The 230,686-nt window shown below is 34.4% G+C and carries 196 protein-coding genes, 19 tRNA genes, 6 rRNA genes, 2 pseudogenes and 4 riboswitches (1 of these 227 cut by a window edge); of the genes and pseudogenes, 174 read left to right on the top strand and 49 right to left on the bottom strand.

Features of this window, described 5'->3' with window-relative positions:
• Nucleotides 1-100: 100 nt before the first annotated feature.
• From dnaA to MN187_RS00080, 16 genes are all read left to right on the top strand, one after another.
• Nucleotides 101-1,444, top strand: coding sequence for a chromosomal replication initiator protein DnaA (dnaA, locus tag MN187_RS00005; RefSeq protein WP_117973744.1), 1,344 nt, complete (start codon nucleotides 101-103; stop codon nucleotides 1,442-1,444).
• Between the two features lie 154 nt (nucleotides 1,445-1,598).
• Nucleotides 1,599-2,729, top strand: a complete 1,131-nt coding sequence (dnaN, locus tag MN187_RS00010) for a DNA polymerase III subunit beta (protein WP_241699645.1) — start codon at nucleotides 1,599-1,601, stop codon at nucleotides 2,727-2,729.
• A 130-nt stretch (nucleotides 2,730-2,859) separates the two neighbouring features.
• Nucleotides 2,860-3,333, top strand: a complete 474-nt coding sequence (locus MN187_RS00015) for a glutathione peroxidase (protein ID WP_241699644.1) — start codon at nucleotides 2,860-2,862, stop codon at nucleotides 3,331-3,333.
• A 237-nt stretch (nucleotides 3,334-3,570) separates the two neighbouring features.
• On the top strand, nucleotides 3,571-3,804 hold the full coding sequence (gene yaaA, locus MN187_RS00020; RefSeq protein ID WP_117973751.1) for a S4 domain-containing protein YaaA: 234 nt from the start codon (nucleotides 3,571-3,573) through the stop codon (nucleotides 3,802-3,804).
• A gap of 2 nt (nucleotides 3,805-3,806) precedes the next feature.
• Nucleotides 3,807-4,940: a DNA replication/repair protein RecF gene (gene recF, locus MN187_RS00025; RefSeq protein WP_117973753.1), complete on the top strand. Its 1,134-nt coding sequence runs from the start codon at nucleotides 3,807-3,809 to the stop codon at nucleotides 4,938-4,940.
• On the top strand, nucleotides 4,930-6,876 hold the full coding sequence (gene gyrB, locus MN187_RS00030) for a DNA topoisomerase (ATP-hydrolyzing) subunit B (protein ID WP_242093933.1): 1,947 nt from the start codon (nucleotides 4,930-4,932) through the stop codon (nucleotides 6,874-6,876). The genes recF and gyrB overlap by 11 nt, the downstream gene beginning before the upstream one ends.
• Before the next feature lie 17 nt (nucleotides 6,877-6,893).
• Nucleotides 6,894-9,407 (top strand): DNA gyrase subunit A, encoded by a 2,514-nt coding sequence (gene gyrA / locus MN187_RS00035; RefSeq protein ID WP_242093935.1) that lies wholly within the window; start codon nucleotides 6,894-6,896, stop codon nucleotides 9,405-9,407.
• A 320-nt stretch (nucleotides 9,408-9,727) separates the two neighbouring features.
• Nucleotides 9,728-10,027: a 30S ribosomal protein S6 gene (gene rpsF / locus MN187_RS00040; RefSeq protein WP_117973759.1), complete on the top strand. Its 300-nt coding sequence runs from the start codon at nucleotides 9,728-9,730 to the stop codon at nucleotides 10,025-10,027.
• 43 nt (nucleotides 10,028-10,070) lie between these two features.
• Nucleotides 10,071-10,574, top strand: a complete 504-nt coding sequence (gene ssb, locus MN187_RS00045) for a single-stranded DNA-binding protein (RefSeq protein WP_117973761.1) — start codon at nucleotides 10,071-10,073, stop codon at nucleotides 10,572-10,574.
• A gap of 18 nt (nucleotides 10,575-10,592) precedes the next feature.
• Nucleotides 10,593-10,832 (top strand): 30S ribosomal protein S18, encoded by a 240-nt coding sequence (gene rpsR, locus MN187_RS00050; RefSeq protein WP_071455937.1) that lies wholly within the window; start codon nucleotides 10,593-10,595, stop codon nucleotides 10,830-10,832.
• A gap of 133 nt (nucleotides 10,833-10,965) precedes the next feature.
• On the top strand, nucleotides 10,966-11,418 hold the full coding sequence (gene rplI / locus MN187_RS00055; protein WP_242093937.1) for a 50S ribosomal protein L9: 453 nt from the start codon (nucleotides 10,966-10,968) through the stop codon (nucleotides 11,416-11,418).
• A gap of 23 nt (nucleotides 11,419-11,441) precedes the next feature.
• The gene (gene dnaB / locus MN187_RS00060; RefSeq protein WP_117973765.1) at nucleotides 11,442-12,809 is read left to right on the top strand and encodes a replicative DNA helicase; all 1,368 of its coding nucleotides are present in this window, start codon (nucleotides 11,442-11,444) and stop codon (nucleotides 12,807-12,809) included.
• Nucleotides 12,810-12,931: 122 nt separating this feature from the next.
• Nucleotides 12,932-14,224, top strand: coding sequence for an adenylosuccinate synthase (locus MN187_RS00065; RefSeq protein WP_117973767.1), 1,293 nt, complete (start codon nucleotides 12,932-12,934; stop codon nucleotides 14,222-14,224).
• A gap of 93 nt (nucleotides 14,225-14,317) precedes the next feature.
• A complete protein-coding gene (locus MN187_RS00070; protein ID WP_242093940.1) occupies nucleotides 14,318-15,190 on the top strand; it encodes a DegV family protein in 873 nt (290 codons plus the stop codon).
• 118 nt (nucleotides 15,191-15,308) lie between these two features.
• Nucleotides 15,309-15,758, top strand: a complete 450-nt coding sequence (locus tag MN187_RS00075) for a DUF3290 family protein (protein WP_117973771.1) — start codon at nucleotides 15,309-15,311, stop codon at nucleotides 15,756-15,758.
• A gap of 4 nt (nucleotides 15,759-15,762) precedes the next feature.
• The gene (locus tag MN187_RS00080; protein ID WP_117973773.1) at nucleotides 15,763-16,392 is read left to right on the top strand and encodes a DUF421 domain-containing protein; all 630 of its coding nucleotides are present in this window, start codon (nucleotides 15,763-15,765) and stop codon (nucleotides 16,390-16,392) included.
• Nucleotides 16,393-16,426: 34 nt separating this feature from the next.
• Here the strand turns inward: MN187_RS00080 and MN187_RS00085 are convergent, their stop codons facing one another.
• The 4 genes from MN187_RS00085 to MN187_RS00100 form a co-directional block, all read right to left on the bottom strand.
• The gene (locus MN187_RS00085) at nucleotides 16,427-18,049 is read right to left on the bottom strand and encodes an ABC-F family ATP-binding cassette domain-containing protein (protein ID WP_241699634.1); all 1,623 of its coding nucleotides are present in this window, start codon (nucleotides 18,047-18,049) and stop codon (nucleotides 16,427-16,429) included.
• A 130-nt stretch (nucleotides 18,050-18,179) separates the two neighbouring features.
• Nucleotides 18,180-19,166 (bottom strand): polyprenyl synthetase family protein, encoded by a 987-nt coding sequence (locus MN187_RS00090; protein ID WP_242093942.1) that lies wholly within the window; start codon nucleotides 19,164-19,166, stop codon nucleotides 18,180-18,182.
• Between the two features lie 11 nt (nucleotides 19,167-19,177).
• A complete protein-coding gene (locus MN187_RS00095) occupies nucleotides 19,178-19,717 on the bottom strand; it encodes a Gx transporter family protein (RefSeq protein WP_117973778.1) in 540 nt (179 codons plus the stop codon).
• Nucleotides 19,718-19,832: 115 nt separating this feature from the next.
• A complete protein-coding gene (locus MN187_RS00100) occupies nucleotides 19,833-21,746 on the bottom strand; it encodes an NAD(P)/FAD-dependent oxidoreductase (RefSeq protein WP_117973780.1) in 1,914 nt (637 codons plus the stop codon).
• 297 nt (nucleotides 21,747-22,043) lie between these two features.
• Between MN187_RS00100 and MN187_RS00105 the strand changes: the two are divergent.
• From MN187_RS00105 to deoD, 15 genes and pseudogenes are all read left to right on the top strand, one after another.
• Nucleotides 22,044-22,580: pseudogene (locus tag MN187_RS00105) on the top strand (FMN-binding protein); the annotation flags it as partial.
• Nucleotides 22,581-22,682: 102 nt separating this feature from the next.
• Nucleotides 22,683-23,777, top strand: a complete 1,095-nt coding sequence (locus MN187_RS00110; protein ID WP_117973784.1) for an FAD:protein FMN transferase — start codon at nucleotides 22,683-22,685, stop codon at nucleotides 23,775-23,777.
• Nucleotides 23,778-23,795: 18 nt separating this feature from the next.
• On the top strand, nucleotides 23,796-24,740 hold the full coding sequence (gene menA, locus MN187_RS00115) for a 1,4-dihydroxy-2-naphthoate polyprenyltransferase (protein ID WP_242093944.1): 945 nt from the start codon (nucleotides 23,796-23,798) through the stop codon (nucleotides 24,738-24,740).
• 419 nt (nucleotides 24,741-25,159) lie between these two features.
• Complete coding sequence (locus MN187_RS00120) at nucleotides 25,160-25,507, top strand: LPXTG cell wall anchor domain-containing protein (protein ID WP_242093946.1); 348 nt, start codon at nucleotides 25,160-25,162, stop codon at nucleotides 25,505-25,507.
• A gap of 21 nt (nucleotides 25,508-25,528) precedes the next feature.
• A complete protein-coding gene (locus tag MN187_RS00125; RefSeq protein ID WP_242093948.1) occupies nucleotides 25,529-25,903 on the top strand; it encodes a hypothetical protein in 375 nt (124 codons plus the stop codon).
• A 125-nt stretch (nucleotides 25,904-26,028) separates the two neighbouring features.
• Nucleotides 26,029-27,030 (top strand): LacI family DNA-binding transcriptional regulator, encoded by a 1,002-nt coding sequence (locus MN187_RS00130; protein ID WP_242093950.1) that lies wholly within the window; start codon nucleotides 26,029-26,031, stop codon nucleotides 27,028-27,030.
• 120 nt (nucleotides 27,031-27,150) lie between these two features.
• On the top strand, nucleotides 27,151-28,452 hold the full coding sequence (locus MN187_RS00135) for a pyrimidine-nucleoside phosphorylase (protein ID WP_242093952.1): 1,302 nt from the start codon (nucleotides 27,151-27,153) through the stop codon (nucleotides 28,450-28,452).
• A 350-nt stretch (nucleotides 28,453-28,802) separates the two neighbouring features.
• Complete coding sequence (locus MN187_RS00140) at nucleotides 28,803-29,201, top strand: cytidine deaminase (RefSeq protein WP_370448245.1); 399 nt, start codon at nucleotides 28,803-28,805, stop codon at nucleotides 29,199-29,201.
• A 37-nt stretch (nucleotides 29,202-29,238) separates the two neighbouring features.
• On the top strand, nucleotides 29,239-30,348 hold the full coding sequence (locus MN187_RS00145) for a BMP family lipoprotein (protein WP_117973800.1): 1,110 nt from the start codon (nucleotides 29,239-29,241) through the stop codon (nucleotides 30,346-30,348).
• A gap of 172 nt (nucleotides 30,349-30,520) precedes the next feature.
• Entirely contained in the window at nucleotides 30,521-32,086 is a 1,566-nt protein-coding gene (locus tag MN187_RS00150; RefSeq protein WP_117973801.1) for an ABC transporter ATP-binding protein, read from the top strand.
• A complete protein-coding gene (locus tag MN187_RS00155; RefSeq protein WP_117973803.1) occupies nucleotides 32,079-33,182 on the top strand; it encodes an ABC transporter permease in 1,104 nt (367 codons plus the stop codon). Before MN187_RS00150 ends, MN187_RS00155 begins: the two co-directional genes overlap by 8 nt.
• Complete coding sequence (locus MN187_RS00160) at nucleotides 33,182-34,144, top strand: ABC transporter permease (RefSeq protein ID WP_233541939.1); 963 nt, start codon at nucleotides 33,182-33,184, stop codon at nucleotides 34,142-34,144. Before MN187_RS00155 ends, MN187_RS00160 begins: the two co-directional genes overlap by 1 nt.
• Nucleotides 34,145-34,222: 78 nt before the next feature.
• Entirely contained in the window at nucleotides 34,223-35,392 is a 1,170-nt protein-coding gene (gene deoB / locus MN187_RS00165) for a phosphopentomutase (RefSeq protein ID WP_117973805.1), read from the top strand.
• A 13-nt stretch (nucleotides 35,393-35,405) separates the two neighbouring features.
• Nucleotides 35,406-36,221 carry a purine-nucleoside phosphorylase gene (locus tag MN187_RS00170; protein ID WP_079346545.1) on the top strand — a complete coding sequence of 272 codons (816 nt, stop codon included), beginning with the start codon at nucleotides 35,406-35,408 and terminating at the stop codon, nucleotides 36,219-36,221.
• Between the two features lie 18 nt (nucleotides 36,222-36,239).
• Nucleotides 36,240-36,950 (top strand): purine-nucleoside phosphorylase, encoded by a 711-nt coding sequence (gene deoD / locus MN187_RS00175; RefSeq protein ID WP_117973807.1) that lies wholly within the window; start codon nucleotides 36,240-36,242, stop codon nucleotides 36,948-36,950.
• Between the two features lie 38 nt (nucleotides 36,951-36,988).
• Here deoD and MN187_RS00180 read toward each other — a convergent pair whose 3' ends face one another.
• A complete protein-coding gene (locus tag MN187_RS00180; RefSeq protein ID WP_117973809.1) occupies nucleotides 36,989-37,750 on the bottom strand; it encodes a hypothetical protein in 762 nt (253 codons plus the stop codon).
• A gap of 112 nt (nucleotides 37,751-37,862) precedes the next feature.
• A riboswitch (SMK box riboswitch) is annotated at nucleotides 37,863-37,945 on the top strand.
• Here MN187_RS00180 and metK point away from each other — a divergent pair.
• A complete protein-coding gene (metK, locus tag MN187_RS00185; protein ID WP_117973811.1) occupies nucleotides 37,943-39,130 on the top strand; it encodes a methionine adenosyltransferase in 1,188 nt (395 codons plus the stop codon). It overlaps the preceding riboswitch by 3 nt.
• 68 nt (nucleotides 39,131-39,198) lie before the next feature.
• Nucleotides 39,199-40,686 carry an MDR family MFS transporter gene (locus tag MN187_RS00190; protein ID WP_242093954.1) on the top strand — a complete coding sequence of 496 codons (1,488 nt, stop codon included), beginning with the start codon at nucleotides 39,199-39,201 and terminating at the stop codon, nucleotides 40,684-40,686.
• 16 nt (nucleotides 40,687-40,702) lie between these two features.
• Here MN187_RS00190 and MN187_RS00195 read toward each other — a convergent pair whose 3' ends face one another.
• On the bottom strand, nucleotides 40,703-40,972 hold the full coding sequence (locus tag MN187_RS00195; RefSeq protein ID WP_241699664.1) for a hypothetical protein: 270 nt from the start codon (nucleotides 40,970-40,972) through the stop codon (nucleotides 40,703-40,705).
• Between the two features lie 375 nt (nucleotides 40,973-41,347).
• On the opposite strand from MN187_RS00195, the gene MN187_RS00200 reads away from it, so the two are divergent.
• The 3 genes from MN187_RS00200 (at nucleotide 41,348) to MN187_RS00210 (ending at nucleotide 43,888) form a co-directional block, all read left to right on the top strand.
• Nucleotides 41,348-41,611: a hypothetical protein gene (locus MN187_RS00200; protein WP_242093956.1), complete on the top strand. Its 264-nt coding sequence runs from the start codon at nucleotides 41,348-41,350 to the stop codon at nucleotides 41,609-41,611.
• 185 nt (nucleotides 41,612-41,796) lie between these two features.
• Nucleotides 41,797-42,852 carry an AEC family transporter gene (locus tag MN187_RS00205; protein WP_117973819.1) on the top strand — a complete coding sequence of 352 codons (1,056 nt, stop codon included), beginning with the start codon at nucleotides 41,797-41,799 and terminating at the stop codon, nucleotides 42,850-42,852.
• A 34-nt stretch (nucleotides 42,853-42,886) separates the two neighbouring features.
• Nucleotides 42,887-43,888 carry a 2-hydroxyacid dehydrogenase gene (locus tag MN187_RS00210; RefSeq protein ID WP_117973821.1) on the top strand — a complete coding sequence of 334 codons (1,002 nt, stop codon included), beginning with the start codon at nucleotides 42,887-42,889 and terminating at the stop codon, nucleotides 43,886-43,888.
• A 37-nt stretch (nucleotides 43,889-43,925) separates the two neighbouring features.
• Here the strand turns inward: MN187_RS00210 and MN187_RS00215 are convergent, their stop codons facing one another.
• From MN187_RS00215 to MN187_RS00245, 7 genes are all read right to left on the bottom strand, one after another.
• Nucleotides 43,926-44,612 (bottom strand): response regulator, encoded by a 687-nt coding sequence (locus MN187_RS00215; protein ID WP_117973823.1) that lies wholly within the window; start codon nucleotides 44,610-44,612, stop codon nucleotides 43,926-43,928.
• Nucleotides 44,613-44,622: 10 nt separating this feature from the next.
• Nucleotides 44,623-46,239 carry an ATP-binding protein gene (locus tag MN187_RS00220; RefSeq protein ID WP_158559460.1) on the bottom strand — a complete coding sequence of 539 codons (1,617 nt, stop codon included), beginning with the start codon at nucleotides 46,237-46,239 and terminating at the stop codon, nucleotides 44,623-44,625.
• 97 nt (nucleotides 46,240-46,336) lie between these two features.
• Complete coding sequence (gene mnmM / locus MN187_RS00225) at nucleotides 46,337-46,903, bottom strand: tRNA 5-(aminomethyl)-2-thiouridylate-methyltransferase MnmM (protein WP_117973827.1); 567 nt, start codon at nucleotides 46,901-46,903, stop codon at nucleotides 46,337-46,339.
• Nucleotides 46,896-47,864, bottom strand: coding sequence for a tRNA modification radical SAM protein MnmL/YtqA (gene mnmL, locus MN187_RS00230; RefSeq protein ID WP_117973829.1), 969 nt, complete (start codon nucleotides 47,862-47,864; stop codon nucleotides 46,896-46,898). Before mnmL ends, mnmM begins: the two co-directional genes overlap by 8 nt.
• Nucleotides 47,861-48,517, bottom strand: coding sequence for a phosphatase PAP2 family protein (locus tag MN187_RS00235; protein WP_117973831.1), 657 nt, complete (start codon nucleotides 48,515-48,517; stop codon nucleotides 47,861-47,863). The genes mnmL and MN187_RS00235 overlap by 4 nt, the downstream gene beginning before the upstream one ends.
• Before the next feature lie 69 nt (nucleotides 48,518-48,586).
• The gene (locus tag MN187_RS00240) at nucleotides 48,587-49,642 is read right to left on the bottom strand and encodes a DUF4097 family beta strand repeat-containing protein (RefSeq protein ID WP_158559461.1); all 1,056 of its coding nucleotides are present in this window, start codon (nucleotides 49,640-49,642) and stop codon (nucleotides 48,587-48,589) included.
• A complete protein-coding gene (locus MN187_RS00245) occupies nucleotides 49,639-50,265 on the bottom strand; it encodes a DUF1700 domain-containing protein (protein ID WP_117973835.1) in 627 nt (208 codons plus the stop codon). The genes MN187_RS00240 and MN187_RS00245 overlap by 4 nt, the downstream gene beginning before the upstream one ends.
• Before the next feature lie 320 nt (nucleotides 50,266-50,585).
• On the opposite strand from MN187_RS00245, the gene MN187_RS00250 reads away from it, so the two are divergent.
• The 5 genes from MN187_RS00250 (at nucleotide 50,586) to pepV (ending at nucleotide 60,093) form a co-directional block, all read left to right on the top strand.
• On the top strand, nucleotides 50,586-53,363 hold the full coding sequence (locus MN187_RS00250; RefSeq protein ID WP_242093958.1) for a LysM peptidoglycan-binding domain-containing protein: 2,778 nt from the start codon (nucleotides 50,586-50,588) through the stop codon (nucleotides 53,361-53,363).
• Nucleotides 53,364-53,666: 303 nt separating this feature from the next.
• Nucleotides 53,667-56,081, top strand: a complete 2,415-nt coding sequence (gene leuS, locus MN187_RS00255) for a leucine--tRNA ligase (protein ID WP_117973839.1) — start codon at nucleotides 53,667-53,669, stop codon at nucleotides 56,079-56,081.
• A 96-nt stretch (nucleotides 56,082-56,177) separates the two neighbouring features.
• The gene (locus tag MN187_RS00260; RefSeq protein WP_242093960.1) at nucleotides 56,178-57,824 is read left to right on the top strand and encodes a putative polysaccharide biosynthesis protein; all 1,647 of its coding nucleotides are present in this window, start codon (nucleotides 56,178-56,180) and stop codon (nucleotides 57,822-57,824) included.
• A gap of 52 nt (nucleotides 57,825-57,876) precedes the next feature.
• Nucleotides 57,877-58,599 (top strand): pseudouridine synthase, encoded by a 723-nt coding sequence (locus MN187_RS00265; RefSeq protein WP_117973842.1) that lies wholly within the window; start codon nucleotides 57,877-57,879, stop codon nucleotides 58,597-58,599.
• Between the two features lie 87 nt (nucleotides 58,600-58,686).
• Nucleotides 58,687-60,093, top strand: coding sequence for a dipeptidase PepV (pepV, locus tag MN187_RS00270; protein ID WP_242093963.1), 1,407 nt, complete (start codon nucleotides 58,687-58,689; stop codon nucleotides 60,091-60,093).
• Between the two features lie 304 nt (nucleotides 60,094-60,397).
• Here the strand turns inward: pepV and MN187_RS00275 are convergent, their stop codons facing one another.
• Together MN187_RS00275 and MN187_RS00280 are read right to left on the bottom strand one after the other, a co-directional pair.
• Complete coding sequence (locus tag MN187_RS00275) at nucleotides 60,398-62,737, bottom strand: ABC transporter ATP-binding protein/permease (RefSeq protein WP_242093965.1); 2,340 nt, start codon at nucleotides 62,735-62,737, stop codon at nucleotides 60,398-60,400.
• A 977-nt stretch (nucleotides 62,738-63,714) separates the two neighbouring features.
• Complete coding sequence (locus MN187_RS00280) at nucleotides 63,715-63,924, bottom strand: CsbD family protein (RefSeq protein WP_117973848.1); 210 nt, start codon at nucleotides 63,922-63,924, stop codon at nucleotides 63,715-63,717.
• An 834-nt stretch (nucleotides 63,925-64,758) separates the two neighbouring features.
• Between MN187_RS00280 and MN187_RS00285 the strand changes: the two genes are divergently transcribed.
• Nucleotides 64,759-65,145, top strand: coding sequence for an HsmA family protein (locus tag MN187_RS00285; protein WP_117973852.1), 387 nt, complete (start codon nucleotides 64,759-64,761; stop codon nucleotides 65,143-65,145).
• Between the two features lie 162 nt (nucleotides 65,146-65,307).
• Here MN187_RS00285 and MN187_RS00290 read toward each other — a convergent pair whose 3' ends face one another.
• Nucleotides 65,308-67,149: an LPXTG cell wall anchor domain-containing protein gene (locus MN187_RS00290; protein WP_242093967.1), complete on the bottom strand. Its 1,842-nt coding sequence runs from the start codon at nucleotides 67,147-67,149 to the stop codon at nucleotides 65,308-65,310.
• Between the two features lie 462 nt (nucleotides 67,150-67,611).
• Nucleotides 67,612-67,791 carry a hypothetical protein gene (locus tag MN187_RS00295; protein ID WP_117974145.1) on the bottom strand — a complete coding sequence of 60 codons (180 nt, stop codon included), beginning with the start codon at nucleotides 67,789-67,791 and terminating at the stop codon, nucleotides 67,612-67,614.
• A 158-nt stretch (nucleotides 67,792-67,949) separates the two neighbouring features.
• On the opposite strand from MN187_RS00295, the gene MN187_RS00300 reads away from it, so the two are divergent.
• Together MN187_RS00300 and MN187_RS00305 are read left to right on the top strand one after the other, a co-directional pair.
• Nucleotides 67,950-69,089 carry an ArgE/DapE family deacylase gene (locus MN187_RS00300; protein WP_242093970.1) on the top strand — a complete coding sequence of 380 codons (1,140 nt, stop codon included), beginning with the start codon at nucleotides 67,950-67,952 and terminating at the stop codon, nucleotides 69,087-69,089.
• Between the two features lie 69 nt (nucleotides 69,090-69,158).
• Nucleotides 69,159-69,344 (top strand): hypothetical protein, encoded by a 186-nt coding sequence (locus MN187_RS00305; protein ID WP_242093972.1) that lies wholly within the window; start codon nucleotides 69,159-69,161, stop codon nucleotides 69,342-69,344.
• 42 nt (nucleotides 69,345-69,386) lie between these two features.
• Here the strand turns inward: MN187_RS00305 and MN187_RS00310 are convergent, their stop codons facing one another.
• The gene (locus MN187_RS00310) at nucleotides 69,387-69,545 is read right to left on the bottom strand and encodes a hypothetical protein (RefSeq protein ID WP_158559474.1); all 159 of its coding nucleotides are present in this window, start codon (nucleotides 69,543-69,545) and stop codon (nucleotides 69,387-69,389) included.
• 61 nt (nucleotides 69,546-69,606) lie between these two features.
• A complete protein-coding gene (locus MN187_RS00315; RefSeq protein ID WP_242093974.1) occupies nucleotides 69,607-70,056 on the bottom strand; it encodes a linear amide C-N hydrolase in 450 nt (149 codons plus the stop codon).
• 382 nt (nucleotides 70,057-70,438) lie between these two features.
• Here MN187_RS00315 and MN187_RS00320 point away from each other — a divergent pair, with 382 nt between their 5' ends.
• A complete protein-coding gene (locus tag MN187_RS00320; protein WP_117974138.1) occupies nucleotides 70,439-70,810 on the top strand; it encodes a YxeA family protein in 372 nt (123 codons plus the stop codon).
• 38 nt (nucleotides 70,811-70,848) lie between these two features.
• On the opposite strand, the gene MN187_RS00325 is transcribed toward MN187_RS00320, so the two are convergent.
• Together MN187_RS00325 and MN187_RS00330 are read right to left on the bottom strand one after the other, a co-directional pair.
• Nucleotides 70,849-71,586 (bottom strand): amino acid ABC transporter ATP-binding protein, encoded by a 738-nt coding sequence (locus MN187_RS00325; protein WP_117974136.1) that lies wholly within the window; start codon nucleotides 71,584-71,586, stop codon nucleotides 70,849-70,851.
• Nucleotides 71,586-73,175 carry an ABC transporter permease subunit gene (locus MN187_RS00330; protein WP_117974134.1) on the bottom strand — a complete coding sequence of 530 codons (1,590 nt, stop codon included), beginning with the start codon at nucleotides 73,173-73,175 and terminating at the stop codon, nucleotides 71,586-71,588. Before MN187_RS00330 ends, MN187_RS00325 begins: the two co-directional genes overlap by 1 nt.
• A gap of 89 nt (nucleotides 73,176-73,264) precedes the next feature.
• A riboswitch (Lysine riboswitch) is annotated at nucleotides 73,265-73,439 on the bottom strand.
• Nucleotides 73,440-73,593: 154 nt separating this feature from the next.
• Between MN187_RS00330 and MN187_RS00335 the strand changes: the two genes are divergently transcribed.
• The 12 genes from MN187_RS00335 to MN187_RS00390 all read left to right on the top strand — a co-directional run bounded on the left by MN187_RS00335 (nucleotide 73,594) and on the right by MN187_RS00390 (nucleotide 83,025).
• A complete protein-coding gene (locus MN187_RS00335; RefSeq protein ID WP_117974132.1) occupies nucleotides 73,594-74,502 on the top strand; it encodes an EamA family transporter in 909 nt (302 codons plus the stop codon).
• 23 nt (nucleotides 74,503-74,525) lie between these two features.
• Nucleotides 74,526-75,221: an NAD-dependent protein deacylase gene (locus tag MN187_RS00340; RefSeq protein WP_371821050.1), complete on the top strand. Its 696-nt coding sequence runs from the start codon at nucleotides 74,526-74,528 to the stop codon at nucleotides 75,219-75,221.
• Nucleotides 75,222-75,251: 30 nt separating this feature from the next.
• Nucleotides 75,252-75,509, top strand: coding sequence for a chorismate mutase (locus MN187_RS00345; protein ID WP_241699682.1), 258 nt, complete (start codon nucleotides 75,252-75,254; stop codon nucleotides 75,507-75,509).
• Between the two features lie 142 nt (nucleotides 75,510-75,651).
• Entirely contained in the window at nucleotides 75,652-76,059 is a 408-nt protein-coding gene (locus MN187_RS00350; RefSeq protein WP_241699681.1) for a GNAT family N-acetyltransferase, read from the top strand.
• Between the two features lie 139 nt (nucleotides 76,060-76,198).
• Complete coding sequence (locus MN187_RS00355) at nucleotides 76,199-76,354, top strand: hypothetical protein (protein WP_158559473.1); 156 nt, start codon at nucleotides 76,199-76,201, stop codon at nucleotides 76,352-76,354.
• Nucleotides 76,355-76,608: 254 nt separating this feature from the next.
• Entirely contained in the window at nucleotides 76,609-77,700 is a 1,092-nt protein-coding gene (locus MN187_RS00360) for a serine hydrolase domain-containing protein (RefSeq protein WP_158559472.1), read from the top strand.
• Between the two features lie 150 nt (nucleotides 77,701-77,850).
• Nucleotides 77,851-78,021, top strand: a complete 171-nt coding sequence (locus MN187_RS00365) for a hypothetical protein (RefSeq protein WP_242093976.1) — start codon at nucleotides 77,851-77,853, stop codon at nucleotides 78,019-78,021.
• A gap of 67 nt (nucleotides 78,022-78,088) precedes the next feature.
• The gene (locus MN187_RS00370; protein ID WP_242093979.1) at nucleotides 78,089-78,436 is read left to right on the top strand and encodes a hypothetical protein; all 348 of its coding nucleotides are present in this window, start codon (nucleotides 78,089-78,091) and stop codon (nucleotides 78,434-78,436) included.
• 164 nt (nucleotides 78,437-78,600) lie between these two features.
• Nucleotides 78,601-79,959 (top strand): sugar porter family MFS transporter, encoded by a 1,359-nt coding sequence (locus MN187_RS00375; RefSeq protein WP_233519217.1) that lies wholly within the window; start codon nucleotides 78,601-78,603, stop codon nucleotides 79,957-79,959.
• Between the two features lie 80 nt (nucleotides 79,960-80,039).
• Nucleotides 80,040-81,065, top strand: a complete 1,026-nt coding sequence (gene iolG, locus MN187_RS00380) for an inositol 2-dehydrogenase (RefSeq protein WP_117974119.1) — start codon at nucleotides 80,040-80,042, stop codon at nucleotides 81,063-81,065.
• 30 nt (nucleotides 81,066-81,095) lie between these two features.
• On the top strand, nucleotides 81,096-81,980 hold the full coding sequence (gene iolE / locus MN187_RS00385; RefSeq protein ID WP_242093980.1) for a myo-inosose-2 dehydratase: 885 nt from the start codon (nucleotides 81,096-81,098) through the stop codon (nucleotides 81,978-81,980).
• A 31-nt stretch (nucleotides 81,981-82,011) separates the two neighbouring features.
• Nucleotides 82,012-83,025, top strand: coding sequence for a Gfo/Idh/MocA family protein (locus MN187_RS00390; RefSeq protein ID WP_117974115.1), 1,014 nt, complete (start codon nucleotides 82,012-82,014; stop codon nucleotides 83,023-83,025).
• Nucleotides 83,026-83,331: 306 nt separating this feature from the next.
• On the opposite strand, the gene MN187_RS00395 is transcribed toward MN187_RS00390, so the two are convergent.
• Entirely contained in the window at nucleotides 83,332-84,705 is a 1,374-nt protein-coding gene (locus tag MN187_RS00395; RefSeq protein ID WP_242093983.1) for a L,D-transpeptidase family protein, read from the bottom strand.
• 152 nt (nucleotides 84,706-84,857) lie between these two features.
• On the bottom strand, nucleotides 84,858-85,811 hold the full coding sequence (locus MN187_RS00400; protein ID WP_117974111.1) for an L-lactate dehydrogenase: 954 nt from the start codon (nucleotides 85,809-85,811) through the stop codon (nucleotides 84,858-84,860).
• Nucleotides 85,812-86,058: 247 nt separating this feature from the next.
• On the opposite strand from MN187_RS00400, the gene pth reads away from it, so the two are divergent.
• From pth to proS, 53 genes are all read left to right on the top strand, one after another.
• Complete coding sequence (gene pth / locus MN187_RS00405; protein WP_241699676.1) at nucleotides 86,059-86,628, top strand: aminoacyl-tRNA hydrolase; 570 nt, start codon at nucleotides 86,059-86,061, stop codon at nucleotides 86,626-86,628.
• A 40-nt stretch (nucleotides 86,629-86,668) separates the two neighbouring features.
• Nucleotides 86,669-90,202: a transcription-repair coupling factor gene (gene mfd, locus MN187_RS00410; RefSeq protein WP_491131744.1), complete on the top strand. Its 3,534-nt coding sequence runs from the start codon at nucleotides 86,669-86,671 to the stop codon at nucleotides 90,200-90,202.
• The gene (locus MN187_RS00415) at nucleotides 90,189-91,766 is read left to right on the top strand and encodes a putative polysaccharide biosynthesis protein (protein WP_158559470.1); all 1,578 of its coding nucleotides are present in this window, start codon (nucleotides 90,189-90,191) and stop codon (nucleotides 91,764-91,766) included. The genes mfd and MN187_RS00415 overlap by 14 nt, the downstream gene beginning before the upstream one ends.
• Before the next feature lie 19 nt (nucleotides 91,767-91,785).
• Nucleotides 91,786-92,046: an RNA-binding S4 domain-containing protein gene (locus MN187_RS00420; RefSeq protein WP_117974105.1), complete on the top strand. Its 261-nt coding sequence runs from the start codon at nucleotides 91,786-91,788 to the stop codon at nucleotides 92,044-92,046.
• A gap of 82 nt (nucleotides 92,047-92,128) precedes the next feature.
• The gene (locus tag MN187_RS00425) at nucleotides 92,129-92,512 is read left to right on the top strand and encodes an FtsB family cell division protein (RefSeq protein WP_241699675.1); all 384 of its coding nucleotides are present in this window, start codon (nucleotides 92,129-92,131) and stop codon (nucleotides 92,510-92,512) included.
• Between the two features lie 73 nt (nucleotides 92,513-92,585).
• A complete protein-coding gene (locus MN187_RS00430) occupies nucleotides 92,586-93,071 on the top strand; it encodes a S1 domain-containing RNA-binding protein (RefSeq protein ID WP_117974101.1) in 486 nt (161 codons plus the stop codon).
• Between the two features lie 64 nt (nucleotides 93,072-93,135).
• Nucleotides 93,136-94,530 (top strand): tRNA lysidine(34) synthetase TilS, encoded by a 1,395-nt coding sequence (gene tilS, locus MN187_RS00435; protein ID WP_241699674.1) that lies wholly within the window; start codon nucleotides 93,136-93,138, stop codon nucleotides 94,528-94,530.
• Nucleotides 94,531-94,548: 18 nt separating this feature from the next.
• Nucleotides 94,549-95,094, top strand: a complete 546-nt coding sequence (hpt, locus tag MN187_RS00440) for a hypoxanthine phosphoribosyltransferase (RefSeq protein ID WP_071456009.1) — start codon at nucleotides 94,549-94,551, stop codon at nucleotides 95,092-95,094.
• An 80-nt stretch (nucleotides 95,095-95,174) separates the two neighbouring features.
• On the top strand, nucleotides 95,175-97,274 hold the full coding sequence (ftsH, locus tag MN187_RS00445; RefSeq protein ID WP_242093985.1) for an ATP-dependent zinc metalloprotease FtsH: 2,100 nt from the start codon (nucleotides 95,175-95,177) through the stop codon (nucleotides 97,272-97,274).
• Between the two features lie 105 nt (nucleotides 97,275-97,379).
• Complete coding sequence (hslO, locus tag MN187_RS00450; RefSeq protein WP_084657138.1) at nucleotides 97,380-98,282, top strand: Hsp33 family molecular chaperone HslO; 903 nt, start codon at nucleotides 97,380-97,382, stop codon at nucleotides 98,280-98,282.
• 14 nt (nucleotides 98,283-98,296) lie between these two features.
• A complete protein-coding gene (dusB, locus tag MN187_RS00455; RefSeq protein WP_071456011.1) occupies nucleotides 98,297-99,286 on the top strand; it encodes a tRNA dihydrouridine synthase DusB in 990 nt (329 codons plus the stop codon).
• A 117-nt stretch (nucleotides 99,287-99,403) separates the two neighbouring features.
• Nucleotides 99,404-100,867 (top strand): lysine--tRNA ligase, encoded by a 1,464-nt coding sequence (gene lysS, locus MN187_RS00460; RefSeq protein ID WP_187363592.1) that lies wholly within the window; start codon nucleotides 99,404-99,406, stop codon nucleotides 100,865-100,867.
• A gap of 541 nt (nucleotides 100,868-101,408) precedes the next feature.
• A 16S ribosomal RNA gene (locus MN187_RS00465) occupies nucleotides 101,409-102,966 on the top strand.
• 225 nt (nucleotides 102,967-103,191) lie between these two features.
• A 23S ribosomal RNA gene (locus MN187_RS00470) occupies nucleotides 103,192-106,101 on the top strand.
• 79 nt (nucleotides 106,102-106,180) lie between these two features.
• Nucleotides 106,181-106,296, top strand: a 5S ribosomal RNA gene (gene rrf / locus MN187_RS00475).
• Between the two features lie 13 nt (nucleotides 106,297-106,309).
• Nucleotides 106,310-106,382: transfer RNA gene (locus MN187_RS00480), tRNA-Val, on the top strand.
• A gap of 9 nt (nucleotides 106,383-106,391) precedes the next feature.
• Nucleotides 106,392-106,464 (top strand) — tRNA-Lys (locus MN187_RS00485).
• 69 nt (nucleotides 106,465-106,533) lie between these two features.
• Nucleotides 106,534-106,606: transfer RNA gene (locus MN187_RS00490), tRNA-Thr, on the top strand.
• A 7-nt stretch (nucleotides 106,607-106,613) separates the two neighbouring features.
• Nucleotides 106,614-106,685: transfer RNA gene (locus MN187_RS00495), tRNA-Gly, on the top strand.
• Nucleotides 106,686-106,699: 14 nt separating this feature from the next.
• Nucleotides 106,700-106,785: transfer RNA gene (locus MN187_RS00500), tRNA-Leu, on the top strand.
• Between the two features lie 9 nt (nucleotides 106,786-106,794).
• A tRNA-Arg gene (locus MN187_RS00505) sits at nucleotides 106,795-106,868 on the top strand.
• A gap of 12 nt (nucleotides 106,869-106,880) precedes the next feature.
• A tRNA-Pro gene (locus MN187_RS00510) sits at nucleotides 106,881-106,954 on the top strand.
• 234 nt (nucleotides 106,955-107,188) lie between these two features.
• Nucleotides 107,189-108,746, top strand: a 16S ribosomal RNA gene (locus MN187_RS00515).
• A gap of 225 nt (nucleotides 108,747-108,971) precedes the next feature.
• Nucleotides 108,972-111,883: ribosomal RNA gene (locus MN187_RS00520) — 23S ribosomal RNA — on the top strand.
• 79 nt (nucleotides 111,884-111,962) lie between these two features.
• A 5S ribosomal RNA gene (gene rrf / locus MN187_RS00525) occupies nucleotides 111,963-112,078 on the top strand.
• Together the 16S, 23S and 5S rRNA genes with 18 tRNA genes alongside form the textbook arrangement of a ribosomal RNA operon.
• A gap of 11 nt (nucleotides 112,079-112,089) precedes the next feature.
• Nucleotides 112,090-112,163 (top strand) — tRNA-Asn (locus MN187_RS00530).
• Between the two features lie 24 nt (nucleotides 112,164-112,187).
• A tRNA-Ser gene (locus MN187_RS00535) sits at nucleotides 112,188-112,277 on the top strand.
• Nucleotides 112,278-112,301: 24 nt separating this feature from the next.
• Nucleotides 112,302-112,373 (top strand) — tRNA-Glu (locus MN187_RS00540).
• A gap of 25 nt (nucleotides 112,374-112,398) precedes the next feature.
• Nucleotides 112,399-112,471 (top strand) — tRNA-Asp (locus MN187_RS00545).
• Nucleotides 112,472-112,476: 5 nt separating this feature from the next.
• Nucleotides 112,477-112,549: transfer RNA gene (locus tag MN187_RS00550), tRNA-Phe, on the top strand.
• A 3-nt stretch (nucleotides 112,550-112,552) separates the two neighbouring features.
• A tRNA-Tyr gene (locus tag MN187_RS00555) sits at nucleotides 112,553-112,633 on the top strand.
• A 7-nt stretch (nucleotides 112,634-112,640) separates the two neighbouring features.
• A tRNA-Trp gene (locus MN187_RS00560) sits at nucleotides 112,641-112,711 on the top strand.
• A gap of 11 nt (nucleotides 112,712-112,722) precedes the next feature.
• Nucleotides 112,723-112,795: transfer RNA gene (locus MN187_RS00565), tRNA-His, on the top strand.
• A gap of 10 nt (nucleotides 112,796-112,805) precedes the next feature.
• A tRNA-Gln gene (locus MN187_RS00570) sits at nucleotides 112,806-112,877 on the top strand.
• 9 nt (nucleotides 112,878-112,886) lie between these two features.
• Nucleotides 112,887-112,957 (top strand) — tRNA-Cys (locus MN187_RS00575).
• 8 nt (nucleotides 112,958-112,965) lie between these two features.
• A tRNA-Leu gene (locus MN187_RS00580) sits at nucleotides 112,966-113,050 on the top strand.
• A gap of 149 nt (nucleotides 113,051-113,199) precedes the next feature.
• Nucleotides 113,200-113,664 carry a CtsR family transcriptional regulator gene (locus MN187_RS10565; protein ID WP_117973525.1) on the top strand — a complete coding sequence of 155 codons (465 nt, stop codon included), beginning with the start codon at nucleotides 113,200-113,202 and terminating at the stop codon, nucleotides 113,662-113,664.
• Nucleotides 113,665-113,675: 11 nt separating this feature from the next.
• Nucleotides 113,676-116,132 (top strand): ATP-dependent Clp protease ATP-binding subunit, encoded by a 2,457-nt coding sequence (locus MN187_RS00595; RefSeq protein WP_241699589.1) that lies wholly within the window; start codon nucleotides 113,676-113,678, stop codon nucleotides 116,130-116,132.
• Between the two features lie 113 nt (nucleotides 116,133-116,245).
• Nucleotides 116,246-117,166 (top strand): peptidase U32 family protein, encoded by a 921-nt coding sequence (locus MN187_RS00600; RefSeq protein WP_241699588.1) that lies wholly within the window; start codon nucleotides 116,246-116,248, stop codon nucleotides 117,164-117,166.
• Between the two features lie 12 nt (nucleotides 117,167-117,178).
• Entirely contained in the window at nucleotides 117,179-118,414 is a 1,236-nt protein-coding gene (locus tag MN187_RS00605) for a peptidase U32 family protein (protein ID WP_241699587.1), read from the top strand.
• 15 nt (nucleotides 118,415-118,429) lie between these two features.
• Nucleotides 118,430-119,773 (top strand): glutathione-disulfide reductase, encoded by a 1,344-nt coding sequence (gene gor / locus MN187_RS00610; RefSeq protein ID WP_241699586.1) that lies wholly within the window; start codon nucleotides 118,430-118,432, stop codon nucleotides 119,771-119,773.
• A gap of 123 nt (nucleotides 119,774-119,896) precedes the next feature.
• Nucleotides 119,897-121,303, top strand: coding sequence for a cytochrome ubiquinol oxidase subunit I (locus tag MN187_RS00615; protein WP_199500923.1), 1,407 nt, complete (start codon nucleotides 119,897-119,899; stop codon nucleotides 121,301-121,303).
• Nucleotides 121,304-122,308, top strand: coding sequence for a cytochrome d ubiquinol oxidase subunit II (gene cydB, locus MN187_RS00620; protein ID WP_199500922.1), 1,005 nt, complete (start codon nucleotides 121,304-121,306; stop codon nucleotides 122,306-122,308).
• A 16-nt stretch (nucleotides 122,309-122,324) separates the two neighbouring features.
• Nucleotides 122,325-124,055: a thiol reductant ABC exporter subunit CydD gene (cydD, locus tag MN187_RS00625; RefSeq protein WP_242093988.1), complete on the top strand. Its 1,731-nt coding sequence runs from the start codon at nucleotides 122,325-122,327 to the stop codon at nucleotides 124,053-124,055.
• A 2-nt stretch (nucleotides 124,056-124,057) separates the two neighbouring features.
• On the top strand, nucleotides 124,058-125,812 hold the full coding sequence (gene cydC / locus MN187_RS00630) for a thiol reductant ABC exporter subunit CydC (RefSeq protein WP_242093989.1): 1,755 nt from the start codon (nucleotides 124,058-124,060) through the stop codon (nucleotides 125,810-125,812).
• A gap of 188 nt (nucleotides 125,813-126,000) precedes the next feature.
• Nucleotides 126,001-128,130, top strand: a complete 2,130-nt coding sequence (locus MN187_RS00635; RefSeq protein ID WP_242093992.1) for a coiled-coil domain-containing protein — start codon at nucleotides 126,001-126,003, stop codon at nucleotides 128,128-128,130.
• Nucleotides 128,131-128,264: 134 nt separating this feature from the next.
• Complete coding sequence (locus tag MN187_RS00640) at nucleotides 128,265-129,416, top strand: cation:proton antiporter (RefSeq protein ID WP_117973517.1); 1,152 nt, start codon at nucleotides 128,265-128,267, stop codon at nucleotides 129,414-129,416.
• Nucleotides 129,417-129,540: 124 nt separating this feature from the next.
• Nucleotides 129,541-130,137 (top strand): nitroreductase family protein, encoded by a 597-nt coding sequence (locus MN187_RS00645; RefSeq protein WP_117973516.1) that lies wholly within the window; start codon nucleotides 129,541-129,543, stop codon nucleotides 130,135-130,137.
• A gap of 413 nt (nucleotides 130,138-130,550) precedes the next feature.
• Nucleotides 130,551-131,876: a CHAP domain-containing protein gene (locus MN187_RS00650; RefSeq protein ID WP_117973515.1), complete on the top strand. Its 1,326-nt coding sequence runs from the start codon at nucleotides 130,551-130,553 to the stop codon at nucleotides 131,874-131,876.
• 141 nt (nucleotides 131,877-132,017) lie between these two features.
• Nucleotides 132,018-132,302, top strand: a complete 285-nt coding sequence (locus tag MN187_RS00655; protein ID WP_242093994.1) for a hypothetical protein — start codon at nucleotides 132,018-132,020, stop codon at nucleotides 132,300-132,302.
• Nucleotides 132,303-132,364: 62 nt separating this feature from the next.
• Complete coding sequence (locus tag MN187_RS00660; RefSeq protein ID WP_117973513.1) at nucleotides 132,365-132,676, top strand: nucleotide pyrophosphohydrolase; 312 nt, start codon at nucleotides 132,365-132,367, stop codon at nucleotides 132,674-132,676.
• Between the two features lie 70 nt (nucleotides 132,677-132,746).
• A complete protein-coding gene (locus tag MN187_RS00665) occupies nucleotides 132,747-133,292 on the top strand; it encodes a hypothetical protein (protein WP_117973512.1) in 546 nt (181 codons plus the stop codon).
• Between the two features lie 727 nt (nucleotides 133,293-134,019).
• The gene (gene proS / locus MN187_RS00670) at nucleotides 134,020-135,465 is read left to right on the top strand and encodes a proline--tRNA ligase (RefSeq protein ID WP_117973511.1); all 1,446 of its coding nucleotides are present in this window, start codon (nucleotides 134,020-134,022) and stop codon (nucleotides 135,463-135,465) included.
• A gap of 40 nt (nucleotides 135,466-135,505) precedes the next feature.
• On the opposite strand, the gene MN187_RS00675 is transcribed toward proS, so the two are convergent.
• Together MN187_RS00675 and MN187_RS00680 are read right to left on the bottom strand one after the other, a co-directional pair.
• Nucleotides 135,506-136,069, bottom strand: a complete 564-nt coding sequence (locus MN187_RS00675) for a histidine phosphatase family protein (RefSeq protein ID WP_117973536.1) — start codon at nucleotides 136,067-136,069, stop codon at nucleotides 135,506-135,508.
• A 50-nt stretch (nucleotides 136,070-136,119) separates the two neighbouring features.
• Nucleotides 136,120-136,983: an RluA family pseudouridine synthase gene (locus MN187_RS00680; protein WP_117973510.1), complete on the bottom strand. Its 864-nt coding sequence runs from the start codon at nucleotides 136,981-136,983 to the stop codon at nucleotides 136,120-136,122.
• 169 nt (nucleotides 136,984-137,152) lie between these two features.
• On the opposite strand from MN187_RS00680, the gene MN187_RS00685 reads away from it, so the two are divergent.
• The 5 genes from MN187_RS00685 to MN187_RS00705 all read left to right on the top strand — a co-directional run bounded on the left by MN187_RS00685 (nucleotide 137,153) and on the right by MN187_RS00705 (nucleotide 144,746).
• Nucleotides 137,153-139,309 (top strand): PBP1A family penicillin-binding protein, encoded by a 2,157-nt coding sequence (locus MN187_RS00685; protein ID WP_117973509.1) that lies wholly within the window; start codon nucleotides 137,153-137,155, stop codon nucleotides 139,307-139,309.
• Nucleotides 139,310-139,378: 69 nt separating this feature from the next.
• On the top strand, nucleotides 139,379-139,726 hold the full coding sequence (locus tag MN187_RS00690; RefSeq protein ID WP_117973508.1) for a YlbF/YmcA family competence regulator: 348 nt from the start codon (nucleotides 139,379-139,381) through the stop codon (nucleotides 139,724-139,726).
• A 102-nt stretch (nucleotides 139,727-139,828) separates the two neighbouring features.
• Nucleotides 139,829-141,043, top strand: coding sequence for a metallophosphoesterase family protein (locus MN187_RS00695; protein WP_242093997.1), 1,215 nt, complete (start codon nucleotides 139,829-139,831; stop codon nucleotides 141,041-141,043).
• The gene (locus tag MN187_RS00700) at nucleotides 141,040-143,808 is read left to right on the top strand and encodes an AAA family ATPase (protein WP_242093999.1); all 2,769 of its coding nucleotides are present in this window, start codon (nucleotides 141,040-141,042) and stop codon (nucleotides 143,806-143,808) included. Before MN187_RS00695 ends, MN187_RS00700 begins: the two co-directional genes overlap by 4 nt.
• Entirely contained in the window at nucleotides 143,805-144,746 is a 942-nt protein-coding gene (locus MN187_RS00705) for a 3'-5' exoribonuclease YhaM family protein (RefSeq protein WP_242094001.1), read from the top strand. Before MN187_RS00700 ends, MN187_RS00705 begins: the two co-directional genes overlap by 4 nt.
• Nucleotides 144,747-144,795: 49 nt before the next feature.
• On the opposite strand, the gene MN187_RS00710 is transcribed toward MN187_RS00705, so the two are convergent.
• Entirely contained in the window at nucleotides 144,796-145,587 is a 792-nt protein-coding gene (locus MN187_RS00710; RefSeq protein WP_117973504.1) for a class A sortase, read from the bottom strand.
• Nucleotides 145,588-145,804: 217 nt separating this feature from the next.
• On the opposite strand from MN187_RS00710, the gene MN187_RS00715 reads away from it, so the two are divergent.
• The 5 genes from MN187_RS00715 to acpS all read left to right on the top strand — a co-directional run bounded on the left by MN187_RS00715 (nucleotide 145,805) and on the right by acpS (nucleotide 151,280).
• Nucleotides 145,805-146,569: a hypothetical protein gene (locus MN187_RS00715; protein WP_117973503.1), complete on the top strand. Its 765-nt coding sequence runs from the start codon at nucleotides 145,805-145,807 to the stop codon at nucleotides 146,567-146,569.
• Nucleotides 146,570-146,667: 98 nt separating this feature from the next.
• The gene (locus MN187_RS00720; RefSeq protein ID WP_241699576.1) at nucleotides 146,668-147,717 is read left to right on the top strand and encodes a D-alanine--D-alanine ligase; all 1,050 of its coding nucleotides are present in this window, start codon (nucleotides 146,668-146,670) and stop codon (nucleotides 147,715-147,717) included.
• Between the two features lie 51 nt (nucleotides 147,718-147,768).
• A complete protein-coding gene (locus MN187_RS00725) occupies nucleotides 147,769-149,142 on the top strand; it encodes a UDP-N-acetylmuramoyl-tripeptide--D-alanyl-D-alanine ligase (RefSeq protein ID WP_242094003.1) in 1,374 nt (457 codons plus the stop codon).
• 121 nt (nucleotides 149,143-149,263) lie between these two features.
• Nucleotides 149,264-150,811: a degradosome RNA helicase CshA gene (gene cshA / locus MN187_RS00730; RefSeq protein WP_117973500.1), complete on the top strand. Its 1,548-nt coding sequence runs from the start codon at nucleotides 149,264-149,266 to the stop codon at nucleotides 150,809-150,811.
• Nucleotides 150,812-150,929: 118 nt separating this feature from the next.
• Nucleotides 150,930-151,280: a holo-ACP synthase gene (gene acpS, locus MN187_RS00735; protein WP_117973499.1), complete on the top strand. Its 351-nt coding sequence runs from the start codon at nucleotides 150,930-150,932 to the stop codon at nucleotides 151,278-151,280.
• A gap of 29 nt (nucleotides 151,281-151,309) precedes the next feature.
• Here the strand turns inward: acpS and MN187_RS00740 are convergent, their stop codons facing one another.
• Entirely contained in the window at nucleotides 151,310-151,693 is a 384-nt protein-coding gene (locus MN187_RS00740; RefSeq protein WP_071456038.1) for a hypothetical protein, read from the bottom strand.
• A gap of 124 nt (nucleotides 151,694-151,817) precedes the next feature.
• Between MN187_RS00740 and MN187_RS00745 the strand changes: the two genes are divergently transcribed.
• The 14 genes from MN187_RS00745 to MN187_RS00810 all read left to right on the top strand — a co-directional run bounded on the left by MN187_RS00745 (nucleotide 151,818) and on the right by MN187_RS00810 (nucleotide 166,106).
• Complete coding sequence (locus MN187_RS00745; protein ID WP_242094005.1) at nucleotides 151,818-153,497, top strand: patatin-like phospholipase family protein; 1,680 nt, start codon at nucleotides 151,818-151,820, stop codon at nucleotides 153,495-153,497.
• On the top strand, nucleotides 153,494-153,712 hold the full coding sequence (locus MN187_RS00750) for a YdbC family protein (protein ID WP_071456040.1): 219 nt from the start codon (nucleotides 153,494-153,496) through the stop codon (nucleotides 153,710-153,712). Before MN187_RS00745 ends, MN187_RS00750 begins: the two co-directional genes overlap by 4 nt.
• A gap of 9 nt (nucleotides 153,713-153,721) precedes the next feature.
• Nucleotides 153,722-154,609, top strand: a complete 888-nt coding sequence (locus tag MN187_RS00755) for a YicC/YloC family endoribonuclease (RefSeq protein WP_242094007.1) — start codon at nucleotides 153,722-153,724, stop codon at nucleotides 154,607-154,609.
• 93 nt (nucleotides 154,610-154,702) lie between these two features.
• Entirely contained in the window at nucleotides 154,703-155,317 is a 615-nt protein-coding gene (gene gmk, locus MN187_RS00760) for a guanylate kinase (protein ID WP_117973496.1), read from the top strand.
• A 3-nt stretch (nucleotides 155,318-155,320) separates the two neighbouring features.
• A complete protein-coding gene (rpoZ, locus tag MN187_RS00765) occupies nucleotides 155,321-155,629 on the top strand; it encodes a DNA-directed RNA polymerase subunit omega (protein ID WP_071456043.1) in 309 nt (102 codons plus the stop codon).
• A gap of 72 nt (nucleotides 155,630-155,701) precedes the next feature.
• On the top strand, nucleotides 155,702-158,116 hold the full coding sequence (priA, locus tag MN187_RS00770) for a primosomal protein N' (RefSeq protein ID WP_241699573.1): 2,415 nt from the start codon (nucleotides 155,702-155,704) through the stop codon (nucleotides 158,114-158,116).
• A gap of 23 nt (nucleotides 158,117-158,139) precedes the next feature.
• A complete protein-coding gene (gene def / locus MN187_RS00775; RefSeq protein ID WP_117973494.1) occupies nucleotides 158,140-158,631 on the top strand; it encodes a peptide deformylase in 492 nt (163 codons plus the stop codon).
• Nucleotides 158,624-159,568: a methionyl-tRNA formyltransferase gene (gene fmt, locus MN187_RS00780; RefSeq protein WP_242094009.1), complete on the top strand. Its 945-nt coding sequence runs from the start codon at nucleotides 158,624-158,626 to the stop codon at nucleotides 159,566-159,568. The genes def and fmt overlap by 8 nt, the downstream gene beginning before the upstream one ends.
• The gene (rsmB, locus tag MN187_RS00785) at nucleotides 159,561-160,931 is read left to right on the top strand and encodes a 16S rRNA (cytosine(967)-C(5))-methyltransferase RsmB (RefSeq protein ID WP_242094011.1); all 1,371 of its coding nucleotides are present in this window, start codon (nucleotides 159,561-159,563) and stop codon (nucleotides 160,929-160,931) included. Before fmt ends, rsmB begins: the two co-directional genes overlap by 8 nt.
• 17 nt (nucleotides 160,932-160,948) lie before the next feature.
• A complete protein-coding gene (locus tag MN187_RS00790) occupies nucleotides 160,949-161,701 on the top strand; it encodes a Stp1/IreP family PP2C-type Ser/Thr phosphatase (RefSeq protein ID WP_117973492.1) in 753 nt (250 codons plus the stop codon).
• Nucleotides 161,698-163,557 (top strand): Stk1 family PASTA domain-containing Ser/Thr kinase, encoded by a 1,860-nt coding sequence (gene pknB, locus MN187_RS00795; protein ID WP_242094013.1) that lies wholly within the window; start codon nucleotides 161,698-161,700, stop codon nucleotides 163,555-163,557. The genes MN187_RS00790 and pknB overlap by 4 nt, the downstream gene beginning before the upstream one ends.
• Before the next feature lie 344 nt (nucleotides 163,558-163,901).
• Nucleotides 163,902-164,786, top strand: a complete 885-nt coding sequence (rsgA, locus tag MN187_RS00800; RefSeq protein WP_242094015.1) for a ribosome small subunit-dependent GTPase A — start codon at nucleotides 163,902-163,904, stop codon at nucleotides 164,784-164,786.
• A 16-nt stretch (nucleotides 164,787-164,802) separates the two neighbouring features.
• Nucleotides 164,803-165,456 carry a ribulose-phosphate 3-epimerase gene (gene rpe / locus MN187_RS00805; protein ID WP_242094017.1) on the top strand — a complete coding sequence of 218 codons (654 nt, stop codon included), beginning with the start codon at nucleotides 164,803-164,805 and terminating at the stop codon, nucleotides 165,454-165,456.
• The gene (locus MN187_RS00810; protein ID WP_117973489.1) at nucleotides 165,456-166,106 is read left to right on the top strand and encodes a thiamine diphosphokinase; all 651 of its coding nucleotides are present in this window, start codon (nucleotides 165,456-165,458) and stop codon (nucleotides 166,104-166,106) included. The genes rpe and MN187_RS00810 overlap by 1 nt, the downstream gene beginning before the upstream one ends.
• A gap of 44 nt (nucleotides 166,107-166,150) precedes the next feature.
• Here MN187_RS00810 and rpmB read toward each other — a convergent pair whose 3' ends face one another.
• Nucleotides 166,151-166,339 (bottom strand): 50S ribosomal protein L28, encoded by a 189-nt coding sequence (gene rpmB, locus MN187_RS00815; protein WP_071456053.1) that lies wholly within the window; start codon nucleotides 166,337-166,339, stop codon nucleotides 166,151-166,153.
• Between the two features lie 218 nt (nucleotides 166,340-166,557).
• Here rpmB and MN187_RS00820 point away from each other — a divergent pair, with 218 nt between their 5' ends.
• The 5 genes from MN187_RS00820 to acpP all read left to right on the top strand — a co-directional run bounded on the left by MN187_RS00820 (nucleotide 166,558) and on the right by acpP (nucleotide 172,095).
• Nucleotides 166,558-166,920 carry an Asp23/Gls24 family envelope stress response protein gene (locus tag MN187_RS00820; protein ID WP_071456054.1) on the top strand — a complete coding sequence of 121 codons (363 nt, stop codon included), beginning with the start codon at nucleotides 166,558-166,560 and terminating at the stop codon, nucleotides 166,918-166,920.
• An 84-nt stretch (nucleotides 166,921-167,004) separates the two neighbouring features.
• Complete coding sequence (locus MN187_RS00825) at nucleotides 167,005-168,642, top strand: DAK2 domain-containing protein (protein WP_242094582.1); 1,638 nt, start codon at nucleotides 167,005-167,007, stop codon at nucleotides 168,640-168,642.
• Between the two features lie 57 nt (nucleotides 168,643-168,699).
• Nucleotides 168,700-170,739 carry an ATP-dependent DNA helicase RecG gene (recG, locus tag MN187_RS00830; RefSeq protein WP_242094019.1) on the top strand — a complete coding sequence of 680 codons (2,040 nt, stop codon included), beginning with the start codon at nucleotides 168,700-168,702 and terminating at the stop codon, nucleotides 170,737-170,739.
• Nucleotides 170,740-170,784: 45 nt separating this feature from the next.
• A complete protein-coding gene (plsX, locus tag MN187_RS00835) occupies nucleotides 170,785-171,789 on the top strand; it encodes a phosphate acyltransferase PlsX (RefSeq protein WP_117973487.1) in 1,005 nt (334 codons plus the stop codon).
• Nucleotides 171,790-171,855: 66 nt separating this feature from the next.
• Complete coding sequence (gene acpP, locus MN187_RS00840; RefSeq protein WP_117973486.1) at nucleotides 171,856-172,095, top strand: acyl carrier protein; 240 nt, start codon at nucleotides 171,856-171,858, stop codon at nucleotides 172,093-172,095.
• A gap of 218 nt (nucleotides 172,096-172,313) precedes the next feature.
• Here the strand turns inward: acpP and MN187_RS00845 are convergent, their stop codons facing one another.
• Both MN187_RS00845 and MN187_RS00850 read right to left on the bottom strand, forming a co-directional pair.
• A complete protein-coding gene (locus tag MN187_RS00845; RefSeq protein ID WP_117973485.1) occupies nucleotides 172,314-172,577 on the bottom strand; it encodes a GIY-YIG nuclease family protein in 264 nt (87 codons plus the stop codon).
• Nucleotides 172,564-173,310, bottom strand: a complete 747-nt coding sequence (locus tag MN187_RS00850; protein ID WP_233519197.1) for a tRNA1(Val) (adenine(37)-N6)-methyltransferase — start codon at nucleotides 173,308-173,310, stop codon at nucleotides 172,564-172,566. The genes MN187_RS00845 and MN187_RS00850 overlap by 14 nt, the downstream gene beginning before the upstream one ends.
• A 128-nt stretch (nucleotides 173,311-173,438) precedes the next feature.
• On the opposite strand from MN187_RS00850, the gene MN187_RS00855 reads away from it, so the two are divergent.
• The 5 genes from MN187_RS00855 (at nucleotide 173,439) to MN187_RS00875 (ending at nucleotide 183,979) form a co-directional block, all read left to right on the top strand.
• Nucleotides 173,439-174,077 (top strand): lysophospholipid acyltransferase family protein, encoded by a 639-nt coding sequence (locus MN187_RS00855; RefSeq protein WP_242094022.1) that lies wholly within the window; start codon nucleotides 173,439-173,441, stop codon nucleotides 174,075-174,077.
• Nucleotides 174,078-174,676: 599 nt separating this feature from the next.
• Nucleotides 174,677-175,810: an exonuclease SbcCD subunit D gene (locus tag MN187_RS00860; RefSeq protein WP_117973482.1), complete on the top strand. Its 1,134-nt coding sequence runs from the start codon at nucleotides 174,677-174,679 to the stop codon at nucleotides 175,808-175,810.
• Nucleotides 175,811-175,820: 10 nt separating this feature from the next.
• The gene (locus MN187_RS00865; RefSeq protein ID WP_242094024.1) at nucleotides 175,821-178,952 is read left to right on the top strand and encodes an AAA family ATPase; all 3,132 of its coding nucleotides are present in this window, start codon (nucleotides 175,821-175,823) and stop codon (nucleotides 178,950-178,952) included.
• A gap of 11 nt (nucleotides 178,953-178,963) precedes the next feature.
• On the top strand, nucleotides 178,964-182,182 hold the full coding sequence (locus tag MN187_RS00870) for a DEAD/DEAH box helicase (protein ID WP_241699568.1): 3,219 nt from the start codon (nucleotides 178,964-178,966) through the stop codon (nucleotides 182,180-182,182).
• Between the two features lie 81 nt (nucleotides 182,183-182,263).
• Nucleotides 182,264-183,979 (top strand): ABC transporter ATP-binding protein, encoded by a 1,716-nt coding sequence (locus MN187_RS00875; RefSeq protein ID WP_242094025.1) that lies wholly within the window; start codon nucleotides 182,264-182,266, stop codon nucleotides 183,977-183,979.
• A gap of 206 nt (nucleotides 183,980-184,185) precedes the next feature.
• Here the strand turns inward: MN187_RS00875 and MN187_RS00880 are convergent, their stop codons facing one another.
• On the bottom strand, nucleotides 184,186-185,619 hold the full coding sequence (locus tag MN187_RS00880; RefSeq protein ID WP_117973478.1) for a catalase: 1,434 nt from the start codon (nucleotides 185,617-185,619) through the stop codon (nucleotides 184,186-184,188).
• 454 nt (nucleotides 185,620-186,073) lie between these two features.
• On the opposite strand from MN187_RS00880, the gene MN187_RS00885 reads away from it, so the two are divergent.
• Nucleotides 186,074-186,442 carry a transcriptional regulator, SarA/Rot family gene (locus MN187_RS00885; RefSeq protein ID WP_117973477.1) on the top strand — a complete coding sequence of 123 codons (369 nt, stop codon included), beginning with the start codon at nucleotides 186,074-186,076 and terminating at the stop codon, nucleotides 186,440-186,442.
• Nucleotides 186,443-186,547: 105 nt separating this feature from the next.
• Nucleotides 186,548-187,654 carry an NADH-dependent flavin oxidoreductase gene (locus MN187_RS00890; protein ID WP_242094583.1) on the top strand — a complete coding sequence of 369 codons (1,107 nt, stop codon included), beginning with the start codon at nucleotides 186,548-186,550 and terminating at the stop codon, nucleotides 187,652-187,654.
• Nucleotides 187,655-188,153: 499 nt separating this feature from the next.
• On the opposite strand, the gene MN187_RS00895 is transcribed toward MN187_RS00890, so the two are convergent.
• The 6 genes from MN187_RS00895 to MN187_RS10585 form a co-directional block, all read right to left on the bottom strand.
• A complete protein-coding gene (locus MN187_RS00895; RefSeq protein WP_158559457.1) occupies nucleotides 188,154-188,294 on the bottom strand; it encodes a hypothetical protein in 141 nt (46 codons plus the stop codon).
• 71 nt (nucleotides 188,295-188,365) lie between these two features.
• A riboswitch (M-box (ykoK) riboswitch) is annotated at nucleotides 188,366-188,530 on the bottom strand.
• 35 nt (nucleotides 188,531-188,565) lie between these two features.
• A complete protein-coding gene (locus tag MN187_RS00900) occupies nucleotides 188,566-189,312 on the bottom strand; it encodes a YibE/F family protein (RefSeq protein WP_158559456.1) in 747 nt (248 codons plus the stop codon).
• Nucleotides 189,302-190,405 (bottom strand): YibE/F family protein, encoded by a 1,104-nt coding sequence (locus MN187_RS00905; RefSeq protein ID WP_241699567.1) that lies wholly within the window; start codon nucleotides 190,403-190,405, stop codon nucleotides 189,302-189,304. The genes MN187_RS00900 and MN187_RS00905 overlap by 11 nt, the downstream gene beginning before the upstream one ends.
• A 309-nt stretch (nucleotides 190,406-190,714) precedes the next feature.
• Nucleotides 190,715-191,128 carry a helix-turn-helix domain-containing protein gene (locus tag MN187_RS00910; protein ID WP_241699566.1) on the bottom strand — a complete coding sequence of 138 codons (414 nt, stop codon included), beginning with the start codon at nucleotides 191,126-191,128 and terminating at the stop codon, nucleotides 190,715-190,717.
• Between the two features lie 16 nt (nucleotides 191,129-191,144).
• Nucleotides 191,145-191,306 carry a S26 family signal peptidase gene (locus MN187_RS10580; protein WP_371821051.1) on the bottom strand — a complete coding sequence of 54 codons (162 nt, stop codon included), beginning with the start codon at nucleotides 191,304-191,306 and terminating at the stop codon, nucleotides 191,145-191,147.
• A 44-nt stretch (nucleotides 191,307-191,350) separates the two neighbouring features.
• Nucleotides 191,351-191,446, bottom strand: coding sequence for a S26 family signal peptidase (locus MN187_RS10585; protein ID WP_371821052.1), 96 nt, complete (start codon nucleotides 191,444-191,446; stop codon nucleotides 191,351-191,353).
• A gap of 262 nt (nucleotides 191,447-191,708) precedes the next feature.
• On the opposite strand from MN187_RS10585, the gene MN187_RS00915 reads away from it, so the two are divergent.
• The 5 genes from MN187_RS00915 (at nucleotide 191,709) to thiT (ending at nucleotide 195,723) form a co-directional block, all read left to right on the top strand.
• Nucleotides 191,709-192,278 carry a hypothetical protein gene (locus MN187_RS00915; protein WP_241699565.1) on the top strand — a complete coding sequence of 190 codons (570 nt, stop codon included), beginning with the start codon at nucleotides 191,709-191,711 and terminating at the stop codon, nucleotides 192,276-192,278.
• A complete protein-coding gene (locus MN187_RS00920) occupies nucleotides 192,278-192,946 on the top strand; it encodes a class D sortase (RefSeq protein WP_242094028.1) in 669 nt (222 codons plus the stop codon). Before MN187_RS00915 ends, MN187_RS00920 begins: the two co-directional genes overlap by 1 nt.
• Before the next feature lie 15 nt (nucleotides 192,947-192,961).
• Nucleotides 192,962-193,843 carry a hypothetical protein gene (locus tag MN187_RS00925; protein ID WP_241699564.1) on the top strand — a complete coding sequence of 294 codons (882 nt, stop codon included), beginning with the start codon at nucleotides 192,962-192,964 and terminating at the stop codon, nucleotides 193,841-193,843.
• Nucleotides 193,844-193,943: 100 nt separating this feature from the next.
• Nucleotides 193,944-194,456 (top strand): DNA topology modulation protein, encoded by a 513-nt coding sequence (locus MN187_RS00930; RefSeq protein ID WP_117973470.1) that lies wholly within the window; start codon nucleotides 193,944-193,946, stop codon nucleotides 194,454-194,456.
• A 542-nt stretch (nucleotides 194,457-194,998) separates the two neighbouring features.
• Nucleotides 194,999-195,100, top strand: a riboswitch (TPP riboswitch).
• 62 nt (nucleotides 195,101-195,162) lie between these two features.
• Nucleotides 195,163-195,723 (top strand): energy-coupled thiamine transporter ThiT, encoded by a 561-nt coding sequence (thiT, locus tag MN187_RS00935; protein ID WP_117973469.1) that lies wholly within the window; start codon nucleotides 195,163-195,165, stop codon nucleotides 195,721-195,723.
• A gap of 559 nt (nucleotides 195,724-196,282) precedes the next feature.
• Here the strand turns inward: thiT and nrdF are convergent.
• The 4 genes from nrdF to nrdH are packed head-to-tail and all read right to left on the bottom strand — an operon-like array spanning nucleotide 196,283 to nucleotide 200,024.
• A complete protein-coding gene (nrdF, locus tag MN187_RS00940) occupies nucleotides 196,283-197,254 on the bottom strand; it encodes a class 1b ribonucleoside-diphosphate reductase subunit beta (RefSeq protein WP_117973467.1) in 972 nt (323 codons plus the stop codon).
• A gap of 13 nt (nucleotides 197,255-197,267) precedes the next feature.
• Entirely contained in the window at nucleotides 197,268-199,430 is a 2,163-nt protein-coding gene (gene nrdE / locus MN187_RS00945) for a class 1b ribonucleoside-diphosphate reductase subunit alpha (RefSeq protein ID WP_241699563.1), read from the bottom strand.
• On the bottom strand, nucleotides 199,408-199,788 hold the full coding sequence (gene nrdI, locus MN187_RS00950; RefSeq protein ID WP_117973466.1) for a class Ib ribonucleoside-diphosphate reductase assembly flavoprotein NrdI: 381 nt from the start codon (nucleotides 199,786-199,788) through the stop codon (nucleotides 199,408-199,410). The genes nrdE and nrdI overlap by 23 nt, the downstream gene beginning before the upstream one ends.
• A 2-nt stretch (nucleotides 199,789-199,790) precedes the next feature.
• Nucleotides 199,791-200,024 (bottom strand): glutaredoxin-like protein NrdH, encoded by a 234-nt coding sequence (nrdH, locus tag MN187_RS00955; protein WP_117973465.1) that lies wholly within the window; start codon nucleotides 200,022-200,024, stop codon nucleotides 199,791-199,793.
• Between the two features lie 415 nt (nucleotides 200,025-200,439).
• Between nrdH and MN187_RS00960 the strand changes: the two genes are divergently transcribed.
• From MN187_RS00960 to MN187_RS00995, 8 genes are all read left to right on the top strand, one after another.
• Nucleotides 200,440-201,006 carry a hypothetical protein gene (locus MN187_RS00960; RefSeq protein WP_117973464.1) on the top strand — a complete coding sequence of 189 codons (567 nt, stop codon included), beginning with the start codon at nucleotides 200,440-200,442 and terminating at the stop codon, nucleotides 201,004-201,006.
• A gap of 53 nt (nucleotides 201,007-201,059) precedes the next feature.
• A tRNA-Lys gene (locus tag MN187_RS00965) sits at nucleotides 201,060-201,132 on the top strand.
• 189 nt (nucleotides 201,133-201,321) lie between these two features.
• Nucleotides 201,322-201,627: a hypothetical protein gene (locus tag MN187_RS00970; RefSeq protein WP_117973463.1), complete on the top strand. Its 306-nt coding sequence runs from the start codon at nucleotides 201,322-201,324 to the stop codon at nucleotides 201,625-201,627.
• A gap of 433 nt (nucleotides 201,628-202,060) precedes the next feature.
• Nucleotides 202,061-202,765 carry a response regulator YycF gene (gene yycF / locus MN187_RS00975; protein ID WP_241699562.1) on the top strand — a complete coding sequence of 235 codons (705 nt, stop codon included), beginning with the start codon at nucleotides 202,061-202,063 and terminating at the stop codon, nucleotides 202,763-202,765.
• A 12-nt stretch (nucleotides 202,766-202,777) separates the two neighbouring features.
• The gene (walK, locus tag MN187_RS00980) at nucleotides 202,778-204,604 is read left to right on the top strand and encodes a cell wall metabolism sensor histidine kinase WalK (RefSeq protein ID WP_117973461.1); all 1,827 of its coding nucleotides are present in this window, start codon (nucleotides 202,778-202,780) and stop codon (nucleotides 204,602-204,604) included.
• Nucleotides 204,601-205,890: a YycH family regulatory protein gene (locus MN187_RS00985; RefSeq protein WP_242094030.1), complete on the top strand. Its 1,290-nt coding sequence runs from the start codon at nucleotides 204,601-204,603 to the stop codon at nucleotides 205,888-205,890. The genes walK and MN187_RS00985 overlap by 4 nt, the downstream gene beginning before the upstream one ends.
• Nucleotides 205,890-206,723 carry a two-component system regulatory protein YycI gene (locus MN187_RS00990; RefSeq protein ID WP_242094032.1) on the top strand — a complete coding sequence of 278 codons (834 nt, stop codon included), beginning with the start codon at nucleotides 205,890-205,892 and terminating at the stop codon, nucleotides 206,721-206,723. The genes MN187_RS00985 and MN187_RS00990 overlap by 1 nt, the downstream gene beginning before the upstream one ends.
• Before the next feature lie 12 nt (nucleotides 206,724-206,735).
• Nucleotides 206,736-207,551 carry an MBL fold metallo-hydrolase gene (locus tag MN187_RS00995; RefSeq protein WP_242094034.1) on the top strand — a complete coding sequence of 272 codons (816 nt, stop codon included), beginning with the start codon at nucleotides 206,736-206,738 and terminating at the stop codon, nucleotides 207,549-207,551.
• 61 nt (nucleotides 207,552-207,612) lie between these two features.
• Here the strand turns inward: MN187_RS00995 and MN187_RS01000 are convergent, their stop codons facing one another.
• Nucleotides 207,613-208,980: a S1C family serine protease gene (locus tag MN187_RS01000; RefSeq protein WP_117973457.1), complete on the bottom strand. Its 1,368-nt coding sequence runs from the start codon at nucleotides 208,978-208,980 to the stop codon at nucleotides 207,613-207,615.
• 299 nt (nucleotides 208,981-209,279) lie between these two features.
• Between MN187_RS01000 and rlmH the strand changes: the two genes are divergently transcribed.
• The 3 genes from rlmH (at nucleotide 209,280) to MN187_RS01015 (ending at nucleotide 210,803) form a co-directional block, all read left to right on the top strand.
• The gene (rlmH, locus tag MN187_RS01005) at nucleotides 209,280-209,759 is read left to right on the top strand and encodes a 23S rRNA (pseudouridine(1915)-N(3))-methyltransferase RlmH (protein ID WP_242094036.1); all 480 of its coding nucleotides are present in this window, start codon (nucleotides 209,280-209,282) and stop codon (nucleotides 209,757-209,759) included.
• 359 nt (nucleotides 209,760-210,118) lie between these two features.
• Entirely contained in the window at nucleotides 210,119-210,340 is a 222-nt protein-coding gene (locus MN187_RS01010) for a hypothetical protein (RefSeq protein WP_222317032.1), read from the top strand.
• A gap of 16 nt (nucleotides 210,341-210,356) precedes the next feature.
• Entirely contained in the window at nucleotides 210,357-210,803 is a 447-nt protein-coding gene (locus MN187_RS01015) for a JAB domain-containing protein (RefSeq protein ID WP_241699560.1), read from the top strand.
• Between the two features lie 282 nt (nucleotides 210,804-211,085).
• On the opposite strand, the gene MN187_RS01020 is transcribed toward MN187_RS01015, so the two are convergent.
• A complete protein-coding gene (locus MN187_RS01020; protein ID WP_001015311.1) occupies nucleotides 211,086-211,766 on the bottom strand; it encodes an IS6-like element IS1216 family transposase in 681 nt (226 codons plus the stop codon).
• Between the two features lie 283 nt (nucleotides 211,767-212,049).
• Between MN187_RS01020 and MN187_RS01025 the strand changes: the two genes are divergently transcribed.
• The 3 genes from MN187_RS01025 to lnu(B) all read left to right on the top strand — a co-directional run bounded on the left by MN187_RS01025 (nucleotide 212,050) and on the right by lnu(B) (nucleotide 215,412).
• On the top strand, nucleotides 212,050-212,628 hold the full coding sequence (locus MN187_RS01025) for a recombinase zinc beta ribbon domain-containing protein (RefSeq protein WP_088186203.1): 579 nt from the start codon (nucleotides 212,050-212,052) through the stop codon (nucleotides 212,626-212,628).
• A 442-nt stretch (nucleotides 212,629-213,070) separates the two neighbouring features.
• Nucleotides 213,071-214,555: an ABC-F type ribosomal protection protein Lsa(E) gene (gene lsa(E), locus MN187_RS01030; protein ID WP_002294513.1), complete on the top strand. Its 1,485-nt coding sequence runs from the start codon at nucleotides 213,071-213,073 to the stop codon at nucleotides 214,553-214,555.
• A gap of 53 nt (nucleotides 214,556-214,608) precedes the next feature.
• Nucleotides 214,609-215,412: a lincosamide nucleotidyltransferase Lnu(B) gene (gene lnu(B), locus MN187_RS01035; RefSeq protein WP_002294514.1), complete on the top strand. Its 804-nt coding sequence runs from the start codon at nucleotides 214,609-214,611 to the stop codon at nucleotides 215,410-215,412.
• 308 nt (nucleotides 215,413-215,720) lie between these two features.
• Here the strand turns inward: lnu(B) and MN187_RS01040 are convergent.
• Together MN187_RS01040 and MN187_RS01045 are read right to left on the bottom strand one after the other, a co-directional pair.
• A pseudogene (locus tag MN187_RS01040) lies at nucleotides 215,721-215,941 on the bottom strand (transposase); the annotation flags it as partial.
• A 61-nt stretch (nucleotides 215,942-216,002) separates the two neighbouring features.
• Nucleotides 216,003-216,683, bottom strand: coding sequence for an IS6-like element IS1216 family transposase (locus MN187_RS01045; protein ID WP_001015311.1), 681 nt, complete (start codon nucleotides 216,681-216,683; stop codon nucleotides 216,003-216,005).
• Between the two features lie 61 nt (nucleotides 216,684-216,744).
• Between MN187_RS01045 and MN187_RS01050 the strand changes: the two genes are divergently transcribed.
• From MN187_RS01050 to MN187_RS01070, 5 genes are all read left to right on the top strand, one after another.
• Nucleotides 216,745-217,047: a hypothetical protein gene (locus MN187_RS01050; protein WP_242094038.1), complete on the top strand. Its 303-nt coding sequence runs from the start codon at nucleotides 216,745-216,747 to the stop codon at nucleotides 217,045-217,047.
• A gap of 371 nt (nucleotides 217,048-217,418) precedes the next feature.
• Nucleotides 217,419-218,675, top strand: a complete 1,257-nt coding sequence (locus tag MN187_RS01055; protein WP_242094041.1) for a PASTA domain-containing protein — start codon at nucleotides 217,419-217,421, stop codon at nucleotides 218,673-218,675.
• 138 nt (nucleotides 218,676-218,813) lie between these two features.
• Nucleotides 218,814-220,922, top strand: coding sequence for a transglycosylase domain-containing protein (locus MN187_RS01060; RefSeq protein WP_158559452.1), 2,109 nt, complete (start codon nucleotides 218,814-218,816; stop codon nucleotides 220,920-220,922).
• A 264-nt stretch (nucleotides 220,923-221,186) separates the two neighbouring features.
• Complete coding sequence (gene add / locus MN187_RS01065; RefSeq protein WP_241699691.1) at nucleotides 221,187-222,188, top strand: adenosine deaminase; 1,002 nt, start codon at nucleotides 221,187-221,189, stop codon at nucleotides 222,186-222,188.
• 12 nt (nucleotides 222,189-222,200) lie between these two features.
• Complete coding sequence (locus MN187_RS01070; protein WP_242094043.1) at nucleotides 222,201-222,365, top strand: hypothetical protein; 165 nt, start codon at nucleotides 222,201-222,203, stop codon at nucleotides 222,363-222,365.
• Nucleotides 222,366-222,818: 453 nt separating this feature from the next.
• Here the strand turns inward: MN187_RS01070 and MN187_RS01075 are convergent, their stop codons facing one another.
• Both MN187_RS01075 and trpS read right to left on the bottom strand, forming a co-directional pair.
• The gene (locus MN187_RS01075; protein WP_117974232.1) at nucleotides 222,819-223,391 is read right to left on the bottom strand and encodes an ATP-dependent Clp protease proteolytic subunit; all 573 of its coding nucleotides are present in this window, start codon (nucleotides 223,389-223,391) and stop codon (nucleotides 222,819-222,821) included.
• Nucleotides 223,392-223,460: 69 nt separating this feature from the next.
• Complete coding sequence (gene trpS / locus MN187_RS01080) at nucleotides 223,461-224,480, bottom strand: tryptophan--tRNA ligase (protein ID WP_241699693.1); 1,020 nt, start codon at nucleotides 224,478-224,480, stop codon at nucleotides 223,461-223,463.
• A gap of 344 nt (nucleotides 224,481-224,824) precedes the next feature.
• Here trpS and spxA point away from each other — a divergent pair, with 344 nt between their 5' ends.
• From spxA to MN187_RS01095, 3 genes are all read left to right on the top strand, one after another.
• Entirely contained in the window at nucleotides 224,825-225,223 is a 399-nt protein-coding gene (spxA, locus tag MN187_RS01085) for a transcriptional regulator SpxA (protein WP_117974235.1), read from the top strand.
• Nucleotides 225,224-225,428: 205 nt separating this feature from the next.
• Nucleotides 225,429-226,118, top strand: coding sequence for an adaptor protein MecA (locus tag MN187_RS01090; RefSeq protein ID WP_117974237.1), 690 nt, complete (start codon nucleotides 225,429-225,431; stop codon nucleotides 226,116-226,118).
• A 57-nt stretch (nucleotides 226,119-226,175) separates the two neighbouring features.
• Entirely contained in the window at nucleotides 226,176-226,697 is a 522-nt protein-coding gene (locus MN187_RS01095) for a GtrA family protein (RefSeq protein WP_117974239.1), read from the top strand.
• 8 nt (nucleotides 226,698-226,705) lie between these two features.
• On the opposite strand, the gene epsC is transcribed toward MN187_RS01095, so the two are convergent.
• Nucleotides 226,706-227,452: a serine O-acetyltransferase EpsC gene (gene epsC, locus MN187_RS01100; RefSeq protein ID WP_233519220.1), complete on the bottom strand. Its 747-nt coding sequence runs from the start codon at nucleotides 227,450-227,452 to the stop codon at nucleotides 226,706-226,708.
• A gap of 8 nt (nucleotides 227,453-227,460) precedes the next feature.
• On the bottom strand, nucleotides 227,461-228,393 hold the full coding sequence (gene cysK, locus MN187_RS01105; protein ID WP_117974243.1) for a cysteine synthase A: 933 nt from the start codon (nucleotides 228,391-228,393) through the stop codon (nucleotides 227,461-227,463).
• A gap of 1,381 nt (nucleotides 228,394-229,774) precedes the next feature.
• Here cysK and MN187_RS01110 point away from each other — a divergent pair.
• Nucleotides 229,775-230,686 carry the 5' portion of a hypothetical protein gene (locus tag MN187_RS01110; protein ID WP_117974252.1) on the top strand. 3 nt of this gene lie beyond the right edge of the window, so only the first 912 of its 915 coding nucleotides appear in the window; the start codon lies at nucleotides 229,775-229,777; its stop codon lies off the right edge, out of view.

Raw genomic sequence — 230,686 nt, forward strand, 5'->3', positions numbered from 1 at the left:
TAAGAGATGAAAATAAAATATCCACAAGTAAAATATTCAGTGGAAAACTTGTTTTTAAAGTGATAGAATATAAAAGACTATATAAGTTAGGGGGGTAACTATGCCCGATTTTAATTTTATCTGGAAAGAACTTGTTGAAAACTATAGAAAAACACTAACTCCTCCAAGTTTTAGCGCTTGGATTGATCCTGCAAAACCAATAACTTTGCAAAATAATATATTAACAATTGAGCTACCATCAGATTTACACAAAAACTACTGGGAAAAAAACTTAGCTGCAAAAATTGTAGAAACAGGTTTCGAATTAACAGGTGAAGAAATTACGCCTATTTTTATTATTCAAGATGATGAACCACAAATAAATGAATCAAAAAAAGAAGCTCCAACTGAACTACCAAATATCGTAAAAAAAAATAGCAAGAAAGCTTTACTTAATTCAAAATACACATTTGATACATTTGTTATTGGTAAAGGTAATCAAATGGCTCATGCTGCGGCATTAGTGGTATCAGAAGATCCAGGGGCGACATATAATCCTTTATTTTTCTACGGTGGCGTTGGTCTAGGAAAAACACACTTGATGCATGCAATTGGACATCAAATGCTTTCAAATAATGTGGATGCTAAAATAAAATATGTCACAAGTGAATCCTTCGCAAATGACTACATTAATTCGATTAAAAATAATAAATCCGAAGATTTTAGACAAGAGTATCGAAACGTCGATTTATTATTAGTTGATGACATTCAATTTTTTGCTGACAAAGAGGGAACACAAGAAGAATTTTTCCATACATTCAATACTCTTTATAATGAAGGGCATCAAATTGTCTTAACCAGCGATCGATTACCAAATGAGATTCCGAAATTACAAGAACGACTTGTTTCAAGATTTGCTTGGGGATTATCAGTAGATATCACTCCTCCTGATTTAGAGACACGAATTGCCATATTACGAAAAAAAGCTGATGCTGAAGGTTTGGAAATTCCTGATGATACATTATCATATATTGCTGGACAAATTGAATCAAATATACGTGAACTTGAAGGTGCTCTTGTCCGCGTGCAAGCTTTTTCTACAATGAAAGGGCAAGATATTACAACTAGTTTAGCTGCCGATGCTTTAAAAAGTTTAAAACCAATTAAAGAAAAAAGTGAATTATCCATTTTAAACATTCAAGAAGAAGTTTGTAAATATTATCATTTGCAATTAAAAGATTTAAAGGGAAAAAAACGTGTCAAAACAATAGTTGTACCAAGACAAATAGCAATGTATCTCTCAAGAGAACTAACAGATAATTCCCTACCAAAAATTGGTGCAGAATTTGGTGGTAAAGACCACACCACTGTTATACATGCTCATGAAAAAATTCAACAATTAGTCGAAAAAGATGTTACCATACAAAAAGAAGTAAATGACATTAAACAAACATTACTTTCCTAATTGTGGAAAACAAAAAAAACAACCTCGAGTTTTCCACATGTTATTAACAAGAAAAAATCCTTATCAGTTATAGACAGAAAATACTTATACACAGAATCAACAGCACCTACTACTACTACTACTTTATATATATTAATTAAAAGGAGACTAACTAATGAAAATAACGTTAAATCGCGCAGCATTTTTAAATGAATTAACTACAGTTCAACGTGCTATTTCCGGTAAAACAACTATTCCTATATTGACAGGGGTAAAATTAAGTATCACAGATGTTGGCTTAACTCTTACAGGTAGTAACGCTGATATTTCTATTGAAACTTTTTTAAGTGTTGATAATGATAAAGCCAGTATGCTAATTGAATCCACTGGATCAATAGTTATTCAAGCACGTTTCTTTAATGAAATTATAAAAAAATTGCCTGAACAAACATTAACTTTAGAGTTAATTGAGAATAATCAAGTTATTATTACATCAGGAAAAGCTTTATTTAATGTTAATGGATTAAATGCTGATAGTTATCCTCAGTTACCAATTATTGAGGATCAAACCAACTTCAAATTACCTGCAAGGGTATTAAATAAATTAATCAGTGAAACTGTTTTTGCTGTATCATCACAAGAAAGTAGACCAATACTTACAGGGGTACATATGACTCTAAATGATAATAATTTATTAGCAGTTGCAACAGATAGTCATCGTTTAAGTCAACGTAAAATGGAACTAGACAATGTCAATCAAACTTTTGATGTCGTGATACCTGGAAAAAGCTTACAAGAATTATCACGTTCATTTAAAGATGAAGAAGAGCAAGTTGATATTTCTATTATGGAAAATCAAATTTTATTTAGAACAGAAACAATGAATTTTTACTCTAGGTTATTAGAAGGAAATTATCCTGATACTAATCGTTTAATCCCGACGAATTTTAATACTGAAATTAGTTTTAATGTCTCTAGTTTATTATCAGCGATTGATCGAGCGTCATTACTATCTCATGAGGGCCGTAATAATATTGTCAAGTTAGCAATTGATGCTGAACAAGTGATTATTTATGGAAATTCACCTGAAATTGGTAATGTAGAGGAAAAATTAACTTATATCGAAGTTACAGGTGATCCTATAACAATCTCTTTTAATCCTGACTATATGAAAGCATCATTAAAATCGTTTGGAGATATCGATGTGACAATTCGTTTTATTTCACCGATTCGTCCATTCACACTCCAACCTAAAGATGGTGATATTGAATTTATTCAACTAATAACACCAGTTAGAACCAATTAGGAGGTTTTTAGCACTCATTAAAAAGGTGAGTGCTTTTTTATTTTGTATTCATTATGGTGTGTCATTCCTGAAAAAAATTAGATAATGTAGTTTAATTAAGCTATTACTATACAACGGGGAGGAAAATAGCGTGACAATTTATGGTTACGAAGCGACGTTAGATAATGGAGAGTCTTACTTTTTGGAAAAATATAAAGGGAAAGTAATGATTATTGTCAATACTGCAACTAAATGCGGACTAGCACCACAATTTAAGGAATTGGAGACTATTTATCAAACCTATAAGGATAAAGGGTTAGTAATATTAGGATTTCCATCTAATCAGTTTCATCAGGAAGTAAAAACAAGTGAAGAAGCTAGCCAAGCATGTCGAATGACTTATGGAGTGACATTTCCTATGCATCAATTATCTAAGGTGAATGGTAAAGCTGCTAATCCTATTTTTAGCTATTTGATGAACGAAGCACCTGGAGTACTAGGTGACAAAATTAAATGGAATTTCACTAAATTCTTAATTAATCAAAAAGGGGAAGTCGTTAAACGATTTTCACCAACAGACAAACCTGAAAAAATGGTACCAGATATTGAAAAACTATTAAATTAATCATGAAAACAAAGGAAGGGTTGAGAAAAAATCAATCATTCCTTTTTAATTATTTACAAAAAAATTTAAATTATCTCTTATTTTACGTTCTAAGAGGTTTAGTATAAAAAATGAAAAAAGTATCGATTCATTATAATATTGCGTAAAAAACGATTTTAGCAAAGAAAATTTGTTTTTAAGACTTAAAAAGGGTATAATAATAGCAATGGTAAATTGAAACAGAGAAGGTGAAAATTTGTGAAAAAAACATTTATATTAAAAACAGAATATATGACTCTTGGTCAATTTTTAAAAGAAGTTGATGTTATTTCTAGCGGTGGAATGGCCAAATGGTATTTACAGGAACATGCTGTATTTGTTAATGGAGAACCTGAAAATCGTCGCGGTAGAAAATTATATAAAGACATGATGATTGAAATACCTGAGTTAGGTACTTTTTTTATGGAAACAAACGCATCGGATGCTAAATAATTATGCAACTTAATCAAATAGAATTAACGAATTATCGAAATTACAATCAACTTACTTTAAATTTTTCACCAAAATTGAATGTATTTGTTGGTGATAATGCCCAAGGAAAAACTAATTTATTAGAAAGTATTTATGTTTTATCGTTAACAAAAAGTCACCGAAGCAATCATGAAAAAGAATTAATTCAATGGAATCAAGAGTTTGCTAGAATTGAAGGTCAAATAAGTAAAAAGAATAGTGATATTGATTTAACAATGATTGTTTCTAATAAAGGGAAAAAAACAAAAGTAAATGGTTTAGAACAAATTAAATTAAGTCAATATATAGGTTATTTGAATGTTATTTTATTTGCTCCAGAAGATTTATCTTTAGTTAAAGGGTCACCACAACATCGTCGAAAATTTCTAGACATGGAAATTGGCCAAATCAACTCACACTATTTATATCACCTAAGCAATTATCAAACAGTGCTTAAACAGCGAAACCAATATTTAAAAAAAACAGCTTTTAATAAATCATATGATCCTCTTTATTTAGAAGTATTAAATGAGCAATTAGCACAAGAAGGAAGTTTTGTTCTCTTGTCACGTTTGTATTTTGTTAACTTACTTGAAAAATGGGCAAATAGTATTCATGATAACATTTCTTACGGAAAAGAAGAATTACGTATTTCCTATAAAACTTCCTTTCAATTAGGTTCAGAACAAACGCAAGAAGAGTTATATTATTTATTAATGAAAGAGTTTAAAAAACATGAGGAGAGAGATCTATCTCAATTTACAACAAGTGTAGGACCTCATAGAGATGATTTGGTTTTTATGGTAAATGGACAAAATGTTCAAACGTATGGCTCGCAAGGACAACAGAGAACAGCAGCTTTAAGCGTTAAATTAGCAGAAATTGAGCTAATTAATGAGGAGATTGGGGAATATCCTATTTTACTTCTTGATGATGTTCTTAGCGAACTGGATGACGAAAGACAAGTACAGTTAATGGAATTTATTGATAATAAACTTCAAACGTTTTTGACGACAACCAGTATCGTGCATTTAAATGATAAATTAAAAATAAATCCCGAAATATTTTATGTAACAAATGGAAAAGTAGAAAGGACGAGTGAAGACGTTGACGGATAAACAAATAAATGGAGGGCAAGCTTCATCATATGATGCCAGCCAAATTCAAGTATTAGAAGGGCTTGAGGCTGTTAGAAAACGACCTGGTATGTATATTGGGTCCACAGGACCACAAGGTTTACACCATTTAGTATGGGAAATTGTTGACAATTCAATTGATGAGGCGTTGGCTGGTTTTTGTACTGAGATTAACGTGACGATTGAAGAAGATAATAGTATCACAGTCAAAGATAATGGACGTGGTATTCCAGTAGGGATTCAAGAAAAAACGGGACGACCAGCTGTTGAAACCGTCTTTACAGTATTACACGCTGGAGGAAAATTTGGCGGAGGGGGTTATAAAGTCTCAGGTGGTTTACATGGTGTAGGTTCATCCGTTGTAAACGCGTTATCTGAATCACTTAATGTTAAGGTTCATGTTGATGGGAAAATTCATCATCAAGAATTTAAGCGTGGAAAAGTCATAGATGACTTAGAAGTAATTGGTGAAACAGACCATCGCGGAACAGTTGTTAACTTTAAACCAGATGCTGAAATTTTTAAAGAAACAACCGTTTTTGAATATGATAAATTAGCAACACGTATTCGTGAATTAGCTTTCTTAAATCGAGGATTACGTATTAGTATTACTGATAAACGTGTGAGTCCTGAAAAAGAAGAATCTTACCACTACGATGGTGGGATTAAGAGTTATGTTGAGTATTTAAATGCTGGGAAAACAGTTCTTTTTCCAGATCCAATTTATACAGAAGGTGAACAACAAGATATTAGTGTTGAAGTAGCAATCCAGTACACTGACGATTACCATACTAATTTGTTGAGTTTTGCTAATAACATCCATACCTATGAGGGGGGAACACATGAGTTTGGTTTTAGAACTGCTTTAACACGTGTGATTAATGATTATGCAAAACGTCAAAAATTATTAAAAGAAAATGACGAAAATTTAAGTGGGGATGATGTACGTGAAGGAATGACAGCTGTTATCTCTATCAAACATCCAGAACCACAATTTGAAGGACAAACAAAAACAAAATTAGGTAACTCTGAAGTAAGAACAGTTACAGATCGATTATTCTCAGAAGCTTTTAATAAATTTTTATTAGAAAACCCTGATGTAGCAAAACGTGTCGTTGAAAAAGGGATTTTAGCATCTAAAGCTCGTTTGGCAGCTAAAAGAGCACGTGAAGTAACACGACGTAAGGGAGCTCTTGAAATTAGTAGTTTACCTGGTAAGTTAGCAGATTGTTCAAGTCGTGATCCTGAGAAAAGTGAATTATATATTGTCGAAGGGGATTCTGCGGGAGGCTCAGCAAAAACTGGTCGTGACCGTAAGTATCAAGCCATTTTACCTATTCGTGGGAAAATCTTAAACGTCGAAAAAGCAAGCATGGAAAAAATATTAGCCAATGCAGAAATTCGTTCACTATTTACAGCAATGGGAACAGGGTTTGGTGGCGATTTTGATGTATCAAAAGCACGTTATCATAAATTAATTATCATGACCGATGCCGACGTTGATGGGGCACATATTAGAACTCTTTTATTAACGCTATTTTATCGTTATATGCGTCCAATTGTTGAAGCAGGGTATGTTTACATTGCTCAGCCGCCATTGTATGGGGTAAAACAAGGGAAAAAGATTACATATATTCAACCAGGAAAAGATGCTGATGAGAGGTTAGCACAAGCAGTTGCAGATTTGCCAGCGACACCAAAACCAAGTATTCAACGTTATAAAGGTTTAGGCGAGATGGATGATCATCAATTATGGGATACAACAATGGATCCAACAAAACGTACAATGTTACGTGTAACAGTTGAAGATGCTGCTAAAGCAGATGCAGTGTTTGATATGTTGATGGGAGATAGAGTAGAACCTCGTCGTGAATTTATTGAGGCCAATGCACATTATGTTAAGAATTTAGATATTTAAGTAAGGGAGAAACGTTCATGTCTGAAGAAATCAGAGAAAATATTCAAGATGTTAATTTGACACAAGAAATGGAAGAATCCTTTATTGATTATGCCATGAGTGTTATTGTGTCTCGTGCGTTACCAGACGTAAGAGATGGGCTAAAACCTGTTCATCGCCGTATTTTATATGGGATGAATGAAATGGGTGTGACACCTGATAAGGCACATAAAAAATCAGCACGTATCGTTGGGGATGTTATGGGTAAATACCATCCTCATGGTGATAGTGCGATTTATGAATCTATGGTGCGTATGGCTCAACCGTTTAGTTACCGTAACATGTTAGTTGATGGGCATGGTAACTTTGGTTCTGTCGATGGTGATGGAGCTGCCGCAATGCGTTATACGGAAGCTCGTATGAGTAAAATTGCGGTTGAAATGTTACGTGATATCAATAAAAATACCGTTAATTTCCAAAAGAATTATGATGAAACAGAAAGAGAGCCAGAAGTATTACCTGCACGATTTCCTAATCTTCTAGTTAACGGGACAACAGGGATTGCAGTAGGTATGGCAACGAATATACCACCACACAATTTGTCAGAAGTCATTGATGCGTTAAAACTATTGATGGAAAATAAAGATGTGACAACAAATGAATTGATGGAGGTACTACCTGGACCTGACTTTCCGACTGGTGGACTTGTCATGGGGAAAACGGGTATTCGTAAAGCTTATGAAACGGGTAAAGGATCAATTATTGTTCGTGCGAAAGTCGATATTGAAGAAAAATCAAATGGTCGTGAACGCATTATTGTCACTGAAATCCCATATATGGTGAATAAAGCAAAACTGGTTGAACGTATCGCTGAGTTGCACCGTGAAAAACGTATTGAGGGGATTACTGACTTAAGAGATGAATCCTCACGCGAAGGGATGCGTATTGTCATCGAGATTCGTCGTGATACAAGCGCATCAGTTGTGTTGAATAATTTATATAAATTAACGTCATTACAAACAAGTTTTGGCTTTAATATGCTAGCCATTGTTAAAGGTGTACCAAAAGTTTTAGGATTAAAACCAATTCTAGAATATTATCTAGAACATCAAGAAGAAGTCATTATTCGTCGTACAGAATTTGATAAACAAAAAGCAGAAGCACGTGCTCATATCTTAGAAGGGTTGAGAATTGCGTTAGATCATATTGATGAAATTATTAAAATTATCCGTGCATCTGATTCTGATGACGTGGCAAAAGCAACTTTGATGGAACAATTTGATCTATCCGATAGACAATCACAAGCAATTTTAGATATGCGTCTACGTCGTTTAACTGGTTTAGAACGTGAAAAAATCGAAGCGGAATACCAAGATTTATTAGTATTAATTGCTGATTTGAAAGACATATTAGCTAATCATCATAGAGTACTCAATATTATCTCTGAAGAACTGGATGAAGTTCAACGTAAATATGGGGACGAAAGACGGACCGAATTACTCGTTGGAGAAGTATTAAGTCTAGAAGATGAAGATTTAATTGAAGAAGAAGATGTGGTTATTACGTTAACTCATAATGGTTACATTAAACGATTACCAAGTACGGAGTTCCGTACCCAAAATCGTGGCGGACGTGGTGTTCAAGGAATGGGCGTTCATGATGATGACTTTGTTGAGAATTTATTATCTTGTTCAACACATGATACGTTATTATTCTTTACAGATACAGGTAAAGTATATCGTGCAAAAGGATATGAAATCCCTGAGTACGGTCGTACAGCTAAGGGGATTCCAGTCATCAATCTATTAGGTATTGATTCTTCAGAAAATATTGAAGCGATTATTAATGTGGAAGGAAAAGCTGATTCTAATCAGTATTTATTCTTTACAACGAAATTAGGAACAGTAAAACGTACGTCTGTTAAAGAATTTTCGAATATTCGCACCAATGGCTTAAAAGCTATTGGTTTAAAAGATGGTGATTCACTGATTAATGTAGCATTAACAGATGATGATGATACGATTATTATTGGGACAAATCTAGGGTATTCTGTAACCTTTAAAGCAGAAGCAGTGCGTTCAATGGGACGTAGTGCAGCAGGTGTTCGTGGTATTCGTTTAAGAGAAAATGATTATGTCATTGGCATGGATATTTTAAAACCAGACATGGAAGTATTAGTTATTACTGAAAATGGGTATGGTAAGAGAACACATGCTAAAGAATACCCAATTAAAGGGCGTGGTGGTAAAGGGATTAAAACCGTTAATATCACTGAAAAAAATGGTCATTTAGTTGGATTAACAACAGTTAGTGGTGAAGAAGACATCATGTTAGTAACGAACAAAGGTGTTATCATTCGCTTTGAATTGAATTCTGTTTCTCAGACAGGTCGTTCAACCCAAGGTGTCCGCTTAATTCGTTTAGAAGCAGATGCTTTGGTATCTACTATGGCAACTATTGATGTTGATGAAGATGAAATAGAAGATACTATTGTGTCAGAGGAAATCGATGTTAAAATAACAGCTGAAGAACAAGAAAAGAATTTTGAATAATAAAATGATAATTAACTCAAAGTAGGCAACTATTTTGAGTTATTGTTTTATAAAAAATTTAATTAAGGAGATATTCTAGATAACTATCTATTTACTAGGTTTAGTAACAAACAGTAAGGGAAATTTGTAGAAACTTTTGATATTAAATAATTTGAAGAAATATATCATTAGTAAATGGTCGATTAAAATAAAGGTATTATAAATTTATGTTGCAATACGATATAAAAAATAGTATAATTTATTACTGTGAGTAAATGAAAGTTTACTCTCCTTGTTCCTTATAATTAAGGAACCTTTAGTCCATAAGGAGGTGAAAATCAATGAGTCAGGTATCAAATTATGAAATCATGTATATAATTCGTCCTAACATTGATGAGGAAGCAAAAAATGCTCTAGTAAATCGTTTCGATTCAATCTTGAAAGATAACGGAGCAGAAGTTTTGGAATCTAAACAATGGGAAAAACGTCGTTTAGCTTACGAAATCCAAAATTTCCGTGAAGGAATCTACCATATCGTTAAAGTTTCTTCTACAGATGCTGCAGCAATCAATGAATTTGATCGTTTAGCAAAAATCAATGATGACATTTTACGTCACATGATTGTTAAAGAAGAAAAGTAATAATGTTTCACGTGAAACATTTATAACGAAAGGAGATTAACCAATGATTAACAATGTTGTATTGGTAGGTAGACTTACTCGAGACCCAGATTTGAGATATACGTCAAATGGTTCTGCCGTAGCGACTTTTAACTTAGCTGTTAATCGTAACTTTACAAATCAAAGTGGGGAACGAGAAGCAGACTTTATTAATTGTGTGATTTGGAGAAAACCAGCTGAAACCTTAGCAAATTATGCTAAAAAAGGAACTCTATTGGGAGTAGTTGGACGTATTCAAACTAGAAACTACGAGAATCAACAGGGACAAAGAGTGTATGTAACTGAAGTGGTTTGTGAGAACTTCCAATTATTAGAATCTAAGAATGCATCGAGTCAAAGACAACAGCAAACTAGCGGATTTAATAATTTTTCTCAAGATAACCAAAATACACAATCATCATTTGGCCAATCTTCAAGTAATGACATGCCGAACTTCGATCGTGATAATAGTAATCCTTTTGGAAACTCATCATCGATAGATATTTCGGATGACGATTTACCATTCTAATATAGAGGAGGGCATATAATGGCAGCTCAACAAAGAAGAGGCGGACGCCGTCGTCGTAAAGTATGTTACTTTACAGCTAACCATATTGATCATATCGATTACAAAGATGTTGAATTATTATCTCGTTTTGTTTCAGAACGCGGTAAAATTTTACCTCGTCGTGTAACAGGAACTTGTGCTAAACATCAACGTAAATTAACGATTGCAATTAAACGTGCAAGAATTATGGGATTATTACCATTCGTTAGTGAAGACTAATAAAATCCAGAGACATTCATTTGAATGTCTCTTTTTGTTTCACGTGAAACAATGAAGAATAGTTTAGAAATACTATAAATTATGTTAAAATAAAAAGAGTGTGTAACTAGAATCGTTAGGAGAGTGAATATAGATGAAAGTTATCTTTTTAGAAGATGTAAAAGGAAAAGGAAAAAAAGGTGAAGTGAAAGATGTTGCAGTAGGATATGCTCAAAACTTTTTAATTAAAAAAGGATTGGCTAAAGAAGCAACAGCTCAAAATTTAAGTGAACTTAAGGGAAAAGAAAAAGCCAAAGCTAAAGAAGATGCAGAAGTATTAGAAGAAGCTAAAAAATTAAAAGAAACATTTGAAACTGAAGGTTTTGAAGTTGTTATAAAATCAAAAGCAGGAGAAGATGGACGTTTATTTGGTTCAATTCCTTCTAAACAAATAGCAGATGGACTTCAAAAGCAACACCAAATAAAAGTAGATAAACGCAAAATTGAAATGGAACAACCAATTAAAGCATTAGGCTATACAACTGTTCCAGTTAAATTACATAAAGAAGTGGTAGCCAAACTACGTGTACATGTAGTGGTTGAGTAACCGGAAAATTGAGGATTTAATCTATGGAACTTATTCAACAAGATAGAGTGCCACCTCAAAGTATCGAGGCAGAACAAGCAGTTTTAGGTTCTGTCTTTTTAAATGCAGATGCTTTGATTGAGGCAATGGAATATATTGATTCGGCTGATTTTTATCGACGTTCACATCAGTTACTTTTCCAAACTATGTTAGATTTAAATAATCGTAATGAAGCAATTGATGTCATTACGATGAAAACAGAGTTGGAACAAAAGCAATTACTAGAAGATGTTGGTGGTATTAGTTACTTATCTGAGTTAACAACAAACGTTCCAACAGCAGCCAATGTGGGACACTATGCCAAAATTGTGGAACAAAAATCGTTGTTGCGTCGTTTGATACAAACGGCAACAGATATCGTAACAAAAGGCTTTGAACAAGATGAAGATGTTGAATTTATATTAGATGAAGCAGAACGTCAAATTTTAGAAGTCTCTGAAAAAAGAAATAGAAGTGGCTTTTTAGCGATTTCTGATGTGTTGAGTGATTCTATTGCTCAAATAGAACAATTATCACAACAAGGTGATGATATAACTGGATTGCCAACAGGATATCATGCTCTTGATAAAATGACAGCCGGTCTCCAGTCAGAAGAGCTCATCATATTAGCAGCACGTCCGGCTGTGGGGAAAACAGCCTTTGCTTTAAATATCGCACAAAACGTAGGAACAAAAACGGATGAATCAGTCGCTATTTTTAGTTTAGAAATGAGTGCAGAGTCATTAGTTAATCGTATGTTATGTTCAGAAGGCTCAATAGAAGCAAGTCATTTAAAAACAGGTCAGTTGACTGACGAAGAATGGAACAGTTTAATTGTCGCAATGGGAAGTTTATCAAGGGCTAATATTTTTATAGATGATACGCCTGGTATTAAAATATCTGAAATTCGGGCGAAATGTCGAAAATTAGCTCAAGAACAAGGTGATTTGGGCCTTATCTTAATTGATTATTTACAATTAATTGAAGGAACAGGACGAGAGAACAGACAACAAGAAGTATCGGAAATTTCACGTCAATTAAAGAAACTTGCTAAGGAATTGAAAGTGCCAGTTATTGCCTTATCACAGCTATCTCGTGGAGTGGAACAAAGGCAAGATAAAAGACCAGTATTAAGTGATATTCGTGAATCAGGTTCTATTGAGCAAGATGCAGATATTGTCGCCTTTTTATATCGTGATGATTATTATCAACGTGATAGTGAAGAAGATGATGATGAACCAGTACAAGAGTCTAATAATATTATTGAAGTTATTATAGAAAAAAATAGAAGTGGTGCAAGAGGAACGGTAGAATTGATGTTTATTAAAGAATATAATAAATTTACTTCTATTTCCCCAAGAGAAGAATTTTAATATTCGTAATTTTTGATAAAAATATGTTTTTTTTATTTTAATGTTCTGATTTAGTTGTGTTAGATTCTTTTTTTTGATAATATAGTTAGGTAATGAATAAAAGAGAAGAACGGAGTGTTCGTATGTCATCAGTTGTAGTAGTAGGAACTCAGTGGGGAGACGAAGGTAAAGGAAAAATCACTGATTTTTTAAGCGAAAATGCAGAAATTATTGCAAGATACCAGGGTGGAGATAATGCAGGCCACACTATTCAATTTGATGGAACAACCTATAAACTTCACTTAATTCCATCAGGTATTTTTTATCAAGATAAAATAAGCGTGATTGGAAATGGTGTAGTCGTTAATCCAAAATCATTAATTAAAGAATTAAACTATTTAAAAGAACATAATATTCCAACTACTAATTTAAGAATTTCAGATAGAGCACATGTTATTTTGCCTTATCATATTCTTTTAGATCAGTTACAAGAAGATGCTAAAGGTGATCAAAAAATCGGAACAACGATTAAAGGGATTGGACCTGCTTATATGGATAAAGCAGCTCGTGTGGGTATTAGAATAGCTGATTTATTAGATAAAGAGATTTTTGAAGAACGATTAAAAATAAATTTAGAAGAAAAAAATAAATTATTTACTAAAATTTATGAAGTAGACCCTATTTCATTTGAAGAAGTGTTTGAAGAATACTATGAGTATGGTCAATTAATTAAAGAATATGTAACTGATACATCAGTTATCTTAAATGAAGCCTTAGATAATGGAAAACATGTACTATTTGAAGGAGCTCAAGGTGTTATGTTGGATATTGATCAAGGTACTTATCCATTTGTTACCTCATCAAATCCATTAGCTGGAGGCGTGACAATTGGAACAGGTGTAGGACCTTCCAAAATTGATAAAGTGGTGGGTGTTTGTAAAGCTTATACCTCTCGTGTAGGTGATGGACCATTCCCAACTGAACTATTTGATGAAACAGGTCATCAAATTAGAGAAGTTGGTCGTGAATATGGTACAACAACTGGTCGACCAAGACGTGTTGGTTGGTTTGATAGTGTTGTGATGAGACACTCTAGACGTGTATCAGGTATCACTAACCTATCATTAAATTCAATCGATGTTTTAACAGGTTTACCTGTCATTAAAATTTGTGTGGCTTATGAGTTAGATGGAAAAGAAATCACTCATTACCCAGCAAGTTTGAAAGAATTATCGAGATGTAAACCAATTTATGAAGAATTACCAGGGTGGACGGAAGATATTACTGGTTGTAAAACATTAGAAGAATTACCAGAAAATGCTAGAAATTATGTTAAACGTGTTTCTGAGTTAGTAGATGTTAGAATTTCAACATTTTCTGTTGGTCCTGATAGAACACAAACAAATATTTTAGAAAATGTTTGGGAACAAATTTAAATACCCAATAAATATAAAAAAATAGAGAGTTATCGAACTCTCTATTTTTTTATTATATAATAAAGTTAAACCAATGATAGGGAGAAAATAAAAATGACTTATAAATTTGATTTGTTGGTAGATTCCTGTTGTGATTTGACACATGATGAATTAGAGGAACCAGGCATTAAAAAAATTAGTATGACGATTCAATTAGACAACAAAGAATATATTGATGACTTTCAGGAAACTTTTGATTACAATTGGTTTATGACAGAACTTAAAAATGGAGCAACACCTAGTACGTCACAAATTAATATTGGGAATTACTTAGATATTTTTAAAGATTATGTCGGCCAGAACCAACCCTTGTTATATGTTTGTTTTTCATCAGGTTTAAGTGGCTCATATAATAATGCGATGACAGCTTTATCTATGTTAGAAGAAGAGCATGGTAAACTACCGATTACGATTATTGATTCCTTAGCGGCATGTTTGGGAGAAGGACTACTTGTAAGGAATGTCTTAAATCTTAGGAGACAAGAAAAAACACTTGAAGATGTCGTATTATGGTTAAACGAAATGATACCAAGATTACATTCATGGGTTACAGTTGATGATTTAAAACATCTAGAGCGTGGAGGTAGGATATCCAAAACGTCTGCGATGATTGGTAGTATGATCAAAGTGAAACCAATTATCTGTATGAATGCTGAAGGAAAATTAATTAATACTGGAAAAGTACGCGGGCGTAAGCATTCACTAGAAAAAATAGCTGGATTAACCAAAGAAACCATTGAGCAAGAATCTGAACAAGATATTTTAATTGCTTATGCTGGAGATAAGGAATCTGGTGAAAAATTAAAAGCTATTTTACAAGATAAAGTATCGGTAAAAAGTATTTCTGTAAAACCGATGGGACCAACCATTGCTAGTCATACAGGATATGGAGCATTAGCAATTTTCTCATTCGGGATTATTAGATAAATAACAATAAAGATGTCTATTATTTTGAGTTTATAGATATCTTTATTGTTATTTTATTAGTCATTAATTATTAAAAAGGGTATAATTATATCATCATTAAAATTGGGAGTTGGGCTAAATGGAATTTTTTACCTATAATTATTTTGTTAATCAGTCTAGTAATAGCCATATTTATCAATATTTATTAGTTATATTAGTTTTATTGATAGTACTATTGCTTATTTTAAGACGGTCTAAAAATAAAAGTCGATTAAAATATCGTGATTTAATTATTTTATTGTCTTTATTACTAGTTTTTTTAATTGGAATACAAACAAATGATTATCAAAAGGGGAAAGCTGAAAAAGGGAACTATTCTCAAATGTTATTCTTTTTAGATGCTGTTAGTAAAAAGAAATTGGTTGATCCTGAGACAATTAGTGTTAATTATAAGTATTTAAAAGATGAAATGGTATTAAAAATCAATAATAAATATTATCAAGTGAATTTTAATGGTGATTTTACGACATTTAAGTTAGAAGATACAGTATTAGTAAATGATGAATCAATAAAAGTAACAGGGAAGTGATGACATGAAGGAATATTTGGATATAGGAATAAAACTAGCTATTGGAATTATTACGTTAATTTTTCAAATGAATTTATTAGGAAAAGCTAATTTAGCACCAACCTCTCCTCTTGATCAATTACAGAACTTTGTTTTAGGGGGTATTATAGGTGGGATGATCTATAATGCACAAATATCAATCTTACAATATTTTTTAGTGTTGGTGATGTGGACATTTTTGGTGACGTTATTTAAGTACCTTAAGGAAAATGTCGCTCTTGTGAAGAAAATGATAGATGGTTATCCTACAACATTAATTAAAAATGGTAAAGTATTAGTTGATGAGTGTACAAAACATGGCATTTCTGCTACAGATTTAATGTTTAAACTAAGAACCTCTAATGTTTATGAAACACGTTCGGTAAAACGTGCAATCCAAGAACAGAATGGTCAGCTGACTATTATTTTATATGGCGAAGAAAATGTTAAATACCCTATAATTACGAATGGATACATTAATCAGGAGGTATTAGAAATGATTGAACGAGATGAATCTTGGTTATTTAATGAATTAAATAAACAAGAAGCTGAAGTTCAAAATGTTTACTTAGGTGAATGGGTAAATGGTGAGTTAATCCTTAGTTTATATGATTAAAAAAATGAGTTATGCAAAAGCATAACTCATTTTTTTATTTGAATATCTTTTTTAATTGTTCTTTCACAGTAGGATTTTCTAAAAACTCATCATACGTGGTCTCAGCACGATCAATTACTCCTTGATCAGAAACAGCAATGATACGATTTGCAGTTGTTTGGATAAATTGATGGTCATGAGAAGCAAATAAAATGGACCCACTAAAGGAAATTAAGCCATCATTTAGTGCTGTGATTGATTCTAAGTCCAAATGATTTGTAGGATCATCTAACACTAGTACATTTGATTTAGAAAGCATTAATTTAGAAAGCATACAACGTACTTTTTCTCCCCCAGATAACACATTAACAGGTTTTAATACGTCTTCACCTGAGAAAAGCATACGTCCTAAGAAACTGCGTAAAAATGTATTATCATTTTCTTCTTTTGACGCATATTGGCGTAACCAATCAACGATAGTCATATCATTGTTGAATTCTTCTGTTGTATCCTTAGGCAGGTAAGCTTGAGATGTTGTGACACCCCAACGAACAGAACCAGTATCTGGCTCCATTTCCCCCATAATAATTTTGAAAAGAACAGTCGTTGCGATATCATCTTTTGCAATAAAGGCTACTTTATCATCTTTTCTTAATGTGAATGAGATATTGTCTAGAATTTTCTTCCCATCAATTGTTTTTGACACATTTTCAACTTGCAATAAGTCATTGCCAATTTCACGTTCTGGATTAAATCCTACAAATGGGTAACGACGTGATGATGGTTGGATATCATCTAGTTCAATTTTATCTAACATTTTTTTACGAGAGGTCGCTTGTTTAGATTTAGAGGCATTGGCACTAAATCTTGCGATAAAGGCTTGTAATTCTTTGACTTTTTCTTCTTTTTTCGCATTTTGGTCAGCTTGAAGTCTAGCAGCTAACTGACTAGACTCTAACCAGAAATCATAGTTCCCAACGTATAGCTTAATTTTTCCGAAATCTAAATCAGCCATATGTGTACATACTTTATTTAGAAAGTGGCGGTCATGGGAAACCGTAATAACAGTATTGTCAAAGTTGATTAAAAATTCTTCTAACCATGCGATAGACTCTCTGTCTAAACCGTTTGTCGGCTCGTCTAATAGTAAAACATCTGGTTGGCCAAATAAAGCTTGAGCAAGTAACACTTTCACTTTTTGTCCAGCTGTTAATTCTGACATTTTTAGATTATGTAAGTCTTCTGTAATATTTAATCCTTGGAGTAAGCTAGCAGCTTCAGGTTCAGCTTCCCAACCATTTAATTCCGCAAATTCCCCTTCAAGTTCAGCTGCTTTAATCCCATCTTCATCAGAAAAATCTTCTTTCATATAGATAGCATTTTTTTCTTGCATGACTTCATATAGACGTTTATGTCCCATAATAACAGTGTCTATAACCGTTTCATCTTCGTAGTCAAAATGATTTTGTTTAAGTGTTGCTAATCGTTCATCTGGTCCTAGTGCAACATAACCAGTTGATGGCTCAATTTCATTTGAAAGTATCTTTAAGAAAGTTGACTTTCCAGCACCGTTTGCACCAATTAATCCATAACAATTTCCTGGTGTGAATTTTATATTTACATCGTCGAATAGTTTTCTATCCGGGAATTGTAAACTTACATCTGAAACAGTAATCAAAATAAATCCCTCACTTTTTCGTTATTAGTGTTGTTGTAATGTCTATCGTATCTCCCCGATTATATCGGGTTTAAACACTTGGTGCAACCATATGAATAAAAAGAACCTTAATCTGTTGCTAGATTAAGGTTTAAAACGTTCGTTGTAAAATAGATTTCGTGATTTCGTAGATGGTTTCTTTGGTCTGTTGTTGATTATTTGGTAATGATTGGATAGTGGCTAGTGCTCTGTTAGTATAGTGAGAAGCTAAGTCATAGGCCTTCTCAACACCATGACATTCAATGACTAACTCATGGATCCGTTTTGCATCCTCTTGCGTCATGTTTTCTTTTTTACTTAATATTGGTTCAAAAAGAAGCGGGTGCTCAGCAATGCTACATATCAGAGGTAAGCTGTAAACACCTTGACGAACATCTTCTAAAACAGGCTTACCAAGTGTTTCTTCATTTTGTGAATAATCTAAAATATCATCCACAATTTGAAAGGCTAAACCAATGTCTTTACCAATTTCACGGCATTTATTTGACAGTTTTTTTCCACCACCGTTTTCATAACAACCGACAAAACAACTTAAGGCAAATAGTTCAGCTGTTTTACCTGTAATATTGGCCAAATAATCATCAATTGTGACATTCATATTATATCGTTCACTCATTTGTCCTAATTCACCAAGTAGTACTTTTTCCATACTAGTTGTATTGAGTTCAATACTTTTTAGAGAACTTTGATATTGAATTAATAATTTAAAACAAATAATAAAAAGGTAATCCCCAGAATAAACTGCAACATCCGTGCTAAAGGCTGAATTTATTGTTGCTGTGCCACGTCTTGTATCAGCTACGTCGACAATATCATCATGAATAAGAGTAGCCGTATGTAAGGTTTCTATTGCAGCAGATAGAGCGATGGTTTTCTTTTTATCTATTTTTGTACCAAATTCAGCAAATAATAGTAGATACGCAGGACGTAATAATTTACCGCCAGAATGAAAAATAGCTAATATAGCCTCTTCGACTTCTTTATTAGGTAGTGAGATAGAATCTGAAATGAGATTAAGTGTTTTTTGTAAATCTTTTTTTAAGGACGGATATGACGTCCACATAGCATGAGGTTCCATCAATAGTCTCCTTATTTTAGAGTGTGTTTATCATAAGCTAATTGAAATTCTTGAAGTGTTTTAACATGTAGCATTAAATAATTTGCAGCAATACCAATGGCAATTCCAGCTAAAATCCCAATCCATGACAGAATGGGGAGGTATAACATGACCGTCCATGATTTAGCAATCCAACTTGCCACAATTAATTGTCCTACATTATGTAAAAATCCACCACATGCACTAATCCCAATAGTGCTAATACGTTTTGGCCCTAGTTGTTTTAGGAAGATCATTCCAAAATAACTTAGAAAAGCACCGGCAGCACTATACATTAAAGTGGAAACTGTTCCTCCGAGTAGTGTGGTTAGAAATAGTCTTAAAACCACTAATGTGAAACTATCTTTCATAGGCATCGTAAAAATCGCAATGATGGTGATTAAATTAGCTAATCCTAATTTTGCTCCTGGAGCAAAGGCAAAAGGGAAGGGGATCATATTTTCAAGTAGTCCTATGATAACACCTTGAGCAACAAGTAACGCAATATAGATAATTTTTTTATTTTTGGACATGATTATTCTCCTATCATAGTGAGAATACTATCAATTTATTCATTGTGCAATACTTTGAATAAAAAGAAAGTTCTAGAAAATAATTTCTAGAACTTTCTTATGACGTATTTTAGGTTTATGATTTTTCTCCGTATCGAGATTTTACATCTCCATACCACCAATTACCTAATTTACGTTGGATCCATGGTATAACCCATTTGTCTAATCCAAAGGCACGTCCTGAACCATTCATTAAGGCGAATGCTACGAATAAGAACCAAATATTTACCCAGTAGAACATTCCTGATAAACAAAACATTATAACTAAAACAATAGTGGTTGCATTTGCTAACCAAGTAAATAATCCAACGATAATCGCAAGAGCTAGAGCCACTTCAAATAATGTCATAAATTTTTGCATAAATAAAGCAACTTCAGTATTTGGCATCATGAATTTCATAATAGAGCCAAACCAGTCAGGCATTGATTTAAAGACAAGCATTGGTTCTTCACCAAAGGCATAACTTAATCCAAACGTTGGATCAGCAGTAGCAGTAGTTGCAGCAGCATCAGCGGCTTGAGAAGCACCTGATGTTGCATCAGCCGGTTGTAACCATTCAAACGGAAACGCAACAGTGTTGGTGAACCATGAGCCATCACCAAACCACGTACTTGGTTGTAATACTTTACCATTACCAATGACTTTTTTCATGGCTTCAACTAACCAAACACATCCGTAGAATACGCGTAATGGAACAGACCATAACACATTACTATTACGTGACGTATGCCCTCTGAAAACATTTCGTTCATCTTTAATTCGGAAAAATTCATGCATAATATATTGGAACATATAATAGCCTGAGCGAATATCAAAGAAGTATCTTAAGTTAATAATATGTTTCATCAACATTGCAAAGAATCCACTTAAATGGAATTTATCAAAGACACATGCAACAGCATACTTAGAACCAATGGATACCATGAAGCCATCATATTTTCCTTTATAAGCTTGTTTTTCAGTGCCGTTGATAGTAGCTAAAATATTTTTTGCTGCACACAGACCTGTTTGTTCAGCAGCTTGAACGATTTGTGGTGTTGGACGGTTTTCTTTGTCAGATTCTTCAAAGTAAACTAAATCTCCAACCACATAAATTCCTTTATCTTCAAATCCTTTTGCTTGCATGTATTCGTTTGAAAGCAAACGATTAGCACGAGCAGCAGGCATATCAAATTTTTCAGCGTCACTGTTTGCCTTGACACCAGCAGTCCAAATTAATGTGTGTGTTGGAATTTTTTCACCAGATTTTAACACGATGTGATCGTGGTTTACTTCAACGATTGGCATATCTTTTAAGATGCTAACGCCTTTTTTTGTTAGATATTTTTCAGCTTTAGCCGCATCATTACGATCTAGCATGTTTAAAATCGTTGGTGCTGCTTCGACAACCATTAAGTTAATGTCTTCTGGTTTAATTTTGTTGTTTTTAGCTAATCTATCTTTCCAGTCGATTAATTCACCGACCATCTCGATACCGGTAAATCCAGAACCACAAACAACAAAATTCAACATGGCGTTACGTTTGGCTTCATCAGGTTCAACTGCCGCTAAAGCAACGGTACGCTCGATGTGTTCTCTGATTTTAATGGCATCATCCATTGACCATAATGTAAACCCGTGTTCTTTCACACCAGGTGTACCAAAGTCATTAGGTTCTCCCCCCATACCTAATACTAGGTAGTCAAAAGAATAAGAACCTTGTTGTGTTTTCACCACTTTTTTCTCTTTATCAATCGTTGTGACAGTATCTGTTACAATACTTACATTTTTACGTTTACAAAATAAGCGTTGTAGATCATATTGGATTGCTTCAGGTTCAACACGTCCTCCGGCAACCTCATGTAATTCTGTCATCATTGTTTGATAGGAATGACGATCAATCAATGTGATATGAGCATCTGGATTTTTTTTCAATTTTTTTGATAACATCTTTGTGGCAGCTATCCCAGAATAACCTGCTCCGACAACTACTATTTCAGTTTTTGTCATAAAATACTCTCCTTTATTTATGTAACATATTTTGTGAATTGTGTAGAACAATAGCAAATAATAATTACGTGAAAAACTTTACACAATTACTTACAATTATACAGTTTTTCAAAATAAAAGTCTAACAAATATTTGATTTTATTGAAAATAGAGGGAATTAAGAGTAAGATTAGAAAAATGTGAAAAATGTGAAAAAATGAATAAAGTTGTTAAATGGCATTGCTATTTAAGTCACTATGTTATAAAATAACAAGTGATTAGAAGTTCACAAAGAATATAAAAAGGCGGGTTATTCATATGAAAATTAAAAAATTAGTATCAGGTGTTACAATGTTAGCTTTAACAACAGTATTATTAGCAGCTTGTGGTGGGGATAAAAAAGATGATACAGCTGCTTCATCAAGTACAGAAGCATCAAGTTCAGTTGTAGCTAAAGATTCATCATCAACAGAAGAATCATCAATGACAATTGGTGAATTAAAAGATGGAGAATATAAATTAGAAGAAAAAAATTATAACAATGGTTACCGTGTTGTATTTACTATTGTGGTAAAAGATGGCAAAATTACTGAATCTAACTATGATAATGTAAATGAAGCAGGGAAATCAAAAGTTGACGATGCTGAATACAACAAAAAAATGGAAGAAGTGACAAAAACGTCACCAAAAAAATACATTCCTGAGTTAAACAAAGCATTATTAGAAAAACAAAACCCTTCAGATATTGATACAATTACTGGGGCAACTCACTCAACAGATAGTTTCAAAGAATATGCAAAACAGTTAATTGAAGCAGCTGAAAAAGGTGATACTAAAACAATTGAAATTGATAATCAAGTAGAAAAATAAGGTTGAGTTTTGTTAAAATAATGAGTGGCAAGCTATTAAGTTTGCCACTATTTTTATTTTTAATAAATTATGGTGAGGAAAATAGATATGAAAAGAAAATTAACTACGAGTATTTTATTCTTAGCATTGACCAGTCTCTTAGTGGCAGGTTGTTCAGATAAAAAAACAGAAAAAAGTACTGATACCAAACAAGAAAAACTCGTTAAAGAACCCTATTCTGAAAGACAATTTTTAATGGGAACTTATGTACAAGTAAAAATATATAACAAAGGTAAAGAAGATGTCTTAAAAAAAGCATTTGATCGCATTGGTGTATTAGATAGAGAAATTACGGTTAATGAAAAAGGATCAGAAGTGGATGACATCAATGAACAAGCTGGTATAAAACCAGTAAAGGTCAGCTCGGATGTGTATGAGTTGATTAAGTCAGCTTTAAATTATACAAAGGATTCTAATGGTGGGTTTGATTTAGCTATTGGGCCAATTACTCAACTTTGGCATATTGGATTTGATGATGCGAGAAAGCCAGAACAAAGTGAAATCAATCAAGAATTGAAAAAAGTTGATTATAAAAAGGTTATACTAAATGATAAAGAACAAACCGTTTATTTAGAAGAAAAAGGGATGAGCTTAGATTTAGGAGCCATTGCTAAAGGGTATATTACAGACGAAGTAGTCGATGTTTTAAAAGAAAATGGCGTGACAAGTGCTATTGTCGATTTAGGTGGCAATGTCTATGTGTTAGGTGATAACCCTAAAAGCGAATCTGGCAACTGGAAAGTCGGTATTCAAGATCCTAACGAAGCGAGAAATACCGTTGTCGGAACAGTTGAGGAAAAAAACAAATCACTTGTCACATCCGGAATTTATGAACGTTATTTAAAAGTTGGAGATGATGTATATCATCATTTGTTTAACTCAAAAACAGGTTATCCATTTGATAATGATATTGCAGGTGTGACGATTGTTTCAGATACTTCTATTGCAGGGGATGCTCTGTCAACAGCAGTTTTTTCTAAAGGTGTTAAAGAAGGAATGGACTATGTTGATAGTTTAGATGGAGTGGATGCCATCTTTATTACAAAAGAAGATGATATTTATATTAGCAAGGGATTACAAGGTAATTTCAAATTAAATGAAGACTCTCCTTATAAAGTAAAAGATATTAAAGAGTTGAAATAGATTTAAAAAAGGAGAGGATTGTTTATGTCAATATTTTTTGAATTGGTGGAAATTCGCACAAAATTAGCGAGTGTTTTTCCTTATTTTATTGGATTGCTATTTTCTTTATACTATTTTGGTCAAGTGAATTGGTTTAATATGTGTTTGTTTTTTATCGGAATGTTTGTATTTGATATGGCAACAACGGCCATCAATAATTTAATGGATTATTTAAAAGCAAAAGATGATAGCTATCAACAATCAACTAATATTATCGGAAAAGCTGGGTTGGGAGTGTCAAAAGTTCGAAATATGATTATTGCGATGATTACTTTCTCAAGTATTATTGGGTTGTGGCTTGTAGTTCGGACTAGTTTGTTACTATTGCCTATGGGTGGGCTATGTTTTTTGATTGGTATTTTTTACACCTTTGGACCAGTCCCGCTATCAAGAATGCCACTGGGAGAGCTATTTAGTGGTGTCACAATGGGATTTGGGATATTTTTTATCACATTGTATTTAAACATCTATGATACAGGATTTTTATCACTTAATTTTGCTAATGGTCAGTTCATGTTATCAGGCAATATTAAGGAGTTAATCGTCAGTGTATGGGCATCTATTCCTATGATGTTTACTATAGCTAATATTATGCTAGCCAATAATTTATGTGATTTAGATCAAGATATTTTAAATCATCGTTACACATTGCCCTTTTATATAGGTAGAAAACAAGGTGTGTATCTGTTTGATTTGTTGATGTATGGTTGCTATATTGTGATTATACTAGGTGTTTTAGTTGGAATTTACCACTGGAGTATGTTAGTTGTGTTATTAACCTTTCCTATAATTAAAAAGAATGTGTCATTATTCAACCAAAACCAAGAAAAGGCAACCACTTTTTCTGTGGCAATCAAGAATTTAGTATTGTTTAATGGATCGCAGATGATTGGTTTACTGCTGGGGTTATTATTAAGAAAATAGATTAAAAGCATTTTATAGTGGTTTTACATGGAAGTAAAGCGATTATAAAATGCTTTTTTAGTCTGTAGACTTAAAATAAGTCTGTTATAGAAAAAATATCAAGAAATTAGTTGATGATTTTATAATCTATCAGTAATTTCGAATAATATTAGATTACTTAATAATATTTAAACTTGGTGTTATTAATCATGAATCTGTTGCTCGTTTTTTATATCACTATAAAATAATAAAACAATAATATACAATAAATAAATATAGAGCATAAAAAAATATGTTTATTTAATAAGATTTCATTTTTTTATTTAAAAAAGATAAAAAATAACTATAAATAATACAAAATGTTGAACTTTAGTTATAAAGTGATATAATACTAGTGTATTATCATAATATATAAGAAAAAATTAGGATAGATTAATCACATGAAATCTGAAGCTGCAGGACAAGATGCATGGGAAGAAGCAACAAAACCATCAACACCAAGTGAAGATTGGAATACACCAACAGCAGAAGAAGGAAAAACTACAGAAGATGCACACAAAGATGCATGGGAAAATGAAGCTAATGATGCATTAAAAGACTCTTCTAAAAAAGATGACGGAGTAAAAGACTCTTCTAAAAAAGTGGCAACAAAAACAATAGAAAAAAATGAGGTGAAGAATAATGAAAAAACTTTACCACAAACAAATGAAAAAATGAATATGGGATTAGTGATTGGCGGAATTTCATCAGCTTTAGCATCAGCTTTCATGTTCTTTAGAAGAAAATAATTTAATAAGGTTGTTAATTGCATGGGGATGAGAAGAGAAAGACGGTTACAAGAAACTACTTCTAAAAAAAAGAAAATTATAAAAATTATTATTATTCTCTTATTCATAGTATTTAGTGTATTTTATGCTAAATCAAAGATAAGTAAAACTATAACAAAAGAACCGTCAACTTCATATAATGTTAATAGTTCTGACATTGTTGAAGGTAAAAAAGTCCGAGACGCAATGAGTGCAATGAGAGATTTATATGAAGAGGGGTCCCCAAAAAAGTTAAAAGATAATTTGGATATGGAAACCTTAAAAAAAGTAAAAAAAAGTGTCGATAAATTAGACAATGGCAAATTAAAAGATCAATTGATGAATCAATTGAACCAAATAAGGGAACAAATTAATTGATTGAATTTACTTTTAAAGGAATAGTATACTGACTATTCCTTTTTTTATATATTTTTATTATTTTCACTATTTATTTATGATTTACTTTGATATGATAAAAGTGTCGATAAATTGAGGTGAAATACATGAAAATAACCATTAAAGAAATTGCTGCTATCACTGGTGTTTCTACTACGACTGTTTCTCAAATATTAAATAACAAAGGACAGCGATTTAGTGAGGAAACGCGTCTAAGAGTTTTGAAAGCGGTTGATGAATACGATTACATACCGGATTATTTTGCTAAAAATATGGTTCATAGAGAATCGAAAACAGTTGGGATGATTGTTCCAGATGTGACAGATTTATTTTTCTCAAAGGTGATTGAAGGTGTTGAAGCATATTTTAATAAAAAAGATTATATGATTTTATTATGTAATTCAAGACATTCAGCAAGGAAAGAAAAAGATTATATAAAACAGTTACAAAATAGATCAGTTGCTGGTATCTTATTAGCAAGTCCAAATTCGTTAAAGTTAGAGAGTGATTTAAAAGGAAGTCCATATATTTTAATTGATAGGGGGCTTAATACGAGAACAGAGGGAAATCTGTTAGTAAAAGAATATAGTGGTGTTTATCAAGCTATTCAACATTTGATTGATAATGGACATAATAGAATTGGTATGTTGACAAATGAATCTGGTTATTATGAAATGACAGAGCGATTTGATGCGTATTATCAATGTCTAAAAGATAATAATATTGAATATAATCCTGACTTTATTGCAGACGGTCCTGTAACGATAGAGGGTGGATACTTTGCAGCTAAAGCATTACTTGAAAAACAATTTATCACGGCATTATGTTGCGGAAATGATCAAATGGCAGTGGGAGCTTACAGAGCAGCCTATGAATTAGGTATATCTATTCCAAAAGATTTATCGGTGGTAGGATTTGATGACTTAGAACTCTCAGCTTTTTTAAATCCACCATTAACGACAGTAAAACAACCGGCTTTTGATATTGGTTATACAGCCGCCCAATATTTATTGCAAGAAATTGAGCACCCTAATGAAAGTATTCCTAACAAAACGTTCGAAACCACGTTTATTGAACGAGGTAGCACAACATCTATTGACAAAACATGAAAACGTGTTAAAATTTAATTGTAAGCGCTATTAGTTTAATATTACAATGAGTAAACCGATTTACTCAAGTAAGTTAGTTATAGTAAATCGGTTTACTTAATGGGAATTGAGGAACACATAATGAGAATGGTAGATTTAATAAAGAAGAAACGAGACGGTTTAGCTTTATCAAAAGATGAGATTGAATTTATTATTAATACCTATACTACAGGTGATGTAACGGATTATCAAATGAGTGCTCTTTTAATGGCAATATATTTTAATGATATGACAGATGAGGAAATTACATGGATGACTACAGCAATGAGTCAGTCAGGAGATATGATTGATTTATCAGCAATTCATGGTATAAAAGTAGACAAACATTCAACTGGTGGAGTAGGAGACACAACAACATTAGTATTAGCTCCTTTGGTGGCATCGGTTGGAGCAAAAGTAGCTAAAATGAGTGGTCGAGGATTAGGTCACACAGGTGGTACAATTGATAAATTAGAAGCGATACCAGGATTTAAAGTTGAACTAGAAAATGATGAATTTATAAAATTTGTAAATGAAAGTAATGTAGCAGTCACTGGTCAATCAGGTGATTTAGCCCCAGCAGATAAAAAGATTTATGCATTACGAGATGTGACAGCAACGGTGGACTCTATTCCACTAATTGCTAGTTCTATCATGAGTAAAAAGATTGCTTCTGGAGCGGATGCAATCGTTTTAGATGTGACCACTGGTGATGGTGCATTCATGAAGAGTTTAGAAGATGCGGAAAGACTTGCCCATACAATGGTAAGAATTGGTCATTTAGCTAATCGACAAACAATGGCAATTATTTCTGATATGTCACAACCTTTGGGAAATGCGATTGGGAATGCTAATGAGATAAAAGAAGCAATTGATGCATTAAAAGGTGAGGGACCAGAAGATTTAATGGAAATGGTCTATACACTTGGAAGTCAAATGGTTGTTCTAGCAGAAAAAGCGTCTACTTTAGAAGAAGCACGACAATTATTAGAAAACAGCATAACAAGTGGCGCGGCTGCGGATAAATTTAAAGAAATGATCCGTAATCAAGGTGGAGATGATTCTGTTGTTGATTTTCCTGAAAAATTACCACGAGCAAACTATATTATAGAAGTTCCAGCTAAAAAAACGGGTGTTGTTTCTAAAATAGTTGCAGACAAAATTGGTGTTGCAGCGATGCTTTTAGGAGCCGGTAGAAGAACAAAAGAAGAAAGCATAGACTATGCAGTTGGGTTGATTTTAAATAGAAAAGTAGGCGAAACAGTTTTTGAAGGAGAATCTTTAGTAACTATTCAATCAAATCGAGAAAATGTAGAAGATGTCTTAAAAGTTATTTATGACAGTATTGAGATTGGAGAGGTAGGAGAAGAACCTATCTTAATTCATAAAATTATAACCGAATAATAAAAAATATTGATAAAAAAATGTTCATATTATTCTAATGAATATTGATAAATTCTCTTAAAAATAGTATCTTTAATTTTAGAAGTAATATAAATGATTAAAGTCTTTTTTACCTAATTTATTATAAAATAACAGTGATTTATAACTTTACTCGTCTATTAAGTAATGTTAACAAAGTAAGAGTTTTCAAATGAGAAGTCAGATTAAGTAATTAAATATAACAGAATTGGTATAGTTATGATAGGTTGGTAAAAGAGATGTTTCTTATCAAAAAGAGGGGGCGGGCGATATCAAAATAAGTTGATAAAGTCTTTGGGTTGATGTTCGTAGGTAATAAAGATAGGAGATATATTATGACAGTAAACAAAAATTGGATTGACCATGCAACACATGCGTATCATCAAGCATATGTTCCTTATTCTGAATTTCCTGTAGGCGCTGCTCTTGTGACTAAGTCAGGAAAAGTGTATGAAGGATGCAATATTGAAAATGCATCATTTGGGTTAACAAACTGTGCAGAAAGAACAGCCATTTTTAAAGCTATCTCAGAAGGTGAAAAAGAATTTGAGCATTTAGTGGTTATTGGTAATACGAAAGAACCAATTTCTCCTTGTGGGGCATGTAGACAAGTTTTAGTCGAATTTTGTAAGCCAGATATGCCAATTACATTATGTAATTTAAATGGTGATACAAAAGAAACAACAATGCAAGAGCTACTTCCTTATTCATTTGTCGAAGTAGAAAAATAACTATCAACTAAAAATTATAAGCGGAGGTTTTTCAAAAATGAAAAAATCAACAAAAATTGGTGCAGGACTATTAGTTATGGGATTAGCAGTGACGTTAACAGCTTGTGGGGGAAATAAAGCAGGTGGTAACGTTGGTGGAAAAACAACTTCAGGTGAAAAACCAGATCAAACAGTTCATACAGCAGCAATCGTGACTGACGTTGGTGGTGTGGATGATAAATCGTTTAACCAAGGTGCTTGGGAAGGTTTGAAAGAGTGGGGAGAAGCTAACAAACTTGAAAAAGGTGCTAATGGTTATGATTACTTCCAATCAACAGATGCCTCTCAATATACAACAAATATTGATCAAGCTGTCGCAAGTAAATTTGAAACTATTTTTGGGATTGGGTACTTATTAACAGATGCTATTTCAGCAGCAGCAGATCAAAATAAAGACACACAATTTGGTATCGTAGACTCAGTTATTGAGGGAAAAGATAATGTAGTATCTTTAACATTTAAGGATAATGAAGCAGCTTACTTGGCAGGGATTGCAGCAGCGTATTCTACTAAAACAGATAAAGTTGGATTTGTTGGAGGAGAAGAAGGGGCAGTTATTGACCGTTTTGAAGCAGGATTTGTTAAAGGTGTTGAAGATGGAGCAAAAGAATTAGATAAAAAAATTAAAGTAGACGTTCAATATGCAGCATCATTTGGTGACCCTGCTAAAGGTAAAGCTTTAGCTGCCAATATGTACCAAAACGGTGTGGATATTATTTACCATGCTTCAGGTGGTACTGGTGCAGGAGTCTTCCAAGAAGCTAAAGACTTAAATGAAAAACAATCAGCAGACAAACGTGTTTGGGTGATTGGTGTAGATAGAGATCAAGAAGAAGATGGTAACTACAAAGACAAAGATGGTAAAGAAGAAAACTTCACCTTAACATCAAGTATTAAAGGTGTGGGAACTGCTGTTAAAGACGTAACTGAAAAAGCTCAAAAAGGTGAATTCCCTGGTGGAGACGTATTAGTTTATGGTCTTAAAGAAGGCGGAGTTGATTTATCTAAAGGGCATTTAGATCAAAAAGCAATTGATGCAGTAGAAAAAGCTCGTAAAGAAGTTATTGATGGAAAAGTAGAAGTTCCAGAAAAACCAGCTAAAAAATAAAAATTGTTGAAAAGTTGTTGATAGAAAACTTTATGGGAAACGTTCAAAATAAACTGAATAACTTTTCCATAAAGTTTTTCTTTTAGGCTTTAAAGGAATGGGAAAAGTAAGTTTTCTCTTTCCTTCAAAGTCTAAACTTTGAAGTGTGATAATGATAAAGAGGTGTGAAGTCATGAATGAGGAAAACTATGTCATAGAAATGCGGAATATCACAAAACAATTTGGTGATTTCAAAGCAAATGACAACATCAATCTCCAAATTAGAAAAGGCGAAATTCATGCGTTATTGGGTGAAAATGGTGCAGGAAAATCAACCTTGATGAATGTATTATCAGGATTACTACAGCCGACTAGTGGACAAATCTATATGGATGGTCAACCAGTAACGATTGCTAATCCAACTGATGCCAAACGTTTAGGAATCGGGATGGTCCATCAGCATTTTATGTTGGTAGATGCTTTTACGGTAACTGAAAATATTATTTTAGGTGATGAACCAACAAAATCTGGTGTGCTGGATAAGAAAAAATCAGTGGAAGATTTAAAACGAATCTCAGAACAATACGGTATGGAAGTTAATCCAGATGCCTTAATCAGTGATATTTCAGTTGGAATGCAACAACGTGTTGAGATTTTAAAAACATTGTATCGTGGCGCGAATATTTTAATTTTTGATGAGCCGACAGCGGTATTAACACCTCAAGAAATTGATGAGTTGATTATGACCATGAAGGAATTAGTAAAAGAAGGTAAATCAATCATTATTATTACGCACAAGTTAGATGAAATTAAAAAAGTGGCGGATAGATGTACGGTAATTCGTCGTGGTAAGAGTATTGAAACAGTGAACGTAAAAGATGTTAGTTCACAACAATTAGCTGATTTAATGGTCGGTCGTTCGGTATCATTTAAGACAGAAAAAGAACCATCAAATCCTAAAGAAGTCATTTTATCGGTTAAAGATTTACATGTAAAAGATAATCGTGGACTTGAAGCAATTAAAGGATTAGATTTAGATGTTCGAGCTGGAGAAGTTGTTGGGATTGCTGGTATTGATGGGAATGGTCAAACAGAATTAATCCAAGCTATTACAGGTCTTAAGAAAATTGAATCTGGTAAAGTGATGTTACGTGATAAGGACATAACGAATTTAAAACCTCGTCAAATCACTGAATCAAGTGTAGGACATGTTCCTGAAGACAGACATAAATATGGTCTTGTTCTAGACATGACATTATCTGAAAATATTGCCTTACAAACTTATTATCACGAACCGTTTAGTAAGAATGGTGTACTGAATTATAACTACATGGATTCTTATGCGAGAAAATTAATCGAAGAGTATGATGTTCGTACAACAAGTGAACATGCACAAGCTAAGTCACTTTCAGGTGGTAATCAACAAAAAGCGATTATCGCTCGTGAAATGGATAGAGATCCTGAGTTACTAATTGTTTCTCAGCCAACTCGTGGGTTAGACGTTGGAGCGATTGAGTACATTCATAAACGTTTGATTAATCACCGTGATAAAGGCAATGCTGTTTTAGTAGTCAGTTTTGAATTAGAAGAAATATTAAATGTGTCGGACCGAATTGCTGTTATCCATGCAGGCCAAATCGTCGGGATTGTTGATCCAAAAGAAACAACAGAAAACGAGTTAGGATTATTAATGGCTGGATACACATTGGAAGAAGCACGACGAGAATTAGGGACAGAGGTAGGTGTAACTAATGAGTAATTTTAAATTTAGTAAGATGAATGGAATCTTGGTTCCTATTTTATCGGTTATTATGGGATTTGTATTAGGTGCTATTATTATGTTGCTATTTGGTTATAACCCAGTTCAAGGGTATCAAGCCATGTTGACAACAGCATTTCAATCACCAAAAAGTATTGGTGAAATTTTTGTAACAGCTGGGCCTTTAATTTTTACGGCTTTAGGATTTTCTGTGGCAAGTGCTGCTGGATTCTTTAATATCGGGCTTTCAGGTCAGGCGTTGGCTGGTTGGGTAGCAAGTATCTGGGTTGGACTTTCAATGGGAGACTCGCCAAGATTAATTGCCTTAACTGCAGCTATTTTAGCAGGGGTGATTGCTGGAGCTTTAACAGCGGCGATACCTGGTTTATTAAGAGCTTATTTTGGAACAAGTGAAGTCATTGTTACAATCATGATGAACTATATTTTACTTTATACAAGTACACATATCGTTAATAATGTTATTCCAGAGAAATTTATTTCAACTAAAGGAACTACTAAATTGATTGGGGAAAATGTGTCTCTTAGAACAGAGTTTTTAACCTCAATTAGTAATGGCTCTCGTTTGAATTTAGGTATTATCTTTGCTTTTATTTTCTTAATCTTGATTTGGTTTTTAATGAAGAAAACCACATTAGGTTATGAAATTACAGCTGTTGGTTTAAACCCATTTGCATCAGAATATGCAGGGATGAGTAGTAAACGTATTATTGTGTTATCAATGGTCATCTCAGGAGCATTAGCTGGTATGGGTGGCGTTGTGTATGGATTAGGAACATTTGGTAACTTCTTTGTTCAAGGTAACTCATTAAGTATTGGATTTGATGGTATGGCAGTCTCATTACTTGGTGGAGGATCATCCATCGGTATTTTACTATCCTCTTTATTGTTTAGTATCCTAAAATTAGGTGGACAAGGTATGCCAATATTGGCTGGTGTACCAACTGAATTGGTTGATGTTGTTATTGCTTCTATCATCTTCTTTGTTGGTATTAGCTACTTAATCAAATTGATTTTAACAAAACTTGAAACAAAAAAAGAACCAAAAGCTAGCAAAGTTGAAGGAGGTAAAGCGTGATGGCAGCAGATACTATGTCAACAGTTGCGTCTATTATTACGCAAACACTTGTTTATTCAACACCTCTTGTTTTTACAGCATTAGGCGGAACATTTTCAGAACGTGGAGGGATTGTTAACGTTGGGTTAGAAGGTATCATGGTGATGGGTGCATTCAGCTCAGTTGTGTTTAACATTACGTATGCCGGAGTTTTTGGCGTTTGGACACCATGGATTGCTTTATTAGTCGGTGGAATTGTCGGAATGATTTTCTCATTACTTCATGCTGTAGCAACAATTAACTTGCGTGCTGATCATATTATTAGTGGTACTGTTATCAACTTGATGGCACCAGCTTTAAGTATTTTCTTAGTTAAAGTGTTATATGGTAAAGGTCAAACAGACCAAGTGCCACAAACATTTGGTTATTGGGAAGTTCCTGGGTTAAGTAAGATTCCAGTGATTGGGCCATTATTATTTGAAAAAACATCAGCACCAGCCTTCTTAGCTATTTTAGTGTCAGTCCTTGCGTGGTTTGTCATTTATAAAACACGCTTTGGCTTGAGATTACGCTCAGTAGGTGAAAATCCTCAAGCAGCTGATACTTTAGGGATTAATGTTTATGGTATGAAATATTCAGGTGTATTAATTTCTGGCTTTTTAGGCGGTATTGGTGGAGCAGTATTTGCTCAAACCATTGCTGGACGTTTTGCTGTAACAACTATATCAGGTCAAGGTTTCATCTCAATGGCTGCGATGATCTTTGGTAAATGGAACCCACTTGGTGCAATGGGAGCAGCTCTATTCTTTGGATTTGCTCAAAACTTGAGTATTGTAGGAGACAGCATTCCACTTATTTCAAGTATTCCAAAAGTGTACCTACAAAGTGCTCCATACGCGTTAACGATTATTGTGTTAGTATTGTTCTTAGGTAAAGCACAAGGACCTAAAGCAGGCGGTAAAACATATATTAAATCTAAATAGTAATTAACTCCTTCCTCTAGTTCCTCTAAATAGAGGGAGGTTTTAAAATATAAAAATGACTTGGAAGAAGGAATGGTAATGTTTAAAAGAATTCATTTAGTAGTACTAGATTCTGTTGGAATTGGTGAAGCTCCTGACGCTGAAAAATTTGGCGATGTTGGAAGTCACACACTAGGTCATATAGCTGAGCATGGGTTACATGTTCCTAATATGGAAGAATTAGGTCTTGGAACAATTGAACCTTTAAAAGGTGTCAAAGCGATTGAAGATCATAAAGGCTATGCGACTAAACTAGAAGAAGTATCTGTTGGTAAAGACACAATGACTGGTCATTGGGAAATTGCTGGATTAAACATTCAAACACCTTTTAGAGTATTCCCTGAAGGTTTCCCTCAAGATTTATTAGACAAAATCACTGAATTTTCTGGTCGTGGCATTATTATGGGTGCTAATAAACCATATAGTGGCACACAAGTTATTGAAGATTTTGGTGAAGAACAAATGAAAACAGGGGACTTAATTATCTACACATCAGCTGACCCTGTGTTACAAATTGCTGCTCATGAAGATGTGATTCCATTAGAAGAATTATACAAAATTTGTGAGTACACTCGTGAAATCACGAAAGATGATCCTTACATGATTGGTCGTATTATCGCGAGACCTTACTTAGGTGAACCTGGTAACTTTAAACGTACAGCTAACCGTCATGACTATGCCCTTGATCCATTTGGTCGTACGGTTTTAAATGAATTAAAAGATGCTGGAAAAGATGTTATCGCAGTTGGTAAAATCAACGATATCTTTAACGGTCAAGGAATGACAGAAGCAATCCGTACGGCTTCAAATATGGATGGCGTGGATAAATTATTAGACGTAATGAAACAAGATTTTGAAGGAGTAAGTTTTACTAACTTGGTTGACTTTGATGCGTTATTTGGACACAGAAGAGATACACCAGGTTATGCTAAAGCATTAGAAGACTTTGATGCCCGTTTACCAGAGATTTATGCTAATATGCAAGAAGATGATTTATTATTAATTACAGCAGACCATGGAAATGATCCAACATTCCCAGGAACAGATCATACTCGCGAGTATGTACCATTACTTGCTTACAGCAAAAAAATGAAAGGTCATGGTCAATTGCCACAAGGATACTATGCAGATATCTCTGCGACAATTGCAGATAACTTTGATGTTAAACCAACTGAAAACGGAAAAAGCTTTTTAGAATTATTGAAATAAGGGAGACTATAACATGTCATTAAGCGAAAAATTAGCAGCAACATCACAATATATTAAAGAAAAAGGGGTAGGAGCCGTTGATTTTGGTCTTATCCTAGGATCAGGATTAGGAGAACTTGCTGACGAGATTACCGATCGCGTAGTTATTCCTTATGAAGACATTCCGCATTTTCCTGTATCAACAGTGGTAGGTCATGCAGGACAACTTGTTTACGGAACATTATCTGGTAAAAAAGTTCTAGCAATGCAAGGACGCTTCCATTATTATGAAGGTCATTCAATGCAGACTGTCACATTCCCAGTGAGAGTGATGAAAGCTTTAGGAGCAGATTCATTAATCGTAACAAATGCAGCTGGTGGCGTAAATACAAGTTTTTCACCGGGTGATTTGATGTTAATTACTGATCAAATTAACTTTACCGGTGACAATCCTTTAATGGGGTTAAACGAAGAAGATTTAGGTCCACGTTTCCCTGATATGTCAGAAGCTTATAACAAAGCATATGGTGAAGTAACGAAAAAAGTAGCACAAGAACTATCTATTCACTTACAAAAAGGTGTTTATATGGGATTCTCTGGTCCAACTTATGAAACACCAGCAGAAGTACGTATGGCACGTGTGATGGGTGCGGATGCTGTTGGTATGTCAACTGTCCCTGAAGTGATTGTAGCTAACCACATGTCAATGAAAGTATTAGGTATTACATGTGTGACAAATTTGGCTGCAGGTATGCAAGCTAACTTAAATCATGAAGAAGTAGTTGAAACAACAGAACGAGTGAAAGCTGATTTTAAAGAACTAGTGAAACGTACACTAGAAAAACTTTAATTTAAAGGAGACTGAAGAATGAGCGTACATATTGGAGCAAAACAGGGAGAAATTGCAGATAAAATATTACTTCCAGGAGATCCATTAAGAGCGAAATATATCGCCGAAACATTTTTAGAAGATCCTAAGTGTTACAATGAAGTTCGTGGGATGTTAGGATATACTGGAACGTATAAAGGCCATAAAGTATCCGTTCAAGGAACTGGTATGGGAATGCCTTCAGCAGCTATCTATGCGAATGAATTAATTCGCGAGTATGATGTGAAAAAATTATTGCGTGTAGGAACATGTGGTGCGATTCGTAACGATGTACATGTGAGAGATTTAGTGTTAGCTCAAGCGGCAGCAACCAATTCTGCGATTATTCGTAAAGATTTTCCTACTTTTGATTTCCCGCAAATTGCTGATTTTGATTTATTAACGACAGCGTATGATATTGCTAAAGAAAAAGGATTTAATATTCATGTTGGAAATGTATTATCAAATGATACGTTTTACTCAGATGATAATTCAGACGTCTTTAAATTAGGTGAATATGGTGTGTTAGGTGTTGAGATGGAAGCAGCAGTACTTTACTATTTAGCAGCTAAATACAACGTCCAAGCTCTTGCTTTGATGACAGTGAGTGATCACATGATTACTGGTGAAGAAACCACATCAGAAGAACGTCAAACGACATTTAATGACATGATGATTGTTGGTCTAGAAACATTAATTAAAGAAAATTAAATGAAAAAACGAGTAAGAGGTAGTGTCTTACTCGTTTTTTATTGGATATAGTAAATAATTAAACTAGCTAAAGCAAAAAGATTGAGGATAAACTCTTTCTTTTTAGCTTTTTTTGTTTTCATAAAAAGAAAGAATGAAATTATTGTGGCAACAATAAAAGATATTAATTTCCACGTATCAAGTTGTTGAGACATATAATGTTGCACTACTAAATAATAAGTTCCTATTAGAGACAGTAAACCAAGGAGAAGAAATATAGGCTGTCTTGATAGATATGAATACATTCCTTGAGTAAAAATCGTTAAAAATAACACAATAAAAAATGAAAAGACAAATGGTTTTATTAATTCAAAATCATAATCAAAAGGGTAGCTAATGGTCAGCAGTTGATTAAATACAATTCCTTTAAAGAAAGCATTGGTAAACGAATAAAAAAGTGAGTCAACATAGTAAAACTGTTTTGAAAAAATCATTATTTGAAAGAGTTCATAGGCTAATAAAATTATTCCAAATTGAATCGCTGTTTGTTGAATAATCAAGTAAATCAACACAGCACTGATGATAAGTTTTAATCCATAGATGGCAATAGGCATGGAACGTCCTTTTTTATAAGTATTTTTCCCAATGAGTTGAAAAAAATCACTCAGTAATAAATAAAGAATCATATAGTTTAAAATTAAGGCACCATGGCTACTATTTTTCAAAAATAAAATGCCAGGTATAAGGGAAATAGTTGTTTGTAAAATGGCAATAAGAAAGGTTAGTGGAATATTTTTCCACAAAGTAGGTTTTGGTTGCAAAATATATCTCCTTGTATGTTATTGATAATAACACTTTATGGCAATAATATAAAAAGGTCAAGATTATCGGTTAAATTATGTAGGTAAAAAGTGAAAAATCTGATATACTGACTTATGTTGCAAGATTCCCGATAGGATTTACATCTCGTGTAAAGATGCCTTGTAACCGACTATATTTAGGGGGAATGAATGATGAAAGAAAGAAAATTATTCACGTCAGAGTCTGTATCGGAAGGACATCCTGACAAAGTAGCAGACCAAATAAGTGATGCGATATTAGATGCGATACTAGAAAAGGACCCAATGGCTCGAGTAGCTTGCGAAACAAGTGTTACAACAGGATTGGTCTTAGTATTTGGAGAAATTACCACAAGTGCTTATGTTGATATTCAAAAAGTAGTGAGGGATACAATAAAAAGCATTGGGTATACACGTGCAAAATATGGTTTTGACGGAGATACATGTGCCGTCATGGTTGCCATTGATGAGCAATCACCAGATATTGCACAAGGAGTTGATGCGTCACTTGAAACACGTGAAACCTCAACTAGTGAAGAAGATTTAGGTGCCGGAGACCAAGGATTAATGTTTGGATTTGCTATTGATGAAACACCAGAATTAATGCCTTTACCAATTGCTCTAAGTCATAGAATCACACAAAAATTATCAGAATTAAGAAAAAATGATACACTATCTTATTTACGTCCAGATGCTAAATCTCAGGTGACGGTTGAATATGATGAAGAAGGCAATCCATTACGTGTTGATGCGATTGTTGTGAGTACACAACATGATGAAGACACAACATTGGAACAAATTCAAAAAGATGTTACCGAGTTAGTCATAAAAGAAGTGATTCCAAGTGAATTACTTGATGATAAAACAAAATACTATATTAATCCAACTGGTCGCTTTGTTATAGGTGGACCTCAGGGAGATTCTGGTTTAACAGGTCGAAAAATTATTGTTGATACCTATGGAGGATACGCTCGCCACGGTGGTGGAGCATTTTCTGGAAAAGATGCGACAAAAGTTGACCGTTCAGCAAGTTATGCTGCCAGATATATTGCAAAAAATATCGTCGCAGCAGGTTTAGCGACAAAATGTGAAGTTCAACTTGCTTATGCCATTGGGGTAGCTCAACCTGTTTCGATTTCGATTGAAACATTTGGAACAAGCGATTACAAAGAATCAGAACTGATTGCTGCTGTGAGATCCTTGTTTAATCTATCACCAACTGGTATTATAAACATGTTGGACTTAAGACGTCCCATCTACCAAAAAACAGCTGCATACGGTCATTTTGGACGTGATGATGAAGACTTTACCTGGGAAAAAACAGATAAAGTGGATGAATTAAAACAATTTTTAGCAAAATAAAAAATAACAATAATCCTTATTTGGCAAGTACTTTGGCTGATAAGGATTATTATTTTGAGGAGGAAACCATGCAACAAAAAAGAGAAACAAATGTTAAAATTATCACTGCTTGCGTATTTATCGCTACTTTTATGACAGCAGTGGAAGGGACCATTGTATCAACCGCTATGCCAACGATTGTTGGGTCATTAAAAGGCATTAGTATTATGAATTGGGTTTTTTCCATTTATCTATTAACCAATGCTATGATGACACCGATTTATGGTAAATTAGCAGATAAAATTGGGAGAAAACCGATTTATTTGATTGGAGTCTTTATTTTTATTATTGGTTCTGCTTTATCAGGAATGAGTCAAAATATGATGCAATTAATTATTTTTCGAGCGATTCAAGGAATTGGGGCAGGTTCTATTGTTCCAGTATCTTTAACCATTATTGCGGATATTTATCCAGTTGATAAACGAGCCGGTGTTTTAGGATTAAATAGTGCGGCTTGGGGGATAGCTAGTATTGTGGGGCCACTTGCGGGAGGATTTATAGTGGATGCTCTGAGTTGGCATTGGATTTTCTTAATCAATGTACCAATCGGTATTATGTTAATGATATTAGTATGGATTTACTTGATTGAAGAAAAACGCGAAGTTGAGAAAAGTCCAATTGACTACATGGGAAGTTTCTATATGATAACTATGTTACTGTCATTATTGTATGGTGTTCAAAAAATTAATGATGGCTTTAACTTAATTACCGTTATTGCTTTTGCAATTTTTATTCTCAGTTTAGTATTGTTTGTCAGAACAGAAAAAAAAGCACAAGATCCAGTTATTTCTCTTGACCTTTTCAAAAATCGCACCTTTGTGTTGGTTAATTTGATTGCGGCATTAATTAGTGGATTCTTAATGGGTGTTGAAGTGTACATTCCGATGTGGATGCAAGGAGTTGTTGGGAAATCTGCTGCACTAGGAGGAATTGTGTTAGCTCCTATGTCAGTTATCTGGATGTTCGGCTCATTTGCTGGGGGACGAGCGATGAAAAAATGGCATCATCGTTTAGCCATTGTCATTAGTATGTTGCCAATATTAATTAGTTCTGTTTTCTTAACATTAGTTGATAAAGGAACACCGTATGGACTCTTCTTGGTTTTCTCTGGAATTATGGGGATAGGATTTGGGATGACGATGACCTTATTAACTGTTTTAGCTCAAACCTCTGTTTCTAAGCAATTTACAGGTGTTGCCACATCATTTTTTACGTTATCTCGAACAATTGGACAAACCATTATGATTTCAATTTTTGGTTTAGCATTAAATAAGACGATGGATACACAGCTAGAAAGTAGTATGGTTCCAGGAGCAACAAAAGATATGATGAATGAGCTAATCAATCCACATACTGCATCAGGATTACCAACAGAGTTGATTGGTGGTTTACGTGATATTTTATATAATAGTATCCATACTGTTTTTTTTATTGGCTTACTTTTGGTGATTGCATCATATGTTTTAAATTATTTTCAAGAAAAAGAGTCAGTTAAAAATACCCACATCGTTAATTAAACGATGTGGGTATTTTTTACATTAATTCCACAGTTTCTAGAGCTTTTGTAACATTAAGATAGGCATCTTCGGTTAATTTTTTTCGCTTATCATAAGAAATATTGGTATTAATGTCATGTAAATGATGACCAATATTTACGATATTACGTTCAATCGTTTCAGCAAAGTTTAGTTCTTTACTAGAAAATTGTTCAGAATGTTTTTTGAAATCTTCTTTTAGCTGTTTGACTAAAGATTGGGCATCTTGGTAAATTCCAGCATACTGATCAGATTCTAGTGACTCCATAATGGTGTTATCTTTTTCAAGAATGACTAGTAAATCTTCTTTTAGTTTTTTAAATGGATAGTGATATCTTTAAATGTTTCGGCTTTTGATATGGTCATGTTAATCACTCCTATAATTTTTTTCAAAACGATTTGTTTATAGAATTCATTTTCGTAGTTAAATAAATTTTTTTTGTAAACAAAATACGAATAAATTCAAAATAATTAAAAAATAAATGGTTTTTTGTACACATAAACACCATTATTTTGTAATAAATTAAACACTAACTTGAGAAAAGTGGAAAATATATTCCGAGACATAATATTGGTGTAGCTTACTTAATTGAGCAATTAGATAATGATATAAAAAAATTTTTATAATTGAACCATTGATTGGTTGTATATCCCAAAAGATGTCAAAAAATTAAGTCATTTAAACAGAGCTACAGAAATTGGTGATGTAGTTGAAGCAAGAGATGGTCATACTTACTTATTAATTGAAGCTATTCATCGAGAAGATAGTGAGGAAGCCCAAGATGTGTTACTGTATATCATAATTATTGTTCATACAAAAGAACAAGTGAATGATTATACAGTTGAAATTATTGGAGACAATGACTCAACTTTTGATCGTTTAGTAGATGAGTGGAGAATAGTGTGAAATAAGCTATTTTAAGAACCTAACATATTTTATGTTAGGTTCTGTTTACTTACATAAGTTACAAAAGTATCATTAATTACAAATTGTTAACTTTTTCACAAATAGCCGTTAAGATATGTATGTAAAGCAAAGGAGCATGCAACCTTTTGTGATATAACACACAATGATTAATGGAGGATTTATATATGAATATAGGAGAAGTCATAAAAACTACCATGACTGATATGAATATTATCAGTGCGATAACATCAACAGTATTTATTATTTTATTAGGATTCTTTTGTCGCAAGAAAGGTATTTTCTCGTCAGAAGTAGGAAAAATTTTATCAAAAGTTGTTTTAAGTGTAGCTCTACCAGCCTTGGCATTTAACGCATTTATGCAAGATATTAAAAGTGAAACACTAAAACAAGGAATGAACGTGTTAATTTGGGGTATTGTCATTTATATTATTTTAATTTTCGTTTCTAAGCCATTATTTATGAAATATAAAGGCGACAAACAAGATACTCTACGCGTATTAACTATTTTTGGATCAACTACATTTTTTGGTACACCAATCGTTAGTGCTATTTACGGACCAATTGGTGTGATGTTTTCTTCAATCTTTAATATAGGTTACCGAATTTTCTTATACTCATATGGCTACATTAAAATGAGTGGATTAAAAATGGAGCTTAAAAATATAAAAACAATGTTTTTAAATCCAATTGTTATTGCAACGTTTGCTGGTTTATTCATTTGGATTTTCCAAGGATACTTACCACAAGTTAGTGTGACCAATGCAGAAGGTGTTGTGAATCAAGTGGCATTCTTACGTATTGATCAAACAGCAGTATGGTTATTTAAACCAATGACTTATTTAGCTGGATTAGCTTCACCACTTGCTTGGTTATCAATCGGGGCTACTTTAGGTGAAGTAAGCTTTAAAGATGCAGCTTCAGATAAAACATCTTGGTACTACAGTGCAATGAAGGTAATTGTTGTACCAGTTATAAACATTGTATTATTAGCGATTTTAACTATGACTCACATTTTACCAGTAAGTTACGAAGCATTAGCAACTATCGTCATCATGATGGCTGCACCAACAGCGACAGTAGCGGCTGCTTATGCGATTAGTTTTGATAAGAAACCACTTCTAGCTTCAAATGCTTCTCTTATTTCAACAGTATTAGCTGTTGTCATGACGCCAATATGGATTGTAGTGCTAGAAATGATTAGTAAAATGGGTATTTTTTAACATAAAACATGATTAAGAAAGAAGAGAGATAGAGATGACATTCAAAATAGCTTGTTACGGTGTACGACCAAATGAGGTAGCGTACTTTAATGATTTAAACAAATATAACTATGACTTAACATTGATTGAAGAATTATTAACACATGATAATATTGAAACAGCTTATAACCATGATGCAGTCTTATTACGAGGAAATTGTGTGGCTGATAGAGAAAACATTGAGAAAATGTCAGAACATGGTGTGAAATATGTCTTTACACGTACAGTTGGTTTTAATCATATTGACTTAGATGCAGCAAGAGATTATCACATGGAAGTGGCAAGAGTACCATCATACTCTCCTAATGCTATTGCTGAATTGTCATTGACTTTAGCTATGATGTTGTTAAGACATACTTCTTATATGACCATGAGAACAAGCCATAAAAACTTTATTGTTGATAATACCATGTTCAGTAAAGAAATTAGAAATTGTAAAGTGGGAATTATTGGGACTGGAAAAATTGGTTTGACAGAAGCGAAGTTATTTGCCGGATTAGGTGCGACAGTATTAGGATATGATATTTATGAAAATGATGCAGCAAAAGAGATTTTAACCTATACAGATTTAAACGATTTATTAGCACAATCTGATATTGTTAGCATTCATGTACCATATATTCCTGGTGAAAACGATCAAATGATTAATGCCGAATTTATTAGTAAAATGAAAAAAGGAGCTATCTTAATTAATACAGCTCGTGGAGAATTACAAGATAACCAAGCCATTTTAGAAGCGTTAAAGACAAATCATTTAGAAGGATTTGGAACAGATGTATTTGCTAATGAGAAAGATTTATTCTTTAAACAATTTGGTGAGGATCAACCTTTACCTGATCCAACAGTTGAAGAGTTAATTTCTCTCTACCCTAGAGTATTGGTTACTCCTCATGTAGGGTCAAATACAGATGAGGCTTTAACAAACATGATTGAAACAAGCTTTGAGAACTTCCATTCAGTATTAGAATCTGGAAAAACAGCTAATAGTGTTTTATAAAAAATACCCCCTCCAATAACGATTGGAGGGGGTTAACTTATGTTCTTTTATAACGTATAATGGGTCGCCCAACTTCTTGGTACACAATATCCTCTGTTAAGTAATTTGATTCAACTAAAAAGGTTAAATATTTTTTAGTCGAAATACGAGATATTCCAATTTTTTTTGCTAGTTCTTCAGTTGAAAAAGAAGTAGTTTCTTCATTGATTTTTTCTAATACTTTTTCCATTGTTAGTTTTGCTAGGCCTTTAGGTAAATCATTACTTAAAGAAAAATTAGCAGATGTGCTATTAGTCGAGTGCTCGTTGAATAGGACATCAATATTTTGTTGATTAGCGTATTTAAGTTGACTGAATAATTTTTTTTGGTTCATAACTTTTTGTATGGATGATAAAAAGCGTTCTGCGGTAAAAGGTTTGACTAAGTAGTCTATTACCCCAAGTGCTAGAGCTTGTTGAATGGTTTCAATATCATTGGCTGCGGTAATAAGAATGACTGGAACTTGATTATTTTCTTTGCGTAATTCAGCTAAAAATTCAATCCCTGTTTCATTGGGTAGGTAATTATCTAATAAAATAACCTCTACTCTTTTTTCTTGTAAGAGTTTCTTAGCATCTTGTGTTGTTCGATAATTCCCTACAATGTTTATAGTTGGGATAGTTTTTAAAAAGTCTTCATTTAATTTTGCTACCATTGGATCATCTTCAATAATTAGAACGTTCATGGGTTCCTCCTTATTCTATTAATGGTAATTCTATGTAGACCGTCGCACCAATATCATCATTATTAGTGATATCAATTAAACCACCATGTTCATTGACGATGCGATAAATGGCATGGAGACCATATCCTCTTCCTATCCCTTTAGTAGAGAATCCTTTTTGAAAGAGTTTTTCAACATCAGTATGTTGAATACCACAACCACTATCTATCACTTCAATAATTAGGATACTTCCTTCCATTTCATAGGTTATTAGGAGATTAACGTTTTTAATTATTTCTTCTTTAGTCGCATCAATGGCGTTATCCAATAAATTACCTAATATTTGAATAGTATGGTGTACAGTATCATCGATGGTTAAGTCAGGTAAAAAAGATGAAGGGTCTAATGTTAAATTAACGTTTTGTTCTTTTGCTTCATTGATTTTTCCAAGAATAAAACCAGCAATAGCAGGAGATTTAATGATATCAGTAACATGGCCAACTTCCTTTTGGTAGTCATGACTAATTTGTTGAATGTAATCTTGGACTAAATCATATTTTTTCTGTTCAATGAGTCCCATGATAACATGAGTCTTATTCATAAACTCGTGTGTTTGTGCTCTTAGAGCATCAATATATTGTTGGCTTCCACTTAGTGTGTGGATCAGTTGACTCATCTCTGATTGATCTCTAAAAGTGATTACTGATCCATTAAAAGTATCATGAACCATAATAGGCGAAATGGTTGCAATAAGAGTTGTGGTGTTTAGTAGTAATTCTTGATCAGTTTGTTTGTGTTGCAGAGTGAAGCATTCTTTAAAAAAGATAGTATATAATCGCGGATCAATCACCTCATTTTCAATCAGTCTAAATGATGGATCAATAGAAGTTAATAGATTAAAAGCAGCTTGGTTTATAAGAGTAATTTCTTGATCTTTATTAATGGCAATGATACCTTCATTGATTTCATCATTAATCCATTGTTTTTCTTGAACCAATTTAGAAATATCTTGTGGTTCTAATCCAAGCAGAATACGTTTTATGGCAGTACTACTGATGATAGCACCTATTATTCCGACAAATAACCCAATCAATAAAATAAGGGTTATTTTAGCTTGTAAGTTATTAATCTCACCTTGTAACGTATTAAGTGTAATCCCAGCACAGATAACACCTATAATGTGATTATTATCATCTTTAACTGGAACAAAAAAACGAATTCCATCTCCTAGTACTCCTTTTTTTTGAGAAAAATGAGATTCTCCGTTAAGTGTTTTTCTAGCATCATCCAAGTCAGAAAAGGGTTGTCCAATAACGTCAGGGTTTGGATGAGATAATCGAATGAGTTCTTTGTCTAATACAACAATAAAATCCATATTACTGATAGCCGCAACTTCTAATGAAAGAGTTTGGATGTCTTTGGATGTTTTATCTTGAATTAAAGCATCTTTTACTTGTTCATCTGTAGCAAATACCTTGGCAATGGTCGACATTTTATCCTTGGCATGTTTGTATTCATTTTTAACAACATAGTGTTCAATATATAAAGAAGACAGTACTAGCGAAATAAGTGTTGTTAGAAGTACGATAAATATAATAATGGCTCTTAATGAAAACCGACTCATAAATTGACTAATTTTTTGTTGCATGGTTATAGGATACTCCTTCATAAATCGTATTATTCATTATAACTTACAATAGACTGTTTGTGATGATATTCGTAAAAAAAAAAAAGAGCCTTAATTGTTAGGCTCTCTTTTTTTCGATACATAGTACAGAAGGGGGATTATTTTGTTGATTGATAAATTGATAGGTTAAAACAGAGTACATATCCTGTGGGAGTGTTTGAGCAAAGGTTAAAACGTCTGATTTTTCAGCCATTCCTTCTTCGTGACCAGAATAGAGGACAAGAATTAGTCGACCACCTTCTTCTAAAATTGATAGTAACTGATTAATCGCAGTTATTGTTGTATCACTGGTTGTTGTAATGTGTTTATCTCCACGAGGTAGGTAACCTAGGTTAAAGATAGCAGCTTTAATGTTAGTATTTTTTGGTAAGTGATTGACTGCATACTCGTGGCCATCTTTAATTAACGTTGTATTTTGAATAGATTGTGCTGTTATCTTTTTTTGAGTACTTTCTATTGCTTTGTCTTGAATATCAAAGGCATAAACATGTCCAGTATAGCCAACTAATTTGCTTAAAAATAGAGTATCATGTCCATTTCCCATTGTCGCATCAATTACTGTATCACCTAGGATAATACATTCAGTTAAAAGCTGGTGACTAAAATGAAGTGCTGTTTTAAGCATTTTTTTTTCCTCCATGTCTAACATTATAGATTCCTTGATAGGTTTGTCTTTTTTCCAATTCTTTATCAATCCCATTTAAGACTTCCCATTTTTTAAGACTCCACATTGGTCCAATAATCGCTTCTCTTGGAGCGTCTCCGGTTAAACGATGAATAATAATTTCAGGTGGGATGATTTCTAGTTGGTCACAGGTTAATGTGGTGTATTCTTCTTGTGTTAATAGTTTCAGGCGCCCTGAAAGATAATCTTTCTCCATCTTTGTATTTGACATCAAATGAAGAAGATGTAGCTTAATTCCTTGAATATCTGAATCTAAAACAGTTCGCTTGACGTTTTCCATCATCATGTCATATGTTTCACCTGGTAACCCATTGATTAGATGAGTGCAGACATTAATACCATGTTTACGAAGTTTTTCAACACCATCTAAGTAGGTTTTGTAATCATGTGCTCGGTTGATACATTGACTTGTTTCTTCAAAGGTTGTCTGTAAACCAAGTTCTACCCATAAATATAATCGTTTATTTAATTCGGCTAAATAGTCTACTACATCATCAGGTAAACAATCAGGACGAGTCCCAATAGATAAACCAACGACCCCATCTTCATTGATCACTTGTTCAAAGCGATGTTTTAAGATATCAAGAGAAGCATGAGTATTGGTAAAGTTTTGAAAATACACGATATATTGTGTAGTATTAGGCCATTTATGATGCATTTGGTCGACTTCTTTACGAAATTGTACAGGTAAAGGATCACTTGGTGCGATAATCATATCACCAGAACCTGATACACTACAAAAGGTACAGCCGCCTCGAGCGACTGTACCATCTCTGTTTGGGCAATCAAAGCCACCATCAATTGGAACTTTAAAGACTTTTTCATTAAATACTTCTCTAAGAGCAGTATTCCAAGTGTAATAACGTTTTGAGTCTCCTTTTTTATATGTAAACACGTTTATCGTTTCCCTTCAAATCGTTGGATAAAATCATATTTTTTAAAGTATGGGTAACTAAAGGTTAACCAACAGCCACCTAATAAGAATCCACCTAAAATATCAGTTGGGTAATGAACACCTAAGTAAACTCGACTTATTCCAATGAGTAAAATAACAACTCCTAGTGTCATTTGAATCAATAGCCTCATCGCTTTATTATTGATGTATTTATAGGCTAAAAAGATAAGTGTTCCGTAAAATAGCATGCTTCCCATAGCATGTCCACTTGGAAAACTGGAGTGCTTTGCAGCTACTAAATGCTCGACAGCTGGACGTGGGCGATTGAATAGATATTTTAAACTAATATTTCCAATACCTGAAATAAGAACAGTATTTACGGCTAACCAGTAACTAGCAATTTTATCTTTTACTTTAAAATATAAGATTGAAAAGCTAATAATAAATAACAAAGCAATCGTTACGGTGTTACCAAATTTGGTAAAATATTTAAAGACAATCGTTTTCTCAGGTGTAATGGAGCCGCGAATTAATTGTTGGACAGGGTGGTCAATCCCATATAAGACGGATTCATTTGATACGACAAAATAAGCAAGAACAGCAAAGAGTAGTAAGCAAATACTTGCCGCGTAGGACCAATATAATTTCGATGTTTTCATAAAATACCTCCTAAAATAAAAAACAGACTTTATTAATGAAATAACAAAGCCTGTTAATTATACCATGGTTTAGTCGTAACCATAATGTGTATCTTCACTATCTAGCTCATCTACGTCAATTTCTCCATTTTTAGTAGAGGCTTGAAGACTTATTTTTCCTTTATTTGTTTTATATTTTCTATCAGAAGATAAATTTTTATTAAAAATTGAAATATCTCCCAGAGTGGCTTCGAATTCTATCCGATTGTTTTGAATGGAAGATTTATCTGTTTCAATTTTAATATCTCCATTGCTAGAAGTGAGCGTTGTATCAAAATCAATGGCATTATCGTGAAATAGAATATCACCATGGTTTGTTGTGATGTTAGTTTTACCAGTTGTATGGTTGATTGATACATCACCATCTTTAGATGAGATGTCCATGTCTCCTTTTGTATTTCCTGTGAAGATATCCCCCATTTCAGTTGATAGTACCATATGTTTTGCCGTTGTATTAATCACGTTAATATCATATTGTTTAGATGTAGCTGTTAGTGTATCTAAGATTTTAGAGTCTTGGATTGTAAAATCAACGTCATTTTTTATTTGTGAGATGTCATTTGAGCGAATATTTTGTACAAAGATACTTCCATTTGAAATATCAAAATTTATTTTATCTACAGAGAGATCAGACATAGACACATTTATATTTTTTCCATTTATATTGATAGATTCATAATGTTGTGGAATTCGTAAGTAGACGGTATCATCTGTATAATTATTAAAATTAATAATTGAAAATGGATAACGTTTTTCACTACTTACTGTTGGATTATTAATGGTTAAAGCGGAGAGGTCTTTTTCTTCGGTAAACGTGCAATCAACTTGTTTTTTTTTGTCTAATTTAAAATCAACTCCTTGTTTATTCATGTAGATGTTATTATCATCTGATTTTGTGATAGTGACGAATGTAGGTGAGTTGAAATTAATATTTAGCGTTTTATTCTCCTTCGTTGGAATTTTTTTATTAATAGCATTCTGGTCGCGTTCGTTGATAAGTTGTCTTTGTGTAAAAGCTGTTCCTGCACCTCCTATGATAATAAAGAGGATGGCAATAATGATGGCGAAAAAAGTTCGCTTTTTCATGAGTATGTTCCTCCTTTTAAGATAGACCAACACCATTTATGGTAAATCAAGAATAGCTTAACAGCCCCTTTAGTAATTGGTTTCATAATAATAAAGCCTAGGAGTCCAATTCCAAATAAAATCAATGTAATGAAAAATTGGAGCCAAGCATAGGTAGTCACCGCAGTTCCTAATAAGAATAGACTAGCAAGAGGACTACCTATAAAACTAACAATTACAATCCATCCGCTGACTAACAATATAGTAATTAATAAGATAATCCAAAACATAAAAAATAAATTTAATATACCTAAACCAAGTAATTGAAAAAGGCGTGTAGCTTTAGAATCAGATTGGGTATATTGATTAGATGTGTGAAACGGATAAGGTATATCGTGTGTGATTTCGACCCAATCATCATTATAAGTTGGCTGATTATTAAAGGATAAACCTAACTCTTCTAGAACTGACTGAGCAATATGTTTTGGTGATGGAAGTATTTGTGTGATTTCATATTCGGATAACCCTTGAGCAGTTTTTGCATCAAATATGCGTTCATAAGTATTAATAATGGTTTGTTGTTCTTCTTTAGATAATTGATTTAAATAGAGCTTTAACTCTATAAAAAAATGCTCTTTATTCATACGTATCTCCTTCTTTAATTATAACTAAATTCAATATACCGTCAAACCCTATCTATAACAAGATGGAGAGATAAAAATCGGCCTAAAGTATGAGTGTCTGTTATAAGGCTTTATAAAAACACGCTAAGTTATATTAAAAATATTACGTTAAAAAAATTAGTGACTTTTCTTGCTAATAATTTTTTTTGATGATTTAATAGTAGTGATAGATAAATTGTATTAACAAATAATTAATACACGTTTAATGTGCTTTTCCTGTATAAAATAATAAATTAGTGTTTTTAGAACAATTAAATAAAAAATAGGAGAAAAAATCTAGAATGAAAAAAAATAAATTACTTGTAAACCAGCCAATGATTCGTCACGCATCGCTATTTGGAACAGTCTTGTTAACCTCTACAACCATTTTGCCAGGTATCACGGCTCTTGCTTCAGAAAATGTAAATCATGATACATCCACCACGCAAGATGAGTTGTCTAGTAAGAATGAACTAGATGAGGCATCGTCATGGACAGTATCATCTCTAAATGGAAACAATGAGTGGACAGAAAATGCCTCGCCACTTGATTTAACACTCACTTTAGAATCTCATCAGCCAGAACAACTGGACACTTTTGTTCAAGTGTCAGCTAATACTATTATAAATATGACGAATGCTGATGTAGCTATTAAAGATGAAACCGGAAGAATTATTGGTCATTATGAAGTAAATCATGATATGAATCAATTACATTTAATTTTTACAGAAAAACAGTTTACTAAGGCCATCATCTCTATCTCTGTAGATTTTAAAAAAGCTGATTTATCAGATCAGACAGTGGCCATGTCTATTGGGAAAAGCGTAATGACAAAGTCTATTAAAGTCATCGCTAATTCCAAAAAAGAGGAAGTACCAGTCGAAAGTGTGACTGATGTAAGTGATAATTTATCAGATAAATTGGAAGATAGCTCTTTAAGCAAAGACTCACAAAATCAGCTTGAGACTAATCAGTCAATTGAACATGCACAGGGTACTGATTCTGCTCAAACAGATTCGTCCGATACAAAAGAATCAACTCAAGTCATAAAAAAAGGCGAAGTAAAAGATGAAGCAAAAGATGAAGCAAAAGATGAAGCAAAAGATGAAGCAAAAGATGAAGCAAAAGATGAAGCAAAAGATGAAGCAAAAGATGAAGTAGAAGATGAAGCAAAAGATGAAGCAAAAGATGAAGCAAAAGATGAAGTAGAAGATGAAGCAAAAGATGAAGTAAAAGATGAAGTAAAAGATGAAGTAAAATACGAAGCAAAAGACGAGCCAAAAGAAGTAGTGAAAGCCGCAAACTTTGTTATGCCAACTCCAAAAGTGGCGACTTTAAGGGCAGCAACACCGCAAGCAGCCTTTATTGATAGTATCGCATCTCACGCTCAAAGCGTCGCAGCCGCAAACGATTTATATGCCTCTGTAATGATTGCTCAGGCTATTTTAGAAAGTGGTTATGGATCAAGTACACTATCATTGCCACCAAATCATAACTTATTTGGAATTAAAGGCACTTACAATGGTCAATCTGTTACAATGGCAACTCAAGAATTTTATGGTGGACAGTATGTCACTATTAATGATGCGTTTAGAAAATATCCCTCTTATCGCGAATCTCTAGAAGATAATGCAAGAGTATTAAAAACAACATCGTTCTCTCCAGGAGTATATTTTTACGCTGGAGCTTGGAAATCGAATACGCGTTCTTATGTAGATGCGACGAAATGGTTAACCGGTAAATATGCAACTGATCCTATGTATAATACTAAATTAAATAATTTAATTGTGACATATAATTTAACGCAGTATGATGACGCAAATTATAGTGGTCCTGTGACAACGCCAACTGTGACAGCACCTGGTTCTTCACCTGGAAATAATGGATCAGGTTCTTCAACGGGTAATTCAGGAACCTATACGGTCAAAAGTGGGGATACACTTTATAGAATCGCGTTAAATCATGGTATGACAGTTCAAGAGCTTAAAAGATTAAATGGGTTAACAAGTGATATGATTCGTGTTGGCCAACAATTGACAGTTAGTGGAAGTCAATCAAATACATCAAGTAATTCTAATAAACCAAGTACGGGTTCTAATAATCAATCTAAACCAAATACTTCTAATAGTGGTAGTAGTAATTCGTCATCTAAGTATACGGTTAAGAGCGGGGATACACTTTATAGAATCGCGCTAAATCATGGTATGACAGTTCAAGAGCTTAAAAGATTAAATGGGTTAACAAGTGATATGATTCATATTGGGCAACAATTGACAGTTAGTGGAAGTCAATCAAACATCTCAAATAGTTCCAATAAACCAAGTACGGGTTCTAATAACCAGTCTAAACCAAATACTTCTAACGGTGGTAGTGGCAATTCGTCATCTAAGTATACGGTTAAGAGTGGGGATACATTGTATGGTCTTGGATTAAAATATGGGCTAAGTGTACAAGAAATTAAATCACTAAATAATTTAACGAGTGATACAATTTATGTTGGTCAATCTTTAAAAATAACGAAACAGACTCAGACTGTGACGTCATCAAATTCGTCAACAAATACGACACAGCAATCTGTTACTCAAGCAACCCACACAGTTAAAAGTGGAGATACATTGTATGGGATTGGTTTGAGATACAATGTATCAATCAATGATATTAAAAAATGGAATAATTTGACGAGTGATTTAATCTACATTGGTCAAACTCTAAAAATTGGTCAAGGAACTAAAAAAAATGCATCAACATCTATAACAACATCAACAAATAATAATGTATCAAATTATCAAGTCAAAAGTGGCGACACACTTTACCGAATAGCTTTAAACAATAAAACAACTGTTCAAGCGTTGAAGCAGGCAAATAATTTAACGAGTGATTTCATTTATGTTGGTCAAGTTTTAACGTTACCAAGAATGACAAGTGTTGTAACATCAAAAAACATACGACATACTGTGATGCCAGGTGAATCACTATGGCTGTTATCACAAAAATATAATGTGAGCGTGTCTCAAATTAAAGATTGGAATAACTTATCAACGAACATTATTTACGCAAATCAAATCTTACGAGTAAGCTAGTTGTCAAAGTAACATTCATTTGATATGATTAACGTAATAATATAAAAACAAGTAGGTAAGAAGTAGTAAAATAGAAAGTTTTTAAGAGAGTATGTGGTTGGTGGAAACATGCAAATGGACTATTTGAACTTGTCTTAAGAAAGAGTTACTTGTCGGAAAATCTATTTTCGTTAACATGGATTAGAGGTGTTCTAGTATAGCTAGGCACAAATTTAGGTGGTACCACGTCAGTCAACGTCCTATAAAAACACGAGAGTGTTTTTATAGGACGTTTTTTTACATAAAATTTTAGGAGGAAAATTCATGGCATATAATCATCTACAAATCGAAGAGAAATGGCGTAACTATTGGAAAAAAAATCAGATATTTAAAACAGGTGAAGAAACAGATAAACCAAATTTTTATGCACTAGATATGTTTCCTTACCCTTCAGGACAGGGGTTACATGTAGGGCATCCAAAAGGGTATACCTCAACAGATGTATTATCTCGCATGAAACGAGCGCAAGGATTTAACGTGCTACATCCAATGGGGTGGGATGCGTTTGGGTTACCTGCTGAACAATATGCTTTGGACACAGGAAATGACCCAGCTGAATTTACTGAAAAAAATATTCAAACCTTTAAACGTCAATTTGATGCATTAGGCTTTAGTTTTGATTGGAATCGTGAAATTAATACCACAGACCCTTCATACTACAAATGGACGCAATGGATTTTTACTAAAATGTTTGAAAAAGGGCTAGCCTATGAAGCGGAAGTACCGGTTAACTGGTGTCCAGCTTTAGGAACCGTATTGGCTAATGAAGAAGTCATTGATGGAAAATCAGAGCGTGGCGATCATCCTGTATATCGTGTTCCAATGAAACAATGGATGTTACGTATTACGGCTTATGCGGATCGTTTAATTGATGATTTAGAGTTGATTGATTGGCCAGAGAGTATTAAAGAGATGCAACGTCATTGGATTGGTCGTTCTGAAGGAGCGAATGTTAATTTTGACATTAAAGGAACAGACAAACAATTCACAGTATTTACAACGCGTCCTGATACATTATTTGGTGCAACTTATGCTGTTATGGCACCTGAGCTTCCACTGGTTCAAGAAATTGTGACACCAGAACAAAAAGATGCAGTGGATGCTTATATCAAAGAAACTGAAAAGAAAACAGATTTAGATCGTACTGAGTTATCAAAAGAAAAAACAGGTGTCTTTACTGGGGCTTATGCAGTAAACCCAGTGAATGGTAAAGAAATCCCTATTTGGATTGCAGATTATGTGCTATCAACTTATGGAACAGGGGCGATCATGGCCGTTCCAGCTCATGACGAACGTGATTATGAATTTGCGAAAACATTTGATTTAGACATTGTTCCTGTTGTAGCTGGTGGAGATGTGTCAAGTGAAGCCTACACAGGAGATGGCGACCATATTAATTCAGACTTCTTAGATGGTATGAATAAAGAAGATGGTATTGAAACAATGATTAAGTGGTTGGAAAAAGAAGGCATCGGTGAACAAAAAACAAGTTATCGTTTGCGTGACTGGTTATTCTCTCGCCAACGTTATTGGGGTGAACCTATTCCAATTATTCATTGGGAAGATGGTACGATGACAGCTGTTCCTGAAGAGGAGTTGCCATTAGTATTGCCGAAATCAAATGATATTAAACCTAGTGGAACAGGTGAATCGCCATTAGCTAATATGACGGAGTGGATTAATGTTGTAGATGAAAAAACTGGCATGAAAGGTCGCCGTGAAACGAATACTATGCCACAATGGGCAGGTAGCTCATGGTACTACTTGCGTTTTATTGACCCACATAATGACGAACAACTAGCAGATCCAGAAAAACTAAAAGAATGGATGCCTGTTGACGTTTATTTAGGTGGAGCAGAACATGCAGTACTTCATTTACTATATGCTCGTTTCTGGCATAAATTCTTATATGATATTGGAGTAGTGGAAACAAAAGAACCATTCCAAACATTATATAATCAAGGCATGATTTTAGGTGAAAACAATGAAAAAATGTCGAAATCAAAAGGAAATGTGGTTAACCCTGATGATATCGTAGAGCAATATGGTGCAGATACCTTGCGTTTATACGAAATGTTTATGGGACCACTTGATGGCTCAATTGCATGGAGCGAAAAAGGGTTAGAAGGAAGCCGTAAATTCTTAGACCGTGTATGGCGTTTGTTTATCGACGAAAACTTTGTCTTACGCGATCGTATCACGAAACATAATGACGAAGCATTGACAAAAGTGTATCATCAAACAGTGAAAAAAGTGACAGAAGATTATACGAACCTACATTTTAATACAGCGATTTCTCAATTAATGACATTTGTAAATGAAGCTTATAAAGCAGAAGCACTACCTGTTGAGTATATGAATGGTTTCTTACAATTATTAGCGCCTGTTGCCCCATTCCTCTCAGAAGAATTATGGGAAAGAATGGGAAATGAAGGATCTATCAGTTATGTCGCTTGGCCAACTTATGATGAATCAGCCTTAGTTGAAGACACAATTGAAGTAATTTTCCAAGTGAATGGAAAAGTTCGTGGGAAAGAAGTAGTTGCTCGTGATCTATCCAAAGAGGAGTTAGAAACGATCGCTATGGAAAATAATGCGGTGAAAGGTCAACTTGATGGAAAAACGATTCGTAAAGTGATTGTTGTACCAAATAAATTAGTTAATATTGTGGCTAATTAAAGTTAAGAATACGTTTAAATCCATTAAAAGTGTTTGCATAAACGTACAATTGTCGATACAATTAGAGCAGTATAATGAAGAAAGTTGGTTAGAATCATGCCAAATCAAAACACTTCTTTTGAGGAGACCGAAAAAGAGTTGAATGCAAAGGAAAAAATGGTTCGTGGCTCTTTATGGATGACAATAGGAAATGTTTTTTCTAGATTACTAGGTGCAGCGTATGTCATCCCATGGTATGCATGGATGGGCACGGATGCTAATATAGCAAACGCCTTATTTAATAAAGGGTATAACATTTACGCCTTGTTTTTGATGATCGCAACAGCCGGTATTCCAGGTGCGATTGCAAAACAAATTTCACACTATAATTCGTTAAATGAGTATGGTATTAGCCGACGTTTATTTAGACGGACGATGGTAATAATGGGTGTGTTTGGCGTTGCCTGTTCGGGAGTTATGTATTTGTTTGCACCAATTTTGGCGGATGGAAACGCTGATTTAATTCCAGTGATGCGAGCTTTAAGTTCAGCTATCTTGATTTTTCCAATGATGAGTGTCATTCGTGGGTATTTTCAAGGGAATCAAAATATGATGCCTTCTGCGGTATCACAAATTATTGAACAGATTGCCCGAGTATTTTATATGCTTCTGATGACGTTTATTATTATGAAAGTGACGACAGGTGATTATGTTGATGCTGTTATCCAATCAACCTTTGCTGCGTTTATTGGAATGCTTGGTGCATTTGCTGCATTAATTTGGTTTTATAGTAAACAAAAATCACGTATGAATTACTTGGTTGACAATAGTAATAATGAGGTAGAAATATCTGAAAATCTTTTGATTAAAGAGATGATTAAACAAGCAATTCCGTTTATTATCGTGGGTTCTGCCATTACCTTGTTTAAGTTGGTTGACCAATACACATTTGAAAGAATGATGGCAAGTTTTACAAATTATTCACCGAAACAATTGCAAGCTTTGTTTAGTATTTTTAGTGCAAACCCTGATAAATTGGTTATGATTACGGTGTCTTTGGCTACAGGTATGGCTATGACAAGTTTGCCCCTTGTGACAGCAGCTTATACCAAAAATGAAAAAACTGAATTAGCTAAGTTAATTAGTGATAACATTCAGCTGCTACTTTTCATCATGGTACCAGCGACATTAGGAATGATTGTTTTAGCAAGACCAATGTACGCTTTATTTTATATACCAGAAACACTGGGCGTGAGTGTGCTGATTGAAGCTAGTTTAGTTGGTCTTGTAATGGGATACTTTATTCTGATTTCAACAACATTACAAGGATTGTATCAAAATCGAGAAGCTATCTTGTTATTAGGTATGGGACTAGTAATAAAATTAGTTCTACAATACCCAATGATTCGTATGTTTGAAACATATGGACCACTCATTGCGACAGCTATTGGTTTAGGTGTAGCTGCAATGTTTATGACGCGTTCGATTTACCGAATTACCAAGTTTGATTTATCAATTACAGCCAAAAGAATCTTACTAATCATGATCTTAGGTGCAATCATGTCATTTGTTACTTGGCTTGTCAGAAGTGGCCTATACACGATATTAAATCCTGATAGAAAATTTCAAGCCTTTATTATTATTATGATATGTGTGGTGTTTGGTATTATCAGTTATGGCTGGTTAGTACTACGCGTAAGATTAGCAGATCAATTACTTGGCCCCAAAGCACGAAAATATCGTCGGAAATTTAGAATAAAATAAACAGGAAGAACATCTATTTAGGTGTTCTTTCTTGCATTAGGAGAAGAAATAGATGCGTTTAGATAAGTTTTTAAGTCATACAGGATTTGGTAGTCGGAAAGAAGTAAAAGAGTTACTGAAGAAAAAGCGAGTGACGGTCAATCAAACGATGGTAAGAGATGCTAAATTTTCAGTTAATGAAAATGAGGATGAGGTCTGCGTCGATGGCCAACCCGTTTTATACGAAAAATATGTTTATTACATGTTGAATAAACCAAAAGGAGTTATTTCTGCGACAGAGGACGCATCCTCTCGAACAGTGATTGATTTAGTCAAAGTAGATGATTATAAAAAGGGATTATTTCCAGTGGGACGACTAGATAAAGATACAACGGGGCTGTTATTATTGACGAATGATGGGGCATTAGCACATGAATTATTGTCTCCTAAAAAGAAAGTGCCTAAATTGTATCAAGCATTAGTTCAAGGAAAAATGACAGATGAAGATATCGATGTTTTTTCTAAGGGAGTAATTCGATTAGATGGGGATGAGTGTTTGCCAGCTAAGTTAACCATTTTATCTGTTGATGAGAAAAAAGAACAAAGTATCATTCAATTAGAAATTATGGAAGGAAAATATCATCAAGTCAAACGTATGGTAGGTGCTGTTGGAAAAAAAGTAATAGAGCTTGAAAGGCTTGAAATGGCTAATCTGATATTAGATACAGAGTTACTTAGAGGAAAGTATCGTCCATTAACTGAAAATGAGCTGAAATTGTTAAAAAATAACGAATAAACTCGCTTAAATCCTAAATTATATTATCTAAAACATTAAAAAAATGATATGATAAAGTAAGATAAAATCAACAGGAGGTATTTTTGTATGACAATCGATTGGAGAAAAGAAGTCGAAGCTCGTCGCGAAGACTTAATGAAAGATTTATTTACGCTACTAAGTATTCCTAGTGTTAGAGAAGATGATTTAGCGACAGAAGATGCACCAGTTGGTCCTGGACCAAAAGCAGCGTTATTAAAATTTTTAGAATTAGGAGAACGTGATGGTTTCTTGACTAAAAATGTTGATAACATTGCAGGTCACATTGAATTTGGTGAAGGCGATGAAACATTAGGGGTATTTGGTCACGTTGATGTGGTACCAGTTGGACCAGGTTGGGATACAGATCCCTTTGAACCAGTAGAAAAAGATGGACGTATTTATGCGCGTGGTGCTAGTGATGATAAAGGGCCTACAATGGCTGCTTACTATGCCTTAAAAATTATCAAAGAGTTAGGATTACCAGTTTCCAAAAAAACACGTGTCATTATTGGAACAGATGAGGAAAGTGAATGGAAATGTATGGACCACTACTTAGAAGTGGAAGAGACACCAGATTTTGGTTTCTCACCAGATGCAGAATTTCCTATCATCAATGGTGAAAAAGGAAATACAACCATTTTAATTGAGTATCCTGGTAAAAATGAAGGGAACTTAACATTAGTTAAATTTGATTCAGGTATGCGTGATAACATGGTACCAGAAATAGCAACTGCTGTTGTTGAGATTTCAGGTGATATTAATGCATTTGAAAAAGAATTTGAAGAATATTTAACAACTGCACCTGTAACAGGTGATATTGAAGTGGTTGGTTCAACTGCAACATTGACTGTTCATGGTAAAGCAGCTCATGGAGCAATGCCAAGTAAAGGAATTAATGCCGGAACTTATTTAGCAAACTTCTTAAGCTTCTATGATTTTTCAGGTTCAGCAAAAGATTACCTAACAACGATTGCAGATTATGTCCATACTGATACTGAAGGTAAAAACTTTGGTGTGAATCATGTTGATGATGTTATGGGAGATTTAACAATGAATGCTGGTGTGTTCAAATTTGATTCTTCAAGAGATGACAACATAATCACATTGAACTTCCGTTATCCTAAAGGGTTAACTGAAGAGATGATTTTTGATCGCATTTCTGAAAAAACAGCCAATACATCAGCTAAAGTGATTCAAAAACCTGGTGGAAAAGGTCCTCACTATGTATCACCAGAAGATCCATTGGTGAAAACTTTATTAGATGTTTACGAAGACCATACTGCTCTTAAAGGTCATGAACAAGTTATCGGTGGTGGAACATTTGGTCGTTTATTAGAACGTGGCGTTGCTTATGGCGCCATGTTCCCAGATAGTATCGATACAATGCACCAAAAAAATGAATTTATTTCAGTTGATGATTTAATTAATGCAACAGTGATTTACGCTGATGCGATTTATCGTTTAATTAAATAATAAATAAAATCCCATCAGTTCATGATTGAACTGATGGGATTTTATTTTAATGAAAGAAGCATGTGCTTTTTTTTTTCGAGTTCAATAGATTTTGCTGTATAGTTTGTAAAATAAGAATCGGATCCAAGATTAATAGCCTTATTAATATCTGCCATACTATTTAGCGTCCAAAAGTTAGCTTGTTTATGTAGAATATCAAGAATATAGTAATAATTATTTTTTCTTTTTTATAAATAACTTTTTTAGAGAAACTATAACATAAAAAAGAGTCCCTTAATGAAAGGACTCTTTTAGTATTGATTCATTAATCAGCTCTTAAGGCAATAGCAGCATCTTTTTTCGCTGCGATTTTTGCTGGGATATGCCCACCAAGCATGGTTAAAATGGTTGAAATAATGATTAAAATCAACGCATGTTTTGGATTTAATTGTGCCACATTTTTTAAGTCAGTTAATTTATATAATAAATTATTGATAGGGAACGTAGAAGCATAAGCAATGAGAACACCTAGTGAACCAGAGGCGATACCTAAAATACAGGTTTCAGCATCAAATACACGCGTGATATCTTTTTTTCTAGCCCCTAAAGCCTTTAAGACACCAATTTCTTTTGTTCTCTCAAGAACAGATGTATAAGTGATGATACCAATCATAATCATACTAGTAACAAGGGAAATTCCCGCAAAGGCAATTAAAACGTAAGTGATCGCATCCATCAAACCACCAGTTAGTTGTGTCATAGTTCCAGCTAAATCAGTGTATAAAATCCGGTCTTCTTTATCTTTACCTTTATTGTATTTATCTAGATACGCTAAAATTTGTTCTTTGTCACTAAAGTTATTTGGATAAATTAAAATACTAGATGGAATATTAGTACCACCAAGATAAGCAAGTAGATTATCTTTAGCTTGAGCATCAAGAGATTCATTATTCATCACGTTTTTGTTACTATCTCGTTGTGCTTTGACAATGTCTGATTGCTCATTTTCATCTACAATTTTAGCTGTTAGTTCATTACTATAGGCAAATCCTGGTGAGAGTAAATTCATACTAGAGGAAGATTTAACACGTAAAATTCCGCTTACGTGAATAGTAGTGTTACTAGTATTGTCGTACATTTTTTGATAATCAGTATTTGGAATAAAATTACCAGTCGGAATTTTTTGATAATATGTATTGTTAGAAATTAATTTAAATTCTTTTCCAACAATGTCACCAAATGGGAGTGGTTCATTTTCTTTAACATTTAATCCAATATTTTTCAAAGCATTGATATTGGTTGCATTTTGTCTATCAACAATTAATACAATATCTGTTGCAGAGGTTGGATATTCTCCTGCAATAACATTATAATTTTCTTTTAAAAAGTCTTTAGAGTCATTGTTAAGTTTGGTTGGAAAAGATGAAATCCCTATACCTGTCATTGAGGACATAGCAGATTCCATAGAACCACCACTGTTTGGTGTGGTGTTAGAAAAGCTGATAGGTTTAATGTCTCCATTAACGTCACCTAAAATATTCATGGCAACGGTTCTAGAATAACCTATATTATTTGTTAGTGATGGATTAATCTTTTTAATATAATCAATATACTTTTGATCTATATGGTTAATATGTTGCGCTTTATCTTGTTCACTTTGTTTAGGAGTAATCTCTTTTTTATTAGAATAAGAGCCTTTATCACTACCTAAAGCATTTTTTTGATTGATAGTTTGATCGGTTGTAATTTGTGAAATGGTAATAGGAAATTTGGCCAGTGTTTCTGTTTGCGTTTTATCAATTTGCTTTTGAAATCCATTAGATAGGGACAAAACAATTCCAATACTAATGATTCCAATACTTGAAGCAAAAGCAGTTAGTAATGTTCTCCCCTTTTTTGTACGTAAGTTATTAAAGGATAATTTTAACGCAGTGAAAAAATTCATTTTAGTTCGTTTTAGTTTAAATTTAGTATCATATATTTCTTCAGTATAGGGATTTGAATCATTTTTTATTTTTCCATCAGAAAACTCGATAATACGATCAGCATAGTCATAAGCAAGTTCAGGATTATGTGTGACCATGATGACTAATTTTTCTTTAGAAAGTTCCTTGATAAGCTTCATGATTTGTAAACTAGTTTCTGTATCTAACGCTCCTGTTGGCTCATCACATAGTAAAATATCTGGATTGTTTGCAAGCGCTCGAGCAATCGCGACACGTTGCATTTGTCCACCTGATAATTGATTGGGTTTTTTATGCATATGACCAGAAAGCCCCACTCTTTCTAAGGCAGCTGTTGCATGTTTTCTTTTTTCTTCTTTTGATACACCACTAAGAGTCATCCCCAATTCGACATTTTCGATAATTCCTAAATGACTGATTAAATTATAGCTTTGGAAGACAAAGCCTATTGAATTATTTCGATAAGCATCCCAATCACTATCTTTAAAATCTTTTGTAGATTTCCCATCAATAATCATATCTCCAGAATTATAATTATCTAAACCACCAATAACATTAAGTAATGTTGTCTTACCAGAACCACTTGCTCCTAAGATAGCGACAAATTCTTGTCGTCTAAATGATACTGATACACCATCAAGGGCTTTAGTAGTTGTTCCACCTACATTATAGTATTTTTTTATATTTTTTAACTCAAGCATGTGGATCTCCTCTTTTCTTTCAACATGTTATTCACATTTTTTGTGGATAAGCGTGGACAACTTTTTAATAGACAGATTTATTATAGATATAGGTTGATAATATAGACTTTAATATTTAGATAAATTAAGCGAAAATAGTTGTTCGTGTGTAAAGATAATATAAGACCTGTGGATAAACCTGTGGATAATGTGTATAAGTTTATAAAATACTGAAAAAATAGTCTTTTTAATGTGAAAAACTTTTCTGTGGATAATTAAAACTATCCACAGTATGTTTTTTGTTCGCCAATGAAAATTACTTTACAGAAATAAATGAACTAATCAAAATTAATAAAATGAAATTGGACAAGCTTTAAAAGTAAAGTCATATTTAAAGGGTGTTATAGTAGACCAGCTATGGCCGGATCCCCCAAAAATAAACCCACAATCACATTCTTAGCGAGCTACCGCTTTTCCAATCTCTGGGATAGTAAATGTTTCTCACATCATTTTTTCTCCTTTTCGTTCTTAATATATAAAAGCAAATAGGTCTATTTTTATCTGATAAAACACACAGTGTATATAAAATGATGCTATTCAATGACTAATTAGTAGTTAAAAGGCAGTAACTATCCACCTATTAAAACGGATAGCTTTTTAAAAGCGCTAGAAGGACTCATTACTCGTATACTCTCTCGACCAAAAACTTCTATTTTCATATTTATATTTCAAATTTCTATGTTGCTTATGAATTAGCACAGTACTTAGACTTTATCGTCATTAGACATAAAGAAACTCCTTTTGATTCTTTTATAGCGGTCGGTAGCCACTATTTAGTATATCGAAAGGAGGTTTCTTTATGCTAAAGCTATTTCCTCCACGCGGAGTACGAGTGTTTTTTTGTTGAACACTACTTCTTGTTCAACTGACTGAAGTCACTAATAAAAAAGATGAATCTCGTTTATAAGATTCATCAATATATTATGTTATATATTTTTTTATTTTTTGTCTTCATGTTTTTTAAATTTATCTTTCACGTCATCAACAACTTCTTCTGTTTTTTCTTTAATTTCAGAGGATACTTCTTTTACTTTGCCTTCAGCTTGTTTTAAAAGACCTTTATTTTTTAACTTGTCATTATTTGTAATGTCACCTGTAGTTTCTTCAACTTTACCTACCGCTTTGTCAACTTTACCTGTATCAGTCATATTAAATTCCTCCTATTTCTATTGATGTATCTTAAGTATATATCAAAACACTTAAAAAATTCAAATGAAAGGCTTTCATTTGAATTTTTTATTATATTAAAAGATGTTAAAAAAAACAGATATTTCATAGTACGTGGCTGTCATAATTAAATAGTATTAAAAAAGAATTACTAAAATAGAGCTGTTGTTTATGATGAGGATTGGTTTTGTTAGCAGTACATGTATAGGGAAAAAGGTAGACGAATTTGTGGAAGAACAGTGTTAGTCAACAATAATAAAAATAATGATATGATAGTTGGTGTTGGTTTATCATATATAGAGACGACAGAAAACAATTTACGACTAATGGTAAAAAAGTATCCAGTGTTTTTGTTAGCCTTAATTGAAGAGATACTTAAAATGTATTTATTAATTGATAGATTGTCCTTGGTTATGGAAATCTTTTAAAGTCTATCAGGAGAAACTTTCTCTGAGAATCCAGAGACATTAAATTCTCTAAGATGAAAATACATTGACATTTTGGATTTATCAGTAAATCAAGAAAACAAACAAGTAGAATATCTGATGAATAGTTTCTAAAGTATCTCAAAATAGAAAAAATAAATAAAGAGAATGGAAACAGGAAACAGTATACAAAAAGTATTAAAAGCATATAAGGAAATATTAACGGATTACTATAAACAATTAGAGAAATCATTGAAATAAAAAGTTAAAATTAAATGTGAAAACCACCTAATTTTATATTTTTGTTTGACTAGTGACACTTTGTCACTTATCATAGTTTTATAATGACAAAGTGTCACCGGTCAAACAATTTACGAGAGGGGAAATATAATGAGTAAAGAGTTGATTTTAGCTAGTATAGCTATGATTATTGCTTTAATATCTTACAGTATAGGAGTATTTGGTGAAAGAAGAACTGGGACTATCCAATTAAAACATATTTTATTTTTTGTTGGAGGGCTTATATTTGACTCGACAGGAACAGCTTTGATGAATCAAATTGCTTCTGAAAATGCAGAATCAACTTTTGGTTTACACCAAATTACTGGTGGTGCGGCACTTGTTTTGATGGGCTTTCATTTAATTTGGGCAATTGCTGTGTATAAAAAAGGTTCTGAAAAAGCAAAGAAACAGTTTCATAAGTTTAGTTTAGGTGTTTGGAGTCTATGGGTTATCTCATTTATTTTAGGTATGTTTGTAGGTATGGGGATTATATAAATAAAAGTTATTAAAAAAGATTCTGACTCAAAAGTAATTTTTTAAATGAAAATGACTAAACAAACAAAAGAAGTAATCCCATGAAGTCAGTTTTTAATAAACTGACTTCATGGGATTGCTTTTTGGTAAGGTTTTTGGCTCAGCCTCTTTTAATGTATGTATCTATCTTACATTAATTGAACGACGTCTAATAATAATAGCAGACGAACCTAAAAGACCTAAGCCGATTAAAGATGTAGTCATTTTTGACGTTGTTTCACTCGTTTGTGGTAATTCAGAAGCTTTCGATAAAGTAGTCGTAGCTGTTGGAACCACAATTGTTTGGATTGCTTCAGAAATTATAGGTTTGTTGACAATAGATGATACCAATTCATTTTCTGGTGTGCTTGGTTTTACAATTAAATCAATACCAGGAGCAGTTGGGTCTTCCATTAGACCATTGTCAGGAGCCATCGGAGCATCTGGTTCAAAAACAAGCCCATTGTCAGGAGCCATTGGAGCATCTGGTTCAAAAACAAGCCCATTGTCAGGAGCCATTGGAGCATCTGGTTCAAAAACAAGCCCATTGTCAGGAGCCATTGGAGCATCTGGTTCAAATACTAGCCCATTGTCAGGAGCCATTGGAGCATCTGGTTCAAATACCAGACCATTGTCAGGAGCCATCGGAGCATCTGGTTCAAATACTAGCCCATTGTCAGGAGCCATTGGAGCCATTGGAGCATCTGGCTCAAATACTAGACCGTTGTCAGGAGCCATTGGAGCATCTGGCTCAAATACTAGCCCATTGTCAGGAGCCATTGGAGCATCTGGCTCAAATACTAGCCCATTGTCAGGAGCCATTGGAGCATCTGATTCAAACACTAGACCGTTGTCAGGAGCCATTGGAGCATCTGGCTCAAATACTAGCCCATTGTCAGGAGCCATTGGAGCATCTGGCTCAAATACTAGCCCATTGTCAGGAGCCATTGGAGCATCTGGTTCAAAAACAAGCCCATTGTCAGGAGCCATTGGAGCATCTGGCTCAAATACTAGACCATTATCAGGAGCCATCGGAGCATCTGGTTCAAATACTAGCCCATTGTCAGGAGCCATTGGAGCATCTGATTCAAATACTAGCCCATTGTCAGGAGCCATTGGAGCATCTGGCTCAAATACTAGCCCATTGTCAGGAGCCATTGGAGCATCTGGCTCAAATACTAGACCATTATCAGGAGCCATCGGAGCATCTGGTTCAAATACTAGCCCATTGTCAGGAGCCATTGGAGCATCTGGCTCAAATACTAGCCCATTGTCAGGAGCCATTGGAGCATCTGATTCAAACACTAGCCCGTTGTCAGGAGCCATTGGAGCATCTGGCTCAAATACTAGCCCATTGTCAGGAGCCATTGGAGCATCTGGCTCAAATACTAGCCCATTGTCAGGAGCCATTGGAGCATCTGGTTCAAAAACAAGCCCATTGTCAGGAGCCATTGGAGCATCTGGCTCAAATACTAGACCATTATCAGGAGCCATCGGAGCATCTGGTTCAAATACTAGCCCATTGTCAGGAGCCATTGGAGCATCTGATTCAAATACTAGCCCATTGTCAGGAGCCATTGGAGCATCTGGCTCAAATACTAGCCCATTGTCAGGAGCCATTGGAGCATCTGGTTCAAATACCAGACCATTGTCAGGAGCCATCGGAGCATCTGGTTCAAATACTAGCCCATTGTCAGGAGCCATTGGAGCATCTGGCTCAAATACTAGCCCATTGTCAGGAGCCATTGGAGCATCTGATTCAAACACTAGCCCGTTGTCAGGAGCCATCGGAGCATCTGATTCAAACACTAAAGAATTATCATAAGTTTCGTCGTTAGACACGTCTCCTCCATTAGTTTCTTCTGCACTAACAGTGGTTGTTAAACTAATCATACTAATGCTCAATGCACTTAATAAAGCGGTTTTTTTGAACGATTTTGCAGCTTTTTTTTGTTGCATCATTTTTTTGTAATCTTGTCTTTTCATTTACTATATCTCCCTCTTTTTTTTAAATAATAATACTACGTTCGGCAAACGTATGTTACAAAAAAAGTATAAGATAAAATAAGACATATTTCAACACTTTTTGTACTTAATTATTTAAAAATATTATATAAATATACACTTCATTGGATTTCATGTAATTTTCATAAAAATATATTCATGTAGGCAAAAAAATACCCATTAATAAATTAATGGGTATACTACGGGGTATAAGGTATTAAATGTTTAGAAGTATCCGCGATTGGTAAAATAAAGGTAAGTTCATAATGCGTTTCATTAATAAAAAAAGTCAACAGATAAATGAAAAAATGTAACATGCTTTGTGATCATCCTCTGTTGTGGGAAGAGAGAATGTGTTAAATAATTATTTAACTATCTATATCTTAATATCCAATCCTTAATTTAACCTTAAAAAAGTAAGATGAAAAACAGCTTATCATGATATTATTTTTTCTTTTTTTCTTCAATAACTTGAGTAGTGTTAGGTAAAATAATGTTAAATCCATCATGATCTAGTGAGTTAATTCTTTCTTTAATGAAATCTTTCTCTACGACAAATTCTTTTTCTAATGTGGTAGTGTCATTCAAAATAACTGGTTCAGCGGGCATCGATTTATTTGACATAAGTATCCCTCTTTTCTTTTTATTACGTCTATTATATCATTAAAACTAGATTAAATATATTTAGAGACATGTTGAGAAAAGGGATATGATTTAGCTAGATTAAATGAACGTGGTATGATAAAAATACAAATATATGAAAGAAAAAGGGGAGAACAATCATGCAAAAGAATCAAAAAATCGAGTGGTTACAAGACATTGTTAAGATGGAAACAATCAATGGTAACGAAAAAATTGTGGCAAAATATATTCAAAATAAATTAAAGCAAGTTAATATTTCAACTGAGTTGATTCAATATGCTGATAATCGTAGTAATTTAGTGGCAACGATTAAAAAAGGAAATAGTGATAAAGTTCTAGGATTAACTGGTCATATGGATGTCGTGGACCCTGGGGATACGAGTGATTGGAAGTATCCACCTTTTTCTGCAATTATAGAAGGTAATAAACTTTATGGTCGTGGTTCAACGGATATGAAAAGTGGTCTTATGGCAATGGTTATAGCAATGATTGAGCTTCAAGAAGAACAAAAAGAATTCAATGGAATGATTAAATTATTAGCAACCGTTGGAGAAGAAGTGGGCGAGTTAGGAGCTGAACAATTAACTAATCTAGGATATGTTGATGATTTGGATGGTTTGATTGTAGGTGAGCCAAGTAATTATAATCTAGTCTATACTCATATGGGTTCAATTAATTACACAGTGACATCAGAAGGCAAAGAAGCACACAGTTCTATGCCACAAGAAGGATATAACGCATTAAACCATTTGATTGATTTTTCGTACCACATCAATCAAAAAATGGATGAAATTTCAAGTAACTATGTAAATGAAGAATTAGGTTCAACGATTCATAATATTACGATTATGAATGGTGGGAAACAGGTCAATAGTATTCCAAATTTTGCATCACTGCAAGGAAATATACGTAGTATTCCAGAATTTTCTAACGATGATATTATTAAAGTATTACAAGATACTGTGGATGAACTAAATAAAAATCAACCATACAAGTTAAATCTCACTATTGATTACAATAAATTATCTGTTAAAGCAAACAAACAGTCTGAATTAATTGAGGTAATTCAACAACAATTTGATGAACCATTACCACTTATTGGGATTGGTGCGACGACTGATACGGCAGAATTTATTAAATCATCTAATTCATTTGATTTTGTTGTCTTTGGCCCTGGTGAATCAACATTACCACACCAAGTCAATGAGTATGTTGACATGGATAATTATTTAGATATGATTGATAAATACAAACAAATTATGTTAACTTATTTAAATTAAAAAGGCAGTTATTTATGCAAGATATTCAAGTCGTTATAGAAGATAGTAAGTTTGATATGAGAGCGTGTGGTGTTTCAACAGATTATCTTTGTCTTTAAGGTTTTTTCGACAGAGGAGATAAGTGATATAAAAGGTGATATCGAAGTTAGGTGGACACCTAAAGAAAGATTGAATGAATTAAAACCTAGCCCATTAAATGATATTATCCAACAACTGGTTACGACTATTAAGAATATGATTAATAAAGAAGATTAAAATAGCTACTCAAGTATTCATGAATACTTGAGTAGCTATTTTTTATTTGTGTTCACGGATTAAACGTTTTTCAGCTTTTTCTTCTTTTTTCTCCGTTACTTTTTCACGATTTTTATCGATATCAGCTTCGAAGATTTCTTTCGCTTTTTCTTGTTCAAATGAACGGCGATTTTGTTTGGCTCCATCTCGTTCTGTTCTCATGGGTTTACCTTCTTTCATCATGTTAAATTGATGGCATTTATTCAATGCTTATAAGGTAATCTTACACGTAGTTAAAGAAAAAATAATGAATTAACTGTGCTGTTTTCTTTATGTATGAAGCGAAAACAATATTATTATCTAAATGAATAGTATGATACGTGATGTCTGTCATGGAAGTATCTAATTCTTTCGCTGTGATAGCAAGTCCTTCACCTATTTGAGCATAGGCGATTTGTTTAGTGACATCATAACCAGACCAGTAGCGTGTATAATCTGTGATACTCATTTCAGCTTTTTTGTGTTCTAAACTTCGTGGCACAATGATCGGTCTAAAAATACTATACAGTCTATTGATTCCTTCATTTGTATCAAAATCATCTAACCTATTTTTTAGATAAAAACTTCTGATAAAGCGAGAAGGAGAAGTATAATCTTCAGGTAAACCAAATAATCCATAACCTGTATCATGTTCATTCATACCATCATATATGACCGTTGTATACTTTGTCATAGTGCCTAAGACTATTTAATTACTAAGCCAAAGAGAAACTTGGCTAGCTATATTGATGTTTTTTGGACCAGTTGTTAGTGTAATGTCTAAATCTAATCCAGGGTCTTCACCAAACATTGAAATATCTAAATCCATTGTGTGCCCGAAAAAATATCGCCATTTTTATCATTTAACGTGATATTTGTACACATTTTGAAAACTTCTATTTTATGATTAGGTATATATTAAAATTTTTATGGAAATAATACAAATAATAACTTTTTTTTAGTTGTTCATTCAAATAATAGTAATATTTTTTTGTCTTTAAACTTACGTTTTAGATAGATTAAAAAGTGTTTTTTTAGATTATATTGTTAATTAATTTGTTGCTAAGGTGAATAGTATGATAAAGGAAATTATTTTCGTTGTCATTTTAGTATTAATCGTGATTTCTGGCTACAAAGGGTATGAATATTACACAACGATTTATAAAGGTGATGTGGCGTATGCAAAAGTTCCAGATGGTGTTCCTACTGTGGAAGATACAGGTCAGGTTATATCAGGAAGTAAATCTTATAAATATGATTTTGATTTTGTAAAAAAAGATGGAACAATACAAAAAATGGATTATGAGTTGAGTGGCAATAATGTGTCACCATTACAACCTGGTTCATACGTAAAAGTATTTATTAGTCAAACAAGGGTAATTAGTGGACCAAATGATGTGTCAAAAAGTGATATTCCAAAGAATATATTAGAAAAACTAGATAAATAAAATAAGCTAGATTGAGTTGGCTCAAGCTAGCTTATTTTCTATCCTTCTAAAATACGTTGTAAAAATTCTTTTGTACGAGCTTGTTCTGGGTGTTGGAATATTTTTTCCGGAGCACCTTCTTCAGCTACAAATCCTTGGTCCATAAAAATGACTCGATCAGATACTTCTTCGGCAAAAGCCATCTCATGAGTTACAATAATCATGGTTAATCCAGTACCAGTTAACTCACGCATGATTTTTAATACTTCCCCGACCATTTCAGGGTCAAGAGCTGAAGTTGGTTCATCAAACAGCATGACTTTAGGATCCATTGAGATGGCACGAGCGATTGCGACACGTTGTTTTTGCCCACCAGATAATTGACTAGGTTTCGCATGGGCGAAGTCTTTCATCCCGACTTTATCTAAATTTTCAATCGCAATACGTTCTGCTTCTTCTCGTGAGCGTTTTAATACTTTTACTTGTCCAACGATGCAGTTATTTAAGACATCGTGATTTTCAAATAGATTGAACTGTTGAAATACCATTCCAACATGAGCACGGTATTTTGGTAGGTTATAACCAGGAGCAAGGATATTGTCACCTTTGAAAAGTAATTCCCCACCCGTTGGTTCTTCTAATAAATTAATGCAACGAAGTAAAGTTGATTTACCTGAACCAGATGGCCCGATAATCGTTACAACTTCCCCATCTTTTACAGATAGATTAATGTCTTTTAAGACTTCATGATTGCCGTATTGTTTTTGTAAGTGTTTGATTTCAATTAAGTCTGTCATTATTTGTCATCCTTTCTTTCTAAAATAGCTGTTTGCATTTGATTAGCATAAGGTGCGTATTCACCAGTACCATCCATACGTTTTTCAACAAATCGTAAAATACGCGTTACAGTAAAGGTCATAACAAAGTAAATCACACAAACAACAAAGAAGGTATCAAAGAATCTAAAGTTGCTTCCAGCGACTGTTTTTGCTTGGAAGAATAATTCGGTTACTGCAATGACGTTTAATACAGACGTATCTTTGATGTTGATGACAAATTCATTCCCCATAGCAGGTAGAATATTTCTAAATACTTGTGGAATCACGACGTTGACCATTGTTTGACCGTGTGTCATTCCAATAGCAGATGCTGCTTCAAATTGTCCTTTATCAACCGAGAAGATACCACCACGAACGATTTCTGTCATGTAAGCCCCAGTATTGATTGATACAATAAATAATGCTGCTGCAAGTGGATTCATATCAATTCCAAATGCTTGAGAAGATCCGTAGTAAATCACCATTGCTTGAACGATCATTGGTGTTCCTCTAAAAATTTCGATATAAATTGAAAATAGAGTGTTTAATAATTTAAATAAGACTTTGTTTACCATGTTTTTTGGCGTGGGAATGGTTCTAAACAATCCAATACCTAACCCAATGAATGTCCCAACAATTGTTCCGATAAGCGAGATTAAAAGTGTCACCCCAGCTCCTTTTAAGAACATTTGCCAGTTTTCTTTGACAATTTTGACAACCCAGTTTTCATTTGACTGTGAGTCGGGTTGTTCACTAATGGCAATATCCATAAAATTGTCTCGTTCTGTTTGAGTGATACCGGCTAAAATGTCATTAATTTTTGTAATATCTTGGCTACCTTTTTTTACACCGATAGAAACAGATGTATCATCGCGATTTGTTTTAAAGCCTTGGCCATCTTTGAAATCAATCATTTTAAAGTTTGGATTCACTTTTTGAGCTGTGATTCCCTCAGGTTTTTCTGAAACATACGCATCAATTTTTCCGGATTGGAGTGCCACACGCATAGCAGAAAAATCATCCATAGCAGTTTGTTTTGAGACACCTTCTATTTGATCAATCACAGAGTAATGAAATGTATTTAATTGAGCAGTGACTTTTGCTCCTTCAAAATCTTTTAGACTTTTTGCATTAGCATATTTTCCATCTTTCGCAACAACTAGGACGAGGTTTGAATGATAGTAGTCGTTAGTAAAATCAATGGTTTTTTTTCGTTCTTCAGTGGGAGACATTCCAGCAATAATAGCATCCACTTTTCCAGAAGTTAACGCAGGCGCTAATCCATCCCATGATGTTTTATAAATAACCAGTTCTTTTCCTAAACCTTCAGCGACGCGTTTGGCAATCATGACATCATAACCATTGGCATACTCGCTTCCGCCTTGAATTTTGACCGCTCCATCGGCATTATTTTGTTGTGTCCAGTTGAATGGGGGGTATCCAGCTTCCATTCCTACGACAAATTTATCCTCACTTGCTTCAACTTTTGGTGTTAGCATGATAAAACTAATAAATAGAAATAATAGTGCAATTAAGACATGATTGGTAGATCGATTGTTTGTTTGCATGATAATTCTCCTTTTGTTTTAGATAAATAAAAAAAAGCAACCTCGTAAATAGAGGTTGCTTTTGATGAAGTCAGATTAACAAAGTGTTATCCAATCATAGCGCATCTTAGTATTAACTAAGACAGTCCTATAGTTATTCACTATAGCCCCAACATGATAAGCGAGGAACTTTATCACATTTCGGCAATCTTCCCTGTGCATTAGTGTCAACGTATTCCTCTACTCGACTAATGTTATTGATAGATTGCAACCTCTAGATTTATATTATTCGGTTATTTTTTCTTAATATGTCTAACACTATATCATACCTTTTTCAAAATGTCATGACTTTTCACGAAAATTTTATTTGACCAAGTCACGTTAATTCGTTATTTTTAAACAAGTAAGTGTGAAAGTAAATATAAGGGAGACGAAAAGTATGTGGTTTATGTCAGCATTGGTGGCTGTCTTTTCATGGGGGACAGCTGATTTGTTTTATAAGTTAGGAAATAATGAAAAAGACAAGTATAGTGCACAAAAAACAGTGGTCATTGTGGGATTGGTGATGGGGCTTCATGCCTTTTTATACTATTATTTATATTTAGATGTGGGATTTGAATGGAAAAATATGTTGATTTATTTACCAGTATCGTCAATGTATATCTTATCAATGGCAATAGGGTATGTAGGACTTCGTTATATAGAGCTGAGTGTGTCTTCACCCATCAGTAACTCTTCAGGAGCGGTGTCAGCTTTATTAATGTTTCTGATACTAGGAGCGAAAATGGTGTGGATTCAATTTATTGCTGTGGCAGTTATTTCAGTCGCTATTTTTATGTTGTCGGTGTATGAAAAACAAGAAGCCGATTATGAATTAAAAATATCAGGGGATGTAGTTGATAAAAAATACCGAAAAAGTGCGTTGGCCATTATTTTTCCGATACTTTACTGTGTGATTGATGGACTAGGAACATTTTTAGATGGGTATTATTTGGATTATGCAGAGATTTTACCAGAAAACCAAGCAAATATGAGTTATGAGTTTACTTTTTTAATCGTCGGGTTACTAATGTGGGGTTATCTACGAGCGATTAAAGGAGAAAAAATGGATGTATTTCATGAAAAATATAAGGGGTTTGCGGCACTTTTTGAAACCTTGGGACAATTTTTCTATATTGGAGCAATCGCAAGCAATTCTATTGTCGTCGCACCGATGATTGCATCATATAGTATCGTATCAGTGTTATGGTCGCGAATTTTCTTAAAAGAGAAGTTAACAAAGAAACAATACGTTATGATTTTTGCGATTATCATTTCTGTAGTTATATTAGGCTTTTTTGACGAATAATGTCATAATAAAGCAAAGGAGTGATTGATGTGGAAGAACAAGCAATAGAGATATTAAAGCAGGCGGAAAATATCGTGTTTATGACAGGTGCCGGTGTCTCAACAGCATCGGGTATTCCTGATTATCGCTCTATGACAGGGGTATATCATGGAGTGGATAATCCAGAATATTTGCTGAGTCATACTTGTTTAAAACGCGAGCCTGACGTTTTTTATCAATTTGTCCAACAATTATACCATCCAGAAGCCAAACCGAATGTGATTCATGAAAAAATGGCAGAATTAAGCCAAATGAAACAAGTTGGGATTGTGACACAAAATATTGATGACTTACATATTAAAGCAGGAAGTCCAAATGTGGTGTCATTTCATGGAAGTTTGTATGATTGTTATTGTCAAACATGTGGTCAATCAGTTTCCGTTCCAGACTATATGAAGAGTATGTATCATCAAGAATGTGGTGGCATCATCCGTCCGAATGTGGTACTTTACGAAGAAGGCTTGTCTGAGTCTAATATAGAAATAGCTATTTCGTGGTTGTCTCAAGCAGAAGTGGTGTGTATTGTGGGTACAAGCTTTCAAGTATATCCTTTTAGCGGACTGATTAATTACCGTAAACCTGATAGTCAGGTGATTGTGGTAAACAAAGAACCCATTTCATTAATGATGCCTCATCTTTTAGTGCAACAAAAAGGTGAAGACTTTTTCTCTGATATATAATCTGACTCTTATACGAAATGAGGAGATAAGATGTTAAGTCAAGATAGACAACGAATTGATGAAATTGATGAACAAATCGTATCATTATTGGAAGAAAGATATGATTGTGTGTCGCACATCGCGAAGATAAAAAAAGACAATCATATTCCAGTTTTTGATACGACAAGAGAAGAAGCCGTATTAGAAAAAATTCGACAAATGGTATCAAATGAGGATTATGCTGATTCAATCGTCGAAACATTTAACCAAATCATGATGGTGTCAAAAGACTATCAAAAAAGTAAATAATAAAGGTAATCCTTCAGAAACGTTCTGGAGGATTTTTTTATAGGTATGATACAATGAACGAAACACCTGAAAGGGGATTTTACTATGAATAATCGGTTGAAGTTAGACTCTTAATGAAACAAATAAATTAGGAGGAAATATAATGATAGAGTATAGAAACGGAAGTAATATAAAACGTGAACAACTAGAATTGTTGTATGATAGTGTTGGATGGATAGCTTACACAAAAGATTTAAAAGGTTTAGAGCAAGCACTAATTAATTCGCTTTATGTGGTGAGTGCATGGCATGGAGAACAATTAGTTGGTTTAATCAGGGTCATTGGTGATGGTTACACGATTTTATATATACAAGATATTTTGATTCACCCAGATTATCAACGTCAAAAAATTGGGACAACACTAATGTCTGATGTATTAGCAACATATAAACATGTGCGCCAAAAAGTATTATTAACTGTAGATAAACCAGATGTTCGAGGGTTTTATGAGAGTTTTGGATTGGAATCGTGCGATAAAGGAAGCACAGTTGCTTTTTATAAAGAATATTAATTAAGTGATAAGTTAAAGAGAGGTGTATCTTTGACTTATTTTTTATGTTTAAAAATAATGATGAGTAATAAAGGTTAACTGAATCAATCTAAGCTCCATACTTTCTTGGAACTTAGCGTATGAGTCGTATATCAAATAAATGAACCAAGCAATGAATAATCGTGTGAAGACGTATGGTAAATATGTTTCATTTTTAATTCATTTCCATTTTTATTTATTAGACTATTTTAATATTGCGAATGATTATACTAAATTAAATAATCGTGGTATTATAAAAAATGAAGATTCTGTATAAATTTATCAATTGATGACGTGTTTTTTATTATAACATCTTGATTATACAGTATTGGTAGTTAAGTAAATAGGCTTTTTTAAACCAACGTAACGTTTATTATGATTCGTGTGGTTTTTTATTTATAATTAAAAACTATAAAATTGATAATAAATAATTTAATATAAAATAAATGGATTTAAGGTTAATTTAAGTATCACATTTTATACTATAAGTAAATTTAAGTAGTGTTCGTTCGATTAGGAGGTATGATTGTGATGAAAAAAACAGTTAAAATAACAAAAATCGTGTGGATAGGTATAACAACAGTCATGATTGTACTAGGATTGGGTTACTTTTTAAACAAAAATATGATTGATGATGAGGTTCTCGCAGCAGGAAATACTGATAGTGGTTCTTCTGATAAAACTATTGACGATTATTTTCCGAAAGAAAATTACAATGGGGTAGCTATCATGGTTGAGGGAGATAAGGTTACTTCAACAGCTGTATATGGCTATAGTGATTATGAAGCTAATAAGGTAAATAATTTGGATACTCTTTTTCCAGTTGCTTCTTTACAAAAAATGATGACGGCAACGTTGGTAGCAAAAGAAATTTCAAAAGGAAAATTAACCTATGAAACGCCTCTATCAGATTTTTATCCAGATATTAAGGGAAGTTCAGATATAACCATACGTGATTTGATTGATCAAACATCAGGTATCAAAATGGATGAAGTAGCACCAGACAAGGTATTAACAACACAAGAAGATCAAATTAATTATGTATTAGATACACTGGAAATTACTGGAGAAACAGGATTTAATTATACTAATGCTAATTATTCTTTATTAGCTGGTATTCTATCAACTGTCACAGGAGAAAGTTATGAAGAGTTATTCACGAAAGAAATCATCGAACCATTAAATTTATCTCATACATTTTTTTGGGATAATGTAGCTGAAGAGGATGTTGCAAAAGCTTATAATAGTTCATTATTGTATGGAGATTATACAGAGAGTGCTTCAGATTTTTCTCGTTCAAAAGCTTTATATTCTAGTTTGATTGGGGCTGGAAATGTCTTGATGTCTGCAAACGATTTAGTGACTTTTGTTCAGGCGTTGATCGATGGTACTTTAATAACAAAAGAAGACTTTTCTAATATGGTAAAATCGGATAATGATTATAGTGGAGCATTTTGGCAGACTGATGGATGTCTGCAAACGAACGGTAGTTTGGGAGATTATGAATCTTCAGTTTTTCTTGATAATGATGGTGAAAATATTATTATATTAATTAGTAATGGTCATGAACTAGATAGCTTATCAGATTTGGCATCAGATATTTATAAAAGTCATTTTGCTTAATTTACTGACAGAATCAAATGATTTTTTATCAAAAGAGCCTTTATAAAGGTTCTTTTTTATAAAGATATTAAATATTTAATTTTTTATAACTTGAAAAAAAATATGTAATTGTAAGACAATTATCTTATATATGTAAAAGATAGTGTTTTTATGAACAAAAGGTTATCTAGTTTTTTTGTAACAATGACTATTATTGATATTATTACAGCAGTTCCAGTATTAGGTGGTATGATTGATGTTTTTAAAGTATTAACGATATTATTGTTAAGTTTTTCTATTCATGTTTTAGAAAAACAGCCAAAAAAAGTGGAGCCATTTTAATGATTATCTCATGTGCTTTATCTTTAATAGGAGGATTAATAGTTCTTGGATCAGTAGGAAATCCATGATGATAAAAGGAGATAGTGCATATAAAACAGGAGCTGTATTGGGGTCGTTTATAGGGGGATCGATAGTAAGCTACATTTTTAGACTTCTAGCATGGATTTTAAAAATATTAGCTATCATATTCTCGTTTCAAGCTTCAAATCAATTAAAGGCAATTGAGTTACGAAAAAAGCAAAGTAAGCATAAAAAAAAGTCGAAAAAAAGAATAGATAATTTTAATCATATAAAAACTTGTGCTTTTTTTAACAATAAAAAACAAAAAACAACAAAGTTACTCATTTTAAAAAATAAAATGAGTAACTTTGTTGTTTTTTGTTTAGGTAATTATTTTAAAAACCCTTTAAAATAAAGATGATTTATGATTTTTATATTTTTTTATAAAATCACTTGTAAAAAAAGAGTAAGAGTTGTATAATTCGTGTGTAAGTTGTTATTGTGAATTTAGTAACATCTTATCTGTTGTTGGGTATGTTGGTGTTTAGTGATGAGTATAGAAGAAGGGAAGGTGTTTGTGTGACAAAAGTTAATAAAAAGATTATCACTATATCGTTAATTGTGACTATCGGGGGGTTGTTGTTTGGCTATAATACAGGTGTTGTAAATGGCGCGTTGAATTTTATCGGTAAAGATTTTATGTTAACCCCTATACAAAAAGGTTGGGTATCATCATCCTTAACATTATCTGCAGCATTTGGAGCAGTTTTTGGTGGGAAAATAAGTGATATGATTGGGCGAAAAAAGACATTGCGTATTATTGCTTGGATTTATCTGATTGGAGCAATAGGTTGTAGCGGATCTTTTAATTTTGCTTTTCTAGTCTCTTTTCGGTTCTTATTGGGACTTGCAGTAGGAGCATCATCAGCTGTTGTGCCATTATATTTAGGTGAAATTTCTTCGGCTGAGCATAGAGGGAAAATGGTTGGTTTAAATCAGGTAATGATTGTGGGTGGACAGTTCTTAGCCTTTTTATTAAATGCTATTTTAGGTAATATGTTTATTCAAAATAATCATATTTGGAAAGTGATGATGGGGTTAGCGGCTATACCAGCAATTATTATGTTAATTGGTATGACAAAAGTATTAGAGTCACCTAAGTGGTATGCTAGAAATGGTATGTTAGATCGTGCAATTCATATAATTAAAGAAATCTATCTAGATGATGACGAGATGGTTAAAAAAGAAATACAAGAGATACAAGAAATACCTGTTAAAGTAGTTAAAAATAAAAAAAATAAAGAAAAAATACCAACTTGGACGATAAAGATTCTTTTGTTAGGGTGTTTATTAGGTATAATACAACAATTTTCGGGAATTAATTCAGTTATGTATTATGGGTCTGAAATTTTAACAATGTATGGATTTGGTGCTAGTGCAGCATTGATATTCAATGTTTTAAATGGTGTTGTTTCAGTTATTGCATCAATCGTAGGAATGACAATTGTTGATAAAATGGGACGAAAAAAATTGGAAATTAGTGGATTGACCATTTGTGCAGTATCGTTAATTTCTGTAGGTGTTCTATCTAATTTGTTATCAGGAACACAAATAGCACCATATATTATTATGATCATTATTTTTATTTATATATTTGCTTTTCAAGGTGCTATTGGACCAGTTACTTGGATTTTAATCTCTGAAATATTTCCAGCTAAGTATAGAGGGACTTTTTCTGGAATTGCAGTGTTTGTTTTATGGATAGCTAATTTTCTCGTTGGGCTATTTTTCCCTGTTCTTGTCAATTCAGTAGGTATTAATGCTACATTTTATGGATTTGCTGGTTGTGCATTATTAGGGATTTTAGTGGTACATTTTAAAATACCAGAAACAAAGGGAAAAACGTTGGAAGAAATTGAAAGCCATTTCATTAAATAGTTCATTGTGAATATAAACACAATTTCTGTTGTTTTAAATAAAATAATGTTAGTTAAAAATATTGATGAAGGAGTATCTAAATGAAAAAATTAAATTGTGGTGTAGTAGGTGTTGGAAGGGTAGGCATGATGCATATTAAGAATCTTCTGAATATTCCAAGTATAAATATCTTAGGTGTATCTGATTTGTTTATTGAGAATGCTGAAGACGAATTGAATATGTTAGGTATTGAGCATTGTTACAAAGATTATCAAGAGTTATTATGTGATGAAGAATTAGAAGCGTTATTCATTTTCTCTTCGACAGACTCACATGAAAAAATAGCAATTGATGCAGCAAAAGCAAAAAAACATATTTTTTGCGAAAAACCTTTAAGTATGGATACAAATGAAGAATCAAGTTTAAAAGTATTACGTGCGGTGAAGGAAAATGATGTTAAAATGCAGATTGCGTTCAATCGACGAGTGGATCGTCAATTTAGAAAAATCTATCAAGATGTTAGAGATGGTAAAATAGGTGATCCTCAAATAATAAAAATTACTTCGAGAGATCCTGATTTATTACCACATGAGTTAATAAAACGTATTGGAGGATTGTTATTCGATTTTACCATGCATGATTTTGATATGGCTAGATATATGGCTGGAAGTAACATTAAAGAAGTTTATGCTAGAGGAAACACGCTTATTGATCCAACTTTAAAAGATATAAACGATATTGATACATTAGCAATAGTATTAGAATTTGAAAATGGTTCATTTGGCTTAATTGATAATAGCCGTCGTGCCGTATATGGTTATGACCAACGGGTAGAAGTATTTGGTTCTAAAGGAATGCTTAAAGCAGAAAATGTAAGCGATTCAACTGTTGAATTGTATGGAGAACAGTCGTTAGAGATGGAAAATCCATTACCAATCTTTATGGAACGTTATCATCAAGCATATGATACTGAGGTACGTTTATTTGTAGAAGCTATTTTAAATAATCAACCATTAGTCGCAACAGGTATGGATGTTATCATGGCGCAAAGAGCAGCTGTTGCAGCACAAGAATCTATTGCAACCGGCAAACCTGTGGTAGTAGATACAACTTATCCAAAAATTTAAAAAATTAATATATAAATGGAGGAAATACAAATGACAATTAAGTTAGGGATTGCACCAATCGCTTGGACAAATGATGATATGCCGGAATTAGGTAAGGAAAATACGTTTGAACAATGTATCAGTGAAATGGCATTAGCAGGGTACACAGGAACAGAAATTGGAAACAAATATCCGAAAAATCCAGAAGAATTAAAAAGTTACTTAGAACCACGTGGATTATCAGTAGCTAGTGCCTGGTTTAGTGCTTTTTTAACAACCAAACCATTTGAAGAAACAGAAGAGGCTTTTATGTTACATCGTGACTTTTTGCATGCAATGGGAGCAAAAGTCATCGTTGTGTCAGAACAAGGACATAGTGTACAAGGTCAAATGGAGACACCTGTTTTTGATAAAAAACCTGAATTTACAGAAGATGAATGGGAAAAATTAACAAGTGGGTTAGATAAATTAGGCGAGTTGGCAAATGAAAAAGACATGTCTATTGTTTACCACCACCATATGGGGACAGGTGTCCAAACAACTGATGAAATCAATCGTTTGATGGCTGAGACAGATCCTAAAAAAGTGTCACTATTATATGATACTGGTCACTTAGTTTTCTCAGGCGAAGATCCGATTGAAGTGTATCAAACACACAAAGACCGTATTAAACATATTCACTTTAAAGATATTCGTAAGGAAAAAATGGAAGAAGTTAAAACAAACTCATTTAGTTTCTTAAAAGGCGTTAAAGAAGGTGTGTTCACTGTTCCTGGAGATGGCATGATTGATTTTACACCAATTTGGCAAGAAATTGAAAAAGATGGTTATGAAGGATGGATTGTCGTAGAGGCAGAACAAGACCCATCAAAAGCTAATCCATTTATTTATGCAAAAGCTGCTCGTAATTATATTAATTTAATTACTGGTTTATAATGAAAATTTTTCTTAGAAGAAGGGTGAAAAAATGATAAATAAAGAATTAAGAATCGGTGTAATAGGTGTTGGAGCTATTGGAACAGAGCATATAAAAAGAATTAATCATAAAATAAAAGGTGCTAGAGTCGTTGGCATTTATGATATTTTAGAAGAAGAAAAAAAGCAATTAGCAGATGAAATGGGAATCATATTTTATGGTAGTGGGGAGGACTTAATTTCTTCAGATGACGTCGATGCCATATTGATTACTTCCATTGATGAAACACATGCAGATTATGTATTAAAAGCGTTAGCACAAGAAAAGTATGTATTCTGTGAAAAACCTTTAGCTATAGATAATCAATCATGCGCTAAAATTGTTGAAGCAGAAGTGAAATGCGGTCGACGCTTGGTACAAGTAGGTTTTATGAGACGCTATGATAAAGGTTATATGGAGTTAAAAAAATTAATTGAATCTAAATCATATGGGGAAGTATTAATGCTACATTGTGCGCATAGAAATCCAGAATCTGGCTTACACTACACAACGCCAATGTCTATTATCCAAACGGCAGTGCATGAAATTGATGTGCTACGTTGGTTATTACAAGACGACTATGTTTCAGTTGAAAGTATACTGCCTAAAAAACAAACTAAAATGACACATGACAATTTACATGATCCACAAATTTTAGTATTAGAGACAAAAAATGGTGTGGTGATCCAGTTAGAAATTTTCGTTAATTGTCAATTTGGTTATGATATTAAATGTGAAGTAGTATGTGAAAATGGAGAGTTAGGATTAGTGGATCCACACTATACTTATGTCAAACATAATTTTTCTAATCAGACACCAATATCGCCTGATTGGCAGACACGTTTTAAAGAAGCGTATGATACAGAGTTTCAATTATGGGTTAATGGCGTATTGAATAATAAATTGGAAGGACCATCTTCATGGGATGGGTATGTCGCTTCTATTATCACAACAGCAGGAACGGAATCAACAAATAAAGGTGAAAAAATAAATGTTATGCTTCAAGAAAAACCAAGTATTTATTAAAACACTTATAAATAAAGGAGGTGAGATTTTATAGTAAAGATATAACTCTATAGCATAGCACTAAACGACAAAATAGGGTTGTTATCTATGATGTATCGAAAAATATTATACCTACACAGAATAATATAGTTATAAAAATGGTAATATAGGCATTTTTATAGTAAAAAACAAACTGGCTATTAATAGTAGTATCTAGTTTGTTTTTTTATATGAAGGATGCTTAAAAAAGTAGATTAACATTGTTGATACTATAAAAATAAAAAACAAGATTAGAGCTTTATTCTAATCTTGTTTTTTATTTATTGTCTAAAAGATAACTACAGGAACACCAACATCAATCATATTAAATAATTTAGCACACACATCAGGGGGTGTGTTAATACAGCCATGTGATCCCACTGTCGTATATGATGTTCCTCCATAAGCATTGGCATTTTGCCACGGGGAATCATGAATTCCTACCCCCGTCCAATCGATTGGCATCCAATAATCAACAGGGCTTGCATAATCTTCACCGCGAAGAGTTTCATTTCGCTTTTTGTTCCAAACATAGAACACCCCGGAAGGAGTAGGTGTACTTGGTTTTCCAGAAATAATGTCTGTATCTAAAGCAACTTTTCCATCTTTGTAGTACCACATGTGTTGAGCTTGTAAGTCAACTTCTATATAAGTGTTTGATAGAAGAGCTGATTCGGGAGTAGCGCTTCCTTGATAAGCAGGAACACGATCTGTGAAACCTTTACCAGATAAAATTAGTTTTGTCAGTTGTTCTGTTTCACTATCTGTTGCAATTGTCCAACTATAAGACCCAGCAGGAACACTCACTTCTCCACGTTTTGTGCTATTAAATTTTGTTGGATTAGTACTAGTATTGTACTGTTGCCCAAGTTGAGTGACATATTCTTTTACTAAGTCTTGATTTAAAGTAACATCACCTTTATCGTTTGTTGTTAACCAACTAGCAATTGTCTCTTTAGGGATTGCCACTTTTTGCCCATTAATGAGGTACGTAGCATTGACCTCTGTTAACTTATTTATGTCCGCTAATTCTTTTTTTAATTGCGTATCTGTTGCCAAAACAGTTGGTTTTTGGACATAGGATTCTAAGTTTATAGACCCTTTGCCTTCTTTAACATGAGATTCAAATGCTGAAATAAATTTATTAACATCAATAGAATTTCCAGCTACTTCGTCTGTAATTTGAAATGAACCATCTTTCATTTCAATTTTTGCATTTTTTGTGGGTGTGCGCTCTTTATTAAAGTTCGTTAAGGCTGTTTTTAAAGCATTAGATTGTTTAGTTAGTTCGTCTTTGTTATAATCAGTCATCACAATGGGCACATTTTTAGGTTGATTGACGTAATTCATAAACCACAACCAAGGATTTTGTTTTGCAATAGTATCAGAGACAGTCTTATTAACATCAAAAGTGATTCCTAGTTGTTGTTTAGGAATGGCTTTCCAAGTTTTATCATTATCTAGTATAACGAATTCATTCTCATGAATATTGTCCTTAAGCTTTTTTTCTGCTTGTTTTCTAGATAATTGGCTGACATCTATTTGTCCAATCTTTGTATTGGGCAAAAATTTATTCTGATAAGTAATAGCAAAATACGAATAGATACTAACAATGACTAGTACCATAATTAAAGGCACTAATAACAACGACTTACGTTTCATGTGAAGCCCCTTCCTATGATAAAAATTGTAATATTATTGTAACATATTCTTTTCTAAAAACAATATAAGTGCTTTAAAAACACCTATATAATGAGAAAAGACTAGAATTTATCATTCTAGTCTTTTATTATTTTAATTAATAAGAACATGATTTATTCAAATGCTTCATCTAGTATTTCTTGTAGACGTTTTGCAGATAAGTCAAATTTTTCTTGTTCAGCATCTGTTAATGGAAGTTCGATAACATGGCTGATTCCTTGGCGATTTACCACAGCTGGAGCACCGATATAAATATCGTTTAATCCATATTGTCCATCTAAGTAAACAGATAAAGGTAATACGGCATTTTCATCATAAAGAATGGCTTTAGTAATACGAGCTAAAGCAACAGCAATTCCATAGAAAGTAGCCCCTTTCTTATCAATGATGGTATATGCTGCATCACGGACTTTAAAGAAAATGTTAACCAATTCTTCTTCATCAATTTCAGGATGATCTGAAACCCATTCGTAAATTTGCAATCCAGCAATATTAGCATGAGACCAAACTGGAAATTCTGTATCACCGTGTTCACCTAAAATATATCCATGGACATTTCTTGCATCAACGTCTACTAACTCAGCAATGGTTTGTCTAAAACGAGCAGAGTCAAGAGAAGTTCCGCTACCGATAACTTTGTGTTTTGGAAATCCAGAGAATTTCCATGTAGCATAAGTTAAAATATCAACAGGATTAGTTGCGATTAAGAAGATACCATTAAATCCTGAAGAAACGATATCATCAACAATGGATTTGAAAATTTTTAAATTTTTATTAACTAAATCTAGACGTGTTTCACCGGGTTTTTGTGCAGCACCTGCAGTAATCACCACTATGTCAGCATCTTTACAATCAGCGTAAGTTGCAGCATAGATTTTTTTAGGAGAAGTGAATGCTAGAGCGTGAGATAAATCAAGGGCATCCCCTTCTGCTTTGTTTACATCAATATCAATAATACCAATTTCTTGTGCGATGTTTTGTGTCACAAGGGAAAAAATATAACTTGAACCAACAGCCCCATTGCCGACAACGATAATTTTTTGATGATCAATACTTATGTGTTCCATTACAATCGCTCCCTTTTTTATTTACTCCATGTTAAATTATAACACTAAATTATGAAAAAACCTATGAAAAAGATCATTTAACAAATAATAGTCTATTAATCAAACGTTAATTAAAAGTCTTAATAGTTTCTTATTTATAGAATATAAAAAGGTATGGTATACTATTTTAGAGCCTTTTAGTTTAAATACAATGAAAAAACACGTGTCTTCTAACCCGTGTTTTTTGATGTTATAGGAGATATAGATTATGAAATTAATTGTTGGATTGGGAAATCCTGGAGCGAAGTATCGAACAACTCGACATAATATTGGATTTATTACATTAGATGAGATTGCCTATCAAGAAAATATTGAATTTAATAAATCTCAATTTGAAGCCGACACGGCAGAGTTTTTTGTAGATGGTGAAAAGGTGTTATTAGCAAAGCCTCAAACATTTATGAATGAATCAGGTCGTAGTGTAGGACCATTGATGACTTATTATAACATTTCACCCGAAAATGTTTTAGTCATTTATGATGATTTAGATTTACCTGTAGGAAAAGTAAGATTGCGTCAAAAAGGAAGTGCTGGTGGACATAATGGTATTAAAAGTTTAATTTCACATATTGGAACACCTGAGTTTAATCGTGTACGAATAGGGATTGATCGCCCAAATCGCGGAGAAGAAGTGATAGCTCATGTTTTAGGTAATTTTCCTAAAAACACACATGAAGACATGCTGTCAGCTGTAAAATTAGCGGCAGATGCGAGTTTGTATTGGGCACAAGGGCATTCATTTGTTGAGACTATGAATCAATACAATAGTAAGAAATAAAGGGGGTCAGATGATTAATATGTACCTCAATCAAAGTATGATGACTATAATAGAACAAGATGAACAAGTGAAAGAGTGGCTTGATAATAGTGAGACACAAAAATCACAATTGATTACAGGTTTAGCTGGTTCAGCTAAGAGCTTAGTGATGTCGACGTTGCTGAAAAAAAATAAAAAGATCATGATTGTGACCCCTAATTTATATTATGGGACTAAATTGATGGACGACTTGCAACACATTGTTGACGAGTCTTATTTGCATTTCTTCCCTGTTGATGAAGTGGCAGCAGTTGAAATGTCCTTTTCTTCTCCGGAAGCACTAGCTGAGAGGATTAATAGCATGGTGTTTTTAAATAGTGATGAGCCAGGGATTATCGTTACACCATTAGCTGGATTACGTCGTTTTTTACCAGCTCCTAATAATTGGAAAAATAGTGTGTTATCTGTTGAAGTAGGAGGTATAATCGATTTAACAACTTTACCCGAAACATTAGTCTCTCTAGGGTATGTTAGAGAACAAATGATAGGAAAACCAGGTGAATTTAGTATTAGAGGAAGTATCATTGATATTTATCCTTTAACTAGTGAATACCCTGTGCGTATCGATTTGTTTGATGATGAGATTGATTCGTTGCGTTTGTTTGATGTAGAAACCCAACGTTCGTTATCAGATGTAGAGAATATATTAATTCCACCAGCTATGGATCAAGTGGTAACAAAAGATGAATTAGCAAACGCGGCAAGTGTATTAGATGAGGCGTTAAGTAAAAAAATTGATGGCATAAAAGATATTGATAGAAAAAATCAGTTAACTGCTTATAAAAATTATACAGTGGGTGAGTGGGGCAGTGGCCATCCAACTGATGATATTAGTCAATATATTGATATGATTTATGAGGAAAAATATCATTTAAGTGATTATTTATCTCATGACGATTTGGTGGTATTTGATGATTATAGTCGCATGATTGATACGGAAAAAGAGATTTTACGAGAAGAAGCAGAATGGTTAACGATCAAGTTAGAAGATAATCCAGTGTTTGAAGACCGAACGCTTGGTGGTGATTTTAGACAGATTATGAAAAAAATGCCACAACATCGGACATTTTTCTCTCTGTTTCAAAAAGGGATGGGAAATTTGCGTTTTTCTTCCATTTATCCGTTTGAATACCGTGCGATGCAACAATTCTTTGGACAGTTGCCGCTCTTAAAGGCAGAGATGGATCGTTGGGCAAAACAAAAACAAACGGTCGTGGTACTAGTCGAAGATACCGAACGTAGTAAAACGGTAGAACGCTTGTTTATTGATGCGGATATTTCTGTTGTCGTCAATAACAAAAAAGAGTTGTTAAAAGGGCAAGCACAAATCCAGGTTGGCTTATTAGAATCAGGGTTTGAGTTGCCGCAAGATAATTTAATCGTGTTAGTAGAAAAAGAAATTCTACATACCAGAACGAAACGTCAAGCACGTAAACAAACCATTTCTAATGCGGAACGATTAAAGAGTTATAATGAATTAAGTCCTGGTGATTATGTGGTTCATGCTAATCACGGGATTGGTAAATACATTGGCATGGAGACATTACTAAGTGGTGGCACACACCAGGATTACATGACCATTTTGTATCAAAATAACGATAAATTGTTTATTCCAGTGACCCAGTTAGATTTAATTCAAAAATATGTGGCTTCTGAGTCTAGAACGCCACGTATTAATAAATTAGGTGGTAGTGAGTGGACAAAGACAAAGAAAAAAGTATCGGCAAAAGTTGAAGATATCGCGGATGATTTAATTCAATTATATGCAGCAAGAGAAGCTGAAGTAGGATATGCTTTTTCACCAGATGACAATTACCAGCATGAGTTTGACAATGCCTTCCCGTACGCAGAAACGGACGACCAATTGCGAAGTATCCAAGAAATTAAGAAAGACATGGAGAAAACACGACCAATGGACCGTTTGCTTGTAGGGGACGTGGGTTACGGGAAGACAGAAGTGGCTTTGCGTGCAGCGTTTAAAGCAGTTAGAGATGGCAAACAAGTCGCATTCTTAGTCCCAACGACTATCTTAGCTCAACAGCACTATGAAACGATGTTAGACCGATTTAAAAATTTTCCAGTAAGTATTGGGTTAATGAGTCGATTTAGAACGAAAAAACAACAAGAAGAAACGATTGATCAATTGAAAAAAGGTCAAATAGATATTATTGTTGGCACGCATCGAATTTTATCAAAAGACTTAGAGTTTATGGATTTAGGATTGCTTATCATTGATGAGGAACAACGTTTTGGCGTGAAACATAAAGAGCGACTAAAACAATTACGTGCACAAGTGGATGTATTGACACTGACAGCTACACCGATTCCAAGAACATTGCACATGTCCATGTTGGGGGTGCGAGATTTATCGGTTATTGAAACCCCGCCGGCTAATCGTTACCCAGTGCAAACATATGTGATGGAGAAAAATCCAGGGGCTATACGTGAGGCGTGTGAGCGAGAAATTGCGCGTGGTGGACAAGTGTTTTATCTATACAATCGTGTGGATACGATTGAGCAAAAAGTCGATGAATTAAAAATGCTATTACCTAACGCTCGTATTTCTTATGCACATGGTCAAATGACAGAAATTCAGTTAGAAAATGCGTTAATGGAATTTATTAATGGTGAATACGATATTTTAGTGACAACGACGATTATTGAAACAGGGGTTGATATTCCTAATGTAAATACGTTGTTTGTGGAAAACGCCGATCACATGGGATTATCTCAGCTTTATCAGTTAAGAGGTCGTGTTGGCCGAAGTAATCGCGTGGCGTATGCTTATTTTATGTATGAACCGCAAAAAGTCTTAAATGAAGTGAGCGAGAAACGACTTCAAGCGATTAAAGATTTTACGGAATTAGGTTCAGGATTTAAAATTGCCATGCGAGATTTGTCAATTCGTGGTGCTGGAAACCTGTTAGGTGCTCAGCAACATGGCTTTATTGACTCAGTCGGGTTTGATATGTACACTCATATGCTTAATGAAGCAGTTAATCGTAAGCGTGGTGTCGATAGTAAAGAGACGAAAACAGTAACTGAAATTGACTTGGGCATTGATGCGTATATTCCAAGTGATTATATAGAAGATGAGCGTCAAAAAATTGAAATGTATAAGCGAATTAGACAACTTGAAAATCAAGAGATGTATGATGAATTAGAAGCTGATCTATTAGATAGATTTGGTGAATACCCTGATGAAGTCGCAAATCTATTAACTGTTGGGTTGATAAAAATGAATGCTGATTTTGCCTTAATTGATAAAATTCAAAAGAAAAAGCAATCAATTTATGTTGAATTAAGCAAGGAAGGCACGTCTGCTTACACAATCGAGCAGTTATTTAAAGCTTTATCAAAAACAACTTTAAAAGCAGAAATCAGTACAGACGAGCATTTGGCTGTGACATTCAAACTAGGTAAAGACACAACCGTTGCAATATGGTTACATGAAGTGTCAACATTTATTGAAGCATTAAGGCAAGAGCGATATGCTAAAAAAGATGTACGGGATGATGCGAATGGAAAAAATTAAAGTAGAAAAAACTGTTTTAAAAGGAACGTTGATTTTAACGATTACGTCTTTTGTGGTAAAGATACTGAGTGCTGTGTATCGCGTGCCATTTCAAAATTTAGTGGGAGACGAAGGGTTTTATGTGTACCAACAAGTGTACCCTATCTATGGTATTGCGATGACATTGTCGTTATCTGGTATGCCTGTATTTTTATCAAAAATTTTAGCTAGTGAAGAGTCTTTGATTGAAAGAAAAAAAATTCTTACCCAATTTTTTTACTATGTTAGTTTCTTGTCTATCTATTTATTTTTAGGCTTATTTGTTGGGGCACCACTCATTGCCATGATGATGGGAGACAAAGAGCTCATACCACTTATTCGTGTTGTATCGTTGGTATTTTTACTGGTACCATTTTTATCTACTTTTAGAGGTTATTTTCAAGGAGAGGTGAATATGTTACCAACTGCAACCTCGCAGTTAGTGGAACAGGGAATTCGTGTGGGAATTATTTTACTTTCTGGTTGGTTGTTTTATACGCAAAGTTTAGATGTTTACCAAGTAGGAAGTATTGCCACATCAGGAGCGATTATGGGTGGAATATGTGCGATTGTGGTGTTAATATACTATGCAAGAAAGCAGCCGTTATCTTTTTATCCAATTCCCTCAAAGGAACAGCGTGATAATGGATTGCTAAGACGATTAATATTAGAAGGTGGAACGCTTTGCTTTTTTAGTGCTTACCTCGTAATTTTTCAATTGATTGATTCATTTACGATAAAAAAATATTTAGTTTTTTCAGGGATACCGGATCTATCAGCTAAAATAGCCAAGGGAGTCTTTGATAGAGGACAGCCATTGGTACAATTAGGATTGGTTGTGGCCATTGCAATGACTGCTACATTCATGCCGACGTTAACTCATTACTATAAAAGTAAAAAGAAATCAGATTATCAATCAATGGTGTTATCCTATTTAAAAGTGTCATTGAGTATTTCTGTGGCAGCAGGTATTGGATTGGCCATCATGATTCCATTTATCAATGTGACACTTTTTAGCAACAATGATGGCGCATCAACATTGTCGCTATTTGTACTATCTGTTAGTATTGCCTCAATGATTCAAACGTATCAAACAATTTATCAAAGTCAAAACCGAGTACATTATCAATTTGTCGCTGCAATATTTGGTGTGTTATTGAAGAGTATTTTGACACCATGTTTAACCTATTATTTTGGAACAATGGGGTCAAGCGTAAGTACGTTACTGGGGTTGTTAGGTTGTTTACTTGTTTTGCATCATTACCTGATCCGTAAGGGATTTGACGTAGCGGTTGGCAAACTTTTTTTAATAAAATTATTGATTAGTTTAGGGTTGATGGCTATTGGAGTCTATGGATTTAGAGTTATCTGTTTAGCTAACGGTTTACTCATAACTCATAGAGGAGTGACGTTTGCTTTAACACTAATAGGTGTCTTTATTGGAGTGACTATCTATCTAATAAGTATTGTGAAATTTAAATTATTTAGTTATGATGAATGGAACATGTTGCCATTTGGCCAAAAAATATATAAACATTTTTATTAATTGATTTAGGAGGACATTGATGAGATTAGATAAATTTTTAAAAATTTCAAGAATTATAAAACGTCGAACAATTGCAAAAGAAATAGCTGATAAAGGTCGGATTCAAGTGAATCACAAATTAGCTAAATCATCTACCCCTGTTAAAATAGGAGATGTGATTACAATCATGTTTGGTAATAAAACATTAGAAGTTAAAGTATTAGACTTAAAAGACACAACTAAAAAAGATGAAGCAAAAGATTTATACGAAATTATTAGCGAAATCAAAAATCAAAACTAAAATCAGCGATAAGTATTAGACATTAATGAGGCTAGTTGGTATAATGAACCCAAGTATAAACAGAAATGGAGTCTAATGTATCATGAGTGAGAAAAAAACGTTATTAGCCCTTGAGACAAGCGAAAAAAGACTTCCGTCACCAATGGCGAAAGCTCAACGTGAACAAAAGCAAATGATTTACAAACGACGACGCTTAACGGTTATGTTTGTGTTAGCCTTTGGTTTATTTACGTTCATGGGAATTAACTTATTTCGCAATGGACAACATCTGTTATCACTACAACAAAATCACACAGAGGTAAAAAAGGAATATGCAAAAGTAAAAACAGAAAAGAAGGATTTGGAAAACGAAGTAAAATTGTTAAAGGATCCCGAATATGTTGAGAAAGTTGCACGTGCCAAATATTTTTACTCTAAAGAAGGCGAACAAGTATATAGCATCCCAGGACTGAGTGGTGCAAATTAAAGCAGTGGCAATCGAGTATTAAGTTAATAAAAAAATAATATATAAAGAGGATTCAAGGAGGAAATATTTTTTTATGTCAATCGAAGTGGGGACAAAGTTATCTGGTAAAGTGTCAGGTATTACTAATTTTGGAGCGTTTGTAGATTTAGGTGATGGAAAAACAGGATTGGTACATATCAGTGAGGTATCTAATAGCTTTGTAAAAGATATCAACGATGTTTTAAAGATGAATGACGAAGTTGAAGTAAAAGTCATGAGTGTTGGAGATGACGGAAAAATTGGGTTATCAATCAAGCGTGCCAACGAAGAAGAACGCCCAGCACAGCGTGAGCGTAAAGAATACAAACGTTCATCAAATAATTACCAGTCTGATCGTAACAACCGAGGTGGAAATGACCGTGGTAGAAATAATCGTAAACCTGCAGCAGTAGCTACTCCACAAAAAGAAAGTTTTGATTCATTAATGACTAACTTCTTAAAAGATAGTGATGATAGATTAAGTACATTAAAACGCAGTACTGAAGGAAAACGTGGCGGACGTGGCGGACGTCGTAACTAAATAGATAGAAGGGTAAGAGAGTTCTCTTATCCTTTTTTTATATGGAAAAGTGGGAGGAAAGTTTGTGTACCAAGAATTTGAAAAGATTATTCAATCAGAGTACCAGTTGATGCCACAAACTCATATTGTGGTAGGAGTATCTGGAGGAGTTGACTCAATGGTGTTACTGCATTTGTTGTGTCAAATACCCAAAGATCAACGTCCAGTGATTTATGTTGCACATATTAACCACCAGTTAAGAGCTGAATCAGAAGTGGAACAATTATTTGTAGAAAGTTATGCCAAAAAATATCAAATACCCTGTTTTGTCGGTATATGGGACGAAGGAAAAACTGTTGATACAAATGTAGAGCAACAAGCAAGAACATTTCGCTATACTTTTTTTGATAAAGTGATGCAAGAAACAAATAGCACGTATTTATTAACGGCTCATCATAAAGATGATGCTGTCGAAACAATCTTGATGCGATGGATTCAAGGTAGTCAATTAAGAAAATTGGTTGGGATTGAAAAAAAACGCTCACTGGGAGTCAATCAGGTTATTCGCCCATTATTAAGTTTTTCTAAAAAAGAACTTTATGAATACGCTAAAGAAAAAAATATCCCGTATCATGAAGATAGTAGTAACCTTTCTGATAATTATTTCCGAAATCGTATTCGTCATCACATCCGTCCTATGCTGGAAATAGAAAATCCTAATTTTGGTAACGGAATATTGCGCTTATCTCAAGAAATTTCCAATCAAAGGCAAGTTATCGATGAATTACTGCAGCCTTTAATTGAATTACTTGTTTCTTATCAAAATAATACATGGCAATTAGATTATATTTCGTTAAAAAAACACAATTTAGCGATACAGTCTGAAGTAATTCGATATATATTAACAGATATTCAAGAAAAAACTAGCCTTGTTGTAGGATATGAGCATATGAATCAGTTACAAAAACTGATTAGTAATGATAAACCAAATCAACAGTTATTATTAGGAAATAATTGGATTGTTGAAAAAAATTATGACATACTCACTATCTATCAAAAGAAAAAGTCATTAAATGAATATACTGTATTTGATTTGGCAAAAAATCAGGGTGTATTTTTGTCTAATAATCAGTGGTTAGGATTTTTTGAATTGGGTAAAGAAGTTATTCCGAATGAATTGATTAACTGGCACTTAAAAGAGATGATTTACACACATGGGAAACATCATACGATTCGAGTCAGAAAACGTGAAGCTGGTGACAGATTCGTATATAATTATAAAGGTCAGACTAAGAAAGTATCACGATATTTTATTGATGAAAAAATACCAACTAAATTACGTGATTTAAGTTGGCTCGTTTTCGATGAAAAAGGGTATCTTCTATGGCTTTTACCATTTAGAGAATCTTATTTGAGTATTCATCATGAAACTGATAAAATACAGTATAAGCTCGTCTACTTATATCAAAGGGATGAGTAAGTTTGGAAGGAGAACCCAATGTTAGAAAAAGATATCGAAAAAACATTTTATTCAGAACAACAAATTCAAGAACGAGTTGCTGTTTTAGGTGAAGAGATTAGTCGTGAGTATCAGGATAAGTTTCCTTTAGTTGTGGGTATTTTAAAAGGAGCCGTTCCGTTTTTATCGGATTTAGTTCGTGCTATGCCAATTCACATGGAAATGGATTTTATGGATGTGTCAAGTTACGGTAATGCGACTGTCTCATCTGGTGAAGTTCGTATTTTGAAAGATTTAAGTACAGTAGTTGAAGGTCGTCATATTATCTTAGTAGAAGATATTATCGATAGTGGACGTACATTAAAATATCTTGTTGACTTATTGAAACACCGTAAAGCAGCTTCTGTTAAAATTGTGACGATGCTTGATAAACCAGAAGGTCGTGTTGTTGATATGGCAGCTGACTATGTTGGTTTTGAAGTGCCAAACGAATTTGTTGTAGGATATGGTTTAGATTATGCTGAAGATTATCGTAATCTTCCATATATCGGTGTATTGAAACCAGAAATATACGAAAATGCTTAATTTTTCGAACATTTAGTGTTACAATAATTTCTTAGTAATGATTACAAACTAAAAATTTAATATAGAGAAGGAGGACATGTATGAATAAAAAGAATTCAGGGATGCGCAACTCGCTTTATTATATTATTGTATTTTTATCAATGATTACAATAGTATACTTCTTCTTTGGACAAGGCGGCGACCAATCTCCAACTATAAATTATTCAACGTTCTATCAACAATTAAAAGATGATCAAATTAAAGACTTTACTGTTCAACCTGCTAATGGCGTTTACAAAATCACGGGTGAGTACCATGAAGATCAGAAAATTACTGATTCAGGTGGGTTACCAATATTTGGTAAAACAAAAGTAAAATCAAAACGATTTACAACATCTGTCTTACCTAATGATGCAACCATTGCTAATATTAGCGAAACAGCGAGTGAATCTGGTACCAAATTTGTTGTTAAAGAACAATCAAACAACAGTGTTTGGGTATCATTATTGTTTAGTTTCTTACCAGTTTTATTGATGGTATTCCTATTCTATATGATGATGGGACAAGGTGGACAAGGTGGTGGAAATGGCCGTGTCATGAACTTTGGGAAATCTAAAACAAAAGAAGCAGATAAAAAATCAATCAATGTTCGTTTTTCTGACGTAGCAGGAGCTGAAGAAGAAAAACAAGAATTAGTAGAAGTAGTTGAATTCTTGAAAGACCCACGTCGTTTCGTGGAACTTGGTGCTAGAATTCCTGCGGGTGTGTTACTTGAGGGACCTCCCGGAACAGGTAAAACATTATTAGCAAAAGCTGTTGCCGGAGAAGCTGGCGTACCATTCTTCTCTATTTCAGGTTCAGACTTTGTTGAGATGTTTGTCGGTGTTGGGGCAAGTCGTGTACGTGACTTGTTTGAAACAGCGAAAAAATCAGCTCCAGCGATTATCTTCATCGATGAAATTGATGCAGTTGGTCGTCAACGTGGTGCTGGTATGGGTGGGGGTCACGATGAACGTGAACAAACCCTTAACCAATTGCTTGTTGAAATGGATGGTTTCAATGGTAATGAAGGAGTTATCGTTATTGCTGCAACAAACCGTTCAGATGTGTTGGACCCTGCATTACTTCGTCCAGGACGTTTTGACAGACAAGTTCTTGTTGGAACACCTGATGTTAAAGGTCGTGAACAAATTTTGCGAGTTCATTCTCGTAACAAACCTTTAGCAAACGATGTTGATTTAAAAGTTGTCGCACAACAAACACCAGGATTTGCCGGTGCAGACTTAGAAAACGTATTAAACGAAGCTGCCCTTGTAGCGGCTCGACGTAATAAAAAGAAAATTGACGCATCAGATATTGATGAAGCACAAGATAGAGTCATTGCTGGTCCTGCTAAGAAAGACCGCATGATTAGTAAAAAAGAACGTTCAATGGTTGCTTACCATGAAGCAGGTCATACAATCTGTGGATTAGTGCTAAGCGATGCAAGAATTGTCCATAAAGTAACCATCGTTCCACGTGGACGTGCTGGCGGATACATGATTGCTTTACCAAAAGAAGATCGTTTCTTAATGACTCAAAACGAAATGTTCGAACAAATCGTTGGATTACTTGGTGGACGTGTGGCCGAAGAAATTATCTTTGGTGTGAAATCTACTGGGGCAAGTAATGACTTTGAACAAGCAACTAACTTAGCTCGTTCAATGGTAACTGAGTATGGTATGAGTGATTCATTAGGTCCTGTACAATATGAAGGAAACCATCAAGTCTTTGTTGGCCGTGATTATGGACAAACAAAAACTTATTCAGAACAAGTTGCGTTCCAAATCGATGAGGAAGTTCGTAATATCTTGAACCGTGCTCATCAAAAAGCGGTTGAAATTATTGAAGCACATCGTGATGAACACAAGTTAATCGCAGAGTCACTACTTAAATACGAAACACTTGATGCGAAACAAATTAAATCATTATTTGAAGACGGTAAAATGCCAAGTGATGATAAACCTGAAGAGTATCCAAGTGAAAAAGATGGTTCTTTTGAAGAAGTTAAAGAAGCGTTAGAGAAAAAAGACGCTGAAAAACAAAAAGCTGAATTTTCTGAAGAAAAAGAAGCAGAGCACAATTTAAAAGAGCGTGATGAAGAATTATCACAATCGATTAAAGAAGCTGAAGAAGCTGTGAAAGAAGATAAATCTGAGTAAAAATAGTTTTAAGATTGAAACAAATACGTTATGATAAGTGGGATATACGAAAGTATAGCCCACTTTTTAATTGGGAATAATAAAGAAAGAAAGTAGGCACGATAAATGAGTAAACAAACAACAGATTATTTAGTTAAAGCTTTATGTTTTAATGGAGAAATTCGTGCGATGGCAACACGCACAACAGAGTTAGTTGCTGAAGCACAACAACGTCATGATACATGGCGCACGTCAACAGCGGCACTAGGTCGTTCTTTAACAGGAGCCTTGATGTTAGGTTCAATGCATAAAGGTGACGAAAAATTAACTGTTCGTATTCAAGGGGATGGTCCAATCGGTGCTATCGTCATTGATGCTGATGCAAAAGGACATGTAAAGGGATACGTTAAAAACCCACAAGTTAATTTACCAGCAAATGCATTAGGAAAAATTGATGTGCGTGGTGGAGTGGGAACAAATGGATCTCTAAGTGTGGTAAAAGATTTAGGATTAAGAGAGCCGTTTACAGGACAAGTTCCATTAGTTTCAGGTGAACTAGCTGAAGACTTTACATATTATTTAGCAACATCAGAACAAGTTCCTTCAGCAGTCGGGTTAAGTGTATTAGTTGATAATGAAAATGATGACGTTGTGAAAGCGGCAGGTGGATTTATGATTCAAGTGATGCCGTTTGCTTCAGAGGAAACACTAGTTGAAATTGAAAAACGTTTAGCTGATATTCCACAAGTTTCTAATCTATTAGATCAAGGTGAAACACCAGAAGAAATTCTTTATCGTTTATTAGGGAAAGAAAATGTCGAAATTTTAGATACGATGCCCGTCGAATTTCAATGTGATTGCTCTAAAGAACGTTTTTCTTCAGCTTTAATTACCTTAGGAGTCGATGAATTAACCAATATGATAGAAGAAGACAATGGAGCAGAAGCTGTCTGTCATTTTTGTAATGAAAAATATCATTATACAGCAGAAGAGTTATCAGTATTAAGAGACGAGGCTATGCAGTCTTAAGAGGAGGAAACCCGATGTGGAAGATAGGAAACGTCGAGATTCCTAATCGAGTGGTTGTGGCACCGATGGCCGGAGTAAGTAACTCGGCTTTTCGTGTAACAGTCAAAGAGTTTGGTGCAGGGCTTGTCGTATGTGAGATGATTAGTGATAAAGGCATTCAACAGCGTAACAAAAAAACACTAGAAATGCTTTATATTGATGAGACAGAACATCCGCTTAGTCTACAAATATTTGGTGGCAATAAAGAAAACTTAGTCGAAGCAGCTAAATTTGTCGAAGAATACACGACCGCAGATATGATTGATATCAATATGGGATGTCCAGTAAATAAAGTCATCAAAGCTGAAGCAGGTGCTAGATGGTTACTTGATCCAAATAAAGTATATGAAATGGTAGAAGCTGTGGCGAGTGCTGTGAGTATTCCGGTGACAGTGAAACAACGTATTGGTTGGGATGAAGAACATGTGTATGCTGTTGAAAATGCATTAGCTGCTGAAAAAGCCGGTGCGAGTGCAGTGGCGATGCATGGTCGAACACGCGTGCAGATGTATGAAGGAAGAGCTAACTGGGATGTACTAAGGGAAGTTAAAAAGCATTTAACCATTCCATTTATGGGGAATGGTGATGTGAGAACCCCAGAAGATGCAAAACGCATGCTTGATTATGTTGGATGTGATGGCGTAATGATTGGGCGAGCTGCGTTAGGTAATCCATGGATGATTTATCGCACACAGCATTATCTAGAAACAGGTGAGTTGTTAGAAGAGCCACACCCAGCTGAAAAAATCGAGACAGCTAAACTTCATTTAGACCGTTTAATTCGTTTGAAAGGTGAAAAAATTGGCTGTTTAGAATTCCGTCAACATGCCGCGTATTATTTAAAAGGCGCCCCACGTGCAACCAAAACACGACTAGCCGTTAATAAAGCGACAACTCAAGAAGAAATGAATCAGATTTTGGATGAGTATGTATTAGTTGTAAAAGAAAAAGGATTAGTCGGATAAAAAAGGCAAATTAACTTGCCTTTTTTTTGCTATTTATGGCATTATAGGAGAGAGTAGAATGGCAAATAATGTATAGGAGGAAGTAACGTGTCAAAAGATAATCAAGAGCATCAAGAAATGAATGATCAACTCATCGTTAGACGAGAAAAAATGGCGGAGTTGCGTGACAAGGGATTAGACCCATTTGGAACACGTTTTGAGCGTACAACCAATGCAAAAGAATTGCATGAAAAATATGATGATAAAACTAAAGAAGAATTACAAGAGTTAAACCTAACAGCGACAATTGCTGGTCGTATCATGACAAAACGTGGTAAAGGTAAAGTAGGGTTTGCTCATTTACAGGATAGAGAAGGGCAAGTACAGATTTACGTTCGTAAAGATGCGATTGGTGAAGAAGCCTATGAACTATTTAAACAAGCTGACTTAGGTGATTTTGTTGGAGTAACTGGACAAGTGATGAAAACTGATATGGGTGAGATGACAATCAAGCCAACTGACTTTACATTCTTGACAAAAGCTCTTAGACCGTTACCGGATAAATATCACGGTTTAACAAACGTTGAGCAAAAATACCGTCAACGCTATTTAGATTTAATTAGTAATCGTGATAGCTTTGACAAATTTGTTAAACGTAGTGAAATTATCCGCGAAGTGCGTAATTACTTAAATGACCATGGTTATTTAGAAGTTGAAACACCAACCCTACATAATATGGCAGGTGGAGCAGCAGCAAGACCATTTATTACACATCATAACGCATTAGATATGGAATTATATTTACGCATCGCGCTTGAATTACATTTAAAACGATTAATCGTTGGTGGAATGGAAAAAGTATATGAAATTGGTCGTGTATTCCGTAATGAAGGGATTGATGCGACACACAATCCAGAATTTACTATGCTAGAAGTGTATACAGCTTATACTGATTATAAAGATATTATGGATTTAACAGAAGGTATCATTACAACAGTCGCTCAAAAAGTATTAGGGACATTACAAATCCAATACGGTGATGTTAATGTTAACTTAGAAGGACCATGGAAGAGAATTCATATGGTTGATGCGATTAAAGAAGTCACAGGTGTTGATTTCTGGAATGTAACATCAGACGAAGAAGCAAGAACAATCGCTAAAAAACATAATGTTACTATAGAAGAACATATGGATTATGGCCATGTGATTAATGAATTTTTTGAAGAGTTTGTTGAAGATACGTTGATTCAACCAACCTTTATCTATGGTCATCCGGTTTCAATTTCTCCACTTGCTAAGAAAAATCCAGAAGATGACCGATTTACAGATCGCTTTGAAGTATTTATCGTAGGAAAAGAATATGGAAATGCCTTTACCGAGTTAAATGATCCAATCGATCAAAGAGAACGATTTGAAGCGCAGATGAAAGAAAAAGATTTAGGAAATGATGAAGCTCATGGAATAGATGAAGATTTTATTGAAGCGCTAGAATATGGAATGCCTCCAACAGGTGGTTTGGGAATAGGGATCGACCGTCTGGTGATGCTATTAACTAACTCACAATCTATTAGAGATGTCTTATTATTCCCAACGATGAGATAAAAAAGTGAAGAATTTCTTCACTTTTTTATTTTATTTTAGTATATAAAATTATCGTTAAACGGTTAATGTTCGTTATAAAAAGAAATAAATAGTTATTAAAAATGATTTATCTAGAAAATTATTTTTTATAACGAATAAAAACGAATAAAAATCATATAATTTTAATTTAAAATTTGTGAATTTTTTTTTTAGAAAAAGGTTGACCTTTCTCTATAATCTTGTTATATTAATACATGTCCTTGAGACACAGCTTTTAAAAATCACAACTTTTAACATTTAGCTAATAGGATTTTTATTCTAGCGAACGAATTTTCAGAAAATTTAAAAAAATTCAAAAAAATGTTGACAAGTTATTATAAACTTGTTATGATATAAAAGTTGTTACGACAACAAAGTTTAGACCTTTGAAAACTGAACAAAGTAAGACGAACCAAATGTGTAGGGCGTTTCTACTATGTAGAAACAAACCATATTTAGTGAATACAATTCGCTAGCAAGTTTTAAAACAAATGAGCTAAACATCGCAAGATGTTATCAACTTTTTATTGAGAGTTTGATCCTGGCTCAGGACGAACGCTGGCGGCGTGCCTAATACATGCAAGTCGAACGCACTTCTTTTCACCGGAGCTTGCTCCACCGAAAAGAAGTGAGTGGCGGACGGGTGAGTAACACGTGGGCAACCTGCCCACCAGAGGGGGATAACACTTGGAAACAGGTGCTAATACCGCATAATTGCTTTTGCCGCATGGCGAAAGTATGAAAGACGCTTCGGTGTCACTGGTGGATGGGCCCGCGGTGCATTAGTTAGTTGGTGGGGTAACGGCCTACCAAGACCATGATGCATAGCCGACCTGAGAGGGTGATCGGCCACACTGGGACTGAGACACGGCCCAGACTCCTACGGGAGGCAGCAGTAGGGAATCTTCGGCAATGGACGAAAGTCTGACCGAGCAACGCCGCGTGAGTGAAGAAGGTTTTCGGATCGTAAAACTCTGTTGTTAGAGAAGAACAAGTGATAGAGTAACTGTTATCACCTTGACGGTATCTAACCAGAAAGCCACGGCTAACTACGTGCCAGCAGCCGCGGTAATACGTAGGTGGCAAGCGTTGTCCGGATTTATTGGGCGTAAAGCGAGCGCAGGCGGTCTTTTAAGTCTGATGTGAAAGCCCTCGGCTCAACCGAGGAAGGTCATTGGAAACTGGAGGACTTGAGTGCAGAAGAGGAGAGTGGAATTCCATGTGTAGCGGTGAAATGCGTAGATATATGGAGGAACACCAGTGGCGAAGGCGACTCTCTGGTCTGTAACTGACGCTGAGGCTCGAAAGCGTGGGGAGCAAACAGGATTAGATACCCTGGTAGTCCACGCCGTAAACGATGAGTGCTAAGTGTTGGAGGGTTTCCGCCCTTCAGTGCTGCAGTTAACGCATTAAGCACTCCGCCTGGGGAGTACGGCCGCAAGGCTGAAACTCAAAGGAATTGACGGGGGCCCGCACAAGCGGTGGAGCATGTGGTTTAATTCGAAGCAACGCGAAGAACCTTACCAGGTCTTGACATCCTTTGACCACTCTAGAGATAGAGCTTTCCCTTCGGGGACAAAGTGACAGGTGGTGCATGGTTGTCGTCAGCTCGTGTCGTGAGATGTTGGGTTAAGTCCCGCAACGAGCGCAACCCTTATTGTTAGTTGCCATCATTTAGTTGGGCACTCTAGCGAGACTGCCGGTGACAAACCGGAGGAAGGTGGGGATGACGTCAAATCATCATGCCCCTTATGACCTGGGCTACACACGTGCTACAATGGACAGTACAATGAGTTGCGAGACCGCGAGGTTTAGCTAATCTCTTAAAGCTGTTCTCAGTTCGGATTGTAGGCTGCAACTCGCCTACATGAAGCCGGAATCGCTAGTAATCGTGGATCAGCATGCCACGGTGAATACGTTCCCGGGCCTTGTACACACCGCCCGTCACACCACGAGAGTTTGTAACACCCAAAGTCGGTGAGGTAACCTTTTGGAGCCAGCCGCCTAAGGTGGGATAGATGATTGGGGTGAAGTCGTAACAAGGTAGCCGTATCGGAAGGTGCGGCTGGATCACCTCCTTTCTAAGGATAATTACGGAAAACACATTACGTTTTACTTTGTTCAGTTTTGAGAGGTCTACTCTCAAACAGATTGTTCATTGAAAACTGGATAGTTGAAGTTAGACATCAACATAAACCGAGAACACCGCGTTGAACAGTTTCTTTTAAAGAACTGTGAAATGTATTAACTATTATCTATCGCTAGTTAATAGTTAATGAAAAAAAGCTAACCGTAAGGTTAGAAAAGGTTAAGTGAATAAGGGCGCACGGTGGATGCCTTGGCACTAGAAGCCGATGAAGGACGGGACTAACACCGATATGCTTCGGGGAGCTGTAAGTAAGCTATGATCCGGAGATTTCCGAATGGGGGAACCCAGTATCTTTTATAGGATATTATCTAGTAGTGAATACATAGCTATTAGAAGGTAGACGCAGAGAACTGAAACATCTAAGTACCTGCAGGAAGAGAAAGAAAAATCGATTTCCTTAGTAGCGGCGAGCGAAACGGAAACAGCCCAAACCAATAAGCTTGCTTATTGGGGTTGTAGGACTCAATTGTGGTAGCTGTTGTGGATAGTCGAATCGATCTGGAAAGGTCAGCCGTAGCGGGTAAAAGCCCCGTAGATGAAATTGACAACACACCTATGAGTATCCTGAGTACGGCGGAACACGAGAAATTCCGTCGGAATCCGGGAGGACCATCTCCCAAGGCTAAATACTCTCTAGTGACCGATAGTGAACCAGTACCGTGAGGGAAAGGTGAAAAGCACCCCGGAAGGGGAGTGAAATAGAACCTGAAACCGTGTGCTTACAAGAAGTTAGAGCCCGTTAATGGGTGATAGCGTGCCTTTTGCAGAATGAACCGGCGAGTTACGATAGCATGCGAGGTTAAGCTGAAGAAGCGGAGCCGTAGCGAAAGCGAGTCTGAATAGGGCGAATGAGTATGTTGTCGTAGACCCGAAACCATGTGACCTACCCATGTCCAGGTTGAAGGTGTGGTAAAACGCACTGGAGGACCGAACCCACGTACGTTGAAAAGTGCGGGGATGAGGTGTGGGTAGCGGAGAAATTCCAAACGAACTTGGAGATAGCTGGTTCTCTCCGAAATAGCTTTAGGGCTAGCCTCGGATTTGAGAATGATGGAGGTAGAGCACTGTTTGGACTAGGGGCCCGTCTTGGGTTACCGAATTCAGATAAACTCCGAATGCCATTCATTTATATCCGGGAGTCAGACAGTGAGTGATAAGATCCATTGTCGAAAGGGAAACAGCCCAGACCACCAGCTAAGGTCCCAAAATACATGTTAAGTGGAAAAGGATGTGAGGGTGCACAAACAACTAGGATGTTGGCTCAGAAGCAGCCACCATTTAAAGAGTGCGTAATAGCTCACTAGTCGAGTGCCCTTGCGCCGAAAATGTACCGGGGCTAAACATGTTACCGAAGCTGTGGATAGAACCTTTGGTTCTATGGTAGGAGAGCGTTCTAAGGGCGTTGAAGCTGGATCGTAAGGACTGGTGGAGCGCTTAGAAGTGAGAATGCCGGTATGAGTAGCGAAAGACAGGTGAGAATCCTGTCCACCGAATGACTAAGGTTTCCTGGGGAAGGCTCGTCCTCCCAGGGTTAGTCGGGACCTAAGCTGAGGCCGATAGGCGTAAGCGATGGACAACAGGTTGAGATTCCTGTACTCGTTTGTTTTGTTTGAACAATGGAGGGACACAGGAGGCTATGAGATCGTGCGACTGGAAGTGCACGTTCAAGCAACAAGTTTTGATAAGAGTCAAATGCTTTTATCTTTAAGAACAAGTTGTGATGAGTAGGGAAATAGAGTACCGAAGTCTCAATGTCACACTGTCAAGAAAAGCTTCTAGTTAGAAACAAATGACCCGTACCGCAAACCGACACAGGTAGTCGAGGAGAGAATCCTAAGGTGAGAGAGAACTCTCGTTAAGGAACTCGGCAAAATGACCCCGTAACTTCGGGAGAAGGGGTGCTGAACGCAAGTTCAGCCGCAGTGAATAGGCCCAAGCGACTGTTTATCAAAAACACAGGTCTCTGCAAAATCGAAAGATGACGTATAGGGGCTGACGCCTGCCCGGTGCTGGAAGGTTAAGAGGATGGGTTAGCAATAGCGAAGCTCAAAATTGAAGCCCCAGTAAACGGCGGCCGTAACTATAACGGTCCTAAGGTAGCGAAATTCCTTGTCGGGTAAGTTCCGACCCGCACGAAAGGCGTAACGATTTGGGCACTGTCTCAACGAGAGACTCGGTGAAATTTTAGTACCTGTGAAGATGCAGGTTACCCGCGACAGGACGGAAAGACCCCATGGAGCTTTACTGTAGTTTGATATTGAATGTTTGTAACACATGTACAGGATAGGTAGGAGCCGTAGAAATCGGAACGCTAGTTTCGATGGAGGCGCTGGTGGGATACTACCCTTGTGTTATGACCATTCTAACCCGCACCACTTATCGTGGTGGGAGACAGTGTCAGATGGACAGTTTGACTGGGGCGGTCGCCTCCCAAAAGGTAACGGAGGCGCCCAAAGGTTCCCTCAGAATGGTTGGAAATCATTCGTAGAGTGCAAAGGCAGAAGGGAGCTTGACTGCGAGAGTTACAACTCGAGCAGGGACGAAAGTCGGGCTTAGTGATCCGGTGGTTCCGCATGGAAGGGCCATCGCTCAACGGATAAAAGCTACCCTGGGGATAACAGGCTTATCTCCCCCAAGAGTTCACATCGACGGGGAGGTTTGGCACCTCGATGTCGGCTCGTCGCATCCTGGGGCTGTAGTCGGTCCCAAGGGTTGGGCTGTTCGCCCATTAAAGCGGCACGCGAGCTGGGTTCAGAACGTCGTGAGACAGTTCGGTCCCTATCCGTCGCGGGCGTTGGAAATTTGAGAGGAGCTGTCCTTAGTACGAGAGGACCGGGATGGACATACCTCTGGTGTACCAGTTGTTCTGCCAAGGGCATTGCTGGGTAGCTATGTATGGACGGGATAAACGCTGAAAGCATCTAAGCGTGAAGCCCCCCTCAAGATGAGATTTCCCATTCCTTTAAGGAAGTAAGACCCCTGAAAGATGATCAGGTAGATAGGCTAGAAGTGGAAGTACAGTGATGTATGGAGCGGACTAGTACTAATCGGTCGAGGACTTAACCAAGATAACGGTGGACAATTATATTGATACTAACTTAACATCCAGTTTTGAGTGAATCATCACTCAATAAAAAGCATATAAGTGCGGTGACGATGGCAAGAAGGATACACCTGTAACCATGCCGAACACAGAAGTTAAGCTTCTTAGCGCCGAGGGTAGTGAAGGGTTTCCCTTTGTGAGAGTAGGACGTTGCCGTGCTTTTTGTATTGATGGAGGTTTAGCTCAGCTGGGAGAGCACCTGCCTTACAAGCAGGGGGTCAGCGGTTCGATCCCGTTAACCTCCATACATTTTTGACTCGTTAGCTCAGTTGGTAGAGCATCTGACTTTTAATCAGAGGGTCACTGGTTCGAGCCCAGTACGGGTCATTACTATATTAAGCCATAATACGAAAGTTAGTATTTTTTTGTTGTTTAAAATTCGTATTGATAGAACATGCCGGCTTAGCTCAGTTGGTAGAGCATCTGATTTGTAATCAGAGGGTCGAGGGTTCAAGTCCTTTAGCCGGCATCTATAAGCGGAAGTAGTTCAGTGGTAGAACATCACCTTGCCAAGGTGGGGGTCGCGGGTTCGAACCCCGTCTTCCGCTTTTCATAAGTTCTAGCCGGGGTGGCGGAACTGGCAGACGCACAGGACTTAAAATCCTGCGGTGAGTGATCACCGTACCGGTTCGATTCCGGTCCTCGGCATCATTAATAGCGCCCATAGCTCAACTGGATAGAGTGTCTGACTACGGATCAGAAGGTTAGGGGTTCGACTCCTCTTGGGCGCGTTTAATTTAATACGGGAAGTAGCTCAGCTTGGTAGAGCACTTGGTTTGGGACCAAGGGGTCGCAGGTTCGAATCCTGTCTTCCCGATTTTGAGATTTTTCTCAAAAAAAATTAAAAAAGTGTTGACAATAAGATGACAACTTGTTATGATATAAAAGTTGTTACGACAACAAAGTTTAGACCTTTGAAAACTGAACAAAGTAAGACGAACCAAATGTGTAGGGCGTTTCTACTATGTAGAAACAAACCATATTTAGTGAATACAATTCGCTAGCAAGTTTTAAAACAAATGAGCTAAACATCGCAAGATGTTATCAACTTTTTATTGAGAGTTTGATCCTGGCTCAGGACGAACGCTGGCGGCGTGCCTAATACATGCAAGTCGAACGCACTTCTTTTCACCGGAGCTTGCTCCACCGAAAAGAAGTGAGTGGCGGACGGGTGAGTAACACGTGGGCAACCTGCCCACCAGAGGGGGATAACACTTGGAAACAGGTGCTAATACCGCATAATTGCTTTTGCCGCATGGCGAAAGTATGAAAGACGCTTCGGTGTCACTGGTGGATGGGCCCGCGGTGCATTAGTTAGTTGGTGGGGTAACGGCCTACCAAGACCATGATGCATAGCCGACCTGAGAGGGTGATCGGCCACACTGGGACTGAGACACGGCCCAGACTCCTACGGGAGGCAGCAGTAGGGAATCTTCGGCAATGGACGAAAGTCTGACCGAGCAACGCCGCGTGAGTGAAGAAGGTTTTCGGATCGTAAAACTCTGTTGTTAGAGAAGAACAAGTGATAGAGTAACTGTTATCACCTTGACGGTATCTAACCAGAAAGCCACGGCTAACTACGTGCCAGCAGCCGCGGTAATACGTAGGTGGCAAGCGTTGTCCGGATTTATTGGGCGTAAAGCGAGCGCAGGCGGTCTTTTAAGTCTGATGTGAAAGCCCTCGGCTCAACCGAGGAAGGTCATTGGAAACTGGAGGACTTGAGTGCAGAAGAGGAGAGTGGAATTCCATGTGTAGCGGTGAAATGCGTAGATATATGGAGGAACACCAGTGGCGAAGGCGACTCTCTGGTCTGTAACTGACGCTGAGGCTCGAAAGCGTGGGGAGCAAACAGGATTAGATACCCTGGTAGTCCACGCCGTAAACGATGAGTGCTAAGTGTTGGAGGGTTTCCGCCCTTCAGTGCTGCAGTTAACGCATTAAGCACTCCGCCTGGGGAGTACGGCCGCAAGGCTGAAACTCAAAGGAATTGACGGGGGCCCGCACAAGCGGTGGAGCATGTGGTTTAATTCGAAGCAACGCGAAGAACCTTACCAGGTCTTGACATCCTTTGACCACTCTAGAGATAGAGCTTTCCCTTCGGGGACAAAGTGACAGGTGGTGCATGGTTGTCGTCAGCTCGTGTCGTGAGATGTTGGGTTAAGTCCCGCAACGAGCGCAACCCTTATTGTTAGTTGCCATCATTTAGTTGGGCACTCTAGCGAGACTGCCGGTGACAAACCGGAGGAAGGTGGGGATGACGTCAAATCATCATGCCCCTTATGACCTGGGCTACACACGTGCTACAATGGACAGTACAATGAGTTGCGAGACCGCGAGGTTTAGCTAATCTCTTAAAGCTGTTCTCAGTTCGGATTGTAGGCTGCAACTCGCCTACATGAAGCCGGAATCGCTAGTAATCGTGGATCAGCATGCCACGGTGAATACGTTCCCGGGCCTTGTACACACCGCCCGTCACACCACGAGAGTTTGTAACACCCAAAGTCGGTGAGGTAACCTTTTGGAGCCAGCCGCCTAAGGTGGGATAGATGATTGGGGTGAAGTCGTAACAAGGTAGCCGTATCGGAAGGTGCGGCTGGATCACCTCCTTTCTAAGGATAATTACGGAAAACACATTACGTTTTACTTTGTTCAGTTTTGAGAGGTCTACTCTCAAACAGATTGTTCATTGAAAACTGGATAGTTGAAGTTAGACATCAACATAAACCGAGAACACCGCGTTGAACAGTTTCTTTTAAAGAACTGTGAAATGTATTAACTATTATCTATCGCTAGTTAATAGTTAATGAAAAAAAGCTAACCGTAAGGTTAGAAAAGGTTAAGTGAATAAGGGCGCACGGTGGATGCCTTGGCACTAGAAGCCGATGAAGGACGGGACTAACACCGATATGCTTCGGGGAGCTGTAAGTAAGCTATGATCCGGAGATTTCCGAATGGGGGAACCCAGTATCTTTTATAGGATATTATCTAGTAGTGAATACATAGCTATTAGAAGGTAGACGCAGAGAACTGAAACATCTAAGTACCTGCAGGAAGAGAAAGAAAAATCGATTTCCTTAGTAGCGGCGAGCGAAACGGAAACAGCCCAAACCAATAAGCTTGCTTATTGGGGTTGTAGGACTCAATTGTGGTAGCTGTTGTGGATAGTCGAATCGATCTGGAAAGGTCAGCCGTAGCGGGTAAAAGCCCCGTAGATGAAATTGACAACACACCTATGAGTATCCTGAGTACGGCGGAACACGAGAAATTCCGTCGGAATCCGGGAGGACCATCTCCCAAGGCTAAATACTCTCTAGTGACCGATAGTGAACCAGTACCGTGAGGGAAAGGTGAAAAGCACCCCGGAAGGGGAGTGAAATAGAACCTGAAACCGTGTGCTTACAAGAAGTTAGAGCCCGTTAATGGGTGATAGCGTGCCTTTTGCAGAATGAACCGGCGAGTTACGATAGCATGCGAGGTTAAGCTGAAGAAGCGGAGCCGTAGCGAAAGCGAGTCTGAATAGGGCGAATGAGTATGTTGTCGTAGACCCGAAACCATGTGACCTACCCATGTCCAGGTTGAAGGTGTGGTAAAACGCACTGGAGGACCGAACCCACGTACGTTGAAAAGTGCGGGGATGAGGTGTGGGTAGCGGAGAAATTCCAAACGAACTTGGAGATAGCTGGTTCTCTCCGAAATAGCTTTAGGGCTAGCCTCGGATTTGAGAATGATGGAGGTAGAGCACTGTTTGGACTAGGGGCCCGTCTTGGGTTACCGAATTCAGATAAACTCCGAATGCCATTCATTTATATCCGGGAGTCAGACAGTGAGTGATAAGATCCATTGTCGAAAGGGAAACAGCCCAGACCACCAGCTAAGGTCCCAAAATACATGTTAAGTGGAAAAGGATGTGAGGGTGCACAAACAACTAGGATGTTGGCTCAGAAGCAGCCACCATTTAAAGAGTGCGTAATAGCTCACTAGTCGAGTGCCCTTGCGCCGAAAATGTACCGGGGCTAAACATGTTACCGAAGCTGTGGATAGAACCTTTGGTTCTATGGTAGGAGAGCGTTCTAAGGGCGTTGAAGCTGGATCGTAAGGACTGGTGGAGCGCTTAGAAGTGAGAATGCCGGTATGAGTAGCGAAAGACAGGTGAGAATCCTGTCCACCGAATGACTAAGGTTTCCTGGGGAAGGCTCGTCCTCCCAGGGTTAGTCGGGACCTAAGCTGAGGCCGATAGGCGTAAGCGATGGACAACAGGTTGAGATTCCTGTACTCGTTTGTTTTGTTTGAACAATGGAGGGACACAGGAGGCTATGAGATCGTGCGACTGGAAGTGCACGTTCAAGCAACAAGTTTTGATAAGAGTCAAATGCTTTTATCTTTAAGAACAAGTTGTGATGAGTAGGGAAATAGAGTACCGAAGTCTCAATGTCACACTGTCAAGAAAAGCTTCTAGTTAGAAACAAATGACCCGTACCGCAAACCGACACAGGTAGTCGAGGAGAGAATCCTAAGGTGAGCGAGAGAACTCTCGTTAAGGAACTCGGCAAAATGACCCCGTAACTTCGGGAGAAGGGGTGCTGAACGCAAGTTCAGCCGCAGTGAATAGGCCCAAGCGACTGTTTATCAAAAACACAGGTCTCTGCAAAATCGAAAGATGACGTATAGGGGCTGACGCCTGCCCGGTGCTGGAAGGTTAAGAGGATGGGTTAGCAATAGCGAAGCTCAAAATTGAAGCCCCAGTAAACGGCGGCCGTAACTATAACGGTCCTAAGGTAGCGAAATTCCTTGTCGGGTAAGTTCCGACCCGCACGAAAGGCGTAACGATTTGGGCACTGTCTCAACGAGAGACTCGGTGAAATTTTAGTACCTGTGAAGATGCAGGTTACCCGCGACAGGACGGAAAGACCCCATGGAGCTTTACTGTAGTTTGATATTGAATGTTTGTAACACATGTACAGGATAGGTAGGAGCCGTAGAAATCGGAACGCTAGTTTCGATGGAGGCGCTGGTGGGATACTACCCTTGTGTTATGACCATTCTAACCCGCACCACTTATCGTGGTGGGAGACAGTGTCAGATGGACAGTTTGACTGGGGCGGTCGCCTCCCAAAAGGTAACGGAGGCGCCCAAAGGTTCCCTCAGAATGGTTGGAAATCATTCGTAGAGTGCAAAGGCAGAAGGGAGCTTGACTGCGAGAGTTACAACTCGAGCAGGGACGAAAGTCGGGCTTAGTGATCCGGTGGTTCCGCATGGAAGGGCCATCGCTCAACGGATAAAAGCTACCCTGGGGATAACAGGCTTATCTCCCCCAAGAGTTCACATCGACGGGGAGGTTTGGCACCTCGATGTCGGCTCGTCGCATCCTGGGGCTGTAGTCGGTCCCAAGGGTTGGGCTGTTCGCCCATTAAAGCGGCACGCGAGCTGGGTTCAGAACGTCGTGAGACAGTTCGGTCCCTATCCGTCGCGGGCGTTGGAAATTTGAGAGGAGCTGTCCTTAGTACGAGAGGACCGGGATGGACATACCTCTGGTGTACCAGTTGTTCTGCCAAGGGCATTGCTGGGTAGCTATGTATGGACGGGATAAACGCTGAAAGCATCTAAGCGTGAAGCCCCCCTCAAGATGAGATTTCCCATTCCTTTAAGGAAGTAAGACCCCTGAAAGATGATCAGGTAGATAGGCTAGAAGTGGAAGTACAGTGATGTATGGAGCGGACTAGTACTAATCGGTCGAGGACTTAACCAAGATAGCGGTGGACCATTATATTGATACTAACTTAACATCCAGTTTTGAGTGAATCATCACTCAATAAAAAACATATAAGTGCGGTGACGATGGCAAGAAGGATACACCTGTAACCATGCCGAACACAGAAGTTAAGCTTCTTAGCGCCGAGGGTAGTGAAGGGTTTCCCTTTGTGAGAGTAGGACGTTGCCGTGCTTATATTATTATCCGGCATAGCTCAGTTGGTAGTAGCGCATGACTGTTAATCATGATGTCGTAGGTTCGAGTCCTACTGCCGGAGTTCTTTTAATTAAGGTAAAACTCAGGAGAGTTGTCCGAGTTGGCCGAAGGAGCATGATTGGAAATCATGTAGGCGGTAATAACTGTCTCAAGGGTTCGAATCCCTTACTCTCCGTATACTAAAAGAAATTATGATACTGGCCCGTTGGTCAAGCGGTTAAGACACCGCCCTTTCACGGCGGTAACACGGGTTCGATTCCCGTACGGGTCATAAAATATAATAGAAACCATAATTAGGTTCCGTGGTGTAGGGGTTAACATGCCTGCCTGTCACGCAGGAGATCGCGGGTTCGATTCCCGTCGGAACCGTTATTGGCGCAGTAGCTCAGTTGGTAGAGCAACGGATTGAAGCTCCGTGTGTCGGCAGTTCGATTCTGTCTTGCGCCATTTGGAGGGGTAGCGAAGTGGCTAAACGCGGCGGACTGTAAATCCGCTCCTTCGGGTTCGGCAGTTCGAATCTGCCCCCCTCCATATTTAAAGGGGTATAGTTTAGCGGTAGAACTACGGTCTCCAAAACCGTCAGCGTGGGTTCGATTCCTACTACCCCTGTTAATAATATGGCGACTGTGGCGAAGTGGTTAACGCACCGGATTGTGGCTCCGGCATTCGTGGGTTCGATTCCCATCAGTCGCCTTTTTATTATTGGGCTATAGCCAAGCGGTAAGGCAACGGACTTTGACTCCGTCATTCGTTGGTTCGAATCCAGCTAGCCCAGTTTTTTAAAGGCGGTATAGCCAAGTGGTAAGGCAGAGGTCTGCAAAACCTTTATCATCGGTTCAAATCCGGTTACCGCCTCTTGTTTTGCCGGCGTGGCGGAATTGGCAGACGCGCTGGACTCAAAATCCAGTGCCCATTGAGGGCGTGCCGGTTCGACCCCGGCCGCCGGTATAATTTAGTAAAAAGAGCTTTGAATGATTTCATTCAAAGCTCTTTTGGTATATACAAAGCTAATTAGTATAAATATCTAGATATATTATGTATAATAAAGGTCAATATAAGTCAATTGTTTTATGTTACGTTTGAAGGGTGAGATTTTTATGCAAAATAAAAATATGTCTGATATTATAGAAGATTATTTAAAAGAACTATTGAAGAATGAGGATATTATTGAAATAAAACGAGCTGAAATTGCTAATCAATTTAATTGTGTACCATCACAAATTAATTATGTTATTAACACAAGGTTTACTGTTCCAAAAGGTTATCGGGTAGAAAGTAAACGTGGTGGTGGTGGGTATATTCGTATTGTAAAAGTTAAATTGATAAAATATAAAACCAGAATATGTGAAGAAATTCCAGATATGATAAGTAATGGTTTGACAGACAGTGAAGCATTTGCTATTTTAAATGAACTGCAAGATAATAATCTAATAACTGTACGTGAAAAGTATTTACTTAATTCAGCGTTTAAATTAACTGGTATTAGTCGCTCGGAAGAAGAAAAATTATTGAGATCGAACATGATGATTGATGTATTAGAACGACTAACTTATGAAGAATAGGAGTGATAGGTATGGGTGAATTATTTACTAAAAGGGCTAATGAAGTTCTGAATCTTGCACAAGAAAGTGCTAAATATTTTAGACATGATGTAGTTGGAACAGAGGATTTGTTACTTGCTTTAGCGAAGGAACCAAGAGGTATTGGTGGAAAAGTAATGAGATATTTTGATATTGATGATACTTATCTGTTTGAGGAAGTTGAACAGATTGTTCAATATGGACGTTATAAATCTAAAGAAAACGAATTGCTTCCTTATTCTCCGCGAACTAAGGATGTGTTAGCTTTCGCAGGTGAAGAGGCTAAACGACTAGGGGCGCCAAGCATTGGAACAGAACACATTTTACTTGCTTTGGTTAGAGAAGATACATTATTATCTGCTAGAATTTTAAAAAATTTAGGAGTGGAACTTCCCAAGTTACGCAAAGATATAATGAGAAGAATTGGTATTACAGACAATAATAAAAATGGTAAAAATAGAAAAGCGATTAAGAATTCAGTTGGTGAAGGGACTCCTACACTAGATTCTTTGGCACGAGATTTGACACAGAGTGCTAGAGAAAAACGATTAGATCCTTTAGTTGGTCGCGAGATAGAAGTTGAACGATTGATACAAATTTTAAGTCGTCGAACTAAAAATAATCCGGTACTTGTTGGAGAACCTGGTGTTGGGAAAACAGCTATTGCTGAAGGTTTAGCGCAACGGATTATCGAATCTAATGTACCAAAAGATATGCAAAATAAACGTGTGATGATGCTTGATATGGGAGCAGTAGTTGCTGGGACTAAGTATCGTGGTGAATTTGAGGATCGCATGAAAAAATTGGTGGATGAAATTTACCATGATGGCGAAGTTATTTTGTTTATTGATGAATTACATACGTTGATTGGTGCTGGTGGTGCTGAAGGAGCGATTGATGCATCTAATATTTTAAAACCTGCATTAGCACGTGGAGAACTTCAAACAATAGGGGCAACAACATTAGATGAATATCAAAAATATATTGAAAAAGATTCTGCGTTAGAGCGCCGATTTGCTAAAATTATGGTTGATGAACCCACTGAAGAAGAAACCATTGATATTTTGACAGGGTTGAAATCTCAGTATGAAGAACATCATCAAGTAACCATAACTCAAGAGGCTGTTGAAGCAGCTGTAAAATTATCTATTCGTTACATTAATGATCGTCAGCTTCCTGATAAAGCTATTGATTTGATAGATGAGGCAGCTGCCAAAGTACGCTTGAACCAAACGGAAAAACCATCTCCAATAGTGAAACAACAACGGGTATTAGCTGATATCTATAAGGAAAAAGAAGAAGCGATTATCTCACAAAAATTTGCCGAAGTGGTTGAAATTCGAGAGATAGAAAAGAAAGCCTTAAAAAAATTAGCAAAATTAGTTGAAAAACAAGAAAAAGAATCAGCTGGTTATACACAAAAATTGACCGAAGAAGATATTGAATCTGTCATTTCTCAATGGACTGGTATTCCTTTAACACAGTTAGAGAAAAAAGAGAGTGAACGATTACTTGATTTAGAAAAGGTTATGCATGAACGTGTTATCGGCCAAGAAGAGGCTGTAGAATCTGTTTCACGTGCTATTCGACGTGCGAGAAGTGGGTTGAAGAGTCCAAATCGTCCAATTGGGTCATTTATGTTTTTAGGGCCAACAGGTGTTGGAAAAACAGAATTAGCTAAAACAATTGCTGAAGTGATGTTTGGTTCAGAAGATGCCTTGATTCGAGTGGATATGTCTGAATTTATGGAAAAACATAGTACAAGTCGTTTAGTCGGCTCCCCTCCAGGGTATGTTGGTTATGATGAAGGAGGACAATTGACTGAGCGAATCCGTCAAAAACCATATTCTGTTGTATTACTTGATGAGGTAGAAAAAGCCCATCCTGATGTGTTTAATGTGTTGTTGCAAGTACTAGATGATGGGCATTTAACTGATGCCAAAGGTCGTAAAGTAGATTTTAAAAATACAATTATTATCATGACATCAAATATCGGCGCTACTTCTTTACGAGATGAAAAGACTGTTGGATTTGGTGTAGCAGATGAAACCAAAGATTATAAAGCGATGAAATCTCGTATATTAGAAGAATTGAAAAAATCATTTAGACCGGAATTTTTAAATCGTGTAGATGAAGTGGTCGTATTCCACTCATTAAATAAACAACAATTACATGATATCGTGAAAATCATGTCTAAAGATGTTGTTGAGAGATTAAAAGAACAAGATATTACATTAAAATTAACTTCAGCAGCTATTGATGTTATCAGTAGTGAAGGGTTTGATCCGGAATACGGAGCTCGTCCAATTCGTCGTGCTTTGCAAAAAGAAGTCGAAGATAGACTAAGTGAATTACTCTTGTCAGGTGAACTTCAAACAGGAGATATAGTGACTCTTGGTGCATCAAAAGGGAAAATTAATACAAAAGTAAAAAAGGTAGAAAAAGTGTAACAAACAAGCGTTAGTTAGTTAAATAACTAGCGCTTTTACCTTGTGAAAGATTGCGGTTTATCTATGCAATATGTTAGGATAAAAAGTGTTTATAAAGGATAGGAGTGTCTAGAATGATAGAGATAAGTACGACAGTGGACTCATTAGAACAGGCACGTCAACTGGTCGAATTGGATATTGATGTAATTTGTTTTGGAGAAGAAGAATTTGGGTTACGTTTACCGCATTATTTCACAAGAGAAGAAATGACTGAATTGGTTCAATTAGCTCATAGCAAAGGAAAAAAAGCACGTGTAGCAGTAAGTGCCATTATGCATCCAGATAAAATGGAGCTTATTCCTGAATATTTGGTTTTTTTAGAATCAATTGGAGTAGATGATATTATTGTAGGCGATCCTGGTGTGATTTATGTCTTACAACGAGATGGATATAAACTACCTTATGTATATAATGCTGAAACAATGGTGACTAGTTCAAGGCAAGTAAACTTTTGGGCAAAACGTGGGGCAACTGGTGCAATTTTAGCTAGAGAAATTCCATTTGAGGAGTTGCAACAAATTGCCAAAGATACGCAAGTCTTTACTGAAGTTTTAGTGTATGGTGCGACGTGTATCCATCACTCAAAACGCCCATTGATTACAAATTATTTTAATTTTACGAAGCAACAAGACAATGTTTCTAAAGAAGATGGGTTGTTTATATCTGAACCTAAAGATGAAGAAACGCATTATTCTATTTTCGAGGATAAGCATGGGACACACATTTATGCCACAAATGATGTAGACTTAATGTTTGAATTAAAAGAATTATATGATGCTGGTTTAAGACATTGGAAATTAGATGGTATGTATACTCCTGGGGAAGATTTTGTGAGTATTGTTTCAAGTTTTATTACAGCTAAAAAAGCGTTGATTGGAGACACTTGGGCACAGGATTTGGCAAAATCGCTACAAAAAACGATTATGGAACATCATCCAAAAGGAAGAAGTTTGGATACTGGCTTTTATTATTTAGATCCTGAGGAAATAAAATAGGAGAGAATAAAGATGACAAATACATTGAAACGACCAGAAGTACTGGCTCCAGCTGGTACGCTTGAAAAATTGAAAATTGCGATACATTACGGGGCAGATGCTGTGTATATTGGTGGGAATGCTTACGGCCTAAGAAGTCGTGCTGGGAACTTTTCTTATGAAGAAATGGAAGAAGGTGTCGCGTTTGCCAAAGAACGAGGAGCAAAAGTTTATGTGGCAGCTAACATGGTGACGCATGAAGGAGATGCCAAAGGAGCTGGTGAGTTTTTTAGAAAATTGCGAGATATTGGCATTAGTGCGGTAATCATCTCTGACCCAGCATTAATTGAAGTATGCATTACCGAAGCACCTGGTTTACCGGTTCATTTGTCGACACAATCTTCTGCGACAAATTTTGAAACATTAGAGTTTTGGAAAAATGAAGGACTAGAACGAGTGGTGTTAGGTCGTGAGGTCTCAATGGACGAGGTAGCGAAAATTCGTGAGAATACGGATATTGAAATTGAAGCCTTTATTCATGGTGCGATGTGTATTTCCTATTCAGGTCGTTGTACCTTATCAAATCATATGAGTCACAGAGATGCTAACCGTGGTGGGTGTTCACAATCATGTCGTTGGAAATATGATTTGTTTGATATGCCATTTGGTGAAGAAAGACGTTCATTAACAGACACTGGTGAAGTGAGTGAGCCGTTTTCAATGAGTGCGGTGGACATGTCAATGATCGAACACATTCCTGATTTAGTAAAAAACGGTGTCGATAGTCTAAAAATTGAAGGACGCATGAAGTCGATTCATTATGTATCAACGGTATCTAATGTCTATAAAAAAGCAGTTGATAGCTACATGGCTGATCCGGAAAATTATGTGTGTAAACAAGAGTGGATTGATGAACTGTGGAAAGTGGCACAACGAGAATTAGCAACTGGTTTTTATTATCATATTCCAACAGATGAGGAACAATTATTTGGAAAACGTCGGAAAATCCCAGTGTATAAGTTCATTGGTGAAGTGTTAGAATATGATGACGAAACTAAAATTGCTACTATCCGACAACGAAATCATTTCAGAATCGAAGATCGTATTGAATTTTACGGACCTGGATTTACTCACTTTGAACAAGATATCAAAGAGATGTGGAATGAAGACGGTGAGTCAATTGAAAAAGCGCCAAACGCTATGATGATTGTCAAAATGCCAGTCGCACAACCAGTTAAACCTGGTGATATGATTCGTAAACAGAAGTAAGAAGGGAGAAAGTATATGAAAACATTTGATTATATAGTGATTGGTGGAGGTAGCGGTGGAATAGCTTCTGCTAATAGAGCTGGGATGCATGGGGCTAAAGTACTATTAATAGAAGGAAACGAGCTTGGTGGGACATGTGTCAATGTTGGATGTGTTCCTAAAAAAGTCATGTGGTCAGCATCTCAAATGAATGATATGCTGCATCATCAAGCCTATGAATATGGTTTTGATATAACAATTGACGGATTTGATATGGCACGTTTGGTAGAAAATCGCCAAACGTATATCAAACGATTAAATGGTTTGTATTTAAAAGGGCTAGAAAGTAATGGAGTGACTCATATTAAGGGTTACGCTAAATTTAAAGAAAAAAAGGTGGTCGAAGTAAATGGAGAAACATTTACTGCTCCTCATATTTTAATTGCGACAGGTGGGAAAATTGTTCGCCCGAATATTCCTGGAGCAGAATATGGTATTGATTCAAATGGATTTTTTGAATTAACAGAACTACCAAAACGAGTGGCAGTAGTTGGAGCTGGATATATCGCAGTGGAAATCGCTGGCGTATTACATGGCTTAGGTGCAACGACTCATTTGGCATTTAGACGTGACACATTTTTACGTGAATTCGATGACTTATTAATTCAAGGATTAACTGAAAGTTATGAGAAAAGTGGCATGAATTTACATGCAAATAGTGTACCAAAGAGTGTTGAAAAAACAGCTTCTGGTTATGTTTTGTCCTTTGAAAACGGAAAATCAATCGAGGTAGATGAAATTGTCTGGGCAATCGGTCGAGTACCAAATATGGATGGGTTAAACCTTGATGTGACAGATGTTGAATTAACGGATAAAGGTGCAATAAAGGTAGACCAGTATCAAAATACCACACAAGAAGGTATTTATGCTGTTGGAGATGTCATTGATAAAATTAATTTAACACCTGTAGCAATTGCAGCAGGACGAAGATTATCCGAACGCTTATTTAATAATCAAGATAATTTATATTTAGAGTATCATACCGTTCCAACAGTTGTATTTTCACATCCAGCGATTGGAACAGTTGGTTTAACAGAAAAAGAAGCTAGAGAACAATATGGTGAGGATGTTAAAATATATACGTCTAGATTTACACCAATGCAGTTTGCGATTACTGAAGTTCGCGAAAAATGTTGGATGAAACTTGTGTGTGTCGGAAAAGAAGAAAGAATTGTTGGATTACACGGTATTGGATTGGGTGTTGATGAGATGCTACAGGGATTTGCAGTTGCTGTAAGAATGGGTGCAACTAAAGCTGATTTTGATCAAACTGTTGCCATACATCCAACAGGAGCAGAAGAATTTGTCACAATGAGATAATGTGTGTAAAAAACGTTGTTTAAATTTATTATTACTTGATAACGAGTTGAAAAAGTTTTGAAACTACTTGACCTATCGGGTATAATGGGTTTGTTAAATAGATATATATAAGGAGGATTATTTATGGATATCGAATTTTTGGCACGATTCCAGTTTGGTATGACAACTGTCTTCCATTTCTTTTTCGTGCCAATGTCTATCGGGATGGCATTCGCTGTTGCGGTAATGGAGACAATGTATGTTGTTAAAAAAGAACAAATCTATAAAGATATGGCAAAATTTTGGGGAAATATTTTCTTAATAGGTTTTGCTGTAGGGGTTGTAACAGGGCTTATCCAAGAGTTTCAATTTGGAATGAACTGGTCTGAATACTCTCGTTTTATGGGGGATATTTTTGGAGCACCTTTAGCAGTTGAAGCATTACTTGCTTTCTTTATGGAATCAACGTTTATTGGACTATGGATGTTTGGTTGGGACAAATTCAATGAGAAACTGCACTTATTATTTATTTGGTTAGTATCAATCGGAACAGCTTTATCCGCGTTATGGATTCTTGCGGCAAACTCATTTATGCAAAATCCAGTGGCCTATTCAATTAATGAAGCAACAAATCGTGCAGAATTAACAAGTTTTGTTGGTTTACTAAAAAATCATCAATTATGGGTAGAATACCCTCACGTCTTATTTGGAGCGATTGTGACAGGTGGTTTTGTCATTGCTGGCTCATCAGCATGGAAAATGCTAAAAAATAAGGACATGGAATTCTTCAAAAAATCAATGAAAATCGGTTTAATTATTGGTTTGGTTGGTTCAATTTTAACCATTGTTGCTGGACACCAACAAATGATTGCTGTTGCAAATGATCAACCAATGAAATTTGCAGCAATGGAAGGTATCTATGAAGATACTTCTTCACCAGCTCCTTGGAACATTATTGCATCAATCGATACGAAAGATAAAGAAACAAAATGGGAAATTTCTGTTCCTTATTTATTAACTATTTTAGGTGGGGAAGATAAATATATTGGGATGGATCAAGCCAATAAAGAACTACATGATGAATATGATGCCAAATTTGGTTCAGAGATGGATTACTATTTACCAGTTAAGACTCTTTTCTGGGGATTCAGATTTATGGCTGGTTTTGGTTCTTTAATGGCATTGATGGCCATAGTGGGATTATATCTCCTTCGTAAAAATAAAATTCAAAGTTTGAAATGGATGCTATGGCTATTTGTAGCAGGTATTAGTTTCCCATTCATTTCTAATACATTTGGTTGGTTAGTGACTGAATTAGGACGTTCACCATGGACTGTTTATGGACTATTTACAATCGCAGATAGTGTGTCTCCTGGTGTATCAGCAACATCATTGTTAATTAGTAATATTGTTTACTTCTTATTATTCAGTGTATTAGGTTATGTGATGTTTATTTTCTGTAAACGTGCAGTGAAAAAAGGACCTTACTACGTTAATCCATCTGAAGCGAAAAAAGATGGTATTGACCCATTTGCAAAGGGGGTTCTGTAAATGAGTAATTTACAATTTTTATGGTTCATTTTAATCGGCGTTCTATTTTCAGGATTCTTTTTCTTAGAAGGATTCGACTTTGGTGTTGGAATGGCTACTAAGCTAGTTGCTCGTAACAAGCGTGAACGTGATCAAGTCATTGAAACAATTGGGCCCGTTTGGGAAAGTAATCTGGTTTGGTTAATTACTGCTGGAGGTGCAATGTTTGCTTCATTTCCAGAGTGGTATGCATCTTTATTTAGTGGGTTCTATTTAATTTTACTATTTATTTTAGTTGGTTTAATTATTCGTGGTGTATCTTTTAAATTTAGAAGTAGTTCTGAAAATGCAAAAGAGCGTAATACTTGGGAATGGGCATTATTTTTAGGTAGTGTGATTGTACCATTTCTATTTGGTATGATGTTTGTCGACTTAGTTATAGGTCTTCCACTAGATGCTACTAAAAATGTGATGAATGCCACCTTTACTGATTATATTAATTTATTTTCTATCGTAGGTGGTGTGGCCGTGACGTTAGTGAGCTTTTTACATGGCTTAAACTACTTACGTCTTAAAACAGAAGGAAATGTCCGTGAACGTTCATTGGCTATGGCAAAAAAATTATACCCAGTATTATTTGCTGGTTTAGTCGTTTTTGCGATCTTAGCTTATTTGAAAACAGATTTCTTTACTGAACGTTTTACATCTTCATTGGTCCTTTTAGTTTTAATTGTTGTTTTTGCCGCACTTTCTGCTTATGGCACTTATAAAGATAAAGAAGGATTATCATTTATTTCAACTGGATTAGTCTTCGTTGGGATTGTAGCATTCTTATTTAATGGATTATTCCCACGTGTTATGATTGCCAAAGACTCACAATTTAGTTTATTAATTGAAAATGCATCAAGTACACCGTATACATTGAAAGTAATGACAATTGTTACAGTTATCTTATTACCAATTGTGTTACTTTATGTGGCTTGGGCATATAAACAATTTACAAAACGTGTCAAAATTGATAGATAAAAGGAGTTGTACCTAATTGATTGATAAGAATTTATTTCGTATTGATAAAATTAGGTCAGTCTTAATTGGGCTTGTAGGATTAGGAATCCTACAAGCCTTATTAATTATCGGACAGGCTTATTTTTTATCAAAAGGGATTAGTGCGTTATGGAACGGAGAATCTGTCGCATCGCAAACGATGTCGCTTATTTGGTTTTTTTCTTGTTTTTTTGGTAGACAGTTAGTGTTGTATGTACGAGATAAATCTCTTGATAAGTATGCGTATCAAGAAGCAAGAAAAGTCCGACAACAATTGCTACAGAAAATATTTCGTTTAGGGCCTAACTTTGTTCAAAAAGAAGGAACTGGAAATATGGTCACGATGACGATTGAAGGCATTGACCAAGTGGAGAATTATATTACGTTAATTTTACCGAAATTAACGAATATGATGGTGATTCCTTGGCTTATTTTATTGTTTGTTTTCACGCAGGATATTCGTTCTGGTGTCATTTTATTACTTGTCTTTCCAATTATCATCTTATTTATGATTATTTTAGGATATGCGGCACGAGCAAAAGCAGATAGACAATATGAGGGATTTCAACTATTAAGCAACCATTTTTTGGACTCACTGCGAGGAATTGAAACACTCTATTTTTTAGGGCTTAGTAAAAAATATGAGAAAAAAGTATATGAAATAAGCGAAGATTATCGAAAAGCAACAATGAGTACGTTGAAAATAGCCATCTTATCAACCTTTGCGTTGGATTTCTTTACTACATTATCAGTTGCTATCGTCGCTGTATTTTTAGGTTTTAAGTTAATGAATGGTCAAATTGAGTTGTGGCCTGCTTTAACAACATTAGTATTAGCTCCAGATTTCTTTTTACCATTACGAGATTTTTCAAATGACTACCATGCGACATTAGATGGTGGAAATACATTAAAATCTATTTTTTCAATTTTAGATCAAAAAGAATTAGCAAATGATGAAACAATTGACTTAAAAGGTTCATGGAATGAATCAGATAAATTATCATTAAAAAATATGTCGTTAAAATATAATGAATCACAAGAAGGAACAACCTTGACGGATATTTCTTTTGACTGGCAAGGTAGTGGGAAAATTGGAATTGTTGGGTTATCAGGATCTGGTAAGTCAACGTTGATTAAGCTATTAGGCGGATTCTTAGAAGCAACAGAACCAAGTATTCATATTAATCAGTCTGCCATGACAAATCTACACAAAAAAGCATGGCAAGATCAATTGTTTTATATTCCGCAAGACCCTTATATATTCCATGGTTCATTAAAAGAAAATATTACATTTTATCGACCTGACGCTAGTTTTGAAGAATGTGCTGAAGCAGTGAAACAAGCGGGTCTAATTGATGTCATAGAAGAATTACCAGAAGGATGGGATACAGTGATTGGTGAAGGTGGTCACCTATTAAGTGGTGGGCAGTATCAACGTATTGCTGTTGCTAGAGCCTTATTAGATAAAGAACGAAATATTTTATTATTTGATGAACCTACCGCCCATTTGGATGTGGAAACAGAGTATGAACTAAAAGAAACGATATTGCCATTATTTGAAAATAAGTTAGTATTTTTTGCGACACATCGTCTACATTGGATGAGAGAGATGGACTATATTTTAGTAATGGAAGATGGAAAAATTGTTGAACAAGGAACATATCATGAACTGCGAGCTAAAAATGGTGCCTATCAATACTTTGTAGATCAATTGAAAGGAGGGTTATAGAAATGAAACAAAATTATCTATTATTAACTAAAAAAGATCAATGGGTTAGACCATTTTTTAAAAAGTATAAAAAATTATTAGCTTTAGTTTTGTTTCTTGGGTTTCTAACCTTTTTTTCAGCAGCAGCTTTGATGTTCACATCTGGCTACTTAATCAGTAAGTCCGCTGCAAAACCTGAAAATATTTTGTTAGTTTATGTTCCAATTGTGCTAACACGTGCATTTGGTATAGCAAGACCAACATTTCGATATGTTGAGCGTTTAGGGAGCCACAATTGGGTGTTAAAAATGACCTCTGATATACGTGTTCGTTTATATCGTTCTCTTGAAACTGAAGCGGCAAACACGAAAGAAAATTATCAGTCAGGAAGTTTATTGGGTATATTATCAGAGGATATTAATCATATTCAAAACCTCTATTTGAGAACGATTTTCCCAATTTGTACGTCGTATATTTTGTATCTTTTTATTATTATTGGACTAGGTTATTTCTCATTACCATTTGCTGGGTTAATGCTATTATTATTCGCGTTGATTTTAGTGGTATTACCACTAGCAGCAGTGTTGGTTAATAATGCTAGAGTATATCGTAAAAAAGCAAAGAAACATGATCTCTATAATGATTTAACGGACGCAGTATTAGGTGTTGCTGATTGGCAATATAGTGGACGATATGAAGAGTTTTTAACACGATATAATGAGGCAGAAGCTAACGTTAGAAAAGAGGATTACCAATTAAATCGTTACTCTCGTTTAGAAGGTATTATGAAGCAATTGATTTTTGGTATCATAGCTGTTGTTTTATTTATATGGGCTGGTAATTATTTTATTAGCCAAGGTAATCAAGCAGCCTTAAATTGGATAGCAGCCTTTGTTTTATCATTTTTCCCATTATTAGATGCTTTTGGGCCGGTGAGTGATTCGGTAAAAGAGTTGCCAATCTATGAAGATACTGTGCAACGTTTATCTAAGTTACCAAATCCTGAAAAGAAAGAAATGCATGAAGTAAAAGAAGAGATGACATTAACTAATACAACAATTGAATTAGAAGCTGTTAGCTTTAAATATCCTCAAGGTAAAAGAGCGTTATTATCCCATTTTAATCTGACTATACCAGAAGGACAAGTTGTGGCGTTACTTGGAAAAAGTGGAACAGGAAAAACAACGTTAACTCAGATTATTCGGGGTGATTTAGTACCAACTACTGGGAAAGTTTTAGTAGGTGGCATAGATATAAAAGAATTAGTAGGACAACAAGCAAACTATTTTGGCGTATTAAATCAACACCCTTACTTGTTTAACACAAGTTTGAAAAATAACGTGCGTCTAGGTAATTTGGATGCGACAGATGAGGAAGTATTAGAAGCGATTGAAGCAGCAGGGTTAAAACGCGTGGTTGAACGTCTTCCCCAAGGAATGGATACGTTAGTTGAAGAAGGTGGTAAAAGGTTTTCTGGTGGAGAACAGCAGCGTATTGCATTAGCAAGAATTTTATTACAAGATGTACCTATTGTTATTATTGATGAACCAACCATAGGATTAGACCCATTAACTGAAAAGCAGTTGTTAGAAACTGTCTTTGTAGCATTAAAGAATAAAACAGTTATTTGGATTACTCATCACTTAGTTGGCATCCATCACGCTGATAAAGTGGTCTTTATTGAAGATGGTAACATTGATATGTCAGGTAGCCCTAAGGAGTTATTAGAGACTAATAATCGATTTGAACAACTTTATCAAATGGACGTTTACGAGTAAAAAAGACACTCCTGACTAATGGGAGTGTCTTTTTTATTAAAAATTAAACAAAATATATATTTTTGATTGATTCAATATACTAAAACAACTTTACAATTACCAACAGAAAAGGTAGTATTAATACGAGTATCCAATTAATACTGATACACGTTAGTGAGTAAGATGAATAGTGGAGGGAGCATAGTATTATGCCGTTAGAGGAGTCTGTTATAGACGTTCAATTATATCAAGATGAAACGAAAAAACCAACTGAACGAAGTATTATCTTATTACCTGTTCAGAATATTACGACTAAGAAAAATCAATTATTATTAAAGTGGTCAAATCGTAAACAAAAATTATCACAATCAATTATTACAAAAGCAGTAACGTTATTTATGGCTGAGTGGGAAAAAATATTTTCATTATATCCTATTGACCGTGTGTTCTTAGACTATACTGCACATGAAAGAATAGAACTGTTAGTCACGTTTGATGCAAGTAGATTATATTCTAATACTCAAATTAGAAATATAAAAACGAACGCTCCAAGAATTTTCAAAGAGACGATGAGAGAAGCATATGATCAATTAGGAATTTTAGAACAACCATCCCAAATTAATGGTACTTTTACTAGTATGGACTATGATAATTACGATAACACTCAAGCAAGAGTACCTAGTATTAGTCAATCAACATCTACACCGAAAAATCATCATTCACAAGATTTTTTAGATGATGGATTATTAGAAAAGCAACAAAGAATTTATGAGTTAGAACAAAAAATTGCAGAAAATGCTCAAGTCATTAAATCATTTGAATTGGATTTAAAAACAGCACAACGTGAGTATGAATTAAAAATCAATCAAATGAGTCAAGAAAATGACAGCTTAAAACAAAAAGTAATCTCATATCAAGATAACGAGATTGATTACAGACAACAACTACAAATAAAGCAATCTGAAATATTAGATTTAAAAAATAACGTGAACGAGCTAAACTCATCACTTGAACAAGATGTAGAGTCTTGGAAGCAAAGATACCAACAAACTCAATATGAAAATGAAGAACTTCGCTTAGTTATTACTGAAAATCAACAATTTGAAGAACAAGTACAAGAATCATTACGAGAAGCGACTCTTAAACTTAAACAAAAGGAAGATGAATTAGCGAATCTTATACAAGAAAATAATCTAAGTCAAAAAGAATCGCAACTAAGAGAACAACAGCTACATTCAGAAAATGAACGTCTTCAAGATCAACAAGATAAACTAGATCGATTACTTGAAGAAAGACAAATGATTATTCAACAATTAACTGATGAGTTGACTCATAAAGAACAAGAAATGAAGAAACTAACGTTTGAACATCAACAAGCAGTGCAAGAATATCAACATCAGTTAGATCAAAAGGATAAAGAATTTGAAAATCTTAATTATTCTAAAAATGAAGAAATTAAGCGATTATCACAAAGATTAGAAAAACAACAAGAACTAGTTAATCAGTTAATGAGTTCACAAGAATTAACGCAAGCTAAATGGCAAGATAACTATACTCGTTTGGAGTCTAATTATCGAACGGCAGCTAGTCGAGTATTTGATTTAGAAAAAGAATTAGCTAAACTAAAACAATCAAATTATGCCAAATTGAATATGCAAAATTCTGATTTTTCTTCTATTTCGTTGGAAAATGAAACTGTTACACCAAGTATTGATCTTCCAAAGGCATCTGACGTTCCCGTATTTGACCCAGTAGATATGGTGACAGAAGAAAATAGTTCAGTTGAATCAAGTGACTTGGAAGCATCATCACAGATTGATTTGGACGATACTCTCAACCAGTCTTATCATTATACAGATGAAGAGGATAGTTATGATGAAGATGAGTATGACTATGAAGATGAGTATGACTATGAAGATGAGTATGACTATGAAGATGAGTATGACTATGAAGATGAGTATGACTATGAGTATGATGACGATATTTTAGGATATGATGATGAAACGATTATGGACGATGTTGATAGCATATTAAGTGATACTGAGGATGAAGAAGGCAAAGAAAAAGTTCGTAAAAAAGAATTTTTAGCATTTGAAAGTCAGCTTGATTTATTGTCTGAACGTTGGAAAAAACTTGACAAGCAAGACATTAAATTTAAAAAATGGGCTGAACCCAAAATGAAACAATTTGATCGCTTTTATAAAAAATTAGATGAAAATATTAAAGCCCCAAAATTGTTATCAAGAAAATATGTTATGACCGAAGAAGTTTGGGGAGAAATTCAAGCGTATGGACTAATCAGTCGTCATCTACAAACAATTTTAGATTATGAAGGTTAAGTATAAAAAGCCCCTTTTTTAAAAGGGACTTTTTTATAATATTGGGATTAAAAAATACGATAAATCTTTACAAGAGATGCAACAATTTGATAGATTTATTAGTGTAGGTATAAAAAAAGAGTAGGGGATGACGTATGGAATTATTGTTTACTATTGTTTTAATATTATTTTCAACTAAAGTTGCTGGGCATTTATCTGTTAGACTTGGTCAACCAGCAGTTTTGGGGAAACTACTGATTGGTATTTTAATTGGACCAGCAGTTTTAGGATTAGTACAAGACTCAGCTATTTTTCAAGAATTTTCAGAAATAGGGGTTTTATTGTTGATGTTTTTAGCTGGACTTGAAACAGATGCAGATCAGTTAAAAGAAAATTGGAAACCATCAGTTGCTGTGGCGGTATTAGGTATCATAGTACCATTTGCTAGTGCTTTTGCTATGGGAGAATTATTTGGGTTTTCTTTCAATGAAGGAATCTTTTTAGGCGTTCTTTTCTCTGCTACTAGTGTGAGCATTACCGTTCAAGTGTTAAAAGAAATGGGCATGATGCAAACAAGAGAAGCTACAACCATATTAGGTGCAGCCGTTGTGGATGACATTTTAGTTGTGACGTTGTTAGCGTTTGTGATGTCCTTTATGGGAGAAGATACATCTAGTTCTTCTGTTCCATTGTTACTATTCAAAAAAGTTCTATTCTTTGTTGTAGCATCTGTTGTAGGCGTTTATATTGTTCCTAAATTCCTAACATTATTTTCAAAGTTTAAAGTCACTGCTCCTGTAACAGCAGGTGCGTTAATTGTAGCATTTGGCTTTGCTTATTTTGGTGAAATGCTAGGTATGGCTGGGATTATTGGAACCTTTTTAGCAGGATTATTTATTTCTCAGACGTCTTTCCAACATGAAGTGGAAAAAACAGTTGATCCGATTGCGAATGCCTTATTTGTACCATTTTTCTATGTCAGTGTAGGTATAAGCATTTCGTTTGATGGGGTACTAAGTCAAATGGGATTCTTAGTTGCTTGTACAATCATAGCTATTTTATCTAAACTATTTGGTGGCTTCTTAGGAGCGAAGATGACAGGATTTGATAATCATGCATCGCTTGCTGTGGGTTCAGGTATGGTATCACGAGGTGAGGTAGCCCTGATTATTGGAACAACAGGATTAGCAACAGGCCTACTATCACAAGAATATTACACAACAGTTATTATTTCAGTGATATTAACAACGTTGATTGCTCCACCAATGTTAAAACATTACTTTATGAAACTATATCCAAAAAAATAATTTAATCAAACAGTCGAAATATTTCGGCTGTTTTTTCTTATATTAAGTAAGCATATAATTTTACTTACTTAATGTTAGCTGATATAGTATAAACATCAAATAAATAAAAAGGATTGATTAACACATGTCAAATTTTGTAGAACTATTAAAAAAACGTCGTTCAATATATAATCTTGGGAAAAATATCTCTCTATCTAATGATGAAATTGTAGAATTAGTAACAGAAGTTGTCAGAGAATCTCCTACTGCTTTTAATTCTCAAAGTCAACGTGTAGTATTTTTATTTGATGGTGCACATGAAAAATTATGGAGTATGACTGAAGAGTTATTAAAACCTTTAACACCACCAGAGGCATTTGAAAATACAAAAGAAAAATTAAAAGGATTTGCTAATGGAAAAGCAACCATTTTATTTTTTGAAGACACAGATATTGTGAAAGGATTACAAGAACAATTTGCGTTATATGCAGAAAACTTTCCTATTTGGTCGGAACAGGCAAGTGGTCTAACTCAATCCAATGTTTGGACAGCCCTTGCAGAAAAAAATATCGGGGCTAATTTACAACATTACAATCCAATTATTGATGAATCCGTATCAAATGAGTGGGGTATTCCACAGAATTGGAAATTACGTGGCCAATTAGTGATTGGATCCATTGAGTCTCCTGCTCTAGAAAAAGAATATATGGAAAATGTCGATCGTTTTAAACGTTTTAATTAATACTTGATGGATTCATAAAAAGTTCTTATTTGAATAGAAGAAATATCATATTTATTATCTACTCTATAAGCATACCAACAAAACAACCCTAACAAACTTTTTCATTTTATTTACTCCTCCAAAGTAAATAAAACAACTCCTTTAGTCACTAGTATAAACTAGTGACTTTTTTATGACGATTAAAGTGCTATTCAAATAACAAATACATTCTTTTTTTGATTAACAATACATTTCAATTAATCTGAAAATCGATTAAAAACAGAATAACGAAAGTAGAATGAAATGTTTTTGTAACATTTCCTTTATCTATTTGACATATCACTATGTTAAAATAACGGAGTCGTCAAGGAAAGAGAAATTAATAATTAAACACATTTTATATAAATTTAGACAAGTTATTCGGAGGAAGAAAATTGAAGAAGAATATTTTATCAACGATTATGGTATGTTCTATTGCATTAACAGCTGTAGCTAGTCCAAGTATTGCATTAGCAGATTCTGTGGATGTTCAAATTAAACAACAAGATGAAAAAATTAACGCTTTAAAAGGTCAACAAGAAAAAGCACAAGCTGAAATTAATGCTTTGGAATCAAAAGTAGCTTCTGTGAACGAAAAAGTTTCATCTTTAGAAGCTAAACAAGCTAAATTAAGCCAAGATACTGAAAAATTACAGAGTGAGATTGCAACATTAAAAGTTAGAATTGCAAAACGTGAAAAATCAATCCAAAAACAAGCACGTGATGCACAAACAAATGGACAAAGTACAAACTATGTGAATGCTGTTTTAGAAGCTGATTCATTATCAGATGCCATTAGTCGTGTTCATGCAATGAGTACCATTGTAAATGCAAACAACGATTTAGTAAAACAACAAAAAAGAGATCAACAATCAGTTGAAGAAAATATTCAAGAAAATGAAGCAAAAATAAGTGAAATGGCTTCAACACAAAAAGAATTACAAAGTCAAAAAGATTCATTAGCTTCACAACAAGCTGAATTAAATGTACTAAAAACAACTTTAGCAGCGGAACAAGCAACAGCTGAAGGCGATAAAGCTAAATTAAATAAACAAAAAGAAGAAGCAAAAGCTGCACAAATCAAAGTGTTAAAAGCGCAACAAGAAGCTTCTGAAAAACCTGTAGCTGTTAAAGCTGTTAAAGCAGAAAAAACAGTAGACGAGAAGAAAACTGAGACAACAACACAGAATAGTACATCATCGTCAAGTGAACAATCAAGTTCAACAGTACAAGAAAGTAAACCGGTAGAAAAACCAACTACTGAAACAACTACGTCATCAAGTGAAACAACTACATCATCAAATGAGACACCAAGTTCAACTCCTAGTGGAAATACAACTTCTAACGGTAGTGGAGTAGATCATTCAGGGTCAGGAAATATGTATGCTGTGGGGCAATGTACTTGGTACGTGAAAAGTGTTGCTCCGTGGGTAGGTACTTATTGGGGTAACGGTTGCCAATGGGGAGCTTCTGCTGCGGCAGATGGTTACACTGTTAATTCGACCCCAGCAGCAGGTGCGGTAGTAGTATTTGCAGCAGGTCAATCTGTTGGTGGACAATGGACAGCAGATGGTTCTTATGGACATGTTGCTTATGTTGATTCTTACAATGCTTCAAATAATACTATTACAATTTCGCAAGGTGGTACTGGATTTTCTTCACCAACTGGACCAAACAGCCAAACAATTAGTGCGTCAGGATATACTTATATTCATCGCTAAGATTAAATAATTTGAAACACACAACATATTATATGCTATATGTTGTGTGTTTTTTTATAAAAATATTTCTTAAATAAATCGACTTTTTATCATTTTTTAGTAGTATAGTATTGTATGATAGGAAAAAAAGGAGGAATTAGTATGATAAATGGTTTAGATACATTGTTTATCTCAAAAGAAAATTATGACTTGTTTTTAAAAACAGTGGAAGAAAAACTTAGTGATGAAAGTAAACTAGCGATTGTATTAGATGAATTAAAGGAAAAAATAGAAAATGGAATCAAAGATCTTGATATTAAAGAGAACGACAAATGGAATATATTGACAGTTGTGTTATCTAGTCAATATTTTTCTCCACAAAAAGTTTTTATATGTGATGTTCATTTAATTAAACAACCAGATGGACATATTAAAATTAAATATTAACGATAAAAATTCGAGTAGCCCCCTACCAATATGTGTAGGGTTTTTTGTTATAATAGAAATAAATGATAGAAAGTGTGATAAGGTTGACATCGATAGAGAGAATCAATGAATTTAGAAAAGCACGTGGGTGGAATCATGCAAGCAAGGAAAAGGATTTAGCTATTTCTATTTCTTTAGAAGCTAATGAGTTACTAGAATTATTTCAATGGTTAGATAATTCAGAAGCAGTGAAACAAACAGAGCGTCTCGAAGAAGAATTAGCAGACGTATTAATTTATTCTTATACTTTAGCAGATAAACTAGGGTTTAACATAGATGATATCATTGAGAAAAAACTGATAAAGAATGCTCAAAAATATCCTGTTAACAGATGATATAACAGTATGTCTTTTTTTGTGTTTAAGTTATAATATAAGAGTAAATAAAGGTATTGGAGGAGAAGAAATGTTTGAACAAAAAAAAGTATACAAAAGTTTGGAAAATAGGCAGTTTACTCCGCAAAGTTTACTAGCAGAATTATCAGATTTAAAACAGTTTGAATTTGAAAATATTTCTTATACAGGTATTAGTTTAAATATAGAAATGTTAATTACACAATATATACGTGATGATAAATTTCGATTAATTGAAGCTAAAGGAGGATTGGCTAAAAAAAGTTATGATATGTGGTATCATGATTTATCATTGGCTATAGAAATCTTTAATCATTTTGCTGAATATACAAAATTAAACTTTGATATTTATGTGAAAGAAGCACATAAATTTGAAAAGGAGACAGGTTTTTCTAATACCTCTAAAGAATATAAAGAATATTTTGAACAAGGAAATTCAATGTATTTTCACGACATGCTACACATCGTATTTGATTTATCTAGAAAAATTGATTTGAGTATCGAAGATTTTAAAGAAGCACTAATAGCTGATGGTGAAGATATCACTCAGTATAAGTTACCTAAAAAAAATGTATTTGAAGGTAAAGACACCATATAAACATAAAATTTATGAGTCGGTTTTTTCATTCAATAATCAAAAAAGGTTAATAGCAGTGCTTTGTAGGTAAGTTCGCGTGTCTTTTATTTTTATTTGCTATTAATTAAATGAAAAACTGTAAAAATTAAGGATTATCGTTTTATAGAGCAAGAGATTTATTCAAGATTACGACAAGGTATGTCTAAAAGTGATAGTATCTTTTTTCTTTCAATTAATTAACAAGCTAAAAAAGATTTTGATCAAAAAGTTAAACATTAACGGTCTGATTATCCATAAAGTACTGGAAAAAATCAGCCATGGGGAAAGGATCGTCATGGCATTGACTTAAAAATTATTCACTTTGTCATAGAATCTAAAATAGTTTGATTATTGATAATAAGTTATTAGAGAGTTACTCTAGTTTTGAAACTAATATTTATCCTTAGAAAGATCGTCCTTCTAAGGAATTTTTGTGATTGACAAAAATTATTGTAGATGCTAGATTTACGTTATACAGATATTGTCTTGGAATAGTAGAGGGTGAGTTTTATTTTAGAGAGGAGTCGGGTGGTGGAAAGACTCTATCAAGCCCCCTTGAACCTACCAAGAAGCATCGTTTAGTTAACGTTATCAACTAATGAAGTTGTAAAGTATGATTCTACTTTAAAGCAAGGTGGCACCGCCTATTTTGGTCCTTGCAAAGTAGAGTCTTTTTTTATACATAAAAATAGACAGGAGAAGAGATTAAATGGCTAAAAAACAAGGCTTTGTCAAACAAATTACAAGTAGAGAGGATGATTTTGCAAAATGGTATACAGATGTTTGCCTTAAGTCGGAACTGTGTGATTACTCTAGCGTAAAAGGATCAATGGTTATCCGACCAACAGGAACCGCAATTTGGGAAAAAATCCGTGATGTAGTGGATGCCAGGTTAAAGGAAACAGGGCATCAAAATGTGATGATGCCACTACTTGTCCCAGAACATTTATTATTAAAAGAAGCGGAGCATGTTGAGGGATTTGCTCCAGAAGTTGCTTGGGTAACAATGGGCGGTGAAACAAAGTTAAGTGAACGCTTAGCGATTCGTCCAACGTCAGAAGTGTTGTTTTGTGAGCATTTTAAAACAGTGATTCATTCTCATCGTGATTTACCAGTCTTGTATAATCAATGGGCGAATGTCATGCGTTGGGAAAAAAATACTCGCCCGTTTTTACGCACAACAGAATTTTTTTGGCAAGAGGGTCATACTTGTCATGTGAGTCATGAAGAAGCAGAGAAAGAAGCGTTAATGATTCTTGATATGTATGTGGATGTTTGTGAAAATATTCTAGCTATCCCCGTAGTAACAGGTGTTAAATCAGAAAGTGAAAAATTTGCTGGAGCAGAAAAAACCTATACAAATGAAACGTTGATGTATGATGGAAAAGCATTGCAAATTAATACCTCTCATCATTTAGGAGATCATTTTGGTAAAGCATTTGACATCACTTACACAGATAAGGAAGGAAAAGAGCAGTTTGTTTATACAACGTCATGGGGGCTAACAACACGTACTATTGGTGGAATGATTATGGTTCATAGTGACGATCGTGGGTTAGTTTTACCTCCAAGAATTGCTCCAATACAGGTTATCATCATCCCTATCGCCCAACATAAAGAAGGTGTCTTAGATAAAGCAGATGAATTAAAAGGTATGTTATCAGATGTGGCAACGATTAAAGTAGACGATAGCGACAAGCAACCTGGCTGGAAATTTAGTGAAGCTGAAATGAAAGGCTATCCTATTCGTATTGAAATGGGACCTAAAGATATTGAAAATAATCAAGTTATTGTCGTTCGACGAGATACCCTAGAAAAAATAACCGTACCGTTTGATGACACATTGCCAACCGTTATCTCTGAATTATTAGAAGCCATTCACCATGACATGTTAGCTAAAGCACGAAAACGTCAAGAAGAAAAAACGCGTATTGCCACAACAAAAGAAGAGTTTAATCGATTAATCGAAGAAGGCGGATTTGTATTAGCACCATGGTCAGGTGATGAAGCTGTGGAAGAGTTAATCAAAGAACAAACAGGTGCTACGTCTCGTTGCTGGAGTTTTGATCATCAACAAGATGATTTAACAGGATTGAAAGATTTATGGAACGGTAAGCCCGCTAAGTACATGATGCATTGGGCAAAAGCTTATTAATAATAACAAAAAGACAGTCACCTAAACAGGTGCTGTCTTTTTAAAATGTGTGGTTAATTGCTTCTATAAATTCAAATTTTCCGTTATCAAAGGCAAATTTTAAAATACAACAATTTGAAAACGAGATGGATGTTACTTTTTCGTACTCTAACCATGCTTGAATAAACAAATACATCGCACCACCATGGCTAACAGCCAACACAGTATCTTGAGGATCATTTGTCATAACATCTGTTAGAGTGTCTACCATTCGTTGTTGGACGTCTTTAGACGACTCGCCACCATAGGCTACAAATGAATCTCCAAACGAGGTGTCACCTTTTTTTCGTTTAGGGTTGAGTCGTTCACTTTCGCCTTCAAATAAACCAAAATTCCATTCTTTTATTCCTTTTAATCGTGTGTATTCAGTGTGTCCGGCGATGATTTCTAGCGTGTCGCATGCTCGTTCTTGAGTAGAAGAATAAAATGAATCGATGTTGATATTGTTGTCATCAAAATACTTTTTAGCGATAGTTGCCTGTCTAATCCCTTCATCGGTTAATGGTGAATCACAAGCTCCTTGCACCTTGCCAAGTTGGTTAAACAGTGTTTGACCGTGCCTCATTAAATAAAGTGTCTTTGCCAATTAACATCAGTCCTTTCTTTAATAGGTAATTAGTCAAATAAAAAAGGTGTCGCTTGTACGTTTATTTCTTCCTTAGTAAAAGGATGAATGAGATGGAGAGATTTAGCATGTAATTGAAGTCTCTTTGCATGCGACGTTGGATTGTATAGTGGGTCACCGATAATTGGATGATGAATACTTTCCAAATGAACACGTATTTGATGTGTGCGACCAGTATCTAATTGACATTCTATTCGCGTTTTGTTATTTAATCGCTCTACGACTGTTACATGTGTAGTGGCTTTATCTCCTTTTTTGGAATCAATGACTCGTTTCCTACGATCGTGGCGATGCCTTCCGATAGGTTGATTGATTGTAAAGTGTGTCTTTTTTATTAAACCACTTACCTCTGCTTCATAATACCTATTTATTTCTTTTTGTTCAAGTAATCTACCTAAAACTGGTAATATAACAGGATTTTTTGCAAATACAATCGCTCCACTGGTTTCCTTATCTAATCGATGGACAACATATGGGAGTTGATTTTTAGGCTTTAAGTAAGCAGTAAGGTCATTTAATAATGTATCGGTTTCTTTTGGTTGGTTTGGATGTGTTTTTTGTCCGTGAGGTTTATTCACAATAATTAGATGGTCATCTTCCCATAGCACATTAATAGCCTTGGCATTACCAGAAATAATATGAGGAATAGTGTAATCATCTTCTTCAAAGATTAAAGTAATCCTATCTCCAGGCTCGACAGTTTCGTGAAACATGACGGGAGCATTATTTTTTAACACATTTTTACGCGTTCTAAGGAAATGTCTTACTTTTCTAGGAATAAGCCACTCTGTTTCTAATAGTTCTCGAACAGTTGTTTGAGTTGTTGAGGGAGGTAGAACAATAGAAAATTGCATATATAGACTCCTTTTTCTAATTTAAAGGTTTTTTAAAAAATAACATGTAGTAATTTAATTTTTAAATGGTATATTAAAGTAACTTATGAAGATAAGTCTTTAGACGTATTAGTTATTTCTGATAATATGATACACTAAATTTATAAAATTTAATAGAAAGGACATTATCATGGAGTATATTAAGAAGTATTTTGAAGTGATAAAATCCTGGTTAATAAGGTTTGGTACGTGGCTGCAGCCTCATTGGCAAACGTTTCGTGTCCATCAAAAAAGAATATGGAAAAAATATCATATTAATAAAATTATTGTGTTAGTGACATTAACCGTTATTTTAGTCACAAGTCTTTATTTATTTTACCTAGCTAAAAGTATGAATGTGTCAGGATTAAAAGCTGGTTTGGAACAATCAACGACGATTTATGATAAAGATGGAGATGAGGCAGGTAAGCTTCGAAAAAATGGTGGAACATTTGTAACGCTAGATAATATTTCCCCTCATGTAGTAGACGCACTTATCTCAACAGAAGATCGTCGTTTTTATAAACATAAGGGATATGATGTAAAAGGGATTATGAGAGCGGCTGTTAGAAAAATTATCAGACGAAATAATAGTGGCGGTGGCGGTAGTACCATTACACAACAGCTAGCTAAAAATGCCTTTTTAGACCAACAGCAAAATTTTACTCGTAAAGCAAAAGAACTTTTTCTAGCAATCGAACTTGAAAAAGAGTACTCAAAAGATGAAATATTGGAAATGTACTTGAATAAATCTTACTTTGGTAGTGGGGTTTGGGGAATTCAAGACGCGTCAAAAAAATATTTTGGTAAAGATGCTAAAGATTTGACTGTTGATGAAGCAGCTGTATTAGTCGGCGCCTTGAAAGGTCCTAGTTTATATAACCCGATTGATCATATGGACTATGCTGTAAACAGACGTAATACAGTCTTATCTGTGATGGTGGATAACGGAAAATTAGATAAAGCAACCGCAGATAGGCTGATGAAAGAACCGATATATTTAACAGATACATATGTCCCGGATAAAGATACCTATAAATATCCTTATTATTTTGACGCGGTCATTTCTGAAGCGGTTGATAAAACGAAATTGACTGACGCTGACATTTCAAGTGGTGGTTACAAAATATACACAGCACTAGATCAAGTGTATCAACAGGGAATGGATCAAACCTTTGCTAATGATAGTTTATTTCCACCAGCAGCATCAGATGGTGAAATTGTAGAAGGGACATCTGTTGCGATTAATCCTAGTTCTGGTGGTGTGATGGGGATTGTCGGGGGACGTGGTGAGTATACTTATCGGGGCTGGAATCGTGCGACTAACTCTTATTTATCACCAGGATCAACAATGAAGCCTTTATCTGTTTATACATCGGCATTAGAAGCAGGGTATAAACCAGATGATATGTTAAAAGATGAAGAATTACCTTATTATGATGTACATAATTTTTCGCATACATATAGTGGTGAGACATCTATGACGAATGCCTTGATTCATAGTTTAAATGCTCCTGCTGTTTGGTTAATGCATGAAATTGGCATTGATAGAGGGTATAAAAAAGTGGAACAATTTGGTGTTAAACTAGATGAAAAAGATAAATATTACGGTTTAGCGTTAGGTGGACTAACCAAAGGAGCTAGACCAATTGATATGGCAAGTGCATACACCGTATTTGCTAATGAGGGAGTTAGAAACGAAACACATTTTATTACCAAGATTGAGGATTCACATGGTGTGATTATTTATGAAAATCAAAAGCCGAAATCTACACGCGTGACAACGCCTGAAGTAGCTGAAGAGATGACTAGCATGCTTCAAGGGGTTTATAGTACGGGAACAGGTGCTGCAGCTCAGCCGTATGGTTATCAAATAGCCGGTAAAACAGGAACGACTGAGAATATTAATGCAGATGGTATGTCGAAAGATCAATGGATGATTGGTTATACTCCTGACGTGGTAGTCGCAACATGGATTGGTTTTGATAAAAGTGGGCCGGATCATTATTTGCCAGGTAATGACAGTAGTTATATTTCTAATATTTTCAGAACAGAGATGCAAAGTATATTAGGAGCTTCTCCAAACACACCATTTCCAGTGAAAGATGTGACACAGTCAACGGATTATATCGATAATCAAGAAAATGATACAAGGACTGATGGTAAATTAGATGGAATTGGTGACAAACTAAACGATGTTGGTGGAAAAATTAAACAAGGTGCAGACACTGTAGGAGACGGCATCAAAAAAGGATTAGACAAAGTGGGTGAAGTTTGGCAAGGTATCTGGGGTAAGGTAACTCAATAAGATTAGGCTTTTTCTTTGAAACATGTTACAATATTAGGAGAATAAATTTCTATTTAAAGGAGCTTATATATGTCAAGTAATATTTATGATAGTGCTAACCAAATTGAACGTGAAATTCGCCAAATGGATGAATTTTTAGCATTGAGTGATGCTTTTGACGCAGTGAAAGAAAATGAAGAAGCTTTTGAATTATTCAAAGCTTTCCAAGAATTGCAAATGACATTACAACAAAAACAAATGCAAGGTGAAGAATTTTCGGATGAAGATGCTAAACAAGCACAAGAAATGGCTGAAAAAGTTCAAGGTGAAGCATTAATTCAAGATTTAATGCAAAAAGAACAAGCATTTAGCATGATTGTTAATGACTTAAACCGCATCATTATGCAACCAGTTCAAGATTTATATACGTTAGATTAATCGACACAATAATGGGTGGTTAAGCAAAGAGCTTAACCACCTATATTTTTTATAGAACTTATTCTGATTAATCATTATGAATAGCTAAAGGGAGTGTGACACATGAAATTTATTCATATGGCAGATTTGCATATCGATCAACCTTTTTCTGGTATTACAACAGAAGATGTAACATTTCAAAAAGAGATACAACAAATAAATTATAAAGTGTTTGAGACCATTATAGAAAATTGTATTAAGGAGTCAGTTGATTTCTTATTGATAGTTGGAGATACGTTCCATCAAGCAACATCGTCTATTTATACACAAAAATTTGTAATGGATCAATTTAGGCGTCTAGAAGAAGAACAAATCAAAGTAGTGATGTCTTTTGGAAATCATGATTATTATACGAAAAGTCGTTACTGGTTTGAATGGCCACAAAACGTCATATTATTTGATACTGAAGAAGTTACGACAAAGGTTCTACAAATGACAAATGGACAAAGTGTTTCTATTAGTGGTTTTTCTTATGAACATCAGTGGATTAAAGGCAATAAAGCGTTAGATTATCCAAGTAGAAGTATGGAAACAGATTATCACATTGGATTTTATCATGGTGAGATAGCACAAGAAGGAAAATATGCTCCGTTTCTTTTATCTGATTTAAAACCAACATATGATTATTGGGCATTAGGGCATATTCATAAGACAGAGGTGTTAACAGATAAACCACTAACTATTTATCCAGGAACTCCTCAAGGACATACTCGAAAAGAGAGACAGACTAAGGGAGTTGGTCTGGTTGAAGTCAATGGCTCTAGTGTATCGCAAAAATTTATCGATGTAAGTAAAGCAGCATGGGTGCAACAAGATATCTCATTAAAAGAAATAACACGATCAGATCAACTAACAAAAATTGAAAAAGAAATCATGGCAGCAAAATATACAAAAGAGGTAACCTTACTAGTAGTAAAATTGAGTCCATCTTCTGAAGAAGGACTAAGTGAGCTACTTTTAAATAAAGAAGAAATATTAGGTTATCTTCAACGTCAATTATTAAGAAAAACTTCTTATTATATTTGGTTAGTCGATATAATGATTGAGCCAATCGAGATAGATCAACTTATTATGGGATTTGATTCAAGTTTAGTCGATGATTTAGCACAACATTTCTTGAAGCGTAATGAATTTAATGATGTTGCGAAGGATATTGTGCAACAACCAGTAATTGGAACGAATATTGTATTTGATGAAGAAGATATGGAACGTATTGTAGAAGAAAGTAGCCAATTAGTGAAGGACAAAATGATTTTTAAAAATGGAGTAGGCCAATGAAAATAAGACGATTATACATTAATGGATTTGGAAAATTTAATAATCAAGTATTTAACTTAAAAGAAGATAATCAACTCATTTTTGGTGATAATGAATCAGGAAAATCCACATTATATCATTTTATACGGACTATTTTATTTGGTTTTCCTAAAAAACGTGATATGACACGTGATTTTACACCAGTAGCTGGAGCGACATATGGTGGGCATTTAATTATCGATCACCCAGTTCATGGTGAAATTTACGTTGAGCGATTTAAAGAAAAAAATAAAGGGCAGGCATATGTGCGTTTAGAAGATGGTCAAGTAGGAGACGAGAGACTTCTAACAACTATTTTATCACCTTTAACACGTGAAATTTTTGATGAGGTGTTTAGCTTTCAGCAAGAACAGTTGGTTGATTTAAATGATTTAAATGAAGTTAGATTGCAACGTTTACTGTTGACAGTTGGTTTAACAGGAAGTGAACGACTAACTGCCATATCAAATGATTTTCTAAAAGATAGACAACAAATATATAAACCTTCTGGACGAATTCCGTTATTAAATCAACAATTAAAAGAATTCAACCGTTTGGAACAGAGTATTCGTTTAGTTGAAGAACAAGAACAAACTTACCAAAATAAATGGGATCGACGAATAGAATTAGAAGAGTTGTTGGAAAAAGAACGTAAGGAGTTGGAAGATAGCTATTCTTTAGAAAAGACATTACTAGATCAGCAAAAATATTTTCCTCTATACACCGAATGGCAAACATTGAACAGGGAGACCGGTGGAAAGAAAGAAAAAGACGCTGCCCCACAAACAACCATTAAGAGTGTGTCAGACGCATTACAGGAATATCGTTTCTTAACAAAAAAAGAGACTGAACTATTAGAAAATCAAAGTGAAATCATTAAAGACATTACCCCAGCTGTTCAATTTTATCTTGAGAATCAAGAATTATTTGAACAATTATTAGATGATCAATTGAGTGTTCAATCAATCAGTGAGCGACAAGAGGTTATGCAACAGCAACTCGATGCCTATATATCAAATAAAAAAGAATTATATGAAAAATATCGTTTATCAGATGCATTACTTGATGTGGTAATTGAAGAACAGGAAGAAATATCATTAAAAGAATTGGCAGAAGTTGAGGAAGAATTATTACGGAAACAAGTGATATTATCCAATGAACAAAGCCGATTATCCATTCGTCAGCGAAAACTAGATCATGAATTATCTGAATCAGAAAATCAATTAGATACTTCATCTGCATCGATTAATGAGGAACATCTAGATAATAGCCCATTTCTTGATTCATTTACGATAAAAATGTTTTCAGGGCTCTCAATAGCGATTGCTATTATGATGCTACTACTGGCAATTGTGTTAGGTGTATCATGGCTATATGTGATTGTCGTTATTTTTGCGGGGTTAGGTATTTATGGTTTTATGAATACATCTAGGGTACCAAAGTCGTCATCTGTGACCCCAGAAGAAGCCAAAACATTATATAAACAACAATTAGGCGAGGCGGATCAACTAGCTGGCGAGTTATATGAATTGGAAAAAGAACTAGCTAATTTTGAAGAACAGGATGCGTTAGTAAAAAAACAAAAAGAACAATGGGCGACAGCATATGGCTTCTCTACAGATGAGACGGTTTCAATGTGGTTAACTACATTACCTGTTTTTAGTCAATTACGTGACATTCAAAAAAATGAACAAGAGATGCAACAACAGCTTGAAACGATTGATAAAGCAATTGATTCTTATAAACAATCACTTTCTTTTGCTAAAGAGTGGATTCCTTTAGAAGATAAAAATATTCGTGATGGCTTTAAAGAAGTCAAACAATTTGTTGAGGCACAAAAAGAAGCAATTAATCGTCTGGAAGGTAGTGAAACAAGCAATATTCAAAGTGAACTAGCCTCTATTCGACATCAAAAAGCGGCTAGTCAACAATTGGTTAATCAATTAATTGATCAACATGAGGCTACGCCAATTGATATAGCTAAAGAATGGTTAAATCATCAAGAACAGCTAAATCAAAATGCTAAACGTTTAAGCGAATTAGAACGTCAGTTAGAGCACGTGTTCGATTTATCTAAAGAATACAAATTACTTTCAATTAACCGCGAAGTAATGAAGGTAAAAGAAATTCAGGATGAACTGAAAGATAAACAACGAATGTATCAAACAGAATGGCAACAAATTGATTATGATATGAAGCAAATGGAAAAAAATGGCTCATTAGATGATTTGAGACAAGAAAGAGCCACTCAATTAGCAAAAATTGAAGAAATGACAGAGCAATGGTTAACGTTACGATTTTCTGAAGAGTTGATTCAACGGCTATTTCAATACTTATCAGATCAACAATTACCAACATTACTTGGTACAGTCACAGGTTATTTCAATCTATTAACTAATAAAAAATATCATAAGGTATTAATAGAAGATGGTAGATTATGGGTCGTTGATACCACGCAACAGTCTTGGACAATTGATCAACTATCTACTGGGACAAAAGATCAATTATATATGGCTTTTCGTCTAGCTTTTATTCATTTACATAGTGAGGATTACGGTTCACCAATTGTTATAGATGATGGCTGGCTCCATTTTGATGATTCGCGTAAGGCAACTTTGTTTAATTTATTAGATATGTTAGGAAAAGATAATCAAGTTATTTGTTTAACATCTGATAAAGCAATGAGAGAATATTTTAAAATGAAAGATCAATCTGTTTTGGTTATCGGAGAGGAAGAAACAGCATGAAAAAATTAAGGGAACTTTCTGTAGATGAAACATTTGAAGCATTTGTCTTATTAAAAACAGCGGATGTTCGAGTAGCGAGAAATGGAAAAAAATTCATTGCGTTTACATTCCAAGATAATTCAGGCACGATAGATGGTAAGTACTGGGGAGCATCAGAAGAAGATATTGAGCTATTTACAACTGGTAAAGTTGTGTTCTTAAATGGTAAACGTGAGCTGTATCAAAATATGCCTCAAATCAAAATTCTTCATATGCGTTTAGCTAAAAATGATGAACCGGTTGATCCGTCTTTATACATGGAAAAAGCACCTATTGATATTGATGAGATGAAACAGGAATTTAATGATTACTTACTAGATATTACTCAAGCAAAATGGCACCGTATTGTCCGTCATATTCTTAGTAAGTATCAAAAAGAATTTTTTGAATACCCAGCAGCAAAACGAAACCATCATGCGTTTGCAGGAGGGTTGGCTTTCCATACTTTAACCATGTTACGCTTAGCAAAATCTGTCTCACAAGAATACACAGAACTAAATCTGTCTTTGTTATATGCAGGTGTTATGTTGCATGACTTGGGGAAAGTACATGAACTATCAGGTCCTGTCGCAACAGAGTATACCTTAGCAGGAAATTTATTAGGACATATTGTGATGATTGATGAAGAAATAACAAAGGCTTGTATAGAATTAAATATTTCAGAACTAGATGAGGAAGTACTAGTTCTTAAGCATGTTGTATTAGCACACCATGGTTTGTTGGAATATGGATCACCTGTTAGGCCTAAAATTATGGAAGCAGAAATATTGCATCATTTAGATAATTTAGACGCATCAATGCAAATGATGTTAGGATCATTAAAACAAGTAAATCCTGGGGAGTATACAGAACGTATTTTTGGATTGGACAATCGAAATTTTTATTTACCAAATATTTAAAAAGCATTGAACATAAGAAACATTCTTGTGTTCAATGCTTTTTACTATATTAATAATAATTGTTTTGTGCTAATTCAAAAGCATCACGCATATCCTTTGGTGCTTTTTTTCCATTCACTTTTTTTACGAGTTCACCTTGTAAAATAAGACGGTGTTCACCAGATGTATCACAAGTGACTAAAGTAACCTGACGTTTTTCAGGAACATCTTCAATAACATCTACTCTTGTTGGTTCTACATATTCTTTCATGGTAACTTTATATTCATAGATATACTCTAAATCTGTGAGATAAATAGAAGATCCAAGTTCCACTCGGACTAAAGGAGCAAATAACAAAGTAGGATCATACATATAATGACTAGCTAAAGCATAGTTTCCAAACCCCATTTTCTGATCGGGTTTCATCGTTCCAGCTCCAACAGAAATAACGTAATTAGAAACCCCTTTTAGAATCGGTAAATTTAAATCCACACTGGGTATAGCAATACCACCCACAACATCTCCGACATCACGGCCACGTGATTTAGTGACAGTATTGAAATCTAGCGATTCTACTTGATCAAAATCAAAAGTTGCTTCTTTTTGTTCATTTTTAACAACATCATCTCGAGTTATTTTATTGACTTGATATTGTGCCGTATTTTCTTTTACAAGATAATTTTTAATCTGGTTATTAAAAATTAATGCAATCCCTACTAAAAAGAGAATAATCATGATTAGATTAAAAAAGAAATGTTTAAATCGTTGCCCAATCGATTTTTTTTTGGTTTGATGTTTTGTTGAACGTTTTTTTTGTGATGAATCATTTTTGTTAGAGATGATATTAGCCCCCTTTTTCATGTAATTCTATCAACTATCATACCATAATAATTTTAAAAATAAAGAAAGTAGGGTGATAAAACAACATTACGTTATTATGCCGTTTTTTTAAATATCTCACTAGATTTGTAATACAAACGTAATTAAACTGCTAGGGTTTATGTGTTCATTTTGTTAAGGAAAAATGGTATAGTTGTATTAATGGAAATTACTAGTAGAAGAAAGATAGGTGAAGGTGTTGCGACGAAATATATATGTTCATTTAGATGGTATTAGTAACTCGGTTTTAACAAAGGGACTTAGCCATCAAGACTTTGATCGTTATACTATTCATCGTCCCAAAAACTTACTATTGCTAGATGCTAGTGAGCTAGAGGGGGAGTATGAAGCGCATACTGGATTTAGGGTAATACGCGGCCAGGAAAATGTTGATCGATATTTAAGCAATTTAAATTATAATAAAAGGCGAGAAATTAAATGGTTAGATTTTGAAGAATATGATACATTAAAACGTTTGACAGCAAATGAAATTGCTGAAATATTGTATTTATCCCATATGAAGATGCAATTGCGTTCGCCTTTTTTTTATAAATTACAAAATAATTATGCTTTTTTTGAGACAGAACAAGAAGTGATGAAAGTATATTATCGAAATATAGACGAATTTTATCAGTCTTTATCTCAAAAAATTACTGATAAAGTTTTATACCAATTAAATGCTAATCGCTCTCTATTCTCAAAACGCTATACTAATATAACGCCTTTACCATACGATATAGTAAAAGAGTTAAAAAGTATTATGCAAGAAGGGACTGTATTTGAGTTTTCACAAGTTGGTCTAGATAATGGGGAGTATAAAATACCCGTACATGTTGTTGAAGATAATCTTAGAAAAATTGAGAGTAATCAATTATTTTTGGAAGAAAAAGTAGGTGTTTTAATCTATCAACATCAAAAGATGTCATGGTATTTTAAGACGGTAGATAACCCGATATTGTTTTAGTGCAGTGCTTCTTTTATTTATATAGATAAAAAATAAGGAATAGAATTTTGCTGAAAACTGGAGTATAATTAAGTCCTAGTAAATTTAGGAGGACAACCATGAAGATTTTTTTAGTATATGGTGGTAAAAGTGCTGAACATGATGTATCAATTCTATCGGCCTTTTCAATTTTACAAGCAATTTATTATAACTATTATTCAGTTCAATTAGTTTATATTACGAAAGATGGTAATTGGCTAAAGGGACCTGTGTATCATGAGGCACCTTTAAATAAAGAATCTCTACACTTAACGATTGCCAATGCTCAACCTATTTTACCAAGTGATTTAAAAGAAGGAAATGCGGTTATTTTTCCAGTATTACATGGTCCTAATGGAGAAGATGGTACGATTCAAGGATTATTTGAAGTATTAAATATGCCGTATGTTGGTGCGGGAGTTTTGGCTAGTGCATGTGCTATGGATAAAATCATTGGTAAACAGTTATTCCAGCAAGTCGGTATTCCTCAATTACCATATGTTGCAGTAACTAAAACGGGCTATAAAGATCACCAAGAAGACATTTTGTTAGAGTGTGAAGGTAGTTTGATTTACCCAATGTTTGTTAAACCAGCTAACATGGGTTCAAGTGTCGGTATTAATAAAGCTGAATCTCGTGAAGAATTAGTTCAGGCAATAGATGAGGCATTCCGTTTTGATCGACGTGTCATTGTGGAGCAAGGAATTGAAGCACGCGAATTAGAAGTTGCCGTATTGGGTAATGATGAAATCAGAACAACTTTAGCTGGAGAGATTGTTAAAGATGTGGCATTTTATACATACGAATCAAAATATTTGGACAATAAAGTGGAATTACAAATTCCAGCAGATATTTCAGCTGAATTACAAGAAACATTACAATATTATGCTAAAAAAGCGTACCAAACACTAGATGGTAGTGGATTGAGTCGCTGTGACTTCTTTTTAACAGCTAATAATGAGGTATTCCTAAATGAAGTGAATACGATGCCAGGTTTTACACCATTTAGTATGTATCCGTTACTATGGAAAAATATGGGATTAAATTATGGTGACTTGCTAGAAGAATTGATTCAATTAGCTAAACTACGTTTTGAAAAAAAACAACAAATTGAAGTTGAGCAGTTGTAGAGTTGGACGCTTGTTCAGCTTTTTTTGTTGATAAGAGAAAGAAGGAGAGCTATGAACTTATTAATTAAAGAGATTGTCGCGGCGGTAGAAGGCATCAATTATGCTCAACATTTAGATGACCAAACGATTTCCTCTGTTGAGTTTGATACACGAAAAGTGCGAGAAAATAGCTTGTTTGTTCCACTAAAAGGAGCAAGAGATGGTCATGATTTTATTCCGCAAGCCATTGATAACGGAGCTTCTTTAGTTTTATCAGAAAAAGATTTATCTGAAGATATTGCGTATATTAAAGTCGAAGATACATTAATTGCCTTACAAAAATTATCTCGTTTTTATTTAGAAAAAAGTGCACCTAAAGTAATAGGAATTACAGGGAGTAACGGGAAAACAACAACAAAAGATATGACGGCAGCTGTGTTATCACAAGCATTTAAAACATATAAAACACAAGGTAATTATAATAATCATATTGGCTTGCCTTACACGATTTTATCCATGCCAGAAGATACAGAGATGTTAGTTTTAGAGATGGGGATGGATCATAAAGGTGAAATTGAAGTCTTGTCAAATCTTGCGACACCAGATATTGCAGCCATCACATTGATTGGGGAATCTCATATCGAATACTTAGGATCACGAGCTGGCATTGCTGAAGCTAAAATGGAAATCACTTCAGGTCTTAAAAAAGAAGGCATTTTAATTATCCCAAATGATGAGCCATTGTTAAAACGATTGATAGTGGATATCTCACAAGAGGTTGAAAGTTTTGGGATAGATACGCAAGCAACTTTATCAGCTTCCATACTTTCAGAAACGAAAGTTGATACACAGTTTGAAACTAATCTATTTGAAGGTGAAGTATTTTCAATTCCGGTTTTGGGTGGCTATAATGTCAAAAATGCTTTGATTGCTTTATTGATTGGAAATCATTTTGGCATACCTGTTTCAAAAATGAAAAATGGGCTAGAAACATTTGATTTAACTAAAAATAGAACAGAATGGTTGAAAACAAATGACGGCATTGATATCTTAAGTGATGTATACAATGCCAATCCAACTGCAATGAAATTAGTGTTAGACACATTTTCTGCGTTAGAATTAGAAGGCAAGAAATATATTGTGTTAGGTGACATGCTAGAATTAGGGGAACTATCTAGCCAGATGCATGAAAGTATCTCCGAGCATATTTCACCAAATCATATTGATCAAGTTTATTTGTATGGCGAGCAAATGAACGCTCTTTATAATCTGTTAAATGATAGAATGCCAAAAGGTTCTCTTCATTTTTACCATAAAACAGAAAAAAAAGAATTAATGAAACATTTATCAAGTCAACTGCAATCAAAAGATACGGTTTTTCTGAAAGCAAGCAATGGAATGGGATTAAATGAAGTTGTTGATTTTTTATTAAAAAACCATGAATAGGCAAGGTTTTATTGTTAATTATTTAAGAATGTGATAGTATTATACGAATGCCTATTTTCATTTTTTTTCATTATATAAAAAGAAAAGCAGTCGATTTAGCAACAAACTAGGAGGATATCATTTGAAATTTAGTGAATTACAGTTAGAAAAAAGTTTATTACAAGCTATCGAAAATATTGGGTTTGAGGAAGCAACACCTGTACAGAGTGCGACAATACCATTAGCGTTAGAAGGAAGAGATGTTATTGGTCAAGCTCAAACTGGTACTGGTAAAACAGCCGCTTTTGGGTTACCAATGTTAAATAAAATTGACTCTAATAGACCTGAGTTACAAGCATTAGTTATTGCACCAACACGTGAATTAGCTATTCAAACACAAGAAGAATTATACCGTTTAGGTAAAGAAAAAAAAGTTAAAGTTCAATCAGTTTATGGTGGGGCAGATATTGGTCGACAAATTCGTGCGTTAAAAAACAAACCACATATTGTTGTGGGAACTCCTGGCCGTTTATTAGACCATATTAATCGTCGTACGTTGAAACTAGATACAGTGGAAACTCTTGTATTAGATGAAGCTGATGAAATGTTAAATATGGGATTCTTAGATGATATCGAAGCCATCATCTCAAAAGTTCCAGCAGAACGCCAAACATTATTATTCTCAGCAACAATGCCAGATTCAATCAAACGTATTGGGGTTAAATTCATGCAAGACCCTGAACATGTTCGTATCAAAGCAAAAGAAATGACAGCTAACCTAATTGATCAATATTACGTTCGTTGTAAAGAATTTGAGAAATTTGATATTATGACTCGTTTGTTTGATGTACAATCACCTGAGTTGACAATTGTTTTTGGCCGTACAAAACGTCGCGTCGATGAATTGGCTCGTGGACTTGAAATGCGTGGTTATAAAGCAGAAGGTATCCATGGAGACTTACCACAGCACAAACGTATGAGTATTTTAAAAGCCTTTAAAAATGGCGAATTAGATATCTTAGTTGCAACAGACGTCGCAGCTCGTGGATTAGATATTTCTGGTGTGAGTCATGTTTACAACTATGATATTCCACAAGATCCAGAAAGTTATGTTCACCGTATCGGTCGTACAGGTCGTGCTGGCAAAGAAGGTATGTCAGTAACCTTTGTTACACCTAATGAAATGGGTTATTTACATGTTATTGAAGACTTAACGAAAAAACGTATGACACCACTTCGTCCACCTTCTAAAAAAGAAGCAGTAGAAGGACAAATTGGTGCAGCGATTACTGAAATTAAAGATTTATTAGCAGCTAATGGCTTAGAAAAATATCAATTAGCAGCAAGTGATTTATTAGAAGACTACACAGCAGAAGATTTAGTGGCGTTGTTAATTAAACAAATTTCTAAAGATGATGCAGCTGAAGTCCCTGTAAAAATCACACCAGAACGCCCATTACCAAACCGTCGTGGTAATAATAAAAATAGTGGCCGTGGTAAAGGTGGTAACTATAACCGTCGTAATAACAACAAAGGTGGCGGCCGTGGTGGCAAGGAACAATATAACAAGAAAAAACGTTATAACAATTCTGATGCACCTAAAAAAAATAATAACAACAAATCAAACAACAAACCTTCGCAGAAAAAAGATGGTGGCCGTGGATTTGTTATTCGTAACAACGATAAATAATAGTTATACCAATCTAATAAGATTAGATTGGTATTTTTTATTTGTAATAAAATGATTCTATTCGCTTTTTTGTTTTAATGTCGTTATAATAACATTATCGTCAAAAGGGAGTGCTAATATGATTATGGGAATTGGTATAGATGCTGTAGAGCTATATCGCATAGAAGATATTATAAAGAATAATCCTAAATTTATTTCCCGTGTGCTAACGTCTCGTGAGTTGGAAATTTTTGAAACGTTAAAAATAAAGAGACAAACAGAATTTCTAGGGGGTCGTTTTGCGTGTAAAGAAGCTTTCTCAAAAGCGTATGGGACAGGAATTGGAAAAGTAGGATTTCAAGATATTGAGGTGTTATCAGAAGAAAGTGGTCGACCAATAGTGTATCAGTCTATATTTGAAGGGCAGGTTCATGTGTCCATTACTCATACAGACAAAGTAGCCTTCGCTCAGATTATTTTAGAAAAATAAAATAAACGAAACAATTGTTGTCGTTTCGCTTATTTACTAATTGATAAATTTTGAGAATGATTAGGGTGGATGATGGATATTTTCCTTATATAGTTAGCTGAAATCATACGGATTTCATTCGATTTTTGTAATTTAATGACTAAGGCATTGCGATTAATCGCATGTTGGTAAATTCTGCCAACGAGTGTTTCATAACTAGCTTGTGATGGCTCTTGATATTGAAGAACCACCAGACTCTTTTGAAGTATGGCTTTACTAATTTGTTGCTGGATAAGAGCTAAATGCTTTTCCTTTTCTGACTCATCATCTAAAAAAGAAGAAATAAATCTCTGTGATGAACGGGAGATAAAACGAGTAAACTTTTTGACATGATTTTCTTTATTAGGCTTTGTAGACGGTTGCTTTTTTATCATCAGTCATTCTCCTTTTAAGTCTTTCTTTCTCTTATTATACGGAGCAGAGATAGGTTAGTCAAACAAATAATAGTAGTGAAAACAGTGGGATATTTGTGAAAAAAAGTGAAAAGGTGGTGATATAATGTTAAAAGAGTGGCTTCCATCAGATTTATATAAATTAAGTCGTTATCAAACTAAAGAGTGGTTACCATTTCAAAATAGTCATAAAAAAGCATTAAAAGCACTTTATAAAAATAGTCTTTCATTGCGAGATGATTATCTAGTAGTTGGATGGTATAAAGGAAATCAATTATTGGCTGTATGTGATGGTGAAATTAAGGATAATGTTTTTTGTGTAACAAATATTGTAAGTACGTCCTATTTATTTGGATTTAGTGAATGTATGATGTTGCTTGATGAGATTGCCAAGAGTCGTCTTTTATCAGAAGTGTATTTACCTGATTTTTCGGATGTTTCATTGGTCAAAAATAAATTGTTAGATTTAGGTTTTGTTAGAAAAAATCATCCCAAACCAGGGTATTATTATCACGTAAACTATCATACTGGAATTGTTTTAGGTGGTGGTGGTGCTAGAGGATCTTATCAAATAGGTGCATGGCGCGCGTTAAAAGAGTTAGGTGTTACCTATAGTATGATAAGTGGAACATCAGTAGGTGCATTAAATGGAGCGTTTATGGTACAAGGTAATTTAAATGACGCTGAAGATATGTGGCGTGATATTGCGACGAATAAAATATTAAACTTATCGCTTAATGATAAAGAAAATAAAACAAGAGAAAACTTGATTCAAGGTGTCAAAAACCTTACTTTATCCGCACTAAAAGAAAACGGCACTGATAGCACACCTTTGTACCATATGATTGAAACGATGATTGATGAAGACCAAATGTTTGATCCAGATAAAAAACCAATTGATTTTTATTTTGTGATAACTCTTGCACCAAAAATGGAAGAGATAGTGAAGTCATTAAAAGATGTACCAAAGGATGAATTAAGTAAATGGCTATTAGCTACATCGTCATTTTACCCTGCGATGAGGGCATGTGAAATCAATGGACAGTATTATGTAGATGGTGGTTATCGTAATAATATACCTAAAGATATCTTGCTTAATCATGGAGCAAAAGAATTAATTGTAATCGATGTGAAAGGACCGGGTGTTATTAAACCTGTAAAAATCCCTCGTGATATTTGCGAGATTACGATTAGTAGTAAATGGGGATTAGGCACGGTATTATTGTTTGATAAAGAACGAGCTATTTGGAATATGCAACTAGGCTATTTGGATACAATGAGAACTTTCCACCGATATGAGGGAAATTGGTATGCTCTAGAACCAAATAATTATAAAAAAGAAGCGGTGAAATTAACTAAACATTTTTTAATGTACCTTAAATCACAAGAAGCCATTAAACAGTTAGGTAAGAAAGTAACTCCTCGATGGATGGTTCAACATCATGTTCAACCAGAATTATTTAGCATTTATTTGTTAGAAGAGACTGCCCGTATATTATCGGTAGATCCTTCAAGAGTATATACTATAGATGAATTATCAGATGAAATTGTCACAGTATTTAATGAGAAAAATGATGACGTCAACGATCAAATGCTTTTATCACTTAGTGAATGGTTAGCAGATTATGTGAAACAAACTGTCCCACTGTCTGAAAAAACTGTTTTGACATATAATTATCATTTGATTGAAACAAAAGTAGAAATAATTGGTAGGCTATTTGATATTAGTTGGAAACCAGTCTTACAAGCGTTATTTATTCATTTTTTAAAGGAGAGAAAAATATGAGTCAAGAATTTTCTTATGAAATTTTGGAAGAAATTGCCGTATTATCTGAAAATAATAAAGGATGGACAAAAGAATTAAATCTTATTAGCTGGAATAATCGACCAGCAAAATTTGATTTACGTGATTGGGCGCCCAATCATGAAAAAATGGGAAAAGGCATAACGTTAACTAACGAAGAGTTTGCTGTATTAAAAGAAACTCTAACTAACATGTAGGGGTAAAATATGAAGAGTATGACAGGCTATGGGCATGGAGAATGTCAAAGAGAAGATTATCAGATAGTGGTTGAGATAAAATCAGTCAACCACCGTTTTTTAGATACACAAGTTCGTTTACCAAGAGAGTACAATCATCTTGAAATGGAGATGAAAAAAGTACTAAAAAATAAATTATCTAGAGGAAGAGTAGAATGCTTCATCACTTTAACAAAAGAAAGCTCATCTTCTAAGGAGTTAATGATTAATTGGCCTGTATTAGATAGATTAGTTCAGGATTTAGGTGATGCTGAATTTCATCGTTATAAAAAGCAACCATTTTCTGCTGAGCGATTTTTAGAAGGAGGAATATTACATCCTGCATTAATTGAGGTAGTAGAAAAAAATGATGCGACAAGTGATATTGAAGTAGATTTATTGGCAGTATTTAAGCAAGCGTTAGAAGCACTAAATGGAAGTAGACAAACTGAAGGAGAGGGAATTCAATCCTTTTTTTATGAATATGTCAACTTAATTAACCAAGAGATATCAATGATATCAAAAAAAACAGAGACCATAAAACAAGAACATTACGATAAACTGAAACAAAAAATGACTAGTTTGATGGAAGATATTCCTATTGATGAGTCTAGGTTGTTAAGTGAAGTGGCTATTTTAATTGATAAGGGAGATATATCTGAAGAGTTGGATAGATTAAGTGTACATGTGAATGCCATGATGCAATTACTTAAAAAGAATGGTCCCGTTGGTAAAGAACTAGATTTTTTAATTCAAGAGATGAATCGAGAAGTCAATACAATTGGATCAAAGTCAACTAATTTAGATGTTAAATCTAGTGTGATTCAATTGAAAACGTTGATTGAACAAATTAGAGAACAAGTTCAAAATATTGAATAATTGATAAAAATTATCATAGACACTTGCAAAAATATTCTCTAGGGTGCATTATAGAAGGTAAACTAAGAAAATTGTAAGTGAGAGGACGACACGATGTCAGAACGAGGGTTACTAATTGTATTATCAGGTCCATCCGGTGTTGGAAAAGGGACAGTTAGAAAGGCGTTATTTGAAAAAGATGACAATCAATTTGAGTATTCTATTTCAATGACAACACGCCAAATGCGTCAAGGTGAAGTGGAAGGTGTAGATTATTTCTTTCGATCAAAAGAAGAATTTGAGCAATTAATATCTGAAGGAAAAATGTTAGAATATGCCGAGTATGTTGGTAATTATTATGGTACGCCATTAGATTATGTTAATCAGACATTAGATGAAGGCAAAGATGTCTTTTTAGAAATTGAAGTGCAAGGAGCCATGAAAGTCAAAGAAAAAATGCCAGATGGTGTCTTTATTTTTTTAACCCCTCCAGATTTTAGTGAATTAAAAGCACGAATCGTTAATCGTGGAACAGATGCGTTATCAGTGATAGAAAAGCGTATGTCGAAAGCAAAAGAAGAAATTGAAATGATGCGTCATTATGACTATGCTGTAGTCAACGATGAGGTTGAATTAGCAGTACAACGGATTAAAAAAATTATCGAAAGCGAACATTACCGTGTAGATCACGTGATTGATCGCTATGAAAATATGTTAAAGGAGTTATAAACTATGTTATATCCATCAATAGATTCATTATTAGAGCAAGTCGATTCAAAATATTCATTGGTTATTTTAGCAAGTAAGAGAGCTCATGAATTAGACGAAGGTGCGCAACCAATGATTGAACCAGATAAATTTGTCTCTGTCAAAAATGTCGGTCGTGCTCTTGAAGAAATCGCTGTAGGAGATGTGGTTATTGACCCAAATCCAGAGCTAAAAAGAGAATTACTTAGAAGACAAGAAGAAGAGAAAAAAGCATTAAAACGCCGTGAACATCAAGAACTTGAAGCACGTATCCAATTTGAGAAAAAAATGTAACATATAAAACCTAAGAGATAGACCTCTTGGGTTTTTTTATTCGAGTAGAATGCAAAAAAAGAAGGTGAAGAAATGCCCAAAATAGCACATGTGATAGTTGATGTTCCAACGATGCAAACAGATCAACCTTTTACTTATTTAATTCCAAATGATATGGAAGAAGCCATTGAAGTAGGTGTGAGAGTCGATGTGCCATTTGGTAATGGAAATCGTCGAATACAAGGTTTTGTTGTTGATATAGAAAGTGAAAAAGAGGTAGATAACTTAAAACCAATAAAAGCTGTTTTAGATTTACACCCTGTAGTGAATGATGAGTTGTTGCTCTTGGCTGAAGAAATGGCAAAGACGACTTTTTCATTTAAAATTACGTGTCTTCAAACGATGTTACCCAGTGTGATGCGTTCAACTTACAAAAAATGGTTAGTATCAGTGGGAGATATCCCGACTCATATTGAAGAAGAGGTGTTTTTAGGATTAGCAGAGCGTGATTGGGAAGAAATAAAGGATACCCCTTATTTGTCCGAGCTACATCGTTTGAGGCAAGAGGGAGCAGTTGATATTCGTTATGAAGTGACAACCAAAAATAAAGTTAAAACGATGAAAGTTGTGCAAGCAAACTTACCCAAAGAAACACTGCAAGACATTCAAACGCACATTAGGAAAAATGCTCATCAAAAACACAAATTATTAGATTTGTTTATTTCTGAACAAACCGGTGAATTCTCAGTAAAAGAATTAGTTGAGCATTATGACTTATCCAGACAAGTGATTAAAGAAGCAGTGGAATTAGGTTGGTTAGTACAAGATGAACGAGAAGTTTACCGAGATCCATATAAAAATCGGTTGTTTCAACAAGATGACGCATTGGTATTAAATAAAGAGCAACAAGTTGCTTTAGATGCTGTCAGCCAATCTGTTTCAGATCATCAAAATGATGTGTTCTTATTAGAAGGCATTACAGGTAGTGGAAAAACTGAAGTTTATTTACAGGCTATTTCCCATGTATTGGAAGAAGGAAAAACAGCTATTATGCTTGTTCCAGAAATCTCCCTAACTCCTCAAACCGTAACACGATTTAAACGACGCTTTGGAGATAAAGTCGCAGTGTTACATAGCGGCTTGTCTCAAGGTGAAAAATACGATGAGTGGCGAAAAATTGAGCGTAAAGAAGCACAAGTCGTCGTTGGGGCTAGGTCAGCTGTTTTTGCTCCACTAGAAAATATCGGGTTAATTATTATTGATGAGGAACATGAAACAAGTTATAAACAAGATGAATCACCGAGGTATCATGCTAGAAACTTAGCAATTTGGCGAGGAGAGTATCATCGCTGTCCAGTGTTACTTGGAAGTGCGACGCCATCTTTAGAATCACGAGCAAGGGCACAAAAAAATGTGTATCACTTGTTGCAGTTAACCAAACGAGCTTCGGATAATGCTATTTTACCAACTGTATCAGTGGTAGACATGCGACGTGAGTTGAAACAAGGTGTCACAGGTAGTTTTTCAACATCTTTATTAAATGAATTGACTGAGCGTCTAGAGAAAAAAGAGCAGTCGGTCTTGATGTTAAATCGTCGTGGGTATTCTTCCTTTATGATGTGTCGAGATTGTGGTTACGTGTTGCCTTGTCCAAACTGTGATATCTCATTAACGCTTCACATGGATACAAAATCAATGAAGTGTCATTATTGCGGCCATGAAGAAGGTATTCCACAATGTTGCCCAATTTGTGATAGTAAAAAAATTCGTTATTATGGAACAGGGACACAAAAAGTCGAAGAAGAATTGCAACAATTATTACCAGATGCTAGAATTTTGCGCATGGATGTTGATACAACACGTAAAAAAGGAAGTCACGAACGATTATTACAAAAATTCGAAGCCAAAGAAGCAGATATTTTACTTGGCACACAAATGATAGCAAAAGGGCTCGATTTTCCAAATGTGACATTAGTTGGTGTGTTAAACGCAGATACAGCATTAAATCTACCTGATTTTCGTTCAAGTGAGCGGACGTTTCAGTTATTAACACAAGTAAGTGGTCGTGCCGGACGTGGAGAAAAACTAGGTCAAGTGATTATTCAAACCTTTAACCCAGAACATTACGCGATTACTTTAGCAAAAAATCAGCATTACGAAGCATTTTATCAGCATGAGATGAATTTGCGAAGACAAGGGAAATACCCACCTTACTATTACACCGTACAACTTGTGGTGAGCCATGAAGAAGAGCTTCAAGCAGCAAAAAAAATGCACGAGATAGCAAATAAAATCAAACAAGCCTTAACCCCACAAGCCGTCATTTTAGGTCCAACACCAAAACCAATGGCAAGGATGAATCGTCGTTACTTTTATCAAACGGTGATAAAATATCGATTTGAAGAAAATTTAGGGCGAGTACTAGAAGAAATATTACAAGAGAGTCAAAAAGATATTAGAAGCGGCTTGCGCGTTAGTATCGATATGGAACCACAGCATTTTATTTAGTGCTTAAAATAAAGGAGTTTGACATGAGAGACATAATAAAATATCCTAACACTGTATTAACTACCCCGACAAAAAAAGTGACAGAAATTGATGATGAGTTGATAGATTTATTAGATGAAATGCATGCCATTATGCTTGAAAAGGATGGAATAGGACTTGCAGCTAACCAAGTTGGCGTGTCATCTCGAGTGGCTATTGTCCATATAGATGACGAATCAGGTATCTTTGAGATGATTAATCCAGAAATTATAAAAAAATCAGGAAAAACCATCGATGTCGAAGGGTGTTTAAGCTTTCCGGAAGTTTATGGAACAGTGGAGAGATTTGATGATATTACAGTGAGATTTGTTGACAGAGAAGGATATGAAGTTGAGGTTGAGGCCTCAGATTATTTATCGCGTGTGATGCAGCATGAGATAGAACATTTGGATGGTGGGCTATTTATTGATAAAATAATAAAAAGGCTATCACCAGATGAATTAATTGATTACATGGAGGAACATGGTTATGACTAAAATAGTATTTATGGGAACACCGGCGTTTTCAGTGCCAATTTTAGAAGGATTAGTGAGTGAAGGGTATGATGTGGTTGGCGTTGTAACTCAACCAGATAGACCAGTTGGAAGAAAACGTGTGTTAACTCCGCCTCCAGTAAAGCAAGCAGCTCTTGATTTAAAATTACCAGTATATCAACCAGAAAAAATCAGTCAATCAGCTGAATTAGAAGAGATTATCGCGCTTAATCCAGATTTAATCGTCACGGCAGCATTCGGTCAATTTTTACCTGAACGCTTGTTAAAGACTCCTAAATTTGGTGCGATTAATGTCCATGCATCATTATTACCAAAGTATCGTGGAGGAGCACCTGTTCACTATTCAATCATCAATGGTGACAAAGAAACGGGTGTCACAATTATGGAAATGATTAAAAAAATGGATGCAGGAGATATTTTAGCCCAAGAAGCCATTCCTATATTAGATACAGATGATGTTGGAAGTATGTTTGATAAATTAAGTCTTTTAGGCAAGGAATTGTTGTTAAAAACATTGCCAGATTTATTAGCTAACAAGATGACACCAACGCCACAAGATGAATCATTGGTCAGTTTTTCTCCAAATATTTCACGTGAAGAAGAAAGAATTGATTGGAATAAAACAGCCCAAGAAATCGACTGCCAAGTTAGAGGCATGCGCCCATGGCCAGTAGCTTACGCAATGTATCAAGATAAGAGATGGAAAATGTGGGATGTAACCCCATTGCCAGAAAAAACAACAGATAAATCGCCAGGGACAATTATTTTAAAAGATAAGCATTGTTTGCAAGTAGCATGTGGTAAGTCGAGTGTTTTACAATTAAATACTATCCAACCAGCAGGAAAAGGCCAATTAAGTGTGACAGATTTTCTAAATGGAATCGGAAAAACAGTGGAAGTAGGAGACGTTCTTGAGTAAACAAAAACAAGTACCAAAACACATTAAACATACAGCTCGTTATACAGCGTTAGATTTACTAACGAAAATTGCCAATAACCAAGCTTATTCAAATGTTTTAATCAATGAAGCAATCAAACGCCATCAGCTATCTGATAAAGATGCCCGTTTGATGACAGAAATTGTCTATGGCACAATCAGTCGTCAATTGACATTAGAGTATTATTTAGCTCCTTTTATTAAAAAAGCTAAAAAAGTCGATATGTGGGTAAAACAATTATTATACCTATCAATGTATCAAATGATTTATTTAGATAAAGTACCAGAATATAGCATTTTTAATGACGCTGTGACCATTGCTAAAGCAAAAGGAAATCCAGGCATTGGAAAATTTGTTAATGGTGTATTGCGTAACATTCAACGTCATGGAGTGCCTTCTTTAGATAAGATTAAAGATGAAGTAGAACGTTTATCCATTGAAATTAGTATGCCTTTATGGTTAACTAAACGTTTGATAGATGATATTGGATTTGAAGAGACAAAACAACTAGGAGAATCACTTTTGACACCAAGTCATGTGAGTGCACGAATAGATACACGAGTCATTGCAAGAGATGAAGCCATAAATGTGTTGTGTGAAGAAGGATTAGACGTAGAAGAAAGTCAGGTCTCACCTTATGGAGTCGTTGCTAAAAAAGGATTTTTAGCAAGTAGCTCATTGTTTAAAGAAGGAAAAATGACCATTCAAGATGAAAGTTCTATGTTAGTTGCACCAAGTATGCAAATCAATGCAAATGATACTGTGTTAGATGCCTGTGCAGCACCTGGTGGGAAGACGACACATATCGCGACTTTTTTAGAAGCGGATAAAGGCGGAAAAGTCATTTCATTAGACATTCATCAACACAAAATAAAATTGATCAAGTCAAATGCGGAAAGATTACATGTTGAAGATGTTGTTGAGGCGATATTACTAGATGCAAGAGAAGTGAAAAATAACTTTCCAGATGATTATTTTGACCGTGTCTTAATTGACGCACCGTGTTCTGGATTAGGATTATTACGTCGAAAACCAGACATTAAATACCATAAAACTCCCGAAGATTTTATGAATTTACAACGGATTCAATTGGAAATTTTAGAAAGTATTGTGCCAAAAGTAGCACAATGGGGTATAATTACATATAGCACATGTACATTGACTCATGAAGAAAATAAAGATGTGGTAGCGATATTTTTAAACAAACATCCTGAATTTGAGCTAATAGATGTTTTAGAAGCAGCGCATTTATCTAAGAGCTATCATGATAAACAGTTGCAGTTGTACCCACATCATTATCACACAGATGGATTTTTTATCAGTTGTTTTAGACGAAAAGCATAGATTAAGGGAGTGTAAGCATGCAAATTGAATTCCAAACGAGTGTAGGACGTAAAAGAAAAAATAATCAAGATACAGTTGGTGTTTATCAAAATAAAAAAGACATTACATTAGCGATTGTCGCAGATGGAATGGGAGGACACCAAGCTGGAGATACAGCAAGTTATCTTGCCGTTACTGGATTAGGCGAAGTTTGGGAAGAAACCATGTTAACTCAAAAAGACGAGGTATGTGAGTGGTTAGTTTCTCACATTCAAGAAGAAAATACACGAATTTTTGATAAAGGCAGTACCAATCCAGAGATGTTTGGGATGGGTACGACTATTGTATCAACTGTTATTTTAGAAAAAGAATTAATTTTAGCACATGTAGGTGATAGCCGAGCTTATATTGTGAGGAATCAGGAAATTAAACAATTGACTGAAGATCATTCGCTGGTTAATGAACTAATTAAAACGGGTGAAATATCTGTTGAAATGGCTCAAAATCATCCGAAAAAAAATATTTTAGTAAGATCAATTGGCGTACCAGGTGAAGTTGAAGTTGATATATCACTGATCAATTGTCAGGAAAAAGATATAATTTTATTATGTTCAGATGGGTTAACTAATATGTTATCTAATGAAGATATTAAAATGATTATGTCAAATGGCAAGTCACTGAATAGTCGGGTTAATGAGTTAATCGAACAAGCAAATGAAGCTGGCGGAACAGATAATATTACTGTGCTACTGATAGACTTTGATGATGAGTTACAGGAGGATACACCATGATAAATATAGGGACAAAAATAGGGGAACGCTATGAAATAATAGGGAATATTGGTAGTGGTGGAATGGCAAATGTTTATTTGGCACGTGACTTGATTTTAAATCGTGAAGTGGCAATTAAAGTATTACGTTTCGATTTTCAAGATGATCAAAATGCGATTCGACGGTTTCAACGTGAAGCTCTTGCCGCAACAGAAATGGTTCATCCTAATATTGTTAGTGTGTATGATGTAGGAGAAGAAAATGGCATGCAATATATTGTCATGGAATATGTTCGAGGAACTGACTTAAAACATTATATTCGCAATTATTCTCCTATCCCATTAGATACAGTCGTTTACATGATGGAACAGATTTTATCAGCAGTGTCTTTGGCACATGAACATGGTATTATTCATAGAGACTTAAAACCACAAAATGTTTTAGTTGATGAACAAGGAAATGTAAAGATTACAGATTTTGGGATTGCGATTGCTCTATCAGAAACATCATTGACTCAAACTAATACATTGCTCGGGTCAGTACATTACCTGTCACCAGAACAAGCAAGAGGTGGTATGTCAACAAGACAATCTGACATTTATGCATTAGGGATTATTTTATATGAGTTATTGACAGGAACTGTACCGTTTGAGGGGGAATCGGCTGTTTCAATAGCTTTGAAACATTTTCAAAAAGATGTTCCATCTGTTCGACAATATAACCCTAATATTCCACAGGCATTGGAAAATGTGGTGCTCCATGCTACAGCAAAAGAAATTTCAGATCGATATAAAACAGTAAATGACATGTATTCTGATTTAAGTACATCCTTAAGTCCAGAAAGAGCAAATGAACCAATCTATACACCAAGCTCTATGACAGATGAAACGATTATGTTAACACCTGTAAAAGAACCCGATCCAATCGTTTCAAAGATACCTTTGAAAGAATCTGAACTAGATTTATCTGAAGAAGAAAAACCAAAGAAAAAGTCTTCGTCTAAAAGAAATAAAGTTATTTTTAGTCTCCTTGCTATCTTGGTGGCAATTGGCGTGGGATTATTTGCATTAGGGACACGACAAGATGAGGTAGAAATCCCTGATGTCGAAAATATGTCACAGACAGAAGCTATCAATGCATTAGATGCAAAAAAAATAAAAGTTAATTCGAAAATAGAAGAAGTGTCAGATGATAAAATAGCAGAAGGTAATGTTGTTAAGACACAACCGCCAATTGGCACCCGAGTCAAAAAAAAATCTGAAGTAACTTTGTATGTAAGTAAAGGTAAGCAGACTGTTTCGATGATTGAAGTGGAAGGATTAGCTTCTAATAAGGCAAAAAAAGCCTTATTAGATTTAGGTTTTAAAGAAGACAATATACTTGAGAAAAACGAGTCATCGAATGAAGTGGAAAAAGATACTGTTATTTCTCAAAGTATTAAGCAAGGAACAGATATTGTTCCTGAGAACGAGACAATCACCTTAACAATTAGCAAAGGACCAGACAACTTTTCTTTAGCTTATTTAGCGGGTTATACTAGGGATCAAGTTCTTCGTTATATTGATAGCGAAGGATTAATCCTTCAAGGTGAATCGCAAGAATACAGTGCGACTGTTCCACAAGGTCAGGTTATTTATACATCTCCTGCTGGTGGAACACCTGTTAAAAAAGGTGATTATATTCAAGTTGTTTACTCAATGGGTCCAGAACCAGTTAAAACACAACCAAGTAGTTCAACGACGTCTTCAAGTGAAACCACTGAATCAAGTGAAACGACTCAGAGTTCAGAACCTGAAAACGAAGAAAATCATAATAATCACAATAAAGGTAGTAACACCAAACCTAGTCAAAGTGAGCCAAAAGATAAAAAAGATTAATGAAAAATACCCAAGAGTAAAAGGTCGTAACAACCTATCTCTTGGGTATTTTTTATTGATTAAACTAATTTTCTTCTGAGAATAAAAGTACCTACACTAGTAATAATGGTAGAAGCACCTAAAAGTATAAGTGATTGTGAATGGCTATCTGACGTTTTTAGTAAAGTTTTATTAGGATTTCTTGGCTTTTCTGAAGACGAATTTGATGTTGTGACGGCTTTTATATTTACTGTAATGTCAGTGGGGTTTTCTATTAAGTGTTATTATGCTATATTTTTTCTTAAATAAAAGTGAAATATGGTACAATAACCCTAGAATGATATGACTACTAAAGGAGGAAATAAATGCCTAAAGGACAGATATGTAAAGCATTAAGCGGGTTTTATTACATTGATTATAAAGGTAAACGTTATCAAACACGAGCACGAGGTAATTTTAGAAATCGAAATATTACACCACTTGTCGGAGATTGGGTAGAATTTGAGAGTACAAATGAAACAGACGGTTATATTTTAGATGTTTATGAGCGTAAAAATGATTTAGTTAGACCACCAGTCGCTAATATTGATCAGGGCGTTGTCGTATCAAGCTGTGTTGAACCTAATTTTTCAACGAATCTTTTAGATCGCTTTTTAGTTACTCTATCTGAAAAAGACATCGACCCGATTATTTATGTGACTAAAATGGATTTAGCCAATGAAGAAGAACGTAATCATATAGCAGTCATTCAAACAGAATATGAAAAAATAGGCTATCCTGTTTTATTAGCTGACAAAAACTCATTAGAGGATTTAACGCGTTTTTTCAAAGACAAACTAACTGTGTTTATGGGGCAATCAGGTGCAGGTAAGTCGACTTTATTAAATCAATTATCACCAGATTTATCATTAAAAGTAGGAGAGATTTCCGAAAGTTTGGGACGTGGTCGCCATACAACGAGACATGTTGAACTGATTGATTTATTTGGCGGATTAGTAGCAGATACTCCCGGTTTTAGTTCAATTGATTTCTTAGAAATGACACTGGATGAATTGCCGAAACGTTTTCCAGAATTTGTTGAAGCGTCAGTTTACTGTAAATTTAGAGAATGCAAACATCGTCATGAACCAAAATGTGAAGTGAAAAGAAGAGTTGAAATAGGTGAAATATTATCTAGTCGATATGATCACTATTTACAATTTTATGATGAGATTGATAACCGAAAACCAGTATATAAAAAAAATAAATAAAAGTGAGGAAAAAACTATGGTAAAGATAGCACCATCAATATTAAGTGCAGATTTTTCAAAATTGGGAGAAGATGTTAAACGCGTTGATAAAGCAGGAGCAGATTATATTCACATTGATGTCATGGATGGCCAGTTTGTTCCCAATATTACATTTGGTCCGGCACTTATTTCATCTATTAGACCAGTCACTGATTTAGTGTTTGACGTACATTTGATGATGGTTGAACCAGAGCGTTTTATTGAAGAGTTTGCTAAGGTAGGATCTGATATTATTACCGTACATGCTGAAAGTACGAAACATTTACACCGTGTCATTCAACAAATTAAAGCAAGTGGCGTAAAAGCAGGAGTTGTCATTAACCCAGGAACACCAGTTGAGATGATTAAGCCTGTTTTATCAATGGTTGATTTAGTCTTAGTAATGACAGTTAACCCAGGATTTGGTGGTCAAAAATTCATCTCAGAATGTTTAGATAAAGTAAGTGAACTAGCAGAGTTACGACAAGCTAAAGGATACACTTATGAAATTGAAGTTGACGGTGGCGTGGATGATAAGACTGCAAAAGAATGTGTTGAAGCAGGAGCAGATGTGTTAGTGGCCGGATCATATGTTTATAAATATGATGATGTCGCTGAGCCGATTAAAAAATTAAAAGAAGCAGGTAAGTAATGAAAAAGTCGGTTATTGTGTTGGCCGGTAGTGATAAATCATTATGGCCAAGCATGGATAGATTTGATGAAGCAAGTCATATTATTGGGGTTGATAGGGGAGCTTACGAAGGTGTTCGTCATGGGTTATCTGTTGATGTGGCGGTAGGTGATTTTGACTCACTAAGTTCTGAAGAACTGTCTTATGTTAAAGAACATGTAGAAAAAGTGACACAATACCCAGCTGAAAAAGATGAAACGGATACTGAAATTGGTATTTCTGTCGCTAGTGAACTATCAGAAGACGCTAAAATCATCCTAATAGGTGGTACTGGCGGGCGAATAGATCATTTTCTAGCTAATCTATGGTTGCCATTGCAAGATCGCTTTAAATCAGTCGCTACAAGGCTTGTGATAAAAGACAATCAAAATACGATTTCTTATTTTCTGCCAGGAGATTATACAATTGAAAAAGAGCCAGATAAAAAATATTTAGCATATGTTTGTTTAACACCTATGACACATTTATCGTTATATGATGCGAAGTATCGTTTAGATGATGTTGATGTGATGCAACCAACTTCCTATGCAAGTAATGAATTCATTGGTAAAACAACAAGATTTTCATTTTCAAGTGGCATGATGTGTGTCATTCAATCTAAAGACAAATAAAAAAAGCAGCCTCTAGTTAGGTTGCTTTTTTAATATCTATTTTATTAAACGCGTTCAACTTTACCAGATTTCAAAGCACGAGCAGAAACCCAAACTTTTTTTGGTTTACCGTCAACTAAAATACGAACTTTTTGAAGATTAGCTCCCCAAGTACGTTTAGATGCGTTCATTGCGTGAGAACGGTTGTTACCAGTTCTTGCTTTACGACCAGTTATATAACATTGTTTTGCCATGATATTCCCTCCTTTGCTTTGCTGGCATTTTTACGATTCTATTAATCATACTAAAACAATTTATCATAAAAAGAAACAAAAAGCAATAAAAAATATGATAAAGTTACAATAAAAGCGATGTTATAAGCGTTTAAAGATAATTATTCTTTAATAAAAATCGTGTTTATGATAAACTAAAGAATGATAATGGGTAATACTGACTTTGAGGAGGTAGTAAAATGGCTGTAAAAATTAAAACACAAGCTGGAACCATTGAAATTTCAAATGATGTTATAGCAACAGTTGTCGGTGGTGCTGCCACAGATATTTACGGGATTGTTGGTATGGCAAGCAAAAATCAAATTAAAGACAATTTAAATGATATTTTAGGTAAAGAAAACTATTCTCGTGGGGTAGTAGTACGCCAAGAAGAAAACGGTGTAGCAGTGGATGTGTACATCATGGTAAGTTACGGAACAAAAATTTCTGAAGTAAGTCGTAATGTGCAAGAAAAAGTCAAATACAATCTTGAAACAATGCTTGGCGTTGTTGCAAACTCAGTAAATGTTTTTATACAAGGCGTGCGTGTGCAACCTGAATAAAATCATGTGCTATTAAGTGTTAAACATACGAGGAGGAACATTTTAGTGGAACTAAAAGCAATCAACGGAGGGCAATTTCAAGCAATGGTACAAGTTGGAGCCAATAGACTGAACCAAAACGCCGAATTTGTCAATTCTTTAAATGTTTTCCCGGTACCAGATGGTGACACGGGAACAAATATGGATTTATCGATGACTAGTGGAGCAAAAGCTGTTAGAGAGGCAACAACGGAACATGCTGGAGAATTAGCTGCAATCTTATCTAAAGGCCTTTTAATGGGTGCACGTGGTAACTCTGGCGTTATCTTGTCACAATTATTCAGAGGATTCTCAAAAAAAATTGAAGATAAAGAAGAATTAAACGCACAAGACTTAGCAGATGCGTTTAAAAATGGTGTAGAAGTTGCGTATAAAGCAGTGATGAAACCTGTTGAAGGAACAATTTTAACTGTCTCTAGAGGTGCTGCGATTGCCGCTGAGAAAAAAGCAAAAGAGAGTGATGATGCATTAGAAGTCATGGAAGCTGCTCTAAAAGGTGCTAAAAAAGCGTTAGCTAAAACACCTGATATGTTGCCTGTCTTAAAAGAAGTTGGTGTTGTCGATAGTGGTGGACAAGGACTTGTTTTTATCTATGAAGGTTTCGTTGAGTCTTTATCTGGCAAAGTAGTTGAAAGTGAAATTTATCAACCATCACCAGCTCAAATGGAAGAGATGGTTAATGCTGAACATCATCGTAGTGTTCAAAGCCATATGTCAACTGAAGACATTAAATTTGGCTACTGTACAGAAATTATGGTAAAAATTGGTGAAGGACCAACAGTTGATAGTACGTTTGATTATGACACATTTAGAAATTACTTAAATGAAATTGGTGATTCATTATTAGTTGTAGCCGATGATGAAATCATCAAAGTTCATGTTCATACAGAGCAACCTGGTAAAGTCATGAATTATGGTCAAAAATTTGGTTCATTAATCAAAATTAAAGTAGATAACATGCGCTTGCAACACGAATCATTACTTGACACTCCAAGTGCACCAGTTGCAGAAGAACCAAAAGAAAAAGTACCTTATGGTATTATTTCAATTGCTGCTGGTAAAGGAGTTCAAGACTTGTTTAGTAGCATGGGTGTTAATCATGTGATTAGTGGTGGACAAACAATGAATCCAAGTACAGAAGATATTATGTTAGCAATCCAATCAGTGAACGCTGAAAACGTGATTATCTTACCTAATAATAAAAATATCTTCATGGCAGCTGATCAAGCAGCAGAAGTCAGTGATGTGCCAACGATCGTGATTCCATCGAAAACAATTTCTCAAGGAATGACGGCACTATTAGGATTTAATGATCAAGTATCACTTGAAGAAAACCAAAAAAACATGTTAGAAATGCTTGATGGTGTAACAAGCGGTCAAGTCACAACGGCTGTTCGTGACACAAGCATTGATGGCGTTGAAATTAAAACAGACGATAACTTGGGCATGGTTGAAGGAAAAATTGTGGTATCAACTCCAAGTCGTTTTGATGCATGTTTAGAAACATTAAAACAAATGATTGATGATGACACTGAAATTGTGACAATCTTAATTGGAGAAGATGGAACAAATGAAGAAGCATCATTATTAGAAGAAGCGTTGCTTGAAATGGATAGTGATTTAGAAGTTGAGATTCATCAAGGAGATCAACCAGTTTATCCATATTTATTTGCAGCTGAATAAGATAAAAAAGTCAAACATTGGTTTGACTTTTTTTACAGTTAAAAAGGAGGAGTCAAAGTGAAACAGTTAAGTGATAGTGTCGCGACACTTAGTGGTGTTGGCCCAAAGCGTGTGGAGACACTCAAAACATTACACATAGAAACGATTAATGATTTACTGACACATTATCCGTTTCGCTATGACGATATCCAAGAAAAAAAGTTAGAAGAAATTAGTGATCAAGAAAAAGTAGTCTTAAAAGGTATTGCCATTTCTGATGGGGTAGTCAATTACTATGGGCATAAAAAAAGCCGTTTAGTTTTTCGAATGATGGTGGAGCAAGCTGTTATAACTGTGACGTTTTTCAATCAACCCTTTTTAAAAAATAAAATTCGTTCGTCAGAAGAAATTGCCATTTTTGGTAAATGGGATGCAAAGAGAAAGTCGTTAACAGGTCTAAAAATAATGGCGACACAGCAGCAAGAAGAAGAGTTTACTCCCATTTATAGTGTGAATAAACATATCAAACAACAAACACTGGTTCAACTGATTAAACAGGGGTTTGAAGGGTACGGTGAGTTGGTTGAAGAAAACTTACCAGATTATTTATTGGACAAATATAAGCTGATGCCTAAACAACAAGCTGTTAGAGCGATGCATTTTCCAGAATCAATTGAAGAAAATCGTTTAGCCAAAAGGCGATTAACTTTTGAAGAATTTTTCTTATTCCAATTAAAGATGATTCAATTAAAGGAGGAAGAAACAGCCAAAGAACACGGCAATCCTATTTTATATGATGTGGATGAGTTGAAACAGTTTATTAAGACATTACCGTTTGAATTAACGAATGCTCAAAAACGAGTTGTCAACGAAATTTGTGCTGACATGAGAAGTCCTTATCATATGCATCGCTTACTGCAAGGAGATGTTGGTAGCGGGAAAACGATGGTGGCAGCGCTGGCTTTATTTGCAGCCCACACGGCATCCTATCAAGGAGCGTTGATGGTACCAACCGAAATTTTAGCAGAGCAACATATGGAAAGTCTAAGTGAATTGTTTGAAAATACGCCAGTTAGAGTATCATTATTAACAGGTTCGACAAAGACCAAAGCACGTCGACAAATATTAGCTGAACTAGCAGAAGGTGAAATTGATATTTTAGTTGGGACACATGCCTTAATCCAAGAAGAAGTTCAATTCAAAAATTTAGGTCTTGTCATCACAGATGAGCAACATCGTTTTGGTGTAAATCAGCGAAAAATATTACGAGAAAAAGGCAATCATCCAGATGTGTTGTTTATGACAGCGACACCAATACCTAGAACGTTGGCCATCACAGCTTATGGCGAAATGGATGTGTCGATTATTGATGAGTTACCAGCCGGACGAAAACCCATTGAAACACGTTGGGCCTTGCCGAAACAATTGGATAGTATTTTAGCAACTATGCGTGAGTTACTAAGACAAGGGCAACAAGCGTATGTGATTTGTCCGTTGATTGAAGAGTCAGAGATGCTAGATGTAAAAAATGCAACGGAAATTTACGAACACTTATCTACCTTTTTCTCTCCGACGTATCATGTTGATTTATTACATGGCAAGATGAAGGCTGATGAAAAAGACACCATCATGCAAAAGTTCAAAGACAATGACACACAAGTATTGGTTTCAACAACTGTTATTGAGGTTGGAGTAAATGTCCCAAATGCCACGATGATGGTTATTATTGATGCTGATCGTTTTGGTTTAGCCCAGCTTCATCAGTTACGTGGACGTGTTGGACGTGGGAAAAAAGCGTCTTATTGTGTGTTGATAGCTAATCCAAAGAGTGAGCAAGGTAAAGAGCGAATGAAAATCATGACTGAAACGACAGATGGTTTTGTATTGAGTCAAAAAGATTTGGAAATGCGAGGTCCTGGAGACTTTTTCGGCGCCAAACAATCTGGTTTGCCTGAATTTAAAGTGGGGGATATGGTAGCTGATTTTATTATGTTAGAAACAGCAAGAGAAGAAGCCATCAGTCTTTGGAAAACGCCTGATTGGGTACAGGATAAATCGTTTGTACCATTAGCTAAGAGTATCAAGAGCACAACATATCAATTAAATCATTTAGATTAACATGATATAATGAATGTAAATTGTAAAAAAGTGAGGAAATCAATCATGAAAATAGCGGTAGATGCTATGGGTGGAGACAACGCGCCAAAAGCAATTGTTGAAGGTGTGATGTTAGCCAAAAAAGATTTTCCAGATATTGAATTTTTATTATTTGGAAAAGAATCAGCCATTAAAGAATATGTGACAGACGATAAAAATATTACGATTATTCACACAGATGAAAAAATAGAAAGTGATGATGAGCCAGTTAGAGCGATTCGACGAAAAAAACAAGCATCAATGGTTTTAGCAGCTCAAGCTGTTAAAGAAAAACAAGCAGACGCGTTGTTTTCTGCAGGTAATACAGGTGCTCTTTTAGCAGCTGGGCTATTTATTGTGGGACGTATCAAACAAGTGGAGCGACCAGGCTTGATGACAACGATGCCAGTTTTTACAGGTGAAAAAGGGGCTGGATTTGATTTTATTGATATGGGAGCAAATGCTGATAATAAGCCAGAACATTTGTTAACGTATGGTATTTTAGCGTCTTATTATGCCAGTCAAGTTCGTGCCGTGAAAAATCCTCGTGTCGGTCTTTTAAACAATGGGACGGAAGATACTAAAGGAAGCGAGCTAACGAAAAAAGCATTTGAATTATTAAAAGAAGAACCAAGTTTAAATTTTGTCGGAAATGTTGAAGCAAGAGATTTATTTAATGGTGTCGCAGATGTGGTTGTGACAGATGGGTTTACTGGAAATGCCGTGTTAAAATCCATTGAAGGAACAGCTCAAGCTATTATGAGTAATTTAAAATCATCAATTTTAGATAGTGGATTAAAAGGCAAAATGGGCGCATTGCTATTAAAAGATAGCTTAAAAGAATTAAAACAAAAAATGGACTACTCAAATCATGGCGGAGCTGTCTTGTTTGGTGTCAAAGCACCTGTTGTTAAAACACATGGCTCAACAGGACCAGATGCGGTGAGACACACAATTAGACAAATCCATACGATGCTTGAAAAAGATGTAGTAAATAATTTAGTTGCTTATTTTGATGAGCATCAAGCATAGACAAAAAAAGCATTTACAAGTAAAATACTAAGTAGAGTGAGTGGCTTAATAAAAGGAGGAACTTACATGTCTAGAGATGACGTATTTGGTAAAATCCAAACAATTATCGTTGAGCACTTTGAAGTAGATGAAGATAAAGTGACTGAAACAACAAATATCAAAGAAGATTTAGATGCAGATTCAATTAGCATTATGGAATTTGTTTTAGAATTAGAAGATGTCTTTGATGCAGAAATTTCTGATGAAGATGCAGAAAAAATTGAAACAGTTGGCGCAGCAGTTGATTATATCGTTGCAAACCAATAATAAGTAGGGTATCACATAAAGTGGTACTCTTTTTTATTGCCATAAAATAAAAAACTACCAGTCATATGACTGGTAGAAAAAAGGAGTTGTTTTATTTACTTTGGGGGAGTAAATAAAGTAAAAAAATGTAGGGTTGTTTGTTACTACATAAAGAATAATAAATCTTAGCTATGAAATAAATATGAAGACATGTGTGCAATTATTTGAATAAAATTCGATTAATTATCGGCTAAATACGCTTCTTTTTTAAGACGTGTTAATTGTTTAAAGGCATATTCTTTTTTCATGGCTTCACTTTTTGTTTCAAATACTTCATGGTGAATCATTTTTGCCGGTCGTCTTTTTTTTAGTCTAGTATATTTTGACCCCTTACCAGAGTTATGCTCATCTAGTCGTCTTTCTAAGTTTGTGGTATAACCAGCATAAAAAGTATTGTCAGCACATAATAATACGTAAAAATAGTGATGTTTAGCTTGTGCCATGAAGCATCCCCTTAATCTCTGGTAAATACTCATTATCCTCACCATAAACATAAAGAGGGGGAAGAATTCTTAATCCATCTGTTTTCCCATCTTTAATTCCTTCAATAAGTAATGTATTGGCTTCTTTATTCGTTTTGGGGTAGACAAATTGGATTCGTTTTGGGGCAATACGATTTTTTTCCATACTATGTAAAATATCAATCAGTCGATCCGGTCTGTGTACCATCGCAATTTTCCCATTCATTTTTAATAGCTTAGAGGCTTGTTGAAACACATCATCAATTCCTAAATGAATTTCATGACGCGCAATGGCTAAATAAGGATTAGGATTTTTTTTACTATTGGGTGCTTCTTTAAAGTAAGGTGGGTTACACGTGATAAAATCTACTGAATCGGGTTTGATAAATTGCGCGATGTTTTTAATATCAGCATGAATCATGGTCATAGAGTCGTTAAACTGGTTTAATTCGATACTGCGTTTCGCCATATCATAGAGCTTTTCTTGTAGTTCAACGCCAGTAATCGTTGCGTGTGTTCTAGGGCGCATAAATAGGCCGATAGCACCATTTCCAGCGCAAAAGTCGACGATAGTCCCTCTTTTAGGAATCGAGGCAAAATAGGCCAATAAAACGGCATCTAAAGAAAATGAAAACACCTCTGAACTTTGAATGATTTGTATATTCTGGGACAACAGCTGATCGATGCGTTCCCCTGGAAAAAGTTTGGTAGTCAATAAAGTCACATCCTTTGATATCATTTGTATATTATATCAAAGATACCTCGAAATAGAATAAGAAAAACTTGCAAGTTTTGATAGAATTCGGCATACTAATAGGGAATTTAATGTAAAGGATGAAAAAAATGTATCGAGTACTTTTAGCGGTTGTTCGATTTTTAACGTTTGTTATTAATACTAACTCAAGATTTGTTGGTAAAGACAATCTACCAAAAGATAAAAATTATGTCCTAGTCAGCCCACATAGAACATGGTTTGAACCATTGTACTTTGCTATGGGAGCTTGGCCGAAAAAATTTGCTTTTATGGCAAAAAAAGAATTATTTAAAAATCCGATCTTATCTTATATCTTGAAAAAATGTCATGCTTTTCCTGTGGATCGTGATAATCCTGGCCCTAGTGTGATTAAAACACCAGTTAAAACATTGAAAAACACTGATTTAAGCGTCATGGTCTTTCCTAGTGGCAGTCGTTACTCTGAAGAACTAAAAGGTGGTGCGGCACTTATCGCAAAAATGGGGAAAGTTGATATTATTCCAGCTGTGTACCAAGGACCATTGACATTCGGTGGATTGTTTACAAAACGTCGTGTGACAGTTGCGTATGGAACGCCAATTGATATCTCAGATATTAAAAAAATGGACAAAGATGGCATTGCAGAAGTGGAAAGACGTATGCAAGAAGCATTTAATCAATTAGATTATCAAGTCAATCCAGATTTCGTTTATGTGCCACCAGTTAAAAAAGAAAAAATAGACTCTTAGAAATTATTCTAAGGGTTTTTATTTTTTATTGTTGACATGTAGTTAATACAACATCACGTTTGATGGGCATATTTAAATTTTAAATGAATAAAAATGAGAGGTCGTGTTCTTAACTAATAGGTTATTATTTGTAAGGTCATAGTAGTTTTGTTCAAAAATCTGTATATAAAGAAGTTAACAGAAATACTAAAATAAGACTAATATGATCGTAAAAAATAAAAAACTCTCACCATAAAATGATGAGAGAAGGAAGGAAAAAATAAAAAATTTATTTAGCTATTTATTTCTTTTTGGGGGAAAAGAAATAACGTGGATGGTAGGATTCGAACCTACACCTCAAAGGATAAAGAATGAACTGTCTGTTAAATCTCAATGAGTCAAAACACCTCGTTCACCCACAACATAATTAAGTTGTATCAATTAACTATAAACATAGTTTAGCGTGAACCCCTTAAATTTAGCTTAAAAAAGTCTATAGAATTTATGAAATGTGAGAAAAAGTTTTCGTAAAAAAAGTAAGTAGGTCAAGATAAGGAATCCATTAAACAATCTGATTAAAGTTTGTTATAATGGAGAGAAGACCTTTTTGGAGGAATACGATGAAATTTTTACAGACAGCTGATTGGCATATAGGACGTAAATTAAATGGATTCAGTCTACTAGAAGAACAACGAGATGCATTTGATAAAATGCTACAGGTTGCGACAGAACAAGATGTCGATGCAATTGTTGTCGCAGGAGATTTATACGATCGCTCGATGCCGTCTGTTGAGGCAGTTGAGTTGTTAAATACGATGATGATTGAGATGAATCTGGTGCATCAATTTCCTGTCTTAGCCATTTCAGGCAATCATGACAGTGCGACAAGATTATCAACAGGATCTCCTTGGCTGGAAAAAGAGCAATTCTATTTATACACACAGTTGGAACAATTTTTCTCTCCTGTTGTGGTAGGTGATACACAGTTCTTTTTACTGCCTTACATTGAGCCGGTTCATGCAAGATTGTATTTTAATGACGATACACTAGTGACTATTCCACTTGTTATGGAACGTCTTATGACAGAAGCAAAATCATTATTTCTACCAGATAAATACCATGTGTTAGTTAGCCACTTTTTTGTGACTGGCGCGTGTAAAAGTGAATCTGAGACACCGCTTGAAGTTGGAGGGCTTTCTAGTGTACCAGCTGATATGTTTGAGCTGTTTGACTATGTGGCATTAGGGCATTTGCATGATAAAAATGCATTAAGCAATCAAGCGTTGATTAAATACAGTGGGTCATTACTGAAATACTCATTATCTGAGAGAAATCAGGATAAAGGTGTCCGTGTAGTGACTCTAAAAGATGACGGCGTAGACAGTCAGTTTATTCCAATAGCCCCTTTACGAGATGTGGCCCTTTTACGTGGCGAATTTTCAGAATTAACAGATTATGAGTTCTATCAAGACGTAAATCGTGAAAATTATATTGCAGTTGAGTTAACTGATAAAACGAGTGTGCCAAATGCTTTATCAGAACTTAGACAAATTTATCCACGAATGATTAGTTTAGAACGTATCAGCGAACAAAAAGATATCACGGATGAGCGCTATGACGATATCGAGATAAAAAAAGTCTCCCCAAAAGAAGTCATTGCAAACTACTTTGAAGACGTGACCGATGAATCTCTAACCACAAAGCAACATGAATGGTTAGAAGAAGTATTGATTGATGTAGAGAAAGAAAAATAGGAGGGAAATCATGAAGCCTTTAACATTAACGTTAGAACATTTTGGACCATATGAAGATGAGACGATTGATTTTTCTTCTTTTTACGCACAATCATTGTTTTTAATTTCAGGTAAAACAGGTTCTGGGAAGACAACACTTTTTGATGCGATGAGTTATGCATTATACGGAAATACATCAGGTGACGCTCGTGAAGCAAAAGAAATGCGGTCAAATTTTTCGACGATTGATGATGTGACACGCGTAACATTTGTGTTTGAACATGACAAAAAAACGTATCATATCGTTCGTGAGCCGGAGCAATTACGTAGAAGGTTACGTGGTGAGGGAGAAAAATTAGAAAAAGCCAAATCAGTTTTGACGATTTTTGATGAAGATGGGAAAGAAGAAGCACAGTATACCAAACAAATGGATGTTAACATTCATATCCAAGAGTTATTACAACTTAGTGCAAAACAATTTTCGCAAATCGTGATGTTGCCACAAGGTGATTTTCAACGGTTTCTACAATCTGATAGTGACAATAAAGAAGCAGTTTTACGCCAGTTATTTGATACTTCTAAGTATCAAGAAATCGCTAGAAAGCTTAAAGATAAGAAAAAAGAACAATCTAACGAGTTAAAGAAAGAACAACAAAAATTACAAACGCTCTTTGAACAAGTCGAATGGGATGAAGAATTCCTAGAAACTGTGTCAGGTGATAGGACAATCGAAGAAAAATTAGCGTTATATGATAAACAAAAACAAAAAAAAGAGCAACACATTGCTGATTTAAATGATAATGTGACGTTAGTTAAGAAAGAACGGGATGACCAACTTGCTAGGTTAGAAGTAGCTCGAGCGTTAGAAAAATTATTTGTCGAAAAAGAAGAAACCGAAAAAATGCTAGAGAAACGATTGCTTGAAACAGAGAAAATCAATGACTTGAAACAACGTATGACACGTTTTTCTCAATTAGAACCATTAGAAAAAGTACTGATTGATATCAGCGCTTCTCAGATAAAGCTAGATGAACAAGAGCAACAACAAACGATAACCAAAACAGAACTCCACGAGGTAGAAAAACATTACTTGGAATTAGTTGATAAGAAAAGAGCACTAGATAATCAAGAAACAACGATAAAAGAGCTTGAAACTTATTTGGTGAAATTAGAAGAACGTCTGCCATTATTTGAAGAAGAAGCACAGTTAGTTAAAAAACTAGCAGAGTTAGTCATAGAAGAAGAAAAACAAGCAGTTGAATTAAAAAAGTTTGAAACACATGTTGAAAAAGCTAAGAAAAGCCAAGATGAGTTGCAACAAGCAGTGGATACTATTCCTTCTTTATACAAGGAACTGACTAACTTAAAAGAAAAACAAGTGAAAGAAACAGCATTATTAGACGATGTGACATCTTTTCAAACTTATCTTGGTGAAGAAGAGTCTTTAAAAAAAGAGTATGAAAAACATGAAGAGACAATGTCGTTACGACAAAAAGAATTAGAGGACTTAAAGCTTAAATTAGCAGAGAAAAAAGATTCGTGGGCACGAGGTCAAATTGCTAGATTGAGTTTAGATTTGATAAACGGTGAACCTTGTCCAGTTTGTGGCGCGATTGACCATCCAGAACCTGCTCATGTAACACAACTATCCAAAGAAGAGTTTGATGTCTTAGAACAGGAAATAGAAGGTCTCACAACAAAAGAAGAGCAGTTAGTTCAAGATATCAGTCATCTACAAGCACAAAAAGATGCGATACAAGATAAAGTAACTAGTTTAGTATCCAAACAAACCAGTTTATCAGAGAAAATATCAACTAATATGGCAGAGGTAGATAAGACACATTGGTTAGAAACAGTGACTAAACAAGTTAAAATAACCACTCAACAAGTGAGTGATTATACACAACAGCTAACAGAACTTGAAGTCAAACAAGAAGAGTTGGAACAAGCTAAGGCTGAGTTAGGTCAGCTTGATAAAAAACGAAGTGAAAGTCAGGTTACTATCCAGCAAATCAAAGAAGAAAAACGATTGTGTCAACATAGTAATGATGAGTTGAAAAAACGTATAGGAACAGATATCACTTCTTTTGAAGAAGCAAAAAAAGAACAGAAAACAATCAAGCAACAAATTGATACTTGGTATGAAGAAAGCAAACAATGTGACAAATCATTATCTGAGATGATGACTGATAAAACGAAATTACAAACAAGGCTAGAGGAATTAGAACATAATAAACAAGTCCTACAAAACGAATTAACCGAACTTGAAAAAAGTAAAACAGCCTTTTTATTTGATTATCAGTGGGATGAAGAGATGCTTCAAACTATCTTAGCCGATAAAGAAAATAAAGTCAGGTATGAAGAAACCATTGCTCAATTTGAAAAAGAAATTTACTCATTAAAAGAAACGTTATCGAGCTTGAAAGATAAAACGAAAGAAGCAGATAAACCAGATTTAACAAAATTAGAGAAACTATACCAAGTAGCAAACCAAAAGTATGAACAAGTGATAGATGATAAACGTCAACAAGAAATTAAATTGGAGAATAACAATAAAACAATTCAAACGATTCAGATATTGATGACAGATATCAAAGAAGATATGCGAGTATTGCATGAGCTGAGTGTGTTATCAGATGTGTTAAATGGAGATAGTGACCATAAATTAAGCATTGAGCGATATGTGTTGCAAAGCTATCTGCGTAAAATTTTGGCCGTTGCAAACCACACATTGAAAAAACTCACACGAGGTCGATATACCTTTGCATTAAGAGATGCTAAACAATCCTCGAAGAAAAAAACAGGTTTAGAAATTGATATTTTTGATGACAATGTGGGGCAACTAAGAGGAGTCAATACTCTGTCAGGTGGCGAGAGTTTTATTGCGTCTCTTACATTAGCATTGGCACTAGCTGAAGTGATTCAAAGTGAAGCAGGCGGTGTGAAAATTGATGCGATGTTTGTTGACGAAGGGTTTGGCTCGCTAGATGAGGAAGCACTTGAAACAGCGATTCGTGCGCTTGAAACAATGGGTGAGAGTAATCGATTGATTGGCATTATTTCTCATGTTAATGAATTAAAAGAAAGAATCCCACAACAATTAAAAATATCAGTGTCTAAAGACAATCGAAGTCATGCGACACCACAGCTAGAATTCACGTAAGGAGTGGTAAAATGAAGTGGTCCATACCGGAAAAAGTAATAGAAGAAGGACGAGAGTGTGCCAAAGAAGGCAGGGTTGTCTCTTGGTCTAAAAATCTAGAAAGACGTGTATGGTACGCTGAAGTCATCGGAAGTGACATGCTTTATGTTGAACTAGACGGAACAGCTAAAGAAGATGATGTATGCCAGTGTATGTATTGGGAACAACATGGTTATTGCAAGCACACAGTAGCAGTAGAACTTGCAATGCGTGAACAAGGGGTATCACGATTTATTCCTCGTACGGAATTAAAAGAAACAGATGCACCAAAAGTTATTTCTCCAGCTGTTGTTTTCACAAAAGGATTTGAACGACTGCAAGAAGCAGAACTTAGAAAACTGATTAGACAAACAGATGATTTGTTTTTAACATATGGAATAGACATTGTCCCAACGTCTGAGTATCATGATGAACAATCCGTTTTGGGACTCCATTTAAGAATCGGAAGACGAGATACACCAAATAAAACGTATGTTGTAAAAAATATGGATGAATTTTTAGAAGCATATAAACAAGATAGGGAAATTCGGATTAGCACGATTAATTGGAAAGTCGGAGCAACTGCATTTAATTCAGAAGATAATGCATTGATTCGTAGTATGTTGGCTATGAAAGAACAACAAACATTAGTCGTTAATAGTCGCTCACAAGCTAAATCTGTGATTGATAGACGCTATATGATATTAAGTAAGCAAGAAGCACGTGAGTTATTTGATCACTTTAAACATGACAAGTCATTTGTTATAAAAGGGTTTGATACTCAGATTAAACGTGCGGTGATTCATCAAGGGAAGATTCCGTTGACAGTAACTTTATCACCAGTGGGTTTAACGGATTACGAATTGACAATTATTGATCCGTTTATTGTGTTTTTAGAAGAATACCAATGGTTAGTTGGAACAGATGGCTTTTACGAATTAACAGAAGAGCAAGCATCTAGTTATCAAGTATTAACCCAAATGCTGAAACGACTTGATAAGCCAACAATTTACTATACCAAAGATCAGGTGAGTTCACTCTTTTCGTATGTTTTACCTCAACTAGCATTGTTGTGTGACTTTGAATTACCCGAATCATTAGATGATGAGGTATTACGATATCCATTAGATATTAAGTTGTACTTCCACAAAGAAGAGGCATCATTAGTAGTTCGTGTTGATTTTTGTTACGGGGATTATGTCTTTTCAAATGAATCGAAATATAGCACGTCCATCGGTGAAGAAGGTGTCGTGTTACGTGATAAAGTACAAGAGGAACGGCTACTGACACTATTACGTCATTATGGGTACGGAACTTATGCACAAAAATATAGCAAAACTTTTCCAAATGATTTGGAACGTTTTTACTTCTTCACAAGAGAAATTCCAACGTTTGAAACATATACGACTGTGCATCTTTCAGATGATATTAAAGCTTTGTATTTAACAGCAGATGAGCATCAACCAAAAGCTCGTATTATTGAAAATGGGTCATGGTTTGATATCCAATTTGATATTTCATCTGTTGATGAAACAGAAGTCAATGACGTATTAAGTAGTTTAATGAAAAATAAAGAGTATCATCAGCTACGCAATGGTCAGGTGTTGATGCTTGATGATGATGCATATAAAGAAACCAATCAAATGCTACGCTTGTTGCGTGAAGATATTCGTCTAGATGGTAATCGTTTAGAAGTCCCAACGTATCGTAGTTTAGTATTGAGTGAAGCTATGACACAGTTATCAGATGTTGAGACGAGTGATTATTTTGAAACGATGGTTGACGAGTTGACCCATCCTGAAAAGGTTGAAGTTTCTTTACCGAATAAATTAAATGCCACGTTACGTGACTATCAAATCACGGGATTTAAATGGTTTAAAACACTTAGTAAGTATCATTTTGGTGGCATATTAGCTGATGATATGGGGTTAGGTAAAACCATTCAGACTATTGCGTATTTACTGTCAGAAAAAGAAGATGGCGAGCTGACAAAACCAAGTGTCATCGTAGCTCCAGCTAGTTTGTTGTATAATTGGCAACTTGAGTTAGAAAAATTTGCACCAAGTTTAAAATCTAAGTTGATTATCGGTGGAAAAGAAGAGAGAAACGAACAAATTGCGTCACTTGATGATGTTGATGTGGCGATTATTTCTTATTCAACGTTACGTCAAGATAGTACAGAATTTAGAAAAATTGATTGTCACAGTGTGATTTTAGATGAAGCACAAATGGTGAAAAATTCGACAACAAAAACGTTCCAATCAATATCTGGATTAAAATCAGATCGCGTATTTGCTTTAAGTGGGACGCCAATTGAAAATAGATTAGAAGAATTATGGTCATTATTTAAATTATTGATGCCGGGATTTTTCCCACCAAAACGTCGGTTTAAGCAGCTTGAAACAACTGAAGTTGCCACAATGATTAAGCCTTTTGTATTACGTCGAGTGAAAAAAGAAGTCTTACAAGATTTACCAGATAAAGTGGAAACAGATCGATATTCTCAATTAACAGAGGAACAAAAAACCGTGTACGTGGCTTATTTAAAACAAATTCAAGAATCTATGTCACAGCTTAATGAAAAAGATTTCAACAAACAACGTATGTCAATTTTAGCTGGTATTACTCGGCTGCGTCAGATTTGTTGTCATCCAGGATTATTCATTGATGGTTACACAGGTGGTTCGGGAAAAATGGATCAAGCACTTGATTTGATTGAACAAGCCAAAAGTAATGGTCGACGCGTATTGTTATTTTCTCAATTTACTGGAATGCTAAGCATTTTAGAAGATGAGTTAGCAAAAAGAGACGTTGGCACGTTTTACTTGCGTGGCAGTACACCGGTGAAAGAGCGTCAAGAATTAGTGGAGCGATTTAATCGTGGCGAAAAAGATGTTTTCTTGATTTCACTTAAAGCTGGTGGAACAGGATTAAACCTTACAGGAGCAGATACGGTCATTTTATATGATTTATGGTGGAATCCAGCAGTTGAGGAACAAGCAACGGGTCGAGCTCATCGTATAGGTCAAACAAAAAAAGTAGAAGTATGGCGATTATTAGCTGAAGGCACCATTGAAGAACGAATGAATCAACTTCAATTAGAAAAGAAAGCCTTGTTCCAAAAAGTCCTTCATTCAGAAGATGCACCAGAATTGTCATCAATGACTATGGATGATATTAAACATATTTTAGCCATTGGTGATGAGGATTAACATGAAAGGCCACTCTTTCATGTTTTTCTTTTTGTATGTTATAGTTAGTTTATTTTACAGCATTTATTTAGGAGGAGTTAGATGGTAAAACGATTCTTTTCGTATTATCGACCGTATAAAGCATTATTCATTGTCGATTTTACAGGTGCAATTATCGCAGCATTACTTGAATTATCATTTCCGGTTATTGTTAATCAAGTGATTGATAAAATTATGCCGTTAAAAAATATTCGCTTGATTTTATTAGTCAGTGCGGCATTGTTTGGATTTTATGTCATCAATACCACATTACAGTATGTCGTGGTTTATTTTGGACATAAGTTAGGGGTTAATATCGAAACGGATATGCGTAATGAGTTATTTACGCACTTGCAAAAACAACCTTACGATTATTATGACAACCAAAAAACAGGAAAGTTGATGACACGTTTAACGAGTGATTTATTTGAAATTTCAGAACTGGCTCATCATGGACCAGAAGATGTGTTCATCACGATTATGACACTTGTAGGGGTATTTTTATTGATGTTTCAAATTCATCCTCAACTAGCTTTTGCGACAGCTGTGATGGTGCCTTTCATTACGATTGCATTAGTCTTTTTCAATAAAAAAATGACAAAAGTCAATACAACGATTTATGAAAATCTTGGTGAATTTAACGCAGGAATTGAAGCCAGTGTGAGTGGAATTCGTGTGACGCAAGCTTTTGCCAATGAAGAACATGAGGTCACTCGGTTTGCCGGACTAAATGAATTATATCGTCAATCAAAACTAGCTTTTTATAAAACGATGGCAGTGAGTTCATCATATAACTATTTGATGATTCGGTTGATTAATTTATTTGCTTTATTATTTGGGTCTTATTACACGATACGTGGGGACATAACCAATGGGAATTTCGTTGGGTTTATCTTGTTATCAAATGTGTTTGCTAGACCAATTGAGAAAATCAATATTATGATTGAGAGTTATCCAAAAGGGTTTGCCGGATTCAAGCGATTTGTTGAAGAGATTGACAAAGAGCCCTCTATCCAAGATAGTGACACGGCAGTTGACTTAAAACCAGTGACAGGAAACATTGAATACAGAGATGTTTCATTTAGCTACAGTGATGGCACGCAAGTATTTGATAACTTATCTTTAGATATAAAATCAGGGGAAACAGTGGCTTTTGTTGGGCCAAGTGGGGCAGGGAAAACAACCTTATGCCATTTATTACCACGCTTTTATGATATTGATAGTGGTGATATTTTGATTGATGGTCAAAACATTCAAGACGTTACATTAAAATCATTGCGTGAACAAATTGGATTAGTCCAACAAGATGTCTTTTTATTTCCAGGAACGATTAAGGAAAATATTTTATATGGAAGATTAGATGCAACAGAAGAAGATATGCTAGAGGCCGTGAAACTCGCTCATTTAGAACAAGTTATAGACGGCTTGCCTGATGGGTTAGACACAGTCATCGGCGAACGTGGTGTGAGATTATCAGGCGGACAGAAACAGCGTGTGGCGATTGCTCGTATGTTTTTAAAGAATCCACCAATTTTAATTTTAGATGAAGCCACATCAGCTCTTGATACAGAAACAGAACAAGTGATTCAAGAGTCACTAGGTTCACTGGCTAAAGGACGCACGACTCTGATCATCGCACACCGTTTAGCGACAATTAAGGATGCAACTCGCATTGTTGTCATTGATACAACAGGTATCGTTGAAAGTGGCACACATGAAGAGTTAATGCAAAAACAAGGAGCATATAAAAAATTATATGACGCACAATTTAGAAACTAATGAAAAGCCAAGAGTCATGTTACTCTTGGCTTTTTTATGTGCTTGGTTTATAGGATAAAATATACCTACTAATAAAAATGGTACCTAAAAAGGCTATAGCCGAATTACATCAAGCATTATACTAAAATTTATAATCTATTGTTTAGATTGGATACTTTATTATTTCCTTTTTTTAATACTTGGCACGTTTATAGTGAATGATTTAGTTATATGTTTAAGTTTAACTTTTTAGCTACACGTTCTCCGTAGTCTTTATCCACTTTGTAGAATTGCGCCACTTGACGTTTTTTGATTTCTTCATTTTCAACAAGTGATAGCGATGCAACGATGTTATCGGTTAAACGCTCTTTTTCTTCTTCAGAAAAAATATTGTATAAGATGCCAGGTTGAGTATAAAAATCATCATTATAACTATAATTACCTACTTCGCCTGTGACTTCGTAATTCGTAGATTTAGCTTGTTTATCTTCTATTGTTCTATCAAAGCTGTTTGGCTCATAATTTATGCTTCCGTTTACATTTTTATACGCCATAGCACCATCTTGTTGATGATTGTGAACGGTTGCTTTTGGCATGTTTATTGGAAGTTGAGCACTATTAGCACCAACACGGTATCTATGAGCATCTCCATATGCAAATAAACGACCTTGTAATAATTTGTCAGGTGATACATCAATACCAGGTACAGTGTTACCAGGAGAGAATGTGGCTTGTTCTACTTCAGAAAAGTAATTTTCCGGGTTACGATTTAATGTCATGACTCCAACTTCAACGAGAGGATAAGTTTTTTGCGATACAGTTTTTGTGACATCAAATAGAGTCTCTTTCATATTTAGTCCGTCTTCAAAAGGAATGATTTGAACATAGAGTGTCCAAGAAGGAAAGTCATCATGTTTGATAGCATTTGATAAATCTTCAATATGATAATCTGGATTTTCACCCGCTAATTTTGCAGCTAATGAAGAATCTAAGTTTTTGACACCTTGGTTTGTTCTAAAATGGTATTTAATAAAATATTTTTCACCTGTTTGATTTACCCAAGTATATGTATGACTGCCGTAACCATGCATATGACGAAACGTTGCAGGAATACCACGATCACTCATTAAAATAGTCACTTGGTGTAATGATTCTGGCGAAAGAGACCAAAAATCCCACATAGCAGTCGGGCTTTTTAGATGGGTTCTTGGATCACGTTTTTGTGTATGTATAAAATCTGGAAATTTTAGAGGATCACGGATAAAAAAGATTGGTGTATTATTTCCTACTAAATCATAATTTCCTTCTTCCGTATAAAATTTAATTGCAAAACCTCTAGGATCACGTAATGTATCAGCAGCACCTAATTCTCCAGCTACAGTTGATAATCTGATAAACATGTCTGTTTCTTTACCAACTTCTGATAAAAAATTTGCTTTTGTATAATGAGAAACATCATTTGTTACTTTAAAAATACCGTGAGCACCCGCTCCTTTTGCGTGGACAACACGTTCAGGAACACGTTCTCGGTTGAAATGTGCTAATTTTTCTAATAAATGAACATCTTGAATTAAGACAGGACCAAATTCCCCTGCAGTTAAGGAATTTTGATTATCTCCAACATGTGCCCCATGAGATGTAGTTAAATAATTTTCATTCATTTCAATGCCCCCCTTCTTATTTCTTAACGCTAATACTATGTACAAGTAAAAAGAATGTCAAAGATTCTAACTTACGATGATATAATTTGTTGTTCATAACCATTAGAAATAGGAAATAATGAAGTAATTAAATCATTATTGTTTTTATAGGTTGAGAAATAAAAAAACCTTGAATGGCTTAACCATTCAAGGAAGGAGTTGTTTTTATTTACTTTGGAGGAGTAAATAAAATGAAAAAGTTTGTTAGGGTTGTTTTGTTGGTACATTTATATAATATCTATAATTTGTGAATTTTTTGTTAATAAATAGTGTAATAATTATAAATAATTGTTAAAGTTACTATTATTACATTAGATAATAATAGGCTAATACATTAAAAATATTATTCATTTTATTAGTTAATTAAATGATGTATAGTGTAGATATGATACATAATACGGTGAGGAATGTGAGTATGGAAAATAAATTAATGGAGAGATGGTTAGATTATACCAATCAACATAATAAGCTAGAAAAAAAATTAGAAAATACACTAAAAAGAAAAGTGAATTTATCATTAAATGAATATTATGTTTTATATTATTTGGGAAAGACACCTAGCCACTGTATTAAATTGATTGATATAAGTAAATATTTTAATTTAAGTCAAAGTGCGATGTCTAGAATGATGGTTAGAATGGAAAGTGAAGATTATGGTATGATAGAAAGAACGACGTGTCTAGATGACAAACGTGGTATATATATCCATCTAACAAAAAAAGGAAAAAATATGTTGATTGAAGCTGAGAGATATATAGAAATTATCCTAAATGAACGTTTATGATTAAGTCATTATGCTTGCTCATAGACTTTTTTTATTATAACATACTATCCATAAAATGCGTGCGCATGCATTTATATAAAACTTTCATGAAAGGTGAGGATCATGTTGAAGAATTTTACTGATAGTGTAACATTTAAGCGAGGATTAACATTAAAAAATAGATTGTTTATGGCCCCGATGACAACTAAGATGTCTTTTTACGATGGTGTTATTACAACGGATGAAGCAAATTATTATGGGTTGCGCTCAGGTGGCGTGGGAGCAGTAATCACAGCTGCAGCTAATGTTCAAGAAGATGGTAAAGGATGGGAAGGCGAATTGGGAGTTTATGACGATAGACAGATTCCTGGTTTGAGTAAACTTGCAAGTAGTATTAAAAAAAATGGCACCAAGGCTATTCTACAAATTTTTCATGCTGGAAGAATGACTAATTCTCAGATTTTACGTGGTACTCAACCAATTTCAGCAAGCAGTATAGCTGCAGAAAGACCAGATGCGGAAATGCCACGTGAAATGACTGAAAGTGATATTTTACATTTAATCGATAGCTTCAAGCAAGCGACAATTCGTGCAATCAAGGCAGGATTTGATGGAGTTGAAATACATGGAGCAAATACTTATATTATTCAACAATTTTTCTCACCACATTCTAATCGACGAAAAGATGAATGGGGTGGCACATTAGAAAAAAGATACCATTTTATTGATACTATTGTTGATGAAATAATTGATACAGTTGATCAATCAGATGTAGAAAATTTTATTATTGGGTATCGATTCTCACCAGAGGAGTTTGAAAATCCTGGTATTAAATTTGAAGATACGTTGTTCTTAATCGATAAATTATCTAATAAAGGATTGGATTATCTTCATATTTCTTTAAATGATTATAATCGTAAATCTGTTTCTCCTTCTTATCAGGATAAATCGATGCTTGAATATGTTTATCAAAAAATAAATAATAGAGTCCCTTTAATTGGAATAGGTGATGTGAGAACTTTAAAAGATGTCCAAAATGTTCTAGAGAATGCTGATTTTGTAGCAGTTGGTCGTTCTATGATTATTGATCCTCATTGGGCACAAAAAATATTGGATAATAAAGAACCTCTGATTAGAACGTCTTTATCTATGTATGACAGAGAAGAATTGTTTATTCAAGATGGGTTGACTGAATTTCTTGAATTTATGATGCCTGAAAGATTAAAAGAATGATGAGATGACTCATCATTCTTTTTTTATAATAGGATTTAGTTATTTTTTGATAAAAAATAGACCTAACAGGATTTTGTGCTTTTTGTCGTACGTTTCACATTGGAGTGCCTTTTGTTTCTCCAATAAATCTTAAACACCTGTTAGGTCTTATTTTGTTAATAAGGAAGATTTCAAATTCCCACGCCTTTCTATCTTGTTTAAACTTCTAATTCACTTACATGTGTTTCTGTTTACATGTCAACCAGTTACAAATCTTTTAAATATTACCTTTCTCGTTTAAAGCTGATAAGATCTAAATATCTTGTTAACTAATTGTGGGAATTGTAGTTCCTTATATGCTTATAATAACCTGTCTCTAAAAAAAATGCAAACGATTACATTTAGGTGGTATATGTTTTTTCAGCTATCTTTTATACAAAGAAACAGAAAAACAAAAGCCGTTTTTAGCTTCTGTTTTTCTTTACAGGTATTTTGTTCGATAAATAATTGTTAGGAAGGCTTAGTTAAATTGACGACAACCAACTAGAGTGGGATGAGGGTCAAAATCGTCAGATAATATTGGTATATCTGTAACTATCTCTGTGGCATTGTGTCCCACAATATGAGCCACAACAATTGCAATGGCAAAAACTATCATCATAATCATCCACCTCCTAAAATTAAAAATAGCCCTAACTAAATAAAGAGGTTAGGACTTGAAAGAACGAACATATTTTAAGTAATATGTTGAGCTTTAGCACTATGCAACGTAAAGAAACATCTTAGCTATCTTATGAAAAGCCTTAACGACAATTCCTGTTCTACCCATTGGTGTCTCTCGACGTTTTTGGGCAATAGCCTGTGTTTGCATAGGAGCCTCACCTAACAAAATTCATTTATCGTATTTTATTTTAACGGAATATAAGGCATTGTCAATTTTTAACTTGTTTTATGAGTAAGAAAATCGTAATGGGAATCGTGATGGCAATACTAATCCCGCTAAAAATAATTGCAACCCATTCTGTGACAATTAATTTACTGTTTACCAGTTGTGTTAGACTATAATTCAAATCAAATACCCAAATTAATAATGCAAACTGACTACCTATAGCTGCGAAAATGAGGGTATTAATTGTTGGTCCTAAAACATCTTTACCTACTGTTAGACCAGAAGATTTCCATTCAGAAAGAGACAGGTCAGGAAGTTGTTCTTTAATTTCAATCATGGATGAGGTAATTGAAATAGCAATGTCGTTAATAGCACCAATGACAGTCATAAGAAGGACAGACACACTTAAATCAACAAAAGATATTCCAATATGTAACGAGTACATATCCATTTCCATTAATCCTTCAAGAGGGATTCCTTGAAGATGCAATAAGGAAGTGGTAAAAAATATCGGAAAAACCATGAGTAAAATAATGAATGTACTACTTAAAAAAGCTGACTTTGTTGAAGGGTTAAACCCATTAATATTAAATAGATTATTTGCACTGATTAAAATAGAGGTTATAACGGTTAATATAATTGGAGAAAAGCCTAAGTTAAACCCTAAAATCATGAAAAATAGCATTGCTAAATTAATCCCCAATGTGATTAATGTAAGTAATCCCCTTTTTTTTTGAAAAAACCAGAATAACAAGATAAGAACTAGAAGTAAGACTAAGTTAACACTCATGTTCATTCCTCCTTGTCAGAAAAATACTTGCAATGAAACTGGTAATGGGGATAGTTAAGATAATCCCAATGCTTCCAATTAATGCGCGAGTCACTTCGAGCGAGAGAGAAATAGGAAACGTATAATTAAAGGACATATCATTTCTTAAAAAAATAAGGATTAAAGGAATGGATCCACTTAAATAAGAAAAAAACATAATATTAATCATTGGACCAATGACATCAGATCCAACTTGTATCCCTGATTGATACAATGCTTGAGGGGTTAATTGCTTATGTCTTTGACCGATTTCATTCATGGCAGTACTGAGTGTAATGGAAATATCCATTGTTGCTCCCATCGTCCCAATTAATAAACTAGAGATGAAGAGAACATGTTGGGGCCTAGTAATCAATTCCATTTCTTCATAACGAAGTCCTTTATGTTTTAATAAAGTGATTACGCCTACTCCTACGATAAAAGTCACCAGTGTGCTACAAATTGTTGCTAAAATAGCAATCTTAGTTTTTTGATTCCAACCATTTGAAATAATTAAGGTACTAGACACAATGATAGGAAAAAATAGTAAGCAAAGCCACACAAGAGATTGACTAGAAATCTGTTCATAAATGATTAATAAGCAGTAAAAAAGACCAGTATTTATTATAAGTCCTAGTAGAGACGTAACCCCATTTTTTCTTCCTATAAGTATTAGTAAAAGAACAAAACAAAACATCATGATAGCCAAACCTGTATCTCGTTTAGTATCGAGAATGGTAGTTTGTGACATGTTACTATCCTTGATAGATAGAAATACTAACTCGCCTTTTTTATAATCTTGATCCTTAATTTTTGATTGACTAAAGGTATTTGAAAGAGTTAGTTTTTTTCCTTTATATTGAGAGGATAATACAATTAATTCTATCTTTTGAGTTGTTAGGACGTCTTTATTTTGATGTTCATCAATAGTGTCTTGTTTATTGCTTGTTTCAATTTTAGTAATTTTCCCTAAAGGATCATGGTATTGATTATATTGCAATGTTTGATAAATCCACCAAATATTTAAGGTTAAAAGGATGGCGGCAAAAAAGCCCCATAGATATTTTTGTAACAAAGTAAACCTCCTTATCAATCAAACTATCATAATTATAGACATATTATGATAGTTTTTCATTAGAAGATTAATGATATTTATTATTTATTAATTATTTAATCATTTTATAATAAAAAGTAATGAATATCATTTTTTAAAAATATTCTCGAAAGAGCTAAATTAAAAAGAATATAAGGTGTTACCATTGACAGGGAGAAATTAATATTAAGTAGATGAAAACGGAACTATTTGAATTTAGACTTAAGTAGCAAGATTTGATAGATTTACTTGAGTATATTAAAAAATCACAAAATATAGATTTGTGATTTTTTAATTAATGAATTTTTTTATATAATAAGTAAGTGCAAATAGATTCACTAATTCTCCTAACATAATCATTCCAGAAATAATCAGTTTAGAATTTTCTGTTAGCAATGATGCGAATAAAACAGCCAATAAAATAATTAAAGTCACTAGGCAAATAATGATGGAAAATTGAAAATAGTGTTTATTTGTTTGTTTCATGATAGGCTTTAAAGGTGTCTGATTGTCTGTTAGGAATAGGTCATCCAATGAAAAGCCTAATAGTTTTGCAAGTTTTACTAAATCATTTATATCTGGATAGAGAATATCATCTTCCCACTCTATAATCGTATCTTTTGTAACGTGTAATTTTTTCGCTAATTGATCCTGGGTTAGCTGTTTCTCAATTCGTTTACTTGTAATAATGGTTCCTAAGTTCATATTATCTCACACTCCTTTAATTTATTTTTCCAATAGAAGGAAGTGGAAAAAAAAGATAAATCATTTTTCCCACAATATTGCGTTTATTAATACAACCAAAATGTCTACTGTCGATAGAATTTCCTCCATTGTCATCTAAAACAAAAAATTCATGACGATTTAATTTATAAGAAAAAATCCAGTATGTACTCTGTTTTTTTAATCAAATGCTTCTCTTACTTGTTAATTATTGATAAAAAGTTGCTTCTTTTTATAGCAAACAGTTTCTCCAGGTAAACCAATAATACGCTCTACATATTGTTTTTCTTCGCTAGACACCTTAGTTGAGGAAACAATAAATAATTGTAGCAATAGAATAAAAAAATACTGAATAATAATAGTATATTATTTTTTAAAATTTTTTTCATGTTCGACCTCTTTTTATTTATTATAATGTAATATCAAAAAAGTAGTCATATAGCTATATAAAGGAATGAACAATAGATATGATTAGAAAAATATGAGAAAAAATAGATAAAAAGGTAGGTTGTATCATTAGGTTGTGATATAATATAACAGTATAAAAAGGAGGTTTTAATTAATGAAAAAATTAGTATCACTTATTTTTACTTTGTTAGTAGTCATGTTACCGATTACAGCGAATGCTGCTGGAGCCATCTCTACTGATGAACAACGTATATTAGATTCTTTGAATGCGGGGATTACGACTAAAGAAGGCCAGCGTTTTTTCTTTTCAGCAACTGATATTCAGCAAGCTGAAAATGATTTAAAAACCAATGATTATAGTGCTGAAACTGTTAATACTGTAGTTGGTCATATTGAAGCGGCTAAACAATTAGCTGTTGATAATTCAGCAGGTATTAAAGCAACAGGTTTGGAAGACTTTTTAAAACAGTTACCTAAACATATACAAAACCAAATTCAAAATCATATTTTAGAAGCAGCAAAAGCACTAGGCTTATCTGTGGATAGTAAAGGAAATGTTACAAATAATGCTGGACAAAAAGTATTTGTTGCGACAACAAGTAGTAATCCAGTTGTAAAAACAACCGGTATTTCACTAACTAGTGCCATCGTGACAATTGCTAGTTTAGTGGCATTAACAGTAGCGACAGGTTTCTTCTCAAAAAGAAGAGGAGCTAGTTGTTAATGAATAAAAGGGTACTGGCATATGTTTATATGCCAGTACTCTTTTTTATTTCTGCCTATGTCATTTTATTCTTGTTATTCTTGCCATTTAGAGAGACAGTTGACTTATTTGTCAGTGCTATTAGCATTACAGAAAAAGCAGAAAATACAAAAGTTAGTTCTATCTTTGATGAAGCGAAGCAAAAAAATATTACCTCTGTAAAAAATAAAATCCCTTCGAGTCAGATTGAATATCCTAGCCTAGGAGCGGAGTACGGGGTCGTTAATATAGATAAATATAATGTTCAAGCACGATTAATTTACGGTGATTCTCAGGAAGATTTGAGAGAAGGAGTAGGGCAATTTAATGGGAGTGTTTTTCCTGGTGAAGAAGGAACAACACTTATAGGTGGTCATAATACAGCAGATTTAGCAGCTCTAGATGGAGTTGAATCAGATGACACAATTACTATTAAAACAAGTTATGAAACGTATCAGTATAAAGTAACTCATAAAAAAGTTGCTCGATTTGATGATAAGTCTGCCATCGAAACTCTCTATAAAAAATCAGATAATAATCAATTAATTTTATACACGTGTTATCCGATAGATATGATTGGCTTAACTGATAATCGATTGTTTGTCTATGCTGAACGAATTTCTGGAAAAATGATTGATCAAAACCAATAGAGAAAGGATGTTTAGATGAATAAAAAGATAAAGCATGTCTATCAATTTTTGCTAACATTACTTTCTGTATTGTGTTTATTGATTGCTAGTGAGATATTGATTGCAAAACCGTTTTTGTTATCTTCAAATCATTGGATAAAGGTAGCTATGGAGAGTGATTACACTAAAAGTTTGACTGATTCAATTAATCAATCCATTCAAGATATCGGGATGGCTAGCGGTATAAAACAAGACGGATTAAATCAAATAATATCACAATCGGAAGTAACAAAAGATTTTGACCAATTTATAACTAAGGCGTTCAAAGGCGAATCTTATGAAATAAAACAAGATGTAGTTGAATCAAGGCTAAAGACTGCGGTAGAAGATTATGCTAAAAAAGAAAATAAACCTATTACAGCAGAAAATCAAGCGTCTGTCGACCAATTCATTACAAAAAGCATCGAGATTTATAATGGAAAAATTCATAATAAAATTATTTCAACAATTGGTTTACGGGTTAGTTTAATTAAACGATTAACTACGATTACTTTGATTGTGTCGCTTATCGTATTGTGTTTATTAATTTTATGTTTGTACTTTGCAAGCGGCCGATATAAGCATGTGTTTGTAAGAAATATTGCTTATGTGATAACGAGTACAGGTTTGTTACTTGTATCTTTTACCGTTATTCTATCAATGAAAAATCCACTGACTTATTTATCGATTATTGACGATCACATGAAAGTATGGATTATAGAAAGCCTTAAATTACCAATGCTAGTACAAGTTATAGTAAGTCTAGTATTTTTAATATTAGGTATTTTATTAAGTGTGTATTCTTATAAAGAATATAAACGTTTAGAGAAACGTGGGTTTAGACGAAAGCAACAAGTAATGGACGAAATAGAATATTAAATACTGAATCCAACCAGATTAACGGTTGGATTTTTTCAACATGTGTATAGGTAATCAGCTATGGAGCTAATTAATATAACGGCAAGGAGCGTAATGCTCGATGAAAAAAATGATAGTCATAGGTTCTCCTGGTACAGGAAAAAGTACCATAGCAAAACAATTAGCGGATAGTTTAGCAATAAACTTATATCATTTAGATAAATTGTTTTGGAAACCACACTGGAAGATGAGTACAAAAGCAGAGCAACGAGAGATATTATATGATATAGTTAAGCAAAATTTTTGGATTATTGATGGAAATTATAGTAGTACGTTAGATATTCGAATAAGAGAAGCAGATACCATCATTTATTTAAAACGTTCAAGACTGACTTGTTTGTATCATGTGTTCAAACGTTTTATTCGTTACCGAGGAAAAACGCGTCCTGATATGCAAGAAAATTGCCCAGAGAAATTAGATTGGGCGTTTATCAGATGGGTTTGGCAATTTCCAAAAAATCATGAGCCGTTGATAGAGGAGCATCTTAAGGATTTAACTAGTGAACAAACTTTAATCAAATTAATGAACCAAAAAGAAATAGATGATTTCTTAAATTCTTTAGAAAATATGTGAAATAGAAAAATGTATGTGGTGTGTTATGTAGAAGAAATTATGTTATCAAAAGTCGATTCTTTTCATATAACGATGATAAAAATTTGGTATTTATAAGAGAACTTGTTACGAGTTATTGAGTTTTTACGCTAAAATATAGAAGAAAAGTAATATAAAATATATGGGAAATTCAGACAAGGCATAGGAAAATCAAGACTGGAAAAGTTTAAAAAAGTATTGTGAAGCGTTTTTTGATGTCGCAAAAGATACGGGTAAGGGATTTCAACAACTATCTCCTTGTGTATTAACGTAATATTTGTACGATTGTGTGATGACTAAGGAGTAGAATTTTGTTAAAGAATGCAAAAAAGATAGAGGAAATATGCTACTTACTTGTTAATAACCATCATCGCTTAGCACAAGGGATGACTGATGTTATTCAAATTTGTAAAAATCTTGTATCTGAGTAATTAAATAACTAGATGATTAACAGAATCTGAGTGATTAATTTGACTCTTAAGCGGATACATGACATACTGTGTGTGAAATAAATTAAATACATAACCGTCACAAAGGGGAGCCTTCAAGCTGAGAATGAGTATAGACTCTAAACCCTCGAACCTGATATTGTTAATTCAATCGTAGGAATTGTGTGAAGTGGTAGCAAGTAAGCACTGCTCTTTTGTTGATTGGTCACGTATGAATCGATAATAGGAGGAGTTTTTTTATGTCGAAAAGGTCAAGAATTATTTTAGAGGGGACGATCGTTGCCGCATTATCAATGTCATTATCGTTTATCCCATTAAATATAGGAACAGGATTTTCCATTTCTTTAGGAATGATTCCCTTAACATTATACGCATTACGTCGTGGAACTATACCGGGAATATATGCTGGGTTAGTTTGGGGCTTACTACATTTTTTAATGGGACAAGTTTATTTTTTAACCGTCTCTCAAGTTATTGTTGAATACATTTTTGCTTTTGCAGCGGCTGGTTTTTCTGGTTTATTCAATAAAAAACTACAAATAACGCTGAAAACTAATCCATCAAATGCTTGGCGTTATGTCGTCTCAGGGACATTTGTCGGTGTGTTAGCACGTTACATTTTTCATTTTATTGCGGGGTTTATCTTTTGGGGTAAATATGCCATTTGGGGACTATCTCCAGTGACGTATTCATTAGTGGCAAATGGGATAAGTGGTTTACTGACTGGTGTTGTGACGATGGTTATTCTACTATTAATCTTGAATAAAAATAAAAGCCTATTTATGATGACAGATAATTAACCTGCTTGAAAAAACACTCTTTAATAAAGGGGTGTTTTATTTTTTAATTTAAAAGTGGTGGACTGAAACAAATCCATTGTAGTATCCTATGTGACAAAGTTAGACTATTTCGCTTAGTGTAAATACTTTAAACAGGTGATGAATTATTCACCTAAGTGAAAGTAGGAAAAATAATGAAAAATATTCCTCAAGTGACAGTCATACAACAAACAATACCCTCAGAAAAAATTGCATCAGTTTATTCAGCCAGTAGTGTATTATACTCCTTGATTTTTTCTTTAAGTTTAATCTTGTTAAGTATTGTATCAGATAAGCTGGGTTTTAATATGGTATTTATCATTTCTAGTCTCTGTTTATTAGCCATGACATCTATTACAAAAAGATATAATCGCTTTTTTAATTAATAATTGCTCTCCTTGATAATTAAGGAGGGCTTTTTTTATTTTACTTCTACTGGTGAGATATTCTTTTAACTATAAAAATACACCCGTTGAATTTATGTGAAATAAAACGGGTGTGTTTTTATAGTTTTGTAATAAATGGGTGAGTCTTTTTAATGTTACATACCAATTAGATAATCATCATTTTCCATGGCTTCTACTGTACCAAGTAAGTAACCATTTCCTACTTGAGAGAAAAAGTCATGGTTGCTTGTTCCAGTTGATAATCCATTCATAACGATAGGGTTGACGTCATTGGCTGTATCTGGGAATAAGGCATCCATCCCTAAGTTCATTAGGGCTTTATTTGCATTATAGCGTAAGAATGTTTTGACTTCTTCTGTCCAACCTAATTTATCATACAATAAATCGGTATAGACTTCTTCGTTTTCATAAAGAGTGAAGAGTAAGTCATACATCCATTCTTTCATTTCTTCTTGTTCTTTCGTGCTTAATTCATTGAAACCTAGTTGGAATTTATACCCAATATAAGTCCCATGAACGGACTCGTCACGGATAATTAATTTAATAATTTCGGCTACGTTTGCTAATTTATTGTTTCCTAAATAATACAAAGGTGCGTAGAAACCAGAGTAGAAAAGAAACGTTTCAGCATACACGTTCGCTACTTTTTTTTGTAATGGGGATCCATTTAAATAAATTTCATTAATAATCTCAGCTTTTTTTTGTAGTTGAGGATTGGTGTTTGTCCATTCAAAAATTTCTTCGATTTCAGCCTTAGTGTTTAGTGTACTAAAGATGGATGAGTAACTTTTGGCATGAACAGATTCCATAAATTGAATATTGTTTAACACAGCTTCTTCATGAGGTGTGCGGCTGTCTTTGCGTAAGGCTTCGATAGCACTTTCAGATTGAATCGTATCTAGTAGTGTTAAACCACCAAATACCAGGCCAATATTTTCTTTTTGATCGTCGTTAAAGTTACGCCAATCATCTAAATCGTTTGATAAAGGAATACGTGTATCCAACCAAAATTGTTCTGTCAATTTTTCCCAAGTGGACTTATCAATAATGTCTTCAACAGCATTCCAGTTAATTGCTTGGTAATAGCTATTGTCTAACGTTGTCATTTATTGTTCCTCCTTAAATAACACAGCTTTCACATTGGTTGCTACCAATTTCTTCATCGTCATCAGTATAAGTACGAACGTAGTAAATTGATTTAACGCCTTTATGGAATGCGTAGTGACGTAAGATATTTAAATCACGTGTTGTTTGTTTTGTTGTCTTTGTTTTCCATTCATACAAGCCTTCAGGTATATCTGAGCGCATAAATAGCGTTAAACTCATCCCTTGATCAATATGTTTTTGAGCTGTTGCATACACGTCAATGACTTTACGCATATCCATATCATAAGCGGACGTGTAATACGGCATGGTGTCATTTGATAAGAAAGGTGCTGGGTAATAGATTTTCCCAATTTTCTTTTCTTGACGTTCTTCAATCAAACGAGTGATTGGGTGGATGCTGGCACTTGTATCATTGATATAAGAAATTGAGCCATTAGGTGCTACAGCTAAACGGTTTTGATGGTATAAACCAAATTCTTTAATGGATTGTTTCAATTCTTCCCAGTCTTTTGCTGTTGGAATAAAAATACCATCGAATAATTCTTTGACTTTATCAGAAGAGGGTTTAATTTCTTCATTAATGTAGAGATCAAAGTATTCTCCAGTAGCATATTTTGATTTTTCAAAGTTATCAAATGATTCGTTGCGTTCTTTTGCAATATTGTTACTTTCAACTAAAGTCCAATAGTTTAATAACATGAAATACACATCTGTAAATTCTAATGACTCTTCTGAACCATACTCCATTTGATTTTTGGCAAAGTAAGTATGTAATCCCATAGCCCCTAAACCAATTGTATGATTTAGTCGGTTGCCGTTTTGGATTGATGGAACAACTTCGATATCAGAAGCGTCTGTGATATAAGTTAAAGCTCGTGTCATGGTTTTAACAGATTTTCCAAAGTCTGGACTATCCATTAGGTTGACAATATTTGTAGAGCCTAAGTTACAAGAAATATCTGTTCCAAGGACGTCATATTCTTGGCGATCGTTAATGACAGATGGTTTTTGGACTTGTAAGATTTCAGAACATAAGTTACTCATAATGATTTTACCATCAATAGGGTTTGTACGGTTGGCAGTGTCAATGTTGATGATATAAGGATAACCAGATTCTTGTTGTAATTTACTAATTTCATTTTCTAAGTAACGAGCGTCAATTTTTTGTTTTCTAATACGTGGGTTAGCAACTAAGTTGTCATATTCCTCTGTAATATCAATGTAAGAAAATGGTACGCCATATTCTTTTTCCACACTATATGGACTGAATAAGTACATGTCCTTATTGTTACGAGCCAATTCATAAAACTTATCTGGGACTAACAAACCAAGTGATAATGTTTTAACACGAATTTTTTCGTCAGCATTTTCTTTTTTTGTTGATAAGAACATTTCAATATCCGGATGGAAGACGTTTAAGTAAACCACACCAGCACCTTGACGTTGACCAAGTTGGTTACTATAACTAAAACTATCTTCAAATAATTTCATGACAGGAACGACACCACTTGCTGCTCCTTCAAATCCTTTGATTGGTGCTCCAGCTTCACGCAAGTTTGATAGTGTGATTCCAACACCACCACCAATACGTGATAATTGTAGTGCACTGTTAATTGAGCGACCAATGCTATTCATATCATCAGTTACTTGCACTAAGAAACAAGACACTAATTCACCACGACGTTTACGTCCAGCGTTTAAAAAGGATGGTGTTGCTGGTTGGTAGCGTTGATGAATCATTTCATCTGCTAAACTCATAGCCAGTTCTTCATTACCGTTAGCAAAGTACAAGGCGTTAAACGCTACACGGTCTTCATAGCGCTCTAAATATTGTGTGCCATCATTTGTTTTTAAGGCATATTGAGAGTAGAACTTGTAAGCTGCCATAAATGATTTAAAGGTAAATGATTGAGACGCTAGATACGCATATAGTGATTCAATAAACTCTAGTGAGTAAAGAGATAAAAATTCTTCTTCTACATACTCATTTTCAGTTAAGAATGTCAATTTTTCTTTTATAGAAGAAAATTGTTTCGTATTTGGCTCCACGTTTTCTTTAAAAAAGGCATCTAAAGCCTCTTTATCTTTATATAAGGGAATTTGATCATTTACGGGGCGGTTGATTTCGTTATTTAATTCGAAATAAGTTACGTCAGTCAGATCTTTTAGACTCAAATTCATTCACTACTTTCTTAAAATTTTTTACATCGTCATTTGTGCCACTAAATTCAAAAGAAAACACAAGAGGAATGCCATAATCTTTTGCAATGTCTTTTGCAGTAAAGACAAATAAGTCTCCAAAGTTAAGATTGCCACCACCAGCGACACCTAGTAAGTGCTCTTGGTTGGTTTTGTACTCAATAAAATCGTTCACTACTTCTGTGACTTCTTTGTCATAAGTAGGAACGATTAATAGATAGTCTTCATTGATTTCATGAAAAGGATTGGTTGTGTCAATTTCATGAAAAGGAAGGTCTAGTTTGTTAATAAAACGTCTTGTCTGTCCGGTTAAAGAAAAAAAGACTAGTTTCATGATTAAACCGCCAACGTTCTTAATTGATCAGGTCTAAAACCAACAATTGTCATATTTTCATCCATTGTTTTTAAAACAGGCACACTTTGGAAACCTTGTTCTTTTAATGAATCAATATATTGTGGTTCTTTATCTATGTTAATTTCATTAAATTCAACATTTTTTTGTGCTAAAAATTTCTTTGTCATTAAACATTGTGGACAATTGTTTTTTGTGTATAGTGTGATTGTATTCATGAGTTCTTCCTCCTAATTTGTTCTTCTTAATATAAATATAAGTATAGCTTGAAATAAAAAAAAGTCAATAATGAAACACTAGATATTGTGTTTGGATTATTGAAAGCTACTATCTATTGTGTTTTAGGTGAAAAAGAAAAAATTCTCATAAAATAAAAATGCTTAACCAATAGTTTCTAGTATAGACATACTAAGTATAAAAGTAAATAGAAAAAAAATTTGAAAAAAACCAAATTTGTCGTCTCATCAGACGAAACTATTCATAAACTTATATTAAATTATCTATATAATAATAAATAGTATAGATGACTTTTATAAAAGGTGGTTACCTTAAAATTTACATGATACGTTTAATGAATAAGGTATTAATCCCCTTTTTTGAAAAATAGATGATATCAGAAAAGATGGTGAGATAATGGCAAATGATTATTTAGAAAAAGCGAATCATTTATTTGAAGAAGCGATGAGTGATACCAAAGAAAAATTAAATGTATTTGAAAAAACATTTTATTATAGACAACTTAACTATTCTGAACGGAGAATGTCTCGAAGAGTTATTATGTCCTTTAGTGAATATATGTTTGATTATCACTTTCAGACATTAGATAATTGGAATGAGCAAGCGCTACAAGATGTCTTATTAGATATTTTTCCCCATGAAGTTATTGCAGGAAAGAAATGTTTTGAGAAAATTCTTCTCATTTTGGTAAAATTTTTTGAATTTCTATATTTTCACGAAAAATGTTCACAAGGGCTACAATTAGCCGAGACGACTAAAAATTTAAAAGAATTGGTTTTACTGGAAGTCGAGAATTTATTAATAGGAACTCCAGAAGCAGATTTATTAACATTAGGTGAAGAAATAGGCCTCGATATAGGCAACTTAGAAGACATTGATTGTTTATATCAATTAGCCGAATTAATACAGAATGAGGGAGAAAGGTCTAGAAATATCGTTCCAATGAAAGTACGTAAAATCTAGAAAATTTCTTGCGTGAAAAAATAACAAGTGATATAATAGACCCGTTAACTATTGGGCTGTTAGCTCAGTTGGTAGAGCAACGGACTCTTAATCCGTGGGTCAAGGGTTCAAGCCCCTTACAGCCCATAAAATAAGAAAAACATTGTGGAATGAGTGAGTATGAACTTATTTGTCAATGTTTTTTTATTTTTACGCCGTTAAACAGTCAATCTGTCGAGAGACGATAAGAGTGTTGTTATATAAAGAAGGGGTTTTAGTACAAGAAAAAATTCTTTGATGTTATAATAACTTGTAAAGAGATGGAGGATGATTAGTATGAAAAAATCAACAAAATGTGCCATTGTAGCAACAGGTGTCATAGGTCTAATCACTATCACTAAACTAACCAAAAGAGGGATTGAGAAAACTACAGAATCTGTAAATCGCCTAAAGTATAAATTGTTAGTAAAAGATAAATTACAAGACAATCAAAATTTATTAGATATTATCGATGAATTAGATGATGAAGAGTTAAAAACAATGGTTAGTGTCTTTGAACGACTAGAAGTTGAGCCAACGGAAAGCCATATTGATTCATTGAAGTCAAAATTAAATGCGATTAAAACACAGGTGAAAGCTTGATTTTTTAGCATAATAAAAGAGGATACAAAAAAAGTTGAGATCACATCTCAACTTTTTTTGCTTCTATAAGACTAGACTTTGTAAGGGAAGGGGAAACCTAGTCTTACTTCAATTATTAGCCGAATAAATTAAATGAATTAATTTATATATTAAGTTTAAGTTATATACAGGAAAGTCACAATGAAAAAAACAAGTTAATTAAATAACACAGATTAGAATGTTTATAAACATTGATATATCAACTAATATAAAATCGTCATTTTTTTCTTATGCATATGCAAAATACCGAAAAAAATAAGTGATATTTACTGAAAATTGTCAAAAAAGTTTGAAATGATTCTGAAAATCGGAAATGTTTTTTAAGTATTCAAAATGTTGTATAATAGTGGGGATGACTTTTATGATAATGAAGAATTGAGGATGGTGACCAATAGTGAAAAAAATACTAGTTGTAGATGATGAGAAGCCTATTTCAGATATAGTAAAATTTAATTTAACAAAAGAAGGATATGAAGTTTTTACCGCTTTTGATGGTGAAGAGGCAGTTGAAATGGTGGATGAAGTAAATCCGGATTTAATTATTTTGGACTTAATGTTACCCAAAAAAGATGGTTTGGAAGTGTGTCGTGATGTGCGTAAAAAGTATGATACACCGATTATTATGGTAACAGCCAAGGATTCCGAAATAGATAAAGTGTTAGGATTGGAACTTGGAGCAGATGATTATGTGACAAAACCATTCTCTAATCGTGAATTAGTGGCGCGTGTGAAAGCTAATTTACGTCGACATGGTAATACAACGTCTAAAACGGAAGAAGCACCAAGTAATGAATTAACAATTGGTGCGTTAACTATTCATCCAGATGCTTATGTGGTATCAAAACGAGGTGAAACCATTGAGTTAACGCATCGTGAATTTGAATTGCTCCATTATCTTGCAAAACATATTGGACAAGTTATGACACGTGAGCATTTACTTCAAACGGTTTGGGGGTATGATTATTTTGGTGATGTGCGTACAGTGGATGTGACGGTACGGCGTTTGAGAGAAAAAATAGAGGATAATGCTAGTCATCCTAATTGGTTAATTACACGACGTGGTGTTGGTTATTATCTTAGAAATCCAGAACAAGATTAGGTGAAGCATATAATGAAAAAAAATAGAACGCCCTTTTTTTCATCTGTTCACTTTAAAATTGCTTTGGTGTTTGTGCTATTATTGATGATTTCGATTGAGATTGTCGGAGCTATTTTTATCCGAGTGCTTGAAACATCAACCATTCAAACGTTTGAGGAAAATGTGACTAACCAAGTTGAAACACTCGCGACCAATTTAAGTTCTGAAATTAGCAAAAAAAATGATTCACAACAAGAATCTAATTTAAAGCGAATTTTAGATGAATTTTCTAAAAACGAAATTTTAGAAGTTCGTTTAGTAGATGATAAAGGGATTGTTATGGCAACAAGTGATCCAAATCTACAAGGAGATGTTGGAAAAAAAAATGATTATGAATTATTTAATTCATTTAATCAAAAAAAAGAAGAACGGACAGACCCAAAAACGGGGCAGAGGGTATTTATTAATATTGAACAAATATATTCTCCCACTGGTGATACGGTAATTGGTTCATTATATGTTAAAAGCAATATAGAAAGTAAGTATCAACAAGTTAGTGAGATTACGTTGATATTTTTCTATGCATCGATGATTGCACTTATCTTTACGTTAATCATAGCGCTGCTTGTATCTAGAACGATTACAAAGCCTATTGGCGAAATGAAACAACAAGCAGATAGAATTGCTAATGGTGATTATTCAGGACAAGTGGAAGTTTATGGGAAAGACGAATTAGGACAATTAGGGGAGACATTTAATGAACTGTCTTATCGTGTTAAAGAAACACAAGAAACCATGGATGCTGAAAGGCGTCGCTTAGATAGCGTTCTAACTCATATGTCTGATGGTGTTATCGGAACCGATCGTCGTGGAAACATCATTTTAATTAATGACACAGCGTTAAATTTACTGCGAATTGGTACTGAAGATGTCATCAATCAATCCATTTTAGAGTTATTAAAATTAGGAGATAAGTATAGCTTTAGGGACTTACTAGAAGTACAAGAAGATGTGTTACTTGATTTTAGTGAAGATTTTAGTGAAACAACTCTTATTCGTGCAGAGTTTTCAATGATTCGGCGAGAGTCTGGTTTTATCAGTGGATTAGTATGTGTGCTTCATGACGTGACCAAAAAAGAAAAAGACGAAGAAGAACGTCGCCAATTTGTTTCAAATGTATCTCATGAGTTAAGAACACCTCTAACAAGTATGAAAAGCTACATTGAAGCTTTACTTGATGGCGCATGGCAAGATTCAGAAGTTGCCCCACAATTTTTAAAAGTTACACAAGAAGAAACCAATCGCATGATTCGGATGATTAATGATTTACTTCAATTATCACGTATGGATGCCAATAAAATTGAGTTACAAAAAGAATTAGTCCATTTAAATGAATTGTTTAATTATGTGTTAGATCGTTTTGATATGGTGATTAAGGATAGTGATAGAAATTATGTGATTAAACGAGAATTTACTCAACGAGCGATTTGGGTCGATATTGATACTGATCGCATGATTCAAGTATTGGATAATATCTTAAATAATGCCATGAAATATTCGCCAGATGGTGGAACGATTACTTGTCGTTTACTTGAAACACACAAAAATGTCGTATTAAGTATTTCTGATGAAGGATTAGGTATTCCAAAACAAAATCTTGGCAGAGTGTTTGATCGTTTTTTCCGTGTTGATAAAGCACGCTCCCGTGCAATGGGCGGTTCTGGTTTAGGACTGGCTATATCAAAAGAATCAATACTAGCACATGGTGGAAATATTTGGGCAGAAAGCGAAGAGAATAAAGGTTCGACATTCTTTATTTCACTACCTTATGAACCCTACGAGGAGGATCTATGGGAATGAGTAAATTAGGAGAGAATCTGTTAAAGATTGGTGTCATTTTAATGGTGCTACTTAGTTTATTTTTATCTTGGAAAATTTGGACAAAACCTGCTAATCGCAGTTTTCAAGATAGAACAGCGAAGGTCAAAGCCGTTGTGCAGAAAAAAGATATGACGGAAGTATATATGCCAACCAAATTATTTTATCATCACGGGAATGGAGATCATTTTCTGTACTCTAATAAAGAATCTACCATGACAAGTTTGCATGAGAAAATTGTGTCACTTGAATTTGGGACTGCTCGGACTATGACAACAGGCCAAGTAGAAAGTCTAATTACGCAACGCGATTTATTTAATTTGGTTTATCCAAGTGCTATTCCAGCCTCTTTATTCATCAATATGAATAATTTATCTATCTCCTTGCCACGTGATAGTAAAAACTTAATGTTTAATTGGTTAATTATGTCACTAGATGATGGAAAAATTTACTTTGTGAATTACAAAAATAAATTAGGAGTAGAAGTTGAGGTTAAAGGAAATATTTCTAGTATTACTTCAATACTTGATGCTGAAAATAATAATTATGTAAACGCCCTATTATCTACAGATAATGTCGCAGGTATCTATTATTTAGCTGATAGTGCCAAGCTCAAAACTTATAGTTATATTATTGCCACACAGTCTTTTACGACGTTTTCACATGGCTTTTTCAATCAACCAAATGATTTGTTTTCAAATGAAGGTGAAAACTTAAGTTTGTCAAATAGTGAGGGAGAGTCATTAACTATTGATAGTCAAACAGGTGAAGTGAATTATTTTGGTAAGTTAAAACAGAGTCATGTTGGAAATGAAAATAGCTTATATTATGATACGTTTCAATATGTAGAAGACATGGGGACATCTTTAGGTAATCTACGATATTTTTCAGATACTAGTAATGAAGTGGTATATAGAAATTATGTAGAAGGATTCCCTGTATTTGGTGATAATATGAAAGGGTGTCTGGCAACGACTGTTCAAAATAAAAATGTGTTTATTAAAGCCAATCAAGATACCTTGCAAATTCCTCTACCTTCAGACGATTCTGTGACTCTTGTACCCACTCAAGAATTAGTTGATCATTTGAAAAATCAAGGTGCAGATATGTCTAAAATAATAGATATTCAGATAGGATACAAGTGGGAGCAAAATAAAGAAACGCAACAAGCCATTGATTTAGTCCCTTCTTGGTATATAAAATATGATGACAATTGGATGACTCAAGAAGAGTTAGAAAAAACACTGGCTAAAGGAGGCCAGATTTAATGGATTTTAGACGAGTTGAAGGCATCTTTTTTATCGTGTTTTTATTTTTGAACATGTTTTTATTCTATATCTATCAAGAAGGAAGAGAGCCTCAAGATTATATTTCAACAGGAAGTATTTCAGAAAATTTAGAAGAACGTTTAAAGGCTGAACATATTGAAGTCCCTAGCAATCTGTCAAAAGTGAAAAAAGAGGGATACTATCTCTCAGCAGAAGAAGATGACTTAGCAACTGATGCACGTGAAAAATTGACTGACCAATCATGGCAAGTGAACAATCATCAACTGACTAGTCAAATGATGATTCAATCTGATGTCGTCATAAAAAAAACAAATGCCATTGAGTCACTTGATAATTTTATTCGTAATTCATCCAATATATTATATGGAATAGATTATGTATTAAACGAAGAGGAAACCATTCCGTTAAAGAATTATATTTACAATCAAACATATGAAGGTATTCCATTTTATGATGAAACAGCCCAATTATCTGTGATTGTTTCTCAAGATAAATTTGAAAATAATCATATATCTAGCTATAAGCAAACACACATTAGTCGCATTGAGCCACTACGTGAAATACAAAGTGTCATTTCTGAGCGTGATGCGATTATTAGTTTATATACTAATAATCGCATTCAATCTGGCGATACAATTAAATGGATACACTTAGGTTATACGCGTATTTTTTCGGTTCGAGGAAAGGATGTCTATATTCCAGCGTGGTTTGTTTCAGTTGAAAGTAGTAAAAATGTGACACAAACAGAACGTGTGAACGCTTTTACTAATGCGGTCATTTCATCTTCTGTATCAGAGGTTATTAATAAGTAGCTAGTAGGAAGGATGCATTTAATAGTGTCAGAAACAAGTTTTAATATTAGTGTACTGGCTAGTGGAAGTACTGGTAATTCGTTATATATTGAAACAGATAAACGAAAAGTACTAGTTGATGCTGGTCTTAGTGGAAAAAAAATCACGAGTTTACTATCATCCATTGATCGCTCGCCAGAAGATTTAGATGCAATTTTGGTAACTCATGAACATCGTGATCATATTCATGGGGTAGGTGTTTTAGCAAGAAAATATCATTTAGATATTTATGCTAATGAATTAACTTGGCAAGCGATGGAAAAATCAATAGGAAATGTTCCTTTTGAACAACGAAATATATTTGATATGGGAAAAATTATGACTTTTGGTGATATGGATATTGAAAGTTTTGGCGTATCCCATGATGCAATAGCGCCACAATTTTATCGATTTTATAAGGATAATAAATCGTTTGTTGTTTTAACCGATACTGGATATTGCAGTGAACAAGTTAAAGGCATCATAAAAAATGCTGATGCTTACTTATTAGAAAGTAACCATGACCCTAATATGTTGCGGATGGGTCATTATCCATGGAACACTAAGCAACGGATATTAGGTGATAAAGGCCATTTATCAAATGAAGATGGTGCACTAGCTGCTACTGAATTTATTGGTGATCGAACCAAACACATTTATTTAGGGCATTTAAGTAAAGAGAATAATATGAAAGAGTTAGCTAATATGACAGTAACAGGTATTTTACAACAACATGGTATTGATGCAGGTGGTCAAGTTAACATTATGGACACTGACCCTGATAAAGCCTGTGATTTATTTGCAATTTAGTTAAAAAGCAACACCCCAATCAGTCGTAGTGCATGGTTGATTGGGGCGTTTTTAATTTATATTAGTTAAAAGGGTTAGTTGAGTTATTACGACTTTGTTCTGTTTGTTGTTCTTGAGCCTGTTTTTGTTGTTCTTCTAATTTACTGGAATCTTCAGTCAAGTTAACCGTTGTTTTTGCTTCTTTTCCATCGCGATAGTAAGTCAATTCTATTTTATCACCAATGTTTTTAGAATAAAGAATGGATTGTAGTTCAGTTGTGCTAGAAATGTCTTTCCCATCTATTTTAGTAATGACATCATATTGTTTCAAACCAGCAGCTGCAGCAGGTGTATCCTTCTCAACAGAGGCAACTACGACACCATTAGTAATTTTATCATCTAATTTTAGAACACTTTTCTTGTCTTCTGTTTTTAATACATTTAAATTAACCATTTTTATACCAAGCATAGGACGAGCGACAGATTTACCTTGTTCAAGTTGATTAATGATATTGACTACTTCATTACTTGGAATAGCAAATCCCATCCCTTCAGCACTCACACCAGAAGCTGCTTGAGCGATTTTACTTGAATTGATTCCAATAACTTGTCCAGCAGTATTGATCAAAGCACCACCAGAGTTACCTGGGTTAATTGCCGCATCTGTTTGAATAGCTTTACTATTAATAATCGCACCATCAGATGTTTGATTTGTAATCATACGATCTTTTGCTGAGATAATTCCTTGAGAAACAGAGTTTGCAAAAGTTGATCCAAGAGGAGAACCGATTGCTAGAACAGTTTCACCAACTTTTACGTTGTTTGAATTACCAAATTCAGCTATAGTGGTAACGTCTTTATCGGAAATTTCAAGAACAGCTAAGTCACTATAGGTATCTGTTCCTATGATTTTGGCATCAGCTTTTTTACCACTATGTAACATAATACTGACAGCACTAGCACCAGCAACAACATGATTATTAGTTACAATATAAGCCTTTCCATTATCTTTTCTGTAGATAACACCACTACCTTCACCAGCTTCTTGTAATTCATCTTTAGATGATTGTGAACCAGAAGCAGGACCAAATATTTTTTCTATATCGGATAATTCAGAATTACTTTTTTGGTAAGTTGTAACGGATACAACAGCATCTTCAACTTTTTCAACTGCCTTTGTTACTTCGGATTCAACATTGACATTCACATTGCTGACAGTTGTTTTTCCTTTTTCAACAGGTGCAGTTGTAGTTGACGCATTATTGGAGCTTGACGCATTATGGTCATTTATATAAGCAGAACCCCCTACTACGAGTAGCCCACCCAATGCACCAGCGGCTAATGAAATACCAAAACGCTTAAAAAGAGAGGGGTTTGATGGAGTAGGATTATTTTTTTTATGTATCGTTTCACGCTTTTGTTCTTCGTTTGGTGTGACGTCTTTTCTCATAGATGTCATCCTCCTTTAAATTTATGTTTAACCTATTATAAGATAAGAACGTGGTATTAGTCTAATATTAGTGGTTATATTGGAACAATACTTGAAAAACTTAAGATATTTTTTTAAAATATGAAGAAATAATGAATTTAAGAAAAAAATGTGAAGGCGAGAAATAAAAAAGTTATCAACATAACTTATCCACAATTTAGTGGGTAAGTAAAAAATCTTTATAATAGAAATTTTTTGATTGTGAGTAAAACTGTGGATAATTTTTTTAGTATAAAAATAAAGAGAACGGATGGATAAAAGTGAAAATAAAAATCATTACGGTAGGCAAATTAAAAGAGAAATATTTGAGACAGGGGATCGATGAGTATAGTAAACGCTTGAGTCGATATTGCAAATTAGAGATGATAGAGGTGTCTGATGAAAAAGCACCAGAAAGCCTAAGCCAGATAGAGATGAAACAAGTTAAGGACAAAGAAGGACAACGCATTTTAAGTAAGGTAAGTGACCAAGATTACGTCTTTGCTTTAGCTATTGAAGGCAAACAATTATCATCAGAAGAATTCGCTAGTGAACTAGACAAATTAACAACACGTGGGAAAAGTCAGTTTGTGTTTATTATAGGAGGATCACTTGGGTTATCCACAGATGTGTTAAAGAGAAGTGATGAAAAACTATCATTTGGTCGACTGACTTATCCACACCAATTAATGAAATTGGTTTTAACAGAACAAATTTATCGAACTTTCAGGATTAATAATGGAGAACCGTATCATAAATGATGCGGTTTTTTTGTTGGTTATCTATATATAGTGTTAAATGAGGTTGTTAAACCTTGAATAAATACTAATCTTTATATATGCAGAGATAGTTTACTATGTTCTGAATAGAAGCACAAAGTATTTTATTCATCTTCAAATAATATAAGAATACATAACTATGACCAGAAAGAGAAAAAGATAACAACATCAAAAAGTAAGCCAGCTAAATCTAAGGCTGCTAAGGTTTTAGTAGATCATAAAAATAAGAAACACTGATTTAGTGGTAAATATGAATATATATTATAACAATGAGTCCAATGACATGAAAGTCATTGGACTTTTTCTATGCCCCAAAAATGAATAATTAAGGAGGTTACGAAATGAAAGTTGAATCAGAAACAGTTAGGAATAAAGTTTTTATGAATGGTAAGAAAACACGTCGTTATTTATTGCAAGGAAGATTGAAGGAGATATTGAACCTACTTACTAAAACTAATAAAGAAAAAGTAGTGGCGATTGTTGATGAAAAAGATAGACCAATCCATCCTTTGGTACCAAGTATCAGAAATCAGCCATGGACGTTGGAGAAAATAAAAATATGAAGGGAGTAAAATAACGATGAAACCTAGGAAAAGAATTGATGTCGTGAGTTTAAAATTGGTTAAGGAGTCCAGCTTATTGTATGAGCCAAGACAATGTACTTCTGTGGCATCCGCTTACCAACTAGTGAGACCCTTTATTGAAGAAAAAGATAGAGAACATTTGGTTGTCGTGGGGCTCAATACAAAACATGAACCTTTAATTATTAACTTAGTTCATATAGGAACAGTTAATCAGAGTATCGCAGAACCTAGAGATATTTTTAAACCAGTTCTACTGTCTAACAGTACTAGATATATAGTTGCTCATAATCATCCTTCTGGAGATACGACACCTTCAACACAAGATAAGTTATTAACAAAAAAATTAAAAGCTGCGGGAGAGTTGTTAGGAATAGAATTACTGGATCATTTAATTATAGGAGGTAATTGTTATTATTCTTTTAAAGAAGAGGGACAACTATAAGGAGTTAGTTTGTAAGGTATTGATGATTCAGCTTTCATCTTGTTATGTGGGAGGCATGGAATGATTGATTTAAAGAGAGAGAAAGGTATTTGAAAAATATGATTGTGGAAATATTAGAGTTATTGGTAGATTGCTTATCAGAAATATTAGATACTATGGAAGAAATAGGAGGAAGCAAATGAATTGGTTTAAATTATTTATTAAGGTAACTACTACGATTGTTATAGAGGTTCTGTTGCAAAGTTTTAAATAAAGAATAAAATCCCTTACGGTATCTATGATTTAAGCTGGGATTCCCAATAATACCTTGATTTCAGTACAGACCGAAAACCCGAAGAGAGTGCCTTCTTTTCGGGTTTTCTTATATAATCCTCGAATGGCTTCCATGCCTTTAATCGTGGTAGAGGCAGTGCGTAAACTTCGATAGAATTTATTGCGTCTCTTTACTGGACGATGGTCTTGTTCAATCAAATTATTCAGGTATTTAATGGTACGATGTTCTGTCCCTTGATAAAAGCCGTATTCTTTTAGTTTCTTAAAGGCACTTGTAATAGAGGGGGCTTTATCTGTGACTACAACCTTCGGTTCATCAAACTGCTTCACTAACCGCTTAAGAAAAGCATAGGCTGCTTGTGTGTCCCGTTTTTTACGTAACCAAATATCCAAGGTTAAACCATCTGCATCGATGGCTCGATACAAATAATGCCATTTTCCTTTAATTTTGATGTACGTTTCATCCATTTTCCATGAATAAAAGGATTTTTTATTTTTCTTTTTCCAAATTTGATAGAGTAGTTTGCCATATTCTTGCACCCAACGATAAATCGTCGTATGAGAAACGTTAATGCCACGATCATATAAGATTTCTTGAACTTCACGATAGCTAAGGTTATAACGAAGATAGTAGCCCACGGCTACAATAATCACATCCTGCTGAAATTGCTTTCCTTTAAAATGATTCATCGTCATTCCTCCTGCTATCTTTTTCTATTATTCTACCTTATTTGATAGTAGATTTAAAACTTTGCAACAGAACCCATCGAAGCCTCTAGTGAGCAGCATCTGAACGACATTGATGAGTTCAATATCAACAGGAATGGTCTTATCGGCGCATTTACAACAAGGCTTCGACCAAATTTCACTGTATAGCTCTAAACATCGTGGACACATCGTCATCATACAATCACTTCCTTCACCAGTTTATAGAAAGTAGTTCTTTTAAGATTAAGTGCCTGCATAGTTGCAGTTGCAGTTTGCTCGCCAGTGCGGTGATATTTACCGCCGGGTACACTGGAATAACCGAGGTTACAAGTCTATTGTTTGGAGATGCGTCAGCCGTTTGGAGGAAAAAGGATCTGAATGTACTGCCCCTACCATAAACGAGGAAACATTGCAGACAGCAGTGGTTAAGGCTATTAACGAACTTTTGGCTAACAAAGAACCCTTCCTCCAGGCGTTGCAGAAAAACATAGCTACTATACTTAATGAAGAAAATGATAATGCCACCAATGATATTGATAGCAAATTGGAAGAATTACAACAACAGCTTCTTATCCAAGCAAAATCCAAGAATGACTATGAAGATGTGGCTGATGAAATCTACCACCTTCGAGAATTGAAGCAAAATGCACTTGTTGAAAATGCAGAGCGTGAAGGAAAAAGGCAACGAATCGCTGAAATGACTGATTTCTTTAATGAACAATCCTGTGAGTTAGAGGAATATGATGAGCAGTTAGTAAGGAGGCTTATAGAAAAAGTTACGGTATTTCATGATAAGTTCGCCGTTGAATTCAAATCAGGAGTCGAGATTGATGTAGAAGGGTAATCTTTAGAAAGAGAACAGAAGAATTATATTGGATTTTTAAAGATAATATGATATAATAAAACGACTTGGAGGTGGAAGAATGTATAACTTTTCTTGCTAATTATATGATGCATAATAAGATATTTAAAGAAACGGCTATAGAACCGTTTGTTTTGTTATGCAAATTGCAAGAAAGTTAAGTATTCTACACTCAATAATACATTACAGTAACCTTATGTTATGTATAACAAAAGGTAATAATAGTATTTGTTTTTGAGCCGTAAGAATTTACTTTCTTGCGGCTTTTAATATTTGTAAAAGAAAGGAAGATAAACGTGATAGACAATGATACTATGTCATTCATGACAAAATCCTTGCAGAGTTGGATAACATTATAGAGTAATTAATGCCGAAAACCGACTTTGCTTATAAAATTTTTATAATGTAAAGGAGGAAGAAATATATGTCCTTAATAAATGTTTCAAATCTAACTTTTTCATATGAAGGAAGTTATGACAATATTTTTGAAAATGTAAGTTTTCAGATAGATACAGATTGGAAACTCGGTTTTATTGGAAGAAACGGACGCGGTAAAACTACTTTCTTAAATTTACTGCTTGGCAAATATGCGTATTCCGGCAATATAAGTTCTACAGTTAAGTTTGAGTATTTTCCTTATGATGTGGAAGATAAGAGTCTATATACAATTGAAGTAATGAAGAGTATTTGTACGGAATGTATGGATTGGGAGATTTTTCGTGAAATATCATTGCTTGATGTTCAAGAAGATGCTTTATATCGTCCGTTTAATACATTGTCAAATGGTGAGCAAACAAAGGTCCTTCTTGCAGCTTTATTCCTTACAGCGAGTTGTTTCCTGCTTATTGATGAACCTACAAACCATCTTGACATCGATGCACGTAATGTAGTGCAAAACTATTTGAAACGCAAGAAGGGGTTTATTTTGGTATCTCATGATAGAAGCTTACTTGATCAATGTGTTGACCATATACTATCTATCAATAAAACGAATATCGAAATCCAAAAGGGAAATTTTACTTCTTGGTGGGAGAACAAAACGTTACAAGATAATTTTGAACTGGCAGAAAACAAGAAACTCCTTAAAGAAATAGGAAGGTTGTCTTATGCAGCAAAACGTAGTTCAAACTGGTCAAATAAAGTAGAAAAAAGTAAATATGGAACAACAAATTCTGGTTCAAAACTGGATAAGGGTTATGTTGGACATAAGGCTGCAAAAGCGATGAAACGTGCCAAAAATATTGAGTCAAGACATCAGGAAGCCGTTTTACAAAAATCAGAACTGCTCCACAACATTGAACAATATGATGACTTAAAAATTTCACCACTTGAATTTCACAAAGAGTGCTTAATAGAAGCGAATGATTTATCATTGTCTTATGGAGATAAAGAAGTATGCAGTAATCTTAATTTCAGAGTCAATATTGGTGATAGAGTTGCCATTATCGGAAAAAATGGGAGTGGTAAGTCTAGTATCCTAAAATTGATTAATGGAGATGATATTAAATTTACCGGAAATTTTATGCTAGCAAGTGGACTAAAAATTTCTTATATTTCGCAAGATACTTCATATTTAAAAGGTAATCTATCTGAATTTGCCTATAATAATAAGATCGATGAAACTCTATTTAAAACGATTCTTCGTAAACTGGATTTTAATAGAGAGCAGTTTGATAAGAACATGGTGGATTTTAGTGCTGGTCAGAAAAAGAAAGTACTAATTGCTAAAAGCCTTTGTGAAAGTGCACATTTGTATATATGGGATGAGCCATTGAACTATATTGATATTTTTTCACGTATCCAAATTGAAAAAATGATTTTGGAATATTGTCCTACACTATTGTTTGTGGAGCATGATGATGCTTTTTGCAATAACATTTGTACGAAAAATATTAATTTAGGTTTGTAGAGATTTTGAGTTGCCACAATAACTAAAAGATATTTACATGAAAGGGTGAAGAAATGTTAAAACAAAAAGAATTAATTGCAAACGTTAAGAATCTTACTGAGTCAGATGAACGAATTACAGCTTGTATGATGTATGGATCGTTTACCAAAGGAGAAGGTGACCAATACTCTGATATAGAGTTCTATATATTTTTGAAAGATAGTATAACCTCGAACTTTGATTCATCCAACTGGTTGTTTGACGTAGCTCCGTACTTGATGCTTTATAAAAATGAGTACGGAACAGAGGTAGTTATTTTTGATAATCTTATACGTGGGGAATTTCATTTCCTTTCTGAAAAAGATATGAACATAATCCCCTCGTTTAAAGATTCAGGTTATATTCCTGATACGAAGGCTATGCTTATTTACGATGAAACAGGGCAATTAGAAAATTATTTATCAGAGATAAGTGGTGCAAGACCAAATAGACTTACTGAAGAAAATGCTAATTTTTTGTTGTGTAATTTCTCTAATCTATGGTTGATGGGAATCAACGTTCTAAAAAGAGGAGAATATGCTCGTTCATTAGAACTCTTATCACAACTTCAAAAAAATACACTACAACTTATACGTATGGCAGAAAAAAATGCTGATAATTGGCTAAACATGAGTAAAAACCTTGAAAAAGAAATTAGCCTTGAAAATTATAAAAAATTTGCAAAGACCACTGCTCGATTAGATAAGGTAGAATTATTTGAAGCCTATAAAAATTCTTTGCTATTAGTTATGGATTTGCAAAGTCACCTTATTGAACAATACAACTTAAAAGTTACACATGACATTTTAGAAAGATTGTTGAATTACATTAGTGAATAGGAGAGTAACGTTATTCACAGTATTGGGTACTGAAAATTAACAGCATACCTCAGTTTTTCAAAAAACAGCGAAGCCTATGGATATGTTCCCGTCTACCGATAGTGCAAAAAGTGTCGTGGATATGTTTCCGAGAACGGACATACACAAATGACATTCATTCTGTCCTCTCAATCCATATTGAATGTGTGACTGTTTTAAGTAAGTAAGGAAAACATAAAAAAACGGGCTCTTTGTCAAATCGGACTGATGAGACAAATATTGAAGATGATGAATTTGAGAATTTTCTCAAATTCATCATCTTTTTTTAGTTATTCAATTGTGACAAGGTCGTTTATCATAAAAATTCTTATCTTCATATTACTAAAAGATTTGAAGCCATAAGATACTCTTTTTAATATCTTAATATGAGTATTTTTAGCTTCTATTTTTCCGTTAGAATACTTATACGTTAAGCATTACGAATCCCTTCTTCATAATTAATCAGATTTTCAATCTTCTGTTTAAATAGTGGATCTAAGGTAGTCGGTAAGTTCTTTGGTTCTGTTGCAAAGTTTTAAATAAAGAATAAAATCCCTTACGGTATCTATGATTTAAGCTGGGATTCCCAATAATACCTTGATTTCAGTACAGACCGAAAACCCGAAGAGAGTGCCTTCTTTTCGGGTTTTCTTATATAATCCTCGAATGGCTTCCATGCCTTTAATCGTGGTAGAGGCAGTGCGTAAACTTCGATAGAATTTATTGCGTCTCTTTACTGGACGATGGTCTTGTTCAATCAAATTATTCAGGTATTTAATGGTACGATGTTCTGTCCCTTGATAAAAGCCGTATTCTTTTAGTTTCTTAAAGGCACTTGTAATAGAGGGGGCTTTATCTGTGACTACAACCTTCGGTTCATCAAACTGCTTCACTAACCGCTTAAGAAAAGCATAGGCTGCTTGTGTGTCCCGTTTTTTACGTAACCAAATATCCAAGGTTAAACCATCTGCATCGATGGCTCGATACAAATAATGCCATTTTCCTTTAATTTTGATGTACGTTTCATCCATTTTCCATGAATAAAAGGATTTTTTATTTTTCTTTTTCCAAATTTGATAGAGTAGTTTGCCATATTCTTGCACCCAACGATAAATCGTCGTATGAGAAACGTTAATGCCACGATCATATAAGATTTCTTGAACTTCACGATAGCTAAGGTTATAACGAAGATAGTAGCCCACGGCTACAATAATCACATCCTGCTGAAATTGCTTTCCTTTAAAATGATTCATCGTCATTCCTCCTGCTATCTTTTTCTATTATTCTACCTTATTTGATAGTAGATTTAAAACTTTGCAACAGAACCCAGCGGGGGAAATAGTTAAATCACCAGCTAATAAAGGAAAAGAAAAGTTACAAGAGATGGTAGGTAAGTGGGGAGTTGTACCAGGAGATAGTTTCTTTACAATTGTTTCAGATAGTGAAGTGGAAATCTTCAGAGGACCAGGTGAACCAATTGAGAAAAAACAAGTGGAAGAGGTAACACTTGATGGCAATACGCTTACTATTGTTTTGGCGGATAAAACAATGACGTTAGAATTAATTGATGATCAAACGATTAAAATGGGAGAAACAACGTATAAGAAAATTGAGTAAGACCTGCTATATGAATTACTGTAAGAGTTTATTAAATCATTTATCTATCAATATTTATTGAGAAAACGACTCTGTATTAACCAGTCTGTAGGATATTTATTGACAGGAAGAATGTTCTTTAACACGCAAAAGACGATAGATGAAGAGTAATCATTATTCAAATGTAAATGGAATTAATTGATTGAATTAAGAGTTTTTGGGATGATGTCTATCTTAGTTTTTTATTAGTTATTATGAGGTAGCTATTAATCTATTTTTTTAAGTATAGGTATCTTGTCTTTTTTGTTCTATTTTAGTGTATAATTAATTACATATTTATCAAAAAAATATAGAATTATATTAATCATAAAAGATACATGAGGTTATCCGAAATGAAAAAGAAAAAACGTGTGAGGATATCTAAAATAAAGAATAAAAAATATAAGAAACTAAGTAAATCTTGGAAACGATTTATTATTTCATTTTTTCTAATAATTAGTTTAGTCAGTGCCTATTTATTTTTCAAAGCATATCATTATATTAATGATATACCTGAGGCACAAAATATCACTCAAGAAGAGATCTATCTTCTCACTAAGATTGAAGAGACAGATACCAGATTAATAAGAGCTTTAAAAAATAATGCATTTGAGTCGTGGTTATATGAAGCAAATGATGAAAAAGTTAAACAACTATCTAAAAATGAAGCATCACTATTAGAAGTAATGGAGGGAAAAACAGCTATTTCAGATATTGATGCTACTATGGTGAATCTAAAGAAACATATCGACATTATAGAAGATGAAGATATTGAAGAATTGTATATTATGTACTACAGAAGTGTCCTACCGAGACAATATAATAAATTAAGGGATATCTTTCAAGAAGCAACTGTTACAAATGCTGAAAAGATGAGTACAGATGGACAAGAATTACTAAATTTATTGAACAAAATATATAATCAAGAAGGGATGCTAACAGTCACAAATGAGCAAAGCTTTCAAAAATCTGTTAGTTTATTAGATGAAATAAATGACAATATAATTGAAGCAAATAACATTAAACATCAAGTTTATTCTTATCGTAATCTTTTAGAAGCTATACCCGCACCGAATACTAAATTTGGAATGGAACTAAGTGGATATGTTGATTTGGCAAATAATTATCTTCAGTCAAAAACTATGGAAGAGGAGTTTAAAAGAAAATATAGTGACCTTCAATCTAATTTAGAAACTAACGAGAAACTAATTAAAAAATCAGTCGACATGCCAGATTTAGTTGGGATGACTGTTAGAGAAGCTAAGCAAGAAATGAACCAATTAAACTTAAATTTAAGTATACAAGGTTATACTAACACGACGTATAAAAATGGTGAAACAGCCCCTGATGATATCCGTGATACGGAAAGTTGGGATAGGGATGAAAAAGATAAAATTTTAAAACAAGAACCTTCACCTCAAACCTATCAATTTATTGTTAAAGGATCTACCATCCAAGTAGTAGTGGAGAATCAACCTATTGTCAAAAAAGCATTTTCTTCAGAATCGAGTAGCTTGTCTACTTCGTCTTCTACCTCTACTTCTATCTCTTCGACAACTAGTGAAACTACCTCACCCAGTACAGAGGAGACAACAGAATCAAGTGATTAATCATGTTGTTATTTATAAACAGTATGGTTAATAAATAGGAAAAAGGAGGTCTACAATGTCTAAAAAAAAGTTTCTAAGAAACGTTCAACGTTTCTTAATCGTCGCCATTTAGCCGTAATCATTCTAGGGATGGTAGCCATGATGATGATATTATCTATGTCGATAGGAACTTATAGTATGAGCAAACGATATAGTCCTTATAGTTCTTTACTTGAAATTCAAAACATTGATGATAAGATTACACAATCTTTCATTATTTTAGATAAAAATGGTGAACCATTAGATAAAAATAATGTCGTCGTTAAATTTGATCCAGTTCAACACAATCCAACTTGGAATGTGAATCAATTATATTTAGATACACTACTAGCAGTAGAAGATGCTTCTTTTTATACTAGAAAAACAAATGGCTTTTCTATCAAAGACACAATGGGGGCAGTAGTTTCTCAAGTTAGAAAGAAATTAGGGAAAAAAGTTGTTTCTAGAGGTGCTTCAACCATTGAGCAACAATTGGTTAAAATCATGGTGTTTGGTTCAAACAATAAAAATTCATTGTCAGATAAGATTATTCAATTAATTGATGCTAGAAAATTATCATTAAAATATAATCGTGATGAGATTTTAAAAGCGTATTTAAATGAATTACGTTTAACACCTAATACTGTAGGAGTTAGAGCAGCATCAATTGAGCTATTTGGTAATGATATGTCTAATATAGATAAGAATGACCCAAAACAAGTCGCTCAAATGGCTTATATGGCTGGTTTAGGTCAATCTCCTTCAGTCTATGTTCAAGACTTTGAAAAAAGTGGAAAGGAGCGGACTCTTACTGTTCTATCTATTATGAAAGACAAAGAACTCATTAGTAAAAAAATATATGAGCAAACAGTAGACATGGTTAAAAGTGAAAATGAAGAGTTTACATTAAAAAGATACAAACAACAAAGCACACCCAAAGAATATCAATCTTACGTTTCAAAAGTTAAAGATGAACTAAGCAGATTAAATTTACCACAAAATACAACGATTACAGTCAAAACTTATGCAGATAGTCATCAATTAAAAGAATTGCACAATATAGTAGAGGGAACTTATCCTCAAGATGACCGATTACCTAATGGCTATATTGAGCATAAAGAAAGTTTGACTGCTCTTTCAGTAGTAGACACGAAAACAGGACACATCCTTGGTCTTGCAACTAATTCAGATAACCCACTCATTCCATATACTGCAACACGTTCATCAGGCTCTACGATTAAACCTTTACTAGATTATGCTCCAGCCGTTGAGTATGCTGGACTGACACCAAATACGAGGCAAAAGGGGAGTTCTTTCACAGTAGGCGACTGGAAAGTTAATAACTATGGCAATCAAAATTTTGGTCAGGTAAGTGCTTCTTTTGCTTTAGGCTTATCACTTAATACGGCTGCAGTAGAAGCATTTCAAATGACAAATGACCAACAAAAAAACAGCATGATGGAACCTTTGGGTTTGGCATCTTATAACCCAAAAGGCTCAACTTACACAGCAGAGCAAGCAATTAATTATCCAACGAATGTTTTAGCATTGTCATCTGCATTTAGCGTTTTTGGAAATGACGGCGTTCGAGTTGAGCCTACAACTATTGAAAGTATTGAAACGGACTCTGTCAAAATAAAACTTTCTGATGTTGAAAGCGAGCGAACGATGAGTTCAAGCACGACCAAAACTATAGTGAGTATGCTAAAAGAAGTGACTGGAGAGAATGGATCAGAGCCGTATGCTGGACCTAAATATACAGGTTTTAGTCAAGATACTTATGTGATGAAGTCAGGTTCAAGCAATTTTGAGAGTTCTGTACCAAACAGTCAAACTAAATCTCCAGATTCGCTTCTGGTGATGGCATCACCTGAGATTTCAATTGCTACGTGGCTAGGAAGTCCAACCTATGTTGATGCGACTTATGCACCAACGACTTATCCACATGAGACAGCAAATCAAGGAAGAGTATATTTAATGAATAGTGCTTTTAAAGTCATGATGAATGGTAGAGAAGCTAAATCATTTGAATTTGGAAATGAAGTTTTCAAAAGTAACCAACAATCTAATCCACTTATTCCTAAACTAGACACTTTATCTGATACTGATTTAGACAAATTAAAGATACAAAATAAGAAAATTGATGAAAAAGATATAGACAAATATCATTCCCTTGAAGAAGATTATTTAAAAACAAAAGAAATATTAGATCAAACGTATCAAGATTAGGGGAATATAAATTTTACATGATGATGATAAAAACTATCTCTGTTGATTTCTATTACATGAATTCAGCGGGGATATTTTTTATATTTATCTTATCTTTGATATACTGTTTTTATGAACTTTTTTTCTATCATCATGAAACTATCTATGTGATTAAGTACCTATATTTAAAATGATAATAATTTGCTTAAACCAACAGATTTTAGTATGATTCTATGAATAATTGCAAAAAATACAAGCATGGCTGAATAAGAAAGGGGAAATAGTTTGTTAACAAGAGAAAAAATCAAACAATTACCAAAAATAGAGTTACATTGTCATTTAGATGGTTCGATTTCAATGGAAACTTTAAAAAAACTAGCAATTAAAGAAAAAATTCCATTAAAGGAATTAGATAAGGTCGTAGCACCTAAAAAATGTCTAGATTTGAGAGAATACTTGGAGAGCTTTGATAGTGTGTTGGCATTACTTCAAAATGAAGAAAATCTAGAAATAGCGGCTTATGATTTAGTTAAACAAGTTGGAGAAGAAAATGTTCGTTACATAGAGATTCGGTTTGCTCCACTACTCCATCAGCGAAATAACTTAAGTGTTGAGCAGATTATTCAAGCTGTGATGAAAGGGATAGATAAGGCTCAGGAGGAAGTTGATGTACAAGTTAACTTGTTAGTATCTGCTATGAGGCACCATCAAACAACAAAGAATATGGAGCTTGTAGATAGTATTAATCAGTTAAAAGATAAACCAGTTGCTGGGTTTGATTTTGCTGGGGATGAGAAAGCTGTATCAAATAGACAAATCAAGGAGGTTGTTTCTATTGCGACACAATCAAAGTTGAATATAACTTTGCACTCGGGAGAATGTGGCTGTATTCAACATGTGATTGAAGCAATCGAGATGGGAGCAACGAGGATTGGTCATGGTGTGGTTATTAAAGATAGTGTCGAAGCAATGGAATATTGTGCTAATCAGCATGTCTTATTGGAATTATGTCCTACTAGTAATATTCAAACTAATGCTATAGAAACATGGGAAGAGTACCCTTTTAGGTTATTTTTAGATCATCATATTTTATGTTCTATAAATACGGATAATCGCACAGTCTCTAATACGAATTTGACTAATGAGTTTTTTTTATTAGCAACCTATTTTGATCTTACATTAGCTGAGATGAAACAATTGAATTTAAATGCTGTAGAAGCATCTTTTTCAAGTGCGGAAGTAAAAGAAAGGTTAAAAAATATGATACATAGAGAGTATATATATTAATGAGTTTATTTTATGTATTATCTACTGATGAATGGTTATAAATTGAAACCTGTCTACTTTTCTATGGAGGAAGTATTGGATAATTATGTAAACATAAAAGAAATTAATAAAGTAGAAGTTGAAAAAGATTTGATAAAACCGTATGTGTATCATTTTAATATGTATATCGATAAGTAATCGAAGTCTTATATCGTTGAAGCTACTTCTATACCTTATCAATCTGGGAAATTCTCCAATATGATAAGGATTTTAATGTTTTATTGAATATGAGCAACAATCAGCTGGTCAACCTAATTATGAGATTGATTTACATGATATAGACTATGCTAAAGTAGCTGAGGCGTGTGGTGGGGTAGAGTATACTGTCCGTACACCTGAAGAATTAGAAAAGTTACTTCCTAATCTAGTCAATGTTTATGTAGCAGATGATGCGCCATTACTAGGAAAAATTGTTTGGGATGAAGCAAAAGTATCTGGAAAATTTTCTGTTAAATCGATTGTTCAAGAGCATACAATGCTAATATTGCCGACATTAAAAGAGATTATACGTCAATTTTTTTAATAAATGGCAATAAAAAAACTACTCATTATGATAATGAGTAGTCAGCCTCTTTTATTTAGTTTAAATTGTTACTTTTCTAAATCACTAGCAGAAGAAATGATATTTGTCACAATACCATAATCTTTTGCTTCATCAACTGACATCCAAAAGTTTCGGTCAGTATCTTCTGCAACTTTTTCATATGTTTGTCCAGTTGCATCTGCAATTAAACGATTAATTCTTTCACGCATTTTGACAATTTCACGTGCTTCGATTTGAATTTCAGTACTTTGTCCTTGAACACCACCAGCTGGTTGATGAATCATAAAACGAGTATTTGGAAGAGAATAGCGATTTTCTTTTTTTGCTGCTAAGAAAATGGTAATTCCAGCACTAGCTACCCAACCAGTTCCTACCATTTTTACTTCCGGTTTAACAAATTTAATCATATCATGAATGGTATCACCAGCTTCAACGTGGCCACCTTGACTGTTGATATAAATCGTGATTGGTTCATCATTTAATGATGAAAGTAATAGTAATTGACTGCTAACTTCTTTTGCTAAATCTTGATCGATTCCTCCATAAATTAAAATAGTCCGTGTTTCAATCATTTTTTGAGTTAACATGGTATTTGTATCCATTTGTGTTTTATCTGACATAAAATAAAATCCCCTTTCAAGTCGTCATCTAGTAATAGTTTAGCATAAATACTTAAAATATACGCGTTATTAGTGTTTAGTTTTACGACCTAGACCAACTGCATTTTTCATTTTGCGTAATGTTTTATTAGCCACTTTTGATGCTTCAATTGCTCCATTATCTAAAATGGTTTGCAAGTCATCCGACTTTAATAACTCTCTATAACGAGCTTGAATAGGTTCTAGTGTTGAAACCACAACTTCCGCTAAGTCATTTTTAAATTCAGCATACCCAGTATCAGTATATTTTTTAACAAGTTCATCAATTGTAAAATCAGAAAAAGAAGAATAAATCACTAAAAGATTTGAAATACCAGGTTTATTTTCTACGTCGTATTCGATTTTTCCGCTCGAGTCAGTGACAGCTGAACGGATTTTTTTACGAATAATATTGGGCTCATCTAACATTGAGATAAATCCTTTACTATTACTATCTGATTTACTCATTTTTTTAGTAGGATCTTGCAAGCTCATGACACGTCCGCCAGCATTTTTGTCTGGAATTTTTACTTCAGGTAGAACAAGAAGTGGTTGATTTACATTTTCTGCGTACCGAGAATTAAAGCGTTCAACAAAATCTCTTGTTAATTCTAAATGTTGTTTTTGATCTTCTCCTACTGGTACTAAATCAGTATTATAAAGAATAATATCGGCAACCATTAGTGGTGGGTAAGTGAGTAAACCAGCACTAACGGAAGTTGCACCAACTTTTTGTGATTTATCCTTAAATTGTGTCATACGTTCCAATTCACCAAGAGATGTGTTACACTGTACAATCCATGCTGCTTCTGTATGTGCTGAAACCTCAGATTGGATAAAAACAGTTGCTTTTTCTGGGTCAATGCCCACAGCAAGATATAAAGAGGCTAGTTGTAAAATTTGTTTTCTTAGTTTTAAACGATCTTGTGGCACAGTAATCGCATGTTCATCTACGATACAAAAGAAACAATGGTAGTCGTTTTGTAGTTGGACGAATTGTTTCATCGCGCCAATATAGTTTCCAATGGTCGGAATGCCACTTGGTTGAATACCTGAAAAAATAGTTTTCATAAAATAATCATGCCTCCGTAAAATTTTTTAGTCATAAGTGTATTATACTAGAAATTAAGAATAAATAGGGAATAAAACGAAAGGAAATTTGATTTAAACGGCTGTCTTGTTATAAAACATATAAAAGTCGTTTTGAAACACACTAAAAGGATGAGATAAAGTGTTTTTTTATACGCTCGATATTCTAAAAAGGTATTTCGTTATTCTAAAAAAATATTAAGTTTAGTCATATAATGTAAAAAAAACCTAGTAATCATAGGTTTTTTATAGTACAATTTACACATACTAGATTTTAGTTAAATAAAATTTTTTCTACTTATTACTTGTGAAAGGAAGTGACAGATATGTTAAAATTATACACTTCACCCAGCTGTACATCTTGTCGAAAAGCGCGTGCTTGGCTACAAGAAAATCAAATAGAATTTGTTGAACGCAACATTTTTTCTGAGCCGTTGACACAAGATGAACTAAAGGAAATATTACGAATGACAGAAGATGGAACAGAAGAAATTATATCAACGCGTTCGAAAGTATTTCAAAAGTTAGATGTTGATTTAGACGAGTTATCACTTCCAGAGTTATTAGAATTAGTTCAACAAAATCCTGGATTATTACGTCGCCCAATTATGATTGATGAAAAACGACTTCAAGTAGGCTTTAATGAAGATGAGATTCGTCGTTTCTTACCAAGGGATGTTCGAGCAATTGAGTTAAAACAAGCACAATTGATGGCAGGTATTTAACAGATCATTTTGTATAATATAATTAAATAGCGAAACTGGTTATAAGAAGATGGATTTGACTTATGTTCAAATGTATCTTTTTTTTTCTTAAAAATTCTTAATTTTCGTAGGGAACATGGACGAAATAAAGGTGATTTTCTTTACTTTTTATTAATATACTATACAATGTAACTATATAAATAATTTTGAAAAGGGGTGTAGCCGTATGGAAATGGAACGAATTAATGAGAACACAATTCGAGTATCAATTGGAAATGATGATCTTGCAGAACGCGGAATTACTTTTTTAGATTTGTTAGGTAACCAAAAACAAATTGAGACTTTCTTCTATAGTATTTTAGAAGAGGTGGATGTGGATGAACAGTTCCAAGGGACCGACGCTGTAACGTTCCAAGTGCTACCCAATCATGATGGACTTGAATTGTTTATCAGTAAAAATGCGTCAATAGATGAAACGGCTGACTTTAGTGGACTAGATAATGGACAAGCAGATGGTTTTGTTGATTACCTCAAAAATCAAATGAATACTCCTGAAGCTAAAAGTTCTGTTGAAGAACCAACAGATAATGAAGAATTGAATTATTTAGAAGATAGCATGTTTGGTGCAACTTACGAAACAGTTTTTAAAGCAGCTGACTTTGAGGACATTGTGGAGCTAGCTAAAAATATTCAGTTATTAAATGTGTTATCATCGCTTTATTTTTATAATAACACTTATTATTTACAGTTAACTTTCTTGCTTGAAAATACTTCTAAGAATCAAGCCAAAAATGATGTCTCAAAAATATATGATTTTATGCAGTTAACTAACATTACAAAAGATGTACTGGATGAGTATGGGGAATTGGTTATTGATCGTAATGCATTAAGTATTTTAAAGCACTATTTTAAGTAAAGAATGTTTTCGGACATTCTTTTTTTATGAAATCAAGCCAAATTTGGAGGTGATAGAGTGATTAAACGACGCGAACTATTATGGTATAGTATCTTTGGAACGACTGCTACTTTTATCTATTTTTTTATTCGGTTTATGTCTAAAAATTGGACGGATAATGTGTTGATAACAGTTATGTTAGCCCAAAGTGTGGCAATCGTTTTTTCATTCTTCGCCAACAAGTTTTTTGTGTTTAAAAATACAGGATTAGGATTTGCCCGTTCGTTGAAGCAATTTATAGAATTTATTGCAGGTCGTTTTTTTGTGATTATGTTAGATTTAGGGATTGCCTACTTTTTTGTGGAAAAGTATAGTAGAGTAATGATTTCGGTACTTCATTTACAACGAATTAATTATCAACAATTATTATTCCGCCACCCATTAATTGGTCCGTATATGGGAAATGCTTATTTACTAAATGAATTTATTTTTACCGTCTTATCACAAGTTTTGGCTACAATCATCAACTATGTGGTTTCTAAACGAATTGTTTTTAACGCAAAAAAGAGCTATGAGGGAGAGTTGGTCTCTTCCTCATAGTTATTTTTTTAATAAGTTGAATTTTTATTTACAACCACAGTATTTTCAGGAACAGAACGTGTAATCCATGTTCCACTTCCAATGACTGTATTATCACCAATAAATGTGTCTCCTCCAAGAACAGTTGCTCCAGCATAAACAACCACACCATTGCCAATATTCGGGTGTCGTTTTCCATATTTTGCTAGAGACCCATCTTCCATTATGTTAAAGTTACGCACGCCTAAGGTGACATTTTGATAAATTCTGACATGCTCTCCTATCACAGTTGTTTCTCCAATGACGATGCCAGTTCCATGATCAATGAAAAAATACGCGCCAATTTGAGCTCCTGGATGAATATCTATCCCTGTTAAACTATGCATATTTTCAGATAACATGCGTGGCACAATCGGAACATCTAACAGATAGAGTTCATGAGCTAGTCGATGGATGCTAATAGCCTTAAACCCAGGATAAGTCAAAATGATTTCATCGGTGCTTTTTGCTGCAGGATCTCCTTGGTAGGCTGCTTGAATGTCTGTATCAATTAACTGTTTAATGTTTGAAAGACGTTGTGTTAATTTTGCTGCAATAACCTCACTTTGATTTTTTTGCTCAATAGTGAAAGATAATAACTGCTCAAGAGAATGATTAAAGGTCGATGTTGTCATCGTTTGGTCAGGTGAACCAAAAAATGCTGGAAATAGCAATGCGAAAAAGTCAGAAATAACCTGTTCGACGGCTTTATCCATCCCAATGTAATTCTTATTCATCATTTTTCCTATTCTGTAAACATAGGTGTAGATAAATAGCGTTCACCAGTATCCGGTAACAATACTACAATATGTTTAGTTTTATTTTCATCTCGTTTAGCTAGCTCCATTGCAGCACATACTACAGCCCCTGAAGAAATACCTGCAAGGACACCTTCTTGTTCTGCTAATAGTCGCCCAGTTGCAAAAGCATCTTCATTGGATACAGTGATAATTTCATCATAAACTGATGTATCTAAAATTGATGGAATAAAGCCTGCACCAATTCCTTGGATTTTATGGCTTCCAGCTACTCCAGTGGATAGGACAGCAGAGTCAGTTGGTTCAACAGCCACAATTTTGACGTTTGGATTTTTTTCTTTAAGGAATGTTCCAACTCCAGTAACAGTCCCACCAGTTCCGACTCCAGCAACAAAAATATCTACATTTCCTTCAGTGTCATTCCAAATTTCAGGTCCAGTTGTTTGGTAATGAATTTCAGGATTAGCGGGATTAGAAAATTGTGATGGAATAAAGCTATTTTTTATACTTTCAGCTAATTCTTCTGCTTTAGCAATAGCTCCTTTCATTCCTTTAGCTCCTTCAGTTAAAACCAATTCAGCTCCATAAGCTTTCATTAACTGACGGCGTTCAACAGACATTGTTTCTGGCATGACGATAATCAATTTATAACCACGAGCCGCTGACATCATAGCCAAGCCAATACCAGTATTTCCAGATGTTGGTTCGATGATGGTTGTTTCTTTTGTTAATTTACCTGCTTTTTCTGCTGCATCAAGCATAGCTTTGGCAATTCTATCTTTGACTGAACCACCAGGATTAAATGATTCGATTTTAGCTAGGATTGTTGCATCAAGCTTTTGGCTATCCTCCAAAGATGTTAATTCAAGTAAGGGAGTGTTTCCAATTAATTGATCAACTGATGTATAAATATTAGACATACAATTCTCTCCTTTTTATTAAAATATATTTAGCATAGTTTTTAGGTATATAAATTATAACGTGTTTAACTGACTATTCAAAATATAAAGTTCATATGAATGAAAAAACATTGAAGTAACAAAAAATGATTTTATTAATTTTGTAGATAAATTAATTAAAGAAATATAAGAGAAGCAACCATTAGATAGGAATAATCAAGAATTACAAAAGCCTCCATCTTATCAAACGTCTTAATAATTAAAAGAAAACATAGATATTTATAAAAAATGGTGAAGAATTAATTCAAGTGATTAATAAGAGATTCCGATGATTTTATTAGCAACGATTCGTGACCCACATGACCAAATAAAGAAATGTTAGGATTAAATATTAAGAAAAATTGATGATTCTAGTTATAGATAGTGATTATATCAATCGTTTAATATTATTATGTAAATATTTAGCAGTTTTACCTATAGGTATGTCGAATAGGTTGACATTCATAATATAAGCAAAGAAGATTATTTATATACATAGACTCTTTCTTATATCAGAAGTGAGTCTATTTTTATTTGTGTTTATAAATAATATTGTTACATTTGCTTAAGTTCATCTATTATCTTTTTCTTAAATGAAGTGGGGCTAATAATTTCAACTAGAAAACCTTGACTAAGAACCCAGAGAATCATTCCATTATTAAAAGCTCTGATTTCAAAGATTGTGTATTGATTTTTAACTATTTTTTTGATCACTGCTTGAGGAAAACAATCTAGAACTACTTCTTGGTATCCTTTGTAATGGAATGTAATAAGTTGAGTTATTTTCTTTACTGAAAACGAACGACTTGTTATAAGAATCTTTGCTATACCATGATGTTAAATAACGTTAATTAACTGGTTGTATTAAGCAATAGGTTATTACAATCATTTAACTCTAGATAAACTTCTAATCTCACGTTTTGATAGTCCAGTCCTTTAGTACCTCACGAATAATTTTAATATGTTCATTCTTTCAGTTATATTATATTTTTCGGTTAACTCATTAATTTGTCCTAATGCGATATGTTTATAAATTAAAAAGAATGAATTAAATAGTTATCATAATGTTTTATCTTTCTAGTGACATTATACGTTAGTACTAAGTAATGTTAATGATAAATAGTATAGTAATAATCTTATAGGAGATGGAAATGTCTACACTTTAAATATATAAATGTTATTATAAAAGTGTGTGTCTTTTTTTATTGGTATTAGAGTTTTTATTATTTATATTGGTTATATAGTTGAATTAAGTATCATTGATATTTTTTACAATAAATGATAGTAAGAATATCTTGTTGTAATTTGTAGGTTACTTAGGTGACTTGATTTAAAACAATTTAAGTATGGATGTATAGTTATTATGATGATAGGTGGCCTAGTTATTGTGCGTGATATTTTATTTTTAATGGGTAAATTTTTTTTGAGTCTACTTTTTGGGGCATTTCGTTTTAGTAGTAAAATGTTTAATATAATGATGGGTTTAACTGGCATACAAGCTGTGGAGGACACACATGTTAATAAGTATGGTGTTCAATTTTTGATGGTTGAACCTTATGAGTTAAAGCAAACATTTTTTTCTCGTAAAAAAGCAAAACACTTAGGGAAAGTTTATACTTCTAGGTTAAAAGAGGGAAGAGTTCAAGGAGCTTATGTTGTCATTAATCGTAGCATACTAATGGAAAGAAAAAATAAAGTCAATCGATCGATTTTTAGAAATGACGAAGATAGATATAATGCTTATGTACCAGGTTTTGATGAAGTTAGAAGTGAAAAAATAAAGTGTGATAAACGTATGCAAGCAATGTACCATCGAACACATCTTTTGCCTTTTCGATTTTGTTTAAGCGAGGGAGATGATATGACTAATTTATTATTCACAGGCACAGCTCATTTGAACAGTGGGAGTCGTCCACAGCTTCATTATTTTGTTCCAAATGATAATTTATTTAAAGATAGTTTTTATTATCGCCAACTATATTTGTCTGATTTATGTAAGACTAAAATAAGAAAAAAAAAGTTAATAAAAGAATCTAATATCACTATTCAACACATTTCTGCTCCCTCACCAGCACCAATTGGTAGTCATTATTCGTTGGATGACTTTGAAAGAGTTGCGACAAGTTATATATTAGATCATCCTAATAATAGTTTTAAATATGGTGTTTTTTGTCATTATAGTGATGACGGCGTTATTCCTAGCAGTGTTTCTGTGTATTTAATAAATAATACTTTAAATAAAATGATTTTTTCTGTTGAATTACCAAATGTCTTT

It is taken from the genome of Vagococcus sp. CY52-2, assembly GCF_022655055.1.
Classification (GTDB): Bacteria; Bacillota; Bacilli; order Lactobacillales; family Vagococcaceae; genus Vagococcus.

What these genes read in the sequence shown, in the direction of transcription:
- dnaA (WP_117973744.1), top strand. Translation starts at nt 101, where the DNA reads ATGCCCGATTTTAATTTTATCTGGAAAGAACTTGTTGAAAACTATAGA.
- dnaN (WP_241699645.1), top strand. Translation starts at nt 1,599, where the DNA reads ATGAAAATAACGTTAAATCGCGCAGCATTTTTAAATGAATTAACTACA.
- recF (WP_117973753.1), top strand. Translation starts at nt 3,807, where the DNA reads ATGCAACTTAATCAAATAGAATTAACGAATTATCGAAATTACAATCAA.
- gyrA (WP_242093935.1), top strand. Translation starts at nt 6,894, where the DNA reads ATGTCTGAAGAAATCAGAGAAAATATTCAAGATGTTAATTTGACACAA.
- rpsF (WP_117973759.1), top strand. Translation starts at nt 9,728, where the DNA reads ATGAGTCAGGTATCAAATTATGAAATCATGTATATAATTCGTCCTAAC.
- ssb (WP_117973761.1), top strand. Translation starts at nt 10,071, where the DNA reads ATGATTAACAATGTTGTATTGGTAGGTAGACTTACTCGAGACCCAGAT.
- rpsR (WP_071455937.1), top strand. Translation starts at nt 10,593, where the DNA reads ATGGCAGCTCAACAAAGAAGAGGCGGACGCCGTCGTCGTAAAGTATGT.
- rplI (WP_242093937.1), top strand. Translation starts at nt 10,966, where the DNA reads ATGAAAGTTATCTTTTTAGAAGATGTAAAAGGAAAAGGAAAAAAAGGT.
- dnaB (WP_117973765.1), top strand. Translation starts at nt 11,442, where the DNA reads ATGGAACTTATTCAACAAGATAGAGTGCCACCTCAAAGTATCGAGGCA.
- MN187_RS00065 (WP_117973767.1), top strand. Translation starts at nt 12,932, where the DNA reads ATGTCATCAGTTGTAGTAGTAGGAACTCAGTGGGGAGACGAAGGTAAA.
- MN187_RS00070 (WP_242093940.1), top strand. Translation starts at nt 14,318, where the DNA reads ATGACTTATAAATTTGATTTGTTGGTAGATTCCTGTTGTGATTTGACA.
- MN187_RS00075 (WP_117973771.1), top strand. Translation starts at nt 15,309, where the DNA reads ATGGAATTTTTTACCTATAATTATTTTGTTAATCAGTCTAGTAATAGC.
- MN187_RS00080 (WP_117973773.1), top strand. Translation starts at nt 15,763, where the DNA reads ATGAAGGAATATTTGGATATAGGAATAAAACTAGCTATTGGAATTATT.
- MN187_RS00090 (WP_242093942.1), bottom strand. Translation starts at nt 19,166, where the DNA reads ATGGAACCTCATGCTATGTGGACGTCATATCCGTCCTTAAAAAAAGAT.
- MN187_RS00095 (WP_117973778.1), bottom strand. Translation starts at nt 19,717, where the DNA reads ATGTCCAAAAATAAAAAAATTATCTATATTGCGTTACTTGTTGCTCAA.
- MN187_RS00100 (WP_117973780.1), bottom strand. Translation starts at nt 21,746, where the DNA reads ATGACAAAAACTGAAATAGTAGTTGTCGGAGCAGGTTATTCTGGGATA.
- MN187_RS00110 (WP_117973784.1), top strand. Translation starts at nt 22,683, where the DNA reads ATGAAAAGAAAATTAACTACGAGTATTTTATTCTTAGCATTGACCAGT.
- MN187_RS00120 (WP_242093946.1), top strand. Translation starts at nt 25,160, where the DNA reads ATGAAATCTGAAGCTGCAGGACAAGATGCATGGGAAGAAGCAACAAAA.
- MN187_RS00125 (WP_242093948.1), top strand. Translation starts at nt 25,529, where the DNA reads ATGGGGATGAGAAGAGAAAGACGGTTACAAGAAACTACTTCTAAAAAA.
- MN187_RS00130 (WP_242093950.1), top strand. Translation starts at nt 26,029, where the DNA reads ATGAAAATAACCATTAAAGAAATTGCTGCTATCACTGGTGTTTCTACT.
- MN187_RS00135 (WP_242093952.1), top strand. Translation starts at nt 27,151, where the DNA reads ATGAGAATGGTAGATTTAATAAAGAAGAAACGAGACGGTTTAGCTTTA.
- MN187_RS00145 (WP_117973800.1), top strand. Translation starts at nt 29,239, where the DNA reads ATGAAAAAATCAACAAAAATTGGTGCAGGACTATTAGTTATGGGATTA.
- MN187_RS00150 (WP_117973801.1), top strand. Translation starts at nt 30,521, where the DNA reads ATGAATGAGGAAAACTATGTCATAGAAATGCGGAATATCACAAAACAA.
- MN187_RS00155 (WP_117973803.1), top strand. Translation starts at nt 32,079, where the DNA reads ATGAGTAATTTTAAATTTAGTAAGATGAATGGAATCTTGGTTCCTATT.
- MN187_RS00160 (WP_233541939.1), top strand. Translation starts at nt 33,182, where the DNA reads ATGGCAGCAGATACTATGTCAACAGTTGCGTCTATTATTACGCAAACA.
- deoB (WP_117973805.1), top strand. Translation starts at nt 34,223, where the DNA reads ATGTTTAAAAGAATTCATTTAGTAGTACTAGATTCTGTTGGAATTGGT.
- MN187_RS00170 (WP_079346545.1), top strand. Translation starts at nt 35,406, where the DNA reads ATGTCATTAAGCGAAAAATTAGCAGCAACATCACAATATATTAAAGAA.
- deoD (WP_117973807.1), top strand. Translation starts at nt 36,240, where the DNA reads ATGAGCGTACATATTGGAGCAAAACAGGGAGAAATTGCAGATAAAATA.
- metK (WP_117973811.1), top strand. Translation starts at nt 37,943, where the DNA reads ATGAAAGAAAGAAAATTATTCACGTCAGAGTCTGTATCGGAAGGACAT.
- MN187_RS00190 (WP_242093954.1), top strand. Translation starts at nt 39,199, where the DNA reads ATGCAACAAAAAAGAGAAACAAATGTTAAAATTATCACTGCTTGCGTA.
- MN187_RS00195 (WP_241699664.1), bottom strand. Translation starts at nt 40,972, where the DNA reads ATGGAGTCACTAGAATCTGATCAGTATGCTGGAATTTACCAAGATGCC.
- MN187_RS00205 (WP_117973819.1), top strand. Translation starts at nt 41,797, where the DNA reads ATGAATATAGGAGAAGTCATAAAAACTACCATGACTGATATGAATATT.
- MN187_RS00210 (WP_117973821.1), top strand. Translation starts at nt 42,887, where the DNA reads ATGACATTCAAAATAGCTTGTTACGGTGTACGACCAAATGAGGTAGCG.
- MN187_RS00215 (WP_117973823.1), bottom strand. Translation starts at nt 44,612, where the DNA reads ATGAACGTTCTAATTATTGAAGATGATCCAATGGTAGCAAAATTAAAT.
- MN187_RS00220 (WP_158559460.1), bottom strand. Translation starts at nt 46,239, where the DNA reads ATGCAACAAAAAATTAGTCAATTTATGAGTCGGTTTTCATTAAGAGCC.
- mnmM (WP_117973827.1), bottom strand. Translation starts at nt 46,903, where the DNA reads ATGCTTAAAACAGCACTTCATTTTAGTCACCAGCTTTTAACTGAATGT.
- MN187_RS00235 (WP_117973831.1), bottom strand. Translation starts at nt 48,517, where the DNA reads ATGAAAACATCGAAATTATATTGGTCCTACGCGGCAAGTATTTGCTTA.
- MN187_RS00240 (WP_158559461.1), bottom strand. Translation starts at nt 49,642, where the DNA reads ATGAAAAAGCGAACTTTTTTCGCCATCATTATTGCCATCCTCTTTATT.
- MN187_RS00245 (WP_117973835.1), bottom strand. Translation starts at nt 50,265, where the DNA reads ATGAATAAAGAGCATTTTTTTATAGAGTTAAAGCTCTATTTAAATCAA.
- MN187_RS00250 (WP_242093958.1), top strand. Translation starts at nt 50,586, where the DNA reads ATGAAAAAAAATAAATTACTTGTAAACCAGCCAATGATTCGTCACGCA.
- leuS (WP_117973839.1), top strand. Translation starts at nt 53,667, where the DNA reads ATGGCATATAATCATCTACAAATCGAAGAGAAATGGCGTAACTATTGG.
- MN187_RS00260 (WP_242093960.1), top strand. Translation starts at nt 56,178, where the DNA reads ATGCCAAATCAAAACACTTCTTTTGAGGAGACCGAAAAAGAGTTGAAT.
- MN187_RS00265 (WP_117973842.1), top strand. Translation starts at nt 57,877, where the DNA reads ATGCGTTTAGATAAGTTTTTAAGTCATACAGGATTTGGTAGTCGGAAA.
- pepV (WP_242093963.1), top strand. Translation starts at nt 58,687, where the DNA reads ATGACAATCGATTGGAGAAAAGAAGTCGAAGCTCGTCGCGAAGACTTA.
- MN187_RS00275 (WP_242093965.1), bottom strand. Translation starts at nt 62,737, where the DNA reads ATGCTTGAGTTAAAAAATATAAAAAAATACTATAATGTAGGTGGAACA.
- MN187_RS00280 (WP_117973848.1), bottom strand. Translation starts at nt 63,924, where the DNA reads ATGACTGATACAGGTAAAGTTGACAAAGCGGTAGGTAAAGTTGAAGAA.
- MN187_RS00285 (WP_117973852.1), top strand. Translation starts at nt 64,759, where the DNA reads ATGAGTAAAGAGTTGATTTTAGCTAGTATAGCTATGATTATTGCTTTA.
- MN187_RS00290 (WP_242093967.1), bottom strand. Translation starts at nt 67,149, where the DNA reads ATGAAAAGACAAGATTACAAAAAAATGATGCAACAAAAAAAAGCTGCA.
- MN187_RS00295 (WP_117974145.1), bottom strand. Translation starts at nt 67,791, where the DNA reads ATGTCAAATAAATCGATGCCCGCTGAACCAGTTATTTTGAATGACACT.
- MN187_RS00300 (WP_242093970.1), top strand. Translation starts at nt 67,950, where the DNA reads ATGCAAAAGAATCAAAAAATCGAGTGGTTACAAGACATTGTTAAGATG.
- MN187_RS00310 (WP_158559474.1), bottom strand. Translation starts at nt 69,545, where the DNA reads ATGAGAACAGAACGAGATGGAGCCAAACAAAATCGCCGTTCATTTGAA.
- MN187_RS00315 (WP_242093974.1), bottom strand. Translation starts at nt 70,056, where the DNA reads ATGACAAAGTATACAACGGTCATATATGATGGTATGAATGAACATGAT.
- MN187_RS00320 (WP_117974138.1), top strand. Translation starts at nt 70,439, where the DNA reads ATGATAAAGGAAATTATTTTCGTTGTCATTTTAGTATTAATCGTGATT.
- MN187_RS00325 (WP_117974136.1), bottom strand. Translation starts at nt 71,586, where the DNA reads ATGACAGACTTAATTGAAATCAAACACTTACAAAAACAATACGGCAAT.
- MN187_RS00330 (WP_117974134.1), bottom strand. Translation starts at nt 73,175, where the DNA reads ATGCAAACAAACAATCGATCTACCAATCATGTCTTAATTGCACTATTA.
- MN187_RS00335 (WP_117974132.1), top strand. Translation starts at nt 73,594, where the DNA reads ATGTGGTTTATGTCAGCATTGGTGGCTGTCTTTTCATGGGGGACAGCT.
- MN187_RS00345 (WP_241699682.1), top strand. Translation starts at nt 75,252, where the DNA reads ATGTTAAGTCAAGATAGACAACGAATTGATGAAATTGATGAACAAATC.
- MN187_RS00350 (WP_241699681.1), top strand. Translation starts at nt 75,652, where the DNA reads ATGATAGAGTATAGAAACGGAAGTAATATAAAACGTGAACAACTAGAA.
- MN187_RS00355 (WP_158559473.1), top strand. Translation starts at nt 76,199, where the DNA reads ATGAACCAAGCAATGAATAATCGTGTGAAGACGTATGGTAAATATGTT.
- MN187_RS00360 (WP_158559472.1), top strand. Translation starts at nt 76,609, where the DNA reads ATGAAAAAAACAGTTAAAATAACAAAAATCGTGTGGATAGGTATAACA.
- MN187_RS00365 (WP_242093976.1), top strand. Translation starts at nt 77,851, where the DNA reads ATGAACAAAAGGTTATCTAGTTTTTTTGTAACAATGACTATTATTGAT.
- MN187_RS00370 (WP_242093979.1), top strand. Translation starts at nt 78,089, where the DNA reads ATGATAAAAGGAGATAGTGCATATAAAACAGGAGCTGTATTGGGGTCG.
- iolG (WP_117974119.1), top strand. Translation starts at nt 80,040, where the DNA reads ATGAAAAAATTAAATTGTGGTGTAGTAGGTGTTGGAAGGGTAGGCATG.
- iolE (WP_242093980.1), top strand. Translation starts at nt 81,096, where the DNA reads ATGACAATTAAGTTAGGGATTGCACCAATCGCTTGGACAAATGATGAT.
- MN187_RS00390 (WP_117974115.1), top strand. Translation starts at nt 82,012, where the DNA reads ATGATAAATAAAGAATTAAGAATCGGTGTAATAGGTGTTGGAGCTATT.
- MN187_RS00395 (WP_242093983.1), bottom strand. Translation starts at nt 84,705, where the DNA reads ATGAAACGTAAGTCGTTGTTATTAGTGCCTTTAATTATGGTACTAGTC.
- MN187_RS00400 (WP_117974111.1), bottom strand. Translation starts at nt 85,811, where the DNA reads ATGGAACACATAAGTATTGATCATCAAAAAATTATCGTTGTCGGCAAT.
- pth (WP_241699676.1), top strand. Translation starts at nt 86,059, where the DNA reads ATGAAATTAATTGTTGGATTGGGAAATCCTGGAGCGAAGTATCGAACA.
- mfd (WP_491131744.1), top strand. Translation starts at nt 86,669, where the DNA reads ATGACTATAATAGAACAAGATGAACAAGTGAAAGAGTGGCTTGATAAT.
- MN187_RS00415 (WP_158559470.1), top strand. Translation starts at nt 90,189, where the DNA reads ATGGAAAAAATTAAAGTAGAAAAAACTGTTTTAAAAGGAACGTTGATT.
- MN187_RS00420 (WP_117974105.1), top strand. Translation starts at nt 91,786, where the DNA reads ATGAGATTAGATAAATTTTTAAAAATTTCAAGAATTATAAAACGTCGA.
- MN187_RS00425 (WP_241699675.1), top strand. Translation starts at nt 92,129, where the DNA reads ATGAGTGAGAAAAAAACGTTATTAGCCCTTGAGACAAGCGAAAAAAGA.
- MN187_RS00430 (WP_117974101.1), top strand. Translation starts at nt 92,586, where the DNA reads ATGTCAATCGAAGTGGGGACAAAGTTATCTGGTAAAGTGTCAGGTATT.
- hpt (WP_071456009.1), top strand. Translation starts at nt 94,549, where the DNA reads ATGTTAGAAAAAGATATCGAAAAAACATTTTATTCAGAACAACAAATT.
- ftsH (WP_242093985.1), top strand. Translation starts at nt 95,175, where the DNA reads ATGAATAAAAAGAATTCAGGGATGCGCAACTCGCTTTATTATATTATT.
- hslO (WP_084657138.1), top strand. Translation starts at nt 97,380, where the DNA reads ATGAGTAAACAAACAACAGATTATTTAGTTAAAGCTTTATGTTTTAAT.
- dusB (WP_071456011.1), top strand. Translation starts at nt 98,297, where the DNA reads ATGTGGAAGATAGGAAACGTCGAGATTCCTAATCGAGTGGTTGTGGCA.
- lysS (WP_187363592.1), top strand. Translation starts at nt 99,404, where the DNA reads ATGAATGATCAACTCATCGTTAGACGAGAAAAAATGGCGGAGTTGCGT.
- MN187_RS10565 (WP_117973525.1), top strand. Translation starts at nt 113,200, where the DNA reads ATGCAAAATAAAAATATGTCTGATATTATAGAAGATTATTTAAAAGAA.
- MN187_RS00595 (WP_241699589.1), top strand. Translation starts at nt 113,676, where the DNA reads ATGGGTGAATTATTTACTAAAAGGGCTAATGAAGTTCTGAATCTTGCA.
- MN187_RS00600 (WP_241699588.1), top strand. Translation starts at nt 116,246, where the DNA reads ATGATAGAGATAAGTACGACAGTGGACTCATTAGAACAGGCACGTCAA.
- MN187_RS00605 (WP_241699587.1), top strand. Translation starts at nt 117,179, where the DNA reads ATGACAAATACATTGAAACGACCAGAAGTACTGGCTCCAGCTGGTACG.
- gor (WP_241699586.1), top strand. Translation starts at nt 118,430, where the DNA reads ATGAAAACATTTGATTATATAGTGATTGGTGGAGGTAGCGGTGGAATA.
- MN187_RS00615 (WP_199500923.1), top strand. Translation starts at nt 119,897, where the DNA reads ATGGATATCGAATTTTTGGCACGATTCCAGTTTGGTATGACAACTGTC.
- cydB (WP_199500922.1), top strand. Translation starts at nt 121,304, where the DNA reads ATGAGTAATTTACAATTTTTATGGTTCATTTTAATCGGCGTTCTATTT.
- cydC (WP_242093989.1), top strand. Translation starts at nt 124,058, where the DNA reads ATGAAACAAAATTATCTATTATTAACTAAAAAAGATCAATGGGTTAGA.
- MN187_RS00635 (WP_242093992.1), top strand. Translation starts at nt 126,001, where the DNA reads ATGCCGTTAGAGGAGTCTGTTATAGACGTTCAATTATATCAAGATGAA.
- MN187_RS00640 (WP_117973517.1), top strand. Translation starts at nt 128,265, where the DNA reads ATGGAATTATTGTTTACTATTGTTTTAATATTATTTTCAACTAAAGTT.
- MN187_RS00645 (WP_117973516.1), top strand. Translation starts at nt 129,541, where the DNA reads ATGTCAAATTTTGTAGAACTATTAAAAAAACGTCGTTCAATATATAAT.
- MN187_RS00655 (WP_242093994.1), top strand. Translation starts at nt 132,018, where the DNA reads ATGATAAATGGTTTAGATACATTGTTTATCTCAAAAGAAAATTATGAC.
- MN187_RS00660 (WP_117973513.1), top strand. Translation starts at nt 132,365, where the DNA reads ATGATAGAAAGTGTGATAAGGTTGACATCGATAGAGAGAATCAATGAA.
- MN187_RS00665 (WP_117973512.1), top strand. Translation starts at nt 132,747, where the DNA reads ATGTTTGAACAAAAAAAAGTATACAAAAGTTTGGAAAATAGGCAGTTT.
- proS (WP_117973511.1), top strand. Translation starts at nt 134,020, where the DNA reads ATGGCTAAAAAACAAGGCTTTGTCAAACAAATTACAAGTAGAGAGGAT.
- MN187_RS00675 (WP_117973536.1), bottom strand. Translation starts at nt 136,069, where the DNA reads ATGAGGCACGGTCAAACACTGTTTAACCAACTTGGCAAGGTGCAAGGA.
- MN187_RS00680 (WP_117973510.1), bottom strand. Translation starts at nt 136,983, where the DNA reads ATGCAATTTTCTATTGTTCTACCTCCCTCAACAACTCAAACAACTGTT.
- MN187_RS00685 (WP_117973509.1), top strand. Translation starts at nt 137,153, where the DNA reads ATGGAGTATATTAAGAAGTATTTTGAAGTGATAAAATCCTGGTTAATA.
- MN187_RS00690 (WP_117973508.1), top strand. Translation starts at nt 139,379, where the DNA reads ATGTCAAGTAATATTTATGATAGTGCTAACCAAATTGAACGTGAAATT.
- MN187_RS00695 (WP_242093997.1), top strand. Translation starts at nt 139,829, where the DNA reads ATGAAATTTATTCATATGGCAGATTTGCATATCGATCAACCTTTTTCT.
- MN187_RS00700 (WP_242093999.1), top strand. Translation starts at nt 141,040, where the DNA reads ATGAAAATAAGACGATTATACATTAATGGATTTGGAAAATTTAATAAT.
- MN187_RS00705 (WP_242094001.1), top strand. Translation starts at nt 143,805, where the DNA reads ATGAAAAAATTAAGGGAACTTTCTGTAGATGAAACATTTGAAGCATTT.
- MN187_RS00710 (WP_117973504.1), bottom strand. Translation starts at nt 145,587, where the DNA reads ATGAAAAAGGGGGCTAATATCATCTCTAACAAAAATGATTCATCACAA.
- MN187_RS00720 (WP_241699576.1), top strand. Translation starts at nt 146,668, where the DNA reads ATGAAGATTTTTTTAGTATATGGTGGTAAAAGTGCTGAACATGATGTA.
- MN187_RS00725 (WP_242094003.1), top strand. Translation starts at nt 147,769, where the DNA reads ATGAACTTATTAATTAAAGAGATTGTCGCGGCGGTAGAAGGCATCAAT.
- acpS (WP_117973499.1), top strand. Translation starts at nt 150,930, where the DNA reads ATGATTATGGGAATTGGTATAGATGCTGTAGAGCTATATCGCATAGAA.
- MN187_RS00740 (WP_071456038.1), bottom strand. Translation starts at nt 151,693, where the DNA reads ATGATAAAAAAGCAACCGTCTACAAAGCCTAATAAAGAAAATCATGTC.
- MN187_RS00745 (WP_242094005.1), top strand. Translation starts at nt 151,818, where the DNA reads ATGTTAAAAGAGTGGCTTCCATCAGATTTATATAAATTAAGTCGTTAT.
- MN187_RS00750 (WP_071456040.1), top strand. Translation starts at nt 153,494, where the DNA reads ATGAGTCAAGAATTTTCTTATGAAATTTTGGAAGAAATTGCCGTATTA.
- MN187_RS00755 (WP_242094007.1), top strand. Translation starts at nt 153,722, where the DNA reads ATGAAGAGTATGACAGGCTATGGGCATGGAGAATGTCAAAGAGAAGAT.
- gmk (WP_117973496.1), top strand. Translation starts at nt 154,703, where the DNA reads ATGTCAGAACGAGGGTTACTAATTGTATTATCAGGTCCATCCGGTGTT.
- rpoZ (WP_071456043.1), top strand. Translation starts at nt 155,321, where the DNA reads ATGTTATATCCATCAATAGATTCATTATTAGAGCAAGTCGATTCAAAA.
- priA (WP_241699573.1), top strand. Translation starts at nt 155,702, where the DNA reads ATGCCCAAAATAGCACATGTGATAGTTGATGTTCCAACGATGCAAACA.
- def (WP_117973494.1), top strand. Translation starts at nt 158,140, where the DNA reads ATGAGAGACATAATAAAATATCCTAACACTGTATTAACTACCCCGACA.
- fmt (WP_242094009.1), top strand. Translation starts at nt 158,624, where the DNA reads ATGACTAAAATAGTATTTATGGGAACACCGGCGTTTTCAGTGCCAATT.
- MN187_RS00790 (WP_117973492.1), top strand. Translation starts at nt 160,949, where the DNA reads ATGCAAATTGAATTCCAAACGAGTGTAGGACGTAAAAGAAAAAATAAT.
- pknB (WP_242094013.1), top strand. Translation starts at nt 161,698, where the DNA reads ATGATAAATATAGGGACAAAAATAGGGGAACGCTATGAAATAATAGGG.
- rsgA (WP_242094015.1), top strand. Translation starts at nt 163,902, where the DNA reads ATGCCTAAAGGACAGATATGTAAAGCATTAAGCGGGTTTTATTACATT.
- rpe (WP_242094017.1), top strand. Translation starts at nt 164,803, where the DNA reads ATGGTAAAGATAGCACCATCAATATTAAGTGCAGATTTTTCAAAATTG.
- MN187_RS00810 (WP_117973489.1), top strand. Translation starts at nt 165,456, where the DNA reads ATGAAAAAGTCGGTTATTGTGTTGGCCGGTAGTGATAAATCATTATGG.
- rpmB (WP_071456053.1), bottom strand. Translation starts at nt 166,339, where the DNA reads ATGGCAAAACAATGTTATATAACTGGTCGTAAAGCAAGAACTGGTAAC.
- MN187_RS00820 (WP_071456054.1), top strand. Translation starts at nt 166,558, where the DNA reads ATGGCTGTAAAAATTAAAACACAAGCTGGAACCATTGAAATTTCAAAT.
- MN187_RS00825 (WP_242094582.1), top strand. Translation starts at nt 167,005, where the DNA reads ATGGTACAAGTTGGAGCCAATAGACTGAACCAAAACGCCGAATTTGTC.
- plsX (WP_117973487.1), top strand. Translation starts at nt 170,785, where the DNA reads ATGAAAATAGCGGTAGATGCTATGGGTGGAGACAACGCGCCAAAAGCA.
- acpP (WP_117973486.1), top strand. Translation starts at nt 171,856, where the DNA reads ATGTCTAGAGATGACGTATTTGGTAAAATCCAAACAATTATCGTTGAG.
- MN187_RS00845 (WP_117973485.1), bottom strand. Translation starts at nt 172,577, where the DNA reads ATGGCACAAGCTAAACATCACTATTTTTACGTATTATTATGTGCTGAC.
- MN187_RS00855 (WP_242094022.1), top strand. Translation starts at nt 173,439, where the DNA reads ATGTATCGAGTACTTTTAGCGGTTGTTCGATTTTTAACGTTTGTTATT.
- MN187_RS00860 (WP_117973482.1), top strand. Translation starts at nt 174,677, where the DNA reads ATGAAATTTTTACAGACAGCTGATTGGCATATAGGACGTAAATTAAAT.
- MN187_RS00865 (WP_242094024.1), top strand. Translation starts at nt 175,821, where the DNA reads ATGAAGCCTTTAACATTAACGTTAGAACATTTTGGACCATATGAAGAT.
- MN187_RS00870 (WP_241699568.1), top strand. Translation starts at nt 178,964, where the DNA reads ATGAAGTGGTCCATACCGGAAAAAGTAATAGAAGAAGGACGAGAGTGT.
- MN187_RS00875 (WP_242094025.1), top strand. Translation starts at nt 182,264, where the DNA reads ATGGTAAAACGATTCTTTTCGTATTATCGACCGTATAAAGCATTATTC.
- MN187_RS00880 (WP_117973478.1), bottom strand. Translation starts at nt 185,619, where the DNA reads ATGAATGAAAATTATTTAACTACATCTCATGGGGCACATGTTGGAGAT.
- MN187_RS00885 (WP_117973477.1), top strand. Translation starts at nt 186,074, where the DNA reads ATGGAAAATAAATTAATGGAGAGATGGTTAGATTATACCAATCAACAT.
- MN187_RS00895 (WP_158559457.1), bottom strand. Translation starts at nt 188,294, where the DNA reads ATGATGATAGTTTTTGCCATTGCAATTGTTGTGGCTCATATTGTGGGA.
- MN187_RS00900 (WP_158559456.1), bottom strand. Translation starts at nt 189,312, where the DNA reads ATGAGTGTTAACTTAGTCTTACTTCTAGTTCTTATCTTGTTATTCTGG.
- MN187_RS00910 (WP_241699566.1), bottom strand. Translation starts at nt 191,128, where the DNA reads ATGAACTTAGGAACCATTATTACAAGTAAACGAATTGAGAAACAGCTA.
- MN187_RS00915 (WP_241699565.1), top strand. Translation starts at nt 191,709, where the DNA reads ATGAAAAAATTAGTATCACTTATTTTTACTTTGTTAGTAGTCATGTTA.
- MN187_RS00920 (WP_242094028.1), top strand. Translation starts at nt 192,278, where the DNA reads ATGAATAAAAGGGTACTGGCATATGTTTATATGCCAGTACTCTTTTTT.
- MN187_RS00925 (WP_241699564.1), top strand. Translation starts at nt 192,962, where the DNA reads ATGAATAAAAAGATAAAGCATGTCTATCAATTTTTGCTAACATTACTT.
- MN187_RS00930 (WP_117973470.1), top strand. Translation starts at nt 193,944, where the DNA reads ATGAAAAAAATGATAGTCATAGGTTCTCCTGGTACAGGAAAAAGTACC.
- thiT (WP_117973469.1), top strand. Translation starts at nt 195,163, where the DNA reads ATGTCGAAAAGGTCAAGAATTATTTTAGAGGGGACGATCGTTGCCGCA.
- nrdF (WP_117973467.1), bottom strand. Translation starts at nt 197,254, where the DNA reads ATGACAACGTTAGACAATAGCTATTACCAAGCAATTAACTGGAATGCT.
- nrdI (WP_117973466.1), bottom strand. Translation starts at nt 199,788, where the DNA reads ATGAAACTAGTCTTTTTTTCTTTAACCGGACAGACAAGACGTTTTATT.
- nrdH (WP_117973465.1), bottom strand. Translation starts at nt 200,024, where the DNA reads ATGAATACAATCACACTATACACAAAAAACAATTGTCCACAATGTTTA.
- MN187_RS00960 (WP_117973464.1), top strand. Translation starts at nt 200,440, where the DNA reads ATGGCAAATGATTATTTAGAAAAAGCGAATCATTTATTTGAAGAAGCG.
- MN187_RS00970 (WP_117973463.1), top strand. Translation starts at nt 201,322, where the DNA reads ATGAAAAAATCAACAAAATGTGCCATTGTAGCAACAGGTGTCATAGGT.
- walK (WP_117973461.1), top strand. Translation starts at nt 202,778, where the DNA reads ATGAAAAAAAATAGAACGCCCTTTTTTTCATCTGTTCACTTTAAAATT.
- MN187_RS00985 (WP_242094030.1), top strand. Translation starts at nt 204,601, where the DNA reads ATGAGTAAATTAGGAGAGAATCTGTTAAAGATTGGTGTCATTTTAATG.
- MN187_RS00990 (WP_242094032.1), top strand. Translation starts at nt 205,890, where the DNA reads ATGGATTTTAGACGAGTTGAAGGCATCTTTTTTATCGTGTTTTTATTT.
- MN187_RS00995 (WP_242094034.1), top strand. Translation starts at nt 206,736, where the DNA reads ATGCATTTAATAGTGTCAGAAACAAGTTTTAATATTAGTGTACTGGCT.
- MN187_RS01000 (WP_117973457.1), bottom strand. Translation starts at nt 208,980, where the DNA reads ATGAGAAAAGACGTCACACCAAACGAAGAACAAAAGCGTGAAACGATA.
- MN187_RS01010 (WP_222317032.1), top strand. Translation starts at nt 210,119, where the DNA reads ATGAAAGTTGAATCAGAAACAGTTAGGAATAAAGTTTTTATGAATGGT.
- MN187_RS01015 (WP_241699560.1), top strand. Translation starts at nt 210,357, where the DNA reads ATGAAACCTAGGAAAAGAATTGATGTCGTGAGTTTAAAATTGGTTAAG.
- MN187_RS01020 (WP_001015311.1), bottom strand. Translation starts at nt 211,766, where the DNA reads ATGAATCATTTTAAAGGAAAGCAATTTCAGCAGGATGTGATTATTGTA.
- MN187_RS01045 (WP_001015311.1), bottom strand. Translation starts at nt 216,683, where the DNA reads ATGAATCATTTTAAAGGAAAGCAATTTCAGCAGGATGTGATTATTGTA.
- MN187_RS01055 (WP_242094041.1), top strand. Translation starts at nt 217,419, where the DNA reads ATGAAAAAGAAAAAACGTGTGAGGATATCTAAAATAAAGAATAAAAAA.
- MN187_RS01060 (WP_158559452.1), top strand. Translation starts at nt 218,814, where the DNA reads ATGATGATGATATTATCTATGTCGATAGGAACTTATAGTATGAGCAAA.
- MN187_RS01070 (WP_242094043.1), top strand. Translation starts at nt 222,201, where the DNA reads ATGTATTATCTACTGATGAATGGTTATAAATTGAAACCTGTCTACTTT.
- MN187_RS01075 (WP_117974232.1), bottom strand. Translation starts at nt 223,391, where the DNA reads ATGTCAGATAAAACACAAATGGATACAAATACCATGTTAACTCAAAAA.
- trpS (WP_241699693.1), bottom strand. Translation starts at nt 224,480, where the DNA reads ATGAAAACTATTTTTTCAGGTATTCAACCAAGTGGCATTCCGACCATT.
- spxA (WP_117974235.1), top strand. Translation starts at nt 224,825, where the DNA reads ATGTTAAAATTATACACTTCACCCAGCTGTACATCTTGTCGAAAAGCG.
- MN187_RS01090 (WP_117974237.1), top strand. Translation starts at nt 225,429, where the DNA reads ATGGAAATGGAACGAATTAATGAGAACACAATTCGAGTATCAATTGGA.
- epsC (WP_233519220.1), bottom strand. Translation starts at nt 227,452, where the DNA reads ATGAATAAGAATTACATTGGGATGGATAAAGCCGTCGAACAGGTTATT.
- cysK (WP_117974243.1), bottom strand. Translation starts at nt 228,393, where the DNA reads ATGTCTAATATTTATACATCAGTTGATCAATTAATTGGAAACACTCCC.